The following is a 230,686-nucleotide window of genomic DNA, read 5'->3' on the forward strand; positions in this document are numbered from 1 at the left end:
CCAGGCTTCACGCGCAGGGCATCGCCAATCTTGATCTCTGCTGCACTGACCACGACCGGTGCGTCGTCACGGATGACGGTGGCCGTTTCCGGGACGAGCTTCAACAAAGAGCGCAGGCCCGAGCGTGCCCTGTCCATGGCTTTGTCTTCCAGGGCTTCGGCAATGGAATACAGGAATGCCAGGGCTGCGGCTTCTTCGATATATCCGAGGATGACCGCACCGGTGGCGCTGATGGTCATCAGCAGCCCAATGCCGAGTTTCCGTTTCGTGAACAGGTTTCGCAGGGCGCCGGGCACAAAGGTAAAAGCGCCCAGCAGCAGGCCGATCCAAAACAGCACCAAGGCCACGATGGCTGCGCTTTCGCCGTGGGTGCTCCATTCAAGGACGAGCCCAGCGAGGAAGAAAACGCCTGAGGCTATGGGGACGAGCACGTGCCAATCCCGCCACCAGGGCAGTTCCTCTTCGAATTCTTCGGTGGGTTCCGGTGAATCGCAACCGCAGGCGGAACTCATGCTTGCTCCTCGTGTTCTCGATCGGCGCTGGTGGCGCAGTCAGGGCAGGAAGAGTCCAGGCAAGGTACTTGATCATCGACGGCCAACGTCACGTCAACCAGGGCGCTCAGGGCGGTGGTGAGGTGAGGATCGGTGATTTCGTACCGGGTTTTGCGGCCTTCCATTTTCGCCACGACAATTCCGCAGCCGCGCAGGCAGGTCAAATGGTTGGAAACGTTGGCGCGGCTCAGTCCTAGGGCCTGGGCAAGTTCCGCTGGGTATCCGGGTTCGTGCAGCAAGGACAGGAGGATGCGTGACCGGGTGGGGTCGGCCATGGCGCGGCCAAGCCGGTTCATCGCATCGATCCGTGATTCAATGTTCATCATACGATGTACTATACAGCACTTGATGTACTAGTGGCACCGCCCAAAATCGGTCGTTTTCGGGATGAACCCTCGTGCCATCCGAGCTGAGTGATCGAATGGCGCGATGGTGCTGCCAACGGATTCCCGAAACTAGGGGCCGATACCGTGGAGGACCAAAAGAGCGAACTAGCGTTTTCGGGACATGCTCGAACTCTTTCTTCTCCGGAGACTCCAGGAGTTCTCGGTGCCTCTTTGACGGCTCTTAAAAGTTAAGCGTGGCGCAGGATGCTCAGCAGGGCCGTAGCCCCGCCGTATACAACAATATTCGAACCCGGTAATGACTATGATTCCGATAACCCCGGCCAATGCGTTTCAGGTTCTTCGCCGTTAGATTCGCTGCCTCGCTCCGGGCGTTCGTCAGCCGGGTGCGCACGAACACCAGTAGCTCCCTGCGCCACGCGCTCAACGTCCTGAACAGTGATTTCGCCTCCACCATTTTCGTTGCTTTTACCGACTTCTCCAGCACCGCCCACCTCGCCTGGAACTCGTGAACATCCGTGGCGCGCAGCAGGTCCCTCACGTGTTCCTTGATCCCATAGATCACTCCAAGTTCGGGATCCGTTTCAAGGATCAATTTGAGGCGTTCCACTTGCTTGATCGACAGGTTCTCCAGATTGCAGGTCAATAATTTGCGGTACTTGTAAGCCGGTTCTGTGCTCCTGCCTCGACGCTCGTGCACCTCGTGCGAGCGGCGCCGGCGCACTTGGGTGATCATCAGGTTCGCCCGGGCAATCACATGGAAATGATCCACGCTGATCTTCGCCTTGGGCAAGGTGTCCCGCACCGCCTTGCGGAACTCTGAAGACTTGTCGATCGCCACGACCTGCACCCGCTGACGCCAATACCTTGGCCGGGCCTTCAACCATCTCTTCACCGCCGCACCGCGGCTGCCATCCACGATATCCAGGATCTTCCCCGTATCCAGGTCGGTGAACACGATGGACCACGGCTCGATCCGCACCACTTTCCCAGTCCGGCCGCGCGCGGAGCGGACCTTGCGGAAACGGTGCTCGTCGATGCCCAGGCGCCGGATGAACATCCGGTCCACGTTCCCGACCAGCTCACCGACGATGTTCAGCCGGGCCATGACCGTTGGCCATGAAACGGAGTGCGCGGCAGCGACCCGGGAGACCGCGCGCAGCTCGCAACGCATCTCGTCCACCAGTTGCTGGGAGAGCCTGGCGGTGATCCTGGCCCGGAACGGCAGCTGCTCGGTGGTTTCCACGAAGGACCGCCGTTCGCAAGCCTGCTCTTGGCAGGCCATGCGCCGCTTGCGGACCAGGACTTGCAGGTCGTGACCGCCGGCTGGCAGGTCTTTGACCCGGTGTACCGGCCTGGCCTGGATCCTGGTGGTCAGCACCCCGCAGGAAGGGCAGGCAGCTTCGGTCGCTATGGGTTCGACAAGTACTTGTCGCCCGGAAGATTCGTGGGTCGCGGCGATGACGCGGTAGTCGGTGAGGTTCAACAGAATCGACGCAGCATCGATTCCACCGGTATCCTTGAACACGGCTCGTAGTTCCTTGCAGATGAATTTGTTTTAGTCGACATCCATCTTCGCAGAGGACTGCGAGCCTTACTTATTTTGGGGTCACCACGCTAAAAATCGAAGAGCCACTTTAGCGATGACCTGGTCTGGTGTGTGTCTGCGTGCCATTGTTTCCGTGATTCCTCCTGTGTCCATTGTCGGACACGAGTACTCACATAGTCACTGGACTACTTTTCGGGGACCCAACCAGGTTGGCTGGTACAACTCCCAGCGCCTGCATTCGGCACTCGGGTACAGGTCGCCGGCGGATGTTCATCAACAGTGGATGGGAAGGCCTGGCACGCTCGCGGAAGCCGCGTAGGAAAAACAAGAAAAGGAGCCTCTACCAAACCCGGGGCTTGACACGGTCGATGTTGGAGGCCGGTGGTTCAGGCCCGGTTTACACTCTGAATTGTGAAGAGCCTGAAAAGGTCATCCTTGATTTCGGTGGAATAGAAGCTCGACACTCCTATTATCCCAAGTCCGGATCACTTCTTCGTTTTAATGACTGTTAATGACGCGCCTGCCATGAAACCACCGGGCTAATGCGCATCCAAGCTGTGAACTATAAGAGATGTTGCGCCGGTCAGCACTTTGGTCGCCGAGGACAGCGCAGAAATTGAGAAGACGAGCAATGGCGGATCAACGCTGATCGAGGCCACGGACGTTGCCGTGAGAGCAACCGGTCCGTCGCCGGCATCGGCGGTTATCAGGCTGACGCCACCGGGGTGCCCGCGGAAGATCGCTTTGAAGTCATCCGCGGGCAACGATGGTGTCGCCGATTCTGTCACTTCAGACGCGGGCACCAACAAGCTCCTCGCGCAGGATGCCAGCCCCTGCGCTGAGCGCACTGAGCTTGGCCAAGGCCACATCGCGGCGGAACGGGGCCATGCCGCAGTTGGTGCTGGCAATCAGCTTGTCCGCATCGACATATTCGAGAGCTTTGCGCAGGGTCTGCGCCACTTCCTCGGGAGTTTCCACAGCGTCATTGGCCACGTCGATGGCTCCAAGCATCACTCGCTTGCCGCGCACCATTTCGACGACCTCCAGCGGGACATTCGAGTGGTGGGATTCCAGCGAAACGGTATCGATGGAGGAAGCCTGCAACAGCGGGAAGGACTTCTCGTAGTGGCGCCACTGGGCACCGAGAGTCGCTTTCCAGTCATTATTCGCCTTGATGCCGTAGCCAAAGCAGATGTGGACCACGGTCTCGGCTTTGAGCCCCTCGCAGGCGCGCTCCAGGGAAGCGATGCCCCAGTCGGCCACCTCATCAAAAAAGACGTTGAAGGCAGGCTCGTCGAACTGGATGATATCCACTCCGGCGGCCTCGAGCTCGCGGGCTTCCTGGTTCAGGATGGTCGCGAATTCCCACGCCAGCTTTTCCCGGCTGCGGTAGTGAGCATCGTACAAGGTGTCCACCATGGTCATCGGGCCAGGTAACGTCCACTTGATCTGCTTGTCGGTGCAGGAACGCAGGAACTTTGCGTCCTGAACGAATACCGGCTTTTCACGTTCAACGGCACCGACGACGGTAGGCACGCTCGCGTCGTAACGGTTGCGGATGCGCACCGTCTCACGCTTTTCAAAATCAACACCGCTCAGGTGCTCAATGAACGTGGTGACAAAATGCTGGCGCGACTGCTCGCCATCGGCAATGATGTCGATGCCGCGCTGGGCCTGTTCGAGGACCGCAGCGCGCATGGCGTCATGCTTGCCTTCGCGCAATTGCTCGCCTTCAAGCTTCCAAGGGGACCAAAGCTTTTCAGGTTCGGCAAGCCATGAAGGCTTGGGCAGGCTACCGACAATCGACGTGGGGATAAGCGGGGAAGTCATGAGTTATCTTTCGGAATCTTAGGCGACGGGTGCCGGGCAGGAAGCGGACCACTGATCGAGCAGTTGGCGATTCGGGATGATGAAATGCTCTTCGGTGAACTTGCCTTGGATCTTGCCCAACTGAGTTCGTTCTTCGCGGTCATAAAAGACGCGAGTGGGGGAGAAATCTTCGGCGCCAAGGCTCGGGTGGTACACAGCCGGTGCCGCCGAATTGGCGTTGTAGATCTCCGGGCGGTAGATCTTCTGGAACGTCTCCATGGTGCTGATCAGGCTGATCAACTGCAGATTCGTGTAATCGTTGAGCAGGTCGCCGCGGAAGTAGAAAGCCAGCGGGGCAACAGCGCCTGGTGGCATGAAGTAGCGCACGCTCAAACCCATTTTTCCGAAGTACGCGTCGGTCAAGGAATTTTCATCCTGCTGGTATTCCAAACCAAGCACTGGATGGCTGTTGCCGGTGCGGAAATAGGTCTTGGAAGTCGAGACGCTGATGCAGACCACCGGCAGCTGGGCAAAACGCTCACGGTACGCCTGTGAGTTCAAGAAATGCTGGAAGAGCTGCCCATGGAGATCGCCAAAATCCTCCGGAAGCACCGGGGCTCCGCTGTCATTACACGATGCTGGGAGCACCACGCTGAAGTCGTAATCGCGGACATAGGAAGAAAAATTATTGCCGACCATGCCCTGGGACCGGGTACCCGTGAGTTTATCCACGATCGTGGTTTCAAGCACTTCTAAAAGAGGAAATTCCTGATCGGTATTATTGGCAGAAAAATGTACATTTGCGGAAATGATTTCCAATTCCAGTGTATAGCGGTCACCTTGGGGATTGTCCCAGTGAGCCAGGGAATTGAAACGGCGGTTGATCATCGTCAGGGCATTGCGAAGGTTCTCTTCGCGACGCTCTCCGCGCGCCAAATTGGCGAAGTTTGTCGTGGTTCGAGAATTCGCAGAAGGGGAGTAATTCTCGTCGAATCTTGTGGTGCTAATGCTGAAATTTAATGCGTCTGCCATGATGGCCAATCTGTATTTGGGAGGCCTGGACAGGCCGAGGGGAAGTCGTTGCGTCAATCATGCAGGGTGATTCTTGATATCAGGTAACTCGATATAACTATGGATTCATATAGACTCAAACTATGGTTCAGGTTTCGAATGGATTGACGCTCCAGCAGCTGCGCTACTTTGTGGCGGTCGCCTCCGAGGGGTCGATCTCGGCTGCCGCCGACCTCATCTACGTCGCGCAGCCCAGCATGTCGGCGGCGATGAAGGAACTCGAATCCCGGGTGGGACGCACCTTGCTGATGCGCTCGGCCAGGGGAGTGACGCTCACTGCTGAAGGCGCAGAATTCCTCGGCTACGCCCGGCAGGTGCTCGAGCAGGTGGAGCTTCTTGAGCACCGCTACCTCGGCCGCCCCGCCGCGCGGCGGCTGCTGGGCGTCTCCACCCAGCACTACTCCTTTGCGGTGGATGCCTTTGTCCGGATGGTCCAGGCCAGCGGGGCCGAGGAGTACCAGTTTTCGCTCCGCGAGACGCGCACCGAGGAAATTATCGAGGACGTGCGAACCCTGCGCAGCGATATCGGGATCCTCTACCGCAACGACTTCAACCGGAAAGTCATCGACAAGCTGCTGCGCGAATCCCGCCTGGTGTTCCACCCGCTGTTCCTCGCCGACCCGCACATCTTCGTATCGCGCAGCAACCCGCTGGCCACCCGTGACCAGGTCACCCTCGAAGACCTCGAAAACCTGCCTCGGCTGACCTTCGATCAAGGCGCGAACAACTCGTTCTACTTCGCCGAGGAAGTGCTCTCCACACGCTCCAGCCAGCGGGAAATCCAAGTCTCGGACCGTGCGACCATCTTCAACCTGATGATCGGCCTGGGCGGGTACACGATCTCCACCGGCATCATCAGCGACGAGCTGGATCCATCCATCGTTGCCATCCCGCTGGACATCGATGAGCGCATCGAGATCGGCTGGATCGATCACGCCGCGATCCCGCTCACCGACCAGGCTCAGCGCTACCTGCAAGAAGTCCGCGCAGTGGTGGCCAGCTTCGGGGTGGAAGTGCTCGGCTGAGCCGCCAACAGCGTAACTCTCGGTCATCGAGTGCCGCTCCATCGTCATAAACTTCCAGAAAAACCTTGAAAGTCTCGGGGTTTTTCTCATTTTGGTGCGTCATAAAGTGGCGCCAGCCACCGCGTCATCATGACAAGTGCACGACATATGAAGCTTGGCGGCCTTGTATGAAGCCGGCCGCCCGATAGCGCTTGCACCCCTCGCAGCCCATGGCCAACCATGGAAGAACAACAAACCATCAAGAGCGACTAAGAGATCTGGCTCGTTGACGTCGCAGCAACCATCGGGAAACCGAAAGGTGCTAATGCCAGGAACGATGGAGCAGTTCCGAACGCGTTTTCGCGCTGTGCTTCGTGCCGCCGCACGATGCCAATCGGTGCACTCCCTCGCAGAGAATCGAGGAGGAGCTATGAGCCAAGGAACCGACGCGGTCCACGCAGGATACCGCCCGAGCGGAGACTTCCGCCCGATGCTGCCGCCACTGCACAATTCCGCAGCCTACCAATTCCAGTCGCATGCCGAAGCGATCGAGAAGTTCGCGCTGCGCCAGGCCGGCTTCACCTACTCGCGCACCGGTAACCCGACCGTGTCCATCCTCGAGCAGCGCGTCGCTGCCCTGGAAGGCGGGGCCCACGCGGTGGCCACCGCCACCGGGCAGGCTGCCGTGGCCCTGTCCCTGCTGGCCCTGGCCCAGGGACCTAAGCACATTGTGGCTTCCTCCTCGCTCTACGGCGGCACCGTGGACCTGTTCATCGACACCTTCGCCGACTTCGGGATCCGCGTCAGCTTTGTCGACCAGGCTGATCCTGCCGCCTGGGAAGCTGCCATCGAGTCGGACACCCGGGCGTTCTTCTTCGAATCCGTTTCCAATCCGCTGTGCACCGTGGCCGATATCCCGGCCATTGCGGCCATCGCGCACGAGCGCAACATCCCGGTGGTGGTGGACAACACCCTGGCCACCCCGCTGAACGTGCGCCCGCTGGAACTCGGAGCGGACATCGTGGTGCACTCGGCCACCAAGGGACTGGCCGGGCACGGCTCGGTGCTCGGCGGGATAGTGGTGGATTCGGGAACCTTCGACTTCTCCGATTCCTCCCGCTGGCCGCAGATTGCCGCCCCGCGCGAGCGGCTGAATGGCACTTCGCTGCTTGAACGCCACGGGCCGGCGGCCTACGCGATGCTGGTTCGTTCCAAGTTCCTGCACGATCTGGGCCCGACCCTCGCACCGGCCAGCGCCCAAGGCATCCTCGCCGGAATCGAGACCCTGCCGGTGCGCGCCGCCCACGTGCAGCGCAGCGTCACCAGGCTGATCGACGCGCTTGCCGAGTATCCGGGCATTGCCGCCATCCACCACCCTGCGCTGCCCGAGCACCCCAGCCACGAGCTGGCCCGGGCGCTGGCGCCGAAGGGCACCGGCTGCGTGCTGGCCATCGAGCTGGCCCACCCATCCCTGGTTTCCCCGGTCATCGACGGGCTTAAGCTGATCAGCCTGGCCGCGAATGTGGGAGATACCCGCACCATGGTGGCCCACCCGGCCACCATGACGCACTGCCGGCTCTCCGAAGCGCAGCTGGCAGCCGCCGGGCTGAACGCCTCCACCCTGCGCCTGTCGGTGGGACTGGAAGACCCGGCCGACCTGCTGGTGGATATCACCCGATCGCTGGATCTCGCGCTGGCCGCGACCACCGCCGACACCAAGGAAGTGAGCTTCGCATGAGCGGCTTCAACACCCTGGCCGTGCACGCCGGCCAGCACAAGGACCCGCACACCGGTGCGGTGATCCCGCCGATCTACCAGACCAGCACCTTCATCCAGGACGGCATCAACGTGCTGCGCGCTGGGCACGAGTACTCGCGCGGCTCCAACCCGACCCGCAACGGCTTCGAATCCCAGCTCGCCGCGCTGGAAGGCGGGGCCGCCGGGTTCTCCTTCGCCTCGGGCATCGCCGCCGAAGACGCGCTGCTGCGCGCAGTGCTGGAACCGGGCGACCACATCGTGCTGGGCGCCGACGGCTACGGCGGCACCAACCGGCTGATCTCGAAGCTGCACGGCAAATGGGGGATCAGCTCCTCGGCAGTGGACATCACCAACCTGGATGCGGTGCGCGCCGCGCTGCGCCCGAACACCGCGCTGCTCTGGGTGGAGACCCCGTCCAACCCGCTGCTGGGCATCGCCGACCTGGCCGGCTGGGCAGCCATCGCCGCCGAGCACGGCGCCCTGCTGGTGGTGGATAACACCTTCGCCACCCCATACCTGCAGCGGCCGCTGGATTTCGGTGCGCACGCGGTGGTGCACTCGACCACCAAGTACATTGGGGGACACTCCGACGTTCTCGGCGGCGCGGTCATCGTGGCAGACCACCTGCACCGCGGCCAATCGCTGGCCGAAGCCGTCGGCTACCAGCAGTTCGCCGGGGGAGCGGTCTCCGGTCCGCAGGATTCCTACCTGGCCGCCCGCGGGCTGAAGACCCTGGGCCTGCGCATGGAACGCCACTGCGCCACCGCATCCACCCTGGCCCGCTGGCTCGATGACCGCGCCGAGGTTGCCCGCGTCTACTATCCCGGACTGGAAAGCCACCCGGGCCACGAGCTGGCCAAGCGCCAGCAACGCGGTTTCGGCGGGATCCTCTCGCTGCAGCTGGCCGATGAGGCCGCGGCCCGTGCCTTCGCCGAGTCCATGGAATACTTCCAGCTTTCGGTGTCCCTGGGCGGGGTGGAATCACTGGTCTGCTATCCGCGCGAAATGACCCACGCGTCGCTGATCGGCACCCCGCTGGAAATCCCTGCCAATCTGGTCCGCCTCTCGGTGGGCATCGAGGAGCCCGAGGACCTGATTGCCGATCTGGAACGCGGGCTGGCCGCAGCCGCGAAGGCTACCGCGGCAGCCAACGTCCAACACCGCAGCCTGGCCACCGCTTGACCTGCCGTAGCTGCATGCGGGCCTTCCGCACAGGAAGGCCCGCGCGGGCGTTTAACGTCGGTGTCACTCAGCGATTCGCACCTGCGGCGTACGTCAGGCAGGGAATACTGGGTTCTGGAAGTGAAGATCTCCGGTCACCGTGATCGGTGGTCCAGAATGAAGACTGCATCCCGGGGAGCCAAACGTGTCGCAAATTCCAATGAAAGCATTCGGCATCGTGGGCGTAGTGGCCATGCTTGGTTTGAACATCTCGGTGCTGGCCTTCTTTGTTCTGTGGAAGATTGCCGACAGCACCGCAATCGGCCACATGGAAACGGAATCCAGTGTGGACCCGGGCCAGATGCTTCCGAATTCCGAAATGATGTGGTTGGCAGCGCACGGTTCCGTGCTGATGCTAGTGGTGTTGGACGTGCTTATTATTGCAGGGCTGGTCAAGATGGCAGGTGCCCCGCAGCGTGCCGCCAGTAGGAACCAGAACGCCTATTCGGCAAGCGACCGTCTGGTTTAGCAAAGCAATTGGGTTGGCGCCGCAATCCAAAGGCGGCGGAACCCCGCACCAATATTTGATCGGGCTATTCCAGAATCTGGAATTCTTACACTTGGCGACGCGATACTGGACGATTGGCTACCAATAGAAATCAAGTGTTCCAAGAGCTGACGGCCACGTGCTTGGTTGTCAGCAGGAGGGTCACCGTACCGCCCCGCTATTGGCCTCTTAGGTCGCACTGGAAATGTCTGGGAGAGCAAGAGAACGACCGTTTTCGAGATGGTATCGCCGTGCGATCACACGGGTTATTCTCTGTTGTTGCTTCCCTGCGGCTGAGCAGGTTCAGCGGGACTACTACTCGTGGAAGATGGGCCCAACGAGGAGTGTCCGAATCCGGCGGTAGTCCGGTGTCGTGACGAGGTAAGTACCCTGTGTGGACTCTGCTCGGGTCGAGTTGCCATAATGAGATTGTCGAAGGCAGTAGCGTTCGAAAGTAGGCCCGGCAGTCCTCCGGAGATGTGACGAGCCGGGCTAGCGTATTTAACGCCTGCTCCGGACCGTGTGGGTCGAGGAATGAGCCATCGCATCGGGCTCCGTTGGCATTGCATTGACTCGTGGCATCCACTGCCACTGTGCCCGATCGGGCCCAGAACCTCAGCATCGCCACCTGCGAGGTGTGGTTGCCAGTGGGAGCAGATAATTAGACTTGTCCACAGTCCGCACGCGCATGCCCGCGGCACGGCATTTCGGGCGCATGCTGGTTCCCATGAGCACAGACATCGCGCAAGCACTGAAGGACCTGGCCAACGCCAAAGCGCTGGCCGCTTCAGCGACCCGGCGCCTGGCCCACGCGGGACTCACCGCAGGCCAAGCCGCCTATCTCGCGCTGCTCACCGAAGACACGACCCAAGAACTCACCCGCACCCAGGTCCACGCGGCCGCCGCACTGCGCAGCACCGGTGCCCACAAGCTGGACCAGGAATCCTTCCAGGCCATCACGGACCTCGGGCCCGACCCCACCATCGAGGAAATCGACGCGGCGAAGGGGCGCACCACCACGGGGCGCACGCATTTCAAGGATGCCAAAGGACTGATGACCGGATGGCTCGATATCCCGCGCAGCACCGCCACTGCCCGGCTGGTGCAGGCCGACTGCCTGCTCGGCGGCGTAGACGAAGCAGGAGAACCAACGGAACCATGGCTGCCCGAACTCGCCGTGCAGTTCGAAGACCCGGGCATCGATCCGCGGCTGGTCGCCTCGGCGGCGATGAAGCTGCATTCGGTGCGCAAGGACCTGGGCGAAGGGAAAGCGGCCGAAGCGAAGAAACAGCAGCTGCAGGCCGAGTCCGCGGCGTTCCTGCGGTCGGAGCCGAAATCGGCGCGCAAGCACATCAACGACCTGGTCGCGCAGGTCAAGGCCGGCAAGCGCCCGCTGAAGGCCCTGCTGGATGGGATCGGGATCTTCAAGCGCGGGATGCGCAAAGGCCTGGTTGAATACCTCTTCCGTGTTCTGCCCTCGCAGTCTGCTTATATCGAGGCGTATTTCGCGAATCTGGATAATCCTTCCACGGTTGCCGGCAACCGGCAGGGATTGAAGGACGTGGATGCCCAGTTCACCGGTGAGGAAACCAGTAGCTGGGATGATGAGGACAGCAAGCCGGATTGGGCGAAAGACAGACCGGACGATGACTCCGCCGAGAATATCGAGGATGACCCGCCGGACGAAGATGATCACCACTCCGAAGAAGAGGACATCCACCCGGAAAACGAGGATCTCCATTCCGAAGAAGATGGACTACCGACGGAAGATGCTTCAACAGAAGCGGAGCCGGCAAGCGGTGAATGGGAAGATCTGAAACCCGAGCGGCGGCGGCTCGTTGGCTTCATGGCTTTGTTGATGACAGATCGTAAACCGAACGGGAGCCCGCCGGACCAGCAGGCGGGGCTTGCCGGCGCGCAGGTGAGCATCATCCTTGATTGGGAGAAGATGCAGGAGCAAGCCGAGGATTTCGCGGTGACGTCCTCGGGGATCCTGCTCTCCCCGGGCGAAGCCAGGACAGCGTTGTGCACAGCCGGTGTTCTTCCGGTGGTGCTCAACGGCAAGAGCCTGCCCTTGGATCTGGGCCGGACCCAGAGGTTGTTCTCCAAGGCGCAAGTGCGTGCCTTGCGGGCGGCTTATCGGGGGTGCTCCTATCCTGGGTGCAGCATGCCAGCACAACGATGCGAAGCGGATCATCTGGATCCGTGGGAGAAGGGCGGACGGACCGATATCAAGTCTGCGGTGTTGAATTGCTTGATTCACCATACGGCCAGGCATTGCGGGCTGTTCCATGCGGTGAAGATCCCTGGCAGCCGGCCGATGGTGCTGTTGCCTCCGGAGTTGGATCCTGAGCAGAAGTTGCGGGTCAACACGTATTTCATGACTCCGGCTGAAGCGTTGGAGGCTGAGGCGTTGGCGGAGGAGACCACAATGCGGTGGCGTGCTGGGTTGCTGGACGTCGAAATCGCCGAGCCTTGAACGACGCGCACAGTGCATAAAGCGAAAGGTCCTGGAAGCAATGCGCTTCCAGGACCTTGAAAACTTTAGGCGTTGGCTTCCAGATGCTTGGCAGCCAGCACGAGGTAGTGGTCAGCATTGGTCTTCAAGCCGGAGACTTCCTCATCGCTCAACTCGCGGCGGACCTTGGCAGGGACACCGGCAACCAGCGAACGCGGCGGAACCTGCGTGCCTTCCAGCACCAGCGCACCGGCGGCAACCAGCGACTGCTCACCGATTACGGCACCGTTCATGACGGTGGCGCTCATGCCGATCAGGCAGCCATCGCCCACGCTGGCGCCGTGCACCACTGCCGAGTGGCCCACCGAGATGCCCGCGCCCAGGGTGCAAGGAAAACCTTCATCGGCGTGCAGCACGACGTTGTCCTGCAAGTTGGTGCCTTCGCCTACACGAATCGGCGCCGAATCGCCGCGCACGGAAACACCGTAGAAGGCGCTGGCACGGTCAGCCAGCTCGACATCGCCGCTCAAGGTGGCGGTAGGGGCTACGAAAACGTCCTGGCCGACCTTCGGGGTCGCGCCGCCAATGGTAATGATGTGCGTCATTTCACCTACTGTAATGGCCAAGCATTGCTACAGCGAGTTCGCTACCGAAGATCTCAAGTCCGCGAGTGGGCCGCAGCCACTAGCGCACGCTGCCAGTCCCGGTCCTCTTCTTCGGCGCGCAACGACAGTCCCAGTTCCCGCGCGGCGTCGAGGAGGAGCAACTGGCTGGCCGGTACCGATGCGGCGAAATCCACTTGTACGAAAGGGCCCTCAGCGCTGGTGAGCACCTGCGTTCGATGCGCGTCGTGGGCATCATCCAGCGCGCTATCCTGCTGCGCGCGCCAGAACCAGCGCGCGGTATCAAATGCCTTCGCGAATTCATCCCACGAACCATAGGTTTGCTGGGCATATGACGCTGCCTGCAAGGCGACGTCCTGGGCTACGTGTTGATCCAGGAAGCCGCAGGTGGCCGCGGAGCGGGCGACCATGACGGCGCGTGAAAGATCCCAGGCCAGGAAATCCAGTTCCTGCACGCCGCGCTCATTGCGCTGCAACCGGCGCAGCGACAGCAATTCTTCGCGTGCTTCCTCGGAGGTCCGCGCCCGGCTGCCAAGGATCTTGCGGTGCTGGGCCAAGGCGGCTCCGCCGGCATTAACCAGCTCCCGGGACTGCTGCCAGCCGGAGCGATGCCCCTGGGACAGCAAGGACCAGAGCTCCTGCACGGCATCCTCGGTGTCGAAGATTCCCCACGATTCGGCCAAGATAATTCGTTCTTCTTCCGCATCAGGGAAGGGGAACTCATCGAGGTCCGCACCTCGGCACAGCGCATAGCCGCTGCTCATGGCCAGGGGAAAAGCCAGCGGATTTCCAGCCAGCGACTGCCGATAGCGCGGCCGATGGTGCTCTGGCAGCTGCAGAGTCTGGGCGTTCAACGCCTTGCGGCGCTTGCCCGATGACCTGAGCAAGGGCCAGCACGCCGAGGCGGCAATCAGCAGGGCGATGACTGCCAGTGCAGCGTAATCCATGCTTAGGAGAAGACGATGGTGCGCTGGCCGTCAAGCATTACCCGGTGCTCGGCATGCCACTGCACGGCGCGGGTCAGCGTCCGGCCTTCCACGCTGCGCCCCAGCTCAACAAGCTGCTCGGCGGTGCGGGTATGCGAGACGTGGGTGACTTCCTGGTCGATGATCGGACCCTCATCGAGGTCCGCGGTGACGTAGTGCGCGGTGGCGCCGATCAGTTTCACGCCGCGGGCGTAGGCCTGGTGGTAGGGCTTGGCACCCTTGAAGGACGGCAGGAAGGAGTGGTGGATATTGATGACCCGGCCTTCCATGCGCTCGCACAGCGAATCCGAGAGGATCTGCATGTAGCGGGCGAGCACCACCAGCTCGACGTCGTATTTCTCCGCGATGGACAGCAGCTCGGCCTCGGCCTGCGACTTGTTTTCCTTGGTCACCGGCAGGTGCACGAACTCCACACCGTAGAAGTCGGCCATCGGCTTCAGATCCAGGTGGTTGGACACAATCACCGGCACATCGATGGGCAAGGTGCCGGCACGCTGGGCGAATAGCAGGTCGTTGAGCGCATGCCCGGCCTTGGAGCACATGAGCATGGTGCGGGTGCGCTTGGCGCCGTCATCCACGCGCAGCGCCATGTGGAAGTCGTCGCGGATCGGTGCGAGCCCCGCGCGGATCTGCGCCAGCGACTGCTCGGTGGCGACCTCGATGCGCATGAAGAAGGTGCCGGTCTCCGGCGAGAGGAACTGCTGGGACTCGGTGATATTGCAACCGGCACCCAGCAGACCTCCGGAAATGGCGTGGACGATGCCAGGGCGGTCGATGCAAGATAGGGTGACGATGTACTGGTTCATGGATTCTAAGGTAGCGCCCGCCAGCGAGGTTCTGCCAATCCCGTGAGCTACGTTGCGTTTACCGGCATCCGCTGCACATAGCGCGCGGCCGCCAGCGCGGCCTTCCGCCCGGCGCGGGTAGCGCCCAGCGTCGAGGCCGATGCGCCATAGCCGACGAAGAACAACCCCGGCACCTCTACCGCCGCGACCCCGTCCTCCAGCAGGATGCCGCCGGCCGCGGTGTGCAGCTTCAAATCTCGCAAATGCCGGTGGGCATGGCGGAAACCGGTGGCCCACAGGATCGCATCGATCTTCTCGCGTGACCCGTCGGTGAAGACCACCGCATCGGATTCCAGATGGTCGATCTTCCCGCGCGAGACCAGCGCGCCGGAGGCGATCCCTGCGCGCATGGTCTCGGTGAGCAGCAGCCCGGTGGTGCCCACCACTGACTTCGGCGGCAGTCCCGCGCTGGTGCGCTCGTTGACCTGGCGCTCCACCTCCAGACCCCATTCCGCGCCGGTGGGTTCTTCGCGCCAGTCCGGGGCGCTGCGCGTGGACCACAGGGTGTCCACCCCGGCTGCGCGCAATTGCACGATGAACTGGGTGGCGCTGGCACCGGCCCCGACCACCAGGACGCGCTGCCCGGCGAACTGCTGCGGGGAACGGAAGCCGTTGGTATGGACCTGCGGGCCGTCGAACTGCCCGGGGTAGTCCGGCCAGAACGGGTTGGTCCAGGTGCCGGTGGCGTTGATGATTGTCCGTGCCCGGTACTCTGCATCGGCGTGCACCACGAAGTTCTCGCCGTCCCGCGTCACAGAGGTCACCGGTTCGCCATGGCGTACCGGCAGTGCGAAGCGCCGCTCATATTCCGCATAGTATTCGGAGACCACTTGGGAGGCCGACCGCGTGGAATCCTGCACCTCAAGCGGGAAATCCGGCAAGGGGTGGATATGGTGCGCGGTGCCCAGGGTCAGGGCATCCCAGCGATGCTGCCATGCCCCGCCGGGCCCCGGGTTCGCATCGAGCACCAGGAAGTCGATGCCGCGCTTGGCCAGATGGTAGGCGGCGGCAAGCCCGGCTTGCCCTGCGCCGATCACGATTGTCGAGTGCACAATCAAGGTAACCCTGCACACTTCAAAGTCATTCCCGAGGCCATTTTCGCTACACTGGAGGGCGTGACTGGCGTTAGGTGGGTAACCACCAGGGAGCTAATCGTGCGAGCCGCGCGCCTGGGTTTGCATGCCATCCGCCTGAACAGGGCACCTACGGAAGGATACGCGTGAGCGCACGCATTCTCGACGGCAAGGCCACCGCGGCCACCATCAAGCAGGAACTGGCCGAACGCGTTGCCAAGCTCAAAGCTGCCGGGCACACCACTGGACTGGGCACCATCCTGGTCGGCAATGACCCGGGCTCCGCCTGGTACGTCGGCGGCAAGCACAAGGACTGCGCCGAGGTGGGCATCGAATCCATCCGCGTGGACCTGCCCGAGGAAACCACCCAGGACGAGCTGCTGGCCAAGGTCAAGGAGCTGAACGAGAACCCTGACTGCACTGGCTACATTGTCCAGCTGCCGCTGCCCAAGCACATCGACCAGGACGTCATCCTCGAAGCCATGGACCCGGCCAAGGACGCCGACGGCCTGCACCCGATGAACCTCGGCCGCCTGGTTGCCAACGTCAACCGCCCGATGACCTCCCCGCTGCCGTGCACCCCGCTGGGCTGCGTGGACCTGCTGGCCCGCCACGACATCGACCTGAACGGCAAGCACGTGCTGGTAGTCGGCCGCGGCGTGACCATCGGCCGCCCGGTCGGCCTGCTGCTTACCCGCCGCAGCATCAACGCCACCGTGACCCTGGCGCACACCGGCACCACCAACCTGGACGAGCTGCTGGCGCAGGCCGATGTGGTCATCGCCGCCGCCGGTTCGGCCCACATGATCAAGACCGCCAAGCCCGGAGCGATCCTGCTGGACGTGGGCGTCTCCCGTGTGGACGGCAAGGTCACCGGCGATATCGATCCAGCGCTGTACGAGACCGCCAGCTGGGTTTCGCCGAACCCGGGCGGCGTGGGCCCGATGACCCGCGCAATGCTGCTGAACAATGTGGTCGAAGCCGCGGAGCGCAACGCCGCGAAGTAGACACGAGAAAACCGGCAGCCCAGACGGGCTGCCGGTTTTTTGATCCCTGCAGCATCCTGCGCAACACCACTCGGTGATATCGCTGGAATACTCTCGGGGGAGCATACGGCTACTCCCGCCAGCCGATGCCGCAGGCCCGCAGCCGGCGCTGATCGACCACTGCGCCTGCGCAATGGCTGAATCCTGGTAGACGCGGCGCCGCGTCGCGCGGATAATGGCCACATGATTGGCACATGGCAGGCCATGGTCATCGACTGCGAGGACCCCGATGCACTGGCCGGATTCTATGAACAGCTCCTCGGAATGGTGCGCATCGACAACGAGCCCGACTGGGTCTCCATTGGCGATGCCCCGGATCATCCTGCGCTCGCCTTCCAGGCGGTCAGCCCCTATGTGGCGCCGCAATGGCCGGGTCATGTGCACCCGCAGCAGGCGCATATCGACGTGAAGGTCGCCGACCTGGACCTGGCAGAAGAGCAGGTGTTGCACCTGGGCGCCCGCGCCACCGGCGAAGGCACCAAGACCTTCAGGGTGTACCTGGATCCGCAGGACCACCCGTTCTGCCTGGTGAGCTGGTAGCCCCGTAGGCGATCCTCGCCGCCTGCAGCCTGGTTGACACCCCGAGCTTGGCCAGCACCTGGGAGACGTGCGTCTTCACGGTGCTCTGCCCGATGCCCAGGCGCTGCGCCAGCTGCGGGTTGCTCAGCCCCTCGCCGATGCCTTGCAGCACCTCGCGCTCCCGGCCGGTCAGCTCCGGCAGCGCCGCGGCCTCGGGAACGGCCAGCGCACGGGCCAGGATCCGGTCGGTCACCTGCGGATCCAGCACCGATTCGCCGCGCGCGGCGGCCCGCACGCCCAGGATGATCGCCTGCGGCTCGGCACTCTTGAGCAAGAACCCGTGCGCGCCGGCCTGCAGCGCGCCGAACAGGTATTCGTCGTCGTCGAAGGTCGTGAGCACCACGACCCGGTACTTCTCGTGCAGCACCTTGGTGGCCTCGATGCCATCGAGCACCGGCATGCGCAGGTCCATCAGGATCACGTCGGGGGACAGGGCCCGGGCCATGGAAATGGCCGAGCGCCCGTCCGCCGCCTCGCCGACGACCTCCAGATCATCGGCGGCCTGCAACACCAGCCGGATGCCCATGCGGACGGTGGCATGGTCGTCGACGATCAGCACTTTCATTCTTCCTCCGTTGTTTCAGGGAATTCGACGTGCACCGCGAAATCCGCGCCGTTGCCCACCTCGACGTGCCCGCCCAGCGCGGCAACGCGGGTCTTAATGTTCTCCAGCCCGGTACCGGCACCCGGGGACGAGCCGGCATCCTGCCCCAGCGGGTTGCGCGCGGTGATGGACAGATTCCGGTCCTGGATGACGCTCAGTTCCAGATCGGTCCCCGGGGCATGCTTGGCATGGTTGACCAGCAGCTCGGCGACCGTGCGGTGCGCAGCGGTGTGCACCGCCGGGGAGAAGCGCCGCGGATCCGCCACCCGGTACTCCCAGCGCACCGGGCTGCCGAATCCTGCCACCAGCTCGGGCAGGTCCTCGATCCGCGCCTGCAGCGCCGGCCCGCCAGAATGCAGCATCCGCACCATGCCGGCCATGTCCTCCAGCCCGGACACCGACTCGTCGCGGATGCTCTGCAGCGGGGCGCGCACCGTTTCCGGCGCCGAAGGCAGCAGCGCGCCGGACAGCAGGGCGATCGACGAGAACCTGGCCGACAGCACGTCATGCATCTCCCTGGCCAAGGCGGTGCGCTCCTCGACCCGCGAGAACTCGTGCTCCGCCACCAGCTGGTCCTCGCGGGCCGCCGCCGCGGCCTGCACCGCCTGCACCCGCTGGGCCTCCGCGGTGGCCAGGTCCTTGGCCGTGCGCACATTCTGCGCCCAGAGCATCGGGGTGAACAGGATGAAGCCGGCCATGAACAGGCTCAGCACCACCTGTTGCGGATCACCGCTGCCCAGCCAGGCGGCGACGCCCAGCACGATGGCGGCCAGGCACAGCAGCGCGAAGGCCGCCGTCCGGAGCCTGGATGAGCCGAGCAGGAACAGGCCGAAGACGCACTCGAAGAGCAGGAAATACCCGCCGATGCTGCCCACCGCCAGCAGGCCGGCACCGCACAGCAGCACGATCAGCGTGCTGGCGAGCACGAACCGGCGGCGCACCAGCACGGCGGCCAGGCCGATCAGCAGCAGCACAATCCACTCGTAGCCGCCGATCGCCACCCACGGCGGGTTGGTCAGCCCGGACAGGTGCAGGATCACGGTCAGCACCAGATAGGTGCCGACGACCTCGGGCTCCTTGTCGCCGCTGCCCATCCGCCGAATGAAGTTCATGCTTCCAGCATCCCCGACGCCCTGCCCGCCGGGTATCCCCCTTAAGGAGGAGAAAGCGCAGACCACTGGCCGATACCGCATTGCGGCAAGGCACGGAAGAGTGGAAACCATGGACATCATCACGAGCAATCCCGAACTTTCCCTGGTCATCCTAGCGCTGATCGACTCGACCAGCATCGGCACCCTGGTCATCCCGCTGTTGCTGCTGCTGCGCGGTCGCCGCGAGGCCATCGCCAAGGTGCTGGCCTACCTCATGGTCATCGCCGGGTTCTACTGGGTCATCGGGGTGCTGCTGCGCAGCGGGCTGCTGCTCATCGACCCCAGCATCTTCGAGCACCGGTTCTTCCGGCTGGCGGGCATGGCGATTGGCGCGCTGATGATCATCTGGGCGCTGTCCTACCGCACCGACGCGCAGAAGGCGGCCAGCGCACGGAAGAAAGCCGCCGCGCATAGCGGCGGGGTGCATAGCGGCGGGGGATCCGCAGCCCACGCCGCAGAAGCAACGGAGGCCACCGATCAGATGCCGAAGCGGCTGCGCGGACGCCTGGGCACCGCACTGGAAACCCGCATCGGGCTGGTGGCACTGGCGCTGTTCGCCGGCCTGCTGGAACTGCCCACGATGCTTCCCTACCTAGCGGCCGTCGGGGTGATGCAATCTGCCGGGTGGGGCACCAGCGTGCAGCTGCTCGCGCTCATCGGCTACTGCCTGGTGATGATCGTGCCCGCCCTGGCGCTGGTGGGCGCGCGTGCGTTGGCCGGGCCGCGCATCGAAGCCTGGATGCAGAAGCTGGGCTCCAAGGCCGCGGTCTACGCCCAGGAAACCCTCGGCTGGGTGGTGGGCATCGCCGGCTACCTGCTGATTCGCGCGAGCCTTTCCGGGCAGGACCTGCAGAGCCTGTTCGGCTAGCCACGCTGTGGGCGAAAGAGCAGGGTTGAAATTCGCTAGAAGCGGGGTGATGGTGCGAGAATTGGAGGCATGGAACCTCTAGGCAGCAGCGCGAAGCAGGGCAAGAAAGTTACCCTCAACGCATCAACTCTGGCAATGGCCGTCATGGTCATCGTCCTTCTGGTGGCAGTGGTCTTCGCCGCCAACTCCAATGAGATCGTCGGCTGGTTTGTCGTGGTCATCTCCGCCGGTTGGCTGCTGCTGGCCGCTTTCATGATGTTCGGCCTCAAGCGCGGCGCGGACAAGCTCAACAGCTCGCTGCGCGAAGCGACCGCGGCGGCCACCCCGCGCGCCCAGTCCGGCTCGGTGATCGTCGACGAATCCACCAGCCAGCGCGACATGAAGCTGGACCACTCCTTCAAGATCGTGCAGGTCCAAGCCCGGGTGATCGCCGAGCAGCGCGAGGCGAAGGGCGAGGACTACGAGGGCATGATCGACCGGGCGCTGGAGACGATCCAGATGACCGCGGCGAATGCGCGGGACATGATCAAGCCGGCCAAGCCGATGGACGGCGAAATCATCGACTAACCGATCCGGGCAACGCGAAAGCGTTGCCCTTTTTCGTTGCGCGTATTTCGGCGCAGGCCAGATCAGCGCGTAATAGGGCACATAGTTTTGTAAGGTGGAATGGTGATACCTACCAGTGTGGAAATTCTCAACAAGGACGCCGGCGCGCTGCGCGTCGCGTCGGTCAACGTCAACGGCATTCGCGCCGCCTACAAGCGCAATATGGCCGACTGGATTGCCGCCCGCGACGTGGACATCCTGTGCCTGCAGGAAGTGCGCGCACCGGACAAAATTCTGCGCGAGCTGATCGGCGAGGGTTGGCATATTCTGCACGCCGAAGCCAAGGACAAGGGTCGCGCCGGGGTCGCAGTGCTCTCGCGCACCGAGCCGGTCGCCGTGCGCGAGCACATCGGCGAGGACTACTTCGCCGAATCCGGCCGCTGGGTGGAGGCCGACTTCGACGTCAACGGCGAGATCTTCACCGTGGTCTCCGCCTACGTCCACTCCGGCGAGCTGGGCACGCAGAAGCAGGAGGACAAGTACCGCTTCCTGCAGCGCATGAACGTGCGCCTGGTGGAGCTGAAGAACGAGAAGGACCACGTCCTGGTGGTGGGCGATCTGAACGTCGTGCACACCGAGAAGGACATCAAGAACTGGAAGCCGAACCACAATAAGCGCGCCGGCGTGATGGACGAGGAAATCGCCTACTTCGACGGCTTCTTCGGCCCGGAAATCGGCTACAAGGATGTGTCGCGCGAACTGGCCGGCGACGTGCAGGGACCGTACACCTGGTGGTCCTTCCGCGGCCAGGCCTTCGACAACGATGCCGGTTGGCGCATCGACTACCACATGGCCACCCCGGCGCTGGCCGGCAAGGCCATCAAGTCACATGTGGACCGTGCCTCGGCCTACGATTTGCGCTTCTCCGACCATGCACCGCTGGTCGTCGACTACCAGTTCTAAGGAAAACCATGGAAACAACCCGTCCCCGCGTCCTGTCCGGCATGCAGCCATCGGCTGATTCGTTGCACCTTGGCAACTACCTGGGCGCACTGGTCAATTGGGTCAAGATCCAAGATGAGTACGAAGCATTCTTCTTCATCCCGGACATGCACGCGATTACCACGCCGCAGGACCCGGCTGAGGTAGCCAAGCGATCCCGCGTGACTGCCGCCCAGTATCTGGCAGCGGGCATCGACCTGGACAAGTCCACCCTGTTCGTCCAGTCGCAGGTGCCCGAGCACGCTCAGCTGGCCTGGGTGCTGAACTGCATCACCGGTTTCGGCGAAGCCAGCCGCATGACCCAGTTCAAGGACAAGTCCTCCAAGGGCGGCGCGGATGCCGCCAGCGTCGGGCTGTTCACCTACCCGATTCTGATGGCTGCGGACATCCTGCTCTACCAGCCGCAGGGCGTGCCGGTGGGCGATGACCAGCGCCAGCACGTGGAGCTGGCCCGCGATCTGGCCAAGCGCTTCAACCACCGTTTCGGGCAGACCTTCACCGTGCCCGAGGCGTTCATCCCGAAGGAGGGCGCACGCATCTACGACCTGCAGAACCCGACCTCGAAGATGTCCAAATCCGCCGAGTCGCCGGCCGGCCTGATCAACGTGCTCGACGAGCCGAAGCTGATCGCCAAGCGCATCAAGTCTGCGGTGACCGATGCCGGCTCCGTGGTGGCCTACGACAAGGCCGAGAAGCCAGGGGTCTCCAACCTGCTGGACATCCTGGCCGCCGTGACCGGCAAGCATGTGCCCCAGCTGGTCGAAGAGTTCGAGGGCAAGATGTACGGCCACCTGAAGGTGGCTGTCGCCGACGCCGTCGTGGAGCGCCTGGCCCCGATCCGCACCCGCACCCTGGAGCTGCTGGATGACCCGGCGGAGCTGGACCGGTTGCTGCTGGCCGGTGCCGCCAAGGCCCGCGAAGTCGCTTCCAAGACTGTCTCCGATGTCTACCAGAAGGTCGGCTTCCTGCCGCCGCTGGGAATCTAGCTGAAACAATGGTCTTCGAGTACACCCTGGGCGTAGTGATCCCGGTGCCGCAGCCCCACCGGGAGACGCTGCGCGCGTGGCGCCAGGAATACGGGGGAGAGGCCACCGCGCCGATCGCCCCGCATATCACCCTGGTGTCCGGGTCCTACCTGAATTCCTGGGAGAAGGCGGCCGCGCAGGTGCGCCGGGTGGCCGCCGCGGTGCAGCCCTTCGGCATCGAGCTGGGTGCGGCGCAGACCTTCCGGCCGGCCAGCAACGTCGTGTTCCTTCCGCTGGATACTGGCGCGGACGAGTGCTGGGCGCTGCACCGAGCGTTGCTGGGCGACGCGCTGAGGCACGAATCGGCCTTCGCCTACCATCCGCACCTGACCATCGCGCAGAACGTGCCTGCGGAGCAATTGGACGCAGCGCAGGCAGCGCTGGCCGGGACACGGCTGTCCTTCACCGCCGATCGCATCCAGCTGTTCGACACCCGTGGCGGGGAGTGGAACTTCAGCGAGGACATCGAACTCGGATCCTAGCGGATCCCGTGCATGAAAAAACGCCAGCCATGCGGCTGGCGTTTTTCGTGCGTGCTATTTGGCGCGCACGTTCGCTTCGATCTTCGCTCCGGTGTCCGCATCGATGTTCTTCCAGTACTGAATCGCGTTGGACAGCACCGGTTCGATGACCCCGTCCAGCGCCCCGGTGACGGTTTCGACCAGCTCTGCGCGCTGGGCATCGTCCATCACCTCGCGGACCAGGATGCCGGGCTGGACGAAGTCCCCGTCGTCCTTGCGCAGCGTGTAGGCCTCGCGGACCAGCTCGCCGTCGGACTCGAAAGAATTCTCCGCCGGCCCGGTTTCATCGCTCCACGAGTCACCGAAGGAGTTCGGCGCGTAGACGCTGCGATCGCCGGTGTGCTCGTAGGTCATGTTGCCCTCGAAGTTGTACGAGTGCACCGGGCACTTGGGCTTGTTCACCGGCAGCTGCTGGAAGTTGGTGCCGATGCGGTAGCGCTGGGCGTCCGCATAGGCGAAATTGCGGCCCAGCAGCATCTTGTCCGGGCTCATCCCCATGCCCGGAACCATATTCCCCGGCGAGAATGCCGCCTGCTCGATCTGCGCGAAGAAGTTCTCCGGGTTCCTATTCAGCGTCAGGGTGCCGACCTTGATCCGTGGATAGTCCTTCTTGGACCAGACCTTGGTCAGATCGAAGGGGTTGAAGCGGTAGGTCTTCGCCTCCTCGTAGGGCATGACCTGCACGTACAGGTCCCACTGCGGGTAATTGCCGGCCTTGATCGCCTCGAACAAATCGCGGCGGTGGAAGTCGGCATCGGCCCCGGCCAGCTCCTCGGCCTGCGCGCCGCGCATGGTCTCGAACTTCTCGGACTGCTTGTTCAAGAAGTGGTACTTCACCCAGAATTTCTCGCCGGCCGCGTTGACCCACATGTAGGTGTGCGAGCCGTAGCCGTTCATCTCGCGCCAGGTCTTGGGCAGGCCGCGCTGGCCCATGATGTAGGTGACCTGGTGGGCGGATTCGGGGTTCTGCGTCCAGAAGTCCCACTGCATGGTGCCGTCGCGCAGCCCGGAATCGGGCAGCCGCTTCTGCGAGCGGATGAAGTGCGGGAACTTCATCGGGTCGCGCACGAAGAACACCGGGGTGTTGTTGCCGACCAGGTCGAAATTGCCTTCGGTGGTGTAGAACTTCAGCGCGAAGCCGCGCACATCGCGCCAGGTGTCGGGGGAGCCGAGCTCGCCGGCGACGGTGGAGAAGCGCAGCAGCGTTTCGGTTTTCACCCCGGGCTGGAACAGGGCGGCCTTGGTGTATGCCGAGACGTCCTCGGTGGTTTCGAATTCGCCGAAAGCGCCGGCCCCCTTGGCGTGCGGGCGGCGTTCGGGCACGTTCATCCGGTTGAAATGCTGCAGGGTCTCGATCAGGTGGTGGTCGTGCAGCACGATCGGGCCGTTGGGGCCCACGGTCAGCGAGTTGCGGTCGCTGGCTGCCGGGATTCCTGCCTGGGTTGTCGATGTTGGTTCACTGGCCATGTTTGCTCCTCAGCTCTGTGGTGCATTGGGAAAAGGGCGAGTACTGCCCATCATGCCACGCGAGGCGGAGGAGTTGAAGAGATGCAAAAAGGCCCGAACCATCAATGGTTCGGGCCTCTTGGCGCGTCCTTAGACGGTGCGCGCCAGAATTGCCTGCTTGACCTCGGCGATAGCCTTGGTCACCTGGATGCCGCGTGGGCATGCTTCGGTGCAGTTGAAGGTGGTGCGGCAGCGCCACACGCCTTCCTTGTCGTTCAGGATTTCCAAGCGCATGTCGCCTGCATCATCGCGCGAGTCGAAGATGAAGCGGTGGGCGTTGACGATCGCGGCCGGGCCGAAGTACTGGCCATCGGTCCAGAACACCGGGCAGGAGCTGGTGCATGCAGCGCACAGGATGCACTTGGTGGTGTCGTCGAAGATCTCGCGATCCTCGGCGGACTGGTAGCGTTCCTTGGTTGGCTCGTGGCCCTTGGAGATCAGGAATGGCATGATCTCGCGGTAGGACTGGAAGAACGGTTCCATGTCGACGATGAGGTCCTTTTCAAGAGGCAGGCCCTTGATGGCTTCAACGGTGATCGGCTTGGAGGTGTCCAGGTCCTTGAGCAGGGTCTTGCAAGCCAGGCGGTTGCGGCCGTTGATGCGCATGGCATCGGAACCGCACACGCCGTGGGCGCAGGAACGGCGGAAGGACAGGGTGCCGTCGTGGTCCCACTTGACCTTGTGCAGGGCGTCCAGCACGCGGTCGGTGCCGTACATGGTCAGCTTGAAATCTTCCCAGTATGCGTCCGCGGTAGCCTCTGGCAGGTAGCGGCGAACGCGCAGGGTGATGTCGAAGCTTGGAACTTCTCCGCCGCCGCCGACGCCTGGCTTCAGCTCGATCTTTGACGGTGGTTCTGGCAGTTCGGTGCTCATTAGTACTTACGCTCCATTGGCTGGTAACGGGTAAAGACCACTGGCTTGGTCTCCATGCGGATGCCCTTGATGTCCTCGGTGACGGCATCTGCGTCGCGGTAGGACATCGAGTGCTTCATGAAGTTCTCATCGTCGCGGTCTGGGTAGTCCTCGCGGTAGTGGCCGCCGCGGGATTCCTTGCGGTGCAATGCGGCAACGGTGATGACCTCGGCCAAGTCGAGCAGGAAGCCCAGCTCGACGGCTTCGAGCAGATCCAGGTTGAAGCGCTTGCCCTTGTCCTGGATGCTGATGTTCTTGTAGCGGCGGCGCAGATCCTCGATCACGTCGCGCGCTTCCTTCAGCGAACGCTCGTCGCGGAACACCTGGACGTTGGCGTCCATGGTCTCCTGCAGGGTTGCGCGCAGGTCGGCGACACGCTCGGTGCCGGTGCCGTTCAGCACGCCTTCGAGCTGTGCGGTGACGAATGCTTCCGGGTTCTGAGGCAGCTCGACGAAGTCGGCGGTCTTGGAATACTCGGCAGCTGCCACGCCGGCGCGCTTGCCGAACACGTTGATGTCCAGCAGCGAGTTGGTGCCCAGGCGGTTGGAGCCGTGCACCGAAACGCAGGCGACTTCGCCGGCGGCGAACAGGCCAGGAATGACGGTGTCATTGTCCTGCAGCACTTCGGTGTTGATGTTGGTCGGCACGCCGCCCATTGCGTAGTGCGCGGTCGGGTAGACCGGAACCGGATCGGTGAATGGCTCCACGCCCAGGTAGGTGCGGGCGAATTCGGTGATGTCCGGCAGCTTGGATTCGATGTGCTCTGGTTCCAGGTGGGTCAAATCCAGCAGCACGTAGTCCTTGTTAGGACCGCAGCCGCGTCCTTCGCGCACTTCGTTGGCCATGGCGCGGGCGACGATGTCGCGTGGGGCCAGGTCCTTGATGGTCGGTGCGTAGCGCTCCATGAAGCGTTCGCCATCCGAGTTGCGCAGGATCGCGCCTTCGCCGCGGGCACCCTCGGTGAGCAGGATTCCGAGACCCGCCAGGCCCGTTGGGTGGAACTGGAAGAACTCCATGTCCTCCAGCGGCAGGCCCGCACGGAAGGCGATGCCCATGCCGTCACCGGTCAGGGTGTGCGCGTTCGAGGTGGTCTTGAAGACCTTGCCGGCGCCGCCCGAGGCGAAGATGACCGACTTGGCCTGGAAGACGTGCAGTTCGCCGGTAGCCAGGTCGTAGGAGACGACGCCGGCAACGCGCTTCTGCTTGTAGGCGGTGCCGTCCTCGCGGTAGGCGTCCTCCTCGACCAGCAGCAGGTCGAGCACGTAGTACTCGTTGTAGAACTCGACGTTGTGCTTGACGCAGTTTTGGTACAGGGTCTGCAGGATCATGTGGCCGGTGCGGTCAGCTGCGTAGCAGGCGCGGCGCACGGCGGCCTTGCCGTGGTCGCGGGTGTGTCCGCCGAAGCGGCGCTGGTCGATCTTGCCCTCTGGGGTGCGGTTGAATGGCAGGCCCATCTTCTCCAGGTCCAGCACGGCGTCGATAGCTTCCTTGGCCATGACCTCGGCTGCGTCCTGGTCAACCAGGTAGTCGCCACCCTTGATGGTGTCGAAGGTGTGCCACTCCCAGTTGTCTTCCTCGACGTTGGCAAGTGCTGCGCACATGCCTCCCTGGGCCGCACCGGTGTGCGAGCGGGTTGGGTAAAGCTTGGTTAGCACTGCGGTGCGTGCGCGCTGACCGGATTCGATCGCTGCACGCATGCCTGCACCACCGGCACCGACGATGACTACGTCGTACTTATGTACCTGCATTCTTGATGCTCTCTTTTCTAAAAATCTTTGTGGCTATTGGCTGGAACTAGGGGAGTTCCACTTAGCACTGCGGCAGCGTGCTGCCGGTGACGCATGGATCGAAGGTGAAGATCACCAGGGAGCCAAGCACGATGATGAAGATCGTTGCGACGTACAGGATTCCCTTGAGCCATGCACGGGTTGCGTGCTTCTCTGCGTAGTCGTTGATGATGGTGCGCACGCCGTTGGTGCCGTGCAGCATGGCCAGCCACAGCATGGCCAGGTCCCAGAACTGCCATAGCGGCGAGGCCCACTTGCCGGCGACGAAGCCGAAGCCGATGCCGGAGATGCCTTCGCCGACCATCAGGTTGGAGAACAGGTGGCCGAAGATCAGGATGATCAGCACGACGCCGGACAGGCGCATGAACAGCCATGCCAGCATCTCGAAGCTGCCGCGGGACTTCGGTCCGCGCTTGTACTTTGGATCAATGCGCTGGCTGCGCGGAGCAGGAATAGAAACGCTCATGGCTTAGTGGCTCCCAAATGCGATCGACAGGTGACGGATAGCGAAGCCTGCGAAGACGATGGCCCAGAGGACCAGAACGCCCCAGAGCATCTGGCGCTGGTACTTGGTGCCCTGCTTCCAGAAGTCGACCAGGATCAAGCGCAGGCCGTTGAATGCGTGGAAGAGGATTGCTGCAACCAGACCGGTTTCACCAAGTGCCATCCACGGAGTCTGGTAGGTGCTAATGATTGCGTCGTATGCGCCGGCATCGACACGGACCATTGCCGTATCGAGCACGTGCACCAGCAGATAGAGAAAAATAACGACACCGGTGACTCGGTGTCCCACCCAGGACCACATGCCTTCATGGCCGCGGTATAGGGTGCCTGACGAAGTCTTCGACACTGAACTAAACCTCCAAGGCTCGCAACGGCGCATGTGTATATTGCACACAATGAGATTTGACGCACTTGTGCGAGCGTTCCTTGTGCGAGTCTAAACCACTTAGCCAGCTCCGATCTATTTCGTGTCTTGTTCCTGTGAGCATGTTCACCGAAAAGGGGTAATTATGCGCTAAAAGGCCGATATTCCGCCCGTAATACCTCATGGGAGGGTTTCGTATTTAATTTCTTGCACAGGTTTCAATGGACGGGATTATCCACCGAATGAATTAGTCTGGAATGCGTGAATGCAGACCTATTAGCCCGATTCCACGGCGTGATCCCCGCCGGCGGTGTCGGCACCCGATTGTGGCCGCTGTCAAGGGCCTCCGCTCCGAAGTTTTTGCACGATCTGACCGGATCCGGTTCCACGCTGATCCGCGCCACCTATGACCGCCTGGTCCCGCTGGCCGGCGAACGCATCATGGTGGTCACCGGGCGTGCGCACCGCGGAGCTGTCGTCTCCCAGCTGCCTGAGCTCTGCGACGAGGACCTGGTCCTAGAGCCGGAGCCGCGCGACTCGGCCGCCGCCATCGGCCTGGCTGCCGCCATCCTGTACCGCCGCGACCCGAGCATCATCATGGGCTCCTTCGCCGCGGACCAGGTCATCGAGCCGGTCGAGGTGTTCCAGGCCGCGCTGAGCGAAGCGATCCACACCGCCGCCACTGGCAAGATCGTGACCATCGGCATCCACCCGACGCACCCGTCCACCGGCTTCGGCTACATCCAGACCGGCGAGCCGCTGCAGGTGCCCAACGCGCCCTCGGCGCGCGGGGTGGTGCAGTTCGTGGAGAAGCCCGACGAGGACACCGCCCGCAAGTACCTGGCCTCCGGCGGGTTCCTGTGGAATGCCGGCATGTTCGTCGCGCCGGTGAGCCTGATGCTCGAGCACCTGGAAGCCAACGAGCCGGCGCTGCATGCCGGGCTGATGAAGATCGCCGATGCGTGGGAGACCGGGCGGCGCGAAGAAGTGATGCGCGAGGTCTGGGCCGATCTGCCCAAGACCGCCATCGACTATGCGGTGGCCGAGCCGGCCGCCGCGGCCGGGGACGTCGCGGTGATCCCTGGCGTGTTCAACTGGGATGACGTGGGCGATTTCGCCGCGATCGGCCGGCTGAACAAGGCCAGTGCCGATCAGGGCATCATCAACCTGGGCGGCGACGAGGTGCGCGTGTACGCGGACAGCGCGACCGGCGTCGTCTATTCGGACCGCCCGCGCGTGGTGGCGCTGGTGGGTATCGAGGACGTGGTCGTGGTGGATACCGCCGACGCGTTGCTGGTGACCACCAAGGAGCATGCGCAGAAGGTCAAGCAGACCGTGGAGCAGCTCAAGGCCGACGGCGCCACCGAGGTGCTCTAGCGCAGCTTCGCCCCTGCTGGGGGAGCACGGGATGTTACTGCCCGGTATTTGCTGGGACTTCCTCTGACCTGCGCAGATATGGCATTCTAGGTGGGGTTTTGTCCTGCGGTGCTTTGGCGCCCTTGCCGGGCATTGATAGGTTGGTAGCCATGACTACGGCCAAGATCAATTCCGAACCGTCCGAATCCGCAAAGCCCGCGCCGCCGGGCTCGCTGCCGCCGCCGGGCAAGACCCGGGTCAACAAGGCAGTCTTCTACGGCTCTGCGCTGCTGGTGCTGGCCATCGCCCTGTGGGCCATTATCGACCGCGATTCCGCCAACCTGGCCATCAGCGCCGCCGTAACCTGGATTGGCCGGAACTTCGGCTGGTACTACACCCTGGTGGTCGTCGCGGTGCTCGTCTTCGTGATCGGCGTCGCGATCTCGAAGGTGGGCAAAACCCGGCTGGGCCCGGATCATTCGCGCCCGTCCTTCAACATCTTCACCTGGGCGGCAATGCTCTTCGCCGCCGGCATCGGCATTGACCTGATGTTCTTCTCGGTGGCCGAGCCGGTCACCCAATACCTGGCTCCGCCGGCCATGGAGGGATCCACCGTCGAGGCGGCCCGCCAGGCGCTGGTGTGGACGCTGTTCCACTACGGCCTGCTCGGCTGGGGCCTGTATGCGCTGGTGGGACTGGCCCTGGGCTACTTCGCCTACCGCCACAACCTGCCGCTGTCCATCCGCTCGGCGCTCTACCCGATCCTGGGCAAGCGCACCGAAGGCTGGGTGGGGCACAGCGTGGACATCGCCGCGATGCTCGGCACGATCTTCGGCATCGCCACCTCGCTGGGCATCGGCGTCGCGCAACTGAACTACGGGCTGAACTATATGTTCGGCATTCCCGAAAACCGCTCCTGGCAGATCATCCTGATCGTCGCCGCCGTGGTGATGGCGACCATCTCGGTGCTCACCGGTGTGGAAAAGGGCATCCGCCGGCTCTCCGAGATCAACGTGCTGCTGTGCGTTGCGCTGATGCTCTTCGTGCTGATTGCCGGCTCCACCGCCTACCTGTTCGACGGCATCGTGAACAACATCGGCGACAGCCTGTCGATGTTCCCTTCGATGGCGCTGGACACCTTCGCCTACGACCGCCCCGATGAGTGGCTCAACGGCTGGACACTGTTCTTCTGGGCCTGGTGGATCGCCTGGGCGCCGTTTGTCGGCTTGTTCCTGGCCCGCATTTCCCGTGGACGCACCATCCGCCAGTTTGTCACCGGCGTGCTGGTGGTGCCTTTCGCTTTCATCCTGCTGTGGATCTCGATCTTCGGCAACAGCGCGTTGGCGATCGTCCGCTCGGGCAATCAAGCCTTTGGCGAGGTCGCGATGAACACCCCGGAACGGGCCTTCTACTCGCTGCTGGACCAGATGCCCGGCGCACCGATCACCGCGGCGATCGCCACCTTCACCGGATTGCTGTTCTACGTGACCAGCGCCGACTCCGTTGCCCTGGTGATGGCCAACTTCACCTCGCACCTGAAGGATCCGCAGTCCGACGGCTCCAAGCCGGTGCGATTGTTCTGGTCGCTGGCCACCGGCTTGCTGACCTTGGGCATGCTCTTCGTCGATGGGATCTCCACCCTGCAGGGCGCCACGGTCATCATGGGCCTGCCCTTCTCCTTCGTGCTGCTGCTGATCATGCTGGGGCTGTTCAAATCCCTGCGCATGGAATCGGCGCTGGCCGATCGCTACCGCAACAACATGCACAAGGTGCTCACCAGCCGGATGGGATCGGGCGCCGAGAAGCGCAATTGGAAGCAGCGGCTGTCCCGGGCCATGTCCTATCCTGGGCACCGCTCGGCCAAGCGCTACCTGGGGCAGGTCGCATTGCCGGCCCTGCAGGAAGTCAGCGAGGAATTCACCGCCCGCGGCGCCACGGTGGCGCTGGATATCGAGCAAGTGGCCAACCTAGAGCTGAACTCGTTGGACCTGGTGGTGGAAAACGGCGCCGAACGGCCCTTCAAGTACCAGATCTATCCGGTGCAGCTGCCGGTGCCCACCTACGCCCGCGTCTCGGCCGGCACCGATGTGTACTACCGCCTGGAGGTCTTCTCCCAGGAAGGCAGCCACGGCTACGACCTGATGGGGCTCACCAAGGAACAGCTGATCTGCGATGTGCTGGACCAGTATGAAGCCCACCTTGAATTCCTGGAAGCGCAAACCGAATCGGCGGCTCTCAGCCAGATCAATTCCGACGGCGCGTCCAAAACCGACTGGGAATCAGATTTCGAAACAACCCTGAAAGAGGAAGCATGAGTTCTCCGAGCAACCAGAATCCGCTCCTGCACCATGGCGCGACGCTGTTCATCGACGGCGCTTTCACGCCCGCGGCCAGCGGCGAAACCCGCACCATCAACTGCCCGGCCAATGGGGAAGCGGTGGCCACCGTTTCCGAGGCAGGGGAAGTCGATTCGATCAAGGCCATCGAAGCTGCCCGCCGCTCGTTCGATTCGGGCATCTGGTCCAGCGTGCCGGCCGCGCAGCGCGGGGACTTCCTGCTGAAAGCCGCCGAGCAGCTGGTGGCGCGCAAGGCTGAATTCGCGCTGGCCGAAACCCTGGACACCGGCAAACGCCTGGTCGAATCCGAGCTGGACATGGACGACATCATCGCCTGCTTCCGCTACTTCGGAAAGCTGGCTGGACAGGAAGCCGGCCGCGTAGTCGATGCCAACGACCCGAATGTCATCTCGCGGATCGACTACGAGCCGGTGGGCGTGGCCGCCATGATCACCCCGTGGAACTACCCATTGCTGCAGGCGGCATGGAAGATCGCTCCGGCTTTGGCCGCGGGCTGCTCCTTCGTGCTCAAGCCGGCCGAATTGACCCCGTCCACCGCGATCTTGATGATGGAGGTCCTCAAGGACCTTGGGCTGCCAGCTGGCGTGGCCAACCTGGTCACCGGCGCCGGCGCGCAGGCTGGCGCGGTGCTCTCGGAGCACAAGGACGTGGATCTAGTCTCCTTTACCGGTGGCCTGGTCACCGGGCGCAAGGTCGCCGCCGCTGCCGCTGGCACGGTGAAGAAGGTGGCCTTGGAGCTGGGCGGCAAGAACCCGAATGTGGTGTTCGCCGATGCGGACTTCGACGCTGCGCTGGATAACGCCCTCAATGGGGCGTTCGTGCACTCCGGGCAGGTCTGCTCCGCCGGCGCGCGCCTGGTCGTCCACGAATCGATCGCCGAGAAGTTCGTCGACGAGCTGGTGCGCCGCGCGCAGCAGATTACCCTGGGCGGGCCCTTCGACCAGAAGGCGGAGACCGGCGCGCTGATCTCGGCAGCCCATCTGGAAAAGGTAGACGCCTATGTGCAGGCCGGCATCGCCGAGGGCGCGCGGGTGCGCTGCGGCGGACGCCGGGCCACCGAACAGGACGGCGCCGGCCTGGGCTCCGGCCATTTCTACCTGCCAACGGTCATCGACCAGGTCACCGGTTCGATGTCGGTGGCCCAGGACGAGGCCTTTGGCCCGACCATCACCGTGGAGACCTTCTCAACCGAGGATCAGGCGGTGGCCATCGCCAATGACACCATCTACGGCCTGGCTGGGGCTGTCTGGTCGCAGGATGCTGGAAAGGCCGCGCGCGTGGCCAAGCGCCTGCGCCACGGCACCATCTGGATCAACGACTACCACCCCTACCTGCCGCAGGCTGAATGGGGCGGCTTCGGCCAGTCCGGGGTGGGCCGCGAACTGGGCCCGACCGGCCTGGGCGAATACCAAGAAGCCAAGCACGTCTACCAGAATCTGAACCCGCAGGTTACCGGTTGGTTCGCACAGAAGCAAAGCTGAACGAGAAAGGGCATAGCGTGAGCATGCATAAGAAGGATTTCGACTACATCGTTATCGGCGGCGGCTCCGCCGGCGCGGCGGTAGCCTCCCGGCTGAGCGAAGACCCCTCGGTGACGGTGGCGCTGGTGGAAGCCGGTCCCGATGATCGCGGCTATGATGAGGTCCTGCAGCTTGACCGCTGGATGGAACTGCTCGAATCCGGCCTTGACTGGGACTACCCGATCGAGGAGCAGGAGAACGGCAACTCGTTCATGCGCCATGCGCGGGCCAAGGTGATGGGCGGGTGCTCCAGCCACAACTCCTGCATCGCTTTCTGGGCGCCGCGCGAGGACATCGACGAATGGGAGTCCAAGTTCGGTGCCACCGGCTGGAACTCGCAGATGGCTTACCGCCTGTACAAGAAGCTGGAAACCAATGAGGATGCCGGCCCGCAGGCGCCGCACCATGGCGATTCGGGTCCGGTGAAGCTGATGAATGTGCCGGCCAATGACCCTTGCGGCGTGGCGATCCTGGATGCCGCCGAACAAGCTGGCATCCCGCGCGCAAAGTTCAACAATGACCAGACCGTGGTCAACGGTGCGAACTTCTTCCAGATCAACCGCCTGCCAGATGGCACACGCTCCTCCTCCTCGGTGTCTTACATCCACCCGATTACCGGCCGGGAGAACTTCTTCCTGCTCACCGGGCTGCAGGCGCGCAAGCTGAATTTCGACGCGTCCAAGCGCTGCACTGGCGTCGACGTGGTGGACGGAGCCTTCGGGCGCACCTCGACCCTGAACGCGGCCCGCGAGGTCGTGGTCTCGGCCGGCGCCATCGATTCGCCCAAGCTGCTGATGCTTTCGGGTATCGGCCCGGCCGAGCACCTGGAGGAGGTCGGCGTTCAGGTGCTGGTCGACTCCCCGGGCGTGGGCGAGCACCTGCAGGACCACCCGGAGGGCGTGATCCAGTGGGAAGCGAAGAAGCCCATGGTCGAATCCTCCACCCAGTGGTGGGAGATCGGCATCTTTACCCCGACCCGCGAAGGCCTGGACCGCCCGGATCTGATGATGCACTACGGGCAGGTGCCTTTCGACATGCACACCCTGCGCCAGGGCTACCCCACCGGGGAGAATACCTTCTGCCTGACCCCGAATGTCACCCATGCGAAGTCGCGCGGCACCGTGCGCTTGCGCAGCTGCGACTTCCGGGACAAGCCGAAGGTCGATCCGCGCTACTTCACCGACCCTGAAGGCCATGACGCGAGGGTGATGACTTTCGGCATCCGCAAGGCACGCGAGATCGTCGCCCAGTCCCCAATGGCTGATTGGGCCGGCGAGGAGCAGTTCCCGGGCAAGGATGTGCAAACCGATGACCAGATCTTCGACTACCTGCGCCGCACCCACAACACCGTCTACCATCCAGCCGGTTCGGTGCGCATGGGCGCCGAAGATGATGCGATGAGTCCGCTGGATCCGCAGCTGCGGGTCAAGGGCGTGAGCGGCCTGCGGGTGGCTGATGCGTCGGTGATGCCGGAGCTGGTGACGGTTAATCCGAACATCACGGTGATGATGATCGGCGAGCGTTGCGCCGAGCTGATCCAGCAGGACTAGAGCCCTGTCGCAGGCCGGCGGCGGGCACCGGAGAACCGGGGCCCGCCGCCGTTCTGCTTCATGCGACTGTTGCGCGCTGCGCGTGAACATTACGCAAAACTGTCATTTCCGCCGCCGTGCCGAGTATCGTCAAAAGGTGTCCACCGTGAATGAAAATGGCAATTTGGCTTCCGTCAGCGGCTTCACCGAGCCGCTCACCGACCAGCTGATCGGCTTCCGCCGCGAGCTGCATCGCAACCCGGAGCTCTCTTTTGCGGAGCACCAGACTACCGAGCGGATCCTCGAGGCATTGCGCGCCGCCGGCCTGGCGCCGCAGAAGATGGCCGACACCGGCGCCTTCGCGGACATCGGCGAAGGCCCCATCCGCATTGCGCTTCGCGCTGATATCGACGCGCTGCCGGTGGTGGAGGAAACCGGTCTGGAGTACGCCTCGATGACCGAGGGCGTGGCGCACGCCTGCGGCCACGACATCCACACCACCGTGATGCTCGGCGTGGCGCTGGCGCTGGGTAGGGTCCATGCCGCCGGCCAGCTCGACGGACGCGTGCGGGTGATCTTTCAGCCTGCCGAGGAGAAGCTTCCCGGCGGGGCGCTGTCGGTGATCGGGCAGGGCCTGCTCGATGGCGTGCCGCGGATCCTCGCGCTGCACTGCGACCCGCGGATCGACGCCGGGCATATCGGCACCCGCATCGGCGCGATCACCTCGGCCAGCGACACCATCCGCATCGAGGTCAATGGCCGCGGCGGGCACACCTCGCGACCGCACCTGACCGAGGACATCGTCTTCGCCATTAGCCAGATTGCCACCCAGGTGCCAGCCGTGCTCGGCCGGAAGGTCGACGTGCGCTCGGCGGTTTCGGTGGTCTGGGGGCAGATCCACGCAGGCAGCGTGCCCAACGCGATTCCCGCCACCGGCTACCTGGCCGGCACCATGCGCTGCCTGGATGGGGATGTCTGGTACGAGGCCGGCGAGCTGCTGGATGCGGCGGTGCGCCAGATCGCCGCACCCTACGGCGTGGAGATCAAGCTGCAGCACACCCGCGGGGTGCCGCCGGTGGTCAACGCCCCCGCAGAGACCTCATTGATCGAGGATGCCGCGCGCCGCGAGTACGGCGCCGACGCGATCGAGCTGACCCCGCAATCCATGGGCGGGGAGGACTTCGCCTGGATGACGCAGAAGGTTTCCGGCGCGATGCTGCGGCTGGGAACCCGCACCCCGGGTGGCAAGACCTACGACCTGCACCGCGGGGACTACATCCCGGACGAATCGTGCATCGGCGTCGGAGTGCGCATCATGGTGGCTGCCGCCCTGCAGGCCGTGCATGAGGCGAACGCCAAATAAGGCGTTGGCCACAGTAAACCCAAAAATTTTTAACAATTCTTTGACACCTTAACAATTCGGTCAGTGACTTGGGAATTGACGTTAAGCGCTTGCCGTTTTGCGGCCTGCAAGTTATCTGTTTGTAATCTTTCTCGTCTTTACCTGTGACGTATCTCCGATAGGCTATGGAAACGATGGGAATGCTATGACTTTTGGTGTGCTCGCGTAAGGCCTAGGCAATGGAGCCTTGCACGAGGGTCAGGTGTCTTGCCTCCCGCATTATCTCGCAAGATTCTTTGGAGGAACAGATGCGCTTCGTATCGCGCAAGACCGGTGTGGCGGCAGCCATGCTCGGCATCTCGGCATTAGCTTTGAGCGCCTGCGGCGCTGCACCGGAAGAGAGCAGCTCGGCTGGCCAGTACCCGGACTACGTCGGCTGCATTGTGTCCGACTCCGGCGGATTCGACGACCAGTCCTTCAACGAATCTTCCTTCCGCGGCCTGAAGAACGCCGAGAAGGACCTGGGTATCCAGACCAAGGACGCGGAATCCAAGTCCAACGCGGACTTCGCGACCAACCTCAACGGCATGGTCAACGCAGGCTGCGACCTGACCGTCACCATCGGCTTCCTGCTGGGCGATGCCACCGCCGAGGCCGCCGCTGCCAACCCGGACAAGAACTTCGCGATCGTCGACTTCCAGTACGAGAAGCCGATCGAGAACGTCAAGCCGATCATCTACGACACGGCCCAGGCTGCCTACCTTGCAGGCTACGCCGCAGCTGCCGCCTCGAAGACCGGCACCGTTGCCACCTTCGGCGGCATCAAGATCCCTACCGTGACCATCTTCATGGACGGCTTCGCCGACGGCGTTGACAAGTACAACGAGGACAAGGGCAAGGACGTCAAGCTGCTGGGCTGGAACAAGGACAAGCAGGACGGCACCTTCTCCGGCGACTTCGAGAAGCAGGACAAGGGCAAGCAGATCACCAAGAACTTCATCGCTTCCGGCGCTGACGTGGTCATGCCTGTTGCCGGCCCAGTGGGCAAGGGCGCTGGCGCTGCCGTGGTCGAGGCCAACAACAGCGGCAAGGACGCCAAGCTCGTCTGGGTCGACTCCGACGGCTTCCTGACCGCTCCCGACTACAAGGACGTCATGCTGACCTCGGTGGTCAAGACCATGGACGCCGCAGTCGAGGATGTCATCCGCACCGACGCCGAGGGCAACTTCGATTCGACCCCGTACGTCGGCACCCTGGAGAACGGGGGCGTTGCACTGGCACCGTTCCACAACTTCGACGAAGAGATCGGCGAGGACACCAAGAAGGAGATCGAGGCGCTGAAGCAGCAGATCATCTCCGGTGAGCTGAAGATCGAATCGGCCTCCAGCCCGGAGTAGGACTAGGCTAATCAGCCATGGAGCGCGTCACCGCTCGCCGCAGCACAGCGGTGGGCAGGTGACGCGCTTTATGCCTGCCTAAGGGCCAAAACAACTTGCAAGCAAGAACTTCGCCAAACGAACAATGAAGATGGTGGAATCGTGAAACTCGAACTACGAGGAATCTCGAAAGCCTTCGGTTCTTTCTACGCCAACAAAGATATCGACCTAACGGTCGACGACGCCCAGATTCACTGTCTGCTTGGCGAAAACGGTGCTGGAAAGTCCACGCTTATGAACGTGCTCTACGGCCTGTACCAGCCGACCGAGGGCCAGATTTTGCTGGACGGGAAGCCCGTCGAGTTCTCCGGACCGGGCGATGCCATGGCCGCCGGCATCGGCATGGTGCACCAGCACTTCATGCTGGTCCCGGTCTTCACTGTGGCCGAGAACATCGCGCTGGGCGCCGAGACCACCAAGGCTGGCGGCATGCTGGACCTTCAGGTCACCCGCAAGAAGATCCGCGAAATCTCGGACCGTTACGGCTTCGACGTGGATCCCGATGCGATCGTCGAAGACCTGCCGGTGGGCGTGCAGCAGCGCGTGGAAATCATCAAGGCGCTGGTGCGCGATGCGCGCATCCTGATCCTCGACGAGCCGACGGCGGTGCTGACCCCGCAGGAAACCGACGAGCTGCTGGACATCATGCGCCAGCTCAAGGCCAACGGCACCTCCATCGTCTTCATCTCGCACAAGCTGCGCGAAGTGCGCGCGGTCTCGGATGTCATCACCGTGATCCGCCGCGGCCTGGTCATCGATTCGGTCTCCCCGGAATCCTCCACCACCGAGCTGGCCAACCTGATGGTGGGCCGCGCGGTGGAGCTGAACCTGAACAAGGCGGCCGCCACCCCTGGCGCCGCCGCCTTGGAAGTGCGCGACCTGAGCGTCGTCGACCCGGCAGGCACCACCACCTTGGACTCGGTGTCCTTCACCATCCACGAGGGCGAAATCCTTGCAGTGGCCGGCGTGCAGGGCAACGGCCAGACCGAGTTGACCGAAGCGATCCTGGGCACCCAGCCGGTGACCGGCGGCTCGGTGAAGCTGGCCGGCGAAGAGCTGGTGGGCAAGTCGGTGAAGTCGATCCTGCGTTCGGGCCTGGGCTTCGTTCCCGAGGACCGTTCGGTGCACGGGCTGGTCACCCAGTTCTCCATCGAGGAGAACCTGGTGCTGGACCTCTACGACCGCCCGCCGTTCGGTAAGGGCATCTCGATGAACCTCGAGGCGATCAAGAAGAACGCCAAGGAGCAGATCGAGGGTTTCGACGTGCGCACCGACAACCCGCTGAACCCGGCCTCCAGCCTCTCCGGCGGCAACCAGCAGAAGGTCGTCATGGCCCGCGAGCTGAGCCGCGATCTGAAGCTGTTCATCGCCTCGCAGCCGACCCGCGGCGTGGATGTGGGATCCATCGAGTTCCTGCACCGGCGCATCGTGGCCGAACGCGACAAGGGCACCCCCGTGATGATCGTGTCCACCGAGCTGGACGAGGTCATGGAACTGGCCGACCGCATCGCCGTGCTCTACAAGGGCAGGATCAACGGCATCGTGCCGGGGGACACCTCCCGCGAGGTGCTCGGCCTGATGATGGCCGGCGTATCGCAGGAAGAGGCCTTCGCCCAGGCCGAATACGCCAAGGCGGACAACGAGCCGGTTGAAGCGCAGCCGGCCAGCGAGCATGACAACCAGGAAGGAGAAGCGCAGTGAGCGAGAAAGCACCTGTGGTTCCCGACTCCGGCAAGCCGGGCAACGACCTGCTGCGCCAGATCACGCAGGGACCGGGCCTGGTCTCGGTCCTCGGCGTCATCGTCGCGCTGGTCATCGGCGGCCTGCTGATCGCGGTCACCGACGAGAAGGTTGGCGAAACCGCCGGCTACCTGCTGGCCAAGCCCTCGGCGTTCTTCAGCGAATTCTGGCGTGCCGCCACCGAAAGCTATGTGGCGCTGTTCAACGGCTCGATCTACAACTCCACGCAGGGCTTCAAGCCGTTCCTCGAGACGCTGACCGTCTCCACCCCACTGATCTGCGCCGGTTTGGGCGTGGCGGTGGCCTTCCGCGCCGGCCTGTTCAACATCGGCGCGCAGGGCCAGATCATCATCGGCTCGGTGCTGGCCGCCTACATCGGCTTCGCCTGGCACCTGCCGATCGGCCTGCACCTGCTGCTGGTCATCGTCTTCGGCCTGCTCGGCGGCGCGATCTGGGGCGGACTGGTGGGCCTGCTCAAGGCCAAGACCGGCGCCCACGAAGTGATCCTCACGATCATGTTCAACTACGTGGCCGTATACCTGATCGACTTCCTGATGAACACCCAGGCCTTCCGCCGCCCCGGCGAGACCAACCCGATCTCGCCGATCCTCGACAGCTCGGCCATCTTCCCGGCGATCCCCGGCTCGCGCCTGCACCTGGGCTTCGTGATGGCGGTGCTGCTGGTGCTGGCAGTGGCCTGGATGTTCAAGCGCTCCACCGTGGGCTTCGAATTCCGTGCCGTGGGGCATAACCCCGAGGCCGCACAGACCGCCGGCATCAACGTCGCGCGCACCACCATCATCGCGATGGCGCTGGCCGGCGCCCTGGCCGGCGCCGCCGGCGTGGCCCAGGTGGCGGGCACCGAAAAGGTGCTCACCGGCGGCATTGCCGGCTCGCTGGGCTTCGACGCGATCACCGTGGCTCTGCTGGGCCGCTCCACCCCATGGGGCACCTTCTTCGCCGGCCTGCTCTTCGGCGCATTCCAGGCCGGTGCGGTGAACATGCAGATCACCACCGGCACCCCGATCGACATCGTGTCGGTGGTGCAGTCGCTGATCGTGCTGTTCATCGCCGCACCTCCGCTGGTGAAGGCCATCTTCGGCATGAACCGCAAGAAGAAGCGCAGCTCCAAGCTCGAACCTACTAAGGCAGGTGCCAAGTGACCGCAACCACCTTGCAACCAGCAATCAACGTCTTGCCGAGCAAGAAGACCCCGATCATCCTGACGGTGATCGCCGTGATCACCTTCTTCAGCTTCGGCCTGCTGGGCAACGACCAGGCAGCGCACTTCACGCTGAACAGCGCCGGCGACGCCTTCGAGCTGCCGGAACTGATCTTCCCGGGCCGGATCACCAACATCGTGTTCGGCGTGCTGCTGCTGGCCATCGCCGCCTACTCGTGGATGCAGCGCAAGCAGGGCAAGGTGCTGGCCACCTGGATGATCGCCGTCGCGGCCATCCTCTTCGTGCTCGGCTTCCTGGTGTGGGTGGTCTCCGGCGCTAACATCAACAGCATCTCGCTGGCCAGCCTGCTGGCCGGCGGCGTGGTGTTGGCCGTGCCGCTGGTCTTCGGGTCCCTGTCCGGCGTGCTCTCCGAACGCGCCGGCGTGGTCAACATCGCCATCGAGGGCCAGCTGCTGGGCGGCGCATTCACCGCGGCTATCGTCGCCTCGGTGACGCAGAACGCCTTCGCGGGCCTGATCGCCGCCGGCCTGGCCGGCGCCGTGGTGTCCCTGGTGCTGGCACTGTTCTCCATCAAGTACGTGGTCAACCAGATCATCGTCGGCGTGGTGCTCAACGTGCTGGTCTCCGGCATCACCGGCTTCCTGTTCACCACCGTGATGCAGGAAGACCCGGAGCTGTTCAACTCGCCGGTGCACCTGCCGGTGGTCGAGATCCCGCTGCTTTCGGCCATCCCGGTCATCGGACCGATCCTGTTCAAGCAGTCGGTCATCGGCTACCTGATGTACCTGGCAGTGTTCCTGGTCTGGTTCGGGCTGTTCAAGACCAAGTGGGGCCTTCGGGTGCGCGCCGTCGGCGAGCACCCGAAGGCCGCCGACACCCTGGGCATCAAGGTCAACTCGATCCGCTTCTGGAATGTCACCCTCGGCGGCATCGTGGCGGGCATCGGCGGTTCCTTCTTCACCCTGGTGGCGATCGACTCCTTCACGAAGGAAATCTCCGGCGGACGCGGCTTTATCGCCCTGGCCGCGGTGATCTTCGGCCGGTGGAACCCGATCGGCGCCTTCCTGGCCGCCCTGCTCTTCGGCTTCGCCGACAACCTGCAGGTCATCCTGACCATCATCGGCACCCCGGTACCGAGCCAGTTCATGGCCATGCTGCCGTACCTGGTGACCATCTTCGCGGTGGCCGGCCTGGTGGGCCGCTCCCGCGGACCTGCCGCCGCCGGCGAACCGTATGTGAAGGAATAGCGATTACCCATGGATAGCAACAACGCGCCGTGGCCGCAGCTCGAAGCAGCGGCCGCGGCCGCGCTGTCCCAGGCCTACGCGCCCTACTCGGAATTCCGGGTGGGCGCCGCGGCCCTGACCAGCGACGGCCGCCTGGTCTCCGGATGCAACATCGAGAACGCCGCCTACGGAGTCACCCTATGCGCTGAATGCGCCATGGTGGGCCAACTCTTCGCCACCGGCGGGGGCACCCTTGAATACTTCCTGTGCTTCGGCCAGCTGCGCGACGGCGAGCTGGAGCTGATCACCCCGTGCGGCCGCTGCCGCCAGCTGCTCTTCGAGCACCGCGGGGCGGATATGAAGATCAAGACCGCCCGCGGAATTCTCGGTATCGACGACCTCTTGCCTGACGCGTTCGGGCCGAACAACCTCAACGCCTAGCGCCGGAGCACACCGGCCAACAGCAGAACGGAAGGTGCCTTACATGGCTGCCGAGCAATTCAGTGCCGTCGAAGTCATCCGCGCAAAGCGCGATGGCGGCGAACTGAGCAACGAGATGATCGACTGGACCATCGATGCCTACACCCGCGGGGTCATCGCCGAAGAGCAGATGTCCGCGCTGAACATGGCCATCTACTTCCAGGGCATGAACCGCAACGAGATCTCACGCTGGACCGCCGCGATGATCAACTCCGGCGAACGCATGGACTTCTCCGCCCTCACCGACCCGTCGGGCAAGAAGCTGGCCACCACCGACAAGCACTCCACCGGCGGGGTGGGGGACAAGATCACCCTGCCGCTGGCTCCGCTGGTCGCCAGCTTCGGCGTGGCCGTCCCGCAGCTTTCCGGACGCGGGCTGGGCCACACCGGCGGCACGCTGGACAAGCTCGAAGCCATCCCCGGCTGGAAGGCGGATCTGTCCAACGAAGAGCTGTTCTCCCAGCTGTCCAACGTCGGCGCGGTCATCTGCGCCGCCGGCACCGGGCTGGCTCCGGCGGACAAGAAGCTCTACGCCCTGCGCGACGTCACCGCCACCGTGGAAGCCATCCCGCTGATCGCATCCTCGATCATGAGCAAGAAGATCGCCGAAGGCACCGGCACCCTGGTGCTGGATGTGAAGGTCGGTTCCGGCGCGTTCATGAAGGACGAGGCCATGGCCCGCGAGTTGGCAGAAACCATGGTGAACCTTGGCACCGATGCGTCGGTGAACACAGTGGCCCTGCTGACCAACATGGAAACCCCGTTGGGCCTGACCGCAGGCAACGCCATCGAGGTGGAGGAATCCGTCGAGGTCCTGGCCGGCGGCGGACCAAGCGATGTCGTGGAGCTGACCGTGGCCCTGGCCACCGAGATGCTGGCCGGTGCCGGCATCAAGGACGTGGATGTCGCCGGCGCGCTGCAAAATGGCAAGGCCATGGATGTGTGGCGCAGGATGATCGCCGCTCAGGGAGGCGACCCGGATGCCAAGCTGCCGGTAGCCAAGGAGTCGCACACCGTGGTGGCTGAGGCCGAGGGCGTACTGCTCAAGCTCGATGCGATGGACATCGGCCTGGCCGCGTGGACCCTCGGTGCGGGACGTGCCCGCAAGGAAGACAGCGTCCAGGCCGGCGCAGGCGTGCGCATGCACGTGAAGCCGGGTGCCCTGGTCCGCCGCGGCGAGCCGATTGCCACCTTGCTGACCGACACCCCGGAAAAAATGGAGCGTGCCATCGAGCTGGTCCAGCGGGCCATCATGATCGGTTCGGCCGATGACCGTCCGGACACTCGTCTGATCCTGGATCGCATCGCGGCCAAGTAGGCGGACAAGAATCCATGGCAAGGAGCCGGGAAACACTGTGCAGTGTTTCCCGGCTCTTTCGTTGCTTGCGCAGCGGGAGATGCCCCATGGAAGTTCCCAGAGAATTCCCGGGAACCAAAACGGAGTAGTCAAACGTTGGACAAGTTATCTCCTACCTAGGTAGCGGGTGGGAATTGTCCACAACGCCACTTAAGCAGGATGCGGGCGGTTGAGTTCTCGAGCGAAAATGGATAGAAATTCAGCGCATTGAGCGCATTGCGAAAGTAGATGTAAGCACGCATGGAATTAGTCAATGAAGCAATTGCGCAGGCAGCCAGCGCATGGTGGATCCTGCCGTTATTGTTTCTGTTCTGCATGATCGATGCCATTTTCCCAATCGTGCCGAGCGAATCATTTTTGGTTTCATTGGCCGCGGTCGGCGTCCACACCGGCGTTCCCAACCTCGTGCTGATCGGACTGCTGGGTGCCAGCGGTGCCTTGATCGGCGACCAGATCACCTACGCCATAGGGCGGAAAATCGGATCCCGGGGCTTCAAATGGATGCGCGGGCAACGCGCGCAGCGGGTGCTGGCCTATGCCGAGAAAAAACTTGAAACCTCCGGAGCACTGCTGATTTTCACCGCCCGGTACATCCCCATTGGCCGTGTGGCCGTCAACCTGACCGCCGGCGCCACCGGGTTCAGCCACAAGCGCTTCACCCTCTTCGACACCATCGGCGTGCTGACCTGGGCCACCTATTCCATCAGCATCGGCGCACTGGCCGGCAACTGGATGCACGACAACAAGCTGCTGGGAATCATCGTCTCGATTGTCATTGCCGTGGTGCTCGGCTTCGTCATCGACCGGATCGTCAGCTGGGTGCTGGGGCGTCTGCATCGCCGTGCCGAGAAGCGAGAAGAACAAGCGGAAGAACGGGTCCGCGAGACCGTGCCGCCAACCGGTGACGAGGGTTAACCTGCAGTATTGATCAGGGTCACATTGCGGCTTGCAGATCTTTGCCCGCAGGAGCTGTCAGTTCAGCGAAAATGCGACTAGGCTCAGTGGTGTGACTGAAGAAATGATTCATACTGACTACGATCCCGAGTTCGACTTCCGGGATCTGCCTAAAGTTTCGCTCCACGACCACCTCGACGGTGGCCTGCGCCCTCAGACGATCATCGAGCTGGCCGCCGAGATTGGACACGAGCTGCCAGAGACCGAAGCCGAAGCTTTGGGCGAATGGTTCCGTGAATCAGCCGATTCCGGCTCGTTGCCACGCTACCTGGAAACCTTCGAGCACACCGTCGCGGTCATGCAGACCCGCGATGCGCTGATCCGCGTAGCCCGCGAATTCGTCGAGGACCTCGCCGAGGACGGCGTCATCTACGGCGAAGTCCGCTACGCCCCGGAACAGCACCGCCGCGAGGGCCTGAGCCTGGACGACGTCGTCGACGCGATCCAGGAAGGCCTGGACCAGGCCTGCGAGCAGCTCAACGCCGAAGGCCACCCAATGCAGATCGGCCAGATCCTGGTCGCCATGCGCCATGGCGACCAGGGCGTGGAAATCGCCAAGCTGGCCCTGCGCCACCGTGGCCGCGGCGTGGTCGGTTTCGATATCGCCGGCGCCGAAGACGGGTTCCCGCCATCGGCAATGAAGGAAGCCTTCGACCTGCTGGCCGAGAACCTCTTCCCGACCACCGTGCACGCCGGCGAAGCAGCCGGGCTGGACTCCATCAAGGAAGCCATCCTGGTCGGCCGCGCCCAGCGCCTGGGCCACGGCGTCCGCGTTGCCGAGGACATTGAGATCGAGTTCGGCGCGATCGACGAGAACGGCGAAGAACTCAGCGACGATACCGGCCTGGTCTCCCTGGGCCCGGTCGCGAACTGGGTTCGCGAACGCGGCATCCCGCTGGAAGTCTGCCCGTCTTCGAACCTGCAGACCGGCGCCACCGCCAAGTTCGGCGACGGCATCGAGAACCACCCGATCGACCTGCTGGTCCAGACCGGTTTCAATGTCACCATCTCGCCGGATAACCGCTTGATGTCCGGCACCAGCTTGTCCGACGAGTTCGAGTTGCTGGTCGAAGCCTTCGACTACGACCTGGAAGACCTGCTGGATTTGACGCTGAATGCAGCCGAGGCCGCCTTCGTTCCGCTGGAAATGCGCGAGCTGCTGGTCGAGTACATCAACGACTACTACGACAACCTGCTGGATGACGAGGAAGACTACGACGAAGACGAATACGAGAACGTCGCCGACTAGTTCCCGGGATTCAATTCCCAAACAGCGAAGCCGCCCGTGCAGTGCACGGGCGGCTTCGCTGCATCCGGGAGGATGCCTAGAACGGGTACTGCTTCTTGGTGGACTGCACGCCGACCCAGTGGTCGGTGGTGAACTCCTCGATGGCCCATTCGCCGTTGAAGCGGCCCAGCCCCGAGTTCTTCTCGCCGCCGAACATCACATGCGGTTCGTCGTTGACCGTGATGTCATTGACGTGGGTCATTCCGGCCTTGATGCCGCGGGCGAAGGCGACGCCCTTCTCCAGGTTCTGCGTGAAGACGGCCGAGGACAAGCCGAATTCGGTGTCATTGGACAGTTGAAGCGCATGCTCTTCGGAGTCGGCCTTGGCGATGCCCACGACCGGACCGAAAATCTCCTCGCGGAACAGTTCCATGCCGCTGGTGACATCGGCGAAGACGTGGGGAGAGACCACCCGGCCAGTAATCGAGCCGGCGAGGACTTCGCGCGCACCCTGCTCGCGGGCGGTGGCGATCTTGCCGCTGACCGACTCAAGCTGCGCATCATTGATGATCGGTCCCACGAGGTTGGCCGGATCCGCGGCATCGCCATAGCCGAGCTTGTTGACCTGCTCGATGAATTTCTCGATGAACGCCTCGTAGACCGGGGCCTGGACGATGATGCGGTTGATTGCCATGCAGATCTGCCCCTGATGCAGGAACTTGCCCAGGGTCGCGGCCTTGGCCGCTTCATCGAGGTCGGCATCTTCCAGCACCACGAAGGGCGCGTTGCCGCCAAGTTCCAGCGCCACGCGCTTCATGTGCTCGCCGCTGACCGCGATCTTGCCGACGTTTTTGCCTACCGGGGTCGATCCGGTGAAGGACACCAGCGACGGGGTCTTGTGCGCCACGAAGTAGTCGCCGATTTCCGAACCGGAACCGACCACCGCGTTCAAGACGCCCTCGGGTAGGCCAGCCGCGGAGAACGCCTTGGCCAGGACCAGGGCGCCAACCAATGGGGTGTCCGAGGCAGGCTTGAGCACTACTGCGTTGCCCAGTGCCAGGGCGGGAGCCACGGATCGGGCGGAGAGCAGCATCGGGAAGTTCCAGGGGCTGATGATGCCCACCACGCCGACCGGTTCGCGGTAGACCCGGTTCTCCTTGCCTTCGGCATTCGAGGGAAGGATCTTGCCGTGCACCCGGGTGGGGAAGGTGGCGGCTTCGCGGATGGCGGCGATGGTGCCGCCTAATTCGATGTTCGCCTTCAGGTGCGTGGAACCGGACTCGGCAATCAGCAGCGCCAGGATGTCCTTGAAGTTCGCTTGCAGGTAGTCTGCGGCCTGGCCCATGATCTTGGAACGCTTGCCGGGGGAGAGCGCCGCCCATCCGGCCTGGGCCTGCTCGGCTGCCTGGTAGGCGGCGTCGACGTCGTCGGTCGAGGCCTGGCGGATCTCGGCCAGCAACGAGTCATCGAACGGGTTGGCCGTGCGCAACACGTGTTCGGAGCGCCCTTCAACCCACCGGCCGCCGATGAAGAGCTTGGCTGGAACCTGCTCCAGGAATTCGAGCCGGGCGGTATCTTGGATGGTCATTGGCAATCCTTCGCGTCGTCGGGATGAACTACGGCCATGCTAGCCCGAATAGGCAGCGAATGGGACCGAATCGGCCGCCAGCTGAACACCCGCTTCGATAGCATGGCCATATGCCGGAGAACAGAACGCAACTCGAACAGCTCGCCGCCACCGTCCGGACCCTGCGCAGCAGATGCGCGTGGACCAAGGCGCTGACCCACGAGTCGCTGCGCACCTACCTGATCGAGGAAAGCTATGAGGTCCTCGACGCCATCGCGGAGCAGAACCCGGCCTTGCTCAAGGAGGAGCTGGGGGACTTGTACTTCCAGATCCTGCTGCACTCGCTGATTGCCGAGGAGCACGGGCACTTCAGCCTGGAGGACGTTGCCGAAACGCTGAACGCGAAGCTGCTGCGCCGCAACCGGCATATCTTCGACGAGCAGGGGCAGGTCCGCGAAGACATCATCACTGACATCGATGAAATCATCCGGGTTTGGGATGCGGCGAAGCAGGCCGAGCGCGCCGGGCAGCAAAAGAAGCGGAAGAATGCGGGACTGCCCGCCGGGCTGCCTTCCCTGGCGCTCGCCCAGAAATTGCTTGACCGCCATGCCAGGGCCGGATCGGCGCAGCCTGCAGGCGGGCTTGCCACCGAGCAGGTTCGCCAGCGGATCACCGATGAGCAGTCCTTGGCCAATGAACTAATGGCCCTCTCAGCGCGGGCCGAGGAGCTGGGCCTGGACGCAGAGTCGGTGCTGCGCTCGGCCCTGAACCAGCAGTACGGCGCGGAACTGGATGACATAACATCGCGTAAATCACGATAGAAGCGCTAGGCTAGAGACAGGCAATGGCGCCCACGGTCTAATCAGCGACCGCTGGTTGACCCGCCCCAAGACCACCCCTTTCTACAAGGAGTCCATACTCATGGCATTGATTGACGCCATTCACGCGCGCGAAATCCTCGATTCCCGCGGCAATCCGACCGTTGAGGTCGAGGTCCTGCTTTCCGACGGCTCGCACGGCCGTGCCGCTGTTCCTTCCGGTGCATCCACCGGCGCCTTCGAAGCGGCGGAGCGCCGCGACGGCGACAAGGACCGCTACCTCGGCAAGGGCGTACTGGGCGCTGTAGAGTCCGTCATCGACGAGATCGCCGACGAGCTGGAGGGCCTGGACGCCACCGACCAGCGCTCCATCGACGCCGCCATGATCGAGCTGGACGGCACCGCGAACAAGTCCAAGCTCGGCGCCAACGCCATCCTCGGCGTCTCCTTGGCCGTCGCCAACGCCGCAGCAGCCAGCTCCAACCTGCCGCTGTTCAAGTACCTGGGCGGCCCCAACGCGCACGTGCTCCCCGTGCCGCTGATGAACATCCTCAACGGCGGCTCCCACGCCGACTCCGACGTGGACATCCAGGAATTCATGATCGTCCCGATCGGCGCACCGACCTTCTCCGAGGGCCTGCGCTGGGGCGTCGAGGTCTACCACAGCCTCAAGTCCGTGCTGAAGGAAAAGAACCTGTCCACCGGCCTGGGCGACGAGGGCGGCTTCGCCCCGAACCTGCCAAGCAACCGCGCGGCACTGGAACTGATCACCGAAGCGATCAAGCGCGCCGGCTACACCCCGGGCCAGGATATCGCCCTGGCGCTGGACGTCGCCTCCTCCGAGTTCTACGAGAACGGCGCCTACCAGTTCGAAGGCAAGGCGCTGTCCGCCAAGGACATGAGCGACTACTACGCCGGCCTGGTGGCCGACTTCCCGCTGGTGTCCATCGAGGATCCGCTGGACGAGGACGACTGGGATGGCTGGAAGACCCTGACCGACGCCATCGGCGACAAGGTGCAGCTGGTGGGCGACGACCTGTTCGTCACCAACCCGCAGCGCCTGGCCGACGGCATTGCCAAGGGCACCGCCAACTCGCTGCTGGTGAAGGTCAACCAGATCGGCACCCTGACCGAGACCATCGATGCGGTGACCATGGCGCAGCGTGCCGGCTACACCACCATCACCTCGCACCGTTCGGGCGAGACCGAGGATGTCACCATCGCTGACATCTGCGTGGCAACCAACGCCGGGCAGATCAAGACCGGTGCACCGGCCCGCTCCGAGCGCGTAGCCAAGTACAACCAGCTGCTGCGCATCGAAGAGGACCTGGGCGCCTCGGCGGTCTACGCTGGCCGCAGCGCGTTCCCGCGTTTCAACAGCTAATATTCAGTAATAGCGAATAAGCTCGTCGGTAGTGGATACCGGCGGGCTTTTCGTTATTTAATGGAATTATCTTGCCAAGTCCACGGCTAGACCGCACGACAAGCACCATGGGAATTGGGGGAGTATGGCTCAGCGACCACCGCGAATGCCTCGCCGTAATACTCCGGATCCGGCCAAAGACGCCGCAGCAACCCCGGTTGACCAGACAAAACACGCCGGCGCGGATTCCCAGGTTGAACCGCCAACCGACGCCTTGCGCATTGTCGAGCCGCAGTCGGCGGCCAAGCAGGCTCCCGCGAAACCCCGCCGGGTGAAGGATGCCTCCTCCGCGCCGAAGCCGAAGAGCGCTGCCGCCAAGCCGAAACAGGGTGCCTCCCCAGCGTCAGATGCGTCACGTGCGCCGAAAAAATTTGCCGGCAACTACGCGCAGAAGCCCAAGGTGCCGCTGCGTGAACGCGCCAAGGAAAAGCAGAGCGAACGCCGCCGCGATGACCGGCTGAAGTTCTCCGCCGCGGTCCGCCGCAAGCCGGGAGAAAAGCCGGTGGACCAGAACCAGGTCCCCAAGGGCGAACCCGTTGCGGCGCACCGTTTTTCCGGCCGCATCGCCGCGCTGATCGTGGTCCTGGCCTTCTTCGCAGTGATGCTGGTGCCGACGGTGAATTTCTACCGCACGCAGATGGCGGAACTGAACGAGCTGCATGCCTCGATCGAAGCGCTGGAGGCGCAGCGCGATGACCTTAAGGAGGAAATCGCGCGCTGGGATGACCCGCTGTACATCAAGCAGCAGGCACGCGAGCGGATAAACTTGGTCATGCCTGGCGAGAAGCTCTACATGGTGGTGGGCGAACGCCCCAAGGATGAAGAGACGCCCGCCGACGGCAATGGAAGCACCTTCGAGGTGCGCCAGGAACTTCCATGGGTTGATGCGCTGCTCGACTCTGTTCGACGTTCTGCCACCGACTAACCACTTTAAACGCGAAGAGACCTATAACCGTGACTGAACAGCCAATCCGCGAAGCCCTTGACGCCGCCGGACGAGTACCGAGCGAAGCCGACCTGGACACCCTGTCCCGCCAGCTGAACCGCCCGGTGCGCGATGTGGTGGAGATTGGTGCGCGCTGCGTGTGCGGCAATCCGCTGGTGGCAACGACCGCCCCGCGGCTGTCCTCGGGTATCCCGTTCCCGACCACTTACTACCTTGCGCACCCGGTGATCACTTCGGCTGTTTCCCGCCTGGAGGCGGCCGGGCTGATGAACGAGATGAATGACCGCCTGGGCGAGGACGCTCAGTTGGCGCAGGCCTATGCCGCGGCCCACGAGTCGTACCTGGCCAACCGCGATGCCATCGGCCAGCGCTCGGGCACCGGCGCCGTTCCGGAAATCGCCGGCGTCTCCGCCGGCGGCATGCCGACCCGCGTCAAGTGCCTGCACGTGCTGGTAGGCCACTCGCTGGCAGCCGGCCAGGGCGTGAACCCGCTGGGCGACGAGGCGCTGGCCGCCATCGCCGAGTGGTGGACCAAGGACAAGTGCTACTGCGTTGGCGCGTGGGACACCGACTCCGAGGCGCCGAGCCGTGACCGCTCGCGCCACGTGAAGACCCAGGAACAGCAGGACCCGGAGGCCAAGCGCGCAGAGCGAGCCCGCAAGCGTGCCGAGCGCGAGGCAGCCCAAACGGCCGAGTCCGCCGAGCAGGGGGATGCCTGATGCGCGTTGCCGGTATTGACTGCGGAACCAACTCCATCCGTCTGCTAATCGCCGACGTCGATGCCGATGGCCAGCTGGTCGACGTGCTGCGCACCATGCGCATCGTGCGCTTGGGCCAGGGCGTCGACGCGACCGGCGCCTTCGCCCCCGAAGCCCTGGAGCGCACCTTCGAAGCCGCCCGCGAGTACAAGAAGCTGTGCGATGAGCACGACGTGGAAGCGATCCGCTTCGCCGCGACCTCCGCAGCCCGCGATGCATCGAACCGCGAGGTCTTCTCCGAGCGGATCACCAAGATCCTGGGCGTGGCCCCTGAAGTGATCAGCGGCGAGGAAGAAGCCTCCCTGTCCTTTGCCGGAGCGGCATCGGTCCGGGCGGGGCAAAGCGGCAAGTCACTGGTGATCGACCTCGGCGGCGGATCCACTGAATTCGTGCTCGGCGATGCCACCGGCCCGCTCGCGGCCAAGAGCCTGGACATGGGGTGCGTGCGCGTCACCGAGCGCTTCCACCAGGCGGGACTGCGTTCGGATGAAGCGCTGGAATTCATGGACAGCACCTTGGGAACCCTGTCCGGAACCGTGGATGTGACGCAGGTGGATGCGGTGATCATGGTTGCCGGCACCTTCACCACGCTCACCGCCCAGGCCCTGGGCCTGAAGCAGTACGAGTCCGAGAAGATCCACGGGGCGCAGCTGAGTTTCGCCCAGATGCGCCAGGCAACCGCGAGCATGCTGTCCTACACCAGGGACGAGCGCGCCGCGCTGGGCTTCATGCATCCTGGCCGTGTCGACGTGATCCAGGCCGGTGCCGCAATTGTCCAACGCATCCTTCAGTACCTCGAAAAGGCCAGCGGAAACCGCGAAATGGTTCTGATTGCCTCGGAACACGATATCCTCGACGGAATTGCGGCTTCAGCTGCCGTGGCATGAACCTGTCATCCAGTCACCGACCCAAGGAGTTGTCTTGAGCTCAGCTTTGCGCGCCAGGAATAGGACGGGCTTGATCAAGCTCAGCTCTCTGCTCGTCGCAGCACTGCTGGCGGCCACCCTGCTCAGCGTGGGCGCTCCGGCCCGCGCCGACAACATGCGCGAGTCCGAGTACTGGCTCGATTCCCTGGGCGTGACCGAAGCGCACAAGACTACCAAGGGCGAAGGCGTCAAGGTCGCGGTCATCGACACCGGCATCGATACCACTCATCCGGATCTGAAGGGTGCTGTGGTCGGCGGTGCGGACATGTCCGGCTCGGGCGGCGAGAAAGGCAACAAGCCGATTGGCGTAATGAGCGAGCACGGCACCCTGGTGGCGACCCTGCTCGCAGGACGCGGGAACAACAAGGGCGAGATCAAGCGGATCAAATCCGAGAACGAGCGCTTGAAGGCCGCGTGGGAAAAGGCCAAGAAGCACGCCGAGGAAGAAGACGAGGACATTCCCGAGGAGCCTGAATACGAAAAGGTTCCCAAGCTGAAGAGCGGCAAGGACGGCGTGCTCGGCGTCGCCCCGGCAGCGGATCTGCTTTCAGTGTCGCTGTGGATGGGCGAGGGCAACCCGTCGAAGATTCCAGTGGAAACCCAGATTCCCCGCGCGGTGAAGTGGGCCGTGGATTCCGGAGCCAAGGTCATCAACATGTCCCTGGGCTCCACCAGCCCGGCGTGGCCGGAAAGCTGGGATGACGCCTTCAAGTATGCAGAAGACCATGACGTCGTCATTGTCGCAGCGGCGGGCAACCGTTCGGGCGGCATGAGCCAGGTGGGCGCCCCGGCGACCATTCCCGGGGTGCTGACCGTGGCCGGCGTCGATACCAGCGGCAAGGCGTCGCAGGATTCCTCGACCGAAGGCATCTCCATCGGCGTGGCGGCCCCTGCCGAGCAATTGGTCGGCGGCTTGCCGGATGACGACTACGCACGCTGGTCGGGCACCTCCGGCGCGGCCCCGCTGGTGGCCGGCGTGGCAGCGCTGATCCGCTCGCAGTACCCGGAGATGAAGGCTCCCGAGGTCATCAACCGCATCCTGAAGACCGCCAAGGACACCGGCGCACCCGGCGTGGACAACCTCTACGGATACGGAATCATCGATGCCCAGGCAGCGGTGACGGCGACCGTCCCTGCAGTTTCGGAAAACCCGCTGGGCACGATCAGCGAGTGGATCCGAGTGCATCGCCGCAACACCGAGAAGACCACCGATGCCCCGGCGCCGGGTGTTTCGATGGAGAAATCGGACCTCAAGCAGGTCGCGGCGCCCAAGCCGATCCTTCCTGACGACTCGGCACCGGCGCTGCAGCCGGTGCTCATCGTGGGCGGGGGAGTGCTCCTGCTGATGGTGCTCATTGCCGGCTCCACCCAGACCCTGGTGCGCCGCCGACGCGAGAAGGCCGCGGCGCAGCTCGGTTCGGCGTCGTTGAGCTCGCTGCAAGTCCCGGACCAGTCAGATGGACGGGACCTGTTTGACGAGATTCCCGAAGAAGAGAAGTAAATAGCGTTCTCGGCGGGGTGGATCCTGAAGATCCACCCCGCCTTTGCGCGCTTGCCGGCAGATAATTCGACCGCTAGATGCAGGCTGTGCCGGCAGGAAGCTCCGCAGCCTTGCGAAGTCGTGACGCACCGAACGAAATTAGTTAGTGAATGTTTTCACTAACTCAGAGAATCCGCGTAGAATCAACAGTATGTCGATCATCGAAACCTCCCAGAAGCGTCCGCGCATCCTGATCGTCGGCGGTGGCTACGTAGGCCTGTACGTCGCGATGAAGTTGCAGAAGAAGGTCAAGGCACACGGCGGCATCGTCACCGTTGTCGACCCGAACCCATACATGACTTACCAGCCATTCCTGCCAGAAGTCGCCGGTGGCCAAATCGAGCCACGCCACGTTGTGGTCTCGCACCGCCAGCACTTGAAGCACTCCGAGCTGGTCAACGGCCGCGTGCTGAGCGTCGACCACGCCAACAAGAAGGCCGTGATTGCTCCGGTCAACGGCGAGCAGTTCGAGCTGGAATACACCGACATCGTAATGTCCGCCGGCGCGGTCACCCGTACCTTCCCGATCTCTGGCCTGGCTGAAACCGGCATCGGCCTGAAGACCATCGAAGAGGCCGTCGCCCTGCGCAACAAGGTTGCCGAGCGCATCGAGTCCGCTTCGAACATGACTGATCCAGTGGCCCGCAAGCGCGCACTGACCTTCGTCGTTGTCGGTGGCGGCTTTGCCGGCATCGAAACCATCGCCGAGCTCGAAGACATGGCTCGTCACCTGATCGAGCTCAACGACCGCATTGACGAAAAGCAAGCACGCTTCGTTCTCGTCGAGGCCATGGGCCGCATCATGCCAGAGGTCACCGCCGAGCAGGCCGAGTGGGTTGTCGAGCACCTGCGCAGCCGCGGCATCGAGGTATTGCTGAACACTTCGCTGAACAACGCTGAAGAAGGCAACCTGGAATTGATCAACATGGCTGACAAGTCCCCAGCAGGCGAGTTCGGTGCAGACACCCTGATCTGGACCGCTGGCGTCATGGCCAATCCGATGGTTCGCTCCACCGATTTCCCGATCGAGCAGCGCGGCCGCATCGAGACCCGCACCGACCTGCGCATCAAGGACGCCAACGGCGAACCGCTGGAAGGCGCCTGGGCAGCCGGCGACATCTCGGCAGTCAAGGACGTTACCGGCGGCCTGCCAGACGGCACCTGCGTTCCGAACGCGCAGCACGCTGTGCGCCAGGCCAAGCTGTTGGCTAAGAACCTGTATGCTGCCCGCTACGGCGTTGGCACCATCAAGGAATACAAGCACAAGAACCTCGGCGCAGTGGCTGGCTTCGGCAAGAACAAGGGCGTTGCCAAGGTTGTCGGCATCAAGCTCAAGGGCTGGCCAGCATGGATGGCACACCGTGGCTACCACGGCATGGCCATGCCAACCTTCGAGCGCAAGTTCCGCGTTGTCGGCGACTGGCTGGTTGCGCTGTTCTTCAAGCGAGATGCGCTGCAGCTGAACAACCTCGAAGCGCCACGCACTGCTTTCGAGGAGTCGGCCAAGCCAAAGAAGTAGGCTTGGGACGCAGATGATCGACGATGATGCGAGGGGCCAAGCGATTGGCTCCTCGCATGCGTCAGCAAAGTTGAATTTTCTATTTGCTTTGCCGATCACGTAAAATTTGAGAGTCCTGCCCCTATGGTGGAATTGGCATACACGGCTGACTTAAAATCAGCTGCCGAAAGGCTTGTGGGTTCGAGTCCCACTGGGGGTACAGAGTAAGGCCGACGTGTTCCGGATTTTCCGGTCCGCATCGGTCTTTTCTCTTGCCGCTAGCAAGCGCACGTTCGCCGTCCACCCTCCGGCATCGTTCCTCGACAATATTTTCGTCTGACGCAACCACGATGCTGGAAGTTTCAAGAATATCGCTGAGAGAGTAGTTTTTCCTCGGGAAATTGCCCTATATCATCCTTCCGACTGAGTGATTTCACAGCAATCCTCAATAGGATTAAGCAAAAGATCTTCAGCTAGCCAAGCGGCTGGCGTATTCGCAATCTATAGGGGAATGACATTGGGCAATCCAATTTTTGGTTCTAGCAGCCGCTCCGATGCTTGGGGAACCAAGCTTGGAAGTCCTGTTGGATTCCGCGACACCGAAAACATGAGCGCAGACCAGCTGAATCAGATGTACCAGCAGCCTGCCGCAACCAGCGCCGACACCGGCCGCATGACCATCGGTGACACTATCAACAAGACCGCGATCTGCCTCGCCTTGGTTGTCATTGGCGCTGCAATTGGCTGGACCATTCCAGCCCTGATGCTGCCAGGTGCCCTGGTTGGTTTCGTCCTCGGCTTGGTTAACGCTTTCAAGAAGCGCCCATCGCCGGTACTGATCCTCCTGTACGCAGCGGCGCAGGGCTTGTTCCTTGGCGGTCTTTCCGGTTTCCTTGAAAGCCGACCAGGCCTTCAGGGCATCGCCATCCAGGCTGTGCTTGCGACCCTGTGTGTTGCCGGCGTAACCCTGGCGCTGTACCGCTCGGGCAAGTACCGGATGACACCTAAGCTGAACAAGATGTTCATGATCGGCATGGTCGGCCTGATCGTCTTCTCGCTGCTCAACATGGTCCTGATGCTCACCGGCGTGATCGACGGCATGTTCGGCATGCGCGGTGGCGTGCTCGGCCTGGTTATCGGTGTCGTTGCCGTACTGCTGGCAACCTACGCATTGGTTGCCGACTTCACCATGATCGAGGAACTCTCGAACCAGGGCGCTCCGGCCATCATGGCTTGGCGCGGTGCCTTCGGCCTGACCATGACCCTGATCTGGCTGTACACCGAGATCCTGCGTATCCTCGCGATCCTGCGCGGCGACGACTAGCCGCAGCAGCACAGCATGCAAGGACCAGCGCCCATTCAGGGCGCTGGTCCTTCTGAGTTAATCTCCTGATCAAATATGAATCGAATATGAACTGCCGAAACCGTCAATGCGATGGAAAATGACAGCTGATTGGGCAGTTACGCGAATCCTTGGTTAGATTTCCCTGTAGCTATTCAGTTATCCAACTCACAGTTATTTTGACAGGGAGAGCGCAATGGCAATCGAGCAAGCAGAAGGAAATTCGCCGGGTCTGGTGAAGTCCCTGGGCAACCTGGATGCCCTGGCCCTGGGGTTCGGAGCCATGATCGGGTTCGGCTGGGTGGTGCTCACCGGTGGATGGCTGGATAACGCTGGCACCATGGGCGCTGTGCTGGCCATGGCCGTTGGCGGTGGCATCATGGCTGTCGTCGGCTTGACCTATGCCGAACTGACCGCGGCCATGCCGAAAGCCGGCGGCGAGCACAACTTCATCCTGCGTGCTTTGGGAGCCCGGCCGTCATTTATCGGTTCCTGGGCGATCACCGGCGGGTACGTGACCATCGTGGCTTTCGAAGCAGTCGCCTTGCCACGGACTGTGGAATACATCTTCCCCGGCATGAGCCAGATTCCCCTGTGGACCATTGCCGGTTTTGAAGTAAACCTGACTTGGGCATTGGTCGGCGTGCTGTCGGCAATCGTCATCACCTGGATCAATATCCGCGGCGTGAAGCAAGCCGGGGTGCTGCAGACTTTCGTGGTGCTCTTCCTCGTAGCCATCGGCGTCTTGATGATTGTCGGCGCCTTTGCCGGCGGCGAAGCCAAGAACATGGAACCGTTCTTCACCCCGGGAACCAGCGGGTTCTTTGCCGTACTGGTGGCCGTGCCCTTCTTGTTCATCGGCTTCGACGTGATTCCGCAGTCTGCCGAGGAAGTGAATATTCCGGCCAAGCAAATTGGCAAGCTCGTGGTCCTCTCCGTCATCCTGGCCACCGTGTGGTACGTGATGGTCGTCCTGACCACGTCCTCGGCGATGCCTGCAGCGCAACTGGCCGGAGCCGACATTGCAACGGCGGATGCGTTCGGAGCCTTGTTCGGTTCGGATCTGATGGCCAAGGTGCTGATCGCTGGCGGCATTGCCGGCATCCTGACCTCGTGGAACTCGCTGCTGCTCGGAGCCTCCAGGCTTGTCTACTCGCTGGCCCGCAGCGGCATGCTCCCATCCTGGTTCGGCAAACTGCATCCCAAGTACCGCACCCCGGCCAACGCACTGGTCTTCATCGGCGGAATCTCCATGCTGGCCCCATTTTTCGGTGCCGAAATGCTGGGATGGCTCGTTGATTCGGGAGCACCAAGCATCATCGTTGCCTATTTCCTGGTCTCGGTCACCTTCCTGGTGTTGCGCAAGCGCGAACCGAAGATGGACCGGCCGTTGCGCGTCGGCGGCAGCGGAAATGCTGGAGCGGTCATCGGCTGGATTTCGGTCCTGCTTACCGCTGCGCTCTTCAGCCTGTACATGCCGGGCATGCCTGCATCACTGAGCTGGGAACCATGGGTCATCTTCGCCATCTGGTGGGCCTTGGGCGCAATCTACTTCTTCAAGGTGCCAGCCGGTATTAAGCCCGGCGAAGACGCCGAGGAAAAGGTCCTTGAAGCTGTCATGCGCCGCCGGCGCAAGGGTGCGCGAAACGACTGATGAACCATGGCTTCCACGCCCCATGTCCAGGATTGGGCGGCCTGCGCAATCTGGTTACCTGCAGCGGAGTGAAATACACATATTGAATTAGATTTCTAGGACCAGTGCCCATATCGGGCACTGGTCTTTGGAATTTGTCACAATTGAGACATGGATCAAGACGCTGTCTGGCAAACGCGATAGCGTAGTTCCATGAAAAGCAGCCGGTTGGAACGTCTACGCCGTATTCGTGTCTCGCTTCCGAGCAAGCCGGCGGAAATCCCTGCCGCACCGAGCCCAGACCTGACGGATTTCAAAAGCGCCGAGGACATGCCCTACGCAGTGCGCATGGCAGCCGCGTGGGCCTGGCGTTTTTTGATCATCGTCGCGGCCGTGGGCGTACTGGTGTGGGCGCTGTCAAAAGTCTCCCTGCTTGTCATCCCGGTTCTCGTCGCGGCGCTGCTGGCCGGGCTGCTCTCACCGGTCGTGAACACGATGAACCGCAAGCTGGCGGTGCCCCGCGGGTTGGCCGTCGGCATTACGCTCATCGGCTTCCTGGCGCTAGTTACAGCTGGACTCTCGGTTGCAGGGCAAAAGCTCTCAGCCGGATTCACCGCCCTGTGGACCCAAGCCCTGTCGGGCATCGAGCAGGTCCAGGATTGGCTGTTCAACGGCCCGCTCAAGCTGACCAATGACGACCTGCAAAACGTGCTGGACGACGCCCTGGTCCAGCTTCGCGGCAATGCCACCAACATCCTGAGCGAGGCCATCAGCTGGACTTCGGCGATCGGGCAGATACTGACCGGCACTTTGCTGGCAGTCTTCGCGCTGATTTTCCTGCTGCTCGACGGACGCAAGATCGGCTTGTTCCTGGTGAACCTCTTGCCGCGCCGCGCCCGCCCGGCGATGGACGGGGCACTGACCCGCGGCTGGGGCTCGCTGGTCCGCTACGTGCGCGTCCAGATGGTGGTGGCGCTGATCGACGCCATCGGCATCGGGTTCGGCGCCTTCTTCCTAGGCGTGCCGCTGGCCATGCCGCTGGGCGTGCTGGTCTTCGTCGGCTCCTTCATCCCGATCGTCGGTGCGCTGTTTACCGGCGCCCTGGCAGTTTTGCTTGCCCTGGTCGCCAATGGCTGGATCAACGCGCTGATCATGCTGGCCGTCGTGCTGCTGGTCCAGCAAGCCGAATCCAATATCCTGCAGCCGCTGATCATGGGCAAGGCAGTCAGCCTGCACCCGCTGGCAGTCGTCCTGGCCGTCGCCGGCGGCACGATGCTCGCAGGCATTCCCGGAGCTCTCTTCGCGGTACCGCTGCTGGCAGTGATCAACGCGGTCGTGAAATACCTGTCGGGCAGAGCCTGGGAAACCGATGACTTCGTGATTGAGCTCTACGGGAACCAGATCGCGGCGGCCAGTCCCAAAACCAGCGACCCGGGGAAGGCAAGCCCAGCCGCAACGGCTGCAGGCGCCGCCCCCGCCCCACAAGCTTCGCCGGAGCCCCGGCACCCTGAGCCCACAGCAGATGAGGAATAAACCATGAGCACTGAAACTACGTTGCCGGTAACGCTGGCTGAGATCGAAGCCGCAGCCGAAGTACTCAAGCCGGTCATTGCCCGCACCCCGGTGGAGCACTCCCGCGTGCTCTCCCAGCACGTTGGCGCCGAAGTCTTCCTCAAATGCGAGAATATGCAGCGCGCCGGATCCTTCAAGGTCCGCGGCGCCTATGTGCGCATGTCCAAGCTCAGCGACGAGGAGAAGGCGCGCGGAGTCGTCGCCGCATCGGCAGGCAATCACGCGCAGGGCGTCGCCCAGGCCGCCAGCCACCTCGGCATCAAGGCGCGGATCTACATGCCTCTAGGCGTAGCCCTGCCGAAGCTGACCGCAACGCGTGACCACGGCGCGGAAGTCGTGCTGTTCGGCAACACTGTGGATGAGGCGCTGGCCGAGGCGCAGCGTTTCGCCGACGAATCCGGCGCAGTCTTCGTGCATCCCTTCGACCACCCGGACATCATCGCTGGACAGGGCACCATCGGCCTGGAGCTGCTTGAGCAACTGCCTGAGGTCGACACCGTGCTGATGGGCGTGGGCGGCGGCGGGCTGCTGGCCGGCGTTGCCATCGCGCTGAAGGAGAAGGCCCGCGAACTGGGCCGCGAGATCAAGGTGGTGGGCGTCCAGGCGGAAAACGCCGCGGCCTACCCTCCATCACTGGCCGCTGACGCATTGGTCCCGCTGGATACCGTGCACACCATTGCCGATGGCATCGCCGTCGGCAAGCCGGGGCAGCTGCCGTTCACGATCATCAAGGAATTGGTCGACGACGTGGTGACGGTATCGGAAGATACGCTCGCGCGTGCTTTAGTGGTGCTCCTGGAACGCAACAAGCTCGTGGTGGAACCCGCTGGCGCGGTGGGCGTCGCGGCCCTGCTGGAGAACAAGCTGGAGGCGCACGGGATCAACCCGGCAACCACCGCTGTAATCCTTTCCGGAGGCAATATCGACCCGCTGCTGATGCTCAAGGTGATCCAGCGTGGCCTGTCAGCGGCCGGCCGCTTCTTGACCATACGCATGATGCTTCCAGACCGCCCCGGCTCGCTCGCGCAGATCTCCAACATCATTGCCGAATCGGATGCGAACGTGACCCGCTTGGACCACACCCGCATCGGCGGTTCGCTGTCCATGGGCGACGTGGCGATCACCATCGATCTGGAAACCAAGGGCCATGAGCACTCCAAGCAGGTGCTCAACAACCTGCGGGCCGAAGGCTTCGACCCGCAGATCACCAACAACGCCGGCGGCTCCGTGGCCTAAAGGCCGCTGAATGCAGAAAATCCCCAGAACAGCTTGGAGAAGCTGGTCTGGGGATTTGTTCGTCTATACTCCCATTAATCAATTAGACTTTTATTTGAAAATGGGGCTCTGCCCAGGGTCCTTGTTCCACCGTGCATATCGAGGAGATTTCATGGATTGTCTTTCCCGCAGGTCATTTCTAACGGCGGCGATTGCTGTTCCGCTAATCGCTACAGCAAGCGCTCCATCCGCATTGGCCCAAACCTCGGAGTTCGGCGATTTGGTATTGGAGATCAATCCTGAAGTCGATAGAAGGCAATTCTTTACCGGCGAACTTTCCGCAAAAATCTATGAAAACGGAATAGCTGTCACTAGACGCGGACTGACGATGGCCCGTAAATCGAAAGCCGCCATGGCTAAGCTTTGGCGTCCATCATTCGGTTTCCCCACAGATGATATTAGTTATCAAAGCAACGGCTCCTACTATCAGGAATTTACCGGCGTAACAACTTATTGGTCGGGCGGAGATTTTATAGGATCGGAAACGATCCACCCATCAGCTGAATGGGAAACGAACACTTTCAAAGATGTGCCGGAAAGCCATGACCTGTACCGGTACGTGGAGATTCTCTCCAAGCTGGGAGTTACTAATGGCTGGCCCGACGGAACCTTCCGCCCGCAGGCACCTGTACTGCGTGATGCGTTCGCCGCATTCTGCTACCGCATCAACGGGTCGCCTGCTTACACTCCGCCTAATGCCTCTCCATTCAAGGACGTTGCGCGAGACAACATTTTCTACAAGGAGATTTGCTGGCTACATGCCCAAGGCATCGCGAATGGATGGCCAGACGGCACATTCCGGCCATTGGCTCCAATATTGCGCGATGCCATGGCGGCGATGTTGTACCGGATGACTCCAAAATCGGTCTATTCATTTACACCCCTTGCGGAGAGCGGCTTTCGGGATGTAGCTAAATCCAATTTGTTCTATCGCGAAATCGAATGGATGCGTGCTACCGGAATCTCAACGGGCTGGCTGACCGACTTCGGCGAATACGAAGAATGGTATGTAGAGTACAAGCCTTTCGCCAAGGCGACACGTGCTGAAACAGCCGCCTTCTTGGTTCGGTGGTTCGATCTGTTCGGCGATCGAAGGCTGAACGTGATTTCGTAAACGCGGCGAACCGGGTGGTAATCGTCCTGAACGCAGAAAATCCCCAGAACAGCTTGGAGAAGCTGGTCTGGGGATTTTTTTTGCTCAGGCGCTTACTTTGCTCCGTAAGGCTTGGCGGAGATTATCTCGACCTTGATGTCGCGGCCGTTTGGAGCCAGATACGACAGCTTGTCGCCCACCTTGGCGCCGTGCACGGCAACGCCGATAGGGGACTGCTCGGAGTAGACCTCGAGGTCGGTGTCGCCGGCAACTTCGCGGGAGCCGAACAGGAAGGTGGTTTCGTCGCCTGCGATATTGGCGACAACCAGCATGCCTGGCTCAACGATTCCATCGTCGGCTGGAGCGTCGCCTACGTCGGCGCGGCGCAGCAGATCCTTCAGGTAGAGGATGCGGGCTTCAGCCTTGCCCTGCTCTTCACGAGCAGCGTGGTAGCCGCCGTTCTCCTTCAGGTCACCTTCCGAACGTGCCTGCTCGATACGGGCAACGATCTCGGCACGTCCCGGGCCTGAGAGGAAAGTCAGTTCGTCCTGGAGCCGATCGTAGGCTTCCTGAGTCAGCCAAACGACAGGTTCGTTGCTGTTGGTGCTCACGTTGTACTTCCTTTGGTCAGTTAGGACTTCGCTTGGCCTTGGGACCGATAAGTGGTCCTAAAGCCGAAAGCCACCGAAACGGTGGCGTCGACGAAGTCGGATTCGGTACGGATCTGCGGGCCTGCACGTTATTGGCGATGCAAGCAAAGACCCCGCTAGGCTCATGTCCTATTGCTTTGCTAGAACCATGCGCCGATGCGGGGCGAAACGTATCTTTTCAACGATAGTAGTCGCCAAAACGCTTTAAGCCCAATAGATTCAGCTATTAGGGGATGAACAAGCTGAAATGTTAACCCTTGTATTCTTGCGGAACCTCGTAGCAGGACTCCACGCCTACCGTGGTCGCAAGGTTATCGGTGTGCAGGTCGACATCCAGGCGCTGGGTGATGTGCCCGGTAGCTTCTCCTGGATCAAGCAAGACGGTTTCGTAACCGACAATCGCCTTGGATTCATTCATCGCTCGAATGTCGCACTGCACGCGGTACTTGGCGTTGTATTCAACCGCGACAATGGCCTTGGCCTGGGTTGCGGAAACGACCTCGAACTCGATGTCCTGCGCCTTGATGGCGGTGTAGTTGCTGAAGCCGAAATAAGCGGCCCCGGCAACGCCGAGGGAGAGCGCGGCAGCAATCAGCCAATTACGCGTTTTCTTAGGAAGACTGCGTTTCTTGGGGTTGTTGTAGCGAGCCGTTAAGCTTGGATCAGACATTATTTGCCTTGCACCACTCTCTTGCCTGGCGGAATTTGAATAGGGAATGCCGTATAGAGATTCCCTGCTCAAGTTTACCGTCTTTCGGCATGGGGGAATAACCGGTGGTCGGCTATGAGTTGTTATGGGTGACGGGCAGATTTGAGGCTTCGGGCTGTCCAAAAACGTGGCATAAGGAAAGAAGATAAGTGGAGATTCACGACGTGAAGAAAATTGCTCCTTCGCAGGGGCTGCGGCTCATGGCTATTCACGCGCACCCGGATGACGAATCTTCGAAGGGCGCCGCAACGATGGCCGCCTATGTCGATGCCGGCGCCGAGGTCATGGTCGTTTCCTGCACCGGCGGCGAGCGCGGAGATATCCTCAATGCCGCCGCTGGCGAGCTCGCCCATGCGCACCGCGACCTCGCGGGCGTTCGTCGCACCGAAATGGCCGAGGCCGCTGCCGTCTTGGGCGTCAAGCACCGCTGGCTGGGCTACGTCGACTCCGGCCTGCCAGAAGGCGATCCGCTGCCCGAGCTGCCTTTTGGTGCCTTCGCCTTGCAGCCAGTTGAAATCGCCGCTGCCGGGATCATCAAGCTGATCCGGGAATTCCGTCCACATGTCATCACGACCTATGACGAGAATGGCGGCTACCCCCACCCGGACCATATCCACTGCCACAAGGTTTCCACCTTTGCCTTCGAGCATGCGGCCAATCCTGAAATGTACCCGGAATTGGGCGCCCCATGGTCGGTCAGCAAGCTGTACTACGACCGTGCCTTCGCCTCGGATCGCTTCCGCACCTTGCACTACGCGATGCTGGAAGCCGGCTACGAATCTCCGTACACCGAGCGCGTTGCGCAGTGGGAAGCAGACGAAGGCAACCAGATGTTCAAGTGGGTTTCCCCACACACCACGACCACCCAGATCCACTGCGCGGACTTCTTCTCGCAGCGCGACCAGGCGTTGCTGGCGCATAGAACCCAGATTGATCCGGAAGGTTTCTTCTTCGCCGTGCCGGAACACGTCTACGCGGAGCACTGGCCGTGGGAGGACTACACGCTGATCTCCTCCAAGGTAGCCACCGAGTTGCCCGAGACCGACCTGTTTGCCGGACTAAGATAGTACTAAGCGCTTTTCCAGTACTAGAAATGAGAGTTGTCTTTACAACGTGAATACGATCTTTGAATCTTTGGCTCTGACTTCCTCGACCTTGGGTTTCGGCACGGAGACTGCCAGCGATTACGGCCCAGGATTCCTCGGTTTCATTTTCACCGCAGCATTGGTGGTTGCCGTGATCTTCCTGATCCGCGACATGATCCGCCGTGTCCGCCGCGTGCGCTACACCTCGGAAGCAGAAGCAAAGCAGCAGGAGATGGTGTCCAAGGGCGAAGAGCGCAAGTTCCAGGAACCCGATGAGCCGCACGACCCGAAGACCGACGAGCAGCAGTAGGAGCTTTGTGAGCTGCGCGATAGCATGATTGCGTGGCACAACGACTCGCTGGCTCATCCAGCCAATACCTCAGACAGCATTCGCATCAACTAGTCGACTGGTTCCCCTATGGGGACGAAGCCTTTGAACAGGCCCGGTTGCGCGACGTACCGGTGATGCTTTCCATCGGCTACGCTGCCTGCCACTGGTGCCACGTGATGAGCCACGAGTCCTTCGACGACTCCCAGATCGCGGCCCTGCTGAACGAGAACTTCGTCGCCATCAAGGTCGACCGCGAAGAGCATCCGCTCGTCGACGACACCTACATGCTGGCCACCCAGGCGCTCACCGGTGCCGGAGGCTGGCCGATGACCATTTTCGCGCTGCCCGACGGGAGAACCGTGCATGCCGGCACGTACTATCCGAAAGAGCCCCGCGGCAAGACCCCGAGCTTCCGCCAAGTGCTCGATGCGGTCCATGAAGCCTGGGAAACCAAGCGCGAATCGCTGGAAGAGCAGGCCCAGATGCTCGCCGGGCATCTGGCCGAACTCGGAAGCCGGCAAAGCTCGCTGTTGTCCCTGCAATCCCAGGAACCAGCGGACAAGGCCTTCGGGGCAGCGCTGGACCGGTGGATTGCCGGCACCAAGCCGGAAGGCGGCTTCACCCCTGCACCCAAATTCCCTCCGACCTGGGCCCTGAAAACACTGTGGCGTGCAGTAATCACCACCCCTGATCGCGCCGAAGAGGCCTTCACCGCCGCGGCCACCCACCTCGAAGCGATGTTCCTCGGCGGCTTGCAGGATCACGTTGAGGGCGGTTTCGCCCGCTACTGCGTCGACGAGAACTGGTCGGTCCCGCATTTCGAGAAGATGCTCTACGACAATGCCGGGCTGCTGTCGCTGGCGGCACGCACCAGCGTGCTGGCCGCCGAATTCTCCCGCACCTCCGAAGGGGAAGCGGCCCAGCGCGCGCAGAAGCTTGCAGGACTGGCCCGGCGTAGCGCCGAAGGCATCATCGATTTCCTCAACGAGGAACTGCTCACCTCGTCGTCCGCCGCTCCGGCCCTCGCCGCGTCGCTGGATGCCGATTCTTCCCGTGATGGCAAGCAGATCGAAGGTGCGTACTACACCTTCAACCGCGAGGAGATGGCGCTGGTCTCCGACCCGCTGATTCATCGCCTGCCCAAGGGGCTGCTGCGTTTCGCGCCGGTGGCCGAGGACCCGCAGAATTTCTGCTTCTCGCTGCTGCGGATGCCCGAGCCGAGCGAACTGGGCGTCCTGCAGGAACTGCGCGAGGCAATGCGGGCGCTGCGCCGCTCGCGGATCATGCCGGTCCGCGACGAAAAGGTGATCGCCGGCTGGAATGGCCTGGCCATCGAAGCCCTGGCTGAAGCCGCGCTGCTGCTGGACCAGCCGAGGGCCCTGGAGCTCGCCGAGAAGGCGGCCAATTCTGTGTGGCAGATGCAGTGGGATGAGCGTGCCGGACGGCTGGCTCGGGTGAGCTTCTCCAACCGTGCCGAGCACGGCAACGAGGGCACCTTGCAGGACTACGCCGCCTTGGCCCTGGGCTTCTTGGCGTTGGGCCAGGCCAGCGGCCAGAAGCAGTGGGCAGCGAGGGCCAGCCAGTTGCTGGGACGTGCAGCGGACTTCGTGGATCCGGAAACCGGGGTGCCGCGCGACGCGGTGGGCGCCGATGCGCGGATCGCCGCCCAGCGCGGCAACATCGCTGCGGTCACGGTGCTTGATGACGCGCTGCCGGCTTCGGGGGCGCTCTACGCCAAGGCGTTGGCAATGCATGCGCTGCAGTCCATGGCTGCAGGGGAGTACAGCGAAGCTGATGCGGCGGCCTTGGACAGCGCCCGCGTGCTTTCGGCCCATGCGTTGGCGTTGGCCAGCGATGCGCCGACACAGGTGGCGACCGCCTTGGAAGTGCAATGCATCGTTTCCAGCCCCGTCCAGTATCTCGCGATGTCGCAGTGGGATTCGGCAGAAGCCAAGCGCGTGCGTTCCGTGGCGTTGAGCCTGGGGATGAATGCGCGCCACGATCCGTCGCTGCCCGGCGCGGAGAACGGCCTGCAGATCCAGCCGTGCCGCGAGGAATTGTGCCAGATGCCAGTGGCCGGGATGGACGGATTCTTCTCGCTGTTCGCTTCGGGAAAGGACGCCTGAGCCCAGGGCGAAGCGTCCGCCGTGGACGCGGTGCGGCGGGCAGATGCCCGCGCTTGGTGATAATTAGCGGTAGATTTAGAACCTAGAGTTTTGGAATCTACCGAAAGGAAGGGACAAGGTGCAGCTACCGAACCTTGCGTACCGTTACTACGAACGGCGCTTGGCGAAGTCCCTTCCATCCGACAAGCTTCCGCACCACATTGGCGTGATGGTCGACGGCAACCGCCGGTGGGCCAAGCTGGCCGGCACCCCGACCGTTGCGGGCCACCAGGCCGGTGCCGACAAGATCCTGGAATTCCTCGACTGGTGCGACGACCTGGATATCAAGATGGTCACCTTGTACATGCTCTCCACCGACAACCTCAACCGGGAAGCCGGCGAGCTGCGCGACCTGCTGGAGGTCATCGGCTCGACCCTGGACCGGCTGGGCGAGACCAACCGGGTCAAGGTCCAGCAGGTGGGAGCGAAGGACCTGCTGCCCGAGGACTTGGCGCAGAAGCTCGCCGCCCTGGAAACCGTGACTGCCAACCGCACCGGCGTCCATGTGAACGTGGCCATCGGCTACGGAGGGCGCCGCGAGATCCTCGATGCGTTCAAGGCGCTGCTGTGCAAGGCCGCCGAGGATGGGCGCACGATCGAGGAGCTGGCCGAGGGCCTGTCGACCGAAGACATCGAATCGGCCCTCTACACCAAGGGCCAGCCGGATCCGGACCTGGTGATCCGCACCAGCGGCGAGCAGCGCCTGTCCGGCTTCCTGACCTGGCAAAGCGCCTACTCGGAGTTCTACTTCTGCGAGGCGCTGTGGCCGGATTTCCGCCGCGTTGACTTCCTGCGCGCCCTGCGCGACTTCGCTGACCGCCAGCGCCGCTTCGGAACCTGAGCCGAGCGCGTTGCGCCAGGCTCGGCTGTTCAACTAATCGTTACCTGAACGTAGTGTGTGCGTCGTCTCTTGGAGGCGTTTCGGGGTCTAAGGTGATCATAAGGCCGGGGCATCAAGTCCCAGCTGAGCGAAGGGTTCCACACTAGATGACCAAATGCAGCGCCAGCCGGATTGCTTTCCGGAATCGCCTTGGGCATCCGGTGCCGGGATTCCCCACTGACGCGTGGGGAGAGTCCCCACGCCGGATTCGAGAATGGGTGCGCTGCCATGACACGAACAGCCGAACAGGGTGTACGAACCTACGTCATTGATACGTCGGTCTTGCTTTCCGATCCGAAAGCCATGTTCCAATTCGATGAGCACCATGTCGTGATTCCGCTGACCGTAGTCACCGAGCTGGAAAACAAGCGCAAGGACCCGGATCTGGGTTTCTTCGCACGCCAGGCCTTGCGGCTGCTTGATGACTTGATCGCCAGCCATGGCGGGCTGGCCCAGGCGGTGCCAGTGTCCAAGACCGGTGGAACGCTGCGCATCGAATTGAATAATATTGCCCCTGAGGTCCTGCCGGTAGGCATGCGATCAGGCGATAACGATTCACGGATCCTGGCTGTCGCCAAGCACCTGCTTGATGAAGGCCTCGACGTTGCCCTGGTGACCAAGGACTTGCCGATGCGCATCAAGGCCTCGGCCATGGGGATCCATGCCGAGGTGTACCGCAATGAGCTGATCGCCTCGACCGGGTGGACCGGCATCCAGCAGCTGGACCTGGATGAAGAGACCATGGCCAAGCTCTACGAGCATGAACAGGTGCTGAACCACCCTGCGGCAGCCGATGAACCGATCAACACCGGCTTCGTGATCACCTCACCGCGCGGAAGCGCCCTGGGCCGCAAGGTGGATGCGAATACCGTGAAGCTGGTGCGCGGAGACCAGCAGGCCTTCGGACTGCACGGCCGCAGCGCTGAGCAGCGCATCGCCCTGGACCTGCTGATGGACCCTTCCGTGGGCATCGTGTCGCTGGGCGGTAACGCCGGCACCGGCAAGTCCGCGTTGGCGCTGTGCGCCGGCATGGAAGCGGTGCTTGAACGCAGGGAGCACCGGAAGATCACCGTGTTCCGTCCCCTGTACGCTGTCGGCGGCCAGGAATTGGGCTACCTGCCCGGTTCCGAAGGGGAGAAAATGGGACCGTGGGCCCAGGCGGTCTTCGATACCCTCGGGTCGATCGTGTCGAAGAACGCCATCGATGAAGTGGTGGAACGCGGGATGCTGGAAGTGCTGCCGCTGACCCACATCCGCGGGCGTTCGCTGCATGATTCCTACGTCATCGTCGACGAAGCCCAGTCCCTGGAACGCAATGTGCTGCTCACGGTGCTCTCGCGCATCGGGCAGAATTCCAAGGTGGTGCTCACCCATGACGTGGCGCAGCGCGACAACCTGCATGTGGGCCGCTATGACGGCGTCGCCGCGGTCGTGGAACAGCTCAAGGGGCACGCGCTCTTCGGGCATGTGACCCTGACCCGATCCGAACGCTCTGCGATCGCCGCGCTGGTCACCAACCTGCTGGATACTCCGACGCTGGCCTAGGACCGGCGTTCGCTGCGCAGCTCCCACGGAATCGGTGCCCGGACATCGGTCAGCGTGGGAGCTGGGGCCGTGAACAGCGAATCGATGTAGTACTCGTTGTGCGCGAGAACCTGGAGCGAGAGCTCCGGGGCCGGCGGCATCCCGGTTGGGGCGGCCAGCACCCGGCGGTTCAGGCAGACGCCGGTTGCCAGATCCAGGACCACGAGGGTCCGAGCGCCTTCGGGAACCAGGGGAGCGCTGGCCAGCGTGGGCTGGTAGGTATGCCCCGCGGTGAGGACGGCGGCCAGCGCTGGCCGGCCGTCGTGGGTGATCTCGGCCAGCTCGTGGATGTAGGTGGGGTGGTCGAATGCCAGATCATGCGAGGCGGGCTCGGATCCGGCAAGCTCCACGGGATCGAGCATCGATTCCCAATGCTCCAGTGGCAGCAGCCCGTTGAAGCCGGAAATATCTGGACGGCGCAATATCAACTGGTCCGAGGTGTACACCGGGGAGGTCAGCGAGGCAGGCAGCTTCCAGGAGGAATTCGTGGCAGCGACATAGCCGCGGCTGCGGTCCGCGGTGAACTTCTCCTGCTGGTACACCAGCTGCCCATCCGCCGAACGCACGGCAATGGCTTCGCGCTGGCGGATGATGGCGGTCAGCGTTCCTTCCAAGCCATCTTCCGGCTTGGCGTATTCGCCCGGGACCTGGACCTGGAACTGCAGCGAGGTGCTCAGCCAAGGGGCTGAACGGGCCAGGGCGCGGAAACGGCGCCGAGCAGCGGATTCAGGGGCAGACTGCCCGGGGAAAAGAAGTGGAACTGCAGGAACGTCCATACCCTAATTGTAGAAGCGGAAGAATTATTCACAAGGGGAACACCCCTCTGCCGCACAGGCGTGGACATGCTTATGCTCTACACATGTCAGAAATTTGGAACGTAGCCCAGGAAGGCCCGGCGGTCGCGGCAGCAGTCGTTGTCCAGCTGGCCTGCTTTGCCGGCTTCGGGTTCCTCCTGGCCAGGCAAGACATCGCAACGCATCGCCTGCCCAATCGGCTTATCGCTTACTGGCTGGCGGCCAGCACCGTGGTGATCGTGTTGCTGGGCATCCTGCGTTCTGATGCTCACGGCGTGCTCATGGGCCTGCTGGGGTTGCTGCTGCTGGGCGGAGGATATCTGCTCATTACGCTGATCTCCGCCGGCGCCATGGGCATGGGAGATGTGAAGCTGGCCGGAGTGCTGGGACTGAACCTGGGCTACTATTCTGTGCCCGGCTTGTTCTTCGCAACCGTGCTCACCTTCGTGCTGGCGACCTGCTGGGTGATCGGGGGAATGGCAGTGCGGAAATTGACCCTGAAATCAGCTGTCCCTTTCGGTCCCTTCATGCTGGTTGGAGCATTGGCAGTACTGCTTATGGCACGATGAAATCATGGCAACTCCTGAATTCATCACCCATCTTCGGCAACGTATCGGACACGAACCGCTGTGGCTCTCCGGGGTGAAAGTTGTTGTCTTCCGGGACAGCCGAGTGCTGCTGGTGCGCCGTGCCGACAATGGGCAATGGACCCTGCCGGCGGGGATTATCGACCCTGGCGAAGAACCATCGCACACTGCGCATCGCGAAGTCCTGGAAGAGACCGGCGTTGAATGCGAGATCACGGACCTGTTGGGTGTCGGAGTGACCGCGCCAACGGTTTATCCCAATGGGGATCACGCCCAGTACCTCGATGTGGTTTTCAAAGCCCGCCACCTCTCCGGCGATGCGAGGGTCAACGATGACGAAAACCTGGAAGTGGGATATTTCGAGCTCGCAGAGCGGCCAGAGCTCCCGCCACTGCATGAGCGGGCTGTGCAGTGGGCACTGGACCCGCGGCCCGGCGGATACTTCGCCAGCTGATGAGTCCTGCAATCGCTTGCCGATGGCATGAACATAGACTTGTTCCATGACTGGGATCGAACTGATTGAACCAACTGCCTCACTCCACGCTTCTTTCATACGGAGCACTGCTGAATGGGCGGGAACGGATCAAGACGGCGCCTCGGTCTTCTTCGCTGCCAAATACGGCTGGGATCTACACAACGCGGACGACTTCGCTCAATGGGTCCAGCTGCTCAAGGATCTGGAAACGCCGAACTTCACGCCACCAAAAGGTTTCGTCGCGCAAAGCACACTGTGGCTAGTGCATGGCGATGAATACTTGGGTGCAGCCAGCTTGCGTCATGAGCTGGGCAATGATTTCCTCCGCGAAGTTGGCGGGCACATCGGCTATGGAATACGCCCGAGCGCCCGCGGAAACCGCCTGGCCAGAATCGCGCTCGCCGGATCCTTGGAACAAGCGCGCAACCTGGGCCTGCCACGAGTCATGCTCACGTGCAACGACTCCAATATTGCTTCGGCGAGAACTATTGAAGCTTGCGAAGGAGTCCTCGAAAGCATCGCTCCGGTTTCCGAAATCGGTCCTCGCTTCGGCTCCCGCGAGGACCTGCGACGCTATTGGATTGAACTGGTCTAATTCGCTGGAGGCACCCCACGGCGGCTCATTTAGCTGCGCCCCAACTGATTAAGCAAGCTACCGCGGCCAGTTGCCGGCAACTGTCCGCGGTAGCTGAGCTTGGAATAGCTCGGTGCTAGTGCTTGCCCACCATGGTGGAAACATCCAGCAGCGCATCGAGCTGCTCCTCGGTGACTTCGCCGCGCTCGACGAAGCCCAGTGCGATGGTTGCTTCGCGGACGGTCAGCGACTCGGCCACAGCCTTCTTGGCGATCTTGGCGGCATTCTCGTAGCCGATGAGCTTGTTCAGCGGGGTGACAATCGATGGGGAAGCCTCGGCCAGGAAGCGCGCGCGTTCCACATTGGCCTTGATACCGTCGATCATCTTCTCAGCCATCACCGTCGAAGTGTTGGAGAGCAGGCGAACGGATTCGAGCAGGTTCGAGGCCATGACCGGGATGCCCACGTTCAGCTCGAAGGCTCCGTTGGTCCCGGCCCAGGCGATGGCCGTGTCGTTGCCGATGACCTGGGCTGCCACCTGGATGGTTGCCTCCGAGATGACCGGGTTGACCTTGCCGGGCATGATGGAGGAACCGGGCTGCAGGTCTGGGATCGCGATTTCGCCCAATCCGGTATTCGGGCCGGAGCCCATCCAGCGCAGGTCGTTGGCGATCTTGATCAACGAGATCGCGATGGTGCGCAAAGCAGCCGATGCCTCGACCAGGCCATCGCGGTTGGCTTGGGCTTCGAAGTGGTTGCGCGCCTCGGTGATGGGCAGCCCGGTGTCTTCGCGGAGGAATTCGATGACCCGCTGGGGGAAGCCATCCGGGGTGTTGATACCGGTGCCTACTGCGGTGCCGCCCAAGGGAACTTCGGCAACTCGCGGCAGCGCGGCTTCGATGCGTTCAATGCCGTAGCGGACCTGTGCTGCATAGCCGCCGAATTCCTGGCCAAGGGTGACCGGGGTGGCATCCATCAGGTGGGTGCGGCCGGATTTGACTACATCCTTGAACTCGGCAGACTTCGCTTCCAGTGCGGAAGCCAGGGTGCCCAACGCCGGGACCAGGTCCTTGATCAGCGCTCCGGTGGCGGCAACGTGCACGGAGGTGGGGAAGACGTCGTTGGAGGACTGCGACGCGTTCACGTGGTCGTTCGGGTGGACCTCGGTGCCGCTGCCCTTGGATTCCAGGGCACGGGTTGCCAGTTCGGCGAGCACCTCATTGGTGTTCATGTTCGAGCTGGTTCCGGATCCGGTCTGGAACACGTCGATCGGGAAGTGCTCATCGTATTGGCCGGTAGCGACCTGATCGGCCGCGGCCACGATGGCGGCGGCGCGTTCTTCATCCAGCACCCCCAGCGCCAGATTGGCTTGGGCGGCGGCCTTCTTGACCTGGGCCAGGGCCTTGATATGCGAGGATTCCAGGGTCTTGCCCGAGATCGGGAAATTTTCGACGGCGCGCTGGGTTTGCGCGCGGTACAGGGCCTGAGCCGGAACCCGGACTTCGCCCATGGTGTCATGTTCGATGCGGAAATCGTCACTGTTAGTCATGAGCCCAGAGTACGCCCGAACCGCAATCAAAGGACAGGGCTCTGACGTAAACATCACAACCAACAGTGACGCTTCGCCGAAATGGGAATAAAAGCCGTTTTACAAGGCTTTTCCCGAGAACTTAGAGTTCTTAGTCGAGACCCAGGCTGGAGACCAGCTGGGCACGGCCATCGTGCAGGTGGTAGGACACGCCCGCGACTGCGGTCCGGCCTTCTTCGATAGCCAGCGCAACGATGCTGGACAAATCGACGAGGCGGTCGGTGGTCTGCTTGACGTGCTCGACGACGGTGCCGTTCACGTCGGTGATGCCCTTGCGCTCGGCGGCCTGGACCGATGGGGTGATGTGCTCAACGAGGTCGCGCACGAAGCCCTTGGGCATGTTGCCCGATTCCTTGACCTTGATGGCGCTGGTGACCGCACCGCAGGAGTTGTGCCCGAGGATTACGATCAATGGGACGTTGAGGATGTCGACGGCGAATTCCAGCGAACCGAGGCTAGCCGGGTCCAGGACGTGGCCCGCGGTACGCACCACGAACATGTCACCCAATCCCACGTCGAAAATGATCTCAGCGGCAAGCCGGGAATCCGAGCAGCCAAAGATGACAGCGAAGGGTTCCTGGCCGGAAATCAGCTTCTCGCGTCGTGCACTGTCCTGGTTAGGGTGCTGGGTATCGTCATTGACGAAACGGAAATTTCCTGCGCTGAGCTTTTCCCACGCCTCTTGAGGAGTCATGGATGGATTTTTTGATTCTGCGTGCATGACTCAGATTCTACGGGAATGTATTCGAATATCGAATATGTGACTGGCTATCCCCGTGAACGTGACTTAACCCAGTTCGCTGGCAACCTGTTCAGCAACAACGCTCAGCTGCTCGTCAGAGGTGTCGCTGGACAGCACCACGGTGGAGTCCTTGAACTCGGAGATCAGGTAGGTGCCCTGGTCCTTGGTGCGCACTTCCCACTGGGCTCCGCCGATGGTACGGGTATCGGTTGGCACCGCCGCATCGGTGATCAGGGCAATCCAGGTCGGGTTGGCTTCAGCGGCTTGGCGAACCCACACGAAGTCCTTGTTCTCGAAGACCAGTCCGCATTCCCAATAGGGGACGCCCTGTGCGGTATTAGCCTGCCAGCGGGCGAAGTTCGCGTATTCCTTCTCGCCCAATTCCGGGGCGAAGATCTCAAAGCCTGAAATCTTCTCCGTCTGTTCTGCGGTGGCCTGCAGGTTGACGTCGCTGTCAAACGCGTCGTCCTTGGGCGCAGGGTTGAGCATGAGCACCGGGATGAGGATGGCAATAGTGAAACCGATGGACAGCACCATGCCCTTGAAGGTCTGGTTCGCGCGCTTGGCCTGCTTCTCGGTCAGCTGCGGCTTGAACGGCAGGTCCTCGAAGGTGGCGTTGGGATCGTCGAGGCTTCGACGAGCCGTGGCAGGCATCTGCGTACCGCTTGCCGCATTGGCGGCTGCCTGGGCGTTGTTCTCGGTGTTGTTCTCAGGTTCCACGCCTTCCATTCTCCCCGAAGATTCTGTGTAATTCGAACTGGAGTGCCCAATCGCACGTCCACCGATGATCAGGCGCGCCCGACACGAACTGTAAAGGGAGAACCCTAGGGGATAGAATGGCCTTGTTTGCATAGGCGCAATGACTACGACTCAGTGATGGGATCTTTCGTGACCGAAAAGAACAATTATGCCCACCTTTCTTCGCGACTGTCGGTTTCCGACGCGGAGCCGGACCGCAACCTAGCACTGGAGCTGGTGCGCGCAACCGAAGCGGCAGCCATCGCTTCCTCTCCATGGGTTGGATTCGGTGACAAGAACGCCGCAGACGGTGCCGCAGTCGACGCCATGCGCGGCCTGCTGTCCAGCGTGAACTTCAACGGCGTTGTCGTAATTGGCGAAGGCGAAAAAGACGAAGCTCCAATGCTGTTCAACGGCGAACAGGTTGGCAATGGAACCGGCGCCGAATGCGACGTCGCAGTTGACCCGATTGACGGAACCCGGCTCACCGCCCTGGGCCTGAACAACGCCCTGTCCGTGCTGGCTGTTGCCGACCGCGGTTCGATGCTCGACCCTTCGGCAGTGTTCTACATGGAGAAGCTGGTCACCGGGCCAGAAGCCGCAGAACTCGTTGACCTCCGTCTGCCGGTGAAGCAGAACCTGCACCTGATCGCCAAGGCCAAGGGCAAGAAGATCAGCCAGGTGACCGTGACCATCCTTGACCGCCCACGCCACGCCGGGTTGATCGAAGAGATCCGCGCAGCCGGTGCGCGCACCAAGCTGATCATGGACGGCGACGTTGCCGGCGCCATTGCCGCAACCCGCGAAGGCACCGGCGTTGACGCGCTGATGGGTATCGGCGGCACCCCCGAGGGCATCGTGACTGCCTGCGCCATCAAGGCATTGGGCGGCGTGATCCAGGGCCGCCTGTGGCCAACCGACGACGATGAGAAGCAGAAGGCCATCGACGCAGGCCACGAGCTGGGCCGCGTGCTGACCACCAACGACCTGGTGACCTCGGACAACTGCTACTTCGCGGCGACCGGTATCACCGATGGCGATCTGCTGCGCGGGGTGCGCTACAAGAACAGCCGCATCCACACCCAGTCGATCGTGATGCGTGCCAAGTCCGGCACCATCCGCTTCGTCGATGGCGAGCACCACCAGGACAAGTGGGAAGCGTACACCCGCTAGCCGCTAGCTGCTTGCAAAACTGCGAGCCATGGACTTGAAACAAGTCCATGGCTCGCAGTTTTTCGTTTCGGGGGCTTGCGGCAGCGCGGCTAGTCGATCTGGGCGCTGGCAGCGAAGAGCTGGCCAGGCACGATGCCCTGCAGCGTGGCGGTGGCCGGAAGCTCGGCCGCGGTGACGAACAGCGACTGCCCGCGGCTGATGTGGTGCTCGCCTTCGCGGGTGGCCACCAGGAATTCGCCGGCGGTGCACAGCAGGACGGCGGCACCGTGCAACTGCAGGTCGGCGGCCAGGCCAGGTTCGGTGGGATCGAGAACCTGCAGCTGGAACTCTTCGAAGTCCGGCTTGTACAGGCGGTCGTGGGTATCCAGTGCGACCGGCTCCAGCAGCGGGGCAGGGGAGGGCTGGGCGATGGTGACATCCAGCAGTTCGGGAACATCGATATGCTTGCTGGTCAGCCCGCCGCGCAGCACATTGTCCGAATTGGCCATGACCTCGATGCCCAAGCCGCGCAGGTAGGCGTGGACGTTGCCCGCACCCAGGCTGATGGCCTGGCCCGGTTCGAGGAAGATCAGGTTCAGCAGCAACGCCACCAGGACCCCTGGATCGCCCGGATAGATCTTGCTGATCGACACCAGTTCGGCGAAATGCACGTTGCGCTGCAGCTCGCCGCTGGCCGCCACTGCATCGCTGATCTGGTGTACCAGCTGGGAGATTTCGTCCCCGGCGGTCAGCACATGCTTGAAAATCGCGGCCAGCGGATCGCTGCCCTGCAGCAGGCCGACGAGCTGGCTGACCGGGGCCTGGGCCGAGTCCGGCAGGTGCGCTGCCAGCAGCTGCAGGTCCTCGGCAATCTGCGCTGGCTGGCGGAACCCGGAGAGCGCCACGAAGTCGGTCAAGGCGAACAGCATTTCCGGCTTGTGGTTGTCATCGCGGTAGTTGCGGTCGGCGGCATCCAACGGCTTGCCCTGGGCATTTTCCTGGGCGAAGCGTTCCTGCGCCTGCTGCAACGTCGGGTGCGTCTGGATCGACAGCGGCTGGGTCGCCGAGAGCACCTTGAACAGGTAAGGCAGGCGTCCGAAGCGCTCGGCAACCGCCGAACCCAAAATGCGCTCCGGGTCCTGGGCGATGAAATCGTTGAGCGCGGTGCCGTCATCGGAGAGCCGGCTCGGGCACCCGGGGTGGGCGCCGAGCCACATTTCGGCCTGCGGGGTGGTTTCCGCAGGCAGATCCAGCAGATCGGAAATCTGCGAAGCAGATCCCCAGTGGTAGTCCCTAATCGTGTTTTTCAACTCGAACACGTCTTTTGACCATAGCCTTTCAAGAGCGGTAAATGGGTCGCATGGCGGTCGGGGGGTCTTAACCGTTTACGGAACCGAGCATTCGTCGTTGTTTGCCGCGATCTCCGAGATCAACGTGCGGTAGCCAGCCATTTCCAGATTCACCAAGTATTCCTCGGTGATCGGGCTGCCATCGGGCTGGGTGAATTCCCGGTCCTCCTTGGTGGACAGCTTCGGAGCATTGTTCACGTCGGTGGTTTCCTCAGCCTCCTCGGAGGCCTCGGTGGTTTCTTCCGGAGCCGAGGACTTGGAGGAATCCTCGCTCTTCTCCGAATTGTCCTTATTCTTGTCCTTCTTCGGCTCGTTCTGCTTCGCGATTAGCGACTGGATGCGCTCCTGCAGCTTGTCGAGGTCCGGGTAGGTGGAGAAGCTGCGTTCGAAGTCCGGGGCACCGAGGGTCAGCCGGGCCATCGGCTCCTTGGACACCTTCTCAGCCAGGGAGACGAAGGAACCGAGCTGGCCGGCAGGAATGTCGGTTTCCACCAGCTGCTCGCCGGCGGACATGATGGAGGTGAAATTGGTCAGGATCGTCTGCGGGGTGAACTGCTTGATGATTGCCTGCTGCAAGCACTGCTGGCGCTTGATGCGGTGGTAGTCATCGGTGAAGTCGCGCGAGCGGGCAAACCACAGGGCCTGCTTGCCGGTGAATTCATGGGTTCCCGGGGCGAACCAGTGGGTGCGCACAGTGCTGTTCTCGTAGTACTTGCCGTTGTACGGAACCCAGCCGCCGGAGTTGATGGTGACACCGCCTAGGGCGTCGACGAACTGCTCGAAGCCGGCCATGTTGATCATGACGTAGCCCTGGACCGGAAGGCCGGTGGTGCCTTCCAGCGCGTCCATGGCCGCCTGCGCGCCGACGTTCTTCACCGAGTCGGGGAACGCATCGGCATGCTCCATTTCGGCGTTGCGGTAGATGGAATTGAAGATGCATTCATCCCCGCAGTTGTAGCCGTCTGGCCAGATCTTCTCCATGGGGGAGCCCGGGGCGAAGCGTGCGCTCTGGAAGTTGCGCGGCACCGAGATCAGCAGGCTCTTGCCGGTCTTGGCATCCACGGACAGCAGCGCCGCAACGTCGGTGCGCACGCCGTCGCGGTTGGCACCGGAGTCGGCGCCGAACACCGCGATGTTGTATCGGCCGTCGATGGGATCGAAGGCCGGGCCCTCGTCGAAGACGGCCACGATGGTTTCGCGTCCGGTGTTCAGCACCGAGGCGCCATAGACGAACAGGCCGCTGGTGGCCACCACGGCTGCCAGGGTGAAGACGGTGACGATGGCACGCATGCCCGGGGCCAGCAGCTTGGGCCGGATGATCACCAGGGTGTTGATGAACATGATCAGCCAGCCCAGCGCCAGCGTGCCGAGCACGATGATCAGGAACAGCTGGAAGTTCGGGTGGGCCGCCCAGCCGAGCAGGATCGAGCGGTCAATGAAGTACATGGCCACCAGCGCCAGCACCGCCACCCAGCAGAGCATGGTGATGGACACCGCGATCCGTCCGAGCTTGCGATTTCCGGCAACCAGCTGGGCGCCGCCGGGGAAGAAGATGGTCAGCAGGACCAGGATCAGGGCACGCTTGCTGCGCTGCGGAGAGCTGATGGTCTCCGGCTGGCGCAACGGACTTGGTGCGCGGTGACTGGCAGAACCCATGTACTTTTGGACTTTCCCTAGGAGGCGAAATTCTCGTTGGCAACTTCATCGCGCAGAGCCGAGCCCTTGGCATGGGCCTGCTCGCGTAGCGAATCTGCAAACTGAAGCAACTTCACCTGTAACGATTCGGCTAGCTCATCGGTTCCCGCTGCGAGCATGCGCACGGCCAGCAGGCCGGCATTGCGTGCTCCGCCAATGGAAACAGTTGCTACGGGGACTCCTGCAGGCATCTGGACGATGGAGAGCAGGGAGTCCATTCCATCTAGTTTAGCCAGTGGAACTGGAACTCCGATCACTGGCAACGGTGTAACAGCTGCGAGCATGCCGGGAAGATGCGCTGCGCCGCCTGCGCCGGCGATGATTGCCCGCAGCCCTCGTTCGTGGGCCTTCTTGCCGTAATCGATCATTTCCTCGGGCATGCGGTGCGCCGAAACGACATCCGCTTCAAAGGGGATGCCGAATTCGGCCAGCGCCTGCGCGGCCAGGCGCATCACCGGCCAATCGGAATCAGAACCCATTACGAGGCCGACGAGTGGTGCTTGAGTCATCAGATATTTCCTTGCAGTGCTTCAGTAAGAGCCGCTGCCCGGCAGGCAGCGGCTCTTGATTAATAAAAATGCTAGTTAGCGGTGCCGGCGCCGTCGCGGATTAGCGCGGCCACCTTGTTCGCCTGCGAACGAAGTTCATCTACGCTTTGCCCTGCGTTTGCCACGACGTTGACGTGGCCGATCTTGCGGCCCGGTCGCACGGACTTGCCGTAGGCGTGCACCTTGACTTCCGGGCCGGCGGCCAGCGCGGCCTGGAACGCGGAGTAGAGGTCCTGGTTGGCGCCGCCGAGGTAGTTCTTCATGACGGTCACACCCAGCTCGCGGGTTTCCCCCAGCGGCAGATCCAGCACTGCACGCAGGTGCTGCTCGAACTGGCTGGTGACCGAGCCGTTCATGGTCCAGTGCCCGGTATTGTGCGGGCGCATGGCCAATTCGTTGATCACGAACCCGGCGCCGACGCCCGGGGTTTCGAAGAGCTCGGCGGCCATGACGCCGGTCACGCCGAATTCCTCGGCGATGCGCAGGGCGGCTTCGGCAGCGGTGGCCGCGATAGCCTCGTCGATGTCCTGGGCGGGCGCGATCACTTCATCGCAGACCCCATCGACCTGGATGGTGTGGACCACCGGCCACGCCTTGGCCTCGCCCGAAGGGGTGCGGGCCACCAATGCGGACAGCTCCCGGGAAAAGCCAACCTTGTCTTCGGCCAGCAGCGGGCCATTGGCGAACCAGTCGGCGGAATCCTTGGCATCTTGGATGCCGTCGAGCATGCGCACGCCCTTGCCGTCGTAGCCGCCGCGCGGGGTCTTGAGCACAATAGGCCAGCCGGTCTGCTCGCCGAAGGCGATCAGCGCCTCGACGTCGTCGACCTTGGCCCAGGCAGGGTTGGGCAGGCCGAGGCGCTCGATGGCCTCGCGCATGACCAGCTTGTCCTGGGCATGGATCAGCGCTGCCGGACGCGGCTGGATGTTCACGCCCTCATCGATCAGGGTGGTCAGGAATTCATTGGGAACGTGCTCGTGGTCGAAGGTGACGACGTCCTTGCCCTTGGCGAATTCGCGCAGGGTATCGAGGTCCTTGTAATCGCCTACCGGTGCGTCGGGAACGCAGCGCGCAGCCGAAACATCCGGACCTTCGGCGAGAACATGCAGTTCAAAACCTAGGTTCAAGGCCTCGGGGGCCATCATTCGGGCCAGCTGCCCGCCACCAATCACGCCAATTTTTGGAAAGCTCACGATTACAAGGGTAACGAAAGCGGCGTGGAGAATCGCATGCGCGATGTCTGATTACTCTCAGAATTCGGCCAATTTCCAGAAAGTGCCGATAAAATGGCAAGATCGCGCGCTTCTCCCAGTGCTGAGCGCGCCTTGTTACTGCTAGCCAGACGGGAACTTCATTCCCTGGAGGACAATTGCTCGAGCGCATCAAACTCAAAATAGCCGGACTCATCTCGCTGCTGTGGCGTGAGGTGGCGAAGTTCGGCGTGGTCGGTGGCGTTGCGTTCGTCATCGACTCGGGGATCTACGTCTGGCTCCTGCATGGTCCCATGAGCGATTCGCAGGTCAAGGCGAAGATCGTCGCTGGTGTCGTCGCCACGATGTTCTCCTGGGTCGCCAACCGCTACTGGACCTTCCGCCACCGCCGCCAGGCCAATGTGCTGCGCGAGCTGGTGATGTTCATCATCATGAATGCCATCGGCCTGGGCATTGCCGCGGCCTGCGTGTGGGTCACCAAATACTGGCTGGGCCTGACCGATCCGACCTCGGTGTTCATTGCAGGTTCGGTCGTCGGCTTGGTGCTCGGCACGATCTTCCGTTTCTTCGCCTACCGTTTCTGGGTGTTCGGCAAGGAGATGGACCAGGAAGAAGCATTTGCCCATGACCACGAAATTCTGGGCAAGCACATGGCCGATACCGCCACCGGGCCAGCGGGTTCCGCTGGCCAGTGCGATACCGGCACCGTGCCGACGGTGGTTCGCTAGCCCTGAGGGGAATAGTCGAAGTTGATGCGTTCGCCGTCGCGCAGGCGCGCGGTCACTTCCACCCCATCTTCGACTAGCACAATTCCATCTCCTGCCGCCCACTGGCCGATGGCATAAGGCAGCAGGTCGAGCACAGGCAGCTGGGCACGCACGAGAATGGTCCCCTGGCTCTTCGCCTCGGTACCGAATAGCGTGGCAAGGCTGAGCGGGGCGCGGCCATTGGTTGCGATGGCTGTTGCATCACCAGCAACCGGCGAGGGATAGAACTGGTCCCCATAGGAACGCACGGAGGCATTGAAGTCTTCTGCGACCGGGCCGAGATCCGAGCCGAAGGACAGCGCGAGAGCTGCCGGATTCACGGCGAGGATTTCACAGCTGCTGGGGATGCGCTCATCATTCGGCTGGGCGGTAACCCATAGCGTTGCCTGCTGGGCATCATCATGCTCGGCATCAACCAGCGTGGCGCCATGATGCAGGGCGGCCAGGGCCACAACCAGGGACTTCCAATGCGCTGGCAGGTCAAGTACCACGAGCGAGTCTTCTTCGAGGTCGAAAACCTCGCCCAGGAGATTGGCGCTTTTCGCGACCCAATTGTCGAATACCCGTCCGGAGAGCTCGATGCGTTCCCCGCTGGCGGAGTACCAGGTAAGCCACGGCGAGGCCGAAGTGCGCCGCGGCGCGAGGAGATTCTCCACAAAGGTTCCTGATTGCAGGATGTTGCTCATTGGGTGTCCTTAAATTTAATTACTGAGAATTCACCGAGAATTCAGCCAAGACGGGACATGCCCGTCTCATCTGCATCTTTTGACGGCGTGTTGTGCCGGGAGTTTCCTGAGAAGTCTTCTTAGAATGACCTACCCACTTGACTCTAGCGGAGTTACACGGCTGTAATTAGATGGTGAGTCCGAGCAGGTTTATCACTTTTCGCTAGTTCGATGGAATAAATGCTGCCGGATGGATCGGGAGCAGTGATGGCCCGATCTTCTCAAACCAATCGAAAGGTCAACATCACCATGGCGAATCTGGAGCAGGGGTACTCCGAATTTTCGACCTCGGCTGTTGCGTCGGCCCAATACGGGCTGGAGGACGCACCATCCGACTGGTTTGTCGATCCTCAAGCCGGTGAGTCCGCACGGGTTGCAGTTGCAGCCGATCTGGAGACCGCGGCCGACAACTTCTTGAAAGAACAGGACACGTTATCCGCCACCGAAGAAATCTCCTCGGTTGGATCCTGGGCGCCTGAGCTCGACGAAGATGACGAAGTGCGCGAAACCATCAAGGAAGTATGGCTCGGTGTTGGCGGAGAAGTTGACGAGGGCGAGCTGGGCTGGCAGGCCCGTGCCCTGTGTGCACAGACCGACCCCGAGGCATTCTTCCCTGAAAAGGGCGGCTCGACCCGCGACGCGAAACGTGTCTGCGGCGCATGTGTTGTCCGTTCGGAATGTCTAGAATATGCCTTGAGCAATGATGAGCGCTTCGGAATCTGGGGAGGGCTCTCAGAGCGCGAACGTCGCCGTCTACGGAAACGAGCAATCTAATTCGTCCGCCAATTCACGTCACCGCCATCGTTGCTTCGCACGATGGCGCTGACTTTTTACCACGCACTTTGGCCGCACTGCGCAACCAGTCGCGGCCTATCGAACGCTTTGTCGGAGTCGACGCATCGTCCTCCGACGCATCGCTAGAGGTCCTGCGGGCGAACTTGCCGTCGAACGCCGCCCTGCTGGTGGCCGATGAGGGGTCGTTGGGACTGTCGCTGGAAGTGGCGGTGTCGCAGCTGCCCGAAGCGCGTGCGGACCGCGACGAATGGATATGGATCATCCACGATGACTCCATGCCTGCTCCCGACGCGCTGGAACAGCTGACCCGCACCGTCGAGGCTTCCGAGTCCGTCTCCATTGCCGGATGCAAGCTGCTGGATATCGACAACCCCCGCCACCTTGTGGAGGTGGGCCTGAGCGTCGACCGCAAGGCCCAGCGCCTGACCATGATCGACATCGACGAAGTCGACCAGGGCCAATACGACGGACGCAGCGACTACTTCGCCGTGTCCTCCGCCGGCATGTTCATCCGCCGCGAGGTCTTCGAGCAGCTGGGCGGATTCGACCCGGCGATCCCGGGCCGCGGCGACGACGTGGACCTGTGCTGGCGCAACCGCCTGGCCGGGCACCGCGTGGTCGTGGTGCCCAGCGCCAAGATGTACCACCAGGTCCAGGTTGTCGACTCGCTGGCTGGTCCGCGCGAAGCCAAGCGCTCCGAGGTCTTCCAGCGCCTGAAGTTCGCTTCGCCAGCGGTGCTGCCCTTCTTGTGGATCGGATTGCTGCTCGGCGGCATCGGCCACTTCCTCGTGGCCTTGCTGGCCAAGGACCCGGGCCACGGGTTCGGCCATTTGGGATCGGTGCTGCGCGGGCTGTTCTCCCCGGGCAAGCTGGCTGCATCGCGCCGCAATGTCGCCCAGATCCGCGAGATTCCGCGCCGCCAGGTCCGCAAGCTGATGGTCTCCGGTGCCCAGGTGCGCGAGTACCGCCGCAATGTGAATACCGGGCGTGCCGACGGCGAAGTCTACGGCGACGGCAGTGGCGCCGACGCCATGGTTGAACCCAGCGGCGACAACTTCTCCGACTTCGTGCGGATCGCCCGCCCGCCGCGCACCACTGCGGTGCTCTCGCTGATTCTGGCTCTGCTGCTCTCCGCGGCGGTATCCCTGATCGCATGGCGCAGCCTGTTCGGCGCCACCGCCCTGTCCGGTGGCGCACTGCGCCCGCTGTCCAACAGCAGCCGGGAAATCGGCGCCAACGCGCTGTCCTGGTGGCAGAACATTACCACCGGCTTGAGCGCCCCGCCAGATAATTCCGACCTGCTGTTCTGGCTTTTCTCGCTGGTGACCTTCAACCATGCCAATGAAGCCTCCGTCTATCTCTTCTTCGCCGCGATGCCGCTGGCAGCACTCACCGCCTGGTGGGGGATTGGCGCGGTCAGCCGCTCCCGCGCGGTGCGGTTCCTTGCCGCGCTGATCTGGGCGCTGCTGCCGTCACTGATTTCTTCGCTGGCCTCGGGACGCATCGGCTCGGTGCTGATCCACATCTTGCTGCCGCTGTTCTTCCTGGCGATTATCCGCGCCATGAACGCCCATGTGGCGATCGAGGGCGCGAAGCCGAAGAACGCGAAGCAGCAGTCGGTTTCCGCGTGGACCGCCTCGGCCAGCGCCGCATTGCTGCTCTGGGTGATCTCCGCCGGCTCCGTCTCCTTCTTCCTGACCGCGAGCATCCTGATCTACGTGCTGGCCTTCTTCTCTGTGCGCCGCGCACGCAGCCTGTGGTGGATCCCGCTGCCTGCGATCGTGTGGAACCTTCCGCTGCTGTTCGCCGGCCTGGGCGATGCACGGCTGCTGTTCACCGAGCCCGGCGCCGCGAATGCGTTCACGCCGGCTGCCCCGTGGCAGATGCTGCTGGGCTTCCCGGAAGCCTTCAACGCCAACGCCTCGCTGGTGGGCTGGGACTTCCTGCCTGCCGGACCGTGGGCCCTGGTCTCAGCCCTGCTGGTCGGTGCCCCGATCCTCGCGCTGGCGGTCTTCGGAACCTTGAGTTCTTCGTTCAGCCACAGCGCCAGCATGCGCCGCAACTCCCGGCGCCTGCTGTGGGGCGCGGTGCTGTCGCTGGCAGTGGGCTGGGCCGTCGGCTTTGTGCCCTTCACCCTGGACTCGCATACCGCGGTGAGCGCCTACACCGGCCCGTACGTCTCCTTCGCCATGTTCGCGCTGCTGGCAGCTGCCGCCAACGCGTTGGCCGCCCTGCGCCACGAGGACCAGCCTCGCTCAATGCGTGCCGCCGGATCCCGTCCGGCGATGAGCCTGATGGCCGCATTCAGCGTGCTTGCCGTGCTGGCCTCGGGCTGCGTGCTGCTCGGCGCCCAGCTGAATCCGGCAGCCGAATCCGAAACGCTGACCGCGATGAACTCGGCCCAGCAGGTCCACGGCTCGCAGCCGCGCACCCTGCCGGCAACCGCAGCCGATGCAGGCCGCTCCGAGTTCCAGACGCGCACCCTGGTGCTCAGCCCGCGGTCCTCCGGCGAGATCGACAGCCAGCTGGTGTCGGGTTCCGGCGAGACGCTGGACAGCATCAGCCGCTACTCGCAGGTCAAGCAGCTGGCCGGTCCGCTGCTGGATCCTGAGCGCAATGAAGATTCCGCCACCGCAAAGGTCCAGAGCAATGCCGTAGCGATGCTGCTGTCCGAATCCGCGTTGGACTCGCGCGAGTCCTTGCGCGACTTGGGCGTGGGCTTCGTGGTGCTGAACGAAACCGGCGAATCCGTCCCGGCGACCGTACGCACCTTGGATGCGGCAACGGGGTTGGCGTCGGTTGGCCAGACCGACAGCGGCTGGCTGTGGCGCGTGGACTACGAAGCCGATGACGAGCAGCAAAGCGCTGGCTTTGCCCGGATCGTCTCCGCCGATGGAGACGTGACGGTCTTGCCGACCCAGCGTGGCAAGATCACCAATCTCCAGATCCCGGCCGCGGATTCCGAGCGCACGCTGGTCCTGGCTACCGCGTCGGATCCGAAGCTGCGCGCCAGCGTCGATGGCGAATCCCTGCGTTCGGTGGCCTATCCCGAGGATTCGGAAACCCGTTGGGCCCAGGCCTACGAGCTTCCTGCCGAGGGCGGCAAGCTGACCTTGTCGCACAAGGACTCCATGGCCATTCCGGTGCTGCTGCTCAGTGCAGTAGTTCTGCTGATCACGGTGTTGCTGGCCATTCCAGTGCCAAGTTCGCGCCGATTGGCCAACTACCGGAACATCGAATACCGCTTCCGTGAACCACGCGGCGAGAATGAAGAACTTGCCGATGGTTCGGCAGTTCTGGCCGCGGCCGAAGTCCAGAGCCCGGCGACGGCCACAGGGTCCATGCCATTGAGCCGCCGAGAGGCACGCGAACGCGCCAGCGAGATTCGTGAGAACTTGACCCCGAAGCTCAGCGACCGGATTTCGGATGCTGATGCCGAGCAGGAGAAGAAGTAGTGAGCGACGAGAAGAACGTGGACTCAGCGGACTCTGCTGACCAGCCAACTGCACAGACCCCGGGCCCGAAGCCGGTCTCGGCACAGCCGGAAGCCAAGGACGCCACCCCGGTGTCGGCGACGCTCTCACGTGCCGAGGCCAAGGCCGCCAAGGCAAGGGCCAAGGTCGATGCCAAGCTGGAGAAGGCTCGCGCCAAGGAGGCCCAAGCCCGGGCCAAGGCCGAGGCGAAGGAAGCGGCGAAGGCCGCGAAGGCTGAGCCCAAGACCGCCAAGCAGGAAGATCCGAGGCCAGAACCGCTGTCTGAGGCGAAATCCGGAGCAAAGTACAGCAATCCAACTGCCGCCGCTGCGGTTCCGGCCGACGAGCAGGCTGAAGGCAAGCGCGCAGCACAGGAACAGTCACCCACGCCTGATTCCGTCCAGGACGGCTCGGCCAAGGACGACTCCGCCAAGACCGGCACGGTGGCCCCCGAAGCCGCGCCCGCCCAGTCGGCAACGGCTGGTGAATCCGCTGCCGGCAAGACCGATGCAGCCGCCAAGCCAGAACCGGTTGCCAAGCCGGATCAAGTCGCCGAGGCGGAGCCTGCCAAGGAGGAGGGCGCAACGGCAGTAGCCGTCAATGCCGATTCTGCACCTGCGCGCGAGGCTGAGCCGAAGACCTCCTCCGCCCAGGATTCAGAAGCTGGTGCCGCTGCGGCATCCGCTGCCGCCACAGGGAAGGACAAAGCCGGCGATTCACAGTCCGGAGAAGAAGCCGCGAAGGCATCAGCACCGGAAGATCCGAAAGTCGCCAAGCGCCGCCAGAAGCTGGAGAAGGTCCGCGCACGGAAAGCCGCGAAAGCTGCCCCTGCCGCTGCCAGTGCGGCTGCTGTTCCGGCAGCCGAGCCGGAGGCGGAGCCTGCAGACGGCAAGGTAGCTGAGCGCCGCCACAAGCTGGACAAGGCCCGAGCCGCGGCTTCCAAGGATGCGGTGTCCGCGCCGGTGCGGAAGAAAACCGGCGCGGTACTGCTCAGCCTGGCTGCGGTGGTGGCCGCCGGAGCTGTCGTAGGCGCCGGATCGATTTTTGCCCCGGCACCGGCCGTGAAGTCGTTGCCGGCTGCCGTGACGAACCTGCCTGCCGGCGACTCCAACAGCGTTTGCCCGGGAACCCCGCAGCTGCTCAAGGGCGTGGAAGGCACCGACGCGCAGTTCGCTCCCGGCGCCAAGGACGTTTCCAGCAACCTGCGCAGCATTGCCGTGTCGGATCTGGCCAAGCGCATTCCCGGCTCATCCTTCACCAAGCTTGATGGCAGCGATGCGCGTCAGCTGACCGAGCGCATCGCCGAGGATGAAGCTGCCGAGGCCCGTGGCGCCGATGAGGAGGGGCTGACCGGGCGCGCCAGCAAGATCTCAACTGCCAACGATATCGATGACACCCAGGTTTACACGTTGCAGCCGCTGGGCCAACTCGCTTCGAAGGGCAGCGCCCTGCGCAGCTACCAGGCCAAGGACGGCGACCTCGCCGGGCTTGCCGCCGCAACATGCCAGGCTCCGGCGTCCAACTGGCGCTTCACCGGCCTGCAGACCAGCACCGGATCCACCAGCGTGATGCATTTGGCCAACCCAACGCACACCACGGCCCAGGTGTCCCTGCGTCTGCGCGGCCCGGACGGCCTGATCGACACCTCCACGCTGCAGAACATTGTCCTGGCAGCGGGGGAGAGCCGGGCGATCGTGCTCGGCGGCTATGCGCAGGACTTGAATTCCATTTCGGCTGAGGTCACCAGCCTCGGCGGCAAGATCACCGCCTCGGTCCAGCAGGCCGCCTTGCGGGGCTTGACCCCATCGGGTGTTGAACTGGTCGGCGCGAACGCGACGGCTTCCAACAGCCAGGTGATTCCGGGCGTGTGGATCGAGAGCAAGGAAAATGTTTCCAAGCTCAGCAAGGACGACAAGTCCCTGGTTCCGCAGCTGCATGTCTCGGCCACCGGTTCCTCGGGCGCCGGGTTCAAGGTGAAGGTCCTGGGGGCTGACGGTGAAGTTGCTGCCAGCTTCGACGAGAACCTTGCCGTTGATTCGGACGCCACGAAGGTCGTGAACCTGAACCAGCTTGCTGGCGGGTACTACACGGTAGTCGTCGAATCCGATGCCCCGGTCACCGCAGCGGTGAAGATGGTCCGCGGCGCGGACCCCAAGGATTCCTCCGACACTGCGTGGGCGGCCAGCTCCAACGTGCTCGCCGGGACGCAAGCCATGCCGCTGTCGGCTAACGGCACCGGCAAATTCGCCATCGCCGCCGTCGCGGCGGACTCGGCGGTGGAAGCAGTGGTCGTCAACAAGGACGGCAAGCTGGAAGACCCTGAGAAACTGCAGATCAAGGCCGGCCAAAGCATTGTCTTTGATCCGAAGTCGGTCTCCGATGACGCCCAGGCAGTCATCTTCTCGACGGATGCCAACGCCTACCTGGCCCAGCTGGTGCTCGGTTCCGATCGTTCCATCGCCTGGGCTGCCATGCCGCAGGCGAATGCCGGACGCGACGGCATTGTGGTGAACATCGGCGGCTAGGAGCCCGCCATTAAGGAACTGGAACTTTGACGACTCCCTTCGCGTGGCTGGCGCAGCGGATCAGGCTTGAGCGGCGCTCGCTCAAGGCGGCCTCGCTCTCGGCGATGATTGCGGCAATCCTGATTATCGTCGGCGGCGGTGTCGTGCGCGTCACCGGTTCCGGGCTGGGCTGCCCGGACTGGCCAACCTGCACCGGCGGTTCCATCGCCCCAACCGCTGAAATGGGAATTCACGCGACCATCGAGTTCGTGAATCGGCTGCTCACCTTTGTGCTATGCGCGGCCGTCGGCTGGGTCATCATTGCCGCCCGCCTGCAACGCGAGCCGGTTCCGGGCATCACCCGATGGGCATGGTTCCAATTCTGGCTTGTCGTGCTCAATGCGGTCATCGGCGGAATCACCGTTTGGGTGAAACTGAACCCCTATGTCGTGGCCGCGCATTTCCTGTCCGCAACCTTGCTGCTCACCGCCGCGGCGGCAACCTGGGACAAGGTCCAGAATCTGGGCAATGCCAGCCAGGCGGCCAGCACCGATTCGCTCAAGTCGCTGGGAACCTGCCTGGTGGCGATCAGCGCCCTGCTGGTCATCATCGGCACCGGGGTGACCGGATCAGGCCCGCATGCAGGGGACTCGGCCGAGGTCCCGCGGATGGGCTTCGACTGGCTGCAGATCACCATTGTGCATGCCGCTGCAGCCGTCGGTGCGCTGGCTGTTGCCCTGGTGCTGTGGCATCAGGCACGACAGCAGCAAGTTCCGGTTGTGGCGCACAAGGCCAAGCTGTTCATCTGGGTATTGGCCGGGCAGGGGCTGATCGGGGTGGTCCAGGCCGTGACCAGCCTGCCAGAGCTGCTGGTGGTGGCCCACTTGGTAGGTTCCGCGCTGGTCTGGATCGGCGCCGTGCGCGTTGGCTTGGCCTCCCATGCAACGGCACGTGGCATCCAGCCCCAAAACAGCTAGGGAAATGTCCGCTTAGAAGTCAGGATCCTCAGGGAAATACATGGGATCCACTTCCGAGATCGGCTTCATCCAGAGCTGGGCGACCTCATGCACCACGCACTGGTGGACCAGGTCCAGGAGTTCGCCGGCGTTCTCCGCAATCTGCTCCATGGGCAACCGGTAAATGACGATGCGCGCTGGCCGGCCGGGCGCAGCCGGCTTGGAGGATGCCAGCGGCACCCGCTCGCCCAGCGCGGCAGCCTGTTCTAGCAGCTTTCCGCTGGGCACCGGATCGATCAGGAAATCAATCTTCTCGATTTCTCCTGGCCAGCGTTGCGACAGCCGTTGCGCGCTGGCCATCACCGCATCATCGAATCTTTCCGGGCGCGAACGGTAGGCGGGAAGATGCATGGGCATCAGCGGGCCACGCCGCCCGCGTCCGTGGCGGCCGCGCCGCGGACCGCTGGGACGATCAGGCAACTTGGAGCTCATTAATTCAGCCTAGCGCCTCCGGCGCTGTGCCGATGCACATGAGCCCGCAATTGGGCGAAGATCCCAAAGATGTGCTGCCCGGCGAAGTAGAATGGGAAGCGTGGAAGGTCTTCGTCTTTGTTCTCGCCCTGCCTGCCGTGAAGCGGCCCGCGCTACTCTCACCTACGTATACGCAGATTCAACTGCCGTTCTTGGACCTTTGGCGACATACCCCGAACCGCATTGCTATGACCTGTGTGCCCAGCATGCCAACCGCCTGACGGTTCCCAGCGGCTGGAACTTGATCCGTGGAGCCATCCCGGACGTGCTGGAACCGGAGGACGAACTGAACGCCTTGGTGAATGCCGTCCGCGATCGGGAACCGAAGGTTCCCCAACCACGCCACGCATCGAATTCGCCCATTGATTCGGTCCGTACCCGCGAAACCAGTGCTCAGCGCTTCGACTCCCGGGTCCGCTTAGCTGTTCTTCCGGCGGCCGACGAAGAATCCTAGACCACTTCTCCACGAATTCTTGAAGCTGCCTCCGTTCGTTGGCGGCATTTGCCCCCACGGCTTTGTGTCCTAGCTGAAACCCGTTTTTGGTGTGGTAATCCGCCGGATGACTGGGCCCGCTGGATATGCTAAAGGCGCATGGGCCGTGTTAGGCCCATGATGCGACCCTAAAACAGCACACCATCGCGCGAATTGCAGGAGGACTCCTCATGGCTGAGGCGGCGAAGAACCCCACTGGAGGGCAAGGATCTACGGGCCAGCCGGCACCGGCTGCCACTGGCAACGTGCCAAGCCCACAGGCCAGCCTGAGCCAAAAAGCTGAAGAGCTCACTGCGCGCCTGGAACAGCACAAGAACCAGGCCCAAGCCGACGCCGTTGCCCAACGGGAAAAGGCCCGCAAGGAGGCTATCCGCCGCGCGATGTCAGGCAAGACCGAAGCCGATGCCAAGAACCCTGCTCCAGCACCAGCGGACAAGACGCAGCCTGCCCCGGTAAAGCCAGCCGCAGCCAAGGCCCCGTCAGCCAAGCCAGCCGCCGCACCTGCAGCCAAGCCAGCTGCAGCCAAGCCAGCTGCGGCCAAGCCAGCTGCCGCCAAGCCGGCCGCCGCGAAGCCTGTAGCCAAGGCTCCAGCCGCCGCCAAGTCGGCCGCCGCCAAGTCGGCCGCCGCCAAGCCGGCAACCAAAGAGCCGGTGGAAGATGTCATCCGCGCCATCAAGCTGCCGCACGAAATCGAAGCCGAGAAGCGTGCGCAGAGCGAAGCCAAGGCAACAGCCGGAAAGACCGCAGAGCCGCAAGCCGACGAGAAGAGCTCCACTGCGCAAAGCGTGCCGCCGGTGTCAGCCGCTCCGAAGACCGGATCCCTGCCGACAACCAAGGCAGCCGTCGCCCAAGCGCGCAATCGCGTCTTCGGCAGCTACGACCCAGAGCCAGAACCCTCCGAAGCGGCGATGAAGCGCAGGGTTGCACGTGAACGGGCGCTGAACTCGAAGCCTGCCCTCGGGCGCACGGCGCAGGTGATTGTGGCGCTGGTCTTCCCGTTGCTGACCCTCATTGCCGCGATCCGCTTGGTCGCTACACCGGCGTTCCTTGCCCTGTCCTACGGCCGCCCTGGATTCCCTAGCGATTCCTTCGGCTTCACCGATGCCGAGCGCCTGACCTACGGCAGCTACGGGGTGGACTACCTGAACAACTTCGCCGGACCGGAATACCTGTCCGGGCTGAAGCTTTCCACCGGTTCAAGCATGTTCACCGAGGGGGAGGTCCAGCACATGGTGGACGTGAAGAACCTCATCGGGTTCGCCTACATCCTGGGAGCGGTTCTCGCGGTCATCTTGATTATCGGGATCTGGTATCTGGCCAAGCGCTATGCAGGCGGCGTACGCCGTGCGTTGTTCTCCGGAGCCATCTTGGCCTTGGCCGGCATTGCGGCCTTGGCAGTCTCTGCGATCATGGGATGGGATAACTTCTTCACCCAGTTCCACGCGTTGTTCTTCTCAGACGGCACCTGGACCTTCAACGTCAGCGATACGCTGATCCGCCTGTACCCGGAGCAGTTCTGGCTCGATAGCGCGATCGCCATTGCCGTGCTGGTGCTGGCCACCATCATCGCCGTGATCATCAGCTGCTGGCCTACCGGGCGCCGTCGCGAGGCAGCCCGGCTGCGCCAGGAGGCCCGCGCCTTCGGCATTGGCAACTAGCCGGCACAGGCCATAAGCAGCAAGGGGAGCAGTTCACCATGAACTGCTCCCCTTGGCTATTTCCAGCGAGAATTATTTGCGGTAGAGGGCGTCCACCCGGTCTTCGAATTCCTCGAGAACGCTCTGGCGCTTGAGCTTCAGCGAGTTCGTCAGGTGCCCCGAAGCTTCAGTGAATTCCTCATCCAGCACCACGAACTTGCGAATGGACTCGGCCTTGGAAACGGTCAAATTGGCGGTATCCACGTAGCCTTGGACCTCGGCGATCACCGCAGGATCAACTGCCGCCTCAGCCAGGGTCATTGCCCCAAGGCCCTTGGCCTTGGCCCACACGGCCAACTCTTCGGGATCGAGCGTCATCATGGCCGTGATGAATGGGCGCTGTTCGCCGGCCAGCACGCACTGGGCCACGATGCGTCCGGCGCGGACCATCTCTTCCAGCGGGCCTGGCGAGACATTCTTGCCCCCGGCGGTGACGATCAGTTCCTTCTTGCGACCGGTCACCTGCAGGAATCCGCCATCATCCAGGACACCGGTATCGCCGGTCTTGAAATAGCCGTCTTCGTCGAAAACCTCGGCCGTGGCTGCAGGGTTGTTGTGGTAGCTGGCGAAAACTCCGATCCCCTTGACCAGGATTTCACCGTCATCCGCGATCTTGATGGAGGTGCCGGGAATCGGACGGCCCACGGTGCCCACGCGGTTTCGCGATGCCTGATTCACCGTGGCCGGTGCGGTGGTTTCGGTCAGGCCGTAGCCCTCCAGCAGCTGGATGCCGGCGCCGCGGAAGAAGTGCGCCAGGTCCGGATTCAGCGCACTGGCTCCGGAGATCGCGTAACCGCACTGGCCGCCGAAAACCGCCTGCAGCTTCGGGTAGAGCACCTTGCTGAAGATGGCATGGCGGGCACGCAAGCCCAACGGCATGCGCGCCTTGAGGCCACGCGAACGCGCATCACGGATCTTGGAGACCTCGATGGCCGCCTGCTCGGCTTTGAGGAAGAGGTCAGCCTTGCCGCCGCGTTCAGCTGTGGCAAGGGCGCTGGTGCGGATCTTCTCGAAGACGCGCGGCACGGCCAGCAGGAAGCCGGGCTTGACCGCGGACATGTCCTCGACCAGGTTGGCCATCGAGCTGGAGTGCGCAATCACCGATCCGCCGTGGATGCAGGTTTGCTGGACGGCACGAGCCAATACGTGGGCCAGCGGAAGGAACATCAGCGTCCGGCGTTCTTCACCGAGCACTTCGAGCATGTTTCCGGCCAGGTTGTGCGCCACCATGGCGAAGTTCGAATGGGTCATATTGCAACCCTTGGGGCGTCCGGTAGTGCCCGAGGTGTAGACCATCGTGGCCACATCCTTGAGGGCCATGGATGCGCGGCGCGACTCGATCAGCTGCTCGTCGATCTGATCGGCCGGAACCATCAGCTGGTGCAGACCGGCGGAGGGGATGAGCGTCGTATCGTCCGCGTCGGAGCCCTCGAAGATATGGGTGCGCACCGGTTCGCCGAGCTGCGCCGCCGCCTGGCGGACGGTAGCGCGCAGCTCATGGTTTTCGGCGAACACCACGCGCGCACCGGAGTCGCGCAGGATCCATTCGACCTGGAAAGCGCTGGAGGTTTCGTAGATTGGAACCGACACGCCGCCGGCGAACCACACGGCTTCCTCGGCCAAGGCCCACTCGTAGCGGGTGCGGGAAATAATGGCGACCTTGTCGCCGGGCTGCAATCCATCATTGATCAGCACCATTGCCAGGCGCTTGACGTCAATGAGGAAATCACCGGCGCTGAGATCATGCCAGGTGCCGTCTCGCTGCACGCTGAACAGCGGGCGTTGTGCGCCGCGTGCTACGCGATCAAGGAGCAGGTTCGTTGTGTTGACCTCTGGTGCCAGATCAGTCAGCAGCTCGACGGTCACTTCTTGCATTGAGGAATTATCCTTTGGAAATCGATGGTCGTCTTAGGGGTCTATTTCATGGAAACAGGTGGCCAAGCCACGGGTGGCCTAACCCCAGCTGGGGAGCCACACGTGCAAGCGCCAGTAGTCATCCGCGATCATTTCCCCACTCCAGATCGGCCAGAAAAAGGCCGATGTGACTAGGAGCAGCGCCATGAATGCGGTGACCGCGATGACGCGTGACCGGTACACGGCACCGGAATTCGGATGGCGTGGAATGAACCTGCCAATCATATACGTCAATGCGAGCACCATGAACGGGACCAGCGGCAGGGTATAGAAGAAGAACATGGTGCGTTCCGGGTACATCAGCCACGGCAGGAACCCGGCAGCCACAGAGGAGAGGATCGCTCCGGCGCGCCAGTCCCGGGCGCCGATCCACCAGAGAATCAGCAGGAACATGCTGATGGTGCAGGCCCACCACATCAGCGGATTGGGAAGGTCGGTGATGACCTCGGTGCAGCGGTCCAGCTCGCAGCCGTTGACGCCCTTGTCGTAGCCTTCGAAGTAGAACAGCACGGGACGTCCGGCGAAGGGCCACGTCCACGGCGAAGACTGCCAGCCGTGCTCGGAATTCAGCCCGGTATGGAATTCGTAGCCAGACTGGTGATAGTGCCACAAGGAACGCAGTGGAGCTGGCAGCCAGCTGATGCCTTCGCCGGGATTCTCCTCAGCCCACTGGCGGTAGCGTCCGCCCTGGGTAACCAGCCATCCGGTCCAGGTGGACAAATAGGTCAGCAGCACCAGCGGCATCATGGTGAAGAAGGAATACACGCCGTCGCGGATGAATGCAGCCGATTGCCACTTGTGGATTCCTGCGGTGCGCCGCGCGCCGAAATCCCAGAGCACCGCCATCAGGCAGAAGACTGCCACGAAGGACAGCGCCGACCACTTGATGCCAACGGCCCCGCCGAGCATGATTGCGGCGATCAGCCGCCAAGGACGCCACCAGAGCATAGGGCCATGCATGAGCAGGAAATCATCGGGGCGATTGCCCTCGGGCACCGAGAGCTTCCGCGCCAGCGCGGTTCTGCCATGGATCCGGTCCTTGAGCAAGGAATAGAACGCTGCAAGCACGAAGAACATCAAGAAGATGTCCAGCAATGCGGTGCGCGACATGACAATTGAATGCCCGTCGATGGCCATGAGCAACCCGGCGGTGCCGGCCAGGAGGTGGGAACCGAAGAGCAGGCGGGCGCACAGGGTGACGAGCAGAACCGAAAGGGTGCCGATCAGGGCCGTGGAAAAACGCCAGCCGAAGCCGTTGAAGTCACCGAACAGGAGCATTCCCACGCCGATCATCCACTTGCCCAGCGGCGGGTGGACGACGAAGGAAGATTCATTTTCCAATTGCGGATTGCCTGCGATGAACTGCTCGTCGCTGTCGTCGGCCCATTCGCGCTCATAGCCGCTTTGCAGCATCGCGAAAGCATCCTTGACGTAATAGGTTTCGTCGAAGATCAGCAGGTGCGGGTGGGCGAGATTGACCATGCGCAGCAGGCCGGCAATGGCTGTCACGACGAGCGGAACAATCCACATCAGCGGACCGCCAGGGGCCACCACAGGTAGGAGCCGCTGTTTCAGGCTCTCGAAAGTGAAGGCCTGTCGCGCCGAGCGTACGTGGCCGGTGTCCGGAGTGTCTAAAGCCGAGGTGCCCATCACCAGTTCATGCTACCGGTGGAAAGTCCAGAAAGTGGGCTTTTCCTGCGTCGCGTAGGGTTAAGAATGTGCAGAACTCAGATAATGAGGGCGTAATCGTCCTGGGCGCCACCCCGATTGGCAACTTGTCCGATGCTTCCCCGCGTCTGCGGGAGATCATGGCCAGCGCCGATATCATCGCCGCCGAGGACACCAGAAACTTCCACCACCTCGCCCATGCCTTGGGCATCAAGATCACCGCGAAGGTGATGAGCCTGCATGAGCACAACGAGGCGCACAAGCTGTCCGAGGTGATCGACCTGGCCACCGAGGGCGCCACCGTGCTGGTGGTTTCCGACGCCGGCATGCCGGCGGTATCGGATCCCGGGTACCCATTGGTGGCAGCCGCCCTGAGCGCTGGCATCCGGGTCACCGCGGTACCGGGGCCTTCGGCGGTGCTCACCGCGCTGGCCCTGTCCGGATTGCCCACCGGCCGCTTCACCTTCGAAGGCTTTCTGCCGCGCAAGGCAGGCGAACGCCGCAAGCGCTTGGATTCCCTGCTCGCCGAGGACCGCACCATGGTGTTCTTCGAAGCTCCGCACCGGCTGAACGATTTCCTTGACGCAGCCATCGAAGCCTTCGGACCGGACCGCCAGGCGGCCGTGGCCCGCGAGCTGACCAAGAAGTTCGAGGAAGTCCGCCGGGATTCGCTGGCGGGACTGCGCGCCTGGGCGGAAGACGGCGTCCGCGGAGAAATTGTCGTGGTCATCCACGGAGCCCCGGAAGCCGAGGCCGCCTCCATCGAGGACCTGCTGCCCAAGGTTGCAGCACTGGTTGACGAAGGCATGCGGATGAAGCAGGCCGTGGCCGAAGTGGCAGAAAAATCCGGCGTGAAGAAACGCGAGCTCTACGAGGCGGTCCTGGCAGCACGTCACGAAGCGGAAAAATAGCCGTGACCGCATAGGCTAAATGCACAATGAATGCTCGCTTCCATGGTGCAGACGGAGATTTACAGCTGCCATCTGCCGGGAATAGCGTAGACATCAAAGACGATCAGTTTTCATTATTTTCTATCAGGAGATGCTCGTATGTCGATTACTGCCCAGCGCGAAGCAGAGCTGCTCGCCAAGGTTCCAACCGGCCTGTTGATCAATGGCGAATGGAGAGATGCCTCCGACGGCGGCACCTTCGACGTGCTTGACCCGGCTACCGGCGAGAAGCTGCTGACCCTGGCCAGTGCTACGAGCGAAGACGCCATGGCAGCCCTGGATGCGGCCGACGCTGTTCAGGCCGAATGGGCGCTGACCGCACCACGCGAACGTGCAGAGATCCTGCGCCGCGCTTTCGACCTGGTCACCGAGCGCAAGGACGACTTCGCGCTGCTGATGAGCCTGGAAATGGGCAAGCCGCTGGCCGAGGCCTACGGCGAAGTGACCTACGGTGCCGAATTCCTGCGCTGGTTCTCCGAGGAAACCGTACGCCACTACGGCCGCTACATCACCACCCCAGAGGGCAAGAACAAGGTTCTGGTCCAGCACAAGCCGGTTGGCCCCTGCCTGCTGATCACCCCATGGAACTTCCCGCTGGCCATGGCTACTCGCAAGGTCGGACCGGCAGTAGCAGCAGGCTGCACCATGGTGCTCAAGCCAGCCAAGCTGACCCCGCTGACCTCCCAGCTGTTCGCTGCCACCATGATGGAAGCAGGACTTCCAGCAGGCGTGCTGAACGTGGTTTCCGGCGCCTCGGCCTCGAAGATCTCCGGCCCGCTGATGGCCGATGACCGCCTGCGCAAGGTATCCTTCACCGGCTCCACCCCAGTGGGCAAGCAGCTGATGAAGGACGCGGCTGACAAGGTCCTGCGCACCTCAATGGAACTGGGCGGCAACGCTCCATTCATCGTCTTCGAGGATGCCGATCTGGATGCCGCTGTCGAGGGTGCCATGGCCGCCAAGATGCGCAACATGGGCGAAGCCTGCACCGCAGCCAACCGCTTCCTGGTCCACGAGGATGTTGCCGAGGAATTCACCGCAAAGTTCGCCGCGGCGATGAAGGCGCTGAAGCCAGGACGCGGCACCGAAGCCGACACCACCGTAGGCCCGCTGGTCGAGGAAAAGGCCCGCGACGAGGTCCACTCGCTGGTCGAGGACGCCGTGGCCGCCGGCGCGACCGCCGTCACCGGCGGTGCCCCAGTTGAGGGCCCGGGCTACTTCTACCAGCCAACCGTGCTGGCCAATGTCGCCAACGACGCCAAGATCCTGACCCAGGAAATCTTCGGCCCAGTGGCGCCAGTGACCACCTTCCAGGACGAGGCCCAGGCAATCAAGCTGGCCAACTCCACCGAATACGGTTTGGCTTCCTATATCTACTCGCAGGACCTGAACCGCATGTTCCGCGTTTCCGAGCAGATCGAATTCGGCCTGGTCGGGTTCAATGCTGGCGTGATCTCCAACGCCGCGGCGCCATTCGGCGGCGTGAAGCAGTCGGGCCTGGGCCGCGAAGGCGGCGCCGAAGGCCTGGAGGAATACACCACCGTGCAGTACATCGGCATTGCCGATCCATACGCAGCCAAGAAGTAGATTCTCCAGCTCCTGCCAAAGCCCAACCGGAACGTTCCGGTTGGGCTTTGGCCGTTAAGTCCCGGGTGCTACAGCTGGATTCGACGGGAGCTGCGCGTGCGGGCATGACGCGGGTGCACCGAAGCAGGGAACAAGAACGCCGAGATTCGCTGCAACACCGTCAGCTCGCCACGCAAATTGGCTTGGACCGCATGCAAGGCATCCAGCAACGAGGCGGCATCATCAGCGCCCAGATGCCGGTTGGCGTAGAAGCTTTCCTGGATGACAGTTTTCAAGGACTGCAATTCCTTGGCGATCTGGGGGTGGTCTTCGCCCAGCCGGGTGGTGTAGTCGCCGGCTGACTCGTGGTTGCCGGCTGGTTCCCGGTAATCGGCCCCGATGGCCTGCAGCTCGGCCAGCAGCGCTGGAGCGGCGTCATCCCCGCCTTGGCGCACGCGTCCCAGCCTTTCTTCGCGGAGGCGATGGCGGCGCCACGGGGCGATCCCCAGCGCCACGGCGGCCAGCAGCACGATGGCCGGCACCAGCCACGCAGCCTGCGCGCCTTGTTCCACGGGCTCTGCGGGCTGCGCCTGGGCGGAAGGGCTGTCATTGGCAGGCAGGCTAGGGTTGCTGCGCTCGGTGGGGACATCCGGTGCCGTGCTTTCCTGCGGTGCCGCGGTGCGCGTTGGTTCCGGCGCGTAGCTCGGGGCATAGCCGCGCCCAGGTGTGGGTTCGAAGGGAATCCAGCCCAGCCCGTTCAGATACAGTTCTGGCCATGCGTGGGACTGCTTTCCGCTGACGGTGTAGCCGGTGAGCTCGGTACCTTCTGCCAGACGGCGTTCCGGCGTGCTCTGGGCTGTGTCCGCGGTGATTTCGAGGGTTTCCCCGTTGGCTTCGCCCGGTGCGTACCCCACGGCAATACGCGATGGGATGCCGGCTTCACGGGCCAGCAGGGCCATGGCCGAGGCGAAGTGCACGCAGTACCCCTGGCGCCGGGTCAGGAACGCTTCAACGACGCGGCGATTGGCCCCGTCGTAGCCTTCGCGCAGGGGAGTGCGTTCGGAATACACGAAATTCCCGGAACGGAAGAAATGCTGCAAGGCCACAGCGGCATCGATGTCATTTGCCGGCTTCCCCTCGTCGCCGAAGGCCTCATCGAGGGTTTGCTGCAACAGCGGTTCCAGGGTGTTGTCCGGATCTTGCGGAAGACGCAGGTATTCACCGGCCAGCTGGTCCCCGGCATCAATTCCGAAGTGCCCGATATTGCGGACCATTTGCGTGCTGATGTCCAGATCCGAGTAGGCCACTGAAATGTCGTTGGTGGCTGCCATGGCGTCGCCAGTGAGCCTGGCCACCGAGGTTTCGTAGGTCCAGTTCCAGTCTCCGACGATGCCCTGCACGAAATAGGACTGGTTGGGCAGGGGGAGCACGGGGCTGCTGATGCCTTCGGGCCAACTCATGCGCAGTACTTCGCTGGTGCTGTTGAACGTGCTGAAATTCCGTGTCACCGCTGACGTGCCATCAAGCGTGTGCTGCATCAGGCCCTCAGTTGGTTCCCAGCGGTCCGTGGAAAGATCCTTGATCACTTGCGTGCGCAGGTAGGGTGCTTCCTCAGCGGTGGTGTAGTAGTCCAGGATGGGAGCTCCGCTGTTAGAGCGGAGGTCTCTTCCGAGGTTGATCAGCGGATCGATATTGCTGGCCAGCAGGTCGCCGGATGGCCGTTGCCCCTCGGGGAACATGCCGCTGCGGAAACCAGGCATCCAGAAGCTGGCTGCCAAGAGCACACCGACACAGGTCATCGCGCTGATGCCGAGAATGCCTAGCGACCTGGGCGCGGGGAGCTTCGGCTGGGAGTGCTTGGACGATGCAGGGGCGAAAAGATAGGGAATCAGCGCTATGTAGCCGAGAACTCCCAGCACCAGCAGCGAGAGATAGCCGATTCCCGCACCTTCCTGCTTGAACAGCGAGGCAATGACAGGTGCCAGGGACAAGGGCATGATGATCAGCATGGCGGTGCGCCGGAAGCTGGCCAGCAGCTCGACGAGCAGGCTGATAGCCAGGGTAAAGCACAAGATGCTGAACGCCACATAGCGGGAATTGGCTACCGGAGGAACCTGCGTAGCGAATTGCATGCCCGCTTCAGCCAGCGCAGACCAGACCCATTGGGCGAACGGCAACCCGTAGATGTTGATTTGGCTGGCAGGGCTGAGCGCGATGGATGCCACGGCGATACCAGCGGCGGCCGGGAGGGCGGCCCAGCGCACGCCGCGGACTGCGCGCAGCAGCCCGGCGCACAGGTGCACGGCGAAGACCGGTACGACTAGGGCCGGGAACCAGCCGGAACCTTCGATGACCCCGGACAGCGAGGCGGTCCCGGCCAAGACTGCGACTGCAAGGCAGCAGGTAGCGGCCACCCGCAGCAGCAAGAGCCGCACCGCGGCCGCAGGACCGGGGCGCGGAACGTGATTTTCGGGCTCCAGGGATTGACCGGGAGCCACAGCAAGTCCAGCGCTCATCATCCCCACATCTCGTCTATTGCCATATTGCCGGGAAGGATATGCACCTTCCAGCTGGTGCGTGCCAGTTCATGCTGGATCGCCAGATAGCGTTCAGGGTGGCTGACCAGCAGGAAGATCTCAACATGGCGTACGGTGCGTGAGAGCGTCGCCAGCCAGGCTGCCTGCGGGACATCGAGTTCGCCGAGGATCATGATGACCGGTTCTTCGCGGAATCCCAGCAGCTCCTTGTGCAGGGTGCTGCCCAGGATCTCGGGACCGTTGGCTTCAACGCTGCCGTTGTTCAAGGACAGCTCCGTGGTCGCGGCATGGAAATCCTCGAAACTGTTCAGTGCGCCAAGCTCGGAGATGCTATGCGGGTCCCGTTGGGCCAAGGAGGTCCCGGCGAGGTTGCGGAAGGCGAGCTGGTAGCCGCTGGTCGCGTATCTCAGGCCGATGCTGCTGGCCAAGGACAACGCGTTTTCAAAGCGGCGGCTGCTGGTCAGCGCTTCAGCGTGAGCCTGCGGCAGGGAGATCCGCAGATCCGATCCGCTGTGGTTCCAATGCTCGAAGGAGGTATCCAAGACCAGGAGGGCTTGGGCGGTTGCCACATGGTTCTCCTGGCGGACCATGAGCTTGGCATGGCGGGCGCTGGCCTTCCAATGCACCTGGCGTATGGAGTCGCCCTGCTGGTAGTCGCGGGTCGCGACATCGTAGTAATCGGCGGTGGTGCTCCGGGAGAACTTCGCATCGCCGGTGAGCGTTCGCTCTCCGAGCGAGGCGAAACGATCCAGCTCATGCAATTGCGCGCGCACCGGAACCTGCAATGACTCACCGGTGCGCACCATGCCCTGGATCAGCCCCAGCGGGTCAACGACGATCTGCTGGGCTGGGCCCATGAGATGGATCCCGCGGGTGCGGAACACCAATTCGTACTCTATGGATCCCGGAGCTTGGAGCCGTGGGCCGGGACCGAAATCTTCGGGCAATCGCTCCTGGATGGTGGACCGCTCAGCACAGGACAAGCGGAACTTGCTGACCTCGCCGACTGTGGGAACCTCCGAGAGCAGCTCGCGGTGGATATTGGTGCGTCCGCGCAGGCGCATGGCCAAACCCCAGCTGGCCAAAGCCAAGGCCAGAAGGCCCAGGCCCAAGGCCATCATTTCGTGCCGGCCTAGCAGATAGGCCAGGAAGAGCAGAAGCCCGCCTGCCCCGGCGGTGCACCAGCCGCGCACCGTGAACAGGTCAAGGTGCCAGCGGCGCAATGCAGTATCCGCGCTTTCAGTGCGCGTCCAGGACAGCGCGTCGCGCGAATCATAGCGGGGGATCTTCTCCATGGTTGCGGCGCTAGTTCACCGGGGTGCTGGCAACCAGCTCCTGGATTATCGCACTGGCACCCAACCCGTCCGCCACCGCTCGCCGGGTCAGGATCAACCGGTGGTTCAGCACCATCTCGGCGACGCTGCGGACGTCTTCCGGCAAGACATGGTCGCGCCCATGGATCGCTGCGTGGGCCTTGGCAGCGCGAACCCACTGGATCAGCGCGCGGGGCGAAGCGCCGAGCGCTATCTGCGGATGCTCGCGGGTGGCGCGGCCCAGGTCCACCACGTAGGCACCCAGCCGTTCGGTGACCGTTACCGCTTTCACCTGCTCGATCATGTGCCCCAGATCCTCCAGCTGCACCACTGCCTGCAGCGCTTCCAAGGGGTCGAATTCATGCCGGCCGGTCAGTATGGTGATTTCGGCGTCGCGTTGCGGGTAGCCCAGTGACAGCCGTGCCATGAATCGGTCGCGCTGGGCCTCGGGCAAAGCGAAAGTGCCTTCGGACTCCACCGGGTTCTGCGTGGCCACGACCATGAATGGCTGCTCCAGCCGATGGGTGATCGAATCGACGGTGACTTGCTGCTCTTCCATGCATTCGAGCAGTGCCGACTGGGTTTTGGCGTTCGCGCGGTTGATTTCATCGGCGATGACGATATTGGCGAAGACCGGCCCGGGATGGAAAGTGAATTCGTGGGTCTGCGGGGAGTACACCGAGACGCCGGTGACATCGCTGGGCAAGAGATCCGGGGTGAACTGGATGCGGTGCACCGAACCGTTGACACTGCGGGCCAATGACTTGGCCAGCATGGTTTTGCCGACACCGGGAACGTCTTCCAGCAACAGGTGGCCCTGTGCCAGCAGGACCGTCAACGCGCTGGTCACAGCCTCGGGCTTTCCGGTGATGACGCTTTGGACAGCGTCGAAAATGCGCTGGCAATTGGACTGGAATGCCGAATCGAGCGACGGCACTGTTCGGTTAGCACTCATGCGCAGTTCCTCCTGGAGAATGAACCAGGGACAAGATCCACCGTCCCGGGATGCATTCAATTGGGTCTTGCATCACATCATATGGGGTTCTTTTATCCAGTAACAGAGCCTAACTGCCGCGGGATGAGCGCCTGATTGTTGCCAATGCGCCTAGTGGTGCCACAATTAACCACAGATTCCATCCCAGTACCCACGCGCAAAGGATTATCGTGTCCAAGAAGAAGCACACTGATCCCACCTTGGTTCCCGAGGCCTACCGCCCCGCGGAGCAAGCTACAGCAGCAGGCCAGGGGGAGCGGGCGCGCGCCACGGGCAACGCAAATGGCGGAAGCCAGCGCAACCTGCACTACCCGCCAGCGCCCGAGCCGCTGCCGGTGCCCGTGGTCGATAACCATACGCATCTGGATTTCCTGGATGGAACCGTGAAGGTCGAGGCTGCCGATGCGCTGGCCGCGGCGGCCTCGGTCGGTGTCAAGGGGCTGATCCAAGTCGGCTGCGACGTGGAATCATCCGAGTACGCGGTCGAGGTCGCCAACCAGTACCCGAATATCCTGGCCGCGGTGGCCATCCACCCCAACGATGCCGCGCGCCTGGCCGAGCGCGGAGAGCTGGAAGTGGCAATTGCCCGGATCGAGGAGCTCGCCGCGGATTCGCGGGTACGTGCCATTGGCGAAACCGGGTTGGACTACTTCCGCACCGGCGAAGACGGACGAGGCGCCCAGGAATATTCCTTCCGCGAGCACCTGCGCATTGCGGTGGAGCAGGGCAAGGCGCTGCAGATCCATGACCGTGATGCCCACGAGGAGGTGGTGCGGGTGCTCAAGGATGCGCCATTGCCTGGGAAAGTGGTCTTCCATTGCTTCTCGGGTGATGCTCAGCTGGCCCGGGTCTGCAACGACAACGGCTGGTACATGTCGTTCTCCGGAACCGTGACGTTCAAGAATTCCCACGATCTCCGCGAGGCTTTGTCGGTGGCGGATCCGCAATTGCTGCTCGTGGAAACCGATGCGCCGTTCTTGACCCCGCACCCCTTCCGCGGCCGCCCGAACGCCACTTACATGATTCCCTACACGACTAGGTTCTTGGCGGAAAACAAGGGAATCGAGCTGGCAGAATTCTGCACCCTGATCGATGCGAATACCCGGGAAGTGTACGGAGAATTCTAGACCCGCCGGTTGTGTGTCTCGTTACAGGACACTTGCCACAAATGTAACAATTCGGTTACGGTGGATGAGATGTCCGGTACCGCCCCTGCCTGTTTTCGGCAAGGCGTGTTCGGGACAGCCTGATCCTCAACGCTTTGCAGCAGGTGGAAACACGGCGCAATTTTGATTAAAGGACAGGCAGCGAACACTGCCGGGCCCACCGATGATTCTGGACGGAATCGGCGGAAGCGGGCCTACAAACGATGGGGATCTCATTACCGTGACTCACTTGCTCAAGAAGACCTGGATGAAATACCTGGCGCAGGCGCTCGCCGTAGCCGTGGTTATCGCCGGCGCTGTTTTCTACATTTCCGGACAGAAGTCGGTTGTCATGTCGGTTGACGGACAGCGCCAGGAAATCACCACCCGTGCCGCAACCGTCGGCGCACTGCTGGAACAGCAGGATGTCACCTTGGCTGAGCGCGATGAGATCTCCGCAGCACTGGATTCCGAACTTGTCGACCAGCAGCTGGTTGACATCAAGCGCAACAAGTCGATTGAAGTCATCGTGGATGGCACCGAGCGTGTAGTGCACACCACCGGCATGACCGTTGCCGACGTTGTCGAGCAGCTCGACCTGGAAAAGGGTTCCGAGGTATCCCTGGACGAAGACATGCAGTTGGCCGCCTTGAGCGATGACCTGGAAGTCATCACGCCCAAGGAAATGACCCTGGTCGTCAAGGATAAGAAGAAGAAGGTCGCAACGACCGCTTCGACCGTCAAGGAACTGCTTGCCGAGGAAAAGATCGAGGTCGACGGCAACGACGAGATCAACGTCAAGATCAAGGACGAAACCGACAAGAACGTCAAGGACAGCGTCAAGCTGGAAGCCGGCATTACCGTCGAGGTCATCGACGTCACCGTGAAGACCTGGGACGAAACCCGCGACATCGACTTCGAGACCAAGAAGATCAAGGACAGCTCGCTGGACAAGGGCGACACCGAGGTCAAGACCGAAGGCAAGAAGGGCGAGCGCCAGCTGACCCTGCGCCAGGAAACCCGCAACGGCAAGAAGGGCGAGGAAGAAGTCCTCAAGTCCAAGGTCACCAAGAAGCCAGTGGCCGAGGAAATCCGCGTGGGCACCAAGGAAGAGAAGAAGGAATCCTCGTCCTCCAAGAACACGCCAACCCCGGGCGGCATCTCCGCAACCTGGGCAGCACTGGCCAAATGCGAATCCGGTGGCAACTGGTCGATCAACACCGGCAACGGCTACTACGGCGGCCTGCAGTTCTCCGCTTCCTCATGGCGTGCAGTCGGCGGCACCCAGTACGCACCACTGCCGCACCAGGCAACCCCGCAGGAGCAGATCGCCGCGGCTGAGGTACTGCGCCGTTCCGGTGGCTGGGGCCACTGGCCAGCATGCTCGGCCAAGCTGGGCCTGCGCTAAAGACATAAGCCAAGCAGCAACGCGACGCGTCCACCATCACGGTGGACGCGTCGCGTTGTTATGTTTGGATGAATCTAGCTGAACTAGAATTGGATCTGTGATGTCTAAGGAATCTTTGCCGCTGCTTGGGGCCACCGAAATCCGTCGTCTGGCCGAAGAGCTGGGAATCCGCCCTACCAAGACGCTGGGGCAGAACTTTGTGATTGATGGGAACACCATCCGCCGCATCGTCGCCGCCGCCAAAGTTGACCCCTCAGAAACGGTGCTGGAAGTAGGCCCGGGCCTGGGCTCCCTGACCCTGGGTATCATGGACGCCGCCGCCAAGGTCGTGGCCGTGGAAATTGATCCGCCATTGGCCAAGCGCCTCCCGCAGACCATGGCCGAATTCCGCCCGGGCCGCGAAGACGACCTGACCGTGATCCTTTCCGACGCCATGAAGGTCACCGAACTTCCCGGCGAACCCACCTCGCTGGTCGCCAACCTGCCCTACAACGTCGCCGTCCCAGTGGTGCTGCACCTGCTGGAGCACTTCCCGTCCATCCGCAACGGCCTGGTCATGGTGCAAGACGAAGTGGCCGACCGGATGGCCGCCACCCCAGGCAACAAGATCTACGGCGTACCTTCGGTGAAGGGCGCCTGGTACGGAACCATGCGCAAGGCCGGCGTGATCGGCATGAATGTTTTCTGGCCAGCTCCGAAGATCCATTCCGGCCTGGTGGGCTTCACCCGCGACAAGGACCGCAGCGATGCCCCGGACCGCGAAGAAGTCTTCGCCATCATCGATGCGGCTTTCGCCCAGCGCCGCAAGACCTTGCGCGCGGCCCTGTCAGGCTGGGCCGGATCCGGTGCGCGCGCAGAACAGATCCTGGTGGCCGCCGGCATCGATCCGAAGGAACGCGGCGAGAAACTGGACATCGAGCAATACATCGACATTGCCAGGGCCGCTCAGGATGTTCCGGCTGAAGCTCCGGCGAGCGAGGCCTAGGCATGTTCAAGCAGCGCGTCATTGCAACCGCACCGGGCAAGATCAACTGCTACTTCAAGGTCGGCCCTCCGCGCGAAGACGGCTACCACGAGGTGGCCAGCCTCTACGTCGCGGTGTCCTTGACCGAGCAGATCGAAGCGAGGCTGCGCACCGACGGTGAGCTGCAGCTGAGCCTGGAACCGAATTCCCCGGTAGTTTCCGAACCGGAGAATTTCCCATTGGGCGCCGGTAACCTGGTGCACCGGGCGGCCCAGCTGCTGCGCGAGCACACCGGTTGCAGCCTCGGCGCGGACCTGCACATCACCAAGCGCGTTCCCATAGCCGGCGGCATGGGCGGCGGCTCCGCCGACGCCGCGGCCACCTTGGTGGCCTGCAACGAATTGTGGGGCACCGGGCTGGACCGCGAGGAACTCGGCCGCCTGGGCGCACGGCTCGGTGCCGACGTGCCTTTCGCCTTGATGGGCGGGGCCGCCATTGGACTGGGCATCGGCGACAAGCTGGCCCCGTTGCTGACCCGCGCCAAGACCCACTGGGTGCTGATTCCGGCCAGCTATGGCCTGTCGACTCCGCGCGTCTATGGCATGCTCGATCGCTTGCGCGCGGGCATGGAAATCGAAGTTCCGCAGGAAATCGATCCTGCGGTGATCGAGGCGCTGATGGCCTCGGACGCGCCAGCCTTGGCCCGGGTGCTGGCCAATGACCTGACCCAGGCTTCCCTGGCTTTGGCCCCGGAGCTGGGCACCATGCGCGATATGGCAGAAGGAGCCGGCGCGCTGCGCGCCATGGTATCCGGCTCAGGCCCGACCTTGGCATTGCTGGTCAAGGACGTCGAGCATGCTGATGAGGTCATGGCCCAGCTGGGCGACGAAGTGGGTGTGGCTACCATCCCGGTGACCGCACCAGCATCCGGAGCGCACATCACCCTCGCAGAATAATCCTCCGAAAAATCCCTGTCTGGCCTTGAGCCGGGCAGGGAGTTCTTTCATCATTTGCTCCCGACCCCTTGTTGCGGCTTCGGCATGGCCCTAGGCTGAATCCCAAAGCAAATATTGAAGACTATTCATTTATGACTCTGGGACGGAACACAACATGCTCAACGGACGCGTCTCACACTGGTGGGAAGAGATCGGACTGCCAGAGGCACGCCAGCAGCTGCGCGGCCATGGCAGCGCAGACGTGGCCATCATAGGTGCCGGATTCACCGGCCTGTGGACCGCCTACTACCTGGCCAAGGCTAACCCGGAGCTGAGCATCACGATCCTCGAAGCCCGGCACGCAGGCTACGGCGCCTCGGGACGCAACGGGGGATGGCTCACCAATACCATCACCGCCGGCCGCGAACGCTACCTGGAATCCCATGGAAGGCAGGCGGTCAACGACTTCCAACTGGCAATGAACCAGACCGTCGCTGAGGTCATCGAGGTGTGTGCCGCCGAAGGGATTGACGCAGATATCCTGCAGGGCGGAGAACTCGAAGTTGCCTACACCCCGGCCCAGGAAAAGCGGCTGCGTGCCGACGCGGCGGCCGCTGCGCAATGGCAGCACTCGGACACAGAGCTGCTGGAAGCCAACGCAGTGCGCCGCAAGGTCAACGTGGCCAACGCCCGGGCAGGGTTGTGGCATCCGCATGCCGCCAGGATCCACCCGGCCAAACTGGTCCGCGGGCTCGCTGACGCGGTGGAGCGGCTCGGCGTGAAGATCCATGAAAACACCCGTGCCACCGCGTTGTGCCCGCACCGCGTCGAATTCGACGGCGGCACGCTGGACGCCGAATACATTGTCCGTGCCACCGAAGGGTTCACTGCCGGGCTGGCCGGGCACAAGCGATTGTGGCTGCCGATGAATTCTTCGCTGATCGCCACCGAACCGCTGGCGCAGTCCGTGTGGGATGAATTGGGATGGAATCACGGCGAGGTGCTGGGGGACTACGCCCACGTGTACATGTATGCCCAGCGCACCGCGGATGATCGCATCGCTATTGGCGGGCGGGGCGTGCCCTACAAGTACGGTTCGCGCACCGATACCGACGGCATGACACCGCACAGCACCGTCCACGGATTGCAGGAAATCCTGCACCGCATGTTCCCGCAGACCCGTGGCGCAGGAATCGACCATGCATGGTCCGGGGTGCTTGGCGTGCCTCGCGACTGGGCGGCTACCGTGGGACTGGATCCGGCGACCGGCATTGGCTGGGCCGGCGGTTATGTCGGCACCGGGGTCAGCACGACGAATCTTGCCGGACGCACCCTGCGCGACTTGATCCTCGGGGAAACCACTGAATTGACCAGCCTGCCGTGGGTCAACCACCAGGTGCGCAAATGGGAACCGGAACCGCTGCGCTGGCTGGCAACCAAGGGCCTGTATGCGGCCTATGGCGCGGCAGATAGAAGCGAGCTGAAGGGGCGGGCCAGCTCGTCTCCACTGGCAGTACTGGCCGACAAGATCACCGGGAAGCCTTGAGGGCTTGGCCTTGCGGGGCATAGGCTGTGGCCATGGAATTGGCAAAGCGCGGACGCTTGTTGGCCGGCGGCCAGGACTACCTGCTGCGCGAAGCGAAAGCAGTGGATCTCGGGCAGATCATTGCCTTGATGGCAGACGATGACATTCGCCGAGCGGAGCATCAAGGTGCCGAGGAGGATACGGAACAGTATCTCCACGCGTTAAACCAAATTGATGCGGACCCGGCGCATTCGCTGATCGTGGTGGAGGCCCAGGACGGAACACTGGTCGGCACGATGCAGTTGACCATCTTGCCGGGACTTGCACGCAGAGGAACAACGCGGATGCAGATCGAGGCAGTGCGCGTGACTTCTGCGTTGCGCGGCAGGGGACTGGGAACTGCAATGATCCGCTGGGCCATTTCCGAAGCAGAGAACAAAAAAGTCCAGCTGGTCCAATTGACCAGCGATGCGCAGCGCGACGACGCGCACCGATTCTACGAGGCGCTGGGCTTCACTGCATCGCACGTGGGCTTCAAGATGCGGCTGCCTATAAACCCTTGATCTTGTAGATCCGCTGCATGTCTTTGGTTGCCTGGCCCCACTTGCTTGCCGCGGCCCGCTGCTGGTGGGCTTCAAAGGCTACACCGTCTACGAATTCCTCGTGGACCAGCCACACCCAGGGATCTTCGGTCGGCGTGACAGAGAACGAGATGCATCCGCGCTCGGCCTTGGTCAGGCGGATATGCTTCGGCAGCAATTTCTTCACTACCTCAGCTTCGGCCGCATCCTTGCACCGCAGCCGGCCCTCCAAGATCACGGTTCCCATACCAGCAAGTCTGCCACGATCGGTGGCAGACTGGGAGAAAAATTACCGGAGAAGCTTGAGGGCCCGGAAACGAAAAGTTTCCGGGCCCTCAAGCTCGATCGCAGTGCGCAGAAGCTATCCGAGCAGCTCGGACAGTTCCAGCCAGCGTTCTTCCAGTTCATCGATCTGCGACTGGTAGTCGTTGATCTCGGCAGTGAACTTGGCCAGGCCCGCGTAGTCGCTCTGGTCATGATCGGCCATCTTGGCATGGACCTTGGCGAGCTTTTCCTCCAGCTGGCCTACCTTGCGTTCATTGGCATTCAGTTCCTTCTGCGCGGCACGCAGCTCGGCCCCCGACGGGCCGGCAGGCTTCTCGCCAGCCTGGGCAGAAGCCTGGGTGGGATTCGATCCGCCGGCCGATCCCTGGGCGGCCCGCAGCTTCAGGTATTCGTCCACACCGCCAGGCACGTGGCGGAAGATGCCATTCAGGATGGCGTACTGCTGGTCGGTGACGCGTTCGAGCAGGTAGCGGTCGTGGGAGACCACGATCAGCGTGCCCGGCCAGGAGTCCAGCAGATCTTCCAGTGCGGCCAGCATGTCGGTATCGACGTCGTTGGTCGGCTCATCGAGGATCATCACGTTCGGTTCGCCCATGAGGATCATCAGCAGCTGCAGGCGGCGGCGCTGGCCGCCGGAGAGCTCGCGGACCTTGGTGGACAGGTGCGCGGAGGAGAAGCCCAGGCGCTCGAGCAGCTGTGCCGGGGTCAGGTCCTTGCCGTCCACATTGAAGGTGGTCTTGAAGCGGCCGAGCACCTCGCGGACCAGGTCCTCGCCGATCTTCTCCAGTTCGCGGAACTGCTGGTCAAGCACCGCCAGCTTGACCGTCTGGCCGCGCTTGATCTTGCCGCCGGTGGGCGCCACGGTGCCGGCAATCAGGCCCAGCAGGGTGGACTTGCCGGCGCCATTGGCTCCCAGCAGGCCGGTGCGCTCACCCGGCCCGATGCGCCAGGTGAAGGGCTTGAGAACCTGCTTGTCCCCGAAGGAGACCTCGGTGTCCAGCAGGTCGATGACGTCCTTGCCCAGCCGGCTGGTGGCCATCTGCTTGAGTTCCAGCGGGTTGCGCACCGGCGGCACGTCCGCGATCAGCTGGTTGGCCGCCTCGATGCGGAACTTCGGCTTGGAGGTGCGGGCCGGTGCGCCGCGGCGCAGCCAGGCCAGCTCCTTCTTCATCATGTTCTGCCGCTTGGATTCGGTGACCGCGGCGATGCGGTCGCGTTCCACACGCTGCAGCACGTAGGCGGCGTAGCCGCCCTCGAACGGCTCGACCAGGCGGTCGTGCACTTCCCAGGTGGTGGTGCAGACCGCGTCGAGGAACCAGCGGTCGTGGGTGACGACCATCAGGCCGCCGGAGTTCTTGGACCAGCGGTTGTTGATGTGCTCGGCGAGCCAGGAGATGCCCTCGACGTCCAAATGGTTGGTCGGCTCGTCCAGGATGATGACATCCCAGTCCTGAACCAGCAACGCGGCCAGGGCCACGCGGCGGCGCTGGCCGCCGGAAAGGGTGCCGACCTTCGCTTCCCAGTCCAGGTCTGCGACCAGCCCGGAGATGATGTCGCGGATCCGGGCCTGGCCGGCCCATTCGTGGTCGTCCATCTCGCCCACCACGCTGAAGTGCACGGTTGCTTCGGGATCCAGGGTATCGGACTGGTCCAGCACGCCCACGCGCAGTCCGTTGCGCTTGGTCACCCGCCCGGAGTTGGGCTCGATCCTGTTGGAGAGCATGCCGAGCAGCGAGGACTTGCCTTCGCCGTTGCGACCCACCAAGCCGATGCGGTCGCCGTCGGAGATGCCGATGGTGACCGAGTCGAAAACGACGTGGGTGGGATATTCCAGATGCAGGGCTTCGCCCCCGAGTAAATGAGCCACGATTCCCATTTTACGTTCCGAGGGCAAATCGAGGTCATTGCAGGCTGTCCCGGGTTGTTTCAAGCAGAGAACAAAAGCGAGTTTAGCTACGGTGTTTTGCGATTTCGCACAACGGGCCGATCATGGCAGAATAATTAGCGTGCTTGTCGGGCATGCCCTGCGCAAGCGATTTTCCGCCCTGGTGTAATGGCAACACGCCAGCCTTTGGAGCTGTGCATTCTAGGTTCGAATCCTAGGGGCGGAACCATTGATAAGGCGCCACGGATGTGGCGCCGTTATTTTTTAATCAATTCAGCACATCCCGGCGCTCGCGATAGACTTGCTCTGAGGTTTTACTTCTCTGCCCAAAACCTTGAAACCAATTTGCAGGAGAATGCACTTGAGTGATCAGGTCAATGCACCAGTAGCTGTCATCGTCCTCGCCGCTGGCGCCGGTACCCGCATGAAATCGGCGAAGCCGAAGATCATGCATGAAATTGCAGGTCGGTCCATGATTGGCCATGCACTCCACGCGGCATCGGCATTGCAGCCGCAGAACCTGGTAGCAGTTGTGCGCCACCAGCGCGATCTGGTCGCAGAGCACATCCTGTCGCAGTTCCCTTCCATCACCATTGCCGACCAGGATGAGATCCCGGGCACCGGCCGCGCAGTGCAGCAGGGTTTGGAAGTTGTCGACCCGTCGCTTGAGGGCACCGTTGTGGTGACCTACGGAGATGTGCCATTGCTCACCAGCGAGGTGCTCCAGGAACTGGTGGCCACCCACGAGTCGAACGGCAACTCGGTGACCGTGCTGACCACCGAATTGGATGACCCTTCCGGCTACGGCCGCATCATGCGCGACGCCAACGGGGACGTCTCCGGCATCCGCGAGCAGAAGGACGCCTCGCCGGAGGAATTGGCAGTCAAGGAAATCAACTCCGGCATCTACGCATTCGATGCCCAGATGCTGCGTTCGGCACTGACCGAGGTCACCACCGACAACGCACAGGGCGAGATGTACCTGACCGACGTGCTCGCCATCGCCCGTGAACGCGGCGGCCGCGTCGCTTCCTCGCAGATCGCCGACCGCTGGCAGATCGAGGGTGCCAACGACCGCGTGCAGGTGTCCAACCTGGCCCGCATCTACAACCAGCGCAAGACCGAATTCTGGATGCGCCAGGGCGTGACCATCGTTGATCCGGCGACCACCTGGATCGACGCCGACGTCATGATCGGCCAGGACGCCACGATCAAGCCGGGAACCCAGCTGCACGGCGAGACCGTCATCGGCGCCAACGCTACCGTCGGCCCGGACACGACCTTGACCAACGTGGTGGTTGGCCAGCGCGCTACCGTCAAGCGCACCGACGCCACCGACTCGCGCATCGCCGACGGCGCCTCGGTTGGCCCGTTCGCCTACCTGCGCCCGGGCACCGACCTCGGTGCAGATGGCAAGATCGGCGCTTTCTACGAAACCAAGAATGTCACGATTGGCCGTGGCTCCAAGCTCTCGCACCTCGGCTACGCCGGAGATGCTGAAATCGGTGAATTCACCAACATCGGCTGCGGCAACATCACCGCAAACTACGATGGGGAAAAGAAGCACCGCACCAAGATCGGGTCGCATGTGCGCACCAGCTCCAACACCGTATTCGTCGCCCCGGTGGAAATCGGGGACGGCGCATACACCGGAGCCGGAGCCGTCGTCCGCAAGAACGTCCCGGCCGGTGCCTTGGCACTGTCTGTGGCACCGCAGCGCAACTCCGAGGGATGGACGCTTGAAAAGCGCCCGGGCACTTCCTCGGCTGACGCAGCATTCAAGTCCTCGCTGAACTCCTCGGCTTCCGAGTAATCCAGCTACAGACTACATTTCCTCGACAACAACCTCATACGTGATAGCGAAGCGAGCGAGAAAGCAAACCCCATGAGTGAAATCCGCCATAACGTCGACAAAGAGCTGGTGCTGGCCACCGGGCGCGCGCACCCGGAACTTGCCGCAGAAGTAGCCAAGGAACTCGACACCGAACTGCTGCCTTTGAACGCCTACGACTTCGCTAACGGCGAGATCTACGTGCGCTCGGACGAGTCGGTGCGCGGCAAGGACGTGTTCCTGCTGCAGTCCTACCCAGCCCCGTTGAACAACTGGCTGATGGAACAGCTGATCATGATCGACTCGATGAAGCGTGCTTCGGCTCGCCGCATCACCGTCGTGGCGCCGTTCTACCCGTACGCCCGCCAGGACAAGAAGGGCCGCGGCCGCGAGCCGATCTCGGCCCGCCTGGTTGCCGACCTGTTCAAGACCGCCGGCGCCGATCGCGTGATCTCCTGCGACCTGCACACCGCGCAGATCCAGGGCTTCTTCGACGGTCCGGTGGACCACCTGTTCGGCTTCCCGCTGCTGGCCGACTACATCAAGTCCAAGGTGGATGTCAGCGAAGTGACCGTGGTGTCCCCGGATACCGGACGCGTGCGCGTGGCCGAGCAGTGGGCTGAGCGCCTGGGTGGCGCTCCGCTGGCCTTCGTGCACAAGTCCCGCGATCTGACCGTGCCGAACCAGGCCGAGTCCAAGACCGTGGTGGGCCAGGTCGAGGGCCGCACCGCGATCCTGATCGATGACATGATCGACACCGGCGGAACCATCGCCGGCGCCGTGCGCGTGCTGAAGGAAGCCGGTGCCAAGGATGTCATCATCGCCGCGACCCACGCCGTGTTCTCGGATCCGGCCGCGCAGCGCCTGGCCGAGTGCGGTGCCAAGGAAGTTGTTGTCACCAACACCCTGCCGATCCCGGAAGAGAAGCGCTTCGAGAACCTGACCGTGCTCTCGATCGCACCAACGATCGCCCGCGCGATCTCCGAGGTGTTCCACGACGGTTCGGTTACGAACCTGTTTGACGGCCGCGCCTAGCAGCCCTCGTTTCGCACCGCCTCTGGCCGGCACCCGCATGGGCGCCGGCCAGAGGCGTTTAAACCAGCATCCAAGGAGCCTTTTAGAGAGAACGCTCTGCGGGGCAGTCGATCAGCTTTTGAGAATTGCATGGTCGACATGACTCAAAACGTATTGCTGTGCAACTAGTTAGCCACGACTTCCTCAGCGGTAAACGGAGTGTGATTCAGCAAACCGTTACGAGCCGCCAGTGCGGTCTCACGATCATTCCTGATAGTGAAAGTCGCAGATGAAACTCCTAATACGACACCGCAGCCTCGGTAGCGGATACCTGCGCCGACAACATGGTCGCCCGCTTCCACAATGCCTTTGCAAGGAGTACCCCACGTGGCGGGATGTTCAACGCCGTCCACGAGAACGAATAAATTAGCAAAAGCACGAAGGAATATCGAGGAAAGCCAGTACGGCGCCACAGTGATTCAGTTCTGTATGGAAGCCCGTAAGGGGAAGGGCTAGCGGGACGCCAGTGCGTCAACCCACGAAAAATAGAGTCAGTATCTAGATCGCAGCCAACGTAGAGCCGTGAAACTGGTAGATATTTTCGTGCTTATAACCGTACTCGCCGTCAGGTCGCTTAATATGCGGTTCGAAAGTGAAAAGTTCAGTTTCACCGAGTCGTCGTGTGTTCCCAGGCTCGATGTATACCCTGTCGGCACTATTCCGTTCAATTGAATGCCCGAGATTACCCAAGAAATCAATGTTCTCAAATCCAAGTTCAACGACATAGGCGTTCATCCGTGCATGTAGCTCCTCGAAAGTCATTTCTGGTCTGGCCACGCTGACGATGATTGTGTGCAGTTGTTCTTCGGCAAGGATCCCTTCGCGCCACTCCGCGTTCTGGGTTGACTTCGAATTTTGTAGCGGTTCGCCGCCCTCAATGATGATGGTGCGAGCAAAATCTCCCCATATGCCGTCTTTCTGTGGACTGAGATCGATGGTGATTATGTCGTCCGACGCGATGGTTCGGTCTGCAGTTTCGTAGTTCTTACCCGGTACAGAAAGGGTCGTATCTTTTCCGCAGAAGACAAAGGCGCCTATTCCCCAATACCAAAATGAATCAGCACCCAGGGACAACATCGTCTCTTCGCAGAGGTCGCGAACTGCAGTTAGATGCTGCCCCGGATAAATGCTTTGCTGGGCAACGTTCATTGTTTCCCGAGCGATTGCTTGAACTTTTCGATGAGACACGCTGATCCTGCTCTTTCCGCGACAATTGCACATACAGAATGGTTGTGTCGATCCTATCCGTCATGCCTGCGACGGCTTGGGAAGGCACTACATTAATCCCTCCGTAAGAGGAACGTTCAGCGGGACAGCTATCCTCGATCGCTGGGCGAAGATAGGTATCACCCGAAAAAGCTAATCATCGGTACAGAAGATCGATCTAGTGATTCGATGAGGAGCAGCCCGTAGTCTATGAGAATGACAATCAGCAATGAGCTAGCTAGGCCGGCAACCGAAGCGGATATTGGTTGTCTTTACGAATTGACGACCATGTTTACGCCGGAACTACAAGTACGCATTGAGGAATTCGAAACTCGATGTAGAGGATTGCTAAATGATCCCCGGTGGTTTGTAGCCGTAGCAAACGGGCCGAATGCTCTCAGTGGATATGTTGCAGTTCAAGACTTCGGGCTTGGGCTCCGGGGCTCATTTTGCGTTGGACGAATACATGACCTGTTCGTCATCCCAACAGCTCGCAGAAGCGGAACCGGCCGTGCGCTGGTGGAATCAGCATTCGCATGGGCTAAAGATCGTCCTTCTCCGATGATTCTGGATTGGCAGGCGACACCCGAGTCTGTTTTGTTCTACGAATCTTTGGGGTTCAAGGCCGACTACGTCGGTGATTTCCCTGAATGCCCCGGATTTACACTCGATTTACGTCAAAATTGAACGCGAGAACTACAGAACCTTTAATGCGTAGGCTTTGCAATCTGACTCGTATATAACTCCCTCATGTCCTGCCCGTTAGGGAACCCTCTGCGGGACAGTTTCACTCAAATGCAGAATAACGAGCCAATCCATGTCATACGATGAACCGATGACGACAGATATGCAACTCATGTGGGACGGTTACGTCAATGCCCGGGATCTGGGCGGATTGCCGACCAGTCTCTCCCCCACGGGGTCTACCGTAGCGGGCCGGATCGCTAGGGGGCCGCGTCGCGAGCGCCTCACTCCGGCAGGTTGGGAAGCCGCGCGCGCCTGGGGCCTCACATCGATCGTGGATCTACGCTGCGCATATGAGGTGGGGAAGCAAGACGGGGACCCTAACGTGTCTACCGAGATCCTTGCAGATTTGGTAATCGCTAACGCCCCGACAGAAGACCATAACGATCCCGAGTTTCAAAAAGTCTGTTTTCCGATACTCGACTCTCCCGAGTACTGGAGTCACAACTGGCGGCTCCAGCCTCACCTAGTGCGGGCATCTCTGGACGCCATCGCATCTGCAAACCCGGGGGTGCTGGTGCATTGCAGCGCAGGGCGGGACCGCACCGGAATGATCAGTGCATTGCTTCTTGGGAATGCGGGTGTTGAGCCTCAGGCTGTCGCCAACGACTATGCCGCGTCTGTCCGCGCAATGGCGGGCATTGCCAGTCATGCCCCGACGGTTGATGACCAAGCGAAGTGGTCCCAAAAAACCGTAAATGAGTGGCTGAACGACAAGCTTCCTATCGTTCATGAGGTGGTAGTCAATACCCAAGCCATTCTTGAGTCACTCAATGTATCTACTGCAACTCGGGAGTCGTTGCGGGCGAAACTTATTGACCGCTAGTTTCATTTTTCCCTAGGCAAATGCACTGACAGTCCAAAGCACCCTGTCCTGCGCTGGGTCCCGCAAAGGGAACCCTGACTGGGACACCAAATACGATCGGTTCTGGAAAGTATCGATTCCGGTTTTTGCAAGGTAAAGAATCGTACGCATTGCGTGAGAGGCTTTGAGCGTGACCATTGACATCCAAACCATGCTCTACCGAATTACTGCTCAAACCTTTGATCAGAATTTCATCGTAAAACCCGAGGATTCTCTAGACGACGGGTATCTGCACGTTGTCCGAGTGGATTCCACGTTAGGAACTGAACGCACAGCTATTTTCCGGGCCACTTATGAGTGGGTGGATGTCTTGATTCCCGAGTTGATGGTAGGTGCAACTATGTTCGACTACGGGGACGTGAAAGAGGATAAAGAAGATGACCTTCGAAGACTGTGCATTGCTACCCGCGTCTATCTTGAAGGAGGAGCTCATATCGAACAGCGCAGACGCATGTTTCGAAAGGATCTTATTCCTCTCGTCATAATCGATGTGGATGGCCTGGAATGGCGCTTAGGTAGAAACCACTTTGTGGTTCCCTATCTGTAGAAAAGTATCCGTGGTCGAAGGCAACTAGGGCGACAGGATTACCCAATAGCGTACTGATGCATGCTTGTATATTGGTCCCATGCGCGCCATAGAAACAGTTCACGCTGAACCACGCGACTCGAATGATTCGCCCTGCTATCGAGTCAATTTTTGGGAACAACCTCGTCCTGGATACGGATGGAACTTAGATGCTTTTGTGCTGGTTGAGGTGCAGGATGTGTCAGAGGCACTCCGTTGGGTGGAGGAGCACGCCAATGGGCGGCCCTTCGAACTGTTCGCAGAATTAGACTCCGAGCCCGAGAAACCGTTCGGCGCTCCGCGAAAAACAGCTCTTGTACGTTTATTCGGAAACAACCCCAATGCCGACTAGACCGATGAGGTATCAATATTTGGCGTTTGGTATTAGCCCTAAATGATGTTTCGACCGGTCCCAGTAGAGGAACCCTCACCGGGACGGTGCAAGGTAGATGCGGAGCGCCACTCAATTTCTGAGGAGACTCGGCATCGGACCCTAGTCGAGCTTCCCAAAGGGGCCGGCCGCGTCGAGCGGAATCCGCTCTGACCTCCTGGACATGATCAAGAACGATACCCCTGCGAGGAGTACGGAAATGGCAAGGCCAAGTAGGCCCAAATCATTTGATGTCGCAGGACAGCCCGCAGAACTGTCATCAATCTCAGGACAGCTCCTCCACGGCTGCAAGAACATCACGAAACCACCTGCCGCTCCTGCGAGCGTCAGCAGGAGTCCCAACATCATGTAAACAGTATTTCTGGAAGCTTTCACGCTTCATTCAAACACAGCAATGCTTGCCTTCTTCATCGCACCGTATGAGGAACCTCGAACGGGACAGAGTGTGACGTCAGGCGCTGAATGGAAGCTCAGGTCGCAAGTGGTGCCCGTCTTTGACGTGTGAGTAGTCTCGCGCCGTTGTTACTAAGCCTGAATCGTCGAATGAAAGCACTGTGCATCCTGAAACGGTCATTGGTTGGTCCTTGATGTACATGACGACCCAGTACTCGACGGAAGCTGAATTTCCATTGACGATTGGTTTGCTGAACCATGTTTCTGCCGGTTTGGTTTCCTCCGCGAAACATTCCTCCAGATAAGTACGCAGACCGCTAGGCCCACGCAATGGTCTGAACATCGAGGCCCAGTGGTCACCGTCATCAGCTTGCAGCCCGACAATTGCATCCACGTCCTTGAGTGGCCAAGCTTTGGCCCATGTTGTCGCCCAGCGTTGCGCGGCTTCGATAGTTTGCATGTTGAATTCCTGTTGACGTAGATGATTGGTGACTGCAGGTTGTTCGGGCTGCGCGAGCAGTCCGGTTCCCATAAGACTTGCAATTGCTTGCAACGCTACTATCGGCCGAGCAGATTCACGTTATAGGTTCGTTCAGTATTGCCGTGTGCTGACTTTTTCAAACTGTCCCGTAAGCCGGTCCTTATGCGGGACCTCTGTCTCTGTGACTCATTCATTTTTTGAAACTCTGAGGTTTCAAATATTTGAAATTCCCGTATACCCCGCCCGATAAAATGCCCGGTGAGGGTGCCTTATGCGGACACCGAAAACGACCATTTATGATGGACCAAAGACCAGGAGATGACAGCATGGAATTTGGAATACGCCAGGTTGCTGTCGGCGGGCTGGAACGCGCTGAGCTGATACAACACCTGGCCCAATCCGGAGTGCAGCTCAATGGCTTTGCCAAACAGCTGATGAAGCACCAAATCTTCGATGAGCTGGTGCCAGCCCATAATCTAACCCTGACCAGCCGCAACCTGCAGCAACTGGGTCTGGACGCCGGAGCTACATTGCCGCAGATTTTTGAGCGTGCGGTCAGTGTCGGATTGAAGTTGTGCCCTGCTTATGCCGGGCCATATCTGCGCCTGGATTTCTTGGATCAAGCCGCTTCCGACGATTCGGTGCTCAGTGCTGGGAAGAAGCCGGCCGGATCGTTGACCATCGCTTCTGCTTCAGTGGGAGGCGAGGATTTTCCTCGTGGGTTCTATCTGCGGGTTGTGGATGAGGTGGCGTGGTTGCGCGGATATCGCTGCGATGACACCTACGGCTTTGCGTTAGCCGATACCTTTGTTTTCCGGTGCCGTTGAATTGTAATCAGGGTTTAGTGGCGTTCGCTACAGGGTTTCTCGTTGGGGATTTCAGCTGGTAGAATTGTGGACTGTGCCCAGGCGAGGGAAACACCAGCAATGGTGGGACCGTTATCGACAAGGCCGGAAAAGCTCTTTCATCTCCTAGATGTTGGTTGCTTCCCGAGTCCACGCAAGGGCCTGAACGAAGCAACCATTTCCTAAGGAGAATCATCATGGCATCTGTCAACCTTGACGCCGTTGTACGCACCGATTTCGGTAAGGGCGCTGCCCGCCAGGCTCGCCGCGACGGCCAGATCCCAGCTGTAGTCTACGGCGCAGGCTCCGAGCCGCAGCACGTCCTGCTGCCAGGCCGCGAAACCACCCTGGCCGTTCGCGACCGCGGTGTTGAGCTGGTTCTGAACATCGAAGGCAAGACCGTCAAGACCACCATCAAGGACATCCAGATCCACGCGCTGAACCGCACCGTTGATCACCTGGACCTGATCATCGCTGCCTAATTCCAGCGAGCTAGGTTTCAGCTGAGCATCATGAGTGATGGAACTTGGCTCGTAGCCGGACTCGGGAACCCCGGGTCCGGCTACGCTGGCAATAGACACAATATCGGGCATATGGTGCTCGACGAGCTGGCCAATCGCGTCGGCTCGAAATTCAAGACCCACTCTTCGCGTTCCCAAGTGGTCGAGGGGCGCATGGGGGTTGGCGGTCCGCGCATCGTACTGGCCAAGCCTATGGTGTACATGAACCTTTCGGGCGGGCCGGTAGCCAATGCAGCGAAGTTCTTCGGAATCGAAGTGGACCGCTTGATCGTCGTGCATGACGAGATCGATATTCCGTTCGACACCATCAAGCTCAAGCGCGGTGGCGGCGAAGGCGGGCATAACGGATTGCGCGATATCTCGAAGGCCATGGGCTCCAAGGATTATCTGCGCGTGCGCGCAGGCGTTGGACGTCCTCCGGGCCGCATGGATACCGCCAAATGGGTTTTGCAGGACTTCTCAAAGACCGAGAAGGCGGATCTTCCGTTCCTGGTCGATAATTGCGCTGACGCAGTGGAATTGCTGATGACCTCGGGCTTGGAAGCCGCCCAGGCAAAATTCCATATCAGCTGATCGCTGCCCCTGGCGGGAGCGGTGAAGCGGGGGACCGCTGCGGACTGGACCAGTTCGCAGCGGTCCTGCTCTCGTTAAAAATTAGGAATGCCATGTAGCGAGGCGTTCCTTACTAAGGCCTGACTTAGATGTGCTTCGAGGCCCAGAATGGAATAATTACCCAATGTATCCCTTGCCTAATAGGTCGCCGATTTCTTGATTCCGCGTTCTGTCAGGCATCCAAGACAATTATTCGGAGGACCACGTGCACACGATGACCGGTCAGCCAGAAGCACTTGAAGCGTTGACAGCTGGAGAAGTTGAGCGCATCAAGGCCGACTTTGAAATTCTGGAGCACCAAGTCAACGGCGTTGACGTGGTGTACCTGGACTCCGGCGCCACCAGCCAGAAGCCGCGCTGCGTCTACGAAGCCGAGCAGCACTACTACGAGAACGCCAATGCCGCGGTGCACCGCGGTGCGCATTCCCTGGCAGTTGAAGCGACCGAAATCTATGAGCAGGCACGCGAGACGGTGGCCAAGTTCATCGGTGCACGCACCAACGAACTGGTCTGGACCGCGAACGCTACCGAAGCGCTGAACCTGATCAGCTACTCGATGTCCAATGCCTCCCTGGGCCGCGGGGGAGAAGCTGCAGCCCGCTTCCGTCTGGGTCCGGGCGATGAAATCCTCACCACCGAACTGGAACACCACGCGAACCTGATCCCATGGCAGGAACTGGCCTTCCGAACCGGTGCCACCCTGCGCTACGTGCCCATCACCGAAGACGGAGCGCTGCGCTACGACCTGCTCGATGAACTGGTCACCGAACGCACCAAGCTGGTGGCCTTCACCCACGTGTCCAACGTGCTGGGAACCATCACCGATACCCAGAAATTCGTTGATGCCGCGCGCAAGGTCGGCGCCTTGACGGTGTTGGACGGATGCCAGTCCGTGCCCCATCTGTCGGTCGACGTGAAGGCCCTGGACGTGGACTTCATGGCCTTCTCGGGCCACAAGATGCTCGGCCCAACCGGCATTGGCGCACTCTACGGACGCGAAGAACTGCTCAACGCCATGCCGCCATTCCTGACCGGTGGATCCATGATCACCGTGGTGGACATGGAGCATGCGCAGTACATGCCATCGCCGCAGCGCTTCGAAGCCGGTACCCAGCGCATTGCCCAGACCCACGGTCTGGCCACCGCAGTTGCCTACCTGGACGAAATCGGCATGGGCCGGATCGCCGCCTGGGAAGAGCACCTCGGAGCGATGCTCTACGAGGGCATCTCGAAGATCGACGGCGTGCGCGTCTTCGGCCCGGCCGACGCCCAGCGCATCGGCACTGTCCCGTTTGAAGTGATCGGCGTGCACCCGCACGATGTGGGCCAGTACCTGGATTCGCGCGGCATCGCGGTGCGCGTGGGCCACCACTGCGCGCAGCCGCTGCACCGCGCCCTGGGAGTGAATTCCACGACCCGCGCCAGCACCTACCTGTACAACACGGAGGCAGACATCAAGGCACTGCTTGAGGCCTTGGGCTCCGTGCGCGAATACTTTGGAGTCTAAATGAACGAATTGGATCAGCTCTACCAGCAGGTCATCCTGGACCACTCGAAGCGCCGGATCGGTTCGCCACTGGTAGAGCACACCGAAGGGCTGCTGCACGGCGAATCGCATCAGCACAACCCGATCTGCGGCGACCAGATCCGGGTTCGCGTCGAGCTCGATGACCAGGACCATTTCACCTCGATGAGCTGGGAAGGAGATGGCTGCTCCATCTCCATGGCCTCGGCCTCGGTGCTGGCCGAGATGCTGCCGGAACTGACCAAGGAAGAATTCCTTGGAAAGCGGGACTATTTCCGCGAGATGATGCGCTCCAAGGGAAACTTCGAGCCTGATGAGGACGTGCTGGAAGACGCCGCCGCCTTTGTCGGTGTCTCCAAGTTCCCCGCACGCGTCAAGTGCGCCATGCTCGCCTGGGTGGCCGCCGAGGTCGCCATGCATGAAGCGCGCAAGTAGCAGCACAACCAAATAGCTCGGGCGCCGGCTTTCACATCTGAAAGCCGGCGCCCGAGCTGTATCCTCAGCAGTTCAAGAAACTAGTTCGCCCCGTCATCCTGCTGGTATACGTCGGGGATGCCATCCTTGTCGTTGTCACGGGTCTCTTGCTCGTGCAGGACCTTGTAGCGGCGGTTGCGCGGAATCAGCCACAGGGCGCCGAGGATCGCGGCAAGGAACGATCCGGCGAGGATCGCTACCTTGGCGTGCTCGTAGTGCGCGGACTCCAGCCCGAAGGACAGTTCGGAAACTAGCAGGGAGACGGTGAAACCGATGCCTGCCAGCAACGTGACGCCCAGGAGATCGCCCCAGCGGGCATCCTTGTCCAGCGAGGCCTTGGTGAATTTGGTCACTACCCAGGTCGAGCCCATGATGCCAATCGGCTTGCCGAGCACCAGCCCCAGCACGATGCCCCAGAACACCGGATCGGTGAGCAGGCCACCGCTGCCCTTATCAGGGGAAATTACAGTCACGCCAGCGGCGAAGAAGGCGAAGATGGGGATGCAGAAGCCGGAGGACAGCGGCCGGAAACGGTGCTCGAATAGTTCGGCCAGGCCGATGCCTTCGCGGCCATCGGTGCGCTTGACCGGGACGCAGAAGCCCAGGATCACACCGGCGATGGTGGCATGGATGCCGGAGCCGAAGACGAAGATCCAGGTGATGATGCCCAAAGGCAGCAAGATGACCCATGCGGCCCACGCCCGCTTGGCGAAGAACTTGCCAAGGGAACGGGCAAGCACCGTGAACAGGATGATGGGGATCAGCGACAGGCCCAGGTAGGACAGGTTCAGATCGTCGGTGAACACGACGGCGATGATGACAATGGCAATCAGGTCATCGACGACGGCTAGGGTCAGCAAGAAGATGCGCAGCGCCGCGGGAAGCGCCGAGCCGATCACCGCGAGCACCGCCACGGCGAAGGCGATGTCGGTTGCGGTCGGAATGGCCCAGCCGCGCAGCAGCTCGCCGCCACCGGACATGGACGCGATGGCGACAAAGATCAACGCCGGCACCAGCACGCCGCCGAAAGCGGCGGCGACCGGAACGGCCGCAGTCTTCACATTGCGCAGATCGCCAATGACGAATTCTTTCTTCAGCTCCAGGCCGGTTAGGAAGAAGAACACCGCCAGCAGCGCATCGGCGGCCCAGTGGCCGACGGACAGATTCAGGTCCACGCCGAACAGGGTTGGGCCGAAGTGGAAATCACGCAGTGCGAAATAGGAATCGCGCAGCGGGGTGTTGGCCCAGACCAAGGCCAGCAGGGCGCCGGCGATGAGAACCATGCCGCCGACGGTTTCCTTGCGCAGGATGTCACCGATACGGACTGATTCGCTATAGCTGGGGCGCGAAAACAGGTTCTTGCCGGAACCCGAAGACGGAGTTTGGCTCATGCGTTTAACTCGCTTACTTCGTTAAATGAATATTTCTCGCCGACCAGACTTCCCGGCACACCTGCATTCAACACTAGCGCGAACAGTGCTCCAGAGCACAAATCCCCGGACGTATTGCGAGATATCGCACGTCCGGGGACTGAGGTGTTGCGTAACTATTCGCTAGGCCCGCTTCGAGAGCCAGGCTTCGACCTGGGCTGCCTGCAAATTCAGTGCCTTGCCCAGGTATGGCTCAGCAGCCGAAGCCAGCTTGCCGCCGATGAACGGAATCGATGAAGAAACCTTGGCATCGATGGAGAATTCGGAGGTTTCGCCCTGCGCCGTCAGCTGTTCGGTGCCGCTGACGTTCACCGGAACGCCGGCAACAGAGATCTTCACGGTGGCCGAGCGGTTGCCGGCAGCATCAGGGGCGGTCCACTGGTCCACCTGGGTGATCTCGATGGTTGCGCCAACGAACTTGCGGGCGATATCCGGGACGCGATCGGTGGGGACCGAACGAACGGTGGTCACGGTGAAGGCGCCGGCGGTGTCGCCGTTCACGGAGAAGTCGGTCAGGGAACCGTTGGCCACCTTGGTCAGGTGCTCGGCAAAGCCACGATCGCTGAGTGTTGCGATGACCTGGTCTGCAGGGTGGGCGATCTGAGTGCTTGCGTTCAATGCCATGAAAGCTAATCCCAATCTGGAAATCTAAGTGGCCGGGCAGCAAAAGTGCAGGCCCGGCGACGGACAGTATTAACCCTATCCGCAAAGGTGCATTGGGTAGGCTAGGACTGCACCCAAAACAACATATTGACGTTTCGGCCGTGGATAATCATCGACGGCCGGCGCTCGTGGTGTCATATCGGCGCACCGCCGCACGAAAGCACCGAGCCAAGCGTCTGCATGAGAGGACCCGAACCCCATGAGCCTAAGCGGACTTCATGATTTCCTGCGCGAAGAACCTTCCTTCAGGCGCATTGGGCAAAGCGCCGCTCATGACTACCATGCACGCAGCGAAGAACTGGAAATCGCCGCCCCGCAGGGCATGCGCCCCATCCTCTCGGCGCACATCAGCCAGGCACTGAGCCGCAGCGAGCATCCGGGCGTGACGCTGATCGTCACCGCGACCGGCCGGGAAGCGGAAGAGATCTCCAGCTCCCTGGGCGCCTTCCTGACGGCAGGGCAAATCGCCGAATTCCCTTCGTGGGAAACCCTGCCCCATGAACGCCTTTCGCCACGCAGCGATACCGTGGGCCGACGGCTGGAAGTGCTGCGCCGGCTGCACGACCGGGACGAGAGCCTGAATATCATCATCGCGCCAATCCGCGCCGTGCTGCAGCCCTTGGTCGCAGGCCTGGGCGAACTGCGCCCGGTGGTCCTGGAACTGGACGCCGAGCCGGGATTCGACAACGTCATCAAGGACCTGGCGGCCGCCGCCTACGCCCGCGTGGACATGGTGACGCACCGCGGCGAGTTCGCTGTGCGCGGTGGCATCATTGACGTTTTCCCTCCGACGCTGGACCATCCGGTACGCATTGACTTCTTCGGCGACCAGATCGACTCGATGCGCTACTTCGCCATCGCAGACCAGCGCTCCACCGATGATCCCGGGCCTACGCGGATCATCGCTACGCCCTGCCGTGAAATGCTCATCACCCCGCAGGTGATGAGCCGGGCCGCGAATCTGAAGAACCAATTCCCTGCCGCCCAGGAAATGCTCACCAAGATTGCTGGCGGCATCGCCGTGGAAGGCATGGAATCCCTGGCTCCGCTGCTGGTGGACAAGATGGTGCCATTGCTCTCGCTGCTGCCCGAATCCTCCATCGCGCTGGTTATGGAACCAGAGCGGGTTCGCGCCCGAGCCCAGGACCTGAATGCCACCAACGCCGAGTTCCTGGCAGCCGCGTGGGCCTCGGCCTCGGACGGGGCCAGCGCCCCGCTGGATCTGGCCACCGCCGGGTCTGAACGCAAGCTGGCCACCGGCGACTTCGCCTCGTTGGCCGAAACGGTGGAGCACGCACGCGCCGCCAAGGTCTCCTGGTGGGCCATCACATCACTGGGCGCCGATGAAGAACTGGATCTGGGTGCCGCGACCATCCGCGTGCCGGCCCGCGAACCGCATGGCTACCAAGGCGACATCGAGGCGATGATGGAATTCATTGCCGGGCGGGTCAAGGACCAATGGCGCTTTGTCGTGGCGACCGAGGGACCGGGCCCGGCAGCCCGCCTCTCCGAGCTCTTTGCCGAGTTCAAGATCCCGGCGCACCGGGTGGATGACCTCTCCGCCGAGCCAACCGCCGGACTGATAGAGATCACCCAGGCCACCGCCGGCCGCGGTTTCGTCTTCGAGGAGCTCAAGCTGGGCCTGCTCACCGAAGCAGACCTGCTGGGCCGCTCCAGCGCCTACCCGAACCGCAAGGGCCGCAAGCTCACCGTCAAGCGCAAGCGCAATGCGGTTGACCCGCTGAGTCTGGAAGCTGGGGACTTCATCGTCCACGAGCAGCACGGCATCGGCAAGTTCGTTGAGCTCATGGCCCGCAAGGTCAACGGCTCGGGCAAGGACGCAAAGCGCGAATACCTGGTGGTGGAATACGCCTCCTCCAAGCGCGGTGCGCCGGGGGATAGGCTTTTCGTTCCGATGGACCAGCTGCATATGGTCACCAGGTATGTCGGCGGCGAAGCGCCGACCCTGTCCAAGATGGGCGGCTCGGACTGGGCCAGCACCAAGTCCAAGGCCCGCAAGGCGGTCAAGGAGATCGCCGGCGACCTGATCAAGCTGTACTCGGCTCGCATGGCCAGCCGTGGCCACGCCTTCGCCCAGGACACCCCGTGGCAGAACGAGCTGGAGGAAGCCTTCGCCTTCATCGAGACTCCGGATCAGCTCACCGCCATTAACGAGGTGAAGTCCGATATGGAGAAGGAAATCCCGATGGACCGGCTGATCTCCGGCGACGTGGGCTTCGGCAAAACCGAGATCGCGGTGCGCGCCGCGTTCAAGGCGGTCCAGGACTCCAAGCAGGTGGCCGTGCTGGTGCCTACCACGCTGCTGGCCTCCCAGCACTACCAGACCTTCACCGAACGCTACTCCGGGTTCCCGGTGCGCGTGAAGACGCTCTCGCGCTTCCAGACCGCCAAGGAATCCAAGGAAATCCTGGCCGGGCTGAAGGACGGCAGCGTGGATATTGTCATCGGCACCCACCGCCTACTGAGCAAGAACGTGGAATTCAAGAATCTGGGCCTGGTGATCATCGACGAGGAACAGCGTTTCGGCGTGGAGCATAAGGAAGAGCTCAAGAAGATGCGCACCAACGTGGACGTGCTGGCGATGAGCGCCACCCCGATCCCGCGCACCTTGGAGATGTCGCTGACAGGCATCCGCGAAACCTCCACCCTGGCCACCCCGCCAGAAGAACGGCACCCAGTGCTGACCTATGTAGGTCCGCGCAGCGACAAGCAGATTTCCGCTGCCATCATGCGCGAGCTGATGCGCGATGGCCAGGTGTTCTTCGTGCACAACCGGGTCAGCTCCATTGAACGGGTGGCGGCCGAACTGCGCGAACTGGCTCCTGAAGCCCGCGTGGAGGTGGCCCACGGCAAGATGAGCGAATCAAGGCTTGAACGGATCATCCAGGACTTCTGGGAAAAGAAATTCGATGTGCTGGTCTCCACCACCATCATCGAAACGGGCCTTGACATTTCCAACGCGAACACGCTGATCGTCGACCGGGCGAACAACTACGGCCTGTCCCAGCTGCACCAGCTGCGCGGACGCGTGGGCCGCGGCCGCGAGCGCGCCTACGCCTACTTCCTATGGGATGCGGAGAAGCCGCTGGGCGAGATCGCCCTGGAGCGGTTGAAGGCCGTGGCCGCGCACAACGAGCTGGGTTCGGGCTACCAGCTGGCCATGAAGGACCTGGAACTGCGTGGAGCCGGCAACCTGCTCGGCGGCGAGCAGTCCGGGCATATCGCCGGGGTGGGCTTCGACTTGTACCTGCGCCTGGTCGGCGAGGCCGTGGCCGACTACAAGGGGGAAGGCGAGGAAGAAGCCACCGAAATGAAGATCGACCTGCCGGTCAATGCCCACCTGCCGCACGATTACGTGCCAGGCGAGCGGTTGCGCCTGGAAGCGTACCGCAACATTGCGCAGGCCGAGACCGACGAGGCGCTCGCCGAGGTCCGTGATGAGCTGGTGGACCGCTATGGCAAGCTGCCGCTTCCGGTGGAGAACCTGATGCGGGTGGCGGCCCTGCGCATCCGTGCGCGTGCCGTGGGACTGCATGATATCCAGCAGATCGGCAACCACATCAAGCTGGCCCCGGCAAAGATCGAGGACCTGCCTGCTTCGCGCCAGGTGCGCTTGGAACGCCTGTACCCGGGGGCTGCGAACAAGCCGGCGCTGAATTCGATCTTCATTCCGAAGCCGAAGACCTCGCCAATCGGCGGCAGGGATCTGGCCGACGGGGAGATCCTTGAATGGGCAGAGAAGCTGCTCTACGCGATCTTCGAGCCGACCCCGGCAGCGAAGGACTGAAGCGGCGGTCGCTGACCGCGTGGGCCAGGATCCTGCCGTTTCCGGCAGGCCCCTGGCCCACGCCTGCTAGCGCTGTTCTGCGCCAGCGGGCGCGCCCAGTTCGGCGGCGTAGTCGTTGATCGCCCGTGAGTAGAGCGAGGCATGGCGCGCTATGGCGCTGAGCGCCAGCTGCAGGGCTTCGGTGGGCTGCCCGGCATCGTGCAGCGCCAGCGCCAAGAAGGCCTGGGCATCGGTGAAGATCGGTGAGCCGGATGGGATCTGCCGCAACAGCTCAATGGATTGCGTGCACTGCCCGAGGTTGCGCAGCGTGCTGGCCAACTGGAGCAGCGCTTCATCATGCTGCGGCGCGTCCAGCCCGGCGTCCAGCGCTGCCCGGTAGGGGCCAACCGCCTGTTCTTCTTCGCCTAGATAGTCGTGCAGGGAAGCGATTTCGAAGAGCACCCGCGGATCCTGCGGATCCCTGTCCTGCACTAGGCCTGCCAGCTCGGTGCGCAGCTGTTCCGGGCGTTTGCCTCCGGCCGAGTTCCAGAACTCTTCAACGCGTTGGTCCCATGATTCCATCCGGCCAGTCTAGGCCAAGGAAATGCGATTAAACGCCAAGAGAGGGAAACCCGCAGTCGGGTTTCCCTCTCTTGGAAAGCTCTAGCTAGTTCTGGTGGGCGTTAGCCGCGGCAACCAGATCCTCAGCCTTCTCCGCGCGACCCATCAGGTGCATCGGGATGGCGAAGGCCAAGAACATCAGAGCGAAGCTGACCAGGGTCGGCCACCAGGCAACCTCAAGGGTCCAGTAGCCCAAGGTGTAAACGCCAGCCACGAACAATACGAAGAAGATCACGAAGTTGACGATATTGCCGACAAGGCGGCCTTCACCTGAATGGGCAGTGTTCTTGCCGTTCGAGTACACTTTTTCTCCTTGGGAAACAGATGGGGCGAATTCCTAGTAGCTGGAACCGCTTTGCTCTCCTTCTAGGATAGCAACTCCTGAGCTAGAACCTAGCCGGGTTGCGCCAGCTGCAATCATGGCCCGCGCGGTTTCGACGCTGCGCACGCCGCCCGAGGCCTTGACGCCCATCTCCGGGCCGACGGTCTTGCGCATCAGCGCCACATCTTCAACGGTTGCGCCACCGGTGGAGAAACCGGTGGATGTCTTGACGAAATCGGCGCCGGCGGCCTTGGCTGCCTCGCAGGCCAGGACCTTGGCTTCTTCGGTGAGCAGGCAGGTTTCGATGATGACCTTCAAGATGGCTCCGCCTTCATGCGCAGCCTGGGCAATGGCGAAGATCTCGTTCACCAAGGCGTCTCGGTCGCCACGCAGGGCGGCAGCGACGTCGATGACCATGTCGATTTCGTTGGCGCCGTCGGCAACAGCGTGCTTGGTTTCGAAGACCTTGGTGTCGGTGGCCGAAGCACCCAGCGGGAAGCCGATGACCGAGCAGGTCAGCACGTCCGAGCCTTCCAGCTCACGCGAAACGGTGGAAACCCACAAAGGGTTGACGCAAACCGACTTGAAGCCGTACTTCTTGGCCTCGTCGCAGATCTGCACCACCTGTTCGCGGGAAGCATTCTGGGCCAACAGGGTGTGGTCGATGTAGCTGGCGATCTCGCGGGCGCTTAGTTCAGTCATCATTTCCTCTAGCAATAAAGATTTCAATCATTTCAAATGAAGGTCTCGAAGGGGTAAGCCTAGTTGGCATTCAGGAAAGCTGCCAATTCTTCCTTGATGGCCAGGACCTTCGCGGTGGCGCGCTGGCGGGCCTCGGGGACCTCGGCCGGATCATCGACCGGTTCAATGGTTTCCAAGTAGCACTTGAGTTTCGGCTCCGTTCCCGAGGGGCGGACGATCACGCGGGAACCGCAGAACGTATGCAAAACCATGGCATTAGTCGCAGGCAGCTTCTCGGTGCCCTGGGACAGGTCGGTGACCTCGGAAACCTCGGAGCCGCCCAGCGTTGCCGGAGCGTCATTGCGGATCTTGTCCATGAGCGCGGGGATCTGCGCCAGGTCGGTGAAGCGCAGGGAGAGCTGGTCGGTGACGTGCACGCCGTGCTTGGCCGCCAGCTCATCGAGGCGGCCGGCAATGGTGCTTCCGGCTGCCTTCAATTGCGCTGCGAGATCAGCCAGGACGATGCCAGCTGAAATTCCGTCCTTGTCGCGCACCAGATCCGGGGCCACGCAGTAGCCCAGGGCTTCTTCGTAGCCGTAGCCGAGGTCCTCAACGCGGGAAATCCACTTGAAACCGGTCAAGGTTTCTTCGTGCTCGCGTCCGGCATCCTTGGCAATGGCTGCCAGCATGCGCGAGGACACGATGGAATTGGCCAGTTTCTTGCCCTCAGGCAAGGTCTTGGAAACCTGGTCTCCGAGCAACCAGCCGACCTCGTCGCCGCGCAGCATCCGCCAGCTGCCGTTATCTTGGATCGCCGCCGCGCAGCGGTCGGCATCCGGGTCATTGGCAATCACCAGATCTGCGCCCACCGTGCGGGCCAGCTCGAGCGACAGGTCGATGGCCCCGGGTTCTTCGGGGTTGGGGAACTTCACGGTAGGGAAGAGCGGATCCGGGTGCTCCTGCTCGGCAACCATGTGAACGTCGGTGAATCCGGCGTTCAGCAGGGCTTGGCGCATGGTGTGGCCGCCCACGCCATGCATGGCCGAAACCACGATCCGCAGGTTCTTGCGCGCTGGATCCTGCGGCTGGCCAGCGTCGATAATCGGGCGGATGGAAGCCAGGTAGGCTGCTTCGATGTCGCCGTCTGAGCCGGCTGCGGGGAGCACTTTCCAGCCGTTTTCGGCGCGCGGGATCTGCGCCACCGGCTGGCCGTAGTCGATCAGCGAAGCGATCTGCGCATCGATCGGGGAGACGATTTGGGCTCCGCGACCCGACTCATCGGTGATCTTCCCGCCGACGTAGACCTTGTAGCCGTTGTCCCGCGGAGGGTTGTGGCTGGCCGTCACCATGATGCCGGCTTCGGCACTGAATTCGCGGACGGCCCAAGCCAGCACCGGGGTGGGCAGTGCCGAAGGCATCAGCAGCACCTCGAACCCGGCCGAGGCGAAGACGCCGGCCGAATCCTTGGCGAAGACATCCGAATTGAACCGGGCATCGAATCCGATGACCACCTTGGGCGTGTACTGGCCATTGGCTTTCTCGGCCAGGAAGCGGGCGATGCCTGCCGCGGTGCGCATGACCACCACGCGGTTCATGCGCATCGGGCCGGCGCCCAATTCGGCGCGCAGTCCGGCTGTGCCGAATTCCAGCACGCCGCTGAAGCGGTCGGCAATGTCCTCGAAGGCCAGCGCGTCGCCGTCATTGACGCGCTGGATCAGCAGTTGCAGTTCTTCCTGCGTTTGCGGATCGGGATCCTGGGCCGCCCATTGGCCCGCCGCGTCAAGCAACTGGATTTTCTGCGTGTGGTTCACTGATTTCCCTTCAAAGGACACTGACTGCTTGCTTAGCGCTAAGAATGCGAGGCCTAGAGCTTCGCGATGATCTGCGCCAGCAACTTGGAGATGCGCGGACCGGCTGCCTGGCCGGCTTCGATGACTTCCTCGTGGCTCAGCGGAACCGGGCTGATGCCGGCTGCCAGGTTGGTCACCAGGGACATGCCGAAGATCTCCATGCCTGCGTGGCGGGCCGCGATGGCTTCCAACGCGGTGGACATGCCGACCAGATCCGCGCCGATGGTCTTGGCGTACTGCACTTCGGCAGGGGTTTCGTAGTGCGGGCCGGTGAACTGGGCGTACACGCCCTGATCCAGTGTCGGATCAACGGAGAGCGCAATCTCGCGCAGGCGCGAGGAGTACAAGTCGGTCAGGTCGACGAACGTCGCGCCCTCTAGTGGGGAGGTGGCCGTCAGGTTGATGTGATCCGAGATCATTACCGGCGTGCCTGGATTCCAGTCTGGATTCAGGCCGCCGCAGCCGTTGGTGAGCACCAGCTGCTCGCAGCCGGCAGCCGCCGCGGTGCGGATTGGGTGGACTACCGCACGGACGCCGCGTCCCTCGTAGTAGTGGGTGCGGGCACCCAGGACCAGGACCCGTTTGCCTGTGGAGGTCAGGATCGAGGAGATGCTGCCCTTGTGGCCCGGTACGGCCGGGGCATGGAAGCCTGGAATTTCGGTGGCATCCAGGGTGTGGGTGGTTTCGCCGATGAGTTCGGCGGCCTGGCCCCAACCGGAGCCTAGGACCAGCGCGATGTCGTGTTTTGCGACGCCGGTCTGTTCGGCGATTGCCTGGGCAGCCTGCGCTGCCAGGACCTGTGGGTCATTTTGCATATCAGTCACGGGAAATACGCTACCGCTAGCGGGGCGCTTTGTCAGGTGAAACTAGTGCTTCAGAATCAAAATCACGTTCCGGGATTGTGCTTCGATGTGCGCAATTACCCGGCATGGTGAACAATGGTGATTGTGAGCGCAGATCGTAGGAATGAAGCAACCCGTTTAGTTATTCTCGGCGGAGGACCAGGCGGCTACGAAGCCGCCATGGGTGCGGCCCAGTTGGGTGCCAATGTCACCGTCGTGGAACGTGCAGGCATGGGCGGTTCGGCGGTGCTGACCGACGTCGTGCCTTCCAAGACCCTGATTGCCACGGCGGATGCGGTGCGCCGCGTGAAGCACGCGGAAACCTTTGGAGTTCACGTTGACGGACTCGACTCGGCCGTCACCGACTTCTCGGTGGTGAACCACCGACTGCTGGACCTGGCCAAGGAGCAGTCCTCGGATATCCGCACCACTCTTGAACGCGCCGGCGTGCGCATCGTGATCGGCGAAGGTCGCCTGCTCGACGACCACACGGTTGCGGTATCACACCCAGATGGTTCCGAACAGGAAATCGAAGCGGACGCCATGCTGATAGCAGTGGGCGCCCACCCGCGCGAACTGCCTACAGCCAAGCCCGACGGCGAGCGGATCTTCAACTGGACCCAGATCTACAACATGAACGAGGTGCCTGAGCACCTGATCGTTGTCGGTTCTGGCGTGACCGGTGCCGAGTTCGCTTCGGCCTACAACTTGCTCGGTGCCAAGGTCACGCTGGTTTCCTCGCGCGACCGCGTGCTGCCCGGCGAGGATGCGGACGCAGCGGGCGTGCTGGAAGACGCCTTCAAGGAAAACGGCGTCAATGTTGTTTCCCAGGCCCGCGCCGAAGGCGTGGAGCGCCAGGGCGACAAGGTACTGGTTACCTTGGCTGACGGACGCGTGCTCGAAGGCAGCCACTGTCTGGTTGCCGTGGGCGGCATCCCTAATACGGCCAACCTGGGCCTGGAAGAAGCCGGCGTGCAGCTGACCGACTCGGGTCACATCAAGGTGGATGGCGTTTCGCGCACCACCGCAACCAACATCTATGCAACCGGCGACTGCACTGGCGTATTCGCCTTGGCTTCGGTGGCAGCTATGCAGGGACGCATCGCCGTGGCGCACCTGCTTGGCGACTCGGTCAAGCCGTTGAATCTGGATCTCGTGGCGTCCAACGTCTTCACCTCCCCGGAAATCGCTACCGTGGGTGTTACCCAGCGTGCGGTGGCTGAGGGCAAGTACCAAGCCAACATCATCAAGGTTGACCTGAACACCAACGCCCGCGCCAAGATGATGAACGTGGACCAGGGCTTCGTGAAAATCGTTTCCCGCAAGGGCTCGGGCACCGTCATCGGCGGTGTCGTGGTTGCACCGCGCGCGAGCGAGCTGATCTACTCACTGGCACTGGCAGTCCAGAACAGCCTGCACGTTGACGACGTGGCTGAAACTTTCACCGTGTACCCGTCGCTGTCGGGTTCGCTGGCTGAAGCGGCTCGCCGCCTTCACCGCCATCGGTAGGTCCTGACGAACCTTTCCAGGCGGCATCCGTCCTCATATTGGGGCGGATGCCGCCTTTGGTGTTTAACAACGCAGAACCCTTCGGCGAACGCCAGCGAAGTCCTGAAACGCGACATGTTTTCCCAATACCCTTAATACAAGATGTTGTGATTCCATTCACTTTGGCGAACCACTCTGATATAAGTGTAGAAACTGTTTTCTCAGGTCACGTCTCAATATGTGGAAGTGCATATTCGCGCTAGTAGACCCGTGAATTGCCGATCTCGGTTCAGGTTCCATTAACTACGTGTCCAAATAATGGACATCAATATCCGAATACTGGTCACCGAGGTTTACGATTATGACAGCAAAATTGAACATCTCACTCGTACTTTCACTCTAAGGAGCAGCCTCACATGTCGCAGGCTAACCAAGCAGTGGCGCCGAAGGAAAACACCCGCGGTCGCGTGCTGTTCGCCAGCATGATTGGCACCACCGTCGAATTCTTCGACTTCTATGCCTACGCCACCGCGTCGGTTCTCGTTTTCCCAGCCCTTTTCTTCCCCAACGCCTCCACCATCAACGCGATCCTTTCCTCGTTCGCGATCTTCGGTGTGGCATTCGTGGCTCGTCCACTGGGTTCGATCATCTTCGGCCACTACGGCGACAAGCTCGGCCGCAAGGGCACCTTGGTAGCCTCGCTGCTGCTGATGGGTATCGCTACCTTCCTGATCGGCTTCCTGCCGCCGGCTGCCGGCCACTGGACCGTATTGGCTCCGACCGCACTGGTGCTGCTGCGCTTCGCCCAGGGCCTGGCGCTCGGCGGCGAATGGTCCGGCGCGGCGCTGCTGGCCACCGAGAATGCGCCGAAGAACAAGCGCGCCATCTACGGCACGTTCCCTCAGCTGGGCGCCCCAATCGGCTTCATCATTGCGAACCTGATGTTCGTGGCCCTGCAGACCTTCTGCACCGCAGAACAGTTCATGGCTTGGGGATGGCGCGTTCCGTTCTTCTTCTCGGCTGTCATGGTGATCATCGGCCTGTGGGTACGACTGAAGCTGGTCGAATCCTCCTCCTTCCAGAAGGTTCTGGATCAGCAGAAGGTCGTGAAGTCGCCATTCGCGGTGACCATGAAGAAGCACTGGCGCCCAACCTTGGCCGGTACCTTCATCATGCTGGCAACCTACGTGCTGTTCTACCTGATGACTTCCTTCACCCTGACCTACGGCACGCAGCCAGCTAGCGTCGAGCAGGCGACGGCTGCCGCTGAAGCCAAGGGCAAGACCTTTGACGCAGCCGGCTTCGTTCCAGGCTTGGGCATTGAACGCCCAACCTTCTTGACCATGCTGATTATCGGTGTTGTCTTCTTCGGCATCTTCACCATGGTTTCTGGTCCATTGGCTGAGAAGTTCGGCCGCCGCAAGTTCCTGATCTGGGTCACCTCGGGCATCCTGGTCTTCGGGCTGGCTTGGACCTTGTTCTTCGGTCCAGGCCAAGGCGCTGCCATGGCCGGTCTGGTCATCGGGTTCACCCTGATGGGTCTGACCTTCGGCCCGATGGCCGCCTACCTGCCGGAGCTGTTCCCCTCGAACGTGCGCTACACCGGTTCGGCTGTTGCCTACAACTTGTCTTCGGTAATTGGTGCGGCTCCTGCGTCCTTCGTGGCTGTGGCCCTGTGGAAGGCCGGTGCCGGCAACACCATGGGTGTTGGCCTGTACCTGGCGCTTGGCGCGGTCCTGACCTTGGTTGCGCTGTTCATGACTCGCGATACCTCGGACATGGATATGGAAGAGTGGGTCGAGTAATTCGACGGCATTGCTGAGTGAACGGCTCGGAGAATCATCTGGCAACGATGATTCGCCGGGCCGTTTGCCATTCCCGACGGCCATAGGTGAATGCGAGGTGAAAGAGAGCTCCGCCCCTTACAACTTCATACAAGGCATGGAAGCATGGGACACGACATGTTCAACACCGAAGGGGAGCACTCATGCGTATCGCAGTTGCGGGCGGCACCGGTGCCATCGGCACGCTGGTGGTGGAACAGCTCAAGAATGCAGGCCACGAACCAGTTGTGTTAGCCCGGTCCAAAGGATGCGACCTGAGGAGCCGCAGCGCGGTCGAGCAAAGGCTGGTCGACTGCGAATCGGTCATCGATGTTTCCGGCGCCTCCACGCTGAGTTCTGCTGCCTCCATGCGGTATTTCACCCAATCGACGGCCAACCTCGTCAGCGCAGGACGCGAGTCCGGGGTGCAGAACCACGTGGCGCTGTCGATCATTGGTGCCGTCACGGTGGATTCTGGCTACTACGCCGGCAAAGCGGCGCAAGAGCGGATGCTGCAAATGCTTCCCGGCGGCTACACCCTGTTGCGCACTACACAGTTCCACGAATTCATTGGCCAGAATATCGGCCGCCTGGGTGCAGGGCCGGTGCAGATGGCGCCGAAGATGCGGATGCAGCCCATCGCGGGCAGCGAGGTGGCGGCCGCACTCGTTGCCCTGGCCGGGGGACCGGCCCAGGGCGTGGTGCAAGACCTTGCGGGGCCGCAAGAGGAATACGCTCCAGATTTAATCGCCAAATACCTGCAAGCCCACGGCAAGTCGCCAAAGATCGTTGAAGTGCCTGTTCCCGGTCCCATGGGCAAGACAATGCGCGATGGGGGACTGCTGCCCGGCAATTCCGCGAGGCTAGGACACGAAACCTTCGATGCCTGGCTGGCTCGACAGCAGCCCGGATCAGCCTGAGTTTCCAGTCGCCAAATAATCGTGACAAAAGTGGCGGATCCTGGAAGTATCACGTCATGGACGAAAAAGAACCATATGTTCCTTATATCCCCACGCCTCGGGACTTTCCCGGCTTCACGATGCCATCTTCAGTGCCGCAAGGCATGCGGCTGGAGCTGAGCCGTTCAAGAATCAAGGATGGGCAAGATGAGAACTTCGGCGCATGGATGGAAACGCTGAACAACCGCTACGAAGAATGCGAGGCATCCTTATCTGCGCAGCGGGCAGTGCTGGAAGCGACATTCAGGCACGTGGAAGCCGATGGTTCGGTGTGGATCTATCACTTGAGCTTGGTGGGCGAGAACGGCAGCGGGCTCGATACGCGACAAGATATCGATGCGACCCACGAAGCAGCTAGCCGCCAGGCGAAAATGCCGGGCTGGGAAGAACTCGAACCGAAGTTCTTGCTCATGCCAGATCACCTCCGAGCATCGATGGTGCATTGGGCCGAACATGGACAAGTTCCAAAGTAGAACCCATGGGCTGAAAGAAGAACACCGGAGGGCCTGGACAATTCTGTCCAGGCCCTCCGGTGCGCTTGGCGGGTTCTACTTGGCGTCGTCGATCGACGCGATGACGGCGCCCGACGACAGGGTCTCGCCCGGAGCAACTTCCAAGCCGCTGACCACGCCATCACGGTGAGCAGTAATCGGCTGCTCCATCTTCATCGCTTCAAGCACGACAATCAGATCACCTTGGGAAACGGTGTCGCCATTCTCGACGGCAACCTTCACGATGGTGCCCTGCATTGGCGAACGCAGTTCGGCGCTATTGCCACCAGCGGCTCCGGCTGCCTTGCGGCCCGGCTTGCGCTTCTTCTTGCCTGCGGCCTTTTCGGCGCCGTTGGAGGATACGGAGCCCAGCGACGAGGGAAGGGTGACTTCCAGGCGCTTGCCGCCGACCTCGACGGTCACGCTGGTGCGCTCTTCCTCGGCTGCCGCCTCGCCTCCCGTTGGCATCGGGTGAGGCTCGATGACGGTATCGAATTCGGTCTCGATCCAGCGGGTGTGGACCTTGAAGGATCCCTCTTCCGGGACGAACGCCGGATCGCTCATCACCGCGCGGTGGAATGGCAGCACGGTGGCCATGCCCTCGATCTGGAATTCTTCCAGGGCGCGGCGCGAGCGGGCTGCGGCGATCGCGCGGGTCGGGCCGGTGACGATCAGCTTGGCGATCATCGAGTCGAAGTTCCCCGAAACGGTCTCGCCCTGCTCGATGCCCGAATCCACGCGGACGCCGGGACCGGAAGGCAGGTTCATCTTGGTGATGGTGCCTGGGGTCGGCATGAAATTGCGACCGGCATCCTCGCCGTTGATGCGGAACTCGAAGGAGTGGCCGCGCAGTTCGGGGTCGCCGTAGCCCAGTTCCTCGCCACGGGCGATGCGGAACTGCTCGTGTACCAGGTCCATGCCGGCGATCTCCTCAGAGACCGTGTGCTCGACCTGCAGGCGGGTGTTGACCTCGAGGAACGAGATCACGCCGTCCTGGCCCACGAGGAATTCGCAGGTGCCAGCGCCGGTGTAGTTTGCCTCGCGCAAGATGGCCTTGGACGCTTCGTACAACCGGGCGGTCTGCTCTTCGCTCAGGAACGGGGCCGGTGCTTCCTCGACCAGCTTCTGGTTGCGGCGCTGCAGCGAGCAGTCGCGGGTGGAAACGACAACCACATTGCCGTGGGTATCAGCCAGGCACTGGGTCTCCACATGACGCGGTGCGTCCAGGAAGCGCTCGATGAAGCATTCGCCGCGGCCGAAAGCCGCGACAGCTTCACGGACCGCCGAATCGTACATTTCGCCGATTTCTTCGCGGTTGCGGACCACCTTGATGCCGCGTCCGCCACCGCCGTACGCGGCCTTGATGGCCAATGGAAGTCCGTGCTCGTCGGCGAAGGCATAGACCTCGTCGGCCGAAGCCACCGGATCCTTGGTGCCTGGCACCAGCGGAGCGCCGACCTTTTCAGCGATGTGGCGGGCCTTGACCTTGTCGCCCAGCTTGTCGATGGATTCTGGCGAAGGGCCAATCCAAGTCAGGCCGGCGTCGATCACGGCCTGAGCGAACTCGGCGTTCTCCGAGAGGAAGCCGTAGCCAGGGTGGATCGCGTCGGCACCGGAGCGTTCGGCGGCGTCCAGGATCTTCTCAATGCGAAGGTACGATTCAGCGGCGGTGGTGCCACCCAGTGCGTAGGCTTCGTCAGCCAGGCGCACATGCAGCGCATCGCGATCGGAGTCGGCGTAGATCGCAACAGACTCGATTCCTTCATCGCGGGCGGCACGGATAATACGCACTGCAATCTCGCCACGGTTGGCGATAAGCACCTTCGTCAATGGATTCATCATGAACCTTGTCTTTTAAAAATAGGGTTTCTCAGCTATGAGCCTATCGTTTTTGTGGGAACTATATGTAGTTATCGCCTAAAACGAGGGTGTTAGGGTGAAATTTTTAGAGGAATCCTACAAGGCAATCTCGCGCTATGGCTTCGCTGAACCTGCCCGGCGAGGCCTGCGGCGGCCAGCATCCGAGGGGCCGGGGAGGACCAGATGCTGCTGAGCAAGGAATTCCAGGCATGAAAAAGGTGCCTTCCGCCATGCAGCGGAAGGCACCATCATCCGGCGAGAGCCGGTTTATTTCCAGAGATCCACGAGGTTGATCCCGGCCTGCGCCAGCAGGCCGCGCAGCACGAAGACATCCAAGCCGACAACGTTCTGGAAGTTGCCTTCGATGGACTCGATGAAGGCCGCGGCCAGCCCATCAATGGTGAAGGCTCCGGCACAGGGCAGTGGTTCCCCGCTGGCTACGTAGGCCTCGATCTCGGCATCGCTCACGGTGGAGAAATGCACCACGGTCGACGAGACCTGGCCGCGGGCCTGGGCTGGATCGGCGGTATTGATCAGCCAATGGCCCGAGTGCAGGATGCCGGTGGCACCGCTCAGCTGCTGCCACCGTTCGCGGGCCACCTGCGCGGTGTGCGGCTTTCCGTAGGCCACGCCATCAAGCTCGAAGACCGAATCGCAACCCAGCACCACGGTGCCTGCCGGCTGCCCGGCCTGCGCCACGTTCTCGGCCTTGGCACGGGCCAGCAGCAAGGCGGTCTGCGCTGGCGACTGCTCGCCGTCGCGGGCCACTGCGGCGGCAAGCACCGCATCTTCATCCACCTCGGATACCTGGGTGGTGAAAGCGATGCCGGCATCGGACAGAACCTTCTTGCGCCCCCAGGAAGCCGACGCCAAAAGCAGCCGGGTTTCGGGTTTCAGCTGTTCGCTCATACTGCCGCATTCTCCTTGGTCTGGTCCTGGCTGGAAACGTCATGGGAGGAGTTCTCCTCGGATTCCAGCATTTCGTTGAGCTTCGATCCTTCCACATCAACGTCGGGCAAGATCTTGTCCAGCCACTTGGGCAGGTACCAGGCCTTGTCGCCCAGCAGGTGCATGACTGCAGGAATCAGGGTCATGCGGATGATGAACGCATCGAAGAGCACACCGAAGGCCAGCGCGAAACCGAGCGGCCGGATCATTGCCAGGTGCGAGAACACGAAGCCGGCGAAGACCGAAATCATGATCAGCGCGGCGGCCGTGACCACCGGTGCGGCCATCGAGAAGCCGGAACGGACCGCCTCCTTGGCAGGCTCGCCGTGGGCGTAGCGTTCGCGCATCGCCGAGACCAGGAAGACCTGGTAGTCCATGGCCAGGCCGAACAGGATGCCGGTGAGCAGGATCGGCAGGAAGGACAGCAGCGGACCTGGAACGTTGACATCGAACAGCGCGGAGAACCAGCCGAACTGGTAGACCATGACGCTGGCGCCGAAGGCGGCCGCGAGCGAAAGCAGGAAGCCGCCAGTAGCCAGCAACGGAACCACCACCGAGCGGAAGACCAGCAGCAGCAGGATCAGCGACAGGCCCACCACGATGCTCAGGTATGGGACCAGCGCGGCGGTGACCTTCTCGGAGACGTCAATCTGCGCGGCAACCTGTCCGGTCACTGCAATATCGGCGCCGGTGGCCTCGGAGAACTTCGAGTAGTCTGCGCGCAGCTGGTGCACCAGCGCCTCGGTGGCTTCCGAGGACGGGCCATCGGTAGGGATCACCTGGATGGCGGCCAAGCTGCGGTCATCGGTCATGGTGACCGGGATGGCGGCCACGACACCGTCGTATTCGCGCAGCAGGTCGGCCACGTCAAGGCTCTTCTCCTCCGCTTCGCGCTCGCTCAGCCCCGCCGGCAGGTCAGCCAGGACCAGCAGCGGGCCGTTGTAGCCCGAGCCGAACTTGTCGCTTGTCTGCTCGTAGGCCTGGAAGGCCTGCGAATCAGCAGGTTCAGCACTGCCATCGGGCAATGCGGTGCGCATCTGCGTGGCCGGCAGCGCGATGGCACCCAGAACGACTACCACCAGCAAGGTCACTGGGACAGCGATCTTCGTGACCATGCGCACCCAGCGGGTGGAGATCGATTCCTTGACCTTCGGATTCTCGGCATCTGCGGCGGCCTTCTTGCGGGCCCGCTTGGATACCAGCTTGTTGCCAGCCAGGGACAGCAGCGCCGGAAGCAGGGTGATGTTCAGCACCACCGAGCACAGGACGGTGAACGCGGCCGACAGGCCCAGGACGGTCAGGAACGGCAGTCCCGGGACAGCCAGGGCTGCCAGCGCAATGATCACGGTCAGGCCGGCGAAGACCACCGCGTTGCCACTGGTGCCCACCGCGCGTGCAATCGATTCTCCGACCTCCATGCCGGAAAGCAGCTGCGAGCGGTGGCGGTGGATGATGAACAGCGCATAGTCGATGCCCACCGCCAGGCCCAGCATGAGCGCCAGGGCAGGGGTAATCGAGGCCATGTCGATCAGCGAGGAGAACGCCATGGTGGTGCCCACGCCAGCCCCTACGCCGAGGATCGCCAGCAACAGCGGCAAGCCGGCGGCGACCAAGGTGCCGAGCATGGCCAGCAGGACGATGGCGGCGATCACCACACCAACGATTTCCGAGGCGCCGAAGACCTGGGACATGTCCTGCATGATCTCCTTGGAGAACAGCACCTGAACCCCATTGGCCTGCGGCCCTGCAGCGATGGCTTTGATCTGCTCGCGGTCATCAGGAGTCAGGGCATCGGTCTGGACCTTGAAGCTCACCTGCGAAACTGCGGTGCTTCCGTCTTCGGAAACGAAACGCATGCCCGAGCTGGCACCCACCTGGCGGGAAGCGAATTCCAGTTCAGCACGGCCGGACTCAAGGTCCTTCAGGCCCTGCTCGACATCCTTTTCGCCCTGCTCGAGCTCGGCGGTCTTTTCCTTGATGGTCTTTTCGCCGTCTTCAAGCTGCTTCTTGGCTGCTGCCAGTTCGGCCTTGCCTTCAAGGAACTGGGCCTTCTTGGCATCGAATTCACGCTGCCCGGCTTCCAGCTTGGCGCGGCCTTCATCGAGCTCGGCCTGGCCCTGGTTCAGCTTCGCCTTGTTGGTGGCGATTTCCTTCTTGGCTGCATCCAGCTGAGCTTTGGCTGCATCCAGCTGGGTCTTGGCGGCATCAAGCTGGCCGCGGTTGGCTTCCAGCTCCTTATGTCCGGCCTTGGCCTGGGCCTGGCCGGCGTCGAGTTCCTTGCGCGCGGCATCAAGCTGCTTCAGGCCTGCCTCTGCCTTGGCGATCTGCTCCAGCGCGGCGGTGGCCTGCTTCTTGCCGGCGGTAGCTTCGGTGATGCCGGATTCGGCTGCGGTCTTGCCGGCCTCGGCCTTGGCCAGGCCTTCCTTCAGGGCGTTGAGGGTAGCAGTGTATTCGGCGATCTTCTGTTCATCGCCGGCTTCTTCAGCGGCATCGAGCTGCTGCTGCACGCCGGCAATCTTGGCCGTCAGGTCCTTGATCGCCGCTTCAGCTTCGGCCAGGCCTGCCTGTGCCTTGGCCAGTCCGTCCTCGGCAGCCTTCAGGCCCGCGGTGGCTTCCTTCTTGCCGTCGGACAGGTTTGCCTCGAATTCCTTGCGGGAGGAGTCGCCGAGCAGCTGGTCCATGCCAGCCTGGTATTCCTTTTCGCCCGCGGCGAGCTTGGCATCGGCGGCTTCGAGCTTCTTCTCGCCAGCCTCGAACTGTTCCCGGCCCGCATCGTATTCGGCCTTGCCGTCCTTGTACTGGGCCAATCCGGCCTCGTACTTCGCTTCGCCAGCCTCCAGCTGCTCGCGGCCCGAGTTCAGCTCACGCTGCCCGGCTTCCAGCTGTGCGCGGCTATCGGCCAGCTGCATTTCGGCTGCGGCGATCTGCGGTTCTGCATCCTGGATTTCCTTCTGCCCGTCGAAGTATTGGGCCCAGCCTTCGGTGAGCTCCTCACGGCCATCCTTGAGCTGCACCTTGCCATCGGCAATCTGCTCTTTGGCATCGTCCAGCTTTTTCTGGCCGTCAACCAGTTCCTGCTGCGCCTTGTCCAGCTCAGGCTGGGCCTTGTCGAGCTGTTCCTGCAATTCGAAGGGGCTCATGGCCTCGACGACCTGGGAATGCATGCCCAGCTGGTCCAAGGACTCGGCGATGGCCTGCTTCTGGGTTTCATTCAGCGGCCGGTCCGAGCTTTCGCGGAACACGATGGACCCGGAACCGCCGGCGAGATCCGGAAGTTCTTCCTTCATCCGGTCCAGGGTGCGCTGGGTTTCGGTTCCCGGAAGGGTAAAGGTATTGGACAGCTGGCCCATGAACAAGCTGGCGCACAGCCCAATGAAGATGAAGGCTGCCAGCCACATCGAAATGACGCGGTAGCGGTGCAGGTGTGCCCATCGCGCGAGGCGGTAGAGGAGGGAAGCCATGAGCTTAGATGTCCTTCACGGTGCTAGTGCTGGAAAGCGGCAAGGCCTTGAAACCCTCGTCAAGGGTTTCCATGGCCTGGGTAATCAAGGAATGGAAGACGGAAATGAGTTCGGGGGAGATGTCCATGCCGACAGTTTCGGTGGCGGGCAGACGTTCGATCCACTCGTCGAAGGCGGCTTGGCCTGCGCCGAGCAGCGCATGGGTGAAGACCCTGACGGTGAAGGTATTGGCGTGCGGATAGCGCCGGGCGACCTTCTCGATGACTTCAGTGGCGGCTGTCTGCCATTCGTTCATCATGGCGGGGAAGCCGCAGTTGGCACCTTCGGTCCGCAAGAACGCACCGAAGTGCGCCACTTGTCCGAGCAACCGCGCGACATCATCGGACTTGAGTGCTTCGATGATCGCTTCGACCAATGGCATGGAATCGCTCAGGTCGCTGATGGAATCCACCATGGTTCCCAGGACCTGGTGCAGTGGATAGGAATAGACCGCATCCACCGAGGGGAAGTAGTTGAAGAGCGTACGCCGGGAGATTCCTGCCGCCTCGGCGATCTGGGTAGCAGTGAGCGCTGTGCCAGAGCCGTGGCGGAGCAGATCCGCGACGGCTTCGACGATGGCTTGTTTTGTCGCCTGCTTGTTCAGTTCGCGGCGGGTGCCGGTACTTGGAGAAGTCACATGATTACACTACGTGCAAAGTTGCACCCTGTGCAAAAGTGGTGGGTGTGACCTTAAACAAGAAATCGGCGCACGGGCGAAAATGCCCGTGCGCCGATTGCCTCCAGCAATGCCTATTTGGCCGCGGCTGCCTCAGCGTCTGGAGCCGAGATGCTTTCGTCGGCAAAAGGATTGCCATTGCGTGGTGCGTTGTACATGTCGATGTCCAAGATGCCCTCGCGCTTGGCGACAATGGTTGGAACCAGTGCCTGTCCCGCGACGTTCACCGCGGTGCGGCCCATATCGATGATCGGGTCAACTGCCATCAGCAAGCCGACGCCTGCCAGTGGAAGGCCCAGGGTGGACAGGGTCAGCGTCAGCATCACGATGGCGCCGGTGGTGCCTGCGGTTGCCGCCGAGCCCAGGACGGATACCAGGGCAATCAGGAAGTAATCGGTGAGCGAGAGCTCGACGCCGAAGAACTGGGCAACGAAGATGGCGGCGATCGCCGGGTAGATGGCAGCGCAGCCGTCCATCTTGGTGGTGGCGCCCAACGGCACCGCGAAGGAAGCGTAGCCCGAAGGCACGCCGAGGTTGCGTTCGGTGACGCGCTGGGTCAATGGCAGCGTGCCAATCGACGAGCGCGAGACGAAGGCCAGCTGCACGGCTGGCCAAACGCCCGAGAAGTACTGCTTGATGGACAGGCCATGAGCACGGACCAGGACCGGGTACAGCGCGAACAGCACCAGTGCCAGGCCAACATAGATCGCTACGGTGAATTTGCCCAGCGCGCCGATGGTGTCCCAGCCGTAGGTGGCGACAGCGTTGCCGATCAGGCCAACCGTGCCGATCGGTGCAATGCGGATGATCCACCAGAGGACCTTCTGGATGATCGCCAAGATAGAAGTGGAGAACGCCAGGAAGGGTTCTGCTGCCTTTCCGACCTTGAGTGCGGCGATGCCCACAGCAATGGCAATTACCAGGATCTGCAGGACATTGAAGCTGATCGAGGTGGTGGCGGTGGCATCATCGGCAAGCTTGGTGCTGGCGCCCAGGCCCAGGAAGTTGGCTGGGACCAATCCGGTGAGGAAGCCTAGCCAGTCGCCGGTCTTGCCGGTGTAGTCATCCGGCATGTCCTGGCCGGTATTCGCTCCGGGGCGGAAAACGGTGCCGAGGACCATGCCGATGACGACGGAGACCAGAGCGGTGATGGCGAACCACAGCAGGGTCTGCCATGCGAGCCGTGCTGCATTGGTGACCTTGGCGAGGTTGGCAATCGAGGCGACAACTGCAAAGAAGATCAGCGGGATTACCGCGGTGCGCAGCAGGGCTACGTAGCTGGATCCAATGATCGACAGGGCTTCACCCAGGCCGTTGGGCTCTTCGGCGGTGCTGCCGGTGTACTTGGCCACGAGGCCCAAAAGGAGACCGACAATCAGTGCCGCAATGATCTGCGGTCCGAAACTGGTCATCCAGCGGGGAAGCTTAGATGCAGGTGCGTTAGTAGACATGCGTTCAAGATTAGGGTGCTCATCTGCTCGGCCAGCAGTCAATGTTACTGAACATGACGATATTTCGCTGTTTGTGCTTCATTGCACTCCAAAGCGGTGCCCGGGGTCACAAATCCGGCGAATTACGCAAGAAATGAAGGGTTCCCTGGGCGCCGAAACAAAGTTCGTCATTTGGGAATTTCTGCGTGTCCTTCATTGCTTCTGGACTATTTGCCTTGACTGTGCAATGGAAAGTCAGATCACTGCACGCATCTCGGCTTCCAGTCCTATTGCCGACGCGAGCAGATTGCGCATCACAACCAGCAGCCAGGTGGCGGCGCTGCCGAACGCCACGGTGCCAGCGACCATCAAGAATACGCCGGGACCGCCGGCGCCGACGATCGCCAGCAAGTGAAATCCCAATCCCAGGACCAAGAAGGTGGCGATCGCGGATGCGCAGATGATGGTGGTGACCCAGCGCAGTGAACTATTCTCGAAGATTCTCTGGCGTTGAACCTTTGACAGCAGTATCCAGATGCAGGCCAGGGAAACCTGCAGGCATATGATTCCCGCCGTCACCACGCATCGGTATGGGGTGGCCAGATAGGCAACTTCGGGATGGATGCTGACGGACTCTGCGATAAACAGCGGCAAAATCAGCGTCTGGGCCAAGAGTGCGCCGAGGAAGATAGCGATCAGCGAAGCCCGAAGCGGAGCAATGGCAGAATTCGTCATACGATTGATTATCAATCATAATCTATCGATTATCAATAGGATCTGTCGAGTGTATCGCGATTTCACGCTACTGGACTCCGTGATTCGGGGCGGTGATCTCACACGCAGGGCCTGCCAGCCTTGATCTGTCGGTGTCTTGTGGAACGGTAGGAGCCAGCAAAGCGGTGCGAATTTATTGCCGTGGTCCATTCCGGAGCGGAAAGAAGGAAACTAATGCGCGTATACATCACGAGTGTCTTCGTCGATGACCAGGCGAAAGCCAAAGCGTTTTATACCGAGGTGCTGGGCTTCAAGGTGAAGCACGACATTCCCGTCGGGGAGTACAGCTGGCTGTCCCTCGTCGCTGCCGACCAGGAAGATGGTCCTGAAGTCCTTCTCGAACCGGCGGCGCATCCAGCGGTCGGGCCATACCGTGCGGCGCTGAAAGCCGATGGCATCCCGGCAACGTCTTTTGCCGTTGATGATGTCCAGGCGGAATTCGAGCGCTTGGGTTCATTGGGGGTGGAGTTCACCCAGGAGCCAATGGACGCAGGTCCCGTGATGGTGGCGACCTTTGATGTCACCTGCGGCAATCTGATCCAGATTTCCAGCTACAAGGCGTAATGCAAATTGGCGGCCCTGCAGTATTGCAGAGCCGCCAAAATGCATTGCTGGTAGCTACTTGACCAGTGCGCGCTTCAAGGTATCCAGGCCCACTGAACCGAGCTGCAACGCCGCGGTGTGGAAATCCTTGAGCGAGAAGTTCTCGCCCTGGGCCGCTGCGAGATCATCGCGGATCTGCTCCCAGAGGCGCTGGCCAATCTTGTAGGACGGGGCTTGGCCCGGCCAACCGAGGTAGCGGTTGTATTCGAAGTCCAGCTGTCCCTTGGAGATGTCCAGATTCTTCTGGAGGAACTCGTAGCCGTTTTCGGCATTCCAAGTGCCGGTGCCCCACTGCGCGGGGACTTCCAAGCCCAAATGGACACCGATGTCGAAGACCACGCGAGCTGCGCGCAGGCGCTGCGCATCAAGCATGCCCATGTAGTCGCCCGGGTCGTCAAGGTAGCCCAGCTGGTGCATGAGGCGCTCGGAGTACAGTGCCCAGCCTTCGCCGTGGCCGGAAACCCAGCACATCAATCGGCGCCAGCTGTTCAGCGTAGCTGCCTGCATTTGCGCGGTGCCGATCTGCAGGTGATGGCCCGGCACGCCTTCGTGGTACACGGTGGTCAATTCGGCCCACGTGGTGAATTCGTCTTCTCCCGGCGGCACGGACCACCACATCCGGCCCGGACGGCTGAAGTCCTCCGACGGCCCGGTGTAGTAGACGCCGCCATCCTGGGTTGGGGCGATCATGCACTCAATGCGATCCATGGGTGCAGGGATCTCGAAATGCGTGCCCGACAAATCGGCCATGGCCTGATCCGCCTTGCCCTGCATCCATTCGCGCAGGGCATCGGTGCCTTTCAGCTTTCGTGCCGGATCCTCGTTGAGGATCTTCTTGGCTTCCTCAATCGTGGCTCCCGGCTTGATGTGCTCGGCTACGCGCTGCTGCTCGGCGATGATGGCATCGAGCTCGCCGACTCCCCAGGCGTAGGTCTCTTCCAGATCCACGGTGGCGCCCAGGAAGCGGCGGGACATCAGCGAGTAGTACTCCCGGCCCACCGCGTCTTCGGACGGTGCCTGAGGCAGGAGTTCATCTTGAAGGTAGGTGGTGAGCTTGCGGTAGGCCGTCTTTGCTGCGTCTGCACCCGCTTGAAGCTGTTCTTGCAATGCGGCATCCACCGTGGTGCCGGAGACGGCCAGCTGGTCGAAGAAGCCGCCGTCTTTGGCGTAGTCGGTGGTTTGCGTGATCACAATGGAGACCTGGCGCTGTGCGGCAACCAAGCCGTTCGAGGCGGAATCGCGCAGGGAAGCAATGTAGCCGTCAATCGCGGCAGGGATGTTGGACGTCCGCTGGGCGATGAAGGCATAGTCCGCGGAGGTTTCCTGCGGCATTAAATCGATGATTGAGCGGATTTCCTGGGCCGCGCTGGCAATATTGTTCAGTTCGGTGCGCCCGGTGAACAGGATTTCCAATTCCAGGCTCAACCGCTCGGTCATCGCATCGAGGGAGACCTCGTCAATGGCGTCGACCGGCGTGGCGTTGGCCAAAGTGCCCAAGGTCTCGCGCAGCAAGCTGATCATTTGGGTCGTGCCGGCAGGGGAGTAGTCGCCGTAGGCGGTTTCGTAGCCCGGCATGCCAAGGGAAACTCCCCACTCCGGGGTCAGTTCAAGGGATTTGGCGAAGAAGTCTTCGGCGATCTTGTCGATGGCCGAGGGTTCGCGGTGCGGTGCGGGGGATGTCATGTAGCTAACAGTAGTTGATATGAAAGATTTGTTGAAGACTTTTCAGGTGGTTCATTCTCTTATTACTTATCTCTCGCCCCAAGCTGGCATTCAAGGGGCGAGGGCTGCATCGCTAGTGTTGCTGGCGGCGGATGTGTGCGCAACGCCTTTGAAGCAGTGGTCCGCGGCAAGCTATGAACGGCCTTCCGGATCGTGTTGCGTTGTTGAACTGCCTAGTCAGCATGCATGGGGAGAACTCTCCATGGCGATGGTTTTGTCAGTTCGTTAGAATTGGAGGGCGCCGAATCTGATTTTGGGGAATGAAGCCGGATTCCAGCGCGCACTCGTACCAGCAAAACAAGGACTGACCTCTAGATGGCAAAAGCCGCTTCGACCGGATGGACCGGACTGCTCAAAAGCACCGGCTTCAAGGTGACTGCTATTCCAGTGGTGGCGGCGCTTGCCGTAACCGGTGCCATTATCTATCCGGGCTTCGAAACCGCTGACGTGGAACTGAACGACGGCGGCGTCTGGGTGGTGAATCAGTCCGAAGGCAAAATCGGGCATGTCAACTACCAGTCGCGCACCATTGACGGCGGCGTCGCCACCCCGCTGGCCAACTACGACCTGGTCCAGCATGAGGAAAGCGTGCTGGTGCGCAACCTTGAACAGGCATCATTGACCACCATCGACCCCGCAATGGTGCAATTCGCCGGGGACAACAACCTGCCTGCCAACTCGTCCTTCTCCTTCGGCGCCTCAGTTGTCGCAGTCACCGACGCAGAACACGGTACCGTCCACGCCAGCAACCTCGAGCAGATCGCGGAATTCAAAGGCGAAGGCGCCGAACCGCTGATCGAATCCAAGGGCGACGTCGCCGCCGTGGTTGGCGCCGATGACACCATCTGGGCCGCAGACATCGGCGCCGGAACCCTGTCCAGCTTCACCCTTGACGATGAGGGAACAGCCGAGCTCGGCCAGGAAATCGAAATTCCCGAACTGGCCGAAATGAAGAAGCCGCAGCTCTCGGCCGTGGGCAAGGTCGGCGTGGTCTTCGATGATGCCAGCGGCCAGCTGGTCACCTCCGAAGGCGGATCCGCGATCCTGGAGAACCCGGCCAACGCCAAAATCCAGTCCCCGGGTCCGGAAGCCGAGACCATTGCCGTCGCGCTGGACCAGTCGCTGGCCACGGTGAGCCTGTCCGGCAAGGACGCTAACTACGAGCAGCTGGAAACCGCCGGCACCCCGATCCAGCCGGTACGCGTGGGAAGCTGCACCTACGCGGCCTGGCAAACCAGCGGCGAATACCTGCGCTTCTGCGACAACCCGGCCGATAACCAGAACACCAGAATCCCGGAAATGACCGAGGGCGCTGAACTGGCATTCCGCGTCAACCGCGACGTGGTTGTGCTCAATGACGTGCATTCGGGACAGGTCTGGCTGGCCAATGAAGGCATGGAAATCGTCAGCAACTGGAGCGATCTGGAACCGCCTGCCGGCGAGGGTGAGGCCAAGGAAGAAGAAACCAAGGAAATCACCGACGCCATCGAGCTGCCCAACCGCACCGAAGAGAACAAGAAGCCGATTGCCGAGGACGACACCTATTCGGTGCGCCCCGGCCGCACCACCTTGCTCCCGGTGCTCTACAACGACGTGGACCCGGACGGCGACTTGCTCACTGCCAGCTTGGAAGGCGCTGCGCCCTCGATCGGCGCAGTCCAGCCGGTCCACGACGGCACCGGATTCCAGATCGTGGTCCCCGAGGACGCCAAGGGCGGGGCAAGCTTCGCCTACACCACCAAGGATGGCCGCGGGGGACAGGACACCGCGAGGGTCAAGCTGAACGTGGTGGACGAAGGCACCAACAAGGCACCGGAACAGCAGCGCACTACCGTGCTGCGCGTGCAGCAGGGCGAGTCGGTCAGCCACAACGTGCTCACCGACTGGACCGACGCGGAAGGCGATGACCTGCGCCTGCTCGGCGGCACCTCCGAGGGCGATGACGTGATCCGGGTCCAGCCCGATGGCACCCTGACCTTCCAGGACGATGGAAAGAAGCTGGGCCAGAAGGAATTGGCCATCCAGGTCTCCGACGGCCAGGAAGGCACCAAGGGCCGGGTGCTGATCGAGGTCCTGGCCGACTCCGTGGTCAAGCCGGTGACCGCCACCGACCACGTGGTGGCCACCGTCAATGAATCCGCCAGCTTCACCCCGCTGGAAAATGACACGGACCCCACCGGAGAAGGACTGCGCCTGGCCGGCGTGGACGATGTGCCCGGACTGGAACTGAAGACCAATGCGCAGACCGGAACCGTGACCGCCCGCGCCGAACGCGCCGGCACCTACTATGTCGAATACATGGCCACCAACGGCCCGGCCAGCGCCCCAGGCTTGGCCCGCATCGACATCAAGAAGCCGGAGGAAAAGGCCGAGGACCCGATCGCTGTCCGCGATGTCGCCCTGCTGCCTGCCGGCCAGGACGTGCTGGTCAACGTGCTGGGCAACGACACCGACCCGGGCGGCGGCGTGCTGGTGGTCACCGGCGTGCAGACCGCCAGCGACAAGCCATTCTCCACCTCGGTGGAACGCAACACGTTCGTGCGCATCACCGACGTGCGCGGCCTCACCGACCCCACCACCATCAGCTACACCGTCTCCAACGGCTCCCGCGAAGCGACCGGCTCCATCCGGGTGATCCCGATTCCGGCCCCGCCGCGCATGGATCCGCCACAGGCCAACCCCGACACCGTCACCGTCCGCGAAAACGACGTGGCCACCGTCAAGGTCCTGGAAAACGACATCCACCCCAACGGCGGAGAGCTGATCCTGCGCCCGGACCTGGAAGAAGCCGATGACCTGGGCGAGGGATCCTTGATCTCGGTCGCCGATGAGACCATCCGCTTCCGTGCCGGCGACTTCGGCGGCAAGGCCAAGCAGGTGTCCGCGGTCTACACCGTGGCCGGACCCGACGGCCAGGAAACCAGCGCCAGCGTCACCTTCAACGTGCTGCCCGAAGCGGAAGCCAACGACCTGGAGAAGAACAGCCCTCCGAACCCTGAACCGGTCACCGGGCGCGTGTTCGCCGGATCCAGCACCAACGTGCTGGTCCCCATTGACGCCATCGACCCCGATGGCGACTCGGTGTCGCTCGTGCAATTCGGCGATTCGCCGCGCATGGGCACCGCGAAGATCCGCGGGGCCTCCATCGACTACACCGCCAACCCCGATGCCTCGGGCACCGACGAATTCAGCTACGTGGTGGAAGACCGCCTGGGCGCCCGCGCCACCGGCACCATCAAGATCGGCGTGGCGCCACTGGCCGAATCCAATAATTCCCCGGTAGCGGTCAACGATTTCCTGACCGTGCGCCCGGACCGCCCGGTCGCCGTGGACGTGATGGACAACGACACCGACCCGGACGGCGACCCGATCGCCTTGATGAGCGAGGTCTCCACCGAATCCAGCACTGAAGTGGAAGTCGTTGACGGCCGCGTCACCCTGACCTCGCCTCCGGAAGACGGCAACGTGTCGATCCGCTACATGATTTCCGATGGCCGCGGTGGCACCGCGGCGGGCACGCTGAGCGTCAAATCCGATCCCGAGGCGCAGCTGCTCGCCCCGATTGCCCGCGACGATCGGGTGTCGCTGGAAGAAGTCATTGCCGATGAGCAGGTGACCGTCGATATCCTGCGCAACGACGAGGACCCGGACGGCAGCTCCAGCGAGCTGGAAATCAGCCTGCCGGACAACCCGTCCACCGCCCAGGTGACCGAGGACGGCCTGGTGGTTACCGCCACCGAAGAGGCGCAGATCATCGCCTACACGCTGACCGACCCCGACGAACTGACCTCCACGGCCTTCGTCCACGTGCCGGGCACCGCCGGAGCCCGGCCGATCCTGCGCAGCGGGCTGAACCTGCAGGTCCAGGCGGGAGAAGTCCTGCCGCTGAATCTGGAGGACCTGGTCCTCGTGCGCGATGGCCGCACCCCGCGCCTGACCACAGAGGAATCGGTGACCTCGATGCCGCAGAACGACGGCGAACTGGTCAAGTCCGCCACCGAGCTGTCCTTCCGCGCCCCGGTGGACTTCGACGGTTCGGCGACCGTCAGCTTCGAAGTCACCGACGGCACCGGCCCGGACGATGAAAAGGGGCTGAAGTCCAAGCTGACCCTGCCGATCAACGTCACCCCGGCACCGCGCCAGAACGATTCCGAGGAACGCCAGAACCAGAACGAGGAAGGCCAGCCGGAAGAGGACGAGCCAGAGGAAGAGGAAGAGGAAGAAGAAGAGGAGCAGCCCGACGAGGAGAACTTCGCTCCGACCCTGCAGGCCAATTCCCTAGCCGTGGGCCAGGGCGAGGAGCCTGCCTTCCTGGACCTGCGCATGGCCGCCGGCGATGCCAATGAAGAGGACGTCCCGAACCTGAAATTCGCCATTGCCTCGGTGGACATCCAGGGCGTGAGGGCCGAACTGGTCGAGGGGCACAACCTGAGGGTCAGCGCCGAAGCATCGACCCCGAAGGGCACCACCGGCAGTGTGACCGTCACGGTCAGCGACGGCGTCAACCCGCCGGTCCCGGCCGCCATGGCCATTACCGTCACCGGCTCGGTGCGCGAGCTGCCGGTAGCCGTGGCCGACAACGTCCCCGATGCCGCCCAGGGCAAGACCGAAGTGGTTGATGTGCTGGCCAATGACCACAACCCGTACGCTGATGAAGGTCCGCTGCGCCTGATCAACGCCCGCGCCCTGGAAGACACCGGGACGGTGGAAAAGCGCGGCGACCAGGTGGCAATTACCCCGAACGACGACTTCGTGGGCACCATGCGGGTGGAATACACCATTGGCGATGTCACCGAAGATGTGGCACGCAACGTCATCGGCACCGTGACGCTGAACGTCAAGGGCGCCCCGGAAGCCCCGGGACTGCCTCGCGTCCAGTCCACCGGCGACCAGAAGGTCGTGCTGCAGTGGGACCCGCCGGCCAATAACGGCTCGGACATCACCGGCTACACCGTGCGCGGCGGCGGGCACACCCAGAAGTGCGCCACCACCACCTGCACGATCACCCCGCTGGCCAACGACACCGTGTACAACTTCACCGTCACCGCCACCAACGAGATCGGCGAATCCCCGGCCTCGGCGCAATCTGCCGACGCCCGTCCGGACGTGGAACCCGAACAGCCGGCCGCTCCCACCGGCACCGACGGCGACCAGCAGGCCGCCTTCAAATGGACCGCCCCGGTCAGCCGCGGTTCGGCCATCCAGAGCTACACCCTGGAGATCTCCCCGGCACCGGCCAATGGCGTCACCCAGGTCACCGGCATCACCGGCACCTCCTACACCTGGAAGGGCCTGAAGAACGGCACCGACTACCAGGTGCGCGTGCGCGCGGTGAACAAGGCCTCCAAGCCATCGGCCTTCAGCGCCTACTCGGCCGCGGTCACCCCGGCGGGCAAGCCGTTCAAGCCATCGGCGCCTACCGCCGCCCGCAAGGACTCCGCGGTGGATGGCGGCGTGGTCAACGTGGCATGGAACGCCCCGGGCACCAACGGCGCGCCGATCACCGGCTACACCCTGCGCGTCTTCAAGTCCGGCACCCTGGAGAAGACCATCGGCTCCATTGCCGCCAACCAGACCAGCCAGTCGGTCACCGGCCTGAGCACCTCCGGTTCCTACACCTTCACCATTGCCGCCACCAACCGCAAGGGCAGCTCGGAACAGAGCTCCAAGTCGGTGGCGGTGACCCCGTACGGACGGCCCAAGGCCGTATCCAGCGTGAGCGCCAAGGCCACGGGCGCCAACCGCATGGTGCGGCTGGACTTCCAGGCACCTGCCGCGAACGGATCGAAGATCACCGGCTACCAGTACTCCACCGACGACGGAAGCTGGAAGTCCTTCGGCGGACCGGGCTCGGTGATCGACACCGGTTCCAACGGAAGCGCGCACACCTGGCGCGTGCGGGCCTTGAATGCCGCTGGCGCCGGCACCGCCAGCCCGGCCAGCAACAAGACCAGCGCCTACGGTCCGCTGCGCGACAACGCGAAGATTTCCTCCTCGCACGGCAACGACTGGATCTCCTTCAGCTGGAATACGGCCGCCGGGGAATCCAACGGGCGCAAGGTCACCCAGACGGTGAAGATCGGCGGCAACAGCACCAAGAACGACGGCTCGCAGAAGGTCACCGGCCTGGGCTACTCCACCAGCCGCACCATCAAGATCGTGGCAACGGACACCGAAGGCCAATCCAGGTCCTGGTCCAAGACGGAGAAGACCAACCCGAAGCCGGCGCGTTCGGTGAAGCTGTCCGAGGGACCGATGTACAACGGCTACTCGAACTCGACCTGCCCGCCGAACTGCTACAAGTACCACGTGGAGCTCTACAACTTCGCCCCGGGAACCCACACCTACCTGGCCCAGTGCTACCACTCCGGCGGGATGTTCTCGGATAACTACGTGACCTTCAACGTCGACGGCAATGGCCGGGCCTCGAAGGACCTGCCATGCGTGATCGAGCCGGGATACGCCCAGCCGTACTTCGCACGCATCGATGGCACCGAATCCGACCACGTTAATTTCAGATAAGCGCGGCATCGGCCGGGCATCAAGACGTACAGAAAGAGCAAACACTGCCATGACCATGAGCACCGAGCAGGCCAACTGGTTCTGCGATACCTTCGCCAAATTGGTGTCCAACGTCGGCCAGTCCGTGCTGGGCAAGGAGCAGGCCATCAAGCTGGTGCTCACCGCCATGCTCAGCGAAGGGCACGTGCTGCTGGAGGACGCCCCGGGCACCGGCAAGACCATGCTGGCCCGTTCGCTGGCCGCCACCGTGCGCGGCAGCAACTCGCGCATCCAGTTCACCCCGGACCTGCTGCCCTCGGACGTCACCGGCATCACCATCTACGACCAGCGCAGCGGCCAATTCGACTTCCACCACGGGCCGATCTTCGCCAACCTCGTGCTGGCCGACGAGATCAACCGCGCCTCGCCCAAGACCCAGTCGGCGCTGCTGGAAGTCATGGAAGAAGGGCGGGTGACCGTCGATGGCACCACCTACCCGCAGGCCCGCCCGTTCATGGTGATCGCCACGCAGAACCCGATCGAGCAGGCAGGCACCTACCGGCTGCCTGAAGCGCAGCTGGACCGTTTCCTGATCAAGACCTCCATCGGCTACCCCGACCGCGAGGCCACCGTGGCGCTGCTCTCGGGCAGCACCCAGCGCGACCGCTCGGCAGCGTTGAACGCCATCATCACCACCGAAGCTGTGGTGGAAATGGCCGAACTGGCCACCACCGTGCACGTGGATACCGCCGTGCTGGAATACGTTGCAGCCCTGTGCGAAGCGACCCGCGACTCCGCCGACACCCGGCTGGGGGTTTCGGTGCGCGGCGCCCTGGCGATGGTGCGCGCGGCCAAGGTCTGGGCCGCCAGCCAGGGCCGGAACTACGTGCTGCCCGATGACATCAAGGAATTGGCGCCGCATGTCTTCACCCACCGCCTGGTGCTGGATCCGGAAGCCGAGTTCACCGGCACCACCGCCGAGCAGGTCATCGCCTCGGTGCTGCGCAAGATCCCGGCCCCGACCCGCCGCGGCGACGAGGACTCCGCCGAAGCCGAGAGCAAGGACCAGGACGAGCATTAATGAGCCGACGAGCTAAGCGTCCTGCACGGAACAGCAACCTGAATCGCGGGGCCGAGACGTCGCTGGCCATGGCCAGCGAGGCCATGGCGGTGCTGCGCGACTACCTGGGCCCTGCCATCGCGCGAGCCAGGGAACTGTCCACCCGATACCTCACGCCGATCGCCACGGTCATCTCCCCGCTGGGCTTCGTGCTGCTGGGCACCGCGGTGCTGCTGTGGATCCTCGGCGCCAGCTTCGGCTGGCAGGAAGCCCTGCTGGGCGCCTTCATGGCCACCGTGCTGCTGCTTGCCTCGGTGGGATTCGTCCTGGGTCGCAACGACTTCAGCGTCGACTTGGATCTGCACCGCACCCGTGTGGCCGTGGGGGACCGCGCCGTGGGAGCCATGCAGGTAGCCAACAAGGCTTCGCGCAGCTCGGCACCGGTGATGATGGAACTTCCGGTGGGCCATGGGGCCGCCCAGTTCCGGATCCCGCGCCTGGAACCGCAGCAAACGCATGAGGACCTGTTCACCATCCCCACCCAGCGCCGCCAGGTGCTGGACGTGGGTCCGGTCCGCTCGGTCCGCCAGGATCCCTTTGCGATCCTGCGCCGGCAGGTGAAATGGACCGAGAGCTACGAGCTGTTCATCCATCCGCGCACCACCGCATTGGATGGTTCCTCGGCCGGGTTCATCCGCGACCTGGAAGGCATGCCCACCGCCGACCTCTCGAATTCCGACGTGTCCTTCCACGCACTGCGCGAATACCAGTCGGGGGATGACCGCCGGCACATCCACTGGAAATCCACGGCCCGCACCGGCGAGCTGATGGTCCGCCAGTTCGAAGAGACCCGGCGCTCGCACTTGGCCCTGTCGCTGAGCACCAACCTGGACGAGTACGCCGAGGCGCACGCCGAGGAGGATTTTGAATTGGCCATCTCGGTGGCGGCCTCCATCGGCCAGCAGGCCGTGGCCGAACAGCGCAAGCTGGCCATCCTGACCCAGCAGGGCCCGGTGCGCACCGGCAGTGGCCGGCAGATGATGGACGGGCTGACCCGCATCGAGGCGGCCACCGGCCAGCGCGAGAATCTGGTGGACGTGGTGCGCCACACCGCTGATACGGTGCCCGGCGCCTCGGTGATTTTCTTCCTCACCGGCACCAGAACCAGCGCCAAATCGCTGCGCGAGGCATGGATGCACGTGCCGGCCGGCGTGCGCGCCATCGCCATCCGCTGCGAAACCGGGATTGAACCTTCGCGCTCGAATATTGGCGAGCTGACCGTATTGAGCCTCGGCAAGCTGGAAGAACTCGGCGTGATGCTGCGAAAGGCCGTGGCATGAAACAGACGATTCCCCTCTGGCGCTATGGCGTCGACGCGGCCTGCCTCGCCCTGGCCCTGGTGCTTGGCGCGCTGGGTCTGCTGGAAGCCTACGGCGCGAGCCTGAACTTCATCCTCGCTGCCGTTGGCGGACTGGTTGCCGGCCTGGCCTTGGCCTGGGCCAATGTGCATTTCAAGCTGGGCACTTGGCGGACCCTGGGCCTGTTCGCGCTGCTGTACCTCGTGCTTGGCACGCCGTTGGCGACCCCGCGCGAGGCAGCCTTTGGCCTCCTGCCCACCGGCCAATCCCTGCGCACCTTGCTGACCGGCCTGGTTTTCAGCTGGAAAGACATGCTCACCGTGGCGCCACCGGTAGGTTCCTACGGCGGAGTGCTGATTGTGGCCTTCCTGTCCGCGCTGCTCACCGCGCTGCTGGCCGGCTTGGCCGCCTGGCATTTGCGCTCGCCGTATTGGACGCTGCTGCCGCTATTGGCAATGTTCGTGCTCGGCATTGTCTTCGGCACCCGCGATGTGCCGATGCCCGTCGCCCGTGGCGTCTCCTTCATCGCGGTGCTGGTCGGCTGGCTTGCCTGGCGGCGCTTCATCGACACGCGCGTTTCCGGCGGATTCAGTTCGCTGAACCACGAGAAGCTTGACTCCCAGGGTTCCAAGCAGCTCCTGCTGCGCCGCGTGATTGCCGGAACCCTGGTGCTGGCCGGTGCCGGCGTCGCAACCGCGGCGGCCACGCCGCTGCTGGCCCCGGAAACCCCGCGCCAGGTGCTGCGCGATGCACTGGAACCGCCGGTGGACCTCTATGACTACCCAAGCCCCCTGACGCGTTTCCGCAAATATGTGAAAACGATGGCTGACGACACCCTGATGACCGTCAAGGGCCTGCCCAAGGACGAGCGCATCCGCCTGGCCGCCCTGGATTCCTACAACGGCATGGTCATCAACGTGGATCCGTCCGCGGGTGGCAGTTTCGCCCCGGTGGGCGATGCCAGCGATATCCGTTCGGCCGACATGGTGGAAGGCCGCGAAGCCGCCGAGCTTGAATTCTCGATCAAGGACTATCAAGGCGTGTGGGTTCCGTCCGGCGGCAAGCTGCTGGGCATGGAACTGACCGGCGGGCGTGAAGATGAACTGGCCCGTTCGCTGTTCTACAGCGATTCCTCCGAGAGCGCGCTGAGCTCCATCGGGCTGGCGGAGGGCGATGCCTACACGGCTAAGGTGCTGTTCCCGGCCAAGCCCAGCGATGAGCAGCTCAACGAACTGGACTTGGCGCAGTTCCGCATGCCTGAGCTGGCCAATGTGCCAGCCATAGCGGGAGCGAAAGCCGCTGAATTCACCGGATCGGGCCGCGGGGACCTGGAGCGTGTGCGGAGCATCGAAGCGATGCTCTCCGGAACCGGGTTCTTCTCCAACGGCACCGAGGGACAGGTGCCCTCGCTGTCCGGGCACGGCGCGGGACGCATCACCAGCCTGCTCGATGCCGAGCAGATGATTGGCGATGACGAGCAGTATGCTGTTGCGATGGCGCTGATGGCCCGCGAGCAGGGTATTCCTGCGCGCGTGGTCATGGGCTTCTATCCCGAGGAATACGCGCCTGAAAAGGCGGTCGAAATCAAGGGCTCCGATGTCCACGCCTGGGTGGAGATCGCCTTTGAAGATGTGGGCTGGGTTGCTTTCAACCCGACGCCCAACGAGGATGAGCAGCCGACCCCTCCGGAACAGGAACCCAAGGCCGTGCCGCAGCCGCAGGTGCTGCAGCCTCCGCCGCCGGCGCAGGAAGAAGCCGACTTGCCGCCGCAAACTGCACCGGAGCCGCAGGAAGTGGAAGAGGAACCGGAAACCTTCTGGGAGCGCTGGGGACAGGTCATCATCGTTGTCGGCATTTCGCTGGGGTCGCTGCTGCTCCTGCTTTCGCCGCTGCTGCTGATTGCCCTGCTGAAGCTGCGCCGTCGCGAGAAGCGGGCGAAGTCCGGCAGCACAGGGGACCGCATGAGCGGAGGTTGGCAGGAACTGCTCAGCCATGCCACGGATCACCGTATCGCTACGGCCAACGGCGCGACCCGGCGGGAAAGCGCGAGCGTGCTGGCCGCCGGCTTCCCGGCGCTGTCCGATCCGGTGCGCTCCCTGGCGCAGCGTGCGGACGCGGCGAACTTCTCCCATGAGCAGCCGACCGAGGAACAGGTGCGGAAGTATTGGGAAGATGTCATTGCGCATACCCGGAAGATGCAGGAACCGCTAGGATTCTTCGGCAGGATGCGCGTGAAGTACTCCCCACGATCCCTGATACATGAGCTGGCTGCGAAGACCGCCAAGACGGCACGAATACTGCAACAGAAAAACCGGAGGAAGCCATGGCGGTAAAGATGGATCTGGTCGATGCCCGAACTACCCAGCGGCTGCTCGCATGGCTGATCGACTTCCTGCCGGTGCTGGTCCTGTCGGTGATTTTCCTGCCGATGATCGCCTCCAGGATGGTGGCCTCGCTGAGCGCTCCGCAGCTTGCGGACGAAATCGCCGGAACATATATCCTGTACAGCGTCCTCACACTGGCCTACACGGTGTTCTTGTGGTGGTGGGAAGCTACCTCGGGCAAGACCCTGGGCAATGTGCTCCTCGGGCTGCGGACCACCACCCTCAAGGGCGAGCGTCCGGGATGGGGCAAAACCATCATCCGCCGCTTGCTGATCGCTGTGGCAGGCATCGTCCCGATTCTCGGATCGGTGCTGATGGTCATCTCCAATCACTTCGATGCGAACGGCAAGAAGCAGGGCTGGCATGACAAGGTAGCCGGGACGCTGGTGCTGGATATCAAGGCTGGGCGCGACCCGCTGACCACCGGGGGCGCCGCAGGGCCGCAGTCCTTCGCGCCTCCGCAGCAGTATGCTCCGGGCCGCCGCTTTGTGGGGGAGCCGGACGATGCGCAGGGCACTTCTGGTGCAGTCATCGATTCGGTGCCAGGTGCTGTGCGCGTCGCTGCCCCCGAAGCGCAGGAATCGGTTCGTCCCCGTCCCGCCGCGCGGCCCAAGCAGGAAGCGAAGATCGTTGAGGTTCCCTCCACCGAGGCCGCAGCTGATCCGGATGAAGACCTCGGTCATACGCAAATTCGTCCGCAATCCCCGGATGCCGTGCATCTGCTCTTCGACGATAGCCAGTGCCTCGACCTGGCCGGCAGCATCCTGATCGGGCGCAACCCCTCGTACTCGGATGGCGATGTGGGTGTCCACCTGGTTGCACTGGATGATCCGGACCGCACGGTCTCCAAAACGCATCTGCTGATCCAGCCAGGCGTAGGCAGCGTCTGGGTGACCGACCGGGATTCGGGCAACGGCTCGTGCATTGTCGACGAGGACGGGAACGTGCGCGAACTTGTTCCGGGCAAGCCGGAGCAGGCAATGATTGGCCATACGGTGTACTTTGGCGACCGCTATTTCCAGGTGGAACATCCGTGACAGATCTCAACCCTGGGGCAAGCCTCAGATTCAGCCACGGCCAGGCAACTGACCGTGGACTGCGCCGCGCCCTGAACGAGGACAGCTTGCTGGCCTCTGAACGGCTGCTGGCCATTGCCGACGGCATGGGCGGGCATGAAGCAGGCGAAATAGCCAGCGCCCTGTGCCTCAAGATCCTTGGCGATGGATTCATGGATGCCGGCGCGCAGCTGGATCCAGAGACCTTGGATACCCTGCTGGCCGTAGCTGATCGCAGCATCGTGGAGGCGGGCTCGGGTCGAGCCGGCACCACCCTGGCCGGGGCCGTGCTGATTGATGCAGGCGCTACCAGCGGGCAAGCGGAAGAACCCCAGCTGCTGGTGTTCAATGTGGGCGATTCGCGCACCTACTTGTGGACGCAGGGAGTGCTGCAACAGGTCAGCGTCGATCACTCCGAGGTGCAGGAATTGATGGATATCGGAGAGCTGGATGCCAAGCAGGCAGCCACCTATCCGCGCCGGCATGTGATCACCCGCGCCTTGGGAATCAACGCCAACAGCCAACCGGACTACTGGCTGGTGCCGCTGGCAGGGAAGGAGCGCATCCTGGTCTGCTCTGACGGTCTGAGCAGCGAAGTCGGCGATCCCGCAATCCAGGAAATCCTTGCGCGGTTCCCGGATCCCCAGCAAGCTTCCGAAGAATTGGTCCAAGCGGCTCTGGATGCCGGGGGACGCGATAATATCAGCGTGATCGTTGCCGATGTGGAGCATGGGCACCCCGACGATGTTGGCATTACTATTCCGCGCATATCGACTACGAGCCACCAAGAGGAGAAATCATGAACAGCCTGCGTTACCTTCCCGGAGACTGGTACGCCCTGGTCAATGGCCAGCACATTGTCCTCCTTCCTTTCAGTGCAAGCGCAGAACAGGTCAATGGCCTGTGGGCCAAGCTCGCTGGGAAGACCACGGTGGACGCTCTGCTCTCGGAGCTGTTGCCGATGTACCAGATGAACATTGCCGACCTGCCGAACTTCGCTTTGATCTCCCGTGACAGCGCACCGCATCTGATCCTGCGCGGTGCCCCGGAATTCATCGCCCGGTCTGCCTCCGGCGAGGAGAAGGTGAGCGGCGCAGGCATCGCGACCTGGGCCGAACGCAAGCTGGGGGAGTCGAAGTCGTGGACGCTGGGCACCGGTTCGGCGAAAGCCGAAGCCACATTCGCGCTGCCAATTGGCGAAGGCATCGTACGCGTATCGCAGCTGGAATGGGCCGCAGGAGAGGACCCCACCGCTGCGGAAAAGACCCCAGCCGTGGCTAAAGCCCCGGCACCGGCTAAAGCCCCGGCACCGGCTGATGCCAAGTCTGCCGCTGCTCCGGCGAAGGCTCCGGCTCTTGCTGCGGCTAAGCCCGCTGCAGGATCTGATGCTGCAGAACCTGTGGTAGCTCAGGCAAAAACTCCTGCACCTTCCGAAGCTAAGCCTGCTGCGGAGAAGCCCCCTGCGCCTGCCGCTGCTAAGCCGGCTGCGGCGCCGGCAAAGAATCCTGCGCCAGCTGTTGCTAAGCCAGATGCTGCTAAGCCGGCTGCGGCGCCGGCAAAGAATCCTGCGCCAGCTGTTGCTAAGCCAGATGCTGCTAAGCCGGCTGCGGCGCCGGCAAAGAATCCTGCGCCAGCTGTTGCTAAGCCAGATGCTGCTAAGCCGGCTGCGGCGCCAGCAAAGGACCCGGCACCGGCTGCGGCCAAGCCAGCTTCTGCTCCGGCTAAGGCTGCTTCCGCACCTGATGCGGCCAAACCAACTGATGCGCCAGCAAAGAATCCTGCACCAGCGGCTGCCAAATCAGCTGCACCGCCAGCAAAGGACACGGCACCGGCGGAGGCCAAGCCTGCTGCCGCACCGAACGCTGCACCAGCCAAGGAAGCTGCAGATCCCAAGGGCCCAGCTGACGTGCTGGCACGTGCAGCCGACGCTGCCAAGGCGGCCGATGAAGCCAAGTCCGCGAAGGCATCGGCAGAGGACGCCGAGGACGACAGGACCTTTGACTCAGAAGCAACCCAGGATCCAGCGCAGTACGAGCAGGAAGTTTTCTCGGAGGAACTATCGCTTGCCGGGCAGCTGTTCGGAGCCAGAGGTGCGGCAGAGACCGTTTACGATACCGGCCAGGGCGATGACCAGGACACGATTATTAAGCCCCGCCCGGCAGGACCTGCAATCGCTGCGCCTCCCGCTGAGCCAGCTGACGACGAGCACACGATCATCCGCGGCTCCAGTGTTCCGAAATCCAGGCCTTCATCAGGGTTAGATGCCAAGGACGGTACAGAAAGTTCGGTGTCCCTGAATGAATTCATCCTGGCGCGCTCTTGCTCCAAGCGGCACCCCAATCCACCCACCGCGTCGACGTGCAGGGAATGCGGCGAGCGATTGACCGCCCAGGCGCAGCAGGTTCGCAAGCCTGCCATGGGCCGCATGATTGTCAGCGACCACGGAGGTACCCGCGAATACGCCCACGAGCTGAACCGCTCGGTGGTTCTCGGACGCCAGCCAAACGCAGCAGCCATCAAATCCGACAGCGAGCCCCGCCTGCTGAAGGTTGAAAGCCCCAGCGGCGACATCTCCCGTTCGCACCTGCACGTGCGTGTGGAGGGATGGCATGTGCAACTGGTGGACCTTGGTGCCACCAATGGCACCGTGCTGCTGCGCGAAGGGCAGCGGCCACGGCGCGTGTCCCGCCACCAGGAGATCATGCTGATCAACGGCGACGTCGCTGACTTGGGTGATGGCGTCAGCATCCGCTTCGAGGATCTGCCGTGAGCTCAAAGCGCGCGCCAGCTCCGGCACCGCTAATACCGGGATTCGCGTACGTCAAGCCACTGGGTACCGGCGGATTCTCCGATGTCTATCTTTACGAGCAGCACCGGCCCAACCGCAAGGTGGCGGTCAAGGTGCTGCTGGCTGATGTCAGTGATGAGGAAGCCCGCCAACGTTTCGAGGCGGAGGCCAACTTGATGGCCCAGTTGTCCACCCATCCTTATATCGTCACGATCTACCAAGCGGAGATCACCGATGACGGACGTTCCTATCTGGCCATGGAGTATTGCTCCCGGCCGTCCTTGGATGCCCGTTACCGTCGCGGTGTCTTGAGCATCGATGAAACGCTGGCCTTGGCCATCCAATTGTGCTCAGCGGTCCATACGGCGCATCTTGCGGGCATCGTGCATCGCGATATCAAGCCGGGAAATGTGCTGACCACCGACTACAACCGGCCGGCACTGACCGACTTCGGCATCTCGGGAACTATCGGATCGCACACCGCAGGGCTGTCGGTGCCATGGTCCGCCCCGGAAGCGTTCATCGGCGACACTCCTCCGGGCGTGCGCATGGACGTGTACTCGCTCGGTGCCACGATCTATACGGTTTTGGCAGGGCATTCGCCGTTCGTCCGCCCGGGACAGGATAATGCGCAGCCAGTGCTCATTGAGCGGATCTGCAATTCGCCATTGAAGCCGTTGGAGCGCCTTGACGTTCCCGAGTCGCTGAACCAGGCGTTGTCGGTAGCCATGGCGAAGAACCCTGCTTCGCGATTCGGCTCGGCCGCCGAATTCGCCCGCTCCCTGCAGCGAATCCAGATCGAGTTGGGCTTCTCGGTCACTCCTTTTGAGGTCATTGAAGAACCTGCCGAAGCGGTCGAGGAGGAGGACGGCGAAAGCACGCGCGTCCGCAATGTCATTTCGATAAGCGACGTGCAGCGTCCGTTGCCTTCCACACCGATGATTTCTTCCGTTCCCGGGCAACAGGCTCAGCGGGTACGACCGTCAGCGCCGATACCGCGGCTGCACATGCCGAAGGAACCTGCGGCGGGTCCGAGCCCGGATGATGAAGCGCAAGACGAAGCCGGAACACCGTTGGCCAAGCGTGTAGAGCCGAAGCCGCGCCAGAGCCTGCCGAAGGTATTCATCGTGGTGGGCATAGTGCTGTTCCTCTTGGTTGGCGGCGCCTTCATTGCAAACACGTTCTTGCCGGAGCAGGATGCCGCGCAGCGTACCGGCCCGCCCATTACCGCCACGGACGGTCCCAAGGACGCATTAGTTGGCGGCACCGTCCCCAAGGTGGATAATTTCGAGTACTCCACGGTGGGAGAAACGGTAACCTTCCGCTGGTCCAATCCGGAACCGAATAAGGACGACCATTACCGTTGGGCTCCCATTACCGCAACGGAAACGGGAGAGTTCAAGCAGACGAAGTCTCCCAGTGCGACTACAGACATCGGCGAAGGCGGGCAAACTTGTATCGAGGTCAAGCTCGTGCGCGATGATGGACGTATCTCGGATGGAGCACGATTCTGCACGGGCGCAGGTTAAGGAAGGTAGGCATAAGCGATGAGTGAAGTAACTATCGAGTACTGCGGGCAGTACTATCCTGTCCAAGATGGCAAACCCTTCACCATCGGACGTGAAGGCGATCTCGCAATCGACGACAATCCGTACTTGCACCGGCACTTCCTGACAATTAGCAAGCACAGCGGACTGTGGTGGCTCAACAACGTGGGCAGCCGGCTGACCGCGACCATTGCGGATCGAACCGGCGGCCTGCAAGCCTGGCTGTCGCCGGAGTCGAGCCTGCCGCTGGTGCTCAATCGGGTGGGCGTGGTGTTCACTGCCGGTCCCACCACCTATGAGCTGTCGATTCATGTCGCGCAGCCGGCATTCCGGCAGGACTACCTGGAATACGATGCGTGCGGCGAAACCACCATTGGGCCGGTGCTGCTGACCAGCGCCCAGCGGGCGCTGGTCGTGGTCTTGGCTGAGCCGATGCTGCGCCGCGAAGGCACCGGGCTTAGCTCGATTCCCACCAGCGCGGCGGCTGCCGCACGGCTGGGGTGGGGAATTACGAAGTTCAATCGCAAACTCGATAACGTGTGCGACAAATTGGACAAAGCTGGCGTTGCCGGACTGCGCGGGGGGCCCGGAAAACTGGCCACCAACCGTCGCGCCCGGCTGGTGGAGCACGCGGTGAGTTCGCATCTGGTCACCCGTGCCGATTTGGCCATCTTGGATTCCGAAGTACCCGACGAAGACTAGGTTCCCGGCTGATACGCCAAAGGCCAATGGGCTGGACGATTCCTTGCGGAATTGTCCAGCCCATTGGCCATTGGAATGCTCAGCGCCGTCCGATAGTCCAGCCCAAACGCGGGACGAGTGCGCGGCGCCGGCGAATCCGATCCACGCGCTTCTTGGGCTCTGCGGCCTCAGGTGCAGGCGCTGGAGCGTTGCCCATGGCAGCGATCAATGCAGTGACCACCGCCAATTCCTCGTCACTCGGGTTTCCCTTGGTGACACGGATCTGCGGGGCAGCAGGAAAGGCGCTGTTCTGTTCCATCGGCGTGCTCCTTTGTGGTTCTGGTGGGTACTGGTCGGGCAGAATCTGCCGCTTACAGCGGGATGTTGCCGTGCTTCTTCGGAGGCAGGGTGGCGTGCTTCTCGCGCAGCGCTCGCAGGCCGCGAACCAGCTGGAAGCGGGTCTCGCTCGGGGCGATGACCGCATCCACGTAGCCCAGCTCAGCCGCCTGGTACGGGTTGAGCAGTTCGGCCTCGTAGTTGTCGATGATCTGCTTGCGGCGAGCCTCGACGTCTCCGCCTTCGGCTTCCACAGCGGCCAGATCGCGGCGGTAGAGGATGTTGACCGCGCCCTGGGCACCCATCACGCCGATCTGCGCGGTCGGCCAGGCCAGGTTCAGGTCTGCGCCCAGCTTCTTCGAGCCCATCACGATGTACGCTCCGCCGTAGGCCTTGCGGGTGATCACTGTCAGCTTCGGCACGGTGGCCTCGGCGTACGCGTAGAGCAGCTTCGCGCCGCGGCGGATGATGCCCTGGAACTCCTGGTCCTTGCCCGGCAGGAAGCCCGGCACGTCCACGAAGGTGAGGATCGGGATGTTGAAGGCGTCGCAGTTGCGCACGAAGCGGGCGGCTTTTTCCGAGGCGGCAATGTCCAAGGTGCCGGCGAACTGCATTGGCTGGTTGGCGACAATGCCCACGGTGCGGCCTTCGATGCGGGCGTAGCCAATCATCACGTTCGGTGCGTAGAGCGACTGCATCTCGAAGAAGTGCTCATCATCGACAACCGACTCGATCACGGTGCGCATGTCATAAGGCTGGTTTGCCGAATCCGGGATGAGCGTATCGAGCTCCAGGTCCTCGGCGGTGATATCCGGTTCTTCATCGAATTCGGCAATCAGCGGATCCGAGAGGTTGGAGGACGGGAGGAAGTCCAGCAGTTCCTTGCAGAACTCCACAGCGTCTTCCTCGTCGGAGGCGAGATAGGTGGCGGTGCCGGTATTGGCGTTGTGCTGGCGGGCGCCGCCCAGGGTTTCCATGTCGATTTCCTCGCCGGTGACCGTCTTGATGACGTCCGGGCCGGTGATGAACATGTGGCTGGTCTTGTCGACCATGATCACGTAATCGGTCAGTGCGGGGGAGTAGGCTGCGCCGCCGGCCGATGGTCCCATGATCAGCGAGATCTGCGGGACAACGCCCGAAGCGTGGACATTGTTGCGGAAGATGTCAGCAAACATGGCCAGGGACGCGACGCCCTCCTGGATGCGGGCACCGCCGCCATCGAGGATGCCGACAACCGGGCAGCCGTTGCGCAGTGCGAATTCCTGGACCTTGACGATTTTCTCGCCGTTGACCTGGGAAAGCGAGCCGCCGTAGACGGTGAAGTCCTGCGAGTAGACGGCCACCAAGCGGCCATCCACGGTGCCGTAGCCGGAGACCAGGCCATCGCCCAATGGCTTCTTCTTCTCCATGCCGAAGGCGGTGGAGCGGTGGACTGCAAGTGCGTCGAACTCGACGAAGGAGTCTTCGTCCATGAGCATTTCGATGCGTTCGCGGGCAGTGTGCTTGCCGCGGGAGTGCTGCTTTTCGATCGCCGCTTCGCCGCTTGGCGCTTCAGCGAGCTTCTGGCGGCGGCGGAACTCAGCAAGCTTTCCGGCGGTGGTGGACAGGTCGATTGACTCGGCTGCCTCAGTTCTGCCCTGCGTCATGCCTTCGACTCCCTTGAGTTGTCATCAATGTGTAGGAATGGCACAAGAAAAATGCCATCCAAGTTAGTCTAGCTGGGGAAACAGCTCTTCCGGTTGTAGGAATCTTACAAAATGGCCCGATATCTGGTGCGTGGCACGCCAGAATAAGTTACTGGGCGGTAGCTTAGTGGTGGATCATCGAGTAATCTGTATCACATGACTACTGAATCACGCACTCTTATCGCGCCCGTTCCCGGCAACCTGAAGAACCGCACCATCCTGATGAGCGGCGGCAGCCGCGGCATCGGCCTGGCCATCGCTTTGGCCGCAGCCCGGCAAGGGGCCAACGTGGTTCTGCTCTCCAAGACCGATACTCCTCACCCGACGCTGGAAGGGACCATCCATACCGCCGTTGCGCAGATCGAGGAAGCCGGCGGCCAGGGCTTAGCCGTTGTCGGCGATGTCCGCGTGGACGCCGACGTGCAGCGCGCCGTGGAGGAAGCGGTGGCGAAATTCGGCGGCATCGACATCGTGGTCAACAACGCCTCGGCCATCAACCTGGCCAAGACCGACCAAGTCGATATGAAGCGCTACGACCTGATGCAGGACATCAACGTCCGAGGCACCTTCCTGCTGTCCAAGACCGCGCTCCCGTACCTGCGCGCCTCCGAGCACGCCCATATCCTGACCCTCTCCCCGCCGCTGAACCTGGACCCCAAGTGGGCAGGGCAGCACCTGGCCTACACCATGGCTAAGTACGGGATGTCGCTGACCACCCTTGGGCTGGCTGAAGAGCTGAAGGAAGACAGCATCGGGGTGAACTCGCTCTGGCCTGAAACACTGATCGACACCGCAGCAATCCGCAACCTGCCAGGAGGGCAGAAAATGGTCCAGGGCGCACGCGACTCTTCGGTCGTGGCAGACGCTGCCATGGCAATTCTTGCCAGCCCGCCCGCGGGCGTCAGCGGCAATTTCTTCACCGACGGCCAGGTGCTGACCTTGGCCGGGGAAACGGATCTGGAGAAGTACACCCTGAACCCGCAGATCCCGCTGGTCCAGGACATCTTCCTGTAGGCGGTCAAGCGGGGTAAAACAGGGAAAAATGGGCGGCCGGTGCCATAGGGTTGGAGATATGGAAAACCCGTATGGCACCGACCGCGCTGTTCTCGATCCCCGGATCTTCAATGAGCTCACCGCCCCGTTGGATTTGGGGCTGGTCAATCTCAAGCCAACCTCCGGTTCTACGAATACCGAGCTGGCGCAACTGGCCAGCACCGGCGAGGCCGGCCATCTCAGCGTGTACTACACCGAGCACCAGCAGGCCGGCAAGGGGCGCTTGGGCCGTGAATGGGTGACCCCGGCAGGATCTTCCCTCACCGTCAGCGTCCTGGCCGTGCCCGGACCTGGTTTCCCTCCCGAATCCCTGTCCTGGTACACCATGCTGGCGGCGCTGGCCTGGAGCCGGGCGGCCGAGAATACCTGCGGCGTTCCACTGGGGATCAAATGGCCCAACGACCTGTTGGCTGGCGAGCAGAAAGTCTGCGGCATCCTGGCGCAAATGGTTCCTGTCGGCAACGGCTACGGCGTGGTGGTCGGGACCGGAATCAATGTGAACCAGAGCCGGGAGGAACTTCCGGTTTCTACCGCGACATCCCTGCGGCTGGCCGGTGCGAAGAACCTGAACCGCACCGAATTGCTGGCCGAGTACCTGAAGCAATTTGCGGCTTTGGACCGGGGATTCCGCCAAGTCGGCGGCATGGCGCAGATGCCGTTGCCGGCAAGCAACGGGAAATCCTTGCACCAGCTAGTCAGCGCCAAGCTGGCCACGCTGGGACATGACGTGCGTGTGGAATTCCCTGACGGGTCCACGCTGGTGGGCACTGCCATAGAGCTGGGCACCGATGGCTCGCTGGTGCTGGAACACGGCACCGGGCAGCGTGAACATGTGCTGGCAGGCGACGTGCACCACGTGCGGCGCGCCGATGGAAAGTATGCCTAACCCGGCTTGGGTATTGGCCCGGGACTAGTATTGGAAGAGACGACCGAAGCATTCAGCCGGGAACAGGAGGGATGAGGAACAACACGATGAAGTTGCCGCTGCATGAAAGGGAACGAGTGATCATCAAGACTCGTGAGCATTCCCGAGTGCTGCGCCAGCCCGTGGGGACCTTCCTCGTCTTGACCGCACTGTGCACGTTTTCGCTTGGCTATCTTTCCCGGGACGATCTCTCGGACTGGCTGGCTTCCAATGCAAATGTGTGGATGATCGTTGCGGTAGTCCTCTGGGCCGCGCTGGTGCTCATCTGGAGCGTGATTCCCTGGGCCCGGTGGCTGCGCAGCCGCATCGTGCTGACTACCGAGCGGATCATGTTCCGGCCGACGTATAACGACGGCAAGCTGCAATCTGTAGGATTATTTACAGTTCGCGACCTGGTCGCGCACAGCAAGGCGAAAAATGCCATGACGCGTGCGGGAACCTTGGATATCGTGCTGAACCAGGGATACGTGCGGCTCTCGCATGTGCCCTCGGTACAGTATTTCCGTTCCCTGGCAATGGAGGCGATGGCGAACCTGCGCAGCAGCCAGAGTATGGCGCACACCGAAACGACGAACAGTGAGGGCATGGGGGCATGAGCACCGAGCACACCAACACACCTCGGGCAGACTCTCCGCAGTCCGCCGCCGAGGCTGTCCGTGGCGCCCGCCAGCACGCTCCCGCGGCAACCCCCGCCGAATCGGATCCAATTCTCGAACTTGCCGAGGCCATGGAAGGCCCGCTGCGCATTCCGGCCCACACCCCCGAGGCTGTCCGCGACACCGTCGCCTCGCTGGAAAAACGGCTCATCGGCGGCCAGCGCGAATTCCGCCGACGCGAAGTCGCCTCCGAGGCAGGGGTCTCCCTGCACTCGGCACGCAAGCTGTGGCGCGCCATAGGCTTCCCGGAACTCAGCGATGACGAAGTGTTCTTCACCGAGGCCGACAAGAAAGCCCTGGGCACCATGGTGGGCATGGTCCGCGAAGGCGCGCTGACCGAGGAAACCGCCATCTCGCTGATGCGCTCGGTGGGCCAGATGACCGACCGCATGGTGGTCTGGCAAATCGAGGCACTGGTCGAGGACATGATCGCCAACCAGAACCTGTCCGACCGCCAAGCCCGCCGCCAGCTTTTCAGCCTGCTGCCTGAAATCATCCCAGCCATCGAGGACCTGCTGCTCTACTCGTGGCGCCGCCAGCTGAACTCCGCCGTGCACCGCATGGCATTGCGCGTGGAAACCGGTGTGGCCGCCTACAACCAGGACCGCGGCGAGGACGATGGCGGCACCCCGTTGCCGCTGGCCCGTGCGGTGGGCTTCGCCGACCTGGTCTCCTACACCTCGCTGTCGCGGCGCATGAACGAGCGCACGCTGGCCCAGCTGGTCCAGCGCTTCGAGGCCAAATGCGCGGAAATCATTTCCGTGGGCGGCGGCCGCCTGGTCAAGACCATCGGCGATGAAGTGCTCTACGTGGCAGAAACCCCGCAGGCCGGCGCGCAGATCGCGCTGTCCCTCTCGCGCGAGCTGGCCAAGGACGAGCTCTTCCCGCAAACCCGCGGAGCGGTGGTCTGGGGCCGGCTGCTCTCGCGCCTGGGCGATATCTACGGACCGACGGTGAACATGGCGGCCCGGCTGACCTCGCTGGCCGAGCCTGGCACCGTGCTGACCGATGCGATTACCGCGAATACGCTGCGCAATGATGCACGCTTTGTGCTCACCGCCCAGGAAATCACCGCGGTGCGTGGCTTCGGGGATATCCAACCCTACGAACTCTCGGCAGGCGAAGGAGCAGGACTGGTGATTGACTGATGGCTAATGAACCAGCACCGGTTCCCTTCATCCTCGCCGCGGCGGGCCTGACGGACGTGGGACGCAAGCGCTCGCAGAACCAGGACCGCATCCTGATGCACGACATCGTGTACGCGGTTGCCGACGGCATGGGCGGGCATGAAGCCGGCGAGGTGGCCAGCCAGCTTGCGGTGGAAACGATGGAGGAAATCTGCACTTTCGCCAATAAGACCTCGGTGCGGAAACTGCCCTCGGTGCCGGATGTCCAGCGGCAGGTGCAGCTGGCCGATGACCGCATCCGCGAAGCGCTTGAATCGCGCGGCGGCACGACCCTGTGCGCCCTGGTGCAGATCAAGACCCCCAGCAAAGGCAGGGACAACGTGACCGCTCCGCTGGCCGCCGTTCCGCCGTGGACCTCCAGCTTCGCAATGACGCAGAATACCGACGTGATTTCCAAGATCACTCCGCAAATGCTGGAGAACCACCGCGCCAATTTGGCGCCGGATAACGCTCCGCTGCCGGTGGCCACCGAGGAAGTCCCGAGCCTGCTGCTGGTCAACGTGGGAGACTCGCGCGGCTACCGGTTGCGCGACGGTGCGCTGCAGCAGCTGACCCGCGACCACTCGGCCGTGCAGGAAATGGTGGATGCCGGGCAGATCACCGAGCTGGAAGCGCGCAACCATCCGCACCGGAACCTGATTACCCGCGCGCTGGGCGCAGGCGCCGAAAGCCAGCCGGATGTCACCGTCCTGCAGCCGCGCATCGGCGACCGCTACATGCTGTGCAGCGACGGGCTCTCGGGCGAATTGACCGAAGACATTTTGCAGACGCTGCTGGTGAACTACAAGGACCGCGCCGAAGCGGCCCGGATTCTCACCGGGGCGGCGCTGGAAGCCGGCGGCCGGGACAACATCGCGGTGATCGTGATTGACGTGCTGGCGGCCGAACCCGTGCCAGCAGACGCACCTGGGAACTAGGGCTCCAAGCCAGCTAAACTGTCCGCCGGTGGGGCACAATTGAATACGTGAGTGAAAAAGACGCAGCACCAGTCGAGACCGCCAACGTACCGCCGGAAGCTGACAAGACCCGCTATGAACAGCTGGTCGAGCAGATCCGCGCCCACCGCGAGGCCTATTACCAAAATGATGCTCCGCTGGTCTCCGACGCGGAATACGACGCGTTGTTCCAGGAGCTCCAGCTGCTTGAGGCGACCTATCCCATCCTTGCTGGACAGGATTCGCCCACCCAGGAAGTCGGCGGCGAAGTCTCCGCCGCGTTCGCATCGGTCACCCACGCCAGCCGGATGTACTCGCTGGAAGACGTCTTCTCGCTTGATGAACTCGATGCGTGGCTCGAACGTGCACAGGCCAACGCCGAACGCCTGCACCCGCAGACCCCGGTCAAGTGGCTGTGCGAAGTCAAGATCGACGGCCTGGCGCTGAACCTGACCTACCGCGAGGGCAAGCTGGTTCGCGCGGCCACCCGAGGGGACGGCACCACCGGCGAAGACGTGACCCACAATGCGCTGACCATCAGCGATATCCCGCAACAGCTGTCCGGCTCCGGCTGGCCTGCGGAATTCGAAGTCCGCGGCGAAGTCTTCATCGCCACCGAGGACTTCAACAAGTTCAATGAGGCACTGATTGCCCAGGGCAAGGCGCCGCTGGCCAACCCGCGCAACGCCGCCGCCGGGTCCCTGCGCCAGAAGGATCCGGAGCAGACCGCCAAGCGTCCGCTGCGCATGTTCGTGCACGGCCTGGGCCGCAGCCGCGATTTCAACCTGACCGAGCAATCCCAGGCCTATGTGCTGATGCGCGGCTGGGGCCTGCCGGTCTCTCCGTACGGCCGCGTGGTCGGCAGCCGCCAGGAAGCCAAGGACTACATCGCCGAGCACGGCGAGAAGCGCCATGATTTGATCCACGACATCGATGGCATTGTCATCAAGGTCGATGACCTGGCCACCCAGGAACAGCTGGGCTACACCTCGCGGGTTCCGCGCTGGGCCGTCGCCTACAAGTACCCGCCCGAAGAAGTGCACACCAAGCTGCTGGACATCCAGGTCCAGGTCGGGCGCACCGGCCGCGTGACCCCCTTCGGCGTGATGGAACCGGTCCTCGTCGCCGGTTCCACCGTCTCACGCGCGACCCTGCACAATCAGGAAGTCGTCAAGGCGAAAAACGTCAAAATCGGAGATACCGTCATCCTGCGCAAGGCTGGAGACGTCATCCCGGAAATTGTCGGCCCGGTGCTCCCGCTGCGCGATGGCAACGTGGACCTGCGAGATTTCGTCATGCCCGCCGAATGCCCATCCTGCGGGCAGCCGCTGGCCCCGGCCAAGGAAGGCGACGTGGATATCCGTTGCCTCAACGCCGAATCCTGCCCGGCACAGCTCACCGAGCGCGTGGCCTACCTTGCCGGACGCAGTGCACTGGACATCGAAGCCCTCGGCTACGAAGCGGCTGCTGCCCTGACCAGTGGTCCGGGCGAGGACCCGGCAACCCAGGGCGGCATCATCCTGCCCGCCGGACCCGGCCCGCTGAAGAACGAGGCCGACCTGTTCAACCTCAAGGACAAGCTCGATGAGCTTGGCGAGGTCAAGGTCTGGCGGGAAAAACGCTCCAAGGGGGAGGGCACAGGCAAGTTCGAGCTCGTCCCGTACTTCTATTCCAAGGCCACCGCCAAGAAGCCGTCGGTGCCGACCAAGAGCACCCTGAAGCTGCTTGATGAGCTGGAGAAGGCCAAGGGCAACCCGCTGTGGCGGGTGCTGGTGGCCCTCTCCATCCGCCACGTCGGTCCGAACGCTTCGCGGGCGATTGCCACCCGCTACGGCTCCATGGATGCGCTGCTTGAGGTCCTGGACTCGGGCAACGCGGTGGCGGAACTGGCCGAAATCGATTCGGTTGGCACAATCATCGCCGAAGCGCTGGTTGACTGGTTCGCGGTGGATTGGCACCGCGAGATCGTCTCCTCCTGGCAGGCCTCCGGCGTGCAGATGGAAGACGAGCAGGATGCGAACATCACCAAGAACCTCGAAGGCCTGGCCATCGTGGTGACCGGTACCTTGGAGAACTATTCCCGGGATACCGCCAAGGAAGCGATCATTGTCCGTGGCGGCAAGGCCACGGGCAGTGTCTCGAAGAAGACCGACTTCCTGGTGGCCGGCGAATCAGCCGGGTCGAAGTTGGACAAGGCCCAGTCCCTGGGCGTTCCGGTACTGGACGAAGCCGGATTCGGCATCCTGCTGGAGCAAGGACCGGAAGCAGCACGCAAGGCAGCACTCGCCGCACCAACGGAAGGCTAGACATGGACCGCGCAGTAACCCACGATCCGCTGGTGATGGTGGCCCGCCGGGCTGCCGCCGCCGGCGCTGAAGTACTTGGCCGCCGCGACGAATCGCAGTTCAACCTCACCGACAAGTCGGCGGCAGGGGACTGGGTCACCGACTTCGACCGGGCTGCCGAGGAAGCGATTCGCGATGCCATTGTGACCTCCCGGCCCAACGACGAGTTGACCGGCGAAGAATATCCCAGCGCCAAGCCGGCGCATCCCAGCGGTCTGCGCTGGAGCATTGACCCGCTGGATGGCACCACGAACTTCGTGCGCAACATTGCCTATTATTGCTCGTCGGTGGGCGTCTGCCAGCGCAATGATGATGGCAGCGAGACCTGGGTGGCCGCGGCCATCGTTGCCCCTGCCTTGCAGGTGGAGTACTTTGCCGGGAAGGGATTGGGCGCATGGAAGCATGATCTGCGTTCCGGAAAGCTCACCCAGCTGACCGGACCCGATGAATCGGAAACCAGGATCCTGGCCACCGGCTTCGGCTATGATTCCGAGCGCCGGCAGTTCCAAGCCCAGATGCTCGGGACGATGCTTGAGGACTATGTGAATGTGCGCCGGCTCGGCTCGGCTGCGCTGGATTTGTGCCTCGTGGCCGAGGGGTCTTTGGACGCCTACGCCGAATACGGCACCCAGGAGTATGACTGGGCTGCCGGCGCGCTGATTGCCGAGGAAGCAGGATGCGAAGTTGGCCGGCCCAGCAGCAATCCTGGCTGGCAGTACGCCGGATTGGTGGACCCGGCAAAGCTCGCGGAGCCTGGCGCCTAAAGCAGCACGGCTGCCATCCACTCATGCGCATAGTGGATGGCAATGCCCACGGCGACACCGCCGCACACCTGTGTGGCGGTGTGCTGGAAACTGCGGATGCGGGCCCAGGACAGCACCGCAATGAAGAGCACCACCAGCGGCATCAGCTCGTTCAGCTGCCCGGCCACCTGCAGGATCACGTAGGTGCCCACGGCCAGGTGCACCGAGACCTTCCACCAAATATTGATCACGGCGACGACTGCCAATCCCAGCAGGATGCTGAGCACTTCGAGGTACATCCGCGTCCCGGCGTCCATGAGCCGCAGCACGAGCAGGCCGCAGAGGATCAATCCGGCGGTATAGGCGTAGATCCAATGCCGCTGATGCCTTACGGTCACGTGCATGTCGGTGACCTTGCCACGCAGTTTCGCGCCGGCCAGGATCAGCCACGGAATAATCGTGGTGAACAGGGCTGCGGTGACCGACTCGCTCCAGCGCACCGAAGCATCCCGCCATGGAGTGGCCAGCAGCAGCACGGTAGCCAAGATGATAGGGGAGAGCAGGCGGGAAACCACCAGAGCGAATTTCCGCACTGCGGTCGGGGCGCTGGCTTGCGAGGTCTGCTGCATTCGGGTCATTGGCCTTCATCTGGGTAGCGGGTTGCTGACGACTATGCGACTAGTCCACTGTACAAGCAGTTCCGGTGCTCCCATTCTGCCGGGTCAGCTTTGCTCCGCGACCAGGTAGTCGTTGCGGATCCGGATGAGCCTGGGAAGGTACCAGCCGAGGACGAGCCGTTCGGCCAGCCATCCCAAGGGGCCAAACGGAGCACTGAAGCGGATCTTGTCGATCATCAACGTCCCGTGGTCCAATGCATGGAATTCATGGACATGGCGGAAGGACTTGAACGGTCCGTGCAGCTGCTGGTCGGTGAAGCTGCGCGGGGCGTCCACGGCGGAAATCGTGGAGGTCATCCGGATGGGAATGCCAAAGTGCTTGGCCCGCCAGGTAACTTGCTCGCCTAGGCCAATAGTTCCGCTGGTCACCCCAGCCACTGCCTGCTCCTGCGAATCGGCCATCGAGCCGGTATGCGCGTCGATGCTCAACGATTTTTCGAAGAGCTCAGCAGGGCTGAGGTTGGCTTGAGTAACACATTCAAAGTAGACGGCCATGGCTAAAGTATGCCACTGGCATGGGTGTTTTAGCGGACGGTGAGGTCCAGAACGGTCAATTCCTCAGCAGCATCATCATAGTAGTCACGTAGCTTCAGACCCTGTGCCGCAGCCTCGTCAACGACTACCACTGCATCCTGATGCAGCTGCAGGACAGGTGCCGGGCAAGAAGCTGAGACCGGGCCTTCCACGGCAGCGGCGATGGCTTCCGCCTTGCCTGCACCCACGGACACCAGGACCAGTCGGCCTGCATCCAGGATCGTGCCGAGACCCTGGGTGACGCAGTGGGTTGGGACATGATCAATGCCGTCGAAAAAGCGCGCATTGTCTTCACGGGTGTTCGCGGCCAGGCGCTTGATCCGGGTGCGGCTGCGCAGCGCGCTGCCTGGTTCGTTGAAGCCCAGATGCCCGTTGGATCCGATGCCAAGGATCTGCACATCGATGCCTCCGGCCTGTGCGATGGAGGCATCGTACGCGCGGGCCGCCGCCTCAATGGCTTCCACCGAGGAAGCCATGCCCTGCGGAACATGCAATGAGTCCGCCGGCAAGCCGATGACGTTGCAGACTTCGTTGATCAGGGTCTGTCGGTAGGACTGTTCATGGGTGTCGGGGATCCCGATGTATTCATCGAGGGCGAATCCCTGCGCACGGCTGAAATCGGCGCGACCTTCCTGAACTGCGAGGGACAATTCACGATACAGTCCCAGCGGGGAGGAGCCCGTGGCCAGCCCTAGAACCGGGTCAGAGCCGGCGCTATGGTGAGTCAGTCCGTCCAACACGTTGTCGGCCGCGATCTTGGCAACTTCTTCAGGGATGAACCAATGAGTACTCGCATGGTGTGGACTCTCCGATCTTGGTGTTGATGATTAGTGGAATGGCAGATCCAAATGAGCGCAACGGAGCCGCTAGGCGATCCCTAGTTCGTGGAACCGCACGTTCACGGCGCAACCCCGGAGCACTCGATGCTCTGGATCTTTGCTGAGTGAAAGACTGAAGTTTTCGGCACGAGCCGTAGGCGAGCGCAGGGCCAGCGCTTCGCGCAACGCTTGTGCGAGGGGCTCGTCTACGATGTCTGGGGGGCCGGTGAAAATGACATTTCGAATGTCCAGTATTGAAAGAAGCGGAGCCACTGCGCCAGCTAGATAGGCCGCGACCCGCTGGTTCAATTGCCCTTTCTCTTCCCCTTCGGCCAAGGACTTCCAAATTGCAGGAATGGATGCATAGGCTTCCAGGCAGCCGATTTCTCCGCAACTGCATAACGCCCTATCCTCTGCGCGCTGGCGGACATGTCCCAGCTCACCGGCGGCAAAATCCGTGCCGCGCACCAGGGTATTGTGGGTGATCACGCCGCACCCCACACCGCGCCCTAGGCGCAGCAAGACCATGTGGTCGCTGCCTTGGCCAAACGTATGCTCGGAGAGTATGGCGCAGTCGGCGTCATTGAGGATATGGGTGTTGATACCTGTAGCCTGTTCGACTGTGGCGCCCAAGTCGAAACCGCGCCAATCGAACTTTTCGGTAGCGACGACAACTCCCCTATCAGCCACTACCCCGGGGGAACCGATGCCGATACCGAGCACCGGTGCGTCGCATTGCCCTAACGCCGTGTCGATCAGTTCAAGGAGCTGGGCTACCGCTGCTTCCCGAGTTGCTCCGCGTTTCGGGGAGGAAAAGCTCTGGAGAATGGCACCATCCAGATCCATGATCGCCGCTCGGAACGGGACAATGCCGGATAAATCCACGCCGATGATCCTGAGTCCGGGACGATTCAAATCGACGAGGGTTGGGGGTTTTCCGGGGCGTTTGCCTTCTTGCTGTCCGGTCTCGATCACGTGGGAACGGTTGATCAATTCGGCGACTAGTTCCGAGACGGTGACACGTGTCAGACCGGTTGCGCGTGCCAGATCGGCACGGCTCAGTGCACCTTGGTCTGAAAGTGTTTGCAGAACCAGCGACAGGTTGTGCTCCCTTCCATGGGACGGCAAGATGGCGCTGCCGTGGGACAGCACATTCCAGTCCTTGCGTGGGGAGGTCACAGGGTTAGTTAACTCTATTAACAAACTTTTGGACAAGTTTGCTCCGTGGACATTGCATGGCAAGAGTCTTTTAGGCCAATTGCTGCAGATCGGAGATTCGTCGGCGGCAAGAGTTTGCAACGATGCATTGTTTCCGCAGCGTCTGGTCAACTGCGGAAAATCTCCAGAAGCCGTGGCACACTTGGAAGATCATGACTGACGAGCAAACTTTTTCATACTGCAGTGGCGATCTGTCGATTGAACTAGCCAAGCCGGCCGATTACCAGCGGGTGGGGGAGCTGACCGCAGAGTCCTACTTCGCCGCTGGGCATTTCAGCAGCCCGCAGAACGAATATCTGAACTTTGTCCGCAAGGTTGCCGAGCGGGCAACGCAGACCGAAATCTATGTGGTCCGCCGAGCCGGTGAAATTGTAGGTTCCATGACTTTGATCCGCGCGGGCAGCGACTATGCGGATATCGCCCGGGAAGACGAGCTGGAAATCCGCATGCTCAGTGTTTATCCGGCCGCTCAGCGTGGTGGTGTCGGACGGGCCATGGTGCTGGCCGCGATTGAACGTGCCCGGCTTATTCCGGGAATCACCGCCGTCTCCTTGACCACCGGCAGCACCTGGGCTTCCGCCCGGGGTTTGTACGAATCCCTCGGATTCGCCCACCATCCAGAACGCGACTGGGTGGTGCCGAACACTGACATCAAATTGGTGGTCTACGCCTACCGACTGCAGTCCTGACGAATTCCTCCACGCCCCAGCTGAACTGTCCATGACATAGGCAGACACGCATTGTGGTCTGCCAAAGCGCATGAATAGAATGGCGCCATGAGTGCTGTTCGCCGAAGTGTCACCGCCCTGTCCGTCGCCGCTCTCGCCCTCGGGACGCTGAGCGCCTGCAGCGCCGGCGCACCTGACCCGGCACCATCAGCCGATGCGCTGGTGGCCGCCATGAACAGCGGCGATTTCGCCGGCGTGCAATTTGCCGGCACCAGCCCGCAGGACGCGGCGAAGGCCCAGGAAACAGCCTTTGGCACTATGGGCGAAATCAAGCACACGAGCACCGTCAGCTCGGTAGCAGAGGACGAAGAGGAACAAGACGGAGTCAAGACGGCCACCGCGAACATCACCACGGTGTGGGATGTCGACGCATCGGACAAGGACCTGAGCTATGACACCCGGGCCGTCTGGGAATACGACAAGGAAGCCGAGGCCTGGAAGCTGCGCTTCGACCCGTCAATCCTCGCCCCGGGATTCGAAAGCGGCGACTACCTCAGGGCGGTATTCGAGCCGGCAGCACGAGGAAACATCACCAATGCAGAAGGCGAGAGCATTGTCGCTGACCGGCCGGTGATCCGCGTCGGCATGGACAAGACCCACACCGGCAAGGAGAACTGGGAAAGCTCAGCGAAAAAGCTGGCCAAGCTGGTGGATATCGATGAGGACGCGTTTGCGAAACGCGTGATGGCCGCAGGCGATAAGGCATGGGTGGAAGCCATCGTCTTGCGCGATGACGCAACCCGTGAGGTTACCGACGAAGAAATCAAAGCCATCCCTGGGGCAAACTTCCAGAACGATGAGCTGCCATTGGCACCCACCCGTTCCTTCGCCCGTCCGCTGCTGGGCAGCGTAGGCAAGGCCACCGCGGAAATCATCAAGAAGTCCGAGGGCAAGGTCAAAGCCGGCGACCAGGTAGGCCGATCGGGACTGCAGGCCGCCTACAACGACACCCTCTCGGGAACCGCCGGAGTCACGGTGTCGCAATACGATGCTGAGCATGAAGCGCTAGCGGAACTGTTCTCCAACGCCCCGGTGCCAGGTGAGGATCTGAAGACCACCCTTGATACCGGCCTGCAGCAAGCCGCGGATGAACTGCTGGAAGATGCCGAATCGAACTCGGCCATCGTGGTTATCCGGCCCTCGGACGGCAGCGTCCTGGCTGCATCTTCCGGCCCGGTATCCTCCGGCTTGAACACCGCCCTGCAAGCGTCCTATGCGCCAGGCTCCTCCTTCAAGGTCATCAGCGCCCTGGCCATGCTGCGTGAAGGAGCCACCCCGGGCACCGAGGTCAAATGCCCGGCAACCACGGTGGTGGACGGAAAGAGCTTCAAGAACTACGACGGCTACCCGGCCTCCGCGGTAGGCACCATCCCGCTCTCCGAGGCGATTGCCCAATCCTGCAACACGGTCTTCGTGAACCAGGGGCAGGAGATCAGCGGCAAGAAGCTGGCCGAGGCCGCAACCTCGCTCGGCTTGCTGGCCGAGGACGGCACCGGTACCGGCGCCGTGTTCGGTTCGGTGCCCGAGGATTCGACAGGCACCACCCAAGCCGCGAACATGATTGGCCAGGGCGTGGTGGAAGCCTCGCCGCTGGGCATGGCCACCGTGGTGGCATCCATCCAAGCCAAATCCACCGTGCAGCCCAAGCTGGTGCTCTCGCCAGAACCCGAGACGCCGGCCAAGCCGGCCTCCACGCTCACCGAAAAGGAAGCCGAGCAGCTGTCCGCGATGATGGCAGAGGTCGTGGACCATGGAACCCTGAAGGATTTGAAGGGGACAGGCAGCGGCAAGATCATCGGCAAGAGCGGCACCGCAGAATACGACAGCGAGAAGAACGCGCATGCCTGGGCCATCGCCGCACAAGGCGATCTGGCCATTGCCGCATTCGTCGAGGACGGGGACGGCGGTGCCCAATCGGCCGGACCCCTGGTGAAGTCCATGCTCCAGGAAGCTGCCAAGTAGCTGTACGTGGTGCCGTTCAGCCTTGCTGGGCGAAATATTCGTCGGAGAGCAGGCTCAGCAGCACCTGGTCGTGGAATGCCCCGTCATGGAAGTACACCTCGCGTTGGCGTCCTTCCTGGATGTACCCGGCGTTCTCATAGGCCTTGATGGCCCGCTGGTTGAAGGCGGCAACGCACAGGCTGATCCGGTGCAGCCCCAGCTCGCGGAAACCGTAGCCGGACATCAGCTTCGTGGCGCGGGTGCCGAAGCCCTGGCCGACAAAGTCCGGGCCAATCATCACTGCCAGCTCGGCCGCGCGATGCGGCAGCTGCCCGCCATGCAGCGAGATGTGGCCGATGAAGCTTCCGGTGCCGCGCTCGAAGATGCTGAAACCGGCATCGCCGCTATTCGGCTCGTTGCGGCTCCACTGGGCGAACATGTCCATGAGCCCAGTCTCGGGGCGCGGCTTGATGATCCGCTGCTGCAGCACCGCCCAAGCCGGGTCATTCCACCACCGGGCCATGGCCGCGAAGTCCTCCGGCTCGGACTCGCGCAGTTCAACGGCGGCATCGCGCAGCAGGCGCTCGCCGTACTGCTGCACCCGCTGGAGATCATTCCACGGCTCATCGGTGTGCATGGATCCATCGTAGGAGCTTTTGCCCGGACCAAGAACCATTGCGCCAACACTTGTGCCTAATACCAGCTGTTGACAGACTATGCTCATGGGAATCGTCTACAACACCACCATGTCTCCAACGAAGACCGAGCTGGTGACCGCCTGGCTGGCCAAGCAGGAGTTCTACACCGGCCAGGGCGCCCCGAAACTTGAGAACATCGGCGGGTTCCGCCTCGAAGATCCGCAGGGCGAGGTCGGCATCGAGCTGAGCTTCTACGCCGACCACGCCGACACCTCCGACGTGGTCTACCACGTTCCATTGACCTATCGCGATGCCCCTATCGAAGGCGCGGAGCAGCACCTGCTGGGCACCAGCGAGCACGCGATCCTGGGCCTGCGCTACGTCTACGATGCCGCCGGTGATCCCGTCTTCATCGCCCAGGCCCGCGAGCTGCTGGCCGGGAACTCGGTGCCGCAGCACCGCACCGAATCCTTCACCGACGATCCGCGGATCCGCGTCCACGGGCAGACCGCCGGCAAGCAGGCGGAGATCATCCGCAAGCCGGTGGCCGGCGAACCGGCCGAAGCAGGGGTGATCGGGTTGTGGGAGAACGCCCTCGGGCAGGATCTGAGCGGTTTGGTATTGCGCACAGCATAATGAATGCCCCGGAATAATGCCTCGGGCCCGGCGCGCAAGGGATAGACTTGTCTATGAAACCCAACCGCCATTCTAGGGAGATACATGTCTGCCATCAGCCGTGAGGACGTTGTGCATCTGGCACACCTTGCCCACATCGAGATGAGCGACGCAGAGCTGGACAAAATGACCGGTGAACTCGACGCTATCGTCGGTGCCATCGCGTCCGTCAGCGAAGTCGCCGCCTCCGACGTCCCAGCCACCAGCCACCCGATCCCGCTGACCAACGTGTTGCGCGAAGATACGGTGGGGCAGACGCTGAGCATCGAGGAAGTTCTGCTCAACGCGCCTGATTCGGACTCGGACCGCTTCAAGGTCCCGGCAATTCTGGATGGTGAATAATCCCAGTGAATGAACTGATCAAGCTTTCCGCCACCGAGCTGGCAGCCAAGCTGCGCGCCGGCGAGGTCACCTCCGTCGACGCCGTGCAGGCCCACCTGGACCGCATCGCCGAAGTCGACGGCGCCCTGAACGCCTTCCTGCACGTGAACGCCGAAGAGGCGCTCGCCGTGGCCGCCGAGGTGGACGCGATCCGCGCCGCCGGCGGTGCCGACGCCGAAGCCCTGCACCCGCTGGCCGGCGTGCCGATCGCCATCAAGGACCTGATCGTCACCAAGGGCCAGCCCACCACCGCGGCATCGAAGATGCTCGAGGGCTGGATGAGCCCGTACGACGCGACCGTGATCGAGAAGATCCGTGCCGCCAAGCTGCCGATGCTGGGCAAGACCAACCTGGACGAGTTCGCCATGGGTTCCTCCACCGAGCACTCCGCCTACGGCGTGACCCGCAACCCGTGGGACCTGAACCGCATTCCGGGCGGTTCCGGCGGCGGCTCGGCCGCAGCCGTGGCCTCCTTCGAGGCACCGCTGGCCCTGGGCACCGACACCGGCGGCTCCATCCGCCAGCCAGGCGCCGTCACCGGCACCGTCGGCGTGAAGCCGACCTACGGTGCTGTCTCGCGCTACGGCGCGATCGCCATGGCCTCTTCGCTGGACCAAATCGGCCCGGTCTCCCGTACCGTGCTGGACTCGGCCTACCTGCAGGAACTGATCGGCGGGCACGACCCGAAGGATTCCACCTCGCTGCCGAACGCCCTTGAAGGCCTGGTGGCCGCCGCTGAATCCGGCGCCGCAGGGGACCTGAACGGCCTGCGCATCGGTGTCATCAAGGAATTGCAGGGAGAGGGCTACCAAGATGGCGTGCAGGCACGCTTCGACGAGTCCCTGGAACTGCTCAAGGCAGCCGGCGCTCAAATTGTCGAGGTTTCCTGCCCTAACCTGAAGTACGCGCTGGGCGCCTACTACCTGATCATGCCGTCGGAGGTCTCCTCCAACCTGGCCAAGTTCGACGGGGTGCGCTACGGAAAGCGCGTGCTGCCGGAAGACGGCCCGATGACCATCGAGCGCGTCATGGGCGCCACCCGCGCCGCAGGCTTCGGCGACGAAGTCAAGCGCCGCATCATCCTGGGCACCTACGCACTGTCCGCCGGCTACTACGACGCCTACTACGGCTCGGCGCAGAAGGTCCGCACGCTGATCCAGCGCGACTTCGACGCCGCCTTCGAGCAGGCTGACGTGCTGGTCTCGCCGACCGCGCCGACCGTGGCTTTCGAGCTGGGCGCGAACGAGAACGACCCGCTGGCCATGTACCTCAACGACGTGGCCACCATCCCGGCCAACCTCGCCGGCGTCCCGGGCATCACCGTGCCTGGCGGCCTGTCCGAGAACCTGCCGGTGGGCATCCAGTTCCTGGCTCCGGCCTACGAGGACGCCCGCTTGTACCGTGCAGGCGCGGCGCTGGAAGCGCTGCTCGAAAAGCAGTGGGGCCACTCGCTGATCTCGCAGGCACCAGCCATTGACACCGCTTCGATCGCGCAGGAGGCCTAGGCACCATGAGCAACTACACCGATGAACTGGTCGACTTCGATACGGCACTGGACCGCTACGACCCGGTCCTGGGCTTCGAGGTCCACGTCGAGCTGAACACCAAGACCAAGATGTTCTCCGACGCGCCCAACGCCTTCGGCGACGAGCCGAACACCAACGTCACCCCGGTGGACCTGGGCTTGCCCGGCGTGCTGCCAGTGGTCAACAAGACCGCTGTGGAGTACTCCATCCTGATCGGCCTGGCACTGAACTGCCAGATTGCCGAGAAGTGCGGCTTCGCCCGGAAGAACTACTTCTACCCGGACACCCCGAAGAACTTCCAGACCTCCCAGTACGATGACCCGATCGCCCACGATGGCTGGCTGGACATCGAGCTGGAGGACGGCGAGGTCTTCCGCGTGGAGATCGAGCGCGCCCACATGGAGGAGGACGCCGGCAAGCTGACCCACATGGGCGGCGCCGCAGGCCGCATCCAGGGCGCCGACTACTCGCTGGTGGACTACAACCGCGCCGGCGTGCCGCTGGTGGAAATCGTCACCAAGCCGATCGTGGGCGCCGGCAAGCGCGCCCCGGAGCTGGCCCGCGCCTATGTGGCTGCGATCCGCGAGATCGTGAAGAACCTGGGCGTCTCGGATGCGAAGATGGAACGCGGCAACGTGCGCTGCGACGCCAACGTGTCGCTGATGCCAAAGGACGCGGACAAGTTCGGCACCCGTACCGAGACCAAGAACGTGAACTCCCTGCGCGCCGTGGAGCATGCAGTGCGTTTCGAGATCGAGCGCCACGCTGCAGTGCTGGATTCCGGGGCCAAGATTGTCCAGGAAACCCGCCACTGGCATGAGGACACCCGCTCCACCACCTCGGGTCGCCCGAAGTCGGACGCGGATGACTACCGCTACTTCCCGGAGCCTGACCTGGTGCCGATCGTCACCACCGCGCAGTGGGTCGAAGAGCTGCGCTCCCGCCTGCCGGAACCTCCAGCCGAGCGCCGCAAGCGACTGAAGGCCGAGTGGGGCTACGCGGACAAGGAATTCCGCGACGTGGTCAACGCCGGCGTGCTCGACGAGATCGAAGCCACCGTGGCTGCCGGCGCATCGGCTGCCGTGGCCCGCAAGTGGTGGATGGGCGAGATCGCCCGCCTGGCCAAGGCCGCGGAGAAGGACATCGCCGATCTGGGCGTGAGCGCTTCGACCATCGTGGAGCTGAACTCGCTGATCGAAGCGAAGAAGATCAATGACAAGATCGCCCGCCAGGTGCTTGAATTCGTCATCGCCGGCGAAGGCACCCCGAGCGAAATCGTCGAGAAGCGCAGCTTGGCTGTGGTGAATGACGACGACGCACTGGGCAAGGCTGTGGATGACGCCATGGCCGCCATGCCTGATGTGGTCGAGAAGATCAAGGGCGGCAAGATGCAGGCCATCGGTGCGCTGATGGGCCCTGTCATGAAGGCCACCCGCGGACAGGCCGATGCCGGCCGCGTTCGCGAGATCGTGATGGAGAAGCTGGGCCTGTAAGGTCCGCATTCTTGCAGCGGCGGCCCGTATTCCCGGTGGGGAGTACGGGCCGCCGCTGTCTCGTTTGGGCTTCTTCGTCATCGGCTCCCTGCATGCACTGCATCGAAGCCGGGAGAAGGGCCGGCAACACGGCACTGCCGGGAAGCCGAGTGCTGGTTATCAAGCCGAATGCGGCTTGGCGGCAGCACGCGGATGGATTCGGAGAGGTCGACCCCGGACTCCTGGTTCGCTAGAGTATGCGTAAGCATATGCACAGGCCCGCCCGGGATGGGTCGGGTGCATTGAGCTGACCGAGGCTGAAGGAATCGCAATGATCGAAATCAAACGGGTTGATGCACTGGCCGGATTTCAGCCTTCGGACATTGCCGCGGTGCTCGTCGGCGGTTTTGCAGAGGACTTCGCCTACTTTTCCAAGGATCAGGAAACTTTGGCGCGGGCGTTTGCCCACATGATCATCCCGGAACGTTTTTATGTGGCGCTGGTGGACGGGGTTCCCGCCGCCATCGCGAGCCTCACCGAAGCCGATCAGGAGTGCTTCACGCCGGATCGGGGTGAATTCCAGCGCCATCTCGGGACGTGGCACGGGCTGATCAGTTATTTCATCGTCCGCACGCAGTTCCTGGGAGCTTTCAAGGGGGCTCGGCCGGGACTGGCGGAAATCGGATTCGTGACTACCGCACCCCAATACCAAGGCCGTGGGGTGGCCACGGAGTTGATGAAGCACCTGCTGGCCCTGCCGTTCGATGAATTCGTGCTCCGCGATATCAAGGACACCAATGTCGCTGCGTTGTCGCTGTACCGCAAGCTCGGTTTCAGCGAGTCGGATTCGCGACCGGTCAGGTTCGCGAAACGTGCTGGCTTTTCGCGCTACGTTTCTATGAACAGGAAAGCCGCATAGTCATCCCTGTGCCGCTCCGGGTCCCCTGGTATCGAGCAATACGAAGTTGCCACGGTGGTCGGCTGAAGGCAACGCCGTTTTGGATAGACTTGGGCCATGAATATCTCGTTCACGCCCTTGGGTCCTGAAGACAGCGATGGCATTGTCGCATTTCTGCTCGGCAACAAGTTCCCCTTCCATGTCCGTCGAGACTGGACGCAGACGGAGCTGCGGGCACTGGTTGATGGCGGAAGATATTGGAACAGCGAGAGCCAAGGTTTCTGGATCATGGGCAATGGCGATTGCCTGGGCATGGTTGTTCTTGAAGATCTGGAAGACGACACCCCGATGTTCGACCTCCGCCTTGCGGAGGCTTATCGGGGGCAAGGATTGGGTACGCAGATACTGAAGGAACTGTGCACCAAGGTCTTCAATGAGAACCCGGAGACTGTGCGCTTCGAAGGGCAAACCAGGGAAGACAACATTGCGATGCGCAAGGTGTTCCTGAAGTCCGGCTTCCTCAAGGAAGCCCACTACCGGATGGGCTGGCCAGCTGAAGACGGCTTACGGTTGGCTTCGGTCGCCTACGCCATTCTCCGCCAGGACTGGCAGTCAGGAGAAACGACCGCCTTCGACTGGAACGATGTGTAAATCTGAGTTCCCAGGGTTTGAAGAAGCGGGGAGGCCCAGCACGTCCCGGGTGATTTCCAGATGCCCCAAGTGCTGGCAGAGCTCCTCGAATACGTGCAGCAGGACGCCCTCGCAGGTGCCCATCCAGTATTCACTCTCGCGGCCCGGAGGGGTGGCAGCCGGAGGCAGGTGCATCCGGGTGTGGGAAAGATCCGCGATGAATGCCGTTCTGGTTGCGTCAGCCAACTTCAACGCGTCCTGCTTCTCCATCTGCGCGCTGAATTCGGCATCCCTGTCGCGGGGAATGGCAACGCCCAGGTTCACCGTTGAAGACCAGCGCCGCATCATTCCGCAACAGTGCACCAGGATCTGAACAGGGGAGTTGCTGGCCTGGGCCGGAAGCATGAAGTTGACCAACTCATCGGGAATGCCATTAACGGTATCGACAAGCTGGTCGAATTTCTCAAGCAGAAGCTCAACTAGGACTCGCTGGCCAGGCACCGATGAATTCATGTCCTGATTCTAGTTCAGGCTCTCCGGAGTCTCTGTCGAGCTTCAAATTCGGTAGGAGCTGTCGAGCAGCCAATCACTTCATCAGGAAATCAACGCACTTCTGCGCAATCTTGCTAGGAGGCGTGCTTCCCGGCATGAGGAGCCTCCAACGTGCTTTCCGGGACGTGCATGGTTTCCTTGGAGCGGAAGTGCCCAATCAAGGCCAGCACCATGCGGCCCAGTGCCCACGCGCCGAGCGTCCACCACTGCTGGGCGGTGGAGGCCTCGGGGAAGTAGCTGAGTGATCGAATGAGAGAGCTTGAAGCACCTGGAACCATGTGCTGCCCGATCGCACCCCATGGTGCCGCCAGGAATTGCCACGGCATGGTTGCCCCCGACAGCGGATTGCTGACGAACATCGTCTCCACGGCACCAAGTCCGATGCCCGACCGGCCGAGCAGCGGGGTTCAGCCAACGATAAAGGACTGGACTGGACGCTGGATGTTGGCCACCGCGTCCAGAACGATCTCGCCAGCAGCGAGCGTGAATTGCCTTATTCGCATGACCGGATCGAGGCTGTGGCGCTGCTGCCAGACAGTTTCAGCATTGCCTGCCTCCCAGCCTCACTCACCCTGGGCATCTGACCAGTTGCATGGACCCCTTCTCTCCGAAAACCTGCGAGGATTAGAATGTTGTCTTTCCACCAGTGTTCTGATTGCAGTCGATTCGCGCTTGACTGTGCGCCATTTCGGGCAGCGTGGCTAGCAGTGCAAGGTTGAGGTCTACGAATGAGGGCGATTACGATTGAGAGATGAACCTGCCACCGGCTAAGAAGACAGCCATGCCCGATGCTGAAGTGTCCATTGATCTGGCAATGGTGCGCGAGTTGATTGCGGTACAAGCTCCGCATTGGGCCCATGAAGAAATCAATTACTTGGCTACCGGTTGGGATAACGAAGTCTATCGACTCGGAGATACCTTGCTGATTCGCTTGCCCCGCCGACAGCTGGGGGAGGACATCGGAGTCAAGGAACGGCGCTGGCTTCCACAACTCGCGCAAGACTCCGGGGTGGACATCGACCTGGCGATCTTTGAAGGGCAACCTACTTCCAGCTACCCCTTTACCTTTTCGATCTGCCCGTACGTTCCGGGTATAAGTGCAGCTCGGCTCAATCGAAAGGAACGCGATGAATACGCGCAGGAGTTCTCTGGTTTACTGAAGGCTCTCCATCAACCCGCAAACTCGAAGGAGCCACGGAGCGATTTCCGAGGCTGCGCATTGTCCCAAGTTGATGAGCGGACTCGAGAGCAAATCTCGACATTGGATCTGCCACTGCAGAACGCAGCATTGGAACTTTGGCAGGAAGCGCTGGATGCGGAGGTGTACGGGGGCAGCCCAGTGTGGCTGCACGGAGATCCGCATCCATCCAACACTGTTGTAGACGGCGAAGCGCCATCCCTGACCGTTTCTCTGATTGACTACGGTGACTTATGCGTCGGCGACCCAGCATCAGATCTAGGCATGTGCTGGATGCATTTCAGTTCCGCCGGCATCGGCCAAGCCTTCGAGGCATACGGCATCGCAGTGGGCAGCCCAACGTGGAGGCGAGCGCGAGGCTGGGGTCTGCGCTACGCCATGATGACCGCAAATCTAGGCGCCGACGATCTTCTGGGCATAGTTGGGCGGGAGACCCTGAACTCACTCTTGGGTAGTTCCGTGTAGGCGCACTCCAGATCCGACCTGTCTCAGTCCGTCAGCTGAGTTCCAAATGACCTTAGGAATCCTGATCGGTCGTTTTGACGATAGAACGATTTCAACGTCAATCGTAGGATTCATAATCGAAGGTCTTCGGTAACGTCGCAGGAGTGTTTCCTTAGACTTGATCCATGGAGACCAGCAAGCGCCAAAAGTACGTTGATTACTTGGTGGGTGAACACGGGTATGACGCCCGGGTAACACCATGGGGTATCTATATTGAATACCCCAATTTCGACGACAACGGCACGGCCGTCGTGAATTGGCGGGTTACGGAACACGAACTTGCTGGTTTGAACGGCATTCGAATGCCGAGAGGGTTTACCGGTGGCCAACAGTACGCATTTTCGGAATTGACAGCAGCTCTTCATGCATTCACTGGTTCACGCGGGACCATGCACGGGGCAAGTATGAGAATAGAAATAGATAACTGACAACGGCTACAGAGCCAAGCCTCGGCAGACCTGATTTTCCGTCCTGATTCGTAACAAAATTCGGCACGTTTCCCTTGCAGCTGGCGAGCATCGACCGGTAAGATCAGCCAAGCCTTGACCAGTTATCAAGAACGTGATTTTGAGCCGAGTCCTCGATTCCGTTCGCGTGGTTGAGCTGGCGCTCGTGCCGCAGCAACGACTTCGCTCGAGAACCGTGGGGCTGGGTTGAAGTCATGCCCGGGTCTGGGAGTCATGAGCTCAATTAATTCTGGGTGAGAAGTCCTGGCAACTGAGCCATGTCCGTGAACACGGCGGTGGCCCCCGCGGCTAAGAGCTTTTCCCTGGTGCTGCTGATAGGTCCGCCTGGGCAGTAGCCGAAGACCGTAGCTCCGGCCGCGACGCCTGCAGTTACGCCGGTGACAGTGTCCTCGATGACCGCTGCCTGGCTCGGATCGATTCCCAAGCCAGCAGCCGCTGCCAGATAGACATCCGGAGCAGGTTTGCTCTGCGCGCACTCCATTCCGCTGTAAACATGCTCGCCGAAGAATGGTGCCATCTTCGTCAGGGACAACTGCATCTCGACTTTTCCGCGGTCAGCGCCCGTAGCGCATGCAACTCTGCCGTTGTAGCTGGCAGAGATGTGCTTCACCGCATCCAGGGCACCAGATATGGCCTGTAAGCCTTCACGTAGGGCAATATCTCGACGCTGCCTGAAGCCAGCGATCCACTGCTCATCAATTCGTACACCCGTATTCACAAAGATGGGTTCCCACTGGTCTTTCAGGGCCTTGCCGATGAAGATGCTGATGCATTCTTCTTGGCTGATGTTCCATCCCAACTCAATGAGCATTTCGCGGAGCACTGCGTTAGTGATGGATTCGGAATCGACCAACACGCCATCGCAATCGAACAGGGCGGCGGAGAATTTTGGACGCGACAAGGACATGGCTGGCTCTTCCTTCAAATGTGCGATTCGCTAGACTGCGGAGAATTCGTGAAGAATGCGGGCCAGCGGAGCCAGCTCAGGCTGTTCTTCGGCCTGTTTCAGTACGCGTTCCAACGTGGCATCGTGAATGGGCTTGGCTTTTTGATACAGCTCGTGGCCTGCGGGGGTCAGCTCGGTATAGATTCCACGACGGTCATCGGCGCACAGAACTCGCGAAAGCAGGTTGCGGTCTTCGAGCCGGGTGACCAAGCGCGTGGTTGCACTCGGGCTCAAGGCGGTGGCGCGGGCGAGCTGAGCCATGCGCATATGCCACCCATCCTGCCGATTCAAGGCGTCCAATAATGTGTACTCGACCACAGAAAGGCCTACCTGGGCAGTCAGATCCTTTTCCAGTGCGGCATCGATTAATCCGTGCAATGACGCCAAAGTGCGCCATCCGCGAGCACGGATTTCGACAGCATCATCTGCGATTCCCATGGTTCCTCCAAGAAATACTTGCTTGCGCCGGTTAGTTGCGTGTGCAACGATTGTGTTCATCGCGCAATAACAAGCGTGTGCAACTAATTTATCTAGTCTATCAGGAGTAACGCTATGCCGCTCGGTCTTATTGCGTTGGCCATCGGTGCCTTCGGCATCGGGCTTACCGAATTTGTCATCATGGGCTTGTTGCCGGATGTGGCGGCCGACTTCGGCGTCAGCGAGGCCGCAGCTGGCTGGCTCATTTCCGGATACGCATTGAGCGTGGTGGTCGGCGCGCTCGGCCTGACCGCAGCCACCGTCCGCTGGCCGCGCAAGCAGGTGCTCGTCGGTTTGCTGGTGCTTTTCATCATCGGCAACTCGCTTACCGCGATGGCCGCAACGTACGAAGTGGCCATGATCGGCCGCGTCATCGCCGCCCTGTGCCACGGTGCCTTCTTCGGTATCGGCGCGGTCGTGGCAGCCGAGCTGGTCCCGGCCCACAAGAAGGCTGGCGCCATTGCCATCATGTTCACCGGGCTGACCGCGGCCAACGTACTGGGTGTTCCCTTTGGTACCCTGCTGGGGCAGCATTCCGGCTGGCGCTCGACTTTCTGGGCCATCTCCGGCATTGGCATTATCGCGCTGATCGGCATCCTCGTGCTGGTGCCAGTCATCAAGCACGCGGCCGAAGGCATCTCGCTGCGCAAAGAACTCGGGGCCTTCACTTCGCTGCAGGTCTGGCTGTCCCTAGGTGTCACGGTCCTTGGCTACGGTGGCATGTTCGGCGCCTTCACCTACATCGCCTACACCCTGACCGAGGTCACCGGATTCAACGAGACCAGCGTTCCATGGCTGCTGATGCTCTTCGGCGTGGGTCTGTTCGTCGGCAACTGGATCGGTGGCCGCATGGCTGACAGGAGCGTCGACCGCACTCTGCTCATCTTCATCTCGGCACTGCTGGTGGTCCTTGTCCTCTTCGGATTCTTCGCAAGCAACCAGATCGCCACCGTTATCGCTTTGCTGCTGATGGGCGGCTTCGGGTTCGGAACCGTTCCCGGTCTACAAAGCCGCATCATGCAGTACGCCGGCAATGCACCGACCCTGGCATCCGGCGCCAATATCGGTGCATTCAATGTCGGCAATGCGCTGGGCGCATGGGCTGGCGGCCTGGGTATTGCGGCAGGCTTGGGCTACACCTCGCCGATCTGGATCGGCGCACTGATCACCCTCGTCGCACTGGTCGTTATTCTCCTGGCCATGGGCTTGGCCAAGAAGTCTTCGGCAGCATCACCCCAGCTGGTTACAGCCGGCTAATCCACAGTTTTGTTCAGTCCCCAACCAATTTCTAGGAGTTAGATATGACTACCGCAATCCCAACCGTCACCCTGAACAATGGCGTTGAAATGCCCCAGGTAGGTTTTGGAGTCTTCCAGGTTCCCAACGAAGAGACCACTGTCGCAGTGAGTTCAGCGCTCAAGGCCGGCTACCGCAGCATCGATACCGCCGCGATCTACGGCAATGAGGAAGGCGTGGGCGCTGCACTGGCCCAGTCCGGTATTGCCCGCGAAGACCTGTTCATCACCTCCAAGATCTGGATCGCAGACATGGGATACGAGCAGACGCTGGACGCCTTTGATGCAAGTCTTGAGCGCTTGGGCCTGGACTACCTGGACCTGTACTTGATTCACTGGCCAGCCCCGGAAAAGAATCTCTACGTTGAGACGTGGAAGGCGCTGGAGAAGCTGTATGCAGAGAAGAAGATCCGCGCCATCGGGGTTTCCAACTTCCAGCCCGAGCACCTGGAGCAGCTGGTCGCCGAAGGAACCATCGTTCCGGCCGTGAACCAGGTGGAACTCCACCCAGCTTTGCAGAACGGCGAAGTCGTTGCAGCTAACGCGCAGCACGGTATCGTCACCGAAGCATGGAGCCCGCTGGCTCAGGGTGCAATGCTCAGCGATGAAACCATCGTGGGCATCGCTCAGGTACATGAGGTGTCCGCGGCTCAGATCATCCTGCGCTGGCATCTGCAGCAGGGCCGGGTGATCATCCCGAAGTCTGTGACTGAATCACGCATCATCGCCAACTTGGACCTGTTCGGCTTCGAATTGACCAGCGGCGAACTGGCAAGCATTGATGCCCTTGATCGCGATGGACGCACCGGCCCAAACCCGGACACCTTCAACGGCTAACTCGATGACAACAACCACGATGCTGCCTGTGCCCTCAACCGGCCACGGGCAGTATCTCTGGCTTGGATAGGGTGGATCATGGGTTCTCACTCGAAAGAGAACGGTAAATATTCGTTGCGTTGACATCAAGAATCTTGCCGATATGTGCATAGTTCTTTACTTCCTCGCGCAGCTGCCGCGTCGTGGCGGTGCGGTCTTCATCCATGACGTGCGGCCGCCCACGACTTTCTCTGGGCGCGCGTGCGCTAAGCCTCGGTGGGTGTTCTCCCGGATCATAGAAACGCATAGCTGCGCCATAGCCGCCATGTTGCCCGCAGTGGCTTCGCCCATCGGCGTAGATATGTCCACGTCTAGGAATGGCTCGGTAAGACTTTTGATCCGCACACCGCGCACCCCCAGCTCGCGGATAATCTCAATGGCCATTCGCTCTTCGCCCGCCTCACGATCCAAGGCGCGGATGACCAGCGTGTCCCTCGGCTTCAATTGTGCCTTGCGTGCAATCCATTGCGGCTGCACAGCATCCCGGTACGATTCCCCACGGTCGACATATATCTGATTGGCCCCGGACGCGCGCAGCTCAGCCGTCTTCGACTCCGGGTTTTGCTCGCGAGTACCCAACGACTGCGATATCAAAAACGGTACACAGCCTGGTTGTGCAACGTTCAAGTTTTGAAAGACGTTTGTGAATCGAGTAGGTGGGGGGTGTCTCACCCTGTCAGTTTCCGAAGTCCTCAGGGCATCTGTCCATCGTCCTCGGCACTGAACCGATCCGCCCGGAAGGGGAATCTTTACCGAGCTTGCATTCGTTGTTCAGCTTTCATGCGCAGATCGGGAAGGCGGCGCTGTAGGTTTGAAACATGACACCGATTCGCAGATCTATTTACGGACTTTCAGTCGGCGCTCTCGCGGCACTATTGACTGGATGCTCAATCGACACACTGATCTGGGGAAGCGATGGAGCGCAGGTGATTCAAACGACCGAGAAGCTCGTGAGCGACTTAGCCTCAGGCGAAACGTCAGACATTGTCTGCATGGATTCGGTTGCGGATTTCGGGGCGCCCAGCGATTGGTCAGCGCTTTCCGCAGGCGAGCCGGAAGAGTTTTCCGCGGGGTATTGGGCCGACCAAGTGGCGCTCGACCCTCAGTGGAGTATCAATCTAGAAGGTCTTCCCGAGGGTGCAATGCCCGGCACAGACTACCCGGGAGACGTCTTTTACCGTGATACCGACGATGGGCTATGTGTGGTCGACGTTTCTTGGTCAATGCTCGTCGCCATGGACTGACGAGATAGGCGCATCAGTTGTAGCTCGTTCCGTAGGGGAACCTCTACCGCACATGAATTCTTTGATTCCAAGGTTGGATTTCTTTGCGGTTGATACGTCGGTGGGCCTGTCGCCGTAAACATGCTTGATCACGGTGCGAAACTGATGCCGTGAACATTGATATCAAAACCATGCTTCATCGCGTTGTCGCCTAGGTGTTCGACCAGAATTACGCTGTGGAAGATGCGACCTCCAGTAGTGATCCGTCGCGACCCGCAGTGCGTGTTATCAGTCGTCTTACCCCGAAACGCACGGCGATCATCCGCGCCTCCTACGTGTGGATAGACGCTTTCGTCCCCGAGCTGAACGTGCAGACCAGCGTCCTTGACGAAGGCGAGGTGGAGTCAGAGAAAGTAGATGAACTTCGACGGCTTTGTCTCGTCATGTATGCCTATCTTCGGTGCGAAGGACGTATCGTACAACGGCGGCGGATGCTCGGCCGGGGAACGAGTCCGGTACTGAAAATCGAGCTGGATGGACACCAGTGGATTCTTGGTCGGAACCACTGGTCCGTGCGTTAGAGGGGTAGCAGGCTTGGCGTCCCATAGGTCGAACCTGCTACGGGACAGCCTTAACCGTCCATCTCGTTGGCCCAATGGTTTTAGGGGGCAGTGAGGAATTCGCGCAGTACCATGAACCATTGCTCAGAAGCATCCAGATGCGCATCGTGCGAAGCGTTGGTGAGATCCACACGGGTCACATTCCTTCCTCGGCGTACGAACTCAGCCTTCTGCGCTTCAGTGAATAAACCTCTGTCTGCATAGACTGCAATTGTGTGCGCGCTGACACTCTCCCATTCGGCCCATCGTGGCACCGCAACTTCGCAAATTGTTCGTACCATCACATCCGCGTCGAACCTCGGATACAGGCCATCTTCACGCTCTTCAAGATCGGCCACCCACGCCTGTGCCAACGGGCCATCGCCCAGCGACTCCTTTGCGATTGCACGGTTGGGGAATGGAACTTCCCAAGAACGGAAGTAAGCTCCGAGTGCAGCGTGTTCTTCCGCTGACCCACTACCCTCATTTCCTTCCAGAAGTACGAGCTTTTGCACTAGGGCGGGGTGCGCAGCTGCCACGAGCATCGCGGTGTGAGCCCCCATCGACTGGCCCACAAGATCTACCGGCTGCGAAGATTCCGCTTCGATCACGCGGATGACATCATTGACGAACGCAGCTCGTGAGGTGTCAGCTGGCATGCGTGTACTGAACCCGTGACCGCGCTGATCAATCAAGATGACTCTCCGGGGAGAGAGAGCCCGAGCTGTTGGGATGAATTCACGGCTACTTCCCGCGAGGCCGTGCAAGATCACCACCGGTGGATTGGTGCCTGCAGACACAGAATACGAAATAGTACTTCCGTCGTCGACAGCAATTGTGTGTCTTGTTTCACTCATTTGGCAATGCTATATCAGTGTGGGAAACGCGTCGGATCATGCGTGGACAATTCAAAGGTCTTGGCGCTACTATTCAGCGCCCGATAGGGGAAGGTCTATCGAACAATCCGGATCGCTTCGAGCCAAAGGGACTCGTTGTTCCTCACGAACTGGGTCACGGTGTTCCAGTGGTCACCGTGGCCAGTCGTGAACATCGTCCCCCACGGTTCGATTCCCCTGGCATGGGAATTTTTGAGCAGTTCGTGCATAGCCGTTGTCCGTTGCCACATCGTGGAGGGCAGCGCTGCCCGGAGCTCTTCGTCGGCGTCGTAGCCGTCAATGAAAGCTGCCAGTGCTTGTGCAGCCATAAGCGGGTCAGCCGATGCGTCGTTTAGTGTGAATGACTGCGCGGCGTATGCGAGATCCCATAGGCGTGTACTTGGTGCGGCCGCATCCCAGTCGATGAATACCCATCGGTCTCCGATGAGGAGATTCCACGGGGCCAGATCGTTGTGGCAGATCAGGTCGGCTCCGGGTGCCGGAATGTGTGTGATCCAGGTTGAGCCGAAGTCCGGCTCGTAGGCCGCACTGGCATCATGGATAGCGCGCACTAGGTGACCTACCCGGGTAAGTTCTGAGAGCGACAATGGTCCAGCGTCCATGGCAAGGCGACCAGGGACAAACTCTGTCACTTGCCGCCCCTGGGAGTCTTGTTCATAGACGGCAGGCACATCAACGCCCGCGTTGCGCACAGCTTCCATGTACGCGAGCACATTCGGAGTGGCTGCCGTCCACGGTTTACGTACCGTGGAGCCAACGCGCACCACGCCATCGGTGGCGTTGCCTCCATCCAGGTGAACCTCTTCCATCCCACAAGACTAGCGCTCACGCCTTGGCGCTCCGCAGAGGGACGCTCCACGGGGACGCCCCTCAAGCCGGTCCTCTATAGGAGCGCCCGTAAGAGGAACCTCCTTCGGGCAGTTGAAGAGATGCGCCTAGAGAATAACGCTGGTTTGGGTTCCTACGTATTCAAATCCTGAGCGAAGTGCCGTACGAATCGAAGCGGTATTGTCCATGCGGGCGCGCCACTGCGGAATGAGGGCGCAGTTCATTGCTTGTTCCATTGCGATTGCAACCGCATTAGAACCGAGCCCACTTTGCCGCTTATCGGGCGCGGTGAGGACTCCAAGGTGAGCCAGTTTTCCTTCCCAAATGTCGTAACCGGCTCCTGCCAGTGGCTGTGGCCCATTGTCGCACTCGCTGAGTAGGACAAAGGTACTCTCCATCTCGCTCAAGCCTACTTCCGCCGAATCGTCGGGAAGGCAGATGCTCTCCAGCGCAATAGCGTGCTCTTGCTCGCGGCTTGCTGTCATTCGGAGATTTGGGGTTGGTGGCGCTGTGTCGCAGTAATACAGTTCCGCTTCGCCGAGAGCTTGGCCGCCATATGGAGCGCTGATTTCCATCAGTTTCGCATGACTGGCAAGTTCGGCGTCGGTCAAGTCTTGGGCTGCTTCTATCGCCCAGGAAGGGCCGACTAAAACTCCAGTGCCGAACAAAGACACAAACATGAGCAGGGCACTATCGTCCTTTTCGCGATATACCCGATTGCCTTCGATTTCCAGAGTCTCCGGGGGGACGCCAAGGATCTGTGCCCAAGCCAATTGAATACTTGTGATGGTGCTGGATTTTAGCTTCATCCAGAAAGACTAGCGGATTCGAGAAGTGAGGATTACTTGACGAATTTCAAGGAAAGAACGTGAATGATGATTCCGGCCAAATATCGATGGACCCCAATTTAGCTACCTAGCAGTTGGCCTGAATTTGGGTTGCATACTCCCATAAGCCGGTCCGTAAGAGGAACCTTTTGCGGGACAACCCGAACAGCTTGGTGCCCGGAACGGCTTTACTCTAGCCTCGCGCCTGAAACGCCTTGCGGTATTCCATCGGTGCCACACCTTTGACCGCCCGGAACCGCTGCCGAAACGATACCGGCGTTGCATAGCCCACGGCACTGGCGATCTCAGCAATCGAGGCATGACTCTCCTCAAGCAATTGGCTGGCCTGCTCCAGGCGCCAATTCATCACCCACTGGTGGGGCGTCGTTCCAGTCTCTGCCGTGAACCGTCGTACAAAGGTGCGCTCGGACATGCACGCGTTCCTGGCAAATTCTGCAATCGTCCTCACTTGCCCCGGATCGGCTGCCAACAAGGAACGGACCACCTCCAACGCCACCCCATCGGGATCTTTCACCGCGACCGGCGAACGCATAAATTGGGCTTGGCCGCCAGTACGGTGCGGTGCCATGACCATTGACCGTGAAACCATCGTGGCCACCTGGCTCCCGCACAACAACCGGATCAGGTGAATGCTCAGGTCGATCCCGGCCGCGACTCCTGCCGAGGTCCAAACACGGTCGTTCCCCACGAAGAGCACTGTGGGATCGACGTGGACTTCGGGGTAACGTACAGCCAAGGCATCGGCCAGTCCCCAATGTGTTGTGGCTGTCCGTCCATTCAGCAATCCCGTTTCCGCCAAGACAAATGCACCCGAGCACAACGACGCGATAACAGCTCCACGTCGGTGAGCCTCGGCGATGGTGCGCAAGTACCTGGCGTCGGGAACCATATCAGAGTCGCCCAAACCAGGGATCAGAACCACGTCGGCACACTCAGCCCAAGCCAGCGATGCATCCGGGGCGCAGTGGGCGCCTTCTGTCAGCCGGACTGGCCCGGTTTCATCGGAACAACGGCGAAGATCTATATCCAGGGGCGGCAACGACAAGCGTTCGGGCGCCCACGTTTCAGTGATGATCGCGACGTCAAAAAGCCGCGATCCGGGCAATAGGAGCAGGGCAACGGAGAGCATCAATACATCATATGGCGGGAAACCATCGAACAATGTCATAACTGCCACTCACAGGGGACCAATGAACACGGGCAAAGTTGTACTTATGGATACAACCGACCTGAATATGACGGCAAATACAACTCACGGTGGGGCGTCGCAGCAAACGCGCTCGGAGCAGTCCGCTGAACTTCGAGTGTCAGCAAATGCGGCACTTCTGGTTATTGACGTGCAACAGACGTTTGATGACCACAGCTACTGGGGTGATCGCGACAACCCGGATGCAGAAAGGAACATCCTCTTACTGGTCGAACATTGGGCCAAAGAGGGGCTTCCCGTCGTCATGGTGACTCATACGTCGCAGCGACCCGAGTCTACCTTCCATCCAGATCGGAGCAGCTCGCAACTCAAACCATTCTTGGCTGCCGTTGAACCGACGCTGGCAGTCACTAAGACAGTTAATTCCTCATTTTATGGGTCTCCTGATTTGGCAGCGTGGCTCACGAGCAATGGCATTGAACAAGTTGTCCTCTGCGGAATCCAAACCAATATGTGTGTCGAGACAACAGCAAGAATGTCGGGCAACCTCGGATTCAGCACTGTTGTGGCAATCGATGCATGCCATACCTTTGACTTGGAGGGCCCCGATGGTTTGGTAACCAGGGCGGCAGACCTCGCAAAGATCACCGCAACTAACTTGCACGGGGGCGGCTTTGCAGCCATTGAAACAACCCAAGCCATCCTGAAGCGTTTCTGAGGCAAGAGTGTTGCGGGGCGGCATCCAGTAACGCCCTGCGGCACGCGAACCAGAATGACGTTGCCTGTCAGGTGGCGACTGTACTTAGAATTTTTAACAGTCTTCTACAACGTAACGACGCACCCGCAGGGGAACGCTTTGCGGTCGGCAATACAGAATTCAAAGTTACGTGTTCAGAATCAGTCGATTCGCTCTTGTGCCGTTGCGGGTCCTCGAACGCGAGAACGCCAATATCCCAGAAATATTGCGACTGCTCCCACTACGAATAGAAGTACGTTAACGACGATATAGGCAAGACGATCATCGCCGGTCACTGACCAGCTACTAAGCGTTCCGGTAACGGCCAAGAGCAACAGAACCGTTCCAATAGCCTTCAATCTTCCAAGTATCATGTTCCCAGCCTAGCGACCGTGGAACTAGGAATGAACGAGCCCATATAAGTTGGAGTCATTGTCCGCTAAGGAACGCTCACTGGGACGGTATGAACGCTTGTGGGCAGCGGAAGCTATACGTCAGTTCTCCGAAGCGATTCGGATGCAGCAGGGCGGTATTAGTGCCGTACCTCGCAAGGAAGCCGCTGTCGGCCCGCCGTCGCTAAATACTGGCCGACCCGGCCCGCAGAGCAGCAAGCCAGCTTTCCCAGGCAGGCCAAAGAAGTGCAGTCAAGGCGTCGTAGCCTCCGGCTCCTGGATGGGCCCCATCGCCCTCGCATACCTCGCGCCGCCAAACCTCATGGCCCTGCATCTGGCTCACGACACTCACGTAGGGAACGGATTGACGGGCGCATTCAGCCTCCAACAAGGCATCTAGGACAACGACTCGTTCGCTGTGCCCGTCGTCATCGACCGCCGGCGGACCGACCATCAGGACAGGCCACCCCGACTTGCCAAGCTGCGTCAAAAGCTCACGCAAATGGGATACCGAGGCTTCGGATGCGACCCGTGATGCACCGGATTCAAACATGGTGTCGTTGACGCCGAAAGACAACACCACACCCGCATGGCTTCCGGCAGGAAGGCGGGGCGTGCATTCGGTCCGGAAGCGGTGGAGGATGTCGGCGCTGGTGTCTCGTCGAATGCCCAGGTTGTAGGCGGTCAAGGTATGCCCTTGTGCATGGCTGCGCGCTGCCAAGCGTCCGGCCCAGCCCAAGTGCCGGGCATCGCCCACTCCGGCAACGAAGGAGTCGCCGATAAAGCAGACTCGCACATCCGGTTCCGACTGCTCCTCAATTTCCACGGTATTCGTGTCAGTCACGTTCATTCCTCCCGCGCTTCGTTGTCATCTCGTCCATGGACGGCAATGCCCAACGCATCCAGCACCGGCCACAGCGTTGAAGGGTCGTGGTCCACACCAGGCACGTATTCGGTGATACCGACGCCGACCAGATTGCCCCGGGCCCGAAGGCTGTTGATTACCGCAACCAAGGTAGCGATGCCCAGCCCACCGGGTTCGGGAACAGCCACGGCGGGCCACACCGAGGGGTCCAGAACATCCAGATCCAGGTGCACGTAGAGCGGGGCACCGTCGGGCAGCCACCGGACCAGAAGTTCTTCCAGGAGGTCCGGTTCGTTTTGCAGTTGTTCGGGGTTGATTACTGGCAGCTCGTGTGCGGCAATGAATGCCTGCTCGGGAGGGTCCATGGAGCGGGTGCCCAGGAGCGCGCATCGTTGCTGAGACAGGGTGGTGGACGGGACCAGATCCGGGTGGCCATCGCCGAAGAGGGCGCGCAGCGGCATGCCGTGTGCGTGTCCGCTGGGGCTGGACTCCGGCGTGTTCAAGTCCGCGTGGGCGTCGATCCACACAACGTGCAGTTCCGGGTGGATCGAGGCCATGTGAGACACTGAAGCCACTTCCACAGTGCAGTCTCCACCCAACGTCAGTAGGCTGCTCGGCTCAAGGACGCGCAAGGCATTCGAGGCCGCGGCCAGATGAGCTTCCACGGCATCGTGGTTCTCGATCAAGGGGTAGTCCCCGTTGTTCTGGTGCGTATCGGGTGTTCCAAAGTCCGGTTCCACGAGGTGCCGCACGGTCGATGGCGCGAGCATCTCGGCCAGACGAGTGGCGCCCTGCGCAATCCCGGGCTCGCCGCTGCCTTGCCATAACGGCACCACCAGCTGAAGGTCCCAATTGGTCATTTCGATCCCCACCTCATCTGTTGCAACCGGGTTCGGTTATTCTCATGCTAGGGCAGTGTCCGATGCTTAATGAATTCGCGAGTACGCAAGAGACGGTCGTTATTTCCCGAGGACGGCGTTCCTGAATGCCCAAGGTCTAGAACAAGGGATAGCCGCCCGCAAGCCGAACCTCCAACGGCAATGTCTCACTTTTTGCGAGGTAAGCTCACAATATGCCTGAGACTTCTTCTTAATCGGAATTGAATCCGGTGCCCGGCACTGTAGTGGAACTCGTGAGGAAATTGGTCGACGAGCCTTGGCCACGGTGCGATGAAGAACGCGAAAATCTCTTTGCTCGCCTTGGATTCAAATCTGGAGATCGGGCTGAGCTAGAGAATGATGAATCGCCTCACCAGATAACTGAGCTGGATATGGGCCTAGATGGACAACCCCTCAGTACCTGGGACACGTACAACGGACAGTTTCTAGGTGTAACCGTCCATCTCTACAGCACTCAAGAATCCTGCGACCCGGCTACGCAAAGTGGATTCAGCGAACTGCGGATGCGACTCACCGAACTCTTCGGAAAACCAGAGCATCCATGGGACGGCACTAAAGTGCTTCCCTGCATTTGGAATTCCAACGGCTGGGCGATCACTACGCACCTCTTTGATCGCCGGGACAGCAGCGTGATGCTGAGCGTGAATGATACGTCAGTAGCCGCCATTGCGGAGGCTGACGCGATATCCAGATAAGCAATCGCAGGAATACTGCAAGGGGCGCCTACTTGGAAATTGCCGGTACCTTAAGTCGAACGGATTGCGGAACAAAATCCGTTCCGAAACTTCCGAGATCAGGCATCTACGACGTTGAATCGTTGTACGGCTTGTTCTCCAGAATTTTAGTAATGCTGAACGGAGTATGGTTCAGCAAGCCATTGCGAGCTATCAGCGTAGTTTCGTGGTTTTCCCCCACGATGAAAGTCGTTGGCGATTGCCCCATGAGACTTTCAGAACCTCGATAGCGGACGCCCGCGCTAACGACGTGATCTCCAGCTTCTACAACGCTTTTCCAAGGAACGCCCCATTGCGCGCGGTGTTCTACACCGTCGACGGACACGAACGGTTTAGCAAAGACACGAAGGAACGCTGAGGAAATCCAGTGCGGACGCACATTGATTACGAGAGAAGAAGGCATTTTCCTAGCCTATCCAAATATCCCATAGGTCCAGATTTTCTAGCTGGGGAGCCAAGCCCTATAGCCGGCTCCTTTAGAGAGGCGACCGTAAGTGGAACCTTCTACGGGACGGGTAGCGGCGGAGACGCTGTGGGTTTGCCCTGAAACCATGTAGGGCCGAGCTGGCCTCTAATGTGCAGCGGACAATTCTTCGTGCAACACTATCCACATGTCACCGTTTACCATGTCTACTTCACCAGCCATACCCGATGCCGAGATCCTGTCGCTGTACAACTCGGTTGGCTGGACGACCTATACGAAAAGCCCGGATGTGCTCTTTCAAGCGATCAAGAATTCTTCCTTTGTCGTATCTGCCTGGAATGCGGATGGCAAACTAGTTGGTCTCGCTCGGACGATTTCCGACGATGCAACCATCTGCTATCTCCAAGACATCTTGGTTCATCCGGACCTTCACAGAACGGGCGTAGGGCGTGCGCTCTTCGAGCAAGTACTAGAGCGATACGAACACGTACGCCAGACGGTGCTCATCACGGATGACGAGCCATGGCAACGTGCCTTCTACGAGTCCATGGGGCTGACCGAGGGGGCCGACTTCAGCGTTGGACCGGTGCGCGTCTTCGCCAAATTTCGGTAGCTTCGGGTCGATGCAACGCAAAACCTGCGTCCATTCGAGGTGAGAGCGGAGCTGGGCGACTGGCCCGATTAGGGAACCCTTTGCGGGACGGCCCGTTGGCCGTACCCATCCATTGTGATTCACAGCGACAAGTGGCGGTATTTTCATAGCGTTTCTTGACGCACGACCGAACGTGAATCGATCGTTTAGGTTGCGGCGAGGAACCCGCGTAGAACTGTGATCCATTGCTCGGATGCATCCAGATGTGCATCGTGGGAAGCCTCGGTGAGGTCCACTCGGGTCACATTCCTGCCGCGGCCGACGAACTCGGCTTTCTGGTTCTCGGTGAACATCCCGTCGTCCGCGTACACCGCCAGCGTGGGAGCGGTGATGCTCTCCCATTCCATCCAGCGCGGCACGGCCACCTCGCTGATCGTTCGCACCATCACGTCCGCATCGAACCGCGGGTAGAGGCCATCCTCGCGTTCCTCCAGATCGGCCACCCAGGCCTGGGCCAGCGGGCCATCGCCAAGCGATTCCTTTGCATTTTCGCGGCTGGAGAACGGCACCTCCCAAGACCGGAAATAGTCGCCAAGCGCAGCATGATCCTCCGCAGATCCATTGCCCTCGTTGCCTTCCAGAAGCACGAGCCTTCGCACGAGAGCGGGGTGTGCAGCGGCCACGAGCATCGCGGTATGGGCTCCCATTGATTGGCCCACGAGATCCACCGGTTGCGACGATTCCGCCTCGATCACCCGCACGACATCGCCCACGAACGCGGTGCGTGAAGTATCGGCTGGCACGCGTGTGCTGAACCCGTGGCCGCGCTGGTCGATCAAGATTACTTTCCGCGGCGAAAGTGCCCGCGCGGTCGGAGTGAATTCGCGGCTACTTCCCGCGAGTCCGTGCAAAATGACGACCGCTGGATCAGTGCCGTTGAAAACGGAATATGAAATAGTGATGCCGTCACCGACAGTCAGTGCGTGTCTTGTCTCACTCATTTATCAAAGCTACATCAGTGGACGTCACTAGCCGGAGAATCTGTACTCCAGGGTCCGCGATGCGGTCTACTCTTCCTATGCTTAACCGAAACAGTGCGAACGCAAGAGACTCAACTTCGGCCCTGCCAATTTCCGCAGGCGACTGCATAAGCGTTCGAACACTTCTGCACTGCGCTAGAGTGCCCGTTGGGGAACCTTGACTGGGACACCGGGCCTGACTGAGGGCAGTCGGACCAACTATCAAATTTGCTTGAGCAGGCGTCGTTCGATTTGGTCGGAAAATTCGTCGACTTTCACCTGTTTCGCATCCGCAAATCCTGCCCTCTCGTAGACACCGAGGGCACGGTCGTTGTCATTGATGACCCAGAGTTCGAGAGCGGCCCGACCTAGGCTCCGGGCATGCTCTTCCGCGCCGACGAGCAAGGCGCTTGCCACGCCGCTGCCCCACGAATCTGGGCCCACTGCCAGGTAAAAGATTTCCAGATTTTCTGCCTGTGGTGCGAATAGCGTGAAACCCACGTAAGTGTCGACTTGCCTTGCAAGGAGTAGCCGGGATCCTTCCAAACTCAGGCGCCTTTGGATCCCTCGCATTTTTTCCTCGCCAGTTGCCGGCTCTGGAAGCCCGTCACGCAGTGCCGTGGCGCGAGCTCAAATCAATGCGGCACTCCTGACCGCATGTGGCTCAAGACTCACGGCCAGCTGTAATTCATCATTCAATTCCATCACCCAACATCCTGCCACAACGCCCGCTTCCCAGTCAGGAACCTACTGCGGTACAGCCACAGTTAAGGTGCGCCTGCTGCTCAGTTAAGAATCTTGCGAATGAAGAAACAGTCGGGGAACCGGGTCGAAGCCGCTTCCCATCCGTCACTTGCAGCAGGCAGGGGGCGCAATGAGAAGATCGATACTCGCGTGACTTCCCAGGTGTCGTCATCGAGTTCGAGTGCGTGTTCGCCGTGTAGCGAACGGATTAGCTTCCAGCCTTGTCTTCCGGCCGCATTGATCTGCTCCACTTCTTCATTGCGCGAAACAGGACCCACGATCCGCCTGGTCTCCGTGGCTTGGATTGCCTCGGTTCGGCGGGTGTCGAAACGCTGCTGGGCAGCCTGGCGGGAAATTCCAAGCGCTTTGCCGATTTTTGCCCAACTCAATCCAGAAGCTTGAGCAGTCGCAACCGCCTGCGATTGAAGCTGTGTGGATACACGGGCTATGTCGCCAAAAGCGGCTACGGATCGAAGGACGGCCTCTGGTGATTGCATGGAGTCCTCGTCCGAGGGGCTTGGCCCCAGGTCGGCCGCGAGTTTCGATAGTCGTACGGAAAGGGAGACGTCGGCTTCGTTGCTCATAGCTCTTCCTTGTCCGCTGGACGCCAAGGGTTTGCACGTGAAGCCGCGGTGGATTTCTGAACGAAAACCACTGCGAAGCCGATCAAGCTGGCTATCAGGGCAATCCACCCAGTCACGCTGATGATGAAACCCGGGAGTCCTAAGCCTACAAATGCCGCGAACACCACCATGCAGATGCCGAGCACTAGGGCGACCAGAAAGACTTTTCTTGCAGTGCGAATTCTTGTTGATGTAGTCATGTGTCAAGGATAGATTGACGCACCGATGATGTCAATGAGTTGTTGACACTCTCGGGTCTCGCCCACTTGGCGACGAAAGGGAACCCTTGCACTCAGGTACAGGTTGCCATAAGCAGGCTGTCCCGTAAGCCGGTCCCCGAGAGGAACGCCCGTAAGAGGAACCTTGAACGGGACAGCTTTGCCTACGCTCGCTGTGTTATGACACTTTTCCGGGCGGTGAAGTCCACCAAGGGAACCAAGGCATGGATGCTGATTGGCCTGCGATTGCTAGGGGAGGCCACGCTCAGGAGCGTGGCCTCGCGCACCGATGGGCCCGGACCCGTTGTCGGGGGATCCTGAGCCCCTGGTGAGCGCTGCGAGGGCATTTAGACGCCGGCGTAGGAGTGCAGCCCGTTGAAGTAGAGATTCACGACGGTGAAGTTGAACACCAAGCAAAGGTAGCCAATAATGCTCAGCCATGCCGAGCGGGCACCGGTCCAGCCGCCGGTTGCACGGGCGTGCAGGTAGCCGGCGTAGACAACCCAAATGACGAAACTCCAGACTTCCTTGGTGTCCCAGCCCCAGTAGCGACCCCATGCGGCCTCGGCCCAAATGGCACCGGCCATCACGGTGAACGTCCACATCACGAACGCCACGGCATTGATGCGGTATGCAAAGTTTTCGAGGGCGGCGGCACCGGGGACCAGGCGCATGAACGGCAGCTTGTCGCTCTTGCCGGTAGCCAGCGCATCCATCCTGGCGTGTTGCACCAGCTGAAGGACGTTCATGGCGAAGGTGATGGTGAACAGGGCCGAGGCCAACACCGCAATGGAGACGTGGATGATCAGCCAGTAGCTCTGCAGGGCGGGCACCAGGTGGGCAACCGGGGTGGGGAAGCCCATGGTGGCGCCGCACAGCATCACGGTGACCAGGCCGATGACGAAAGTGCCCATGAAGCGCAGGTCTTTCTTCACCAGCACCAGCGAAAAGACGAGGGCGACCAGGAAGGAGCCGGTGGACAAGAATTCGTACATGTTGCCCCACGGCACCCGGGCCGCCGCAATGGCCCTGGCAACCACGGCAAAGCCCTGCATGAGCACACCGAGCCAGGTCAGTGAGACCGCGACCTTGGCCGCCATGCGCTTTGTGGAAGCGACGGTGTAGTCCATGGAATCGTTGACCAACTCATGGGTCGATCTGTCCGCAGGCGGGGAGTCGGTCGCCCCGGCCGCGACCAGCACCTTCTTTTCCGAGGCGAGGGTGGCGGCGTCGATCTCCCGGATGAGCTTGCTTGACTTCGCAAGGTCCCACGCGAAGGCGACGAAGGCTGCCGCATACACAAGAGCCGACAGCAACATGAACAGGTCGCTGTATTGTCCCAGGGCCACGTTGATCGTGGGCATGTCGTTTTCCATTCGGTCTCCTAGACTCCGGCTCGCTCAACGGCGGGCCACTGCTGTTCAAGGAGCTTGCGCAGCTCCTTGGCCTCGGATTTAAGTCCGTGGTCTTCTCCGCGGGCCAGCAATCCGTATTCGATGACCCGCTCTTCACGGCCCGAGCCGTCAACGGAGGTCTTGATTTTCACCCAAGCACGGCGACGCGGGGTGAAGAGCGAGATGCCCAATCCCAACAGTGAAAGGGCTGCAAAGACCGCGACGGGGCGCCTGCTCGGGTCGTAGGCGATGTCCACGCCGATATAGCGCTTGAGTCCGTCAAAGGAAATGCTTCCCTTGCCGTCGGGCAATTCGTAGGTCTGCCCGGCACCTAGCACGATGCCGCCGGCCTCGAGGTGGCGGTTGTTCATCTCGGTGAGCCGGTCGGTTTCCAGCACGTAGACGTTTTGCGGCATGCCGTCATCCAGCCCCAGGTCCCCATAGTAGGAATTCAGCTGGAGCTGCGGGTTAATGGCGTTCGGGTCCCCGGAAATCGCGAACCCTGTCTCGTCCGTCATCGCGGTGGGCAGCAGAAATCCCTGGAACCCCAGCTGGTCCGGCTTCGCATCGGGGGCCTTGATGACCATCAGGGAGGTGTACATGCCATCCTGCGGCACGGAGACCACCGGGCCGCTGAAGACAACGTCACCGTTGCCGTCACGTACGGTGACCACCGGTGCGTAGCCGTTGCCGACCAGGTACATGTCCGCGCCATCGATGCGCAGCGGGTGGTTGACTCGGATCGTTTCCTGCTGGGGTTCCGCACCGGGGCTGCGACGGGTTTCGACCTCGGCGGTGAAATCGAGGGGCTGGCCGAAGTGCGTGGTCGATTCGCGGTCGAAGGTGACGTTGAACTTCTCGAGCTTCACCGAGTAGGGGTCCAAGGAGTCTTCCTGGAACCAAGTGCCGGGCGTGAAAGCGTCGTAGGACACCAGGGAGTTGACGAACGTGTCCCCCTCGACCAACAGGTGCTGCCCGTTGTAGCCAAACGCCCCACCGATACCCACCGAGGCCAGGAGTCCCACCAGAGACGTGTGGAACAGGAGGTTGCCGATTTCCCGGGTGTATCCCCGTTCCGCGCCGACCGACGGGTTGGCCCCCTCGGTGCGGGCTTCGGAGCGGTATCCGCGTTTCTTCAAGAGCGCCGCGGCTTCCCTGGCGATTTGCGCGTCGCTGAGACCGGACTCGGAGGCCGGCTGGATCCGGATGGCTCCATTCTGCGGCAGGCGGTCCAGCCGCGAAGGCGTCCGTGGCGGCGGGGTTCGCAGCGCCTGGGCGTGCTTCTTGACCCGGGGCAGGATGCACCCGATCAGGGAGATGAACAGCAGCAGGTAGATCGCCGAGAACCACACCGAGGAATAGACATCAAAGAGCTGGAAGCGGTCAAGCCACTGGCCAAGCACCGGCTTGTTGGCCAGATAGGTGGTCACCTGCTCCGGGTTCACCGAGCGCTGGGGAAAGAGCGAGCCGGGCACCGCCGCCACCGCCAGGAGCAGCAGCAGGAAGAGTGCGGTGCGCATGCTGGTGAGCTGGGTCCAGGCCCAGCGGAGCATCCCAAGGAACCCGAGGGCCGGGACCGCAATGTCTTTTTTAGAAACTTTTTTCGCCATTAGATGGGCAACCTGACCTCGTTGGTGAACCAGTCCTGCAATTGCGTGACCCACGAACCCCACAGACCGGTGGCCATCAGGAGTCCCAGCAGTATTAACATGCCGCCGCCGAAGCGCATGATCGCCAGCTGGTGCCGGCGGAAGAACTTCATGGTGCCCATTCCGCGGCGCAGACCAAGTGCGATGAAAACAAACGGCAGGCCCAAGCCCATGCAGTAGAAGAACGTCAACAAGGCGCCCTTGGCGGGGTTGGGATCAATGCCTGTGCTCATCGCAAGGACTGCCGCCAGCGTGGGCCCAATGCACGGTGCCCAGCCCAGGCCGAAGGTGACACCGAGAACCGGGGCACCCCAGAGTCCTGCGGGCGGTTTGCGGTGGATCTTCGCATCGCGTTGCATGAACGAGAAACCGCCCATGAACACCACTCCCATGAGGATCACCAGCACGCCCAGGAGTTGGGTGACCCAAGAACCTTCGAATCTCATCCAGACGGCGATCTGTGAAAAGACCACGCCCGCCAGGACAAAGACGGCAGTGAAACCGAGGATGAACAGCCCAATGCCCGCGACCATGCGACCACGCTTCTGTTCGGCGAGGTCGGCGCCGGACAGGCCGGTGACGTAACCCAGGTAGCCAGGCACCAAGGGCAGCACGCACGGGGACAGGAAGGAGACCAGTCCCGCAAGGATGGCCACGGGGACCGCGAGGATCAGCGAACCGTCCTGCACAATCTCTGCAAACTGGTTGCCCCCCTGTGCAGGAATTGCGAGGGAAGCAACGAGCGATGAAAGCATCACAGGGCCTCGGTGAGGGCGGTATCGATCAGGGCCTTGAGCGTACTTTTTTCTGCAGCACCCAGAATGCGTGCCGCGACCCTGCCCTGCCTATCCAGCACCAGGGTGGTGGGCACCGCTTGCAACGGAACGTACTGGGTCATGGCCAGCTGGATCGCGCCCTGGGTGTCCTGCACCGAGGGGTAGGTGATGCCGAAGGTGCGTTCGAATGCCTCGGCGGCCTCCTTTTCGTCGCGCACATTGATGCCAATGAACTCGACCTTGCCCTCATATTGGCTGCTGAGTTCCACCAAGTGCGGGGCCTCGATCCGGCACGGTGCACATGCCGCGTACCAGAAGTTCAGCACCGTTGCCTGGCCCACCCAGGTGGCCGAATCAATGGTGGTTCCGTCGTAGGCCACCGCGCTGATCTTGACCGGTGCGGTGCGGGATTCCGGACCGTATTCCTCCACCGAGCCGTCACCGGCAATGTAGTTCTTGTTGTTTCCCTCCCGCGCCTACTTGGCCAGGGAGTCCTCGCCACCGGAGCATGCGGCCAAGGGCAGTGCGGCGGCGGCCAGGGCAGCGACTCGCAGGAAGGTGCGGCGTCCCGCATGCTTCAAGGGGGACGGAAGGGGGTCGGTCATGATTTCTAGCTCCTGGGATGTTCGCAGCGTTGGCCAAGAGGTCCACGCTGGGTATATACATTGCGGACTGCGAGGCGGGTTCCGGTGTTACCGGCACCGTCCCCACCGTGGATTGCTGGGGTTATTTGGCAATCTGTTCCAGTTCGGTTTCGGGGTTCGGGGATTGCGGTGACGAAAGCGTGCCGGCCCTGTCCTTGCCGGAGGTGGACTTGTTAGAGTCCAAAGGCCCCTCCCTCGACGAGGATGAACACCCCGAGGCCGATGAGGACGATCGGGAACAGGACGTGCTCCCAGCGTTCCAGGACCTCGGCAATCGGCCGGCGCGTGGCAATGAACTTGGCCAGCACCACGAGAACTGCAACCAGTGCGAGGAAGGCGATGCAGTATGCCACCACGGCGGTCGGTCCCACGCTGAGGAAAACCGGAACATAGACCCCGATGTTGTCCCCGCCGTTGGCGAAGGTGACAGCCGCGACAGTCAATACCCCCACGTTCTTGCCAGCGACTTTGGCATCATCGTCGTCGTCGGCTGCCCGCCAGGCTCGCCATGCCGCCCACAGGCCGAGGAACAGGGGGATGAGGCCGAAGTAGGGGATCGCCTGGGGAGGGAGGAATACCCCCGCGCCTAGCGCCACGAGGACGGCCGTGGCGAGGATTCCGCCAAAGCCGAGATACTGGCCCGCCAGGATCCGGGCCGTTGTCCCGCGCTGTCCGGCACCGCGGGCGAAGAACAATGAGAGCACGATGATGTCGTCGATGTTGGTGGCCATGAACAGGCCGATGGCCTGCAGGATGGAGGGGATGAGATCCATGGTGTCCTTTCAGGGTGGGGGATCGGTGGCGCCGCCTGGCTCCGGTGGCGCCACCGGTATTTTGTCCGCGCTGCGCCGGATTGCGGCAGGGCGAGTCGGACGGACTATCCGGGATTTTCTTCCGGTTGGCGCCTGAACGCCCCGAGGACCATCAAGGCGGCACCCGCGGTGACAAGGACGTCTGCGAGGTTGAAGGTGGGGAACCATCCGCTGTGCAGGAAGTCCACGACCCCGCGCCCGTCCAGCCGGTCAATGAAGTTCCCCAGTGCGCCGCCGAGCAACAGGGCCGCGCCCGTGCGGGAGAGCCCGGTCATGACCGGTTCGGAGGCCAGCAGGAACCAGGACAGGGCCGCGATAATCAGCCCGGTCGCGGCCGCGACTGTCCAGGGCGGGAGGGATGCGCCGAGGCTGAAGGCCACCCCGGTGTTGTAAAACAGCCTGATGTCCAGCGGCCCCAGGCCCAGGGACTCGCCCACGGTCAGGTTTCTCTCCGCCACCCACTTCGAGACAAGGTCGGTGGCGGCGAGCAACGCCGCCCCGCCCAGCATCACGGTCCGGGACCGGGACCGGAAGTGGCCGGACCGCCCTCCTGTGGTCCGCTCGGCTGCCGCGCTCATGCCGCAGGCTCCAACACGGGGCCGGGCTGCCGGGCGTCAAGCTGGTTTTTCCGTGCTATCCGTCCGGCACGCACGCCGTTGGCGATGACAAGGATCTCGGCCAGCTCGTGGATCAGGACCACGGCCGCCAACCCGAGGATCCCGAACAAGGCAAGCGGGATCAGGAGGGCGATCAACAGCAGGGACAGCCCGACGTTTTGCAGCATGATGCGGCGGGTCCGCCGGGCGTGGTCCAGCACCTGGGGCAGGTGGTTCAGGTCCTCGCCCATCAGTGCGACATCGGCGGTCTCGATGGCGACGTCGGTGCCCATGGCACCCATGGCGATGCCGGTGTCGGCCGTGGCCAGGGCAGGGGCGTCGTTGACGCCGTCACCGACCATAGCGGTGGGCCGGTTCGCCTTGAGCCGGCGGATGATGTCCGCCTTGTCCTCGGGGCGCAGATCGGCGTGGACCTCGGTGATGCCGGCGTCCTTCCCCAGGGCGTTGGCGGTGATGGTGTTGTCGCCGGTGAGCATCACTGTCGTGTAGCCGGACCGGGTAAGCCGGGCGATGACTTCGCGGGCTTCGGGGCGAAGCTCGTCGCGGACCGCCACGGCTCCCACTACCTGGCCGTCCTGTTCAATCAGCACCGCCGTGGCACCGGCCCGTTGCATGCGCTCCACATCAGCGGCCAGTTCACCAGGTTCGATCCACCCCGGGCGGCCCAGGCGCACCCTTTGGCCCTTGAGCAGGCCTTCCAGTCCGGCTCCGGGGACCGTGTCCACGTCGGTGACGTTGGCCCGGTCCGGGGTCGCGGCGAGGATGGCGCGCGCCAGCGGGTGCTCGCTGCGTTCTTCGAGTCCGGCGGCCAGCGCCAGCACCTGCGCCCGGGTCGCCGAGCCGGCCGTGGCGACGTCGATGACGGCCGGTTGGTTGCGGGTGAGCGTGCCGGTCTTGTCCAAGGCGATGGTGCGGATCCTGCCCAGGGTTTCAAGCGCGCCGCCGCCCTTGATCAGCACGCCAATGCGGCTGGCCGCACCGACGGAGGCCACGACGGTGACGGGCACGGAGATCGCCAACGCGCAGGGCGAGGCGGCGACCAGCACCACCAGGGCGCGTTCGAACCAGAGCACCGGTTCCCCCACGATGAACCCGAAGACGATGATCAGGCCCGCGACGATGAGGATACCCGGGACCAGTCTTTTGGCGATGGAGTCGGCCAGGCGCTGGCCGGGGCCCTTGCGGGACTGTTCGGCCTCCACGATGTGCACGATGCGCGCCAGCGAGTTGTTCTCCGCGGTGCTGGTGACCTCGACCTCCAGCGGGCCGGTGCCATTGATGGAACCGGCCCAAACCTCGGTTCCCGGACCGGCTTCGACCGGCACCGATTCGCCGGTCAACGCCGAGGTGTCCAGGGAGGTGCGCCCGGTGACGATCCTGCCATCCGTGGCGAGCCGTTCCCCCGGGCGCACGACCATCCGATCCCCGGGGACGAGTTCTGCCGGGGATACGGTGAGCTGCGCGCCGTGGCGCAGCACCGTTGCCTCGGCCGGGACGAGGTCCAACAGGGCGCGCAGACCCCGCCGGGTCTTGGCGAGGGAATATTCCTCCAGGCCTTCGGAGATGGCATAGAGGAAGGCGAGCATCGCCGCTTCCTCTATCTGTCCCAGCAGCACCGCGCCCACCGCGGCGATCGTCATCAGCGTGCCGACGCCGATCTTGCCCTTGGCCAAGCGTCGCAGCGTGGAGGGAACGAAAGTCCAGGCCGCGACCAGCAGCGCGATGATTTCCAGCGGCAAGGTCAACCACTGCGGGCCCCCGACCAGGGAAATGATCCAGCCTGCCAGCAGCAGCACCCCGGACACGGCGGCGGCTCGCACCTCTCTCACCTGCCAGAAGCCCTCCGCTTCCGCTTCGCCAGTTCCGTCGGTGGGCGTCGTTTCGTCGCTGCAACCACAGGCGTCGCTCATCGGGCATTCTCCTTCGCGATGTCGTTTTCTCTGGCGGCGGTGCCATAGGTTGGGCACAGGCTCACCGCGTTGCCGGTTGCGGCGAGAAGAACTTCGGCCTGGGCCAGCATGTCCATGAGCTCGGGCCGCGTCAGCGAGTAGTGAACACTGCGGCCCTCTGCGCGGCCCTCAACGAGTCCGCAGTCCCGCAGGCAGGCCACGTGCGTGGACACCGTCGATTGGGCCAGCCCCAGCTCATGGGTTAGCTGGCTGACCCTCACCTCGCCATGCGCCATCCGCTTGACGATGGCGAGACGGGCTGGATCGCCCAGGGAATGGAACAGGGCGGCTGCCGGGTCAAGCCCCTTGCAGCCGTCCTCACCTCTATATTCAATCGTCATGTATCGATCATATCGTAAATTACGATATGTGGAGTTTGATGCACGCAGTGGAGGCTCCAGAGCGCGCCCCTGACCTCTATTGCCAGGAGCGTCGGGGATCGAGATAGCGCAGTCGCCGCCAGCCTTGCAAGGCAATTGCCCGGGGGGTGCCCCTATGTAAAAGTCAAGCTATTTTCAGCTCTGGAAGGTCATAGAGTGACCCGTCACGGATCATGGCGAACAGGACTGTGAGCCGGCGGTGGGCCAGTGCGATGAGTGCTTGGTTATGGCGTTTGCCTTGAGCACGTTTCCGGTCGTAGTAGGCCCGGCTGGTCGGGTCGAACCTGATCGAGGCGAAGGCCGAGAGGAAGAGCGCTCGCTTGAGGCGTTTGTTGCCGGAATGGCTGACGCGTTCGGACTTGATCGAGGTGCCAGACTGGCGCGTGTTTGGCGCAAGCCCAGCGTAAGAGGACAGCGATGCGGCACTGGCGAAGGTCTTGCCGGAGGTCTCGGCGATGATGATCGCGGCGGTCCTGACGGCGACCCCGGGCATGGATGTCAGGACCGGGTAAAGAGGGTGGGCCTCCACCATTGCCTCCAAATGCGTGGCCACGTCCACGCGCTGGGCATGCAATGAGATCAACTGCCGTGCCAGGTGCGGGAGGACCAGGCCAGCAGCATCGGTGCCGACCACGACAACATTCTGTTGGTCCAAGGCTTCCAGAATAGCCCCGGTCCACGCGGTGTGCCGGCGGGCTCCGTGCTTTTTCAGCTTCGCATCGATCCGCGCTTTGCCAGCATGCTTCAGCAGCGCCGGTGTCGGCCAGGAGGCGAGGACCTCCAGCACAGCGTCATGCTCCAGCCAGGGGCCGAGAACGCGTTCCAGCGACGGGTGGATCTGGGTGAACAATCCGCGGATCCGGTTGCTGGTTTGGGTGATCTGACGTGCTAGATCCAGGTCGAATCCGGTGAGCATGCCTAAGGTGGCTTCGTCCTCGTCAGAGAGCTGAATGCTGCGCAGCGTGTGGGGCATGGTGCGGGCAGAGTCCGCGATGATGAAGGCGTCTTTTTCGTCGGTTTTCGCCGTGCCGGGATACATGTCTGCGATGCGCCACATCGAGAGTCCGGGCAGGTAGGCCACCGGAATGCCGAGGTGCTGGGCGACGGCGACGGCCAGGGCGCCGATGGTGGCTGGCTGATCCACTACCACCAGAACGGTGCCCTTGGCACTGAGATTTTCGTAGACAGCGGTGAGTTTGGCTTCGTCGTTGGGCAGGGTCTTGTTCCAGATTTTGGTGCCGTCTTTGGTGACGGCACAGGCCCAGTGGCCTGTTTTCCCGACGTCGAGGCCGAGGAAAATGTCGACATCCGTGGTGATCATGACTAGTGCTCCTTTGAACTAATTTCTGTTCAAGGTCGGCCAACCGTCGGTAGCAAAGTCTTACATCCACGTTATGACAGGCGTCCATTTTGGCGCCGCGCCCCTAATTAGCAATCACCCTGCTGCCATCCCAATCTCGGTGGCAACACCCCCGGACTATTGGATAAGCAGGGGCAAGACACCATGCCGAGATTGGTCGGCCGACAGTCCCTATGATCCTCTTTTAGGGGCTGTCAACAACATAACGGGTGAAGGCATTCGGCATAGTTGGGCCGAATGCTATATGCCCAGTGAAGTGCCTTTCAAGCGACCCCGGAAATTGATCACTATACATTGGATCATGTACCGTGGTGTTTGATGAAAAGCGCAACCCCCACGCATACCTCGGCCTTGACGCAGTTGGGGCACGCCTTGTCAGACGGGATCCGCACTCGGATCCTGTTGGCCCTGCGTGACGCCCCCGCGAGGCCCTCTGACCTGGCCACAGAGCTGGGCGTCTCCCGGCAGTCGATGTCGAACCAACTCACCTGCCTGCGCGGATGCGGACTGGTGGCGGCCCAGCCGGAGGGCCGCAACACCTGGTACCGGTTGGCCGACCCACGGCTCGGATCGGCCTTGGGGGATCTGCTGGAACTCGTCCTCACCGTAGACCCGGATTGTTGCACCCCCGAAGGATGCACCTGCCGGTAATGGGACCGCCGATCATCAGGGAACTGCATTCCCCCTTGCCGCGCTGCATGGAAGATCCGCGCCCGGCTGCGACCATCCCACCCCAAACTCCCCACCCGTCCGGCCTGCCCTGTTGCATGCCGACCACAGAACGGAACACCACGTGAGCACCCCCATCCCTCCCAGCACCCGCTCCCCGAAGAAGCCCAAGATCGTGGTCTGGATCCTGCTGGCGACCGCCATTGTCGCGGGCGTCATCGGCTACGTCATTACCCAGGGAAACTCCAAGGCCGCTTCCCCCCAAGCCACCGACGCCGCCCAACAACAGGTCGTGCGGGAGAACAGTCGGGTGCTTTCGCAGGCGCCGGATGAGAAGGCGGTCCTGGTGGAGTTCCTGGACTTCGAGTGCGAGGCCTGCGGTGCGGCCTACCCGTTCGTCGAGGAGCTGCGCGCCGATTACTCGGAGAACGTCACCTTCGTCCAGCGGTACTTCCCGCTGCCCGGACACCTGAATTCCATGAACGCCGCCGTGGCCGTGGAGTCCGCGGCGCAGCAGGACGCCTACGAGGAGATGTATAAGAAGATGTTCGACACCCAGGCCCAATGGGGCGAATCCGCCGACAACAAGAGCGCCCTGTTCCGCACCTATGCCGAAGACCTGGGACTGGACATGGCCGCCTACGACGCCGCCGTCGCCAACCCCGCCACCGAGGAACGCGTGAAGCTCGACGTCAACGACGGCAAGGCCCTGGGCGTCACCGGAACCCCGACATTCTTCCTCGACGGAAAGATGCTCACGGTGCAGAGCCTGGATGAGTTCAGGGCCGCCGTCGCAGCGACGGCCGCCAACTGATCCGCTGCCTCCATGCCAAGGAAAGACGCCATGAGCACACCGGCCACCGCTGATCCCGTAGCCGGCCCCCGGGACCCGGCGATCCGGGTGCCCCACTTCGCCCGCCCGCGCACGTTCGGCCTCGTGCTGCTGGTCACCGGGGCCGTGGCCTGGGTTGCCTCGGCCATCCTCGTCCTAGAACGCCTGGCCCTGTATGAGAACCCGGGCCACATCACCAGCTGCGACGTGAACCCCTGGGTTTCCTGCGGGCGGGTCATGGGAACCTGGCAGTCGGAACTCTTCGGCTTCCCTAACCCGTTGATCGGCATCGTCGCCTTCGCCCTTATCCTGGCCACCGCCATGATGGTGCTCTCCGGAGCCGCCCCCGGGCGCTGGTACTGGACCGGGCTACAAGCCGGGGTGAGCCTGGGAATGGTGTTCGTCATCTGGCTTTGGAGCCAGGCCCTCTTTGAGATCTACATCCTGTGCTTGTACTGCATGGTGGTGTGGGCGGCGATGATCCCCTTGTTTATCTTGCTCACGGTCCGCAACCTCGTACACGGCGTCATTCCCGCGCCCCGGGCCGTGGTCAGGTTCGCGGCCGAGTGGGCGGGAACGCTCGTGGCCATCGTCTACGTCTTGGTCGCAGGGTCGGTCTTTCTGCGATTCCTTCCCGCTTTCGTCGGCTGACCGGTCACCCAAGCAACAGGGGCCGTCAACCGCATTTTCTACCGACCCATGGAGAGTCAAGAGATGTCCGTCGAATTAAACTCCGTTGTGTCGTGCCCGTCGTGCGGCGTAGCCACTGCAGTTCAGATGCCGACCGACGCATGCCAGTTTTTCTGGGTATGCCCCGGCTGCGGGGAACGTCTGCGCCCAGAGGTGGGGGACTGCTGCGTTTTCTGCTCCTATGGGACGGTTCTCTGCCCACCCAAACAGCAGGAACGGGGGGGCTGCGGCAAACGAGGCTTGAAGACGTTACCCGTGAAAACTCTCAGATCAAGTGACAGACTACTTTCGTGGTCCAGAGAAAATTTACAGCTTTTCCGTGGGCAAGACGATTCAGTAGGGGTTGTGAACTTCATCCTCTCGGCATTTATGCTGTTCATTTTCAAGAATCCTGCATTGAGCTGAAACTCAAAGTCGTATCGCTGGGAACCGTCCCGTAAGCCGGTCGTCATACGGGACATACGTGTTCTTGACTGGGCTAATTTTTGAAACTCCGAGTTTTCAAACATTTCAGATTCCCATATACCCCGCCCGAGAAAATGCCCGGTGAAGGTGCCTTATGCGGGACATGGGAAATGAGCGAAAGGCGCCACATCGGTTCTGGGGAAGGAAACTTCTGTTGTTGCTCGATCGTGCGCTGGCGCTCGTGCGCTATTCGTGGGAAATGTTGATTCTTGGACACTCTCTTTTACGGAGACTAGCCCTCTGGTCATTTGGCCTGAAGCCCCGGTCCTGATGAAAACGCCCGCCAGGCTGTTGCCTGTTTCCACTGTTTGGAAGTTGCATTGCCGACGGTCGACTAGCCGGTATATGCCAACAACTGAGGCTATGAACGAAATAGATTAAAGAGGGTTCCGATTGTTCGGCAATTCACTGCCAGAGTGGCCAGCCACTTGCCTTCGCAGGGCTTGGAAAGTGAAACGAAACAGCGAACTGGCCGGCTTGCAGAACCTGAATTCCAAGGGAGGCCGTCGGTACGGAGCCGGAGACCGTCAGCCGCACGGTCTAGAACAAAATTGATGCAAGGCATGCTGAGCGAGAGCTTTGCTGTTCAAGGTGCAGCAGTCGGAGAGAGCGCGTGTTGCGCGATCAAGCGAGCTTGGTAGCCGCGAATTGGGAACAGTTGGAACCGTGTTGCCCGAGGTGCTGAATCAGTTGATGACCAAGCGTTTCACGGTGCTCCTGATCGCTTCGATGACATCAATGATGGTAATTCGATGCAAGTGTTCGGCTCTCAATAAAAGGTCGATTTGTCTCCCTGAATTCAATCCCTTGATTGGTCGTAAAGTCACCGTTTCATCCAAAGTCTTTCGTGCAGTGAAGCGCGGTAGGATTCCTAGGCAACCACTGGCTTCAACCAAGGCGCCGGCGGTGGCGTAATCGTTGACCCGGTGCTCGATCCGCGGGGCTTTACCGGCTAGTGCGGCGATGGTTTCCAGAACGTCGGCCGGTGAGTACCCTGAGCGGGAAACGACCCAGGGCTCGTCAATCACCTGCTCGGGGGAGAGCTCCTCGAATTTGGCCAGTAGATGATCTCGGTGGATCGCCACGTCCAGCGGTTCGAAAGCCAGAGGTATAACACTGATTCGGTCTTCGGGCCATGGGGCCGTGTGCGGCATCCGGTGCGCCAGCACCAAATCGTACGTCGAGGTCAGCGCCGGAAAATCCTGCTGCGAGACATCTTCGTCGGAAAAGCGCAGCGGGGGCAATTGGCCTTCCGGGTAGGTTAGCAACGGGGCGAAAATGGTCTGCCCAATGGAATGGAATCCCGCGATGCGAATGGGTGTGTCCCGCTCTTGATTCTGGGTGCGGATCCTCGCCGACACCTCGGCCAGGGTCGAAGCGACTGACGCCGCGGCCGAGGCCAACAGTTTTCCCTCGGTGGTCAGGACCAGCCTGCGTCCGTCCTTCTGTGTCAGTGGCACAGGGAAATTGCGTTGCAGTTGCGCCAAATGCTGCGAGACTGCCGAGGGTGAGACAAAAAGGGCCTTCGCCACGGCGTTGACGCTGCCCAAATCCGCGAGTTCACGCAGAATCCTCAACTGATGTAATTCCATGAAGTAAATACTAAATCGTTAGATCAGTAAATCAGTGATCTTCTAAGGTGTTGTCCCGTGCAGTCGGGTGCGACACTTGAAGCAACCCCAAGTCTGCCGTGCGCGCATCCAAGTGCCCGATCCTAAGGAACCAGCATGAAAGCACTGTACAAGTCCGGTCCCCATGCAGGACTCGAACTCGTAGATCGTCCAGAACCGGAGACTAGTGCCCACGAGGTCAAGATCCGTGTCATGACCGCGGGTATCTGCGGCACCGATCTGCACATCGAAGCCTTCGACGACGCCGCCAAGGCCATGATCAACACCCCGCTGGTTCCGGGCCATGAGTTCTACGGCGAAGTCGTGGAAATCGGCGACTTCGTGCACGGGGTCAAGGTTGGCGACCGTGTTTCCGGTGAAGGCCACGTCGTGTGCGGCCTGTGCCGCAACTGCCGCGCCGGACGCAAGCAGATGTGCATCAATGTCGACTCGGTCGGCGTGCAGCGCGACGGCGCCTTCGCAGAATTCGTCGTCATTCCCGAAAGCAATGTCTACATCCACCGCGATGAGCGCATCACCCCGCTGCTCGGCGCGATCTTCGATCCGTTCGGCAATGCCGTGCACACCGCACTGCAGTTCCCCATGGTTGGCGAAGACGTGCTGATTACCGGTGCTGGCCCTATCGGCCTGATGGCCGCGGCAGTGGCCCGCCACGTAGGTGCACGCAACATCGCCATCACCGATGTTTCCGAGCAGCGCTTGGAACTGGCAAAGACCATGGGCATCGACCTGGCCGTGAATGTAGCGGATACGCGTATCAAGGAAGCCCAGCAGAAGCTGGGCATGGTTGAAGGCTTCGACTACGGCATGGAAATGTCCGGCCACAAGACTGCCCTGCCGGAAATGATCGAGAACATGAACCATGGCGGCAAGATCTGCATGCTGGGCCTGCCAAGCGCCTCAATTGACATCAATTGGGGCAAGGTCGTCACCCACATGCTCACCCTGAAGGGCATCTATGGCCGCGAAATGTTCGAGACTTGGTACGCCATGAGCGCCATGCTGACCTCTTCAGAGGTCATGCGCGAACGCATTTCCTCGGTGGTCACCGACTTCCTTCCAGCTACCGAGTGGCAGCAGGGCTTTGAAGCGGCCCGCAGCGGCCACGGCGGCAAGGTCGTGCTCGACTGGACCGTTTTCCCAGGCTAAGAATTTCCCGGATCAACAAGGAGTATTTGCAATGTACACGGATCTCAAAGACCAGCTTGCCGCCGAACTGGACGAGCTGAAGTCCTCCGGCCTGTTCAAGGCAGAACGCCACATCGACTCGGCCCAGTCCGCGTCCATCCTGGCCGGCTCGCTGGGTGACGATGCGCGCAAAGTCCTGAATTTCTGCGCCAACAATTACCTTGGCCTAGCTGACAACCAGCAGATCATCGATGCGGCCAAGAATGCCATGGATGAGCGCGGCTTCGGCATGGCCTCGGTCCGCTTCATCTGCGGCACCCAAGACCTGCACCTGGAATTGGAATCCAAGCTCTCCAAGTTCCTGGGCACCGAGGACACCATCTTGTTCTCCAGCTGCTTCGATGCCAACGGCGGCGTCTTCGAATCGCTGTTCGGCAAGGAAGACGCCATCATCTCCGATGCGCTGAACCACGCCTCGATCATCGACGGCATCCGCCTGTCCAAGGCCGCGCGCTTCCGCTACGCCAACCAGGACATGGTTGACCTGGAAACCCAGCTGCAGGCCGCCGCGCAGCTCAACGACGGGGCCGGTGCACGCCGCACCATCATTGTCACCGACGGTGTCTTCTCCATGGACGGCTACCTGGCACCGCTGGAAGCCATCTGCGATTTGGCCGACAAGTACAACGCGCTGGTCATGGTCGATGATTCCCATGCGGTAGGCTTCATGGGCGCCACCGGCGCCGGCACCCCCGAGCATGCAGGGGTCTCGGACCGCGTGGACATCTACACCGGCACCTTCGGCAAGGCCCTGGGTGGCGCCTCGGGCGGCTATGTTTCCGGCCGCGGCGAAATCGTCGCGATGCTGCGCCAGAAGGCCCGCCCGTACCTGTTCTCCAACTCGCTGGCCCCGTCGATTGTCGCCGCAACCCTCAAGGCGCTGGACCTCGTGGTGGATTCCGGGGACCTGCGGGAGAAGCTCTTCGAGAACGCCGCGCATTTCCGCCGCCGCATGACCGAAGAGGGCTTCGAGCTGCTCGACGGCGAGCACGCCATCATCCCTGTGATGTTCGGCGACGCGGTCAAGGCCGCAGAGGTGGCAGGCAAGATGCTGGAACAGGGCGTCTTCGTGACCGCCTTCAGCTTCCCGGTGGTGCCCAAGGGCGCCGCGCGCATCCGCGTGCAGCTCTCCGCCGCGCATTCGGCCGAGGACATCGAGGCTTGCGTGCAGGCCTTCGTTGCCAGCCGCTGACCAGCTCGGTTGGCCCGGCGGCGTGCTTCAATAGGGATGACGAATTGGCATAACCAAAGGCGGAGGACTCATGGCTACCAGGGATGATGTGGCGCGCTTGGCCGGTGTATCTCCCAGTACCGTGTCCTACGTGATCAGCGGCCGGCGCAGCATTTCCGAGGCGACCAAGGCCAGAGTCGTGGCGGCCATGCGGGAGCTGAACTACACCCCGGATGCCTTTGCCCAGGGCCTGGCCGGATCCCGCCGGGGGATCCTTGCCCTGCACTTTCCCACCAGCGTGGACGGCTATTCCTCCACCGAGTTCGAATACGTCACCGCCGCAATGGAGCGTGCCCGCGCGCTGGGCTACCACATGCTCTTATGGTCCAATCCGATGACCGATGTCATGGGATTGGAAAGCTTGGTCGGGCAGAAGCTGGTGGCCGGGGTGCTGCTGATGGAAGTATCGATCAATGACCCGCGCTTCGATGTCCTGCGGCGCGCGGGCATACCTTTCGCTTCCATTGGCCGTCCCGATGACAATGCCGACCTGTCCTATGTCGATAATGATTTCGCCGAGGCCGGGCGCATCGCGGTGGACTACCTGGCGAATCTCGGCCACCAATCCATCATGTACATCAACGTCTCCGTGGAAGACCAGGAGGCCGGTAACGGTCCGGCCATCCGCACGACCCGCGCCATCTCTGAAGCCGTGCGCCTCCGCGGCATGTCGATGCAGGAAGTCCCGGTGGAAAACAACGCGCGCGGCGGACGGACGGCGTTGGATGCCTACCGGGACCTGCACCCGCGCCCCACGGCGGTGCTGGCGCTCAAGGAATTCGCCACTGCCGGTTTCGTCAACGCCGCTGGCATGGCGTCGTTGCGCATCCCAGAAGACCTCTCGGTAATTGCATTGGGTGTCGGCGATCGCTCGGCCGAAATGGTAGCCCCGGCACTGACCACGGTCGCCCCGCCGGGCGAGGCGGTCTCCCATGCGGCGGTGGACGCACTGGTGCAGAAAATCGAAGGCCGTTCCCAGGGTGCCATGCAGCAGCTTATCGCGCCGCTGATGACGGTCCGCGACAGCACCGGCCCGGCTCCGCGCTGAGCATCCCACGACAATCTCTGGACGATCTTCTTTCATAAATGTTGACGCGCGTCGATGATCTGCGTCACTATGGAGGGGATCACTCGTGCCAAGCTGGAACTTCCCGCAGGGTACAACTCAAAAGTGGAAGGCATCATGAAGAAAACAAAACGTGGGTTGAAGCTCGTTCCCGCTCTTTCCGTGGCCTCAATCGGTTTGCTGCTGGCCGGTTGCTCCGGGGGAGCAGATCCCAATGATCCCAATGCCCAAGGCGGGGAGACCCAGGTTGCCGAATCCGACGGCGTGGTGGATGTCTACGGACCAATCACTGGCACCGAAGCTGAGCTGCTCGAGAAGTCCTGGGCCGACTGGTCTGAAGAGAACGGCATCAAGATCCGCTACACCGGCGACAAGAACTTCGAATCCCAGTTGGGCATCAAGGTCCAGGGCGGAGATACGCCTGACCTAGCAGTCTTCCCTCAGCCAGGTTTGCTGGAAGCTACCGTAGCTTCGGGCAAGGTGCAGAAACTTCCTGAAGGCGCCCAAGCTGAAGTGGGGAAGAACTGGTCTGAGGACTGGCAGAACTACGGCAAGGTGGACGGCGTCCAGTATGGTGCTCCGCTGATGGCCAGCGTCAAGGGCTACATCTGGTATTCGCCCAAGCAGTTCGAGGAATGGGGCGTCAGCGTTCCCAAGACTTGGGACGAAATGACCGCGCTGGGAACCGAAATTACCAAGAAGACCGATGAGCCTGCCTGGTGTGCAGGATTTGCCTCGGGCGAAGCATCGGGTTGGCCAGGCACTGACTGGATTGAGGACGCTGTCCTGCGCCAGTCGGGCACCGAAGCCTATGACAAATGGGTGTCCGGAGAACTGGAATTCACCTCGCCAGAAATCACCAGCGCATTTGATTCAGTTGGCGAGATCTTGCTGGATCCAAAGCAGGTCAACGCAGGCTATGGAGATGTAAAGTCCATTAATGCCACCGCGTTTGGTGACATCGGCACCGCAGTTGCCAAGGGCACTTGCCCGCTGACGCACCAGGCTTCATTCCTCGAAGGCTTCATCCTTGATGCCAAGAACGCAGACGGTGAAACACCTACGGTAGCTCCTGACGGAGATGTCTGGGCATTCATCGCACCACAATTCAACGAGGGTGATCCAACTTCGGTTGTCGGCGGTGGCGAATTCGTCGCGGCCTTCTCGAACGACGAAGACACTGCGAAGGTGCAGGAATACCTGGCCAGTGCAGACTGGGCCAATAGCCGAGTTAAGCTCGGTGGCGTGATCTCGGCAAACTCCGGCCTTGATCCAGAAAATGCCAGCAGTGATCTGCTGCGCTCTGCGGTGGAACTGCTGCAGGATCCAAGCACCACTTTCCGTTTCGACGGATCTGACCTGATGCCAAAGAGCGTCGGTGCCGATTCCTTCTGGAAGGGAATTGTGGACTGGATCGATGGGAAGCCCACCAAGGAAGTTCTAGAGAACATCCAAGCCGGTTACGACTCTTAGTCACCAGTGAATAAGTGGGGGAGGCCGGTTCAACCGGCCTTCTCCAGCTTTAAAGGAGATATGACTCGTGTCTGATTTTTTCCAGTGGCTTGCCGGCTTGTCACCGCTTCTTCAAATACCGGTAATTTTGCTTTCCTTTGCCGTGGTGATCGGCCTGGTACTTGCGTTCGTTGAGGTTTCTACGAACCGTGGACGTGGCTTCGCAATTCTTCGTTTGCTCGCCTCCGTGCTCGTTCCTGTAGTAATACTCTTATTGCTCGGGCTATATGCCTCGGTCATGTGGGTCGCCGCAGTGGCTGCCGTTCTCGGTCTTGCCGTGTATTTCTATGACCGCCGCTCACGGTCGGGGGCCGGCACTTTTCTTCAGCTAACAGGATTCCTGGCCCCGGCCATGATCTTGCTGGCAATAGGGCTGATTTACCCAACCATCCGAACAACAATTAGTGCTTTCATGACCAACGACGGCTCCGGATTTGCCGGGCTGGCGAACTTCGCCTGGGTCTTTACCAGCCCCGATGGCTTGACCGCCCTGCTCAATACGCTGGTCTGGGTCTTGGTAGCCCCGGTGGTTTCAACGATTATCGGCTTGGCCTACGCCGCCTTCATCGACAAGAGCCGTGGTGAGAAGTTCTTCAAGCTGCTCGTTTTCATGCCGATGGCAATTTCATTTGTTGGCGCGTCGATCATCTTCAAATTCTTCTATGATGCGCGGCAAGGCGAACAAATTGGCGTATTGAACGCAATCATCACCGCCTTCGGGGCGAAACCGGTGGACTGGCTAGGACTGGAACCATGGAACACCCTGTTCCTGGTCATCATCCTGATCTGGACCCAAGCTGGCTTCGCCATGGTGATTCTGTCCGCGGCAATTAAAGCGGTCCCTGCCGAACAGCTTGAAGCAGCTGCCTTGGACGGTACCACCCCGTGGCAGAGCTTCATGAATGTCACGCTGCCGGGAATCCGCTCATCGGTCATCGTTGTGCTGACCACCATTTCCATTGCTTCGCTGAAGGTCTATGACATCGTGTCCTCCATGACCGGTGGACGCTCCGAGACCACGGTTCTGGCCTACGAAATGGTCCGGCAGTTCCAGCTGGGCAGCCGCACCGGTTACAGCTCCGCATTGGCAGTAGTCCTGTTTGTCCTGGTGCTTCCGATCATCATCTACAACGTTCGCCAGCAAAAGCAACAAGGAGGCACTCGATGAGTACGGTCAGTGATTCCTCGCGCCGCTTGCTTAAAGCCACCGAAAAAACCGGCGGGAAACTGCGCAAGGCCAGTTCGTCTCGAATTGCCACGGCCGCTGCGTTCCTTATCGCCGCGATCTGGACCATCCCGACATTTGGGCTTTTTGTCTCCTCATTCCGTGAAGCCAACGACATCAAAACCACTGGTTGGTGGACGGCCCTGTCCAACCCGTCATTTACGCTGGAGAACTACGCGCAAGCGTTCGTCTCGGGCGACAGCTTGCCGCTGTCCAAGGCGTTCTTGAACTCCTTGGTCATTACGATCCCGGCTGCCATCATCCCGATCATCATTGCCAGCTTGGCGGCCTACGCTTTTGCCTGGATCAATTTCAAAGGGCGCAACACTCTATTCATCTTGGTCTTTGCATTGCAGATTGTCCCGATCCAGATGGCGCTGGTTCCACTGCTGCAGATGTTTTCCGATGGCGTGAAAATCGGTGGGTTGTATATCCTTCCCGGGCTAGGCGTTAATGGGCTCGACGGCGCCTATGCCAAGGTTTGGATTGCCCATACGATTTTCGCCTTGCCTCTGGCGATCTTCATGCTGCATAACTTCATTTCGGAAATCCCGGAAGAAGTCATTGAAGCTGCACGAGTAGACGGTGCCGGGCACGGAACTATATTCACTCGTATTGTCCTTCCGCTGGCGACTCCTGCCATCGCGTCGTTTGGAATTTTCCAATTCCTCTGGGTATGGAATGACTTGCTGGTGGCCACGGTCTTCACCTCCGGTGGGGAACTTCCGATTACCAAGGCGCTTCAAGACCTCTCAGGTTCTTATGGCCAATCGTGGGAGCTGCTTACCGCAGGCGCGTTCATCTCGATGATCATTCCGCTGGCGGTGTTCTTCGCGCTGCAGCGGTTCTTCGTGCGCGGCTTGCTAGCAGGCGCCACCAAGGGATAAACCTGCCCTGAAACAAGGCACAAGGGTGCCCGTCTGAAATTTCAGACGGGCACCCTCTTGTTCTGTCCCGCAGGCGGCAAGCCATAGGTAGGCTCGTGCCTGAAGGATTGGAATTACCACGAAGGCGGAGCGCTCATGGCAACCTTGTTGCTTACCAACATCGGACAGCTGACGACGGTTGACGCGAAAGGCAGCGTGCTGGAAGACGCCGCGGTGCTAATCGAAGATGGGATTGTTGCATGGGTCGGCCACATGGCGCTGGCGCCAGCAACGGCGCACGAGATCGATTTGGGCGGTCGTGCGGTGCTGCCCGGCTGGGTTGATTCCCATAGCCATCTGATTTTCGGCGGCGACCGCGCCGAAGAATTCGTGGCCCGCATGGCAGGCCAGACCTACGCCGCCGGAGGCATCGCGGTCACCACCTCGGCCACCGGGCAACTCTCCGACACAGAGCTGGCCGGCGTTGTGGGCGA

The 230,686-nt window shown here is 62.1% G+C and carries 207 protein-coding genes, 2 tRNA genes, 2 pseudogenes and 2 riboswitches (2 of these 213 cut by a window edge); of the genes and pseudogenes, 124 read left to right on the top strand and 87 right to left on the bottom strand.

The genetic code is table 11. The annotated features are described in order from the left end of the window. The 6 genes and pseudogenes from JOE62_RS04805 to JOE62_RS04830 all read right to left on the bottom strand — a co-directional run. Positions 1-512 carry the start of a heavy metal translocating P-type ATPase gene (locus JOE62_RS04805; RefSeq protein ID WP_204720771.1) on the bottom strand. It extends 1,429 nt beyond the left edge of the window, so only the first 512 of its 1,941 coding nucleotides appear in the window; it begins with the start codon at positions 510-512; its stop codon lies beyond the left edge, outside the window. After that, positions 509-877: a Cd(II)/Pb(II)-sensing metalloregulatory transcriptional regulator CmtR gene (gene cmtR / locus JOE62_RS04810; RefSeq protein ID WP_013350243.1), complete on the bottom strand. Its 369-nt coding sequence runs from the start codon at positions 875-877 to the stop codon at positions 509-511. Before cmtR ends, JOE62_RS04805 begins: the two co-directional genes overlap by 4 nt. A gap of 268 nt (positions 878-1,145) precedes the next feature. Further along, positions 1,146-2,423 carry an ISL3 family transposase gene (locus tag JOE62_RS04815; protein ID WP_204720773.1) on the bottom strand — a complete coding sequence of 426 codons (1,278 nt, stop codon included), beginning with the start codon at positions 2,421-2,423 and terminating at the stop codon, positions 1,146-1,148. Between the two features lie 563 nt (positions 2,424-2,986). Further along, positions 2,987-3,253 (bottom strand): annotated as a pseudogene (locus JOE62_RS04820) (flavin reductase family protein); the annotation flags it as partial. After that, positions 3,234-4,274: a methionine synthase gene (locus JOE62_RS04825; RefSeq protein ID WP_204720776.1), complete on the bottom strand. Its 1,041-nt coding sequence runs from the start codon at positions 4,272-4,274 to the stop codon at positions 3,234-3,236. The gene JOE62_RS04825 and the pseudogene JOE62_RS04820, both read right to left, overlap by 20 nt. An 18-nt stretch (positions 4,275-4,292) precedes the next feature. Beyond that, positions 4,293-5,285, bottom strand: a complete 993-nt coding sequence (locus JOE62_RS04830) for a DUF1852 domain-containing protein (protein WP_204720778.1) — start codon at positions 5,283-5,285, stop codon at positions 4,293-4,295. A gap of 122 nt (positions 5,286-5,407) precedes the next feature. Between JOE62_RS04830 and JOE62_RS04835 the strand changes: the two genes are divergently transcribed. From JOE62_RS04835 to JOE62_RS04855, 5 genes are all read left to right on the top strand, one after another. Further along, positions 5,408-6,349, top strand: coding sequence for a LysR family transcriptional regulator (locus JOE62_RS04835; protein WP_204720780.1), 942 nt, complete (start codon positions 5,408-5,410; stop codon positions 6,347-6,349). 232 nt (positions 6,350-6,581) lie between these two features. Next, a riboswitch (SAM riboswitch) is annotated at positions 6,582-6,672 on the top strand. An 86-nt stretch (positions 6,673-6,758) separates the two neighbouring features. Beyond that, complete coding sequence (locus JOE62_RS04840; protein ID WP_204720782.1) at positions 6,759-8,066, top strand: O-acetylhomoserine aminocarboxypropyltransferase/cysteine synthase family protein; 1,308 nt, start codon at positions 6,759-6,761, stop codon at positions 8,064-8,066. Further along, positions 8,063-9,268, top strand: coding sequence for a cystathionine gamma-synthase (locus tag JOE62_RS04845; RefSeq protein ID WP_204720784.1), 1,206 nt, complete (start codon positions 8,063-8,065; stop codon positions 9,266-9,268). The genes JOE62_RS04840 and JOE62_RS04845 overlap by 4 nt, the downstream gene beginning before the upstream one ends. Positions 9,269-9,452: 184 nt before the next feature. Beyond that, complete coding sequence (locus JOE62_RS04850) at positions 9,453-9,776, top strand: hypothetical protein (protein ID WP_204720786.1); 324 nt, start codon at positions 9,453-9,455, stop codon at positions 9,774-9,776. A gap of 745 nt (positions 9,777-10,521) precedes the next feature. Next, positions 10,522-12,273, top strand: coding sequence for an HNH endonuclease signature motif containing protein (locus JOE62_RS04855; protein ID WP_204720788.1), 1,752 nt, complete (start codon positions 10,522-10,524; stop codon positions 12,271-12,273). Between the two features lie 65 nt (positions 12,274-12,338). Here JOE62_RS04855 and JOE62_RS04860 read toward each other — a convergent pair whose 3' ends face one another. Genes JOE62_RS04860 through JOE62_RS04875 form a run of 4 tightly spaced genes read right to left on the bottom strand, consistent with a single transcriptional unit; the run spans position 12,339 to position 15,758 of the window. Continuing rightward, the gene (locus JOE62_RS04860) at positions 12,339-12,857 is read right to left on the bottom strand and encodes a gamma carbonic anhydrase family protein (RefSeq protein WP_204720790.1); all 519 of its coding nucleotides are present in this window, start codon (positions 12,855-12,857) and stop codon (positions 12,339-12,341) included. A gap of 53 nt (positions 12,858-12,910) precedes the next feature. Continuing rightward, positions 12,911-13,822: a DUF1266 domain-containing protein gene (locus tag JOE62_RS04865; RefSeq protein WP_204720792.1), complete on the bottom strand. Its 912-nt coding sequence runs from the start codon at positions 13,820-13,822 to the stop codon at positions 12,911-12,913. Positions 13,823-13,824: 2 nt separating this feature from the next. Continuing rightward, entirely contained in the window at positions 13,825-14,667 is an 843-nt protein-coding gene (gene purU, locus JOE62_RS04870) for a formyltetrahydrofolate deformylase (RefSeq protein WP_204720794.1), read from the bottom strand. A gap of 47 nt (positions 14,668-14,714) precedes the next feature. Then, the gene (locus JOE62_RS04875) at positions 14,715-15,758 is read right to left on the bottom strand and encodes an FAD-dependent oxidoreductase (RefSeq protein WP_204720796.1); all 1,044 of its coding nucleotides are present in this window, start codon (positions 15,756-15,758) and stop codon (positions 14,715-14,717) included. Positions 15,759-15,811: 53 nt separating this feature from the next. Next, positions 15,812-15,888: riboswitch (ZMP/ZTP riboswitch) on the top strand. 37 nt (positions 15,889-15,925) lie between these two features. On the opposite strand from JOE62_RS04875, the gene JOE62_RS04880 reads away from it, so the two are divergent. Together JOE62_RS04880 and JOE62_RS04885 are read left to right on the top strand one after the other, a co-directional pair. Next, positions 15,926-16,786, top strand: a complete 861-nt coding sequence (locus tag JOE62_RS04880; RefSeq protein WP_204720798.1) for a bifunctional methylenetetrahydrofolate dehydrogenase/methenyltetrahydrofolate cyclohydrolase — start codon at positions 15,926-15,928, stop codon at positions 16,784-16,786. Between the two features lie 222 nt (positions 16,787-17,008). After that, positions 17,009-17,365, top strand: coding sequence for a VOC family protein (locus JOE62_RS04885; protein WP_022874880.1), 357 nt, complete (start codon positions 17,009-17,011; stop codon positions 17,363-17,365). Here JOE62_RS04885 and JOE62_RS04890 read toward each other — a convergent pair. Both JOE62_RS04890 and JOE62_RS04895 read right to left on the bottom strand, forming a co-directional pair. Next, a complete protein-coding gene (locus JOE62_RS04890) occupies positions 17,313-17,969 on the bottom strand; it encodes a response regulator (protein WP_149596443.1) in 657 nt (218 codons plus the stop codon). The genes JOE62_RS04885 and JOE62_RS04890 overlap by 53 nt on opposite strands. Next, entirely contained in the window at positions 17,966-19,120 is a 1,155-nt protein-coding gene (locus JOE62_RS04895) for a sensor histidine kinase (protein ID WP_204720799.1), read from the bottom strand. The genes JOE62_RS04890 and JOE62_RS04895 overlap by 4 nt, the downstream gene beginning before the upstream one ends. Positions 19,121-19,229: 109 nt before the next feature. On the opposite strand from JOE62_RS04895, the gene JOE62_RS04900 reads away from it, so the two are divergent. From JOE62_RS04900 to JOE62_RS04920, 5 genes are all read left to right on the top strand, one after another. After that, the gene (locus tag JOE62_RS04900) at positions 19,230-20,027 is read left to right on the top strand and encodes a GAP family protein (protein ID WP_204720801.1); all 798 of its coding nucleotides are present in this window, start codon (positions 19,230-19,232) and stop codon (positions 20,025-20,027) included. Positions 20,028-20,096: 69 nt separating this feature from the next. After that, positions 20,097-20,594: a hypothetical protein gene (locus JOE62_RS04905; RefSeq protein WP_038989932.1), complete on the top strand. Its 498-nt coding sequence runs from the start codon at positions 20,097-20,099 to the stop codon at positions 20,592-20,594. A gap of 99 nt (positions 20,595-20,693) precedes the next feature. Beyond that, positions 20,694-21,536, top strand: coding sequence for an exodeoxyribonuclease III (locus JOE62_RS04910; RefSeq protein WP_204720803.1), 843 nt, complete (start codon positions 20,694-20,696; stop codon positions 21,534-21,536). 8 nt (positions 21,537-21,544) lie between these two features. Continuing rightward, complete coding sequence (gene trpS / locus JOE62_RS04915) at positions 21,545-22,561, top strand: tryptophan--tRNA ligase (protein ID WP_204720805.1); 1,017 nt, start codon at positions 21,545-21,547, stop codon at positions 22,559-22,561. An 8-nt stretch (positions 22,562-22,569) separates the two neighbouring features. Then, positions 22,570-23,082 carry a 2'-5' RNA ligase family protein gene (locus JOE62_RS04920; protein ID WP_204720807.1) on the top strand — a complete coding sequence of 171 codons (513 nt, stop codon included), beginning with the start codon at positions 22,570-22,572 and terminating at the stop codon, positions 23,080-23,082. Between the two features lie 54 nt (positions 23,083-23,136). Here JOE62_RS04920 and JOE62_RS04925 read toward each other — a convergent pair whose 3' ends face one another. The 5 genes from JOE62_RS04925 to sdhC form a co-directional block, all read right to left on the bottom strand. Beyond that, entirely contained in the window at positions 23,137-24,588 is a 1,452-nt protein-coding gene (locus JOE62_RS04925; RefSeq protein WP_204720809.1) for a catalase, read from the bottom strand. A gap of 129 nt (positions 24,589-24,717) precedes the next feature. Next, positions 24,718-25,500, bottom strand: a complete 783-nt coding sequence (locus tag JOE62_RS04930) for a succinate dehydrogenase iron-sulfur subunit (RefSeq protein ID WP_204720811.1) — start codon at positions 25,498-25,500, stop codon at positions 24,718-24,720. Continuing rightward, a complete protein-coding gene (sdhA, locus tag JOE62_RS04935; RefSeq protein ID WP_204720813.1) occupies positions 25,500-27,287 on the bottom strand; it encodes a succinate dehydrogenase flavoprotein subunit in 1,788 nt (595 codons plus the stop codon). The genes JOE62_RS04930 and sdhA overlap by 1 nt, the downstream gene beginning before the upstream one ends. Positions 27,288-27,348: 61 nt before the next feature. Beyond that, positions 27,349-27,792, bottom strand: coding sequence for a succinate dehydrogenase hydrophobic membrane anchor subunit (locus JOE62_RS04940; protein ID WP_128469646.1), 444 nt, complete (start codon positions 27,790-27,792; stop codon positions 27,349-27,351). 3 nt (positions 27,793-27,795) lie between these two features. After that, positions 27,796-28,209: a succinate dehydrogenase, cytochrome b556 subunit gene (sdhC, locus tag JOE62_RS04945; protein ID WP_413455689.1), complete on the bottom strand. Its 414-nt coding sequence runs from the start codon at positions 28,207-28,209 to the stop codon at positions 27,796-27,798. 246 nt (positions 28,210-28,455) lie between these two features. On the opposite strand from sdhC, the gene JOE62_RS04950 reads away from it, so the two are divergent. From JOE62_RS04950 to JOE62_RS05010, 13 genes are all read left to right on the top strand, one after another. After that, positions 28,456-29,571 carry a sugar phosphate nucleotidyltransferase gene (locus JOE62_RS04950; protein ID WP_204720817.1) on the top strand — a complete coding sequence of 372 codons (1,116 nt, stop codon included), beginning with the start codon at positions 28,456-28,458 and terminating at the stop codon, positions 29,569-29,571. A gap of 149 nt (positions 29,572-29,720) precedes the next feature. Continuing rightward, positions 29,721-31,865 carry a choline BCCT transporter BetT gene (betT, locus tag JOE62_RS04955; RefSeq protein WP_239543195.1) on the top strand — a complete coding sequence of 715 codons (2,145 nt, stop codon included), beginning with the start codon at positions 29,721-29,723 and terminating at the stop codon, positions 31,863-31,865. Continuing rightward, complete coding sequence (locus tag JOE62_RS04960) at positions 31,862-33,388, top strand: aldehyde dehydrogenase family protein (RefSeq protein ID WP_204720819.1); 1,527 nt, start codon at positions 31,862-31,864, stop codon at positions 33,386-33,388. Before betT ends, JOE62_RS04960 begins: the two co-directional genes overlap by 4 nt. Before the next feature lie 23 nt (positions 33,389-33,411). Further along, positions 33,412-34,977 carry a GMC family oxidoreductase gene (locus JOE62_RS04965; RefSeq protein WP_073706596.1) on the top strand — a complete coding sequence of 522 codons (1,566 nt, stop codon included), beginning with the start codon at positions 33,412-33,414 and terminating at the stop codon, positions 34,975-34,977. A gap of 145 nt (positions 34,978-35,122) precedes the next feature. After that, the gene (locus tag JOE62_RS04970; protein WP_204720821.1) at positions 35,123-36,319 is read left to right on the top strand and encodes an amidohydrolase; all 1,197 of its coding nucleotides are present in this window, start codon (positions 35,123-35,125) and stop codon (positions 36,317-36,319) included. 287 nt (positions 36,320-36,606) lie between these two features. Then, entirely contained in the window at positions 36,607-37,695 is a 1,089-nt protein-coding gene (locus JOE62_RS04975; protein ID WP_204720823.1) for a BMP family lipoprotein, read from the top strand. A gap of 141 nt (positions 37,696-37,836) precedes the next feature. Further along, the gene (locus tag JOE62_RS04980) at positions 37,837-39,435 is read left to right on the top strand and encodes an ATP-binding cassette domain-containing protein (protein WP_204720825.1); all 1,599 of its coding nucleotides are present in this window, start codon (positions 37,837-37,839) and stop codon (positions 39,433-39,435) included. Next, complete coding sequence (locus JOE62_RS04985; protein WP_073706599.1) at positions 39,432-40,637, top strand: ABC transporter permease; 1,206 nt, start codon at positions 39,432-39,434, stop codon at positions 40,635-40,637. The genes JOE62_RS04980 and JOE62_RS04985 overlap by 4 nt, the downstream gene beginning before the upstream one ends. Further along, complete coding sequence (locus JOE62_RS04990; RefSeq protein WP_204720827.1) at positions 40,634-41,905, top strand: ABC transporter permease subunit; 1,272 nt, start codon at positions 40,634-40,636, stop codon at positions 41,903-41,905. Before JOE62_RS04985 ends, JOE62_RS04990 begins: the two co-directional genes overlap by 4 nt. A 9-nt stretch (positions 41,906-41,914) precedes the next feature. Next, positions 41,915-42,325 (top strand): cytidine deaminase, encoded by a 411-nt coding sequence (locus JOE62_RS04995; protein WP_204720828.1) that lies wholly within the window; start codon positions 41,915-41,917, stop codon positions 42,323-42,325. Positions 42,326-42,368: 43 nt separating this feature from the next. Next, a complete protein-coding gene (locus JOE62_RS05000; RefSeq protein ID WP_204720830.1) occupies positions 42,369-43,682 on the top strand; it encodes a thymidine phosphorylase in 1,314 nt (437 codons plus the stop codon). 279 nt (positions 43,683-43,961) lie between these two features. Then, entirely contained in the window at positions 43,962-44,636 is a 675-nt protein-coding gene (locus JOE62_RS05005) for a DedA family protein (RefSeq protein WP_204720832.1), read from the top strand. 103 nt (positions 44,637-44,739) lie between these two features. After that, complete coding sequence (locus JOE62_RS05010) at positions 44,740-45,924, top strand: adenosine deaminase (RefSeq protein WP_204723214.1); 1,185 nt, start codon at positions 44,740-44,742, stop codon at positions 45,922-45,924. Between the two features lie 76 nt (positions 45,925-46,000). On the opposite strand, the gene JOE62_RS05015 is transcribed toward JOE62_RS05010, so the two are convergent. Beyond that, the gene (locus JOE62_RS05015; protein WP_204720834.1) at positions 46,001-47,491 is read right to left on the bottom strand and encodes an aldehyde dehydrogenase family protein; all 1,491 of its coding nucleotides are present in this window, start codon (positions 47,489-47,491) and stop codon (positions 46,001-46,003) included. A 110-nt stretch (positions 47,492-47,601) separates the two neighbouring features. Between JOE62_RS05015 and JOE62_RS05020 the strand changes: the two genes are divergently transcribed. The 13 genes from JOE62_RS05020 (at position 47,602) to JOE62_RS05080 (ending at position 62,315) form a co-directional block, all read left to right on the top strand. Then, a complete protein-coding gene (locus tag JOE62_RS05020) occupies positions 47,602-48,291 on the top strand; it encodes a MazG nucleotide pyrophosphohydrolase domain-containing protein (RefSeq protein ID WP_204720836.1) in 690 nt (229 codons plus the stop codon). 100 nt (positions 48,292-48,391) lie between these two features. After that, positions 48,392-49,672 carry a phosphopyruvate hydratase gene (gene eno / locus JOE62_RS05025; RefSeq protein WP_204720838.1) on the top strand — a complete coding sequence of 427 codons (1,281 nt, stop codon included), beginning with the start codon at positions 48,392-48,394 and terminating at the stop codon, positions 49,670-49,672. 145 nt (positions 49,673-49,817) lie between these two features. Next, entirely contained in the window at positions 49,818-50,636 is an 819-nt protein-coding gene (locus tag JOE62_RS05030) for an FtsB family cell division protein (RefSeq protein WP_204720840.1), read from the top strand. Between the two features lie 29 nt (positions 50,637-50,665). Continuing rightward, complete coding sequence (locus tag JOE62_RS05035; protein ID WP_204720841.1) at positions 50,666-51,376, top strand: DUF501 domain-containing protein; 711 nt, start codon at positions 50,666-50,668, stop codon at positions 51,374-51,376. Beyond that, positions 51,376-52,302, top strand: a complete 927-nt coding sequence (locus tag JOE62_RS05040; RefSeq protein ID WP_204720844.1) for a Ppx/GppA phosphatase family protein — start codon at positions 51,376-51,378, stop codon at positions 52,300-52,302. Before JOE62_RS05035 ends, JOE62_RS05040 begins: the two co-directional genes overlap by 1 nt. 34 nt (positions 52,303-52,336) lie before the next feature. Continuing rightward, complete coding sequence (locus tag JOE62_RS05045) at positions 52,337-53,842, top strand: S8 family serine peptidase (protein ID WP_204720846.1); 1,506 nt, start codon at positions 52,337-52,339, stop codon at positions 53,840-53,842. A gap of 190 nt (positions 53,843-54,032) precedes the next feature. Next, entirely contained in the window at positions 54,033-55,400 is a 1,368-nt protein-coding gene (locus tag JOE62_RS05050) for an NAD(P)/FAD-dependent oxidoreductase (protein ID WP_204720848.1), read from the top strand. A gap of 117 nt (positions 55,401-55,517) precedes the next feature. Next, positions 55,518-55,599 (top strand) — tRNA-Leu (locus JOE62_RS05055). A gap of 297 nt (positions 55,600-55,896) precedes the next feature. Then, positions 55,897-56,703: a Bax inhibitor-1/YccA family protein gene (locus tag JOE62_RS05060; protein WP_204720850.1), complete on the top strand. Its 807-nt coding sequence runs from the start codon at positions 55,897-55,899 to the stop codon at positions 56,701-56,703. Between the two features lie 214 nt (positions 56,704-56,917). Then, positions 56,918-58,375, top strand: coding sequence for an APC family permease (locus tag JOE62_RS05065; RefSeq protein WP_204720852.1), 1,458 nt, complete (start codon positions 56,918-56,920; stop codon positions 58,373-58,375). A 192-nt stretch (positions 58,376-58,567) separates the two neighbouring features. Then, positions 58,568-59,887, top strand: coding sequence for an AI-2E family transporter (locus JOE62_RS05070; protein ID WP_204720854.1), 1,320 nt, complete (start codon positions 58,568-58,570; stop codon positions 59,885-59,887). A gap of 3 nt (positions 59,888-59,890) precedes the next feature. After that, on the top strand, positions 59,891-61,162 hold the full coding sequence (gene ilvA, locus JOE62_RS05075) for a threonine ammonia-lyase (protein WP_204720856.1): 1,272 nt from the start codon (positions 59,891-59,893) through the stop codon (positions 61,160-61,162). 151 nt (positions 61,163-61,313) lie between these two features. Further along, entirely contained in the window at positions 61,314-62,315 is a 1,002-nt protein-coding gene (locus JOE62_RS05080) for an S-layer homology domain-containing protein (protein ID WP_170214632.1), read from the top strand. A gap of 92 nt (positions 62,316-62,407) precedes the next feature. Here the strand turns inward: JOE62_RS05080 and greA are convergent, their stop codons facing one another. Next, complete coding sequence (greA, locus tag JOE62_RS05085; protein WP_204720858.1) at positions 62,408-62,905, bottom strand: transcription elongation factor GreA; 498 nt, start codon at positions 62,903-62,905, stop codon at positions 62,408-62,410. 289 nt (positions 62,906-63,194) lie between these two features. After that, positions 63,195-63,614 carry a DUF4307 domain-containing protein gene (locus JOE62_RS05090; protein WP_204720860.1) on the bottom strand — a complete coding sequence of 140 codons (420 nt, stop codon included), beginning with the start codon at positions 63,612-63,614 and terminating at the stop codon, positions 63,195-63,197. A 239-nt stretch (positions 63,615-63,853) separates the two neighbouring features. On the opposite strand from JOE62_RS05090, the gene mca reads away from it, so the two are divergent. From mca to JOE62_RS05115, 5 genes are all read left to right on the top strand, one after another. Continuing rightward, positions 63,854-64,720, top strand: a complete 867-nt coding sequence (gene mca / locus JOE62_RS05095; protein WP_052253578.1) for a mycothiol conjugate amidase Mca — start codon at positions 63,854-63,856, stop codon at positions 64,718-64,720. Positions 64,721-64,766: 46 nt separating this feature from the next. After that, positions 64,767-65,048 (top strand): hypothetical protein, encoded by a 282-nt coding sequence (locus JOE62_RS05100; RefSeq protein ID WP_204720862.1) that lies wholly within the window; start codon positions 64,767-64,769, stop codon positions 65,046-65,048. Positions 65,049-65,080: 32 nt separating this feature from the next. Further along, a complete protein-coding gene (locus tag JOE62_RS05105) occupies positions 65,081-67,195 on the top strand; it encodes a DUF255 domain-containing protein (protein WP_204720864.1) in 2,115 nt (704 codons plus the stop codon). A 118-nt stretch (positions 67,196-67,313) separates the two neighbouring features. Next, positions 67,314-68,075 (top strand): isoprenyl transferase, encoded by a 762-nt coding sequence (locus tag JOE62_RS05110; RefSeq protein WP_204720866.1) that lies wholly within the window; start codon positions 67,314-67,316, stop codon positions 68,073-68,075. 267 nt (positions 68,076-68,342) lie between these two features. After that, positions 68,343-69,659 (top strand): RNA 5'-3' helicase PhoH2, encoded by a 1,317-nt coding sequence (locus tag JOE62_RS05115; protein ID WP_190264681.1) that lies wholly within the window; start codon positions 68,343-68,345, stop codon positions 69,657-69,659. Here the strand turns inward: JOE62_RS05115 and JOE62_RS05120 are convergent. After that, positions 69,656-70,474 (bottom strand): hypothetical protein, encoded by an 819-nt coding sequence (locus JOE62_RS05120; RefSeq protein ID WP_204720868.1) that lies wholly within the window; start codon positions 70,472-70,474, stop codon positions 69,656-69,658. The two genes, JOE62_RS05115 and JOE62_RS05120, sit on opposite strands and share 4 nt — an antisense overlap. 83 nt (positions 70,475-70,557) lie before the next feature. Here JOE62_RS05120 and JOE62_RS05125 point away from each other — a divergent pair, with 83 nt between their 5' ends. From JOE62_RS05125 to JOE62_RS05135, 3 genes are read left to right on the top strand one after another with little or no spacing between them, the layout of a single operon-like run. Beyond that, positions 70,558-71,061: a prepilin peptidase gene (locus JOE62_RS05125; RefSeq protein ID WP_204720870.1), complete on the top strand. Its 504-nt coding sequence runs from the start codon at positions 70,558-70,560 to the stop codon at positions 71,059-71,061. A gap of 4 nt (positions 71,062-71,065) precedes the next feature. Then, the gene (locus JOE62_RS05130; protein WP_038989895.1) at positions 71,066-71,533 is read left to right on the top strand and encodes an NUDIX hydrolase; all 468 of its coding nucleotides are present in this window, start codon (positions 71,066-71,068) and stop codon (positions 71,531-71,533) included. 46 nt (positions 71,534-71,579) lie between these two features. Beyond that, entirely contained in the window at positions 71,580-72,149 is a 570-nt protein-coding gene (locus JOE62_RS05135; RefSeq protein ID WP_204720872.1) for a GNAT family N-acetyltransferase, read from the top strand. Between the two features lie 115 nt (positions 72,150-72,264). On the opposite strand, the gene JOE62_RS05140 is transcribed toward JOE62_RS05135, so the two are convergent. The 3 genes from JOE62_RS05140 to JOE62_RS05150 form a co-directional block, all read right to left on the bottom strand. Beyond that, entirely contained in the window at positions 72,265-73,677 is a 1,413-nt protein-coding gene (locus tag JOE62_RS05140; protein WP_204720874.1) for a class II fumarate hydratase, read from the bottom strand. A gap of 130 nt (positions 73,678-73,807) precedes the next feature. Continuing rightward, positions 73,808-74,410, bottom strand: coding sequence for a carbonic anhydrase (locus tag JOE62_RS05145; protein WP_204720876.1), 603 nt, complete (start codon positions 74,408-74,410; stop codon positions 73,808-73,810). Between the two features lie 93 nt (positions 74,411-74,503). Next, positions 74,504-75,178: a DUF4245 family protein gene (locus JOE62_RS05150; RefSeq protein ID WP_204720878.1), complete on the bottom strand. Its 675-nt coding sequence runs from the start codon at positions 75,176-75,178 to the stop codon at positions 74,504-74,506. A 156-nt stretch (positions 75,179-75,334) separates the two neighbouring features. Here JOE62_RS05150 and glpX point away from each other — a divergent pair, with 156 nt between their 5' ends. Further along, positions 75,335-76,369, top strand: coding sequence for a class II fructose-bisphosphatase (glpX, locus tag JOE62_RS05155; protein WP_204720880.1), 1,035 nt, complete (start codon positions 75,335-75,337; stop codon positions 76,367-76,369). Between the two features lie 89 nt (positions 76,370-76,458). Here the strand turns inward: glpX and manA are convergent, their stop codons facing one another. The 4 genes from manA to JOE62_RS05175 form a co-directional block, all read right to left on the bottom strand. Next, positions 76,459-77,667, bottom strand: a complete 1,209-nt coding sequence (manA, locus tag JOE62_RS05160; protein ID WP_204720882.1) for a mannose-6-phosphate isomerase, class I — start codon at positions 77,665-77,667, stop codon at positions 76,459-76,461. 66 nt (positions 77,668-77,733) lie between these two features. Continuing rightward, complete coding sequence (locus JOE62_RS05165; RefSeq protein ID WP_204720884.1) at positions 77,734-79,353, bottom strand: LCP family glycopolymer transferase; 1,620 nt, start codon at positions 79,351-79,353, stop codon at positions 77,734-77,736. A gap of 17 nt (positions 79,354-79,370) precedes the next feature. After that, on the bottom strand, positions 79,371-79,901 hold the full coding sequence (purE, locus tag JOE62_RS05170; protein WP_073706622.1) for a 5-(carboxyamino)imidazole ribonucleotide mutase: 531 nt from the start codon (positions 79,899-79,901) through the stop codon (positions 79,371-79,373). Between the two features lie 71 nt (positions 79,902-79,972). Continuing rightward, on the bottom strand, positions 79,973-81,133 hold the full coding sequence (locus tag JOE62_RS05175; RefSeq protein WP_204720886.1) for a 5-(carboxyamino)imidazole ribonucleotide synthase: 1,161 nt from the start codon (positions 81,131-81,133) through the stop codon (positions 79,973-79,975). 176 nt (positions 81,134-81,309) lie between these two features. Between JOE62_RS05175 and JOE62_RS05180 the strand changes: the two genes are divergently transcribed. Beyond that, on the top strand, positions 81,310-81,879 hold the full coding sequence (locus JOE62_RS05180) for a GtrA family protein (RefSeq protein ID WP_204720888.1): 570 nt from the start codon (positions 81,310-81,312) through the stop codon (positions 81,877-81,879). Here the strand turns inward: JOE62_RS05180 and JOE62_RS05185 are convergent. After that, complete coding sequence (locus JOE62_RS05185; RefSeq protein WP_204720890.1) at positions 81,876-82,604, bottom strand: TIGR03089 family protein; 729 nt, start codon at positions 82,602-82,604, stop codon at positions 81,876-81,878. The genes JOE62_RS05180 and JOE62_RS05185 overlap by 4 nt on opposite strands. Before the next feature lie 288 nt (positions 82,605-82,892). Here JOE62_RS05185 and JOE62_RS16475 point away from each other — a divergent pair, with 288 nt between their 5' ends. The 4 genes from JOE62_RS16475 to JOE62_RS05205 are packed head-to-tail and all read left to right on the top strand — an operon-like array spanning position 82,893 to position 90,392. Continuing rightward, entirely contained in the window at positions 82,893-83,417 is a 525-nt protein-coding gene (locus tag JOE62_RS16475) for a WhiB family transcriptional regulator (protein ID WP_275588026.1), read from the top strand. Between the two features lie 11 nt (positions 83,418-83,428). Next, positions 83,429-86,893, top strand: coding sequence for a glycosyltransferase family 2 protein (locus JOE62_RS05195; RefSeq protein ID WP_338085817.1), 3,465 nt, complete (start codon positions 83,429-83,431; stop codon positions 86,891-86,893). Then, positions 86,893-89,436: a DUF5719 family protein gene (locus tag JOE62_RS16605; RefSeq protein WP_204720892.1), complete on the top strand. Its 2,544-nt coding sequence runs from the start codon at positions 86,893-86,895 to the stop codon at positions 89,434-89,436. The genes JOE62_RS05195 and JOE62_RS16605 overlap by 1 nt, the downstream gene beginning before the upstream one ends. A 26-nt stretch (positions 89,437-89,462) precedes the next feature. Then, positions 89,463-90,392 carry a COX15/CtaA family protein gene (locus JOE62_RS05205; protein WP_204720894.1) on the top strand — a complete coding sequence of 310 codons (930 nt, stop codon included), beginning with the start codon at positions 89,463-89,465 and terminating at the stop codon, positions 90,390-90,392. 12 nt (positions 90,393-90,404) lie between these two features. Here JOE62_RS05205 and JOE62_RS05210 read toward each other — a convergent pair whose 3' ends face one another. Beyond that, complete coding sequence (locus JOE62_RS05210) at positions 90,405-90,863, bottom strand: metallopeptidase family protein (protein ID WP_204720896.1); 459 nt, start codon at positions 90,861-90,863, stop codon at positions 90,405-90,407. A gap of 91 nt (positions 90,864-90,954) precedes the next feature. Between JOE62_RS05210 and JOE62_RS05215 the strand changes: the two genes are divergently transcribed. Beyond that, positions 90,955-91,356 carry a DUF3499 domain-containing protein gene (locus JOE62_RS05215; protein ID WP_204720898.1) on the top strand — a complete coding sequence of 134 codons (402 nt, stop codon included), beginning with the start codon at positions 90,955-90,957 and terminating at the stop codon, positions 91,354-91,356. Between the two features lie 209 nt (positions 91,357-91,565). Further along, positions 91,566-93,053 (top strand): TIGR01906 family membrane protein, encoded by a 1,488-nt coding sequence (locus tag JOE62_RS05220; RefSeq protein WP_204720900.1) that lies wholly within the window; start codon positions 91,566-91,568, stop codon positions 93,051-93,053. Positions 93,054-93,125: 72 nt separating this feature from the next. Here JOE62_RS05220 and JOE62_RS05225 read toward each other — a convergent pair whose 3' ends face one another. Both JOE62_RS05225 and JOE62_RS05230 read right to left on the bottom strand, forming a co-directional pair. Next, a complete protein-coding gene (locus JOE62_RS05225) occupies positions 93,126-94,967 on the bottom strand; it encodes an AMP-dependent synthetase/ligase (protein WP_204720902.1) in 1,842 nt (613 codons plus the stop codon). 78 nt (positions 94,968-95,045) lie between these two features. Then, positions 95,046-96,656 carry a dolichyl-phosphate-mannose--protein mannosyltransferase gene (locus JOE62_RS05230; RefSeq protein WP_204723217.1) on the bottom strand — a complete coding sequence of 537 codons (1,611 nt, stop codon included), beginning with the start codon at positions 96,654-96,656 and terminating at the stop codon, positions 95,046-95,048. 68 nt (positions 96,657-96,724) lie between these two features. Between JOE62_RS05230 and rsmI the strand changes: the two genes are divergently transcribed. Both rsmI and JOE62_RS05240 read left to right on the top strand, forming a co-directional pair. Then, positions 96,725-97,585 carry a 16S rRNA (cytidine(1402)-2'-O)-methyltransferase gene (rsmI, locus tag JOE62_RS05235; RefSeq protein ID WP_204720904.1) on the top strand — a complete coding sequence of 287 codons (861 nt, stop codon included), beginning with the start codon at positions 96,725-96,727 and terminating at the stop codon, positions 97,583-97,585. 138 nt (positions 97,586-97,723) lie between these two features. Next, positions 97,724-99,211, top strand: coding sequence for an NAD-dependent succinate-semialdehyde dehydrogenase (locus JOE62_RS05240; RefSeq protein ID WP_204720906.1), 1,488 nt, complete (start codon positions 97,724-97,726; stop codon positions 99,209-99,211). A 68-nt stretch (positions 99,212-99,279) separates the two neighbouring features. Here JOE62_RS05240 and JOE62_RS05245 read toward each other — a convergent pair whose 3' ends face one another. Genes JOE62_RS05245 through JOE62_RS05255 form a run of 3 tightly spaced genes read right to left on the bottom strand, consistent with a single transcriptional unit; the run spans position 99,280 to position 103,995 of the window. Then, positions 99,280-101,706, bottom strand: a complete 2,427-nt coding sequence (locus JOE62_RS05245) for a transglutaminase TgpA family protein (protein WP_204720908.1) — start codon at positions 101,704-101,706, stop codon at positions 99,280-99,282. Continuing rightward, the gene (locus tag JOE62_RS05250; RefSeq protein WP_204720910.1) at positions 101,706-103,022 is read right to left on the bottom strand and encodes a DUF58 domain-containing protein; all 1,317 of its coding nucleotides are present in this window, start codon (positions 103,020-103,022) and stop codon (positions 101,706-101,708) included. The genes JOE62_RS05245 and JOE62_RS05250 overlap by 1 nt, the downstream gene beginning before the upstream one ends. A gap of 10 nt (positions 103,023-103,032) precedes the next feature. Further along, the gene (locus JOE62_RS05255; RefSeq protein ID WP_204720912.1) at positions 103,033-103,995 is read right to left on the bottom strand and encodes an AAA family ATPase; all 963 of its coding nucleotides are present in this window, start codon (positions 103,993-103,995) and stop codon (positions 103,033-103,035) included. Positions 103,996-104,204: 209 nt separating this feature from the next. Between JOE62_RS05255 and JOE62_RS05260 the strand changes: the two genes are divergently transcribed. From JOE62_RS05260 to JOE62_RS05285, 6 genes are all read left to right on the top strand, one after another. Further along, complete coding sequence (locus JOE62_RS05260; RefSeq protein WP_204720914.1) at positions 104,205-105,161, top strand: TatD family hydrolase; 957 nt, start codon at positions 104,205-104,207, stop codon at positions 105,159-105,161. 259 nt (positions 105,162-105,420) lie between these two features. Further along, complete coding sequence (locus JOE62_RS16480; RefSeq protein ID WP_204720916.1) at positions 105,421-106,587, top strand: transglycosylase family protein; 1,167 nt, start codon at positions 105,421-105,423, stop codon at positions 106,585-106,587. A 100-nt stretch (positions 106,588-106,687) separates the two neighbouring features. After that, a complete protein-coding gene (gene rsmA, locus JOE62_RS05270) occupies positions 106,688-107,572 on the top strand; it encodes a 16S rRNA (adenine(1518)-N(6)/adenine(1519)-N(6))-dimethyltransferase RsmA (protein WP_204720918.1) in 885 nt (294 codons plus the stop codon). Positions 107,573-107,574: 2 nt separating this feature from the next. Next, on the top strand, positions 107,575-108,507 hold the full coding sequence (locus JOE62_RS05275; RefSeq protein WP_204720920.1) for a 4-(cytidine 5'-diphospho)-2-C-methyl-D-erythritol kinase: 933 nt from the start codon (positions 107,575-107,577) through the stop codon (positions 108,505-108,507). Between the two features lie 154 nt (positions 108,508-108,661). Next, positions 108,662-110,032 carry an NAD(P)/FAD-dependent oxidoreductase gene (locus JOE62_RS05280; protein ID WP_204720922.1) on the top strand — a complete coding sequence of 457 codons (1,371 nt, stop codon included), beginning with the start codon at positions 108,662-108,664 and terminating at the stop codon, positions 110,030-110,032. Positions 110,033-110,064: 32 nt separating this feature from the next. Next, positions 110,065-110,574, top strand: a complete 510-nt coding sequence (locus JOE62_RS05285) for a GNAT family N-acetyltransferase (protein ID WP_204720923.1) — start codon at positions 110,065-110,067, stop codon at positions 110,572-110,574. Here JOE62_RS05285 and JOE62_RS05290 read toward each other — a convergent pair. Together JOE62_RS05290 and JOE62_RS05295 are read right to left on the bottom strand one after the other, a co-directional pair. Then, positions 110,561-110,839: a putative quinol monooxygenase gene (locus JOE62_RS05290; RefSeq protein ID WP_204720925.1), complete on the bottom strand. Its 279-nt coding sequence runs from the start codon at positions 110,837-110,839 to the stop codon at positions 110,561-110,563. The two genes, JOE62_RS05285 and JOE62_RS05290, sit on opposite strands and share 14 nt — an antisense overlap. A 114-nt stretch (positions 110,840-110,953) precedes the next feature. Next, on the bottom strand, positions 110,954-112,744 hold the full coding sequence (locus JOE62_RS05295) for an ABC-F family ATP-binding cassette domain-containing protein (RefSeq protein WP_204720927.1): 1,791 nt from the start codon (positions 112,742-112,744) through the stop codon (positions 110,954-110,956). 172 nt (positions 112,745-112,916) lie between these two features. Here JOE62_RS05295 and JOE62_RS05300 point away from each other — a divergent pair. The 3 genes from JOE62_RS05300 (at position 112,917) to JOE62_RS05310 (ending at position 115,628) form a co-directional block, all read left to right on the top strand. Continuing rightward, positions 112,917-112,991, top strand: a tRNA-Gln gene (locus JOE62_RS05300). Between the two features lie 132 nt (positions 112,992-113,123). Continuing rightward, positions 113,124-114,575, top strand: coding sequence for a bifunctional UDP-N-acetylglucosamine diphosphorylase/glucosamine-1-phosphate N-acetyltransferase GlmU (gene glmU, locus JOE62_RS05305; protein ID WP_420842171.1), 1,452 nt, complete (start codon positions 113,124-113,126; stop codon positions 114,573-114,575). A gap of 72 nt (positions 114,576-114,647) precedes the next feature. Then, on the top strand, positions 114,648-115,628 hold the full coding sequence (locus tag JOE62_RS05310) for a ribose-phosphate diphosphokinase (protein ID WP_204720930.1): 981 nt from the start codon (positions 114,648-114,650) through the stop codon (positions 115,626-115,628). Positions 115,629-116,165: 537 nt separating this feature from the next. On the opposite strand, the gene JOE62_RS05315 is transcribed toward JOE62_RS05310, so the two are convergent. Beyond that, positions 116,166-116,855 carry a M24 family metallopeptidase gene (locus JOE62_RS05315; protein WP_338085749.1) on the bottom strand — a complete coding sequence of 230 codons (690 nt, stop codon included), beginning with the start codon at positions 116,853-116,855 and terminating at the stop codon, positions 116,166-116,168. Between the two features lie 234 nt (positions 116,856-117,089). On the opposite strand from JOE62_RS05315, the gene JOE62_RS05320 reads away from it, so the two are divergent. The 4 genes from JOE62_RS05320 to JOE62_RS05335 all read left to right on the top strand — a co-directional run bounded on the left by JOE62_RS05320 (position 117,090) and on the right by JOE62_RS05335 (position 119,399). Next, positions 117,090-117,560, top strand: coding sequence for a GNAT family N-acetyltransferase (locus tag JOE62_RS05320; RefSeq protein WP_204720934.1), 471 nt, complete (start codon positions 117,090-117,092; stop codon positions 117,558-117,560). A gap of 169 nt (positions 117,561-117,729) precedes the next feature. Next, positions 117,730-118,443 (top strand): tyrosine-protein phosphatase, encoded by a 714-nt coding sequence (locus JOE62_RS05325; RefSeq protein WP_239543626.1) that lies wholly within the window; start codon positions 117,730-117,732, stop codon positions 118,441-118,443. Positions 118,444-118,612: 169 nt separating this feature from the next. Continuing rightward, positions 118,613-119,029 carry a hypothetical protein gene (locus tag JOE62_RS05330; protein ID WP_204720938.1) on the top strand — a complete coding sequence of 139 codons (417 nt, stop codon included), beginning with the start codon at positions 118,613-118,615 and terminating at the stop codon, positions 119,027-119,029. Between the two features lie 79 nt (positions 119,030-119,108). After that, positions 119,109-119,399 carry a hypothetical protein gene (locus JOE62_RS05335; protein ID WP_204720940.1) on the top strand — a complete coding sequence of 97 codons (291 nt, stop codon included), beginning with the start codon at positions 119,109-119,111 and terminating at the stop codon, positions 119,397-119,399. Positions 119,400-119,889: 490 nt separating this feature from the next. Here JOE62_RS05335 and JOE62_RS05340 read toward each other — a convergent pair whose 3' ends face one another. Continuing rightward, positions 119,890-120,363, bottom strand: coding sequence for a nuclear transport factor 2 family protein (locus JOE62_RS05340; RefSeq protein WP_204720942.1), 474 nt, complete (start codon positions 120,361-120,363; stop codon positions 119,890-119,892). Between the two features lie 275 nt (positions 120,364-120,638). Here JOE62_RS05340 and JOE62_RS05345 point away from each other — a divergent pair, with 275 nt between their 5' ends. The 5 genes and pseudogenes from JOE62_RS05345 (at position 120,639) to sufU (ending at position 124,250) form a co-directional block, all read left to right on the top strand. Then, positions 120,639-121,139 (top strand): hypothetical protein, encoded by a 501-nt coding sequence (locus JOE62_RS05345; RefSeq protein WP_239543200.1) that lies wholly within the window; start codon positions 120,639-120,641, stop codon positions 121,137-121,139. Positions 121,140-121,354: 215 nt separating this feature from the next. Continuing rightward, positions 121,355-121,627 (top strand): annotated as a pseudogene (locus tag JOE62_RS05350) (50S ribosomal protein L25); the annotation flags it as partial. Positions 121,628-121,669: 42 nt separating this feature from the next. Beyond that, the gene (gene pth, locus JOE62_RS05355) at positions 121,670-122,251 is read left to right on the top strand and encodes an aminoacyl-tRNA hydrolase (protein ID WP_204720946.1); all 582 of its coding nucleotides are present in this window, start codon (positions 121,670-121,672) and stop codon (positions 122,249-122,251) included. A gap of 253 nt (positions 122,252-122,504) precedes the next feature. Further along, positions 122,505-123,797 (top strand): SufS family cysteine desulfurase, encoded by a 1,293-nt coding sequence (locus JOE62_RS05360; protein WP_204720948.1) that lies wholly within the window; start codon positions 122,505-122,507, stop codon positions 123,795-123,797. After that, on the top strand, positions 123,798-124,250 hold the full coding sequence (gene sufU / locus JOE62_RS05365; RefSeq protein WP_073706644.1) for a Fe-S cluster assembly sulfur transfer protein SufU: 453 nt from the start codon (positions 123,798-123,800) through the stop codon (positions 124,248-124,250). Positions 124,251-124,330: 80 nt separating this feature from the next. Here sufU and nhaA read toward each other — a convergent pair whose 3' ends face one another. Next, positions 124,331-125,680, bottom strand: coding sequence for a Na+/H+ antiporter NhaA (nhaA, locus tag JOE62_RS05370; RefSeq protein WP_204720950.1), 1,350 nt, complete (start codon positions 125,678-125,680; stop codon positions 124,331-124,333). Between the two features lie 162 nt (positions 125,681-125,842). Then, complete coding sequence (locus JOE62_RS05375; protein WP_204720952.1) at positions 125,843-126,343, bottom strand: DUF2505 domain-containing protein; 501 nt, start codon at positions 126,341-126,343, stop codon at positions 125,843-125,845. Positions 126,344-126,581: 238 nt separating this feature from the next. Between JOE62_RS05375 and mfd the strand changes: the two genes are divergently transcribed. Beyond that, positions 126,582-130,190, top strand: a complete 3,609-nt coding sequence (gene mfd, locus JOE62_RS05380) for a transcription-repair coupling factor (protein WP_204720954.1) — start codon at positions 126,582-126,584, stop codon at positions 130,188-130,190. Between the two features lie 66 nt (positions 130,191-130,256). Here mfd and JOE62_RS05385 read toward each other — a convergent pair whose 3' ends face one another. The 5 genes from JOE62_RS05385 to JOE62_RS05405 all read right to left on the bottom strand — a co-directional run bounded on the left by JOE62_RS05385 (position 130,257) and on the right by JOE62_RS05405 (position 134,458). After that, on the bottom strand, positions 130,257-130,751 hold the full coding sequence (locus JOE62_RS05385; RefSeq protein WP_204720956.1) for a tetratricopeptide repeat protein: 495 nt from the start codon (positions 130,749-130,751) through the stop codon (positions 130,257-130,259). An 85-nt stretch (positions 130,752-130,836) separates the two neighbouring features. Then, positions 130,837-131,094 (bottom strand): hypothetical protein, encoded by a 258-nt coding sequence (locus JOE62_RS05390; protein WP_204720958.1) that lies wholly within the window; start codon positions 131,092-131,094, stop codon positions 130,837-130,839. A 33-nt stretch (positions 131,095-131,127) separates the two neighbouring features. Continuing rightward, positions 131,128-131,814 (bottom strand): deoxyribose-phosphate aldolase, encoded by a 687-nt coding sequence (deoC, locus tag JOE62_RS05395; RefSeq protein ID WP_073706649.1) that lies wholly within the window; start codon positions 131,812-131,814, stop codon positions 131,128-131,130. A 59-nt stretch (positions 131,815-131,873) separates the two neighbouring features. Beyond that, complete coding sequence (locus JOE62_RS05400) at positions 131,874-133,604, bottom strand: phosphohexomutase domain-containing protein (RefSeq protein WP_204720960.1); 1,731 nt, start codon at positions 133,602-133,604, stop codon at positions 131,874-131,876. A 53-nt stretch (positions 133,605-133,657) separates the two neighbouring features. After that, complete coding sequence (locus JOE62_RS05405; protein WP_038989844.1) at positions 133,658-134,458, bottom strand: purine-nucleoside phosphorylase; 801 nt, start codon at positions 134,456-134,458, stop codon at positions 133,658-133,660. A 123-nt stretch (positions 134,459-134,581) separates the two neighbouring features. Here JOE62_RS05405 and JOE62_RS05410 point away from each other — a divergent pair, with 123 nt between their 5' ends. The 4 genes from JOE62_RS05410 (at position 134,582) to JOE62_RS05425 (ending at position 139,228) form a co-directional block, all read left to right on the top strand. Beyond that, a complete protein-coding gene (locus tag JOE62_RS05410) occupies positions 134,582-135,994 on the top strand; it encodes an NAD(P)H-quinone dehydrogenase (RefSeq protein WP_073706651.1) in 1,413 nt (470 codons plus the stop codon). Between the two features lie 395 nt (positions 135,995-136,389). Next, positions 136,390-137,778 carry an MFS transporter gene (locus JOE62_RS05415; protein WP_204720962.1) on the top strand — a complete coding sequence of 463 codons (1,389 nt, stop codon included), beginning with the start codon at positions 136,390-136,392 and terminating at the stop codon, positions 137,776-137,778. Between the two features lie 182 nt (positions 137,779-137,960). Then, a complete protein-coding gene (locus tag JOE62_RS05420) occupies positions 137,961-138,716 on the top strand; it encodes an SDR family oxidoreductase (protein ID WP_204720964.1) in 756 nt (251 codons plus the stop codon). A 56-nt stretch (positions 138,717-138,772) separates the two neighbouring features. Continuing rightward, positions 138,773-139,228 (top strand): DUF6176 family protein, encoded by a 456-nt coding sequence (locus JOE62_RS05425; protein ID WP_239543201.1) that lies wholly within the window; start codon positions 138,773-138,775, stop codon positions 139,226-139,228. A 75-nt stretch (positions 139,229-139,303) separates the two neighbouring features. Here the strand turns inward: JOE62_RS05425 and JOE62_RS05430 are convergent, their stop codons facing one another. From JOE62_RS05430 to JOE62_RS05455, 6 genes are all read right to left on the bottom strand, one after another. Next, a complete protein-coding gene (locus tag JOE62_RS05430) occupies positions 139,304-141,088 on the bottom strand; it encodes an acetyl/propionyl/methylcrotonyl-CoA carboxylase subunit alpha (RefSeq protein WP_204720966.1) in 1,785 nt (594 codons plus the stop codon). Positions 141,089-141,373: 285 nt separating this feature from the next. Continuing rightward, the gene (locus JOE62_RS05435) at positions 141,374-142,015 is read right to left on the bottom strand and encodes a Maf family protein (RefSeq protein ID WP_204720968.1); all 642 of its coding nucleotides are present in this window, start codon (positions 142,013-142,015) and stop codon (positions 141,374-141,376) included. Continuing rightward, a complete protein-coding gene (locus JOE62_RS05440; RefSeq protein WP_204720970.1) occupies positions 142,012-145,515 on the bottom strand; it encodes an MMPL family transporter in 3,504 nt (1,167 codons plus the stop codon). The genes JOE62_RS05435 and JOE62_RS05440 overlap by 4 nt, the downstream gene beginning before the upstream one ends. A 4-nt stretch (positions 145,516-145,519) precedes the next feature. Continuing rightward, the gene (locus JOE62_RS05445; protein WP_204720972.1) at positions 145,520-146,191 is read right to left on the bottom strand and encodes a TetR family transcriptional regulator; all 672 of its coding nucleotides are present in this window, start codon (positions 146,189-146,191) and stop codon (positions 145,520-145,522) included. Between the two features lie 113 nt (positions 146,192-146,304). Continuing rightward, positions 146,305-147,681 (bottom strand): dicarboxylate/amino acid:cation symporter, encoded by a 1,377-nt coding sequence (locus JOE62_RS05450; RefSeq protein WP_141359261.1) that lies wholly within the window; start codon positions 147,679-147,681, stop codon positions 146,305-146,307. Between the two features lie 234 nt (positions 147,682-147,915). After that, positions 147,916-148,395 carry a DUF2975 domain-containing protein gene (locus tag JOE62_RS05455; RefSeq protein WP_204720974.1) on the bottom strand — a complete coding sequence of 160 codons (480 nt, stop codon included), beginning with the start codon at positions 148,393-148,395 and terminating at the stop codon, positions 147,916-147,918. Positions 148,396-148,608: 213 nt separating this feature from the next. Between JOE62_RS05455 and JOE62_RS05460 the strand changes: the two genes are divergently transcribed. After that, complete coding sequence (locus tag JOE62_RS05460; protein ID WP_204720976.1) at positions 148,609-148,998, top strand: VOC family protein; 390 nt, start codon at positions 148,609-148,611, stop codon at positions 148,996-148,998. 54 nt (positions 148,999-149,052) lie between these two features. On the opposite strand, the gene JOE62_RS05465 is transcribed toward JOE62_RS05460, so the two are convergent. After that, positions 149,053-150,720 (bottom strand): DUF885 domain-containing protein, encoded by a 1,668-nt coding sequence (locus JOE62_RS05465; protein WP_204720978.1) that lies wholly within the window; start codon positions 150,718-150,720, stop codon positions 149,053-149,055. Positions 150,721-151,074: 354 nt separating this feature from the next. Between JOE62_RS05465 and JOE62_RS05470 the strand changes: the two genes are divergently transcribed. The 9 genes from JOE62_RS05470 to JOE62_RS05510 are packed head-to-tail and all read left to right on the top strand — an operon-like array spanning position 151,075 to position 168,154. Then, complete coding sequence (locus tag JOE62_RS05470; protein ID WP_204720980.1) at positions 151,075-157,281, top strand: Ig-like domain-containing protein; 6,207 nt, start codon at positions 151,075-151,077, stop codon at positions 157,279-157,281. Positions 157,282-157,330: 49 nt separating this feature from the next. Then, positions 157,331-158,341 (top strand): AAA family ATPase, encoded by a 1,011-nt coding sequence (locus JOE62_RS05475; RefSeq protein ID WP_204720982.1) that lies wholly within the window; start codon positions 157,331-157,333, stop codon positions 158,339-158,341. After that, entirely contained in the window at positions 158,341-159,660 is a 1,320-nt protein-coding gene (locus JOE62_RS05480) for a DUF58 domain-containing protein (protein WP_204720984.1), read from the top strand. The genes JOE62_RS05475 and JOE62_RS05480 overlap by 1 nt, the downstream gene beginning before the upstream one ends. After that, the gene (locus JOE62_RS05485; RefSeq protein WP_204720986.1) at positions 159,657-162,011 is read left to right on the top strand and encodes a DUF4129 domain-containing transglutaminase family protein; all 2,355 of its coding nucleotides are present in this window, start codon (positions 159,657-159,659) and stop codon (positions 162,009-162,011) included. The genes JOE62_RS05480 and JOE62_RS05485 overlap by 4 nt, the downstream gene beginning before the upstream one ends. Continuing rightward, complete coding sequence (locus JOE62_RS05490; protein WP_204720988.1) at positions 162,002-163,099, top strand: RDD family protein; 1,098 nt, start codon at positions 162,002-162,004, stop codon at positions 163,097-163,099. The genes JOE62_RS05485 and JOE62_RS05490 overlap by 10 nt, the downstream gene beginning before the upstream one ends. Next, positions 163,096-163,920, top strand: a complete 825-nt coding sequence (locus JOE62_RS05495) for a protein phosphatase 2C domain-containing protein (RefSeq protein WP_204720990.1) — start codon at positions 163,096-163,098, stop codon at positions 163,918-163,920. The genes JOE62_RS05490 and JOE62_RS05495 overlap by 4 nt, the downstream gene beginning before the upstream one ends. Next, positions 163,917-165,887 carry an FHA domain-containing protein gene (locus tag JOE62_RS16610; protein WP_204720991.1) on the top strand — a complete coding sequence of 657 codons (1,971 nt, stop codon included), beginning with the start codon at positions 163,917-163,919 and terminating at the stop codon, positions 165,885-165,887. The genes JOE62_RS05495 and JOE62_RS16610 overlap by 4 nt, the downstream gene beginning before the upstream one ends. Beyond that, positions 165,884-167,434 (top strand): protein kinase domain-containing protein, encoded by a 1,551-nt coding sequence (locus JOE62_RS05505; RefSeq protein WP_204720993.1) that lies wholly within the window; start codon positions 165,884-165,886, stop codon positions 167,432-167,434. Before JOE62_RS16610 ends, JOE62_RS05505 begins: the two co-directional genes overlap by 4 nt. An 18-nt stretch (positions 167,435-167,452) precedes the next feature. Beyond that, a complete protein-coding gene (locus JOE62_RS05510) occupies positions 167,453-168,154 on the top strand; it encodes an FHA domain-containing protein (RefSeq protein WP_038989819.1) in 702 nt (233 codons plus the stop codon). Between the two features lie 79 nt (positions 168,155-168,233). On the opposite strand, the gene JOE62_RS05515 is transcribed toward JOE62_RS05510, so the two are convergent. Together JOE62_RS05515 and JOE62_RS05520 are read right to left on the bottom strand one after the other, a co-directional pair. Beyond that, positions 168,234-168,452 (bottom strand): acyl-CoA carboxylase subunit epsilon, encoded by a 219-nt coding sequence (locus JOE62_RS05515; protein WP_204720995.1) that lies wholly within the window; start codon positions 168,450-168,452, stop codon positions 168,234-168,236. Positions 168,453-168,504: 52 nt separating this feature from the next. Next, positions 168,505-170,115, bottom strand: coding sequence for an acyl-CoA carboxylase subunit beta (locus JOE62_RS05520; protein WP_204720997.1), 1,611 nt, complete (start codon positions 170,113-170,115; stop codon positions 168,505-168,507). Positions 170,116-170,310: 195 nt separating this feature from the next. Between JOE62_RS05520 and JOE62_RS05525 the strand changes: the two genes are divergently transcribed. From JOE62_RS05525 to JOE62_RS05555, 7 genes are all read left to right on the top strand, one after another. Then, entirely contained in the window at positions 170,311-171,168 is an 858-nt protein-coding gene (locus JOE62_RS05525; protein ID WP_204720999.1) for an SDR family oxidoreductase, read from the top strand. 58 nt (positions 171,169-171,226) lie between these two features. Beyond that, positions 171,227-172,093: a biotin--[acetyl-CoA-carboxylase] ligase gene (locus JOE62_RS05530; protein WP_204721000.1), complete on the top strand. Its 867-nt coding sequence runs from the start codon at positions 171,227-171,229 to the stop codon at positions 172,091-172,093. 86 nt (positions 172,094-172,179) lie between these two features. Next, positions 172,180-172,728 carry a hypothetical protein gene (locus JOE62_RS05535; protein ID WP_204721002.1) on the top strand — a complete coding sequence of 183 codons (549 nt, stop codon included), beginning with the start codon at positions 172,180-172,182 and terminating at the stop codon, positions 172,726-172,728. Beyond that, on the top strand, positions 172,725-173,936 hold the full coding sequence (locus JOE62_RS05540; protein WP_204721004.1) for an adenylate/guanylate cyclase domain-containing protein: 1,212 nt from the start codon (positions 172,725-172,727) through the stop codon (positions 173,934-173,936). The genes JOE62_RS05535 and JOE62_RS05540 overlap by 4 nt, the downstream gene beginning before the upstream one ends. After that, positions 173,936-174,892: a PP2C family protein-serine/threonine phosphatase gene (locus JOE62_RS05545; protein WP_204721006.1), complete on the top strand. Its 957-nt coding sequence runs from the start codon at positions 173,936-173,938 to the stop codon at positions 174,890-174,892. The genes JOE62_RS05540 and JOE62_RS05545 overlap by 1 nt, the downstream gene beginning before the upstream one ends. Before the next feature lie 47 nt (positions 174,893-174,939). Further along, a complete protein-coding gene (gene ligA, locus JOE62_RS05550) occupies positions 174,940-177,216 on the top strand; it encodes an NAD-dependent DNA ligase LigA (RefSeq protein WP_338085750.1) in 2,277 nt (758 codons plus the stop codon). Between the two features lie 2 nt (positions 177,217-177,218). Continuing rightward, entirely contained in the window at positions 177,219-178,019 is an 801-nt protein-coding gene (locus JOE62_RS05555) for an inositol monophosphatase family protein (protein WP_204721008.1), read from the top strand. Here the strand turns inward: JOE62_RS05555 and JOE62_RS05560 are convergent. The 4 genes from JOE62_RS05560 to JOE62_RS05575 all read right to left on the bottom strand — a co-directional run bounded on the left by JOE62_RS05560 (position 178,016) and on the right by JOE62_RS05575 (position 181,326). After that, positions 178,016-178,636, bottom strand: a complete 621-nt coding sequence (locus tag JOE62_RS05560; RefSeq protein WP_204721010.1) for a hypothetical protein — start codon at positions 178,634-178,636, stop codon at positions 178,016-178,018. The two genes, JOE62_RS05555 and JOE62_RS05560, sit on opposite strands and share 4 nt — an antisense overlap. A gap of 84 nt (positions 178,637-178,720) precedes the next feature. Next, a complete protein-coding gene (locus JOE62_RS05565) occupies positions 178,721-179,170 on the bottom strand; it encodes an SRPBCC family protein (protein ID WP_204721012.1) in 450 nt (149 codons plus the stop codon). Positions 179,171-179,199: 29 nt separating this feature from the next. Further along, positions 179,200-179,985 carry a glucosamine-6-phosphate deaminase gene (locus tag JOE62_RS05570; protein ID WP_204723220.1) on the bottom strand — a complete coding sequence of 262 codons (786 nt, stop codon included), beginning with the start codon at positions 179,983-179,985 and terminating at the stop codon, positions 179,200-179,202. Between the two features lie 90 nt (positions 179,986-180,075). After that, on the bottom strand, positions 180,076-181,326 hold the full coding sequence (locus tag JOE62_RS05575) for an ROK family transcriptional regulator (RefSeq protein ID WP_204721014.1): 1,251 nt from the start codon (positions 181,324-181,326) through the stop codon (positions 180,076-180,078). A gap of 71 nt (positions 181,327-181,397) precedes the next feature. Between JOE62_RS05575 and JOE62_RS05580 the strand changes: the two genes are divergently transcribed. Beyond that, on the top strand, positions 181,398-181,934 hold the full coding sequence (locus JOE62_RS05580) for a GNAT family N-acetyltransferase (protein ID WP_204721016.1): 537 nt from the start codon (positions 181,398-181,400) through the stop codon (positions 181,932-181,934). Between the two features lie 87 nt (positions 181,935-182,021). Further along, positions 182,022-183,935 carry a penicillin-binding transpeptidase domain-containing protein gene (locus JOE62_RS05585; RefSeq protein ID WP_204721018.1) on the top strand — a complete coding sequence of 638 codons (1,914 nt, stop codon included), beginning with the start codon at positions 182,022-182,024 and terminating at the stop codon, positions 183,933-183,935. Positions 183,936-183,951: 16 nt separating this feature from the next. Here the strand turns inward: JOE62_RS05585 and JOE62_RS05590 are convergent, their stop codons facing one another. Continuing rightward, positions 183,952-184,551: a GNAT family N-acetyltransferase gene (locus JOE62_RS05590; RefSeq protein ID WP_204721020.1), complete on the bottom strand. Its 600-nt coding sequence runs from the start codon at positions 184,549-184,551 to the stop codon at positions 183,952-183,954. Positions 184,552-184,636: 85 nt separating this feature from the next. Here JOE62_RS05590 and JOE62_RS05595 point away from each other — a divergent pair, with 85 nt between their 5' ends. From JOE62_RS05595 to JOE62_RS05620, 6 genes are all read left to right on the top strand, one after another. After that, the gene (locus JOE62_RS05595) at positions 184,637-185,188 is read left to right on the top strand and encodes a maltokinase N-terminal cap-like domain-containing protein (RefSeq protein WP_204721022.1); all 552 of its coding nucleotides are present in this window, start codon (positions 184,637-184,639) and stop codon (positions 185,186-185,188) included. Positions 185,189-185,272: 84 nt separating this feature from the next. Beyond that, on the top strand, positions 185,273-185,569 hold the full coding sequence (gene gatC, locus JOE62_RS05600) for an Asp-tRNA(Asn)/Glu-tRNA(Gln) amidotransferase subunit GatC (protein ID WP_038989805.1): 297 nt from the start codon (positions 185,273-185,275) through the stop codon (positions 185,567-185,569). Positions 185,570-185,574: 5 nt separating this feature from the next. Next, a complete protein-coding gene (gene gatA, locus JOE62_RS05605) occupies positions 185,575-187,113 on the top strand; it encodes an Asp-tRNA(Asn)/Glu-tRNA(Gln) amidotransferase subunit GatA (protein ID WP_420842172.1) in 1,539 nt (512 codons plus the stop codon). A gap of 5 nt (positions 187,114-187,118) precedes the next feature. Beyond that, a complete protein-coding gene (gene gatB, locus JOE62_RS05610; protein ID WP_204721024.1) occupies positions 187,119-188,627 on the top strand; it encodes an Asp-tRNA(Asn)/Glu-tRNA(Gln) amidotransferase subunit GatB in 1,509 nt (502 codons plus the stop codon). Positions 188,628-188,937: 310 nt separating this feature from the next. Continuing rightward, positions 188,938-189,525: a GNAT family N-acetyltransferase gene (locus JOE62_RS05615; RefSeq protein ID WP_204721025.1), complete on the top strand. Its 588-nt coding sequence runs from the start codon at positions 188,938-188,940 to the stop codon at positions 189,523-189,525. Positions 189,526-189,621: 96 nt separating this feature from the next. Next, a complete protein-coding gene (locus JOE62_RS05620; RefSeq protein WP_204721028.1) occupies positions 189,622-190,155 on the top strand; it encodes a GNAT family N-acetyltransferase in 534 nt (177 codons plus the stop codon). Here JOE62_RS05620 and JOE62_RS05625 read toward each other — a convergent pair. Then, entirely contained in the window at positions 190,117-190,647 is a 531-nt protein-coding gene (locus JOE62_RS05625; RefSeq protein ID WP_204721030.1) for a mycothiol transferase, read from the bottom strand. The two genes, JOE62_RS05620 and JOE62_RS05625, sit on opposite strands and share 39 nt — an antisense overlap. 113 nt (positions 190,648-190,760) lie before the next feature. After that, on the bottom strand, positions 190,761-191,054 hold the full coding sequence (locus JOE62_RS05630) for a hypothetical protein (RefSeq protein ID WP_204721032.1): 294 nt from the start codon (positions 191,052-191,054) through the stop codon (positions 190,761-190,763). A 383-nt stretch (positions 191,055-191,437) separates the two neighbouring features. Between JOE62_RS05630 and JOE62_RS05635 the strand changes: the two genes are divergently transcribed. Beyond that, a complete protein-coding gene (locus JOE62_RS05635; protein WP_204721034.1) occupies positions 191,438-192,349 on the top strand; it encodes an aminoglycoside phosphotransferase family protein in 912 nt (303 codons plus the stop codon). Positions 192,350-192,513: 164 nt separating this feature from the next. Next, complete coding sequence (locus tag JOE62_RS05640) at positions 192,514-192,816, top strand: hypothetical protein (protein WP_073706688.1); 303 nt, start codon at positions 192,514-192,516, stop codon at positions 192,814-192,816. Positions 192,817-193,078: 262 nt separating this feature from the next. Here the strand turns inward: JOE62_RS05640 and JOE62_RS05645 are convergent, their stop codons facing one another. Both JOE62_RS05645 and JOE62_RS05650 read right to left on the bottom strand, forming a co-directional pair. Beyond that, the gene (locus tag JOE62_RS05645; protein ID WP_204721036.1) at positions 193,079-193,762 is read right to left on the bottom strand and encodes an HAD family hydrolase; all 684 of its coding nucleotides are present in this window, start codon (positions 193,760-193,762) and stop codon (positions 193,079-193,081) included. Between the two features lie 30 nt (positions 193,763-193,792). Beyond that, entirely contained in the window at positions 193,793-194,239 is a 447-nt protein-coding gene (locus JOE62_RS05650; RefSeq protein WP_038989796.1) for a MarR family winged helix-turn-helix transcriptional regulator, read from the bottom strand. 114 nt (positions 194,240-194,353) lie between these two features. Between JOE62_RS05650 and JOE62_RS05655 the strand changes: the two genes are divergently transcribed. Together JOE62_RS05655 and JOE62_RS05660 are read left to right on the top strand one after the other, a co-directional pair. Then, positions 194,354-195,535, top strand: coding sequence for an MFS transporter (locus JOE62_RS05655; protein ID WP_204721038.1), 1,182 nt, complete (start codon positions 194,354-194,356; stop codon positions 195,533-195,535). Between the two features lie 44 nt (positions 195,536-195,579). Beyond that, positions 195,580-196,410: an aldo/keto reductase gene (locus JOE62_RS05660; protein WP_204721040.1), complete on the top strand. Its 831-nt coding sequence runs from the start codon at positions 195,580-195,582 to the stop codon at positions 196,408-196,410. Positions 196,411-196,486: 76 nt separating this feature from the next. Here the strand turns inward: JOE62_RS05660 and JOE62_RS16485 are convergent, their stop codons facing one another. Together JOE62_RS16485 and JOE62_RS05665 are read right to left on the bottom strand one after the other, a co-directional pair. Next, a complete protein-coding gene (locus tag JOE62_RS16485; RefSeq protein WP_275588080.1) occupies positions 196,487-196,615 on the bottom strand; it encodes a hypothetical protein in 129 nt (42 codons plus the stop codon). Next, complete coding sequence (locus JOE62_RS05665; RefSeq protein WP_338085752.1) at positions 196,567-197,121, bottom strand: recombinase family protein; 555 nt, start codon at positions 197,119-197,121, stop codon at positions 196,567-196,569. The genes JOE62_RS16485 and JOE62_RS05665 overlap by 49 nt, the downstream gene beginning before the upstream one ends. A gap of 146 nt (positions 197,122-197,267) precedes the next feature. Here JOE62_RS05665 and JOE62_RS05670 point away from each other — a divergent pair, with 146 nt between their 5' ends. Together JOE62_RS05670 and JOE62_RS05675 are read left to right on the top strand one after the other, a co-directional pair. Next, positions 197,268-197,693, top strand: a complete 426-nt coding sequence (locus tag JOE62_RS05670; protein ID WP_204721042.1) for a hypothetical protein — start codon at positions 197,268-197,270, stop codon at positions 197,691-197,693. A gap of 215 nt (positions 197,694-197,908) precedes the next feature. Continuing rightward, positions 197,909-198,253: a hypothetical protein gene (locus JOE62_RS05675; protein WP_204721044.1), complete on the top strand. Its 345-nt coding sequence runs from the start codon at positions 197,909-197,911 to the stop codon at positions 198,251-198,253. Between the two features lie 80 nt (positions 198,254-198,333). Here JOE62_RS05675 and JOE62_RS05680 read toward each other — a convergent pair whose 3' ends face one another. From JOE62_RS05680 to JOE62_RS05695, 4 genes are all read right to left on the bottom strand, one after another. Further along, complete coding sequence (locus JOE62_RS05680; RefSeq protein WP_204721046.1) at positions 198,334-199,128, bottom strand: alpha/beta fold hydrolase; 795 nt, start codon at positions 199,126-199,128, stop codon at positions 198,334-198,336. 95 nt (positions 199,129-199,223) lie between these two features. Then, positions 199,224-199,976 carry a phosphotransferase gene (locus tag JOE62_RS05685; protein ID WP_204721048.1) on the bottom strand — a complete coding sequence of 251 codons (753 nt, stop codon included), beginning with the start codon at positions 199,974-199,976 and terminating at the stop codon, positions 199,224-199,226. Between the two features lie 126 nt (positions 199,977-200,102). After that, positions 200,103-200,804 carry a GNAT family N-acetyltransferase gene (locus JOE62_RS05690; RefSeq protein ID WP_204721050.1) on the bottom strand — a complete coding sequence of 234 codons (702 nt, stop codon included), beginning with the start codon at positions 200,802-200,804 and terminating at the stop codon, positions 200,103-200,105. Between the two features lie 211 nt (positions 200,805-201,015). Continuing rightward, a complete protein-coding gene (locus JOE62_RS05695) occupies positions 201,016-202,011 on the bottom strand; it encodes a GlxA family transcriptional regulator (protein WP_204721052.1) in 996 nt (331 codons plus the stop codon). A 46-nt stretch (positions 202,012-202,057) separates the two neighbouring features. On the opposite strand from JOE62_RS05695, the gene JOE62_RS05700 reads away from it, so the two are divergent. Further along, positions 202,058-202,708, top strand: coding sequence for a cysteine hydrolase family protein (locus JOE62_RS05700; RefSeq protein ID WP_239543203.1), 651 nt, complete (start codon positions 202,058-202,060; stop codon positions 202,706-202,708). A 594-nt stretch (positions 202,709-203,302) separates the two neighbouring features. On the opposite strand, the gene JOE62_RS05705 is transcribed toward JOE62_RS05700, so the two are convergent. The 3 genes from JOE62_RS05705 to JOE62_RS05715 all read right to left on the bottom strand — a co-directional run bounded on the left by JOE62_RS05705 (position 203,303) and on the right by JOE62_RS05715 (position 206,019). Beyond that, a complete protein-coding gene (locus JOE62_RS05705) occupies positions 203,303-203,962 on the bottom strand; it encodes a DUF459 domain-containing protein (protein ID WP_204721053.1) in 660 nt (219 codons plus the stop codon). Between the two features lie 2 nt (positions 203,963-203,964). Further along, entirely contained in the window at positions 203,965-204,843 is an 879-nt protein-coding gene (locus JOE62_RS05710; protein WP_204721055.1) for an arginase family protein, read from the bottom strand. A gap of 840 nt (positions 204,844-205,683) precedes the next feature. Then, positions 205,684-206,019, bottom strand: a complete 336-nt coding sequence (locus JOE62_RS05715) for a hypothetical protein (protein WP_204721057.1) — start codon at positions 206,017-206,019, stop codon at positions 205,684-205,686. 208 nt (positions 206,020-206,227) lie between these two features. Here JOE62_RS05715 and JOE62_RS05720 point away from each other — a divergent pair, with 208 nt between their 5' ends. Further along, positions 206,228-206,653: a GNAT family N-acetyltransferase gene (locus JOE62_RS05720; RefSeq protein WP_204721059.1), complete on the top strand. Its 426-nt coding sequence runs from the start codon at positions 206,228-206,230 to the stop codon at positions 206,651-206,653. A 185-nt stretch (positions 206,654-206,838) separates the two neighbouring features. Here the strand turns inward: JOE62_RS05720 and JOE62_RS05725 are convergent, their stop codons facing one another. The 3 genes from JOE62_RS05725 to JOE62_RS05735 all read right to left on the bottom strand — a co-directional run bounded on the left by JOE62_RS05725 (position 206,839) and on the right by JOE62_RS05735 (position 208,979). After that, entirely contained in the window at positions 206,839-207,633 is a 795-nt protein-coding gene (locus JOE62_RS05725; RefSeq protein WP_204721061.1) for an alpha/beta fold hydrolase, read from the bottom strand. A gap of 240 nt (positions 207,634-207,873) precedes the next feature. Beyond that, positions 207,874-208,266: a GNAT family N-acetyltransferase gene (locus JOE62_RS05730; protein WP_338085818.1), complete on the bottom strand. Its 393-nt coding sequence runs from the start codon at positions 208,264-208,266 to the stop codon at positions 207,874-207,876. Positions 208,267-208,436: 170 nt separating this feature from the next. Further along, a complete protein-coding gene (locus JOE62_RS05735; protein WP_204721065.1) occupies positions 208,437-208,979 on the bottom strand; it encodes a hypothetical protein in 543 nt (180 codons plus the stop codon). A gap of 437 nt (positions 208,980-209,416) precedes the next feature. Here JOE62_RS05735 and JOE62_RS05740 point away from each other — a divergent pair, with 437 nt between their 5' ends. Then, complete coding sequence (locus JOE62_RS05740; protein WP_204721067.1) at positions 209,417-209,557, top strand: hypothetical protein; 141 nt, start codon at positions 209,417-209,419, stop codon at positions 209,555-209,557. A gap of 26 nt (positions 209,558-209,583) precedes the next feature. On the opposite strand, the gene ccsB is transcribed toward JOE62_RS05740, so the two are convergent. From ccsB to JOE62_RS05785, 10 genes are all read right to left on the bottom strand, one after another. Next, on the bottom strand, positions 209,584-210,600 hold the full coding sequence (gene ccsB, locus JOE62_RS05745) for a c-type cytochrome biogenesis protein CcsB (RefSeq protein ID WP_161448681.1): 1,017 nt from the start codon (positions 210,598-210,600) through the stop codon (positions 209,584-209,586). Between the two features lie 20 nt (positions 210,601-210,620). Beyond that, entirely contained in the window at positions 210,621-212,240 is a 1,620-nt protein-coding gene (gene resB / locus JOE62_RS05750; protein ID WP_204721069.1) for a cytochrome c biogenesis protein ResB, read from the bottom strand. Beyond that, positions 212,240-213,034 (bottom strand): cytochrome c biogenesis CcdA family protein, encoded by a 795-nt coding sequence (locus tag JOE62_RS05755; protein WP_161448532.1) that lies wholly within the window; start codon positions 213,032-213,034, stop codon positions 212,240-212,242. The genes resB and JOE62_RS05755 overlap by 1 nt, the downstream gene beginning before the upstream one ends. Next, positions 213,034-213,486 (bottom strand): TlpA family protein disulfide reductase, encoded by a 453-nt coding sequence (locus JOE62_RS05760; protein ID WP_338085753.1) that lies wholly within the window; start codon positions 213,484-213,486, stop codon positions 213,034-213,036. The genes JOE62_RS05755 and JOE62_RS05760 overlap by 1 nt, the downstream gene beginning before the upstream one ends. Before the next feature lie 45 nt (positions 213,487-213,531). Beyond that, positions 213,532-213,660 carry a hypothetical protein gene (locus JOE62_RS16615; protein WP_338085754.1) on the bottom strand — a complete coding sequence of 43 codons (129 nt, stop codon included), beginning with the start codon at positions 213,658-213,660 and terminating at the stop codon, positions 213,532-213,534. 212 nt (positions 213,661-213,872) lie between these two features. Further along, a complete protein-coding gene (locus tag JOE62_RS05765) occupies positions 213,873-214,472 on the bottom strand; it encodes a cadmium resistance transporter (RefSeq protein ID WP_204721071.1) in 600 nt (199 codons plus the stop codon). A 104-nt stretch (positions 214,473-214,576) separates the two neighbouring features. Next, positions 214,577-215,089: a signal peptidase II gene (gene lspA, locus JOE62_RS05770; protein WP_161448526.1), complete on the bottom strand. Its 513-nt coding sequence runs from the start codon at positions 215,087-215,089 to the stop codon at positions 214,577-214,579. Beyond that, on the bottom strand, positions 215,086-217,038 hold the full coding sequence (locus JOE62_RS05775; RefSeq protein ID WP_161448524.1) for a heavy metal translocating P-type ATPase: 1,953 nt from the start codon (positions 217,036-217,038) through the stop codon (positions 215,086-215,088). The genes lspA and JOE62_RS05775 overlap by 4 nt, the downstream gene beginning before the upstream one ends. Continuing rightward, positions 217,035-217,418, bottom strand: a complete 384-nt coding sequence (locus tag JOE62_RS05780) for an ArsR/SmtB family transcription factor (RefSeq protein ID WP_161448522.1) — start codon at positions 217,416-217,418, stop codon at positions 217,035-217,037. The genes JOE62_RS05775 and JOE62_RS05780 overlap by 4 nt, the downstream gene beginning before the upstream one ends. 163 nt (positions 217,419-217,581) lie before the next feature. Then, positions 217,582-218,778: an IS110 family RNA-guided transposase gene (locus JOE62_RS05785; protein ID WP_204721073.1), complete on the bottom strand. Its 1,197-nt coding sequence runs from the start codon at positions 218,776-218,778 to the stop codon at positions 217,582-217,584. 357 nt (positions 218,779-219,135) lie between these two features. Between JOE62_RS05785 and JOE62_RS05790 the strand changes: the two genes are divergently transcribed. From JOE62_RS05790 to JOE62_RS16825, 4 genes are all read left to right on the top strand, one after another. Next, positions 219,136-219,468 (top strand): ArsR/SmtB family transcription factor, encoded by a 333-nt coding sequence (locus tag JOE62_RS05790; protein WP_161448679.1) that lies wholly within the window; start codon positions 219,136-219,138, stop codon positions 219,466-219,468. Positions 219,469-219,610: 142 nt separating this feature from the next. Next, positions 219,611-220,300: a thioredoxin domain-containing protein gene (locus JOE62_RS05795; protein ID WP_204721075.1), complete on the top strand. Its 690-nt coding sequence runs from the start codon at positions 219,611-219,613 to the stop codon at positions 220,298-220,300. 30 nt (positions 220,301-220,330) lie between these two features. Next, the gene (locus JOE62_RS05800; RefSeq protein ID WP_204721077.1) at positions 220,331-220,969 is read left to right on the top strand and encodes a vitamin K epoxide reductase family protein; all 639 of its coding nucleotides are present in this window, start codon (positions 220,331-220,333) and stop codon (positions 220,967-220,969) included. Between the two features lie 63 nt (positions 220,970-221,032). After that, on the top strand, positions 221,033-221,413 hold the full coding sequence (locus tag JOE62_RS16825) for a GDCCVxC domain-containing (seleno)protein (RefSeq protein ID WP_476729779.1): 381 nt from the start codon (positions 221,033-221,035) through the stop codon (positions 221,411-221,413). 746 nt (positions 221,414-222,159) lie between these two features. On the opposite strand, the gene JOE62_RS05805 is transcribed toward JOE62_RS16825, so the two are convergent. Next, positions 222,160-223,065 carry a LysR family transcriptional regulator gene (locus JOE62_RS05805; protein WP_204721079.1) on the bottom strand — a complete coding sequence of 302 codons (906 nt, stop codon included), beginning with the start codon at positions 223,063-223,065 and terminating at the stop codon, positions 222,160-222,162. Positions 223,066-223,200: 135 nt separating this feature from the next. Between JOE62_RS05805 and tdh the strand changes: the two genes are divergently transcribed. The 7 genes from tdh to hutI form a co-directional block, all read left to right on the top strand. Beyond that, complete coding sequence (gene tdh / locus JOE62_RS05810; protein WP_204721081.1) at positions 223,201-224,253, top strand: L-threonine 3-dehydrogenase; 1,053 nt, start codon at positions 223,201-223,203, stop codon at positions 224,251-224,253. 31 nt (positions 224,254-224,284) lie between these two features. Beyond that, positions 224,285-225,484: a glycine C-acetyltransferase gene (locus tag JOE62_RS05815; RefSeq protein ID WP_204721083.1), complete on the top strand. Its 1,200-nt coding sequence runs from the start codon at positions 224,285-224,287 to the stop codon at positions 225,482-225,484. A 70-nt stretch (positions 225,485-225,554) separates the two neighbouring features. After that, a complete protein-coding gene (locus tag JOE62_RS05820) occupies positions 225,555-226,571 on the top strand; it encodes a LacI family DNA-binding transcriptional regulator (protein ID WP_204721085.1) in 1,017 nt (338 codons plus the stop codon). Between the two features lie 135 nt (positions 226,572-226,706). Further along, on the top strand, positions 226,707-228,062 hold the full coding sequence (locus tag JOE62_RS05825; RefSeq protein ID WP_239543209.1) for an ABC transporter substrate-binding protein: 1,356 nt from the start codon (positions 226,707-226,709) through the stop codon (positions 228,060-228,062). Positions 228,063-228,129: 67 nt separating this feature from the next. After that, a complete protein-coding gene (locus JOE62_RS05830) occupies positions 228,130-229,269 on the top strand; it encodes an ABC transporter permease subunit (RefSeq protein WP_204721089.1) in 1,140 nt (379 codons plus the stop codon). Beyond that, the gene (locus tag JOE62_RS05835; RefSeq protein ID WP_204721091.1) at positions 229,266-230,213 is read left to right on the top strand and encodes a carbohydrate ABC transporter permease; all 948 of its coding nucleotides are present in this window, start codon (positions 229,266-229,268) and stop codon (positions 230,211-230,213) included. The genes JOE62_RS05830 and JOE62_RS05835 overlap by 4 nt, the downstream gene beginning before the upstream one ends. A gap of 135 nt (positions 230,214-230,348) precedes the next feature. Then, a protein-coding gene (hutI, locus tag JOE62_RS05840; protein ID WP_204721093.1) for an imidazolonepropionase crosses the window boundary here: on the top strand, positions 230,349-230,686 show its beginning. The gene runs 862 nt beyond the window's last position; only the first 338 of its 1,200 coding nucleotides appear in the window; it begins with the start codon at positions 230,349-230,351; its stop codon lies beyond the right edge, outside the window.

This window comes from Glutamicibacter nicotianae (assembly GCF_016907615.1).
GTDB classification, from domain to species: Bacteria; Actinomycetota; Actinomycetes; order Actinomycetales; family Micrococcaceae; genus Glutamicibacter; species Glutamicibacter nicotianae.

Coding starts and splice junctions, on each gene's coding strand:
- JOE62_RS05475 (WP_204720982.1), top strand. CDS start 157,331: ATGACCATGAGCACCGAGCAGGCCAACTGGTTCTGCGATACCTTCGCC.
- trpS (WP_204720805.1), top strand. CDS start 21,545: ATGGAAACAACCCGTCCCCGCGTCCTGTCCGGCATGCAGCCATCGGCT.
- JOE62_RS05220 (WP_204720900.1), top strand. CDS start 91,566: ATGGCTGAGGCGGCGAAGAACCCCACTGGAGGGCAAGGATCTACGGGC.
- JOE62_RS05125 (WP_204720870.1), top strand. CDS start 70,558: ATGTCAGAAATTTGGAACGTAGCCCAGGAAGGCCCGGCGGTCGCGGCA.
- JOE62_RS05240 (WP_204720906.1), top strand. CDS start 97,724: ATGTCGATTACTGCCCAGCGCGAAGCAGAGCTGCTCGCCAAGGTTCCA.
- JOE62_RS05815 (WP_204721083.1), top strand. CDS start 224,285: ATGTACACGGATCTCAAAGACCAGCTTGCCGCCGAACTGGACGAGCTG.
- JOE62_RS04960 (WP_204720819.1), top strand. CDS start 31,862: ATGAGTTCTCCGAGCAACCAGAATCCGCTCCTGCACCATGGCGCGACG.
- ccsB (WP_161448681.1), bottom strand. CDS start 210,600: ATGCCCACGATCAACGTGGCCCTGGGACAATACAGCGACCTGTTCATG.
- JOE62_RS05385 (WP_204720956.1), bottom strand. CDS start 130,751: ATGGAATCATGGGACCAACGCGTTGAAGAGTTCTGGAACTCGGCCGGA.
- JOE62_RS05460 (WP_204720976.1), top strand. CDS start 148,609: ATGCGCGTATACATCACGAGTGTCTTCGTCGATGACCAGGCGAAAGCC.
- JOE62_RS05765 (WP_204721071.1), bottom strand. CDS start 214,472: ATGGATCTCATCCCCTCCATCCTGCAGGCCATCGGCCTGTTCATGGCC.
- purE (WP_073706622.1), bottom strand. CDS start 79,901: ATGACTCAAGCACCACTCGTCGGCCTCGTAATGGGTTCTGATTCCGAT.
- JOE62_RS05455 (WP_204720974.1), bottom strand. CDS start 148,395: ATGACGAATTCTGCCATTGCTCCGCTTCGGGCTTCGCTGATCGCTATC.
- JOE62_RS05650 (WP_038989796.1), bottom strand. CDS start 194,239: ATGGGAATCGCAGATGATGCTGTCGAAATCCGTGCTCGCGGATGGCGC.
- JOE62_RS05435 (WP_204720968.1), bottom strand. CDS start 142,015: ATGAGCGAACAGCTGAAACCCGAAACCCGGCTGCTTTTGGCGTCGGCT.
- JOE62_RS05040 (WP_204720844.1), top strand. CDS start 51,376: ATGCGCGTTGCCGGTATTGACTGCGGAACCAACTCCATCCGTCTGCTA.
- JOE62_RS05450 (WP_141359261.1), bottom strand. CDS start 147,681: ATGTCTACTAACGCACCTGCATCTAAGCTTCCCCGCTGGATGACCAGT.
- JOE62_RS04965 (WP_073706596.1), top strand. CDS start 33,412: ATGCATAAGAAGGATTTCGACTACATCGTTATCGGCGGCGGCTCCGCC.
- JOE62_RS05680 (WP_204721046.1), bottom strand. CDS start 199,128: ATGAGTGAAACAAGACACACAATTGCTGTCGACGACGGAAGTACTATT.
- ilvA (WP_204720856.1), top strand. CDS start 59,891: ATGAGCACTGAAACTACGTTGCCGGTAACGCTGGCTGAGATCGAAGCC.
- JOE62_RS05230 (WP_204723217.1), bottom strand. CDS start 96,656: ATGGGCACCTCGGCTTTAGACACTCCGGACACCGGCCACGTACGCTCG.
- sdhA (WP_204720813.1), bottom strand. CDS start 27,287: ATGCAGGTACATAAGTACGACGTAGTCATCGTCGGTGCCGGTGGTGCA.
- JOE62_RS16825 (WP_476729779.1), top strand. CDS start 221,033: ATGTCCGTCGAATTAAACTCCGTTGTGTCGTGCCCGTCGTGCGGCGTA.
- betT (WP_239543195.1), top strand. CDS start 29,721: ATGACTACGGCCAAGATCAATTCCGAACCGTCCGAATCCGCAAAGCCC.
- gatB (WP_204721024.1), top strand. CDS start 187,119: ATGAGCAACTACACCGATGAACTGGTCGACTTCGATACGGCACTGGAC.
- JOE62_RS05410 (WP_073706651.1), top strand. CDS start 134,582: ATGGTGATTGTGAGCGCAGATCGTAGGAATGAAGCAACCCGTTTAGTT.
- JOE62_RS05555 (WP_204721008.1), top strand. CDS start 177,219: ATGGACCGCGCAGTAACCCACGATCCGCTGGTGATGGTGGCCCGCCGG.
- JOE62_RS04855 (WP_204720788.1), top strand. CDS start 10,522: ATGAGCACAGACATCGCGCAAGCACTGAAGGACCTGGCCAACGCCAAA.
- JOE62_RS16615 (WP_338085754.1), bottom strand. CDS start 213,660: ATGACCGACCCCCTTCCGTCCCCCTTGAAGCATGCGGGACGCCGCACC.
- JOE62_RS16475 (WP_275588026.1), top strand. CDS start 82,893: ATGGCGAATCTGGAGCAGGGGTACTCCGAATTTTCGACCTCGGCTGTT.
- JOE62_RS04845 (WP_204720784.1), top strand. CDS start 8,063: ATGAGCGGCTTCAACACCCTGGCCGTGCACGCCGGCCAGCACAAGGAC.
- JOE62_RS05515 (WP_204720995.1), bottom strand. CDS start 168,452: ATGGAACAGAACAGCGCCTTTCCTGCTGCCCCGCAGATCCGTGTCACC.
- JOE62_RS05510 (WP_038989819.1), top strand. CDS start 167,453: ATGAGTGAAGTAACTATCGAGTACTGCGGGCAGTACTATCCTGTCCAA.
- JOE62_RS04885 (WP_022874880.1), top strand. CDS start 17,009: ATGATTGGCACATGGCAGGCCATGGTCATCGACTGCGAGGACCCCGAT.
- JOE62_RS05645 (WP_204721036.1), bottom strand. CDS start 193,762: ATGTCCTTGTCGCGTCCAAAATTCTCCGCCGCCCTGTTCGATTGCGAT.
- JOE62_RS04860 (WP_204720790.1), bottom strand. CDS start 12,857: ATGACGCACATCATTACCATTGGCGGCGCGACCCCGAAGGTCGGCCAG.
- JOE62_RS05360 (WP_204720948.1), top strand. CDS start 122,505: ATGACCGGTCAGCCAGAAGCACTTGAAGCGTTGACAGCTGGAGAAGTT.
- JOE62_RS05670 (WP_204721042.1), top strand. CDS start 197,268: ATGACACCGATTCGCAGATCTATTTACGGACTTTCAGTCGGCGCTCTC.
- JOE62_RS05005 (WP_204720832.1), top strand. CDS start 43,962: ATGGAATTAGTCAATGAAGCAATTGCGCAGGCAGCCAGCGCATGGTGG.
- JOE62_RS05000 (WP_204720830.1), top strand. CDS start 42,369: ATGGCTGCCGAGCAATTCAGTGCCGTCGAAGTCATCCGCGCAAAGCGC.
- JOE62_RS05565 (WP_204721012.1), bottom strand. CDS start 179,170: ATGGCCGTCTACTTTGAATGTGTTACTCAAGCCAACCTCAGCCCTGCT.
- JOE62_RS04830 (WP_204720778.1), bottom strand. CDS start 5,285: ATGGCAGACGCATTAAATTTCAGCATTAGCACCACAAGATTCGACGAG.
- JOE62_RS04975 (WP_204720823.1), top strand. CDS start 36,607: ATGCGCTTCGTATCGCGCAAGACCGGTGTGGCGGCAGCCATGCTCGGC.
- glpX (WP_204720880.1), top strand. CDS start 75,335: ATGGGATCTTTCGTGACCGAAAAGAACAATTATGCCCACCTTTCTTCG.
- JOE62_RS05580 (WP_204721016.1), top strand. CDS start 181,398: ATGACTGACGAGCAAACTTTTTCATACTGCAGTGGCGATCTGTCGATT.
- JOE62_RS05165 (WP_204720884.1), bottom strand. CDS start 79,353: ATGGGTTCTGCCAGTCACCGCGCACCAAGTCCGTTGCGCCAGCCGGAG.
- JOE62_RS05655 (WP_204721038.1), top strand. CDS start 194,354: ATGCCGCTCGGTCTTATTGCGTTGGCCATCGGTGCCTTCGGCATCGGG.
- JOE62_RS05560 (WP_204721010.1), bottom strand. CDS start 178,636: ATGACCCGAATGCAGCAGACCTCGCAAGCCAGCGCCCCGACCGCAGTG.
- JOE62_RS05540 (WP_204721004.1), top strand. CDS start 172,725: ATGAGCACCGAGCACACCAACACACCTCGGGCAGACTCTCCGCAGTCC.
- JOE62_RS05245 (WP_204720908.1), bottom strand. CDS start 101,706: ATGAGCGCTGGACTTGCTGTGGCTCCCGGTCAATCCCTGGAGCCCGAA.
- JOE62_RS05780 (WP_161448522.1), bottom strand. CDS start 217,418: ATGACGATTGAATATAGAGGTGAGGACGGCTGCAAGGGGCTTGACCCG.
- JOE62_RS05225 (WP_204720902.1), bottom strand. CDS start 94,967: ATGCAAGAAGTGACCGTCGAGCTGCTGACTGATCTGGCACCAGAGGTC.
- JOE62_RS05585 (WP_204721018.1), top strand. CDS start 182,022: ATGAGTGCTGTTCGCCGAAGTGTCACCGCCCTGTCCGTCGCCGCTCTC.
- lspA (WP_161448526.1), bottom strand. CDS start 215,089: ATGAGCGCGGCAGCCGAGCGGACCACAGGAGGGCGGTCCGGCCACTTC.
- JOE62_RS05120 (WP_204720868.1), bottom strand. CDS start 70,474: ATGGACGTTCCTGCAGTTCCACTTCTTTTCCCCGGGCAGTCTGCCCCT.
- JOE62_RS05310 (WP_204720930.1), top strand. CDS start 114,648: ATGAGTGAAATCCGCCATAACGTCGACAAAGAGCTGGTGCTGGCCACC.
- JOE62_RS05320 (WP_204720934.1), top strand. CDS start 117,090: ATGACAATCAGCAATGAGCTAGCTAGGCCGGCAACCGAAGCGGATATT.
- JOE62_RS05050 (WP_204720848.1), top strand. CDS start 54,033: ATGTCGATCATCGAAACCTCCCAGAAGCGTCCGCGCATCCTGATCGTC.
- JOE62_RS05800 (WP_204721077.1), top strand. CDS start 220,331: ATGAGCACACCGGCCACCGCTGATCCCGTAGCCGGCCCCCGGGACCCG.
- JOE62_RS05255 (WP_204720912.1), bottom strand. CDS start 103,995: ATGAGTGCTAACCGAACAGTGCCGTCGCTCGATTCGGCATTCCAGTCC.
- JOE62_RS05640 (WP_073706688.1), top strand. CDS start 192,514: ATGGAGACCAGCAAGCGCCAAAAGTACGTTGATTACTTGGTGGGTGAA.
- JOE62_RS04835 (WP_204720780.1), top strand. CDS start 5,408: ATGGTTCAGGTTTCGAATGGATTGACGCTCCAGCAGCTGCGCTACTTT.
- eno (WP_204720838.1), top strand. CDS start 48,392: ATGGCATTGATTGACGCCATTCACGCGCGCGAAATCCTCGATTCCCGC.
- JOE62_RS05775 (WP_161448524.1), bottom strand. CDS start 217,038: ATGAGCGACGCCTGTGGTTGCAGCGACGAAACGACGCCCACCGACGGA.
- mfd (WP_204720954.1), top strand. CDS start 126,582: ATGAGCCTAAGCGGACTTCATGATTTCCTGCGCGAAGAACCTTCCTTC.
- JOE62_RS05415 (WP_204720962.1), top strand. CDS start 136,390: ATGTCGCAGGCTAACCAAGCAGTGGCGCCGAAGGAAAACACCCGCGGT.
- JOE62_RS05290 (WP_204720925.1), bottom strand. CDS start 110,839: ATGGGAACCGTGATCTTGGAGGGCCGGCTGCGGTGCAAGGATGCGGCC.
- JOE62_RS05280 (WP_204720922.1), top strand. CDS start 108,662: ATGCTCAACGGACGCGTCTCACACTGGTGGGAAGAGATCGGACTGCCA.
- pth (WP_204720946.1), top strand. CDS start 121,670: ATGAGTGATGGAACTTGGCTCGTAGCCGGACTCGGGAACCCCGGGTCC.
- JOE62_RS05465 (WP_204720978.1), bottom strand. CDS start 150,720: ATGACATCCCCCGCACCGCACCGCGAACCCTCGGCCATCGACAAGATC.
- JOE62_RS04905 (WP_038989932.1), top strand. CDS start 20,097: ATGGAACCTCTAGGCAGCAGCGCGAAGCAGGGCAAGAAAGTTACCCTC.
- sufU (WP_073706644.1), top strand. CDS start 123,798: ATGAACGAATTGGATCAGCTCTACCAGCAGGTCATCCTGGACCACTCG.
- JOE62_RS05335 (WP_204720940.1), top strand. CDS start 119,109: ATGCGCGCCATAGAAACAGTTCACGCTGAACCACGCGACTCGAATGAT.
- JOE62_RS05520 (WP_204720997.1), bottom strand. CDS start 170,115: ATGACGCAGGGCAGAACTGAGGCAGCCGAGTCAATCGACCTGTCCACC.
- JOE62_RS05405 (WP_038989844.1), bottom strand. CDS start 134,458: ATGCAAAATGACCCACAGGTCCTGGCAGCGCAGGCTGCCCAGGCAATC.
- JOE62_RS05735 (WP_204721065.1), bottom strand. CDS start 208,979: ATGAGCAACGAAGCCGACGTCTCCCTTTCCGTACGACTATCGAAACTC.
- JOE62_RS05690 (WP_204721050.1), bottom strand. CDS start 200,804: ATGAAGCTAAAATCCAGCACCATCACAAGTATTCAATTGGCTTGGGCA.
- sdhC (WP_413455689.1), bottom strand. CDS start 28,209: ATGCGCCGTTGCGAGCCTTGGAGGTTTAGTTCAGTGTCGAAGACTTCG.
- JOE62_RS04900 (WP_204720801.1), top strand. CDS start 19,230: ATGGACATCATCACGAGCAATCCCGAACTTTCCCTGGTCATCCTAGCG.
- JOE62_RS05790 (WP_161448679.1), top strand. CDS start 219,136: ATGAAAAGCGCAACCCCCACGCATACCTCGGCCTTGACGCAGTTGGGG.
- JOE62_RS05660 (WP_204721040.1), top strand. CDS start 195,580: ATGACTACCGCAATCCCAACCGTCACCCTGAACAATGGCGTTGAAATG.
- JOE62_RS05720 (WP_204721059.1), top strand. CDS start 206,228: ATGTCACCGTTTACCATGTCTACTTCACCAGCCATACCCGATGCCGAG.
- JOE62_RS05835 (WP_204721091.1), top strand. CDS start 229,266: ATGAGTACGGTCAGTGATTCCTCGCGCCGCTTGCTTAAAGCCACCGAA.
- JOE62_RS05250 (WP_204720910.1), bottom strand. CDS start 103,022: ATGGAGAAGATCCCCCGCTATGATTCGCGCGACGCGCTGTCCTGGACG.
- mca (WP_052253578.1), top strand. CDS start 63,854: ATGGCTATTCACGCGCACCCGGATGACGAATCTTCGAAGGGCGCCGCA.
- JOE62_RS05020 (WP_204720836.1), top strand. CDS start 47,602: ATGCCGGAGAACAGAACGCAACTCGAACAGCTCGCCGCCACCGTCCGG.
- JOE62_RS05070 (WP_204720854.1), top strand. CDS start 58,568: ATGAAAAGCAGCCGGTTGGAACGTCTACGCCGTATTCGTGTCTCGCTT.
- JOE62_RS05620 (WP_204721028.1), top strand. CDS start 189,622: ATGAATATCTCGTTCACGCCCTTGGGTCCTGAAGACAGCGATGGCATT.
- JOE62_RS04840 (WP_204720782.1), top strand. CDS start 6,759: ATGAGCCAAGGAACCGACGCGGTCCACGCAGGATACCGCCCGAGCGGA.
- JOE62_RS05425 (WP_239543201.1), top strand. CDS start 138,773: ATGGACGAAAAAGAACCATATGTTCCTTATATCCCCACGCCTCGGGAC.
- JOE62_RS05275 (WP_204720920.1), top strand. CDS start 107,575: ATGTTCAAGCAGCGCGTCATTGCAACCGCACCGGGCAAGATCAACTGC.
- JOE62_RS05725 (WP_204721061.1), bottom strand. CDS start 207,633: ATGAGTGAGACAAGACACGCACTGACTGTCGGTGACGGCATCACTATT.
- resB (WP_204721069.1), bottom strand. CDS start 212,240: ATGGCGAAAAAAGTTTCTAAAAAAGACATTGCGGTCCCGGCCCTCGGG.
- JOE62_RS05740 (WP_204721067.1), top strand. CDS start 209,417: ATGACACTTTTCCGGGCGGTGAAGTCCACCAAGGGAACCAAGGCATGG.
- deoC (WP_073706649.1), bottom strand. CDS start 131,814: ATGACTGAACTAAGCGCCCGCGAGATCGCCAGCTACATCGACCACACC.
- rsmA (WP_204720918.1), top strand. CDS start 106,688: ATGTCTAAGGAATCTTTGCCGCTGCTTGGGGCCACCGAAATCCGTCGT.
- JOE62_RS05695 (WP_204721052.1), bottom strand. CDS start 202,011: ATGACATTGTTCGATGGTTTCCCGCCATATGATGTATTGATGCTCTCC.
- JOE62_RS16610 (WP_204720991.1), top strand. CDS start 163,917: ATGAACAGCCTGCGTTACCTTCCCGGAGACTGGTACGCCCTGGTCAAT.
- JOE62_RS05215 (WP_204720898.1), top strand. CDS start 90,955: ATGGGAAGCGTGGAAGGTCTTCGTCTTTGTTCTCGCCCTGCCTGCCGT.
- JOE62_RS05340 (WP_204720942.1), bottom strand. CDS start 120,363: ATGGGAACCGGACTGCTCGCGCAGCCCGAACAACCTGCAGTCACCAAT.
- JOE62_RS05470 (WP_204720980.1), top strand. CDS start 151,075: ATGGCAAAAGCCGCTTCGACCGGATGGACCGGACTGCTCAAAAGCACC.
- JOE62_RS05700 (WP_239543203.1), top strand. CDS start 202,058: ATGGATACAACCGACCTGAATATGACGGCAAATACAACTCACGGTGGG.
- JOE62_RS04995 (WP_204720828.1), top strand. CDS start 41,915: ATGGATAGCAACAACGCGCCGTGGCCGCAGCTCGAAGCAGCGGCCGCG.
- JOE62_RS05285 (WP_204720923.1), top strand. CDS start 110,065: ATGGAATTGGCAAAGCGCGGACGCTTGTTGGCCGGCGGCCAGGACTAC.
- JOE62_RS05545 (WP_204721006.1), top strand. CDS start 173,936: ATGGCTAATGAACCAGCACCGGTTCCCTTCATCCTCGCCGCGGCGGGC.
- JOE62_RS05440 (WP_204720970.1), bottom strand. CDS start 145,515: ATGGCTTCCCTCCTCTACCGCCTCGCGCGATGGGCACACCTGCACCGC.
- JOE62_RS05625 (WP_204721030.1), bottom strand. CDS start 190,647: ATGAATTCATCGGTGCCTGGCCAGCGAGTCCTAGTTGAGCTTCTGCTT.
- JOE62_RS04920 (WP_204720807.1), top strand. CDS start 22,570: ATGGTCTTCGAGTACACCCTGGGCGTAGTGATCCCGGTGCCGCAGCCC.
- JOE62_RS05820 (WP_204721085.1), top strand. CDS start 225,555: ATGGCTACCAGGGATGATGTGGCGCGCTTGGCCGGTGTATCTCCCAGT.
- JOE62_RS05635 (WP_204721034.1), top strand. CDS start 191,438: ATGAACCTGCCACCGGCTAAGAAGACAGCCATGCCCGATGCTGAAGTG.
- JOE62_RS05480 (WP_204720984.1), top strand. CDS start 158,341: ATGAGCCGACGAGCTAAGCGTCCTGCACGGAACAGCAACCTGAATCGC.
- JOE62_RS04825 (WP_204720776.1), bottom strand. CDS start 4,274: ATGACTTCCCCGCTTATCCCCACGTCGATTGTCGGTAGCCTGCCCAAG.
- tdh (WP_204721081.1), top strand. CDS start 223,201: ATGAAAGCACTGTACAAGTCCGGTCCCCATGCAGGACTCGAACTCGTA.
- JOE62_RS05115 (WP_190264681.1), top strand. CDS start 68,343: ATGACACGAACAGCCGAACAGGGTGTACGAACCTACGTCATTGATACG.
- gatC (WP_038989805.1), top strand. CDS start 185,273: ATGTCTGCCATCAGCCGTGAGGACGTTGTGCATCTGGCACACCTTGCC.
- JOE62_RS05065 (WP_204720852.1), top strand. CDS start 56,918: ATGGCAATCGAGCAAGCAGAAGGAAATTCGCCGGGTCTGGTGAAGTCC.
- purU (WP_204720794.1), bottom strand. CDS start 14,667: ATGAACCAGTACATCGTCACCCTATCTTGCATCGACCGCCCTGGCATC.
- JOE62_RS05140 (WP_204720874.1), bottom strand. CDS start 73,677: ATGACTAACAGTGACGATTTCCGCATCGAACATGACACCATGGGCGAA.
- JOE62_RS05080 (WP_170214632.1), top strand. CDS start 61,314: ATGGATTGTCTTTCCCGCAGGTCATTTCTAACGGCGGCGATTGCTGTT.
- JOE62_RS05010 (WP_204723214.1), top strand. CDS start 44,740: ATGATTCATACTGACTACGATCCCGAGTTCGACTTCCGGGATCTGCCT.
- JOE62_RS05805 (WP_204721079.1), bottom strand. CDS start 223,065: ATGGAATTACATCAGTTGAGGATTCTGCGTGAACTCGCGGATTTGGGC.
- JOE62_RS05420 (WP_204720964.1), top strand. CDS start 137,961: ATGCGTATCGCAGTTGCGGGCGGCACCGGTGCCATCGGCACGCTGGTG.
- JOE62_RS04940 (WP_128469646.1), bottom strand. CDS start 27,792: ATGAGCGTTTCTATTCCTGCTCCGCGCAGCCAGCGCATTGATCCAAAG.
- JOE62_RS05145 (WP_204720876.1), bottom strand. CDS start 74,410: ATGACTCCTCAAGAGGCGTGGGAAAAGCTCAGCGCAGGAAATTTCCGT.
- JOE62_RS05490 (WP_204720988.1), top strand. CDS start 162,002: ATGGCGGTAAAGATGGATCTGGTCGATGCCCGAACTACCCAGCGGCTG.
- JOE62_RS04895 (WP_204720799.1), bottom strand. CDS start 19,120: ATGAACTTCATTCGGCGGATGGGCAGCGGCGACAAGGAGCCCGAGGTC.
- JOE62_RS05375 (WP_204720952.1), bottom strand. CDS start 126,343: ATGGCATTGAACGCAAGCACTCAGATCGCCCACCCTGCAGACCAGGTC.
- JOE62_RS05030 (WP_204720840.1), top strand. CDS start 49,818: ATGCCTCGCCGTAATACTCCGGATCCGGCCAAAGACGCCGCAGCAACC.
- JOE62_RS04865 (WP_204720792.1), bottom strand. CDS start 13,822: ATGGATTACGCTGCACTGGCAGTCATCGCCCTGCTGATTGCCGCCTCG.
- JOE62_RS05345 (WP_239543200.1), top strand. CDS start 120,639: ATGGAATTTGGAATACGCCAGGTTGCTGTCGGCGGGCTGGAACGCGCT.
- JOE62_RS05525 (WP_204720999.1), top strand. CDS start 170,311: ATGACTACTGAATCACGCACTCTTATCGCGCCCGTTCCCGGCAACCTG.
- JOE62_RS05485 (WP_204720986.1), top strand. CDS start 159,657: ATGAAACAGACGATTCCCCTCTGGCGCTATGGCGTCGACGCGGCCTGC.
- JOE62_RS04890 (WP_149596443.1), bottom strand. CDS start 17,969: ATGAAAGTGCTGATCGTCGACGACCATGCCACCGTCCGCATGGGCATC.
- JOE62_RS05710 (WP_204721055.1), bottom strand. CDS start 204,843: ATGACCAATTGGGACCTTCAGCTGGTGGTGCCGTTATGGCAAGGCAGC.
- JOE62_RS05325 (WP_239543626.1), top strand. CDS start 117,730: ATGTGGGACGGTTACGTCAATGCCCGGGATCTGGGCGGATTGCCGACC.
- JOE62_RS05135 (WP_204720872.1), top strand. CDS start 71,580: ATGACTGGGATCGAACTGATTGAACCAACTGCCTCACTCCACGCTTCT.
- JOE62_RS16485 (WP_275588080.1), bottom strand. CDS start 196,615: ATGGATGAAGACCGCACCGCCACGACGCGGCAGCTGCGCGAGGAAGTA.
- JOE62_RS05530 (WP_204721000.1), top strand. CDS start 171,227: ATGGAAAACCCGTATGGCACCGACCGCGCTGTTCTCGATCCCCGGATC.
- JOE62_RS04930 (WP_204720811.1), bottom strand. CDS start 25,500: ATGAGCACCGAACTGCCAGAACCACCGTCAAAGATCGAGCTGAAGCCA.
- JOE62_RS05130 (WP_038989895.1), top strand. CDS start 71,066: ATGGCAACTCCTGAATTCATCACCCATCTTCGGCAACGTATCGGACAC.
- JOE62_RS04910 (WP_204720803.1), top strand. CDS start 20,694: ATGGTGATACCTACCAGTGTGGAAATTCTCAACAAGGACGCCGGCGCG.
- nhaA (WP_204720950.1), bottom strand. CDS start 125,680: ATGAGCCAAACTCCGTCTTCGGGTTCCGGCAAGAACCTGTTTTCGCGC.
- JOE62_RS05715 (WP_204721057.1), bottom strand. CDS start 206,019: ATGCCTTCTTCTCTCGTAATCAATGTGCGTCCGCACTGGATTTCCTCA.
- cmtR (WP_013350243.1), bottom strand. CDS start 877: ATGATGAACATTGAATCACGGATCGATGCGATGAACCGGCTTGGCCGC.
- JOE62_RS05210 (WP_204720896.1), bottom strand. CDS start 90,863: ATGAGCTCCAAGTTGCCTGATCGTCCCAGCGGTCCGCGGCGCGGCCGC.
- JOE62_RS05430 (WP_204720966.1), bottom strand. CDS start 141,088: ATGATGAATCCATTGACGAAGGTGCTTATCGCCAACCGTGGCGAGATT.
- JOE62_RS05685 (WP_204721048.1), bottom strand. CDS start 199,976: ATGGAAGAGGTTCACCTGGATGGAGGCAACGCCACCGATGGCGTGGTG.
- JOE62_RS05090 (WP_204720860.1), bottom strand. CDS start 63,614: ATGTCTGATCCAAGCTTAACGGCTCGCTACAACAACCCCAAGAAACGC.
- JOE62_RS05785 (WP_204721073.1), bottom strand. CDS start 218,778: ATGATCACCACGGATGTCGACATTTTCCTCGGCCTCGACGTCGGGAAA.
- JOE62_RS05535 (WP_204721002.1), top strand. CDS start 172,180: ATGAAGTTGCCGCTGCATGAAAGGGAACGAGTGATCATCAAGACTCGT.
- JOE62_RS05595 (WP_204721022.1), top strand. CDS start 184,637: ATGGGAATCGTCTACAACACCACCATGTCTCCAACGAAGACCGAGCTG.
- JOE62_RS05755 (WP_161448532.1), bottom strand. CDS start 213,034: ATGCTTTCATCGCTCGTTGCTTCCCTCGCAATTCCTGCACAGGGGGGC.
- JOE62_RS05590 (WP_204721020.1), bottom strand. CDS start 184,551: ATGCACACCGATGAGCCGTGGAATGATCTCCAGCGGGTGCAGCAGTAC.
- JOE62_RS05825 (WP_239543209.1), top strand. CDS start 226,707: ATGAAGAAAACAAAACGTGGGTTGAAGCTCGTTCCCGCTCTTTCCGTG.
- JOE62_RS05615 (WP_204721025.1), top strand. CDS start 188,938: ATGATCGAAATCAAACGGGTTGATGCACTGGCCGGATTTCAGCCTTCG.
- JOE62_RS04925 (WP_204720809.1), bottom strand. CDS start 24,588: ATGGCCAGTGAACCAACATCGACAACCCAGGCAGGAATCCCGGCAGCC.
- JOE62_RS05015 (WP_204720834.1), bottom strand. CDS start 47,491: ATGACCATCCAAGATACCGCCCGGCTCGAATTCCTGGAGCAGGTTCCA.
- JOE62_RS05185 (WP_204720890.1), bottom strand. CDS start 82,604: ATGAGCAACATCCTGCAATCAGGAACCTTTGTGGAGAATCTCCTCGCG.